This window comes from Streptococcus sp. AS14, assembly GCF_000286495.1.
Lineage (GTDB): Bacteria > Bacillota > Bacilli > Lactobacillales > Streptococcaceae > Streptococcus > Streptococcus sanguinis_P.
This window is the reverse complement of sequence record NZ_ALKI01000012.1, coordinates 57,672-288,357: the sequence shown is the minus strand read 5'-3', so window position 1 is coordinate 288,357 and position 230,686 is coordinate 57,672. Positions and strand designations below refer to the sequence as shown.

Below are 230,686 nucleotides of genomic sequence, written 5' to 3'. Positions count from 1 at the left end.
CAACAACAGTTGCACCGTTGTCAGTCAAGATAGAGTCAAAGCGTGCTACCAAAGCGTTTTTAGCTTCTTCTTCAATGTTTGGACGAATAATATAAAGAATTTCGTATTTAGCCATTGATTTTTCCTCCTTTTGGTCTAATGACCCCGAGACTTTGCAAGGGGTAAGTGAGGTTTGCTCACAAATAACTATTATAGCAGACTTGCGGCAGAATGGCAAGGGAAAGTTTTGATATAAAAAAAACTCTCCCTGTCACCAGAGAGAGTCCGAAAAATACGATTCGTTTTTAGAGAGGCTAGACAATTCTTCCTTGGTCAACGACCAGTTTTCCAGCCTTGTAGACCTGATGGGTCAGGTTGGTCGCAAAGAAATAAAGTGGGTAGTCAATATTCTTAGCGTCTAGAATGGTAATGTCCGCCTGCTTACCAGTATCAAAGCTGCCAATCTTATCTTGACGGTTAACTGAGTAGGCCGCATTGATGGTTACAGCGTTGAGAACTTCTACTGGCGTCAGACGCATCATAAAGCAGCCCAGCTGCATGACGAACTGCAGATTAGCTGTCGGACAAGAGCCTGGATTGCTGTCGGTAGTCAGAGTGATAGCCATACCAGCTTCCAGCATCTTGCGAGCTGGTGCATAGGTATCTTCCATCAGACTGAAAGTAGTCGCTGGCAGGAGATTGCCGATAACCTTGGCTTCTGCCATCTTGCGAATGCCCTCATCGGTCGCTACCATCAAGTGCTCTGCACTAGTTGCTCCTAGCTCAGCTGCGACATCTACTCCACCGATAGACTCGATTTCATCAGCATGGATACGGAGCTTGAAGCCCATTTCCTTAGCCTTAGAAAGCAAGTAGCGTGACTCGTCAGCTGTAAAGACGCCTTTTTCACAGAAAATATCACAGAACTCAGCTAGATTTTCTGCTTTTACCCGAGGAAGCATTTCCTCGACGATGAGCTCCAGATATTCCTGAGAACGCCCCTTATATTCTGGTGGAACGGCGTGGGCAGCCATAAAGGTAGAAACGAGGTCGATCTCGTGGTCACGGTCCAGAGCTCCAACGACATCTAGCTGGCGCTTCTCTGTTTCCCAATCCAGACCATAGCCACTCTTGGCCTCAACAGTCGTCACCCCATGCAGCAGCATATAGTCCAGCAGTCTCTTAGACTTATCATAGAGAGTGTCAAAAGAAGCTTCTCGCGTCGCCCGGACCGTACTGAGAATACCGCCGCCTTGGGCAAGAATTTCCAGATAAGGGACCCCGGCTAACTTCTTAGCAAATTCATGCTCCCGGCTGCCACCATAGACTAAGTGAGTATGGCAGTCGATCAAGCCAGGCGTAGCAATCTTGCCCTCATAAGACTGAATCTTAGTATCTGGTCCAATCAGACTGGCATCCGGATCTCCGCTGCCAACTGCTAGAATTTTGCCGTCTTTGACTGCAATGTAGCCGTCTTCCAAGACCTGAGCTTCCTTCATCTCCTCGCCAAAAAGGGGATGGCCAAGATCCTTGGGACAGAAGACTTGATTAAAGTGAGTTAATAGTAAATCAGCAGTCATGCTTGTTCCTCCATTTCATTTTCCGACATATTTGCTTTTCATCATAATACACTATCGTCAAATTATAGTCAAAAGCTTGTAAAAGATAGGAGTCCCACTTTTTTTACTGTTTTTGTCATTTTCTTGACTCTTTATGGACGGGAGTCTTATAGAATGTAGGAGAAAGATATTTTACACTTGACTAAAAGGAGGATTTTCCATGTCATACTTTAGCGAAAATGAAATTGCAGCAGCAATGACCGTCAAATTAGACGATGTACTGCCTGAAAACACAGTTTTCCAAGAAGGCATCCGTCGAGCACCTGACCGGGGCTTCCGTTTGACTCAAGCTCAAACCGAAATTGCGCTTAAAAATGCCCTTCGCTATATTCCAAAGAGATTCCATGAGGAAGTAATTCCAGAATTCTTAGAAGAACTGAAAACTCGCGGACGGATTTATGGCTACCGCTGGCGTCCAAAAGAACGCATCTACGGCAAGCCAATTGACGAGTACAAAGGGAACTGTACTGCAGCCAAGGCTATGCAGGTCATGATTGACAACAACCTGAGCTTTGAAATCGCCCTTTATCCTTATGAATTGGTTACTTATGGGGAAACTGGATCTGTCTGCGCTAACTGGATGCAGTACAACCTGATCAAGAAATACTTGGAAATCATGACCGACCATCAAACCTTGGTCGTGGAATCTGGCCATCCACTTGGACTTTTCAAATCTAAACCAGAAGCACCTCGTGTTATCATCACCAACGGCCTCTTGGTCGGTGAATATGACAATATGAAGGACTGGGAAATTGCAGAAGAAATGGGTGTCACCAACTATGGTCAAATGACAGCCGGCGGCTGGATGTACATCGGTCCTCAAGGTATCGTCCATGGTACTTTCAACACTCTCCTCAATGCTGGACGCTTGAAACTAGGCGTAGCTGATGACGGCGACCTGACTGGCAAACTCTTCATCTCTTCTGGTCTGGGCGGCATGAGTGGAGCTCAAGGGAAAGCGGCCGAAATTGCTAAAGCTGTGGCAATCGTAGCTGAAGTAGACCAATCTCGGATTGAAACTCGTCATTCACAAGGCTGGATTAGCCAATTGGCTGAAAGTCCGAAGGAAGCCATCGACTTGGCTCAAAAAGCTCTGGAAGCTGGCGAATCAACTTCTATTGCCTATCATGGTAACATCGTAGACCTCTTAGAATATGTTAACGAGAACAATATCCATGTCGATTTGCTGTCTGACCAAACTTCTTGCCACAATGTTTATGACGGCGGTTACTGTCCAGCTGGTATCAGCTTTGAAGAGCGGACTCGCCTCCTAGCTGAAGACAAGGAAACCTTTGCTAAGTTGGTTGACCAAACCTTGGAACGTCACTTCAAGGCAATCAAGGCCTTGACTAACAACGGCACCTACTTCTTTGACTACGGTAATGCCTTTATGAAGGCAGTCTATGACTCTGGCATCAAGGAAATTTCTAAGAATGGCTTTGACGACAAAGACGGCTTCATCTGGCCTTCTTATGTAGAAGATATCATGGGGCCAATGCTCTTTGACTATGGTTATGGTCCTTTCCGTTGGGTATGTCTGAGCGGTAAGCACGAAGATCTAGTCGCTACTGACCATGCAGCTATGGAAGTGATTGACCCTAACCGTCGCTACCAAGACCGCGATAACTATAACTGGATCCGTGATGCTGAGAAGAACCAGTTGGTTGTTGGAACTCAGGCTCGGATTCTCTACCAAGACTGTATGGGACGCGTCAATATCGCCCTCAAGTTCAATGAATTAGTACGCGAAGGCAAGATTGGTCCTGTCATGATTGGTCGTGACCACCACGACGTATCTGGTACTGACTCTCCATTCCGTGAAACTTCTAATATCAAGGACGGTTCTAATGTTACCTGCGACATGGCCGTGCAATGTTACGCTGGTAACGCAGCTCGTGGTATGAGTCTGGTAGCTCTCCATAACGGTGGCGGAACTGGTATCGGTAAAGCAATCAACGGTGGCTTTGGCTTGGTACTGGACGGCAGCGAACGAATCGACGAAATCATCAAATCTGCTATCGCTTGGGATACGATCGGCGGAGTTGCACGTCGTAACTGGGCTCGCAATGAGCATGCTATTGAGACAGCTATAGAGTACAACCGCCTCCACCAAGGAACAGACCACATTACCATTCCGTACTTAACTGACGAAGATTTGGTCAAAGAATCTGTTAAGAAGTTGTTCGAATAAGAAAAACTTGTCCCCCGACTTCCGACCTGAGCTGGGTATCAACCTAGCTCAGCTGGAAGTTCCACTTTATTCACTTTGTAATTTTAATAATATATATCACGAGGTAATATCTTATGGCAAAAATTGTTGAATGTATTCCTAACTTTTCTGAAGGCCGCAATCAAGCGGTTATTGACGGTCTAGTTGAAGTAGCTAAGAGCGTGCCAGGCGTAACACTTTTGGACCACTCTTCTGATGCCAGCCACAACCGCAGCGTCTTTACCTTGGTCGGTGATGACCAAAACATTCAGGAAGTTGCTTTCCGTTTGGTTAAATACGCTTCTGAAAATATTGACTTGACCAAACACCAAGGTGAACACCCTCGTATGGGCGCAACTGATGTCCTGCCTTTTGTACCGATCAAGGACATCACAAGTGAGGAATGCGTAGAAATTGCGAAGACCGTATCTGAACGGATCAACCGCGAGCTCGGTATTCCTATCTTCCTCTATGAAGATGCAGCGACTCGTCCAGAACGTAAGAACTTGGCTAAGGTCCGTAAAGGACAGTTTGAAGGCATGCCTGAAAAACTCTTGGAACCTGACTGGGCGCCTGACTACGGTGAAAGAAAGATTCACCCAACTGCTGGTGTTACTGCTGTCGGTGCTAGAATGCCACTCATCGCCTACAACATCAACTTGGATACAGACGATCTAGAAATTGCCAACAATATTGCCAAAATCATCCGTGGATCAAGCGGTGGCTACAAGTATTGTAAAGCTATCGGTGTTATGCTGGAAGACCGCAACATTGCTCAGGTTTCTATCAACATGGTCAATCTGGAAAAATTCCCACTCTATCGTGTCTTTGAAACTGTTCGCTTTGAAGCTAAGCGCTACGGAGTTGGAATCCTCGGCTCAGAAGTCATCGGTTTGGCTCCAGCCAAGGCTTTGATTGACGCAGCAGAATACTATCTGCAAATTGAGGATTTTGACTACGGCAAGCAAGTTCTGGAAAACCATTTGCTGGGCTAGGAGGACAGAAACCTATGAAATTAGTAGATTTAAGCTTGACAGCATTTGCCCAAGTCCTAGGCTCAGACGCTCCTGCACCAGGAGGTGGCTCTGCCGCTGCTCTTTCAGCAGCGAACGGTATTTCCCTGACTAAGATGGTCTGTGAATTGACCCTTGGCAAGAAAAAATACGCAGAATTTGAAGCAGAAATTGCTCAAGTGCACGCAGAAAGCGCCCGCCTGCAAGAAAGCTTGCTCACAGCTATTGACAAGGACACTGAAGCCTTCAATCTAGTCTCTGCCGTCTTTGATATGCCTAAGGAAACGGAGGAAGACAAGGCTGCCCGTCGAGAAGCTATGCAGCAAGCCCTCAAGGAAGCGACCAAGTCACCTTATGGCATGATGGAAGACATCTTGGCTGCCCTGCAAACAACCCAAAAGGCTGTCGGCAAGTCCAATACCAACGCTGCCAGCGACCTAGGGGTAGCAGCTCTCAACCTTAAGGCTGGTCTGCAAGGGGCTTGGCTCAATGTCCTCATCAACCTGTCAGGTGTCAAGGATGAAGCATTCGTCGCAGACTACCGCAGCAAGGGTGAAGAGCTACTGCAAAAAGGCTGCGCTCTAGCCGATGAAATTTATCAAGAAATTTTGAAAGTTGTCTAATAGATAAACGGAAGAGAAGTCCACAATTTCCTCTGAAGGGACTTCCTTTTCTCAAGAGGTAACAATATGGTTTTATCAGATATTGAAATTGCGAATTCGGTTCAAATGAAGCCCATCAAAGAGGTGGCAGAAAAGCTTGGAATTGCTGAAGACGCCCTGTCTCTTTATGGAAATTACAAGGCAAAAATCAGTGCCGGCCAACTGGAAGCCTTAAAAGACAAGCCAGACGGTAAATTGATTCTCGTGACAGCTATTTCTCCGACACCAGCCGGAGAAGGCAAGACCACGACTTCTGTCGGATTGGTCGATGCTTTGGCTGCTATCGGTAAAAAAGCCGTTATCGCTCTGCGGGAACCTTCACTCGGACCTGTCTTTGGTATCAAGGGCGGAGCTGCTGGCGGTGGGAACGCTCAAGTTGTGCCCATGGAGGATATCAACCTCCACTTCACTGGTGACTTTCATGCCATCGGTGTTGCCAACAACCTGCTGGCGGCCCTCATTGATAACCACATCCATCATGGAAATGCCTTAGGCATTGATTCTCGCCGCACCACTTGGAAGCGGGCAGTAGATATGAATGACCGGCAACTGCGCCACATTGTGGATGGCTTGCAAGGTAAAGTCAACGGTGTTCCGCGTGAAGATGGATTTGACATTACAGTTGCTTCTGAGGTTATGGCTATTCTCTGTCTGTCAGAAAATATCACTGACCTCAAGAACCGCTTGGAAAAAATCATCATTGGCTACAGCTTTGAAGGTAAGCCAGTAACTGCCAAGGATCTGAAAGCTGGTGGCGCTATGGCTGCTGTGCTCAAAGACGCTATCCATCCAAACTTGGTTCAAACTCTGGAACATACGCCAGCCTTGATTCACGGTGGACCTTTTGCCAACATTGCCCATGGCTGTAACAGTGTCCTAGCTACCAAGCTGGCTCTCAAATATGCCGACTATGCAGTCACAGAAGCTGGTTTCGGTGCTGACCTCGGTGCTGAAAAATTCATCGATATCAAGTGTCGTACATCTGGACTTCGTCCATCGGCTGTAGTTCTAGTTGCTACCATCCGCGCTCTCAAGATGCACGGCGGTGTGGCTAAGAGCGATCTGGCTGAAGAAAATGTCCAAGCCGTTGTAGATGGTCTGCCAAACTTGGAAAAACATCTGGAAAACATTCAAGATGTTTATGGCCTGCCTGCAGTCGTTGCCATCAATAAATTCCCGCTGGATACCGAAGCAGAATTGCAAGCAGTTTATGACGCCTGCCAAAAACGCGGCGTTGACGTCGTGATTTCCGACGTCTGGGCGAATGGCGGAGCCGGCGGTAAAGAGTTGGCTGAAAAAGTCGTTGAACTGGCCGAAGGAGACAATCACTTCCAATTTGTATATAATGAAGAGGACTCCATCGAGACTAAGCTGAACAAAATTGTTACTAAGGTCTATGGAGGCAAGGGCGTTCGCCTGACTCCTGCTGCTAAACGCGAGCTCAAACAACTGGAAGAGCTGGGCTTCTCCAACTATCCTATCTGTATGGCTAAGACTCAATACTCCTTCTCAGACGATGCTAAGAAACTGGGCGCACCTAAAGACTTTGTCGTGACTATCAGCCAGCTCAAAGTTTCTGCTGGTGCAGGCTTTATCGTTGCTCTGACTGGTGCAATCATGACCATGCCAGGACTGCCTAAAGTGCCGGCTAGCGAAAAGATTGATGTTGACAAAGACGGCAATATCAGCGGTTTGTTCTAATAAATACCAAAAATGACAAATGTAACCCTTTTAAGAGCAAACGATTTTCAAGTTTCCGATTGGTCGGGGGGAAAGACAAAACAGCTTTATCTTTCCCCGCCAACTGGCCACTATGGCCGGCGGGAGTTTGACTATCGACTCTCAACAGCGACTGTGGAGTTGGCTGAAAGTCAGTTTTCTGACCTCAGCGGCTTTCACCGCATTCTCATGAGCCTAGACCACACACTTCATCTCCACAATGCCAGCCGGCAGGAGGAAACGGTTCTAGCTCCCTTTACTCCCTATGTTTTTGAAGGGAGTGATTCTATAACAAGTCGGGGGACTTGTACCGACTTTAACTTAATCTACAGCGACCATTATCAGGGACTGATGATTGCCATTTCGAATGGGCTAGAGCTTAGCCGAGATGACGAAATTCAATTTATCTATGCCTTAGAGGAACTGACGGTGACAGGAACAAACCTGCCAGCGCTTAATCTAGAGGCAGAGCAGCTTCTGATAGTGGAAAAAGAGACTCAGGAAACTGAGCTGCATATAATGTTTTCGAGTAACCAGCCAAAGGGAACGCCCCTTGCTATATGGGCTGGTTTGACCCACATCCCTACTAAGTAAAGATACCATGATACCTTGTCACCATTCTATCTTTACTTGGAAAGGATCCCACATCTCTAAAGGAGAAACATTATTATGGACGCAACTAAACTCACTGCACAAGAACAAGAACAGGAAAAAGCGAAATTCAGCTTTTCCGGTGCAACTCTCTACGGTATCAATGCCGTTATCGGTTCAGGGATTTTCCTCCTACCGCAAAAGATTTATAAAGGACTTGGTCCTGCCTCTCTAGCTGTCATGCTTGGAACTGCACTCCTCGTTATTCTCTTAGCCGTCTGCTTGGCAGAAACTGCTGGTTATTTTAATAAAAATGGCGGAGCTTTCCAATATTCCAAAGCGGCCTTCGGAAACTTTGTAGGCTTTAATGTCGGTTTTCTGGGATGGGTCGTAACCATTATCGCTTGGGCCGCTATGGCAGCAGCATTTGCAAGACTTTTTGTCATCACTTTTAAAGCCTTTGAACCTTATGAACTTTTGCTCAGTGTGAGCCTGATTATTTTGCTCAGCTTGATGAATATATCTGGTCTTAAGACTTCAAAAATATTTACCTTGACTGCTACTGTAGCTAAACTCATTCCAATCGTTGCCTTTAGTTTATGCGCAATTTTCTTTATTAAATCGGGAATTGATAAAGGTAACTTCACTCCGTTTCTACAACTAGATCCTAAAGTAGATATCATGAAAGCTATCTCAAGTACAGCCATTTATATCTTCTACGGATTTATCGGATTTGAAACCATGTCTATCGTTGCTGGTGAAATGCGCAACCCAGAAAAGAATGTACCTCGGGCTATCTTAGGCTCTATCAGTATTGTATCAGTTCTCTATATGTTGATTATCGCTGGAACCATTTCCATGCTGGGCAGCCGTATCTTGCAAACAGATGCTTCTGTACAAGACGCCTTTGTTGAGATGATTGGCCCTGCTGGTGCTTGGATTATTTCCATTGGAGCACTCATCTCTATCACTGGTCTTAATATCGGAGAGTCCGTCATGGTTCCGCGTTATGGTGCAGCTATCGCAAATGAAGGCCTGCTTCCTAAGAAAATTGCAGAAACCAACTCTAAAAATGCCCCTATAGTTGCCATTATTATTTCAGGAATTCTGGCTATCGCCCTGCTCTTCTCTGGTAAGTTTGAAGAATTAGCAGCTCTCAGCGTGGTCTTCCGCTTCTTCCAATACATCCCAACTGCTCTAGCTGTACTAGTATTAAGAAAGAAATATCCAGACAAGAAAGTAGTTTTCCGCGTTCCATTTGGTCCAGTAATTCCAATTTTGGCGGTTCTAGTCAGCCTTGTCATGATTTGGGGTGAAAACCCAATGAACTATGTTTACGGCCTCATCGGTGTCCTTATCGCCAGTGCAGTATACTTTATCTATATAGTACTGATTTGTAAAAATAAAGTTCTTAAACAAGAAGGAGAATGAATCTTATGACACATGTAATTAATTTGGATGGCGAACACCTTACTTTAGAAGACGTCATCGCAGTAGCTCGTCATGGAGCCATTTGCGAAATCGACCAAGAAGCTAAGAAAGCAGTAGAAGCTTCCCGCAAAATCGTGGATGACATCGTCCGCGAAAAGCGGGTAGTCTACGGTGTTACAACTGGCTTTGGCTCTCTCTGCAATGTCAGCATCTCACCAGAAGATACGACTCAACTGCAAGAAAACCTAATTCGGACGCACTCCTCAGGCTACGGCGATCCCCTACCTGAAGATGCAGTCCGTGCGATTATGCTAATCCGGATTAATTCCTTGGTCAAGGGATATTCTGGTATCCGTCTCTCTACTGTCGAAAAGCTTCTGGAATTGCTCAATAAAGGTGTCGTGCCTTACATTCCGGAAAAAGGATCTTTGGGAGCTTCTGGTGACTTAGCTCCCCTGGCTCACATGGTTCTGCCTATGCTAGGACTGGGCCGCGCTTACTATCAAGGCCAACTGCTCTCCGGGCAAGAAGCTTTGGACAAGGCCGGTATCAAGAAAATTGCTCTAGCAGCCAAGGAAGGGCTGGCGCTGATTAACGGAACGACTGTCCTGACAGGTATCGGAGCTCTTGCTACCTACGATGCCATCCAGCTTCTTAAATTATCAGATGTCGCTGGCGCTCTTTCCATGGAAGTCCACAATGGTATTACCAGTCCTTTCGAAGAAGACTTACATACCATCCGTCCTCAAAGCGGACAGCTGGCTACAGCCCGTAATATCCGCAACCTTCTAGAAGGCAGTGGCAACACAACCGTAGCCACTCAACAGCGGGTCCAAGACCCATATACCCTGCGTTGTATTCCGCAGATTCATGGTGCCAGCAAGGACTCTATCGCTTATGTCAAGACCAAGGTTGAGATTGAGATCAATTCCGTTACAGACAACCCTATCATCACCAAGGAAGGGCATGTCATCTCAGGCGGTAACTTCCACGGTGAACCAATGGCTCAGCCATTCGACTTCCTCGGTATCGCTATTTCTGAAATCGGTAATGTCTCCGAGCGTCGTGTGGAACGTCTGGTCAACAGTCAACTGAGCAAGCTTCCATCCTTCTTGGTCAAACACCCAGGACTCAACTCTGGCTTTATGATTACCCAGTATGCTTGTGCTTCACTCGCTTCTGAGAACAAGGTCTTGTCTCATCCAGCTAGCGTAGACTCTATCCCATCTTGTGAAAACCAAGAAGACTTTGTCAGCATGGGAACTACTGCAGCACGCAAGGCAGCTGAAATTCTCAAGAATTCTCGCCGCATCGTGGCAACAGAAATCATGGCAGCCTGCCAAGCTCTGGATCTGAAACCAGAAAACCACGAACTTGGTAAAGGAACCAAGCCAGCCTACGACCTCTTCCGTCAGCATGTCCGCTTTATCGAGTTTGACAAGGATATCGAAATCTATGAAGAGCTCAACAAGGCTTCTGAGCTGATTGAAAACGAAGAATTCCTAGCAGCCGTTGAAAAGTCTGTGGACTTGAACATTCAGTTCTAAAGCTGATAACTCTGTAAAAAGTTAACATAAGAAGCCCGCTCTCGTTTAGCTGGGCTTCTTTTCCCGCCAAAAGTCATTGACAGGCTTAGCGGAAACTCTTATAATAAAGTCGCAAGTATCGTTATGGAAAAGGACAAAATCATGTTAGAAGATTACTATCAGCTAGATAACAGCTACTATCATAAGAGACTAGATGATGATTTATATGCTGCCAAATGGGGGATGGTTATTGAATTTTTGGACTTAAACGACCCTAACTTAAGACCCTTTGACGGCGTCAACTTTGCCTTGATTGGCTTCAAGAGTGATAAAGGGGTCTATATCAACCACGGCCGAGTGGGCGCTGTCGAAGGACCACAAGCTATCCGAACCCAGCTAGCCAAGCTTCCTTGGCATCTGGGCAGGAACGTCCGCGTCTTTGATGTTGGCGATATTGACGGGCCTAACCGCTCTCTGGAGCAGCTGCAGCAAAGCTTGGCTCGAGCAGTCAAACGTCTGCGAGAGCTCAATCTCCGGCCTATTGTCCTAGGAGGCGGCCACGAAACAGCCTACGGCCACTATCTGGGTCTTAAGTCGTCACTAGGACCTGACCAAGACTTGGCCGTTATCAATATGGATGCCCACTTTGATTTGCGTCCCTATGACCAGACTGGTCCTAACTCTGGAACCGGTTTTCGCCAGATGTTCGATGACACTCTGGCTCAGAAGCAGGCCTTTAACTACCTCATCCTGGGGATTCAGGAGCATAATAACAATCTCTTTCTCTTTGACTTTGTGGCAAAATCCAAGGCTATCCAGTTTCTGACTGGTATGGATATGTACCAAATGGGTTACAAGGAAGTCTGTAAGGTGGTCGATACCTTTTTGGCCGGCAAGGAGCAGGTCTATTTGACCATTGACATTGACTGCTTTGCAGCTGGTGCGGCGCCTGGTGTCAGTGCCATTCAGTCGCTCGGTGTGGATCCCAATCTAGCTGTTTTGGTCTTCCAGCACATCGCTGCCTCAGGCAAACTGATCGGCTTTGATATCGTCGAAGTCTCTCCGCCTCACGATATAGACAACCATACGGCTAATCTGGCAGCCAGCTTTGTCTTTTACCTGACCCAAGTCTGGGCGCAAGCACATGACTGATAGGCATTTAAGAACTTCATTACAAACATCAAAAGAGGATAACATAGAGTTTATCCTCTTTTATTTTGTGTTTAATGCCTGAGACAAGTTCTGGCGTAAGTTTTCTAATTCCTTGAGCTGGTGCCGGTCACGGTAGGGATTGAGCTGGCTTTTGGCCGTTTCATAGTAGGACTCAAAGTCCTGATCCAGCAAGTCTTCAAAGTCTGCTTCCTGCAAGCTGCCAGTCAGCAGGCGATACTTAATCACAGCCATCAGATAGTAAATCAGCCCCTTGTCCCGCGGATTGCCATAGCGACTAATGAGACTATCCTTTTTCCGCAGAAGATCAAGCACCGGTTGGTAATCTCCCTTCTCGCAGCCAATCAAGGCCAAATACACTTCCAACTGGGTCTCTTTCCAAGGAAAGCTAAGGGACTTCAGAGCTGTTTTGGCTTTGAGGAAAATCCGCTCCGCCTGTTCATAATCTTTCAGCTGATAATAGGTCATACCCAAGCCGATGTAGAAAGCAAAAATCGAAGGCTCTGCTGTTTTATTTTCTGTCAGCTTAATAGCCTCCTTCTGATGGGTCAGCGCAGTCGTGAAATTTCCGCGAATCTGCTCAATCTCCGCCAAATAGTCTAGAGCCGCCGCAATCTGAATCGAGTACTTGGAACGCAGCGAAGCCGTCAAGCTGAAACAATCAATAGACTGGTAGAGATGGTGAAGCGACTGCTCCTCATCTCCAATCATGAGATGATAGAGCCCCTTGAGTCGGAGATTGATAGCAATGGCCTCGTGATTGTTGGCCTGGACCGAAGCATCCAGAGCCAGCTCCGTATAGTAGCGCATCTCAGGGATATTTTCCGTCTGGATGCAGTAGTAAATCATCTGCCGATAGCCTTCTAGGAGAAAATCCATCTGCTGCAGCTCCTTGGCCGAAGCAATCACCTGCTGGATATTGTCCATCCCTTGCTGGTAATTCCCCGTCCGGATAGCATAGCGCCCTTCTAGATAGAGAAAGCGGAGAACCAATAGCTGAAAATCCTTGTGATTCTGATGTTTTCTCTCTAAGTACTCTATCTCCCGACGAATACGGTCAAATTGGTCTAAAACCGCTGATTGATTGCTATCATCCGTCTTTTCGATAAAACCAAACTCCCGCGAATAAATTGGAAATAGCTCGTGATGAAACTGCAGGGTAGCCTCGAGATAATGCAGCTCGTACTCCAGAGACTTAATGGGCTGCTTGGACATCTTGTAGTGATAGGCGATTTCATTGAGCAACTGAGCATGATAGAGAGAGTCTCCCGGCTGGTCTTCCATGCCTTGAGCAATCTGGTGATGCAGCATTCGCTTCTTGGCAAGTGACAAGCGCTCATAGGCGTAAATCCTCAAAAGCTCCTGGCTAAACCGCAGGACCAATTCCTCGCCCTGCTCCTCTTCCATCAATAGCTGCTTCTGTCCAAACTCCTCAGTGATTTCGACCACTTCTTCCATCGGCAAGCCTAATAACCTAGCTAAGAGCGAAACCGACGCAGGAGCCCTAAAACAAGCCAGATAGTCTACCAACTCCTCCTCTTGGCTACTCAAATAATCCAGCTTCAAGGACAGCTTGGCCTTGATGGCCGGAGTCAGCGGATGAAACTTCTCTCCTCGCAGGAGCTGCTCAGCATATTCCGACAGGAAGAAAGGGATGCCTTGACTGACCCGATAAATATCCTCAAGGCCTTCTTCAGATATAGCTAAATGCCCCGCCTGTGCTTGCAAATAAGCAACACTATCCTTAAAATTCAGCGGCTGCAGCTCAATAAAGCCCAGCTTATTGCGAACCAGTAGGTGATTGAAAAAATGTTCCAAATAAGAAGGAGTGCTCAGATGCTTGGTCAGCACAAAGGCCACAGGATAGCCAGTCAAATGATTCATAACCTGCTCCAAGACAGCAACGCTGGCCTTATCCATCCAGTGACAGTCCTCAATTAATATTATTAAAGCTTTTTTCTTAGAAATCTTCTGCAGAATATCCACCACAAACTGAGCAAGCTTGTCCGCATCCAAGTGAAGACCAGAAGTGCCGCCTGTCAAAATGGGAAAATAACTCTCCAAAATGACCTGCCACTGGCTGATAGAAAGAATCTGGTGCTGAATAACCAAGTCCCCCAAGCCGTCCAGCAAACCGCGCCAAGGCTGGAGTTCTGTCTTCATCTCTTCCTTGAAGCACTCAGCCATGACAATCTGGAAATACTTGGTCTGATTGGCCAAAACTTGACGAGTCACTGTCCGCTTACCAATACCAGTACCACCGACAAGGACCAGAGCACGCGCCTCCTGAGCCTCTATCACCTTAGAAAAGTAAGATTCCAAACGCTTGATTTCATCGACCCGCCCGAAAAAGTGATCCGTATTGCGCAGAAACTGCTTGGTCTTACGCTCGCTACGGTCCTTAGCAAGCACCTCATGATATAGTTGCTGAATAGGTTCCGTAGGACTAATGCCCAGTTCCTTATCCAAAATATTGACCAATTTATAATAAGTCTCAATCACCTTACCTGGCCGATCATTATCCTGATAGAGCTTCATGAGCAGATGATAGTTCTTCTCATCAAACTCATCAATGCTGATCAAGCGGCGCAAATTCCGCTCAACCTCTTCCAAATCCAGCTGGTCTTTTTCTGTTTCCAACTGTTGGTAGCAGGCTTGGATATAAAGCTGCTCATATCGCGTCCGCATCTTGGACACCCAGTAATCAAAAGCCTCGCTGTCCTTGAGATAGAAGCCCTGCAGAAAATCCCCCTGATAGAGCGACAGATGCTCCGTAGGATGGTCTGTGAAACGTTCTACATCACTTTCGATCGCACACTCGGGATTAAGCGACAGCACAGTCCGGTTGGGAGCGACAATCCATTCCCCACCTAGTAGCTTATTAGCTTGATAAATGGTGTTGCGCAGATTCTTTTTGGCGGTCTGGTTGTCCTTGTTTTCCCAAAGGATTCCTGCAATCTCCTCCCGATTGACTGCACCATTGATGTGGAGATAATAAAGCAGAGCATTGATTTTAGCAAAAGGAAAAAAGACTTCCTCCTGATTGAGAAAGACACTCGGACTTCCCAGCAATTTCAACCTCAACAGATTTTTCGACATGCAAACGCCTCCAAGAAAACTTATAGAACTAATATAAACAAAAAGAGACAGTTTGGCAAGTAAAGTATTATACCAGCCCTTAATTTCCAGTTTTTAAATTGGTTTTATTTATGATTTTTTTGTTATACTAGGATGAAAATAAAATTTTAGAAAGTTACTTATGAAGAAAAATATTGTTCTTTTCATTTTTCTCCTTCTGAGCGCGATTGGCTTAGAATACGAGACACAAGCCTATACTACTGGCAGTATGTCAGGCACTTCCTATGGGATTGTCGGACTGTCAGCCCTCTTGGCTCTGCTCTATATCGTCCCTGCCCTGCTCTTGATTCGCCAACTGGGTAAAAAATGGCAGACGCCTGCACTTAGCCTTGGGGTAGCTCTGCTAGGTGGCCTTTTCATTTCTGGCTGGACCTCTGGTTTGGCCAACACCTATATCCACGAATGGGTCAGCACCAGCTTCCCAAATACTCTGCTCAGTGACCTAGAAAATGCCATCGCAGCTCCGCTGGTTGAAGAACCCCTCAAGCTGTTGGCAGTTGCCTTCGCTGTCTACCTAGTCCCAGTCAAAAAGCTCAAATCCTTCTTGATGCTGGGTATAACGGCCGGCATGGGCTTTCAGATTAGTGAGGACTTCTCTTATATCCTCTCTGACCTGCCCGAAGGCTTCTCCTTCACTATCTCTGGTATCCTAGGCCGCATCACTGGCGGCGTTGCCTCTCACTGGCTCTACACCGCCCTAACCACTCTCGGTCTAGCGCTCATGCTACGCTATGCCAAGACTCAGAAGAACTACTTCCTAGCAGGTCTCTTCTACTTCCTAGCAGCCTTCGTTCTCCACTTCTTCTGGAACTCACCGCTGACTGCTATCGAAACAGATATCCCAATCATTGTACCGGCTATGACTGCTCTGGCTGTCTTTATCTTTTACCAAGCCTACCGAACAGCCCATAAAATCGATCAGGAAGAATTGGGAGTGCATTAATGCAAAAAAACGACCGTTATGGTCGTTTTTTTGATACATATTATAAATACGTCTTTATCTAATACTATTTTTCAGCAAATAGGATGCGGTGAAGCATGTCAACTAAACTAGTATACTGATTCTCTTGTTTATGTAAGTTTCTCAAACTTTGATAATTTACAATTAAAATGGCTAATAAACAAAAATGACGGACATCGTACAATAAACCAATCTGGTTATAATGCAATAATACTTTAAAGATATTTTTAAAATAGAAGAGAGCCACGACGCAATAGATCATACAAAGAAACATTTGCAGAAATGCTAAAAATTCTAAATTCTTGTGCAGTAGAATACGTTTCAGAATAAATGACAACACCAAAACAAGCGAGATTGACCATGACATCGATACTAGCAAGTCCAGATTAGAATGATTAATACTATCAACTGATTTCAAATCTGAGATTGACATAAAAACTTTATCATCAATCACTACCGTTGGAAAAATAAATATACCAAAGTAATAAACCAAAATGAAAATTACTTCTACCTTAAAATCTTCATCTTTAAAATTTACACTCCCACGATATTTTCTCATCACCAATTCTCCAATCTTAATTTCCCATCCTCAACAGCAAAACCTTTTTCTTCACCTTTTAAACGATAAATACCATTTGGCAAAGGCTCTTCATCATTTAACTGTTTCAATATCTTTTTTAAAATATCGGTCTTCTCATTTTCGCTCAAATTATTCTGCAAATCGATACTAACGTAAATTAGACCATTTGCAATTGCATCTTCTACAGAGAGCCCCTTTACTCCGCCAAAATTCGTATCACTTTTTTGGATATTCTCTAGTCTAGATTGATCTAGCCAATAGATGGATTGACTATCCATATAGTTATCAGAAAGAGCATTTCTCAAATTAATTTTAGCCCCTTTTAACTCAGATGACTTTTGTAACCTTTTTGCAAAATCCCTCTCAATAATTTTATACTCCTTTTTTTCTTCAAAGACTTTCTTAATTATTGATTCGTATATTTCATAACCATAATTACCCAATCCATCTCTTGAATATGCAGGCATGTTAGAAGATATTGGATAAAAAACCTCTCCTTTGTAGGCTGGCAAAATAAGATCCAACCAACTCATATTTTTTTTAATAGGAAAAGTATAAACCATACTCCCAACTTTTTCACTATAAATATAAGACACTTCCAAAGATTCCCATTTTTTTTCGTCATCAAGATTGAAGCTTTTAACTTGAACCTCTCCACTAAAATATTGAGCTTGGTAGCCTGCTTTTAGGCGACTTTCTAAATTTTTTATCCCCAAAAACCATAGCAGAAGCAGAGAAAGGAAAAAAAGGAATAATGAAATAAAACCTCGGTATACTCTTTTAATCATCATTTCTCCTCTCTTTTGACCCATGTAATCGCAGCCTTACCAGTAATATCATCTTTAATTTCCCAGTCAAATAGTTCTTTTAGTTCTTTCCTGCTAACTTTCTGAGTCCGGAGATTGATATAGAGCATTTGCTTTTCTCTAGTCCAAACTCCAACATAGTCATCATTACCATCGCCGTATAACTTTATTCTACCACTTAGCCCCACAAAACCTTGCTCATACGCAATCTCAAGCAAATCCATTGTCTCTTTTTTGATTCCTTTATGATCAAAACGATAATAGTGAATTTTAAAGTACTCATGTTGATCTTTGGTATAACCTTCATCTTTTCTTGTTCTAGAATCTTGGAAAACTATATAATGACTCCCAATATCAATTGATTCATATTCATCCTTATCGAGAGGGCGTCTTAAGGATGCAGACACAGACGGTATAGATGTAATGTAGTCAATTTCTACTATCCCCTGATTTTGACCTACGGTAAGATAATTTTCTTTTAAAACTAGTTTTTCCTCATAACTTTGGTACCAGAATCCACAGATAAAAATTGACAAGAAAAACACCACTAGTCCGATCAAATGCACATGCCACATCTGCCATTTAAAATTCTGGAATTTTTTCATTCGCTTCTCCTTATTTTCTGGATGTTTGATACTGAGCATCCAACCTTATTCGATTTATATTCTTTTTTTTATTCATCTTCCAATATTTTACCACGAATACTATCCCAAACAAATGCTTCTTGGAATTTTTCATAAGATTTTAGAAACTTTCCAATACCGCTGTTTATATATTACTTTTTAAAATAAGTCAAACTTCTCTGCTCCATCTTACATTTTATTCTACAATCTTATCTCTAATCCTCTCCCCACCGGCATTTCTATCCTATTTCCCCATGCTCTTTCCTTAAAGAAATGTTAACATTTTCTTAAAACTAACTTATATTAGGAATCTTTAAGCCGCAGTCTGTATACTTTCTACAAATCATCTAAGAAAGAGGTATGGATATGGATTATCTAGTGATTCCGGCCTATGAGCCTGATTATAATCTTATTAAGCTGATAAAAAAAATTCACCATAAAAGTGATTTTCATATCATTGTTATCGATGACGGAAGCTCTTCCAAATGCCAGATAGTCTTTGAGCAGGCAGAGCAGTACGCGACTGTGCTCCGTCATCAGGTCAATCAAGGCAAAGGTCAAGCGCTAAAAACTGCTTTTACCTTTATCCAAGCACTGAAGAACTATGGAACAGTGGTAACAGCAGATGCGGACGGCCAGCACAAGGTCTGGGATATTTTACGTGTAGCGAGCAAGGCTTCTGAAAATCCCAATCGGCTGATTCTGGGAGCACGCGCCTTTACTGGCAAGGTGCCTCTGCGTAGCCGCTTCGGCAACAGTCTGACTCGGGCTCTCTTCAAAGTCCAAACTGGCGTGAGTGTCTCCGATACTCAGACAGGCTTACGAGCCTTTACGACCAACATGATTCCCTTTATGCTAAAGGTAGAAGGGCAGCTCTATGAGTATGAAATGAACATGCTCTTAGAAGCCAGCAAGGAATATCCCATTTTGGAAGTCCCCATTGAGACGGTCTATATCAATGACAATCAAGGCTCGCACTTCCGGCCGATTCGGGATGGACTCATGATTTATAAAAATATTTTCAAATTTGCCCTGACTTCTCTCAGCAGTTTCATCGTGGACTACATCGTCTACGCACTGGCTCTCTTGTTTTTAGCTGCTGTGCCGACCAGCCTGAGAATTCTTTTAGCTAACGGGATTGCCCGCGTGACCAGCTCAATCTTTAACTATTCGACCAATAAAAAGCTGGTCTTTAAGAACGACGATAGTATACTCAAGACAGGAACTGGCTATTTCAGCCTAGCTGTAGTACTCTTTATCCTAGACACACTGCTGATTCGCCTCTTCTATGCTGTCTTTGGCCTCAATCTTCTGATTGTCAAAATCATCGTCGGCATCTTACTCTTCACCGTCTCCTGGATGGTGCAAAAGAGGTTTATTTTTAAGGAAAGGACACACACCGCATCATGAAATTTTTAAAGAAACGCTATGCCTATGCCTCCATTTTCGGGCTGCTTCTGACAGCTTCCTTCAGCTACTCTATGCTGAAAACCTTTGTCATCGCAGAGACCATTTCCACGGTTTCAAGTACGAGTTCGTCGTCCAATGCCGATGCTGCCAGCAAGGCTGCCGAAACAGCAACAGTGACAGATACCAGCTATTCAGACGACAACATCTCGGTCACGCTGACTGAAAAGACCGTCAGCAACACCCAGGTCTACATCGCTGATGTGACTGTCAGCTCATCAGAATACCTGAAAACAGCCTTTGCCCAAAACACTTACGGAAACAATGTCACCGCCAAAACCTCGGAAACAGCTGCCAACAACAATGCTATCCTAGCGGTTAACGGCGACTACTACGGAGCCAACACGACTGGCTATGTCATCCGCAACGGCGTCGTCTACCGCGATACCGTCCGAGAAGACTCTAGCAATGGTGATTTGGCTATTTACAAAGACGGCTCCTTCAAGATTATCTATGAAGATCAAGTCTCTGCCGATCAACTGGTCAAAGACGGTGTGGTCAATCTCTTGGCCTTCGGCCCATCTCTTGTAGAAAATGGCGAAATTGTCGTTGATACCAACTCCGAAGTCGGCCAGTCCATGTCTTCCAATCCACGGACAGCTATCGGTATCATTGACGAAAACCACTACATCATCATCGTTTCAGACGGACGCACCTCAGAAAGCGAGGGGCTTTCCCTCTACCAAATGGCAGAAATCATGAAATCTTACGGTGTCAAGACCGCTTATAACCTTGATGGCGGCGGATCCTCTACACTTTACTTTACCGGTCAGGTCATTAACAAACCTACAACCAACGGAAACACTATCTCAGAAAGGTCGGTGAGTGATATTGTCTACATCGGTTACTAATCCCAGCAAAAAACGTTTTAGAAAAACAGCCCTTATCTACGCACTATTAACTATTTTCTTCTTGGCTTTCAGCAGAATCTATGAATCCTTCAGCTTCGGCGAAACATCTAGCCATATGCACTATCTCTTCACCATTCCTCTGGTGGGTGGCATCCTCCTCCTGCTCTTTATGAAGGGCATCCCTAATCTCTCTCGGCTCAGCCTCAACCTCTGGAACTCAGCTGTAGCCATTATGACAGCCGGCATACTCTTCCGTGGCATCGTCAACCTATCTGGCCGCTCCACGACGCTGGATATGCCCTACTGGTACCTAGGAGCAGCCTTTGCGGCTCTGGCACTACTCTCCATGGTCTTTACTCGAAGTGAGTGGAAGGCAGAAGGGGAAATCAGTAAAAAGAGAAAAGATTTTACACATACAGAATTTGAAAGAGCATAAAAAATCATCCCCTTCAGCTAAATGGAGGGGATAAGTTCGATGTCAAAATATAAAAAATCAGATAATAATGTAAAAAAATTATTGACATAAACATGTTTCTGTATTATATATAGTATCAGAGATTTATATAAATTTAAATTGAAAAAGGTGGGAGATATTATGACTATATATAAAGGAAAAACAACTGAGGACGCAATTGAAAAAGGTTTAAAAGATTTAGCACTTGATAAAAATAAAGTTAAAATCGAAGTTAAACATCAAGGGAATACTGGAGTCTTTGGTTTATTTGCTAGTGAAGCTATAGTAGATATTAGGCCACTTACTGAAAAAGAAATTCTGAATAAAAAGTATCAGAAAATTTTTATGATTGTTGGAGTAACAATTGCAATATTTGCATTTGTTTGTATTGGTATTTTTTCGTCTTCTAAAGAGGATTCTAACGAACTTTCTTTACCAATAGAGTCAGAAAACATTAATCAAAAAAATTATAAAGTGATTGTCAGTCAACTAGAGGATACTGGTTTTACAAATGTGAAAACTGAGAAAATTGAAGATCTTATCAACGGCTGGATTATAAAAGACGGACAAATTGAAAGTGTCTCTATTCAAGGCAAGACGGAGTTTCAAAAGGGAGAAAAACTTCCTAAAAATGCTCATATTACAGTCACCTATCACACTTTTAAAAAAGAGGAAAAGAATCAAGAAGTTAATAAAAAAAAGGAAAATTCCAGTTCCTCTTCAATTGATACCAAATCATCTTCTAGCTCTTCCGAATCTTCCTCAAGCTCATCTGAATCATCAAAAAAAACTGAACCACAAACTATTACTCCTGAAAACAGTCCAGAATTTGCTGCTATCTTACAAACTGAAGATCCAACGGCAATTTCTTCTTTCGTTCAAAAATACAAAGGAAAAATAGTAGAGTTTAATGGTTATATCGCCTATTTTAATCCCCATGCTAATTATAAAACTCGCTATGATATTCTAATTTATGCAGGTGATTATCCTGGACCTGATCTTGCTACTCCTGGCCCAGCTTTTCAATTTAATGATGTTGCTCCGACCTCAGTATTTAAAAATTTCGGTGGAGATGGCGTTGGCATTGGACAAAATATGCACATAAAAGCTAGCATGAGAGAGTTTACTAAAGGAGAGCTTTTGATTCTTGAACCAGTTGAGGTAACAAAACGATAAAATAACTAGCTTTATCTTTATAGAATAAAAAAACTGGTTTCTTTATAAGAAACCAGTTTTTTTATTCACACTCATACACACTACCCGTCAGCGGGTCAATGACTTCTGCCAGCTTAAAGTGTCCCTGCTCATAATGATAATGACAGATGACGCAGTTGCCAAAGCGCACCTTAGGATCCAGAGCTTGGGCTGCAATCTTGAGATAGAAGGCCCACATGGCACCGCCGTGGCTGACGGCCAAGACTGGCTCTGCTCCTGCCTGCTCCATGACCTCAGTCAGAGTGACCAGCATGCGCTCACCGACTTGGTCCACACCTTCTCCACCATAAGGGACAAAAAGGTCTTCAAAAGAGGTGGCTCCTGGTCGAAATTTCGGCTGCAGGTGTTCGGGCTGGGCTTCAAAAAGGCCAAAGTTCCATTCTTTAATGCCTTTAAGGCGAGTATAGTCGGTCCGACCGGAGACAAGTTCTAAAGTATCAGAAGCTCGCTCCTGGGTGGAGGAGTATAGCTGACCAAAACGAATACCCAGCTCTTTCAAATAAGCTCCTGCCTGCCGGGCTTGATTCTGCCCCAGTTCTGTCAAAGGAGAGTCGCAAGCTCCCTGTACCAAGCCTTCTTGATTGAAAAAAGTCTGACCGTGCCGCATCAAGTATAAATCTTTCATTTATTTTTCCTTCCAGCTGCTAAAATCGTGACCAATCACTTCTTCTAGGTAAAATTGGTCATGTTCAAAAGTAAACTTCAAAATACCGCAATTGGTCATGCGACCTAGACTTTCCAGACGCCAATTTTTCTGCCAAGCCCTAGCAAAATTAGCCATAGCTGCACCATGAGAAACCATGAGCACGGACTGGCCATCTGTCTCTTGCATGAGCTTGAGAACGGTCGCAGCCATGCGCTCCCTGACCTGGTCCTGCGATTCACCGCCATAGGTCACAAAGAAATCTCCATAGGGCAGGGGTGGATTAAGATCCTCGCTTTCCCCTTCAAAAGTGCCAAAGTTCCACTCCTTGAGTCCCTTGACACGCTTATAGGGAATCTTACCGTCCGTTACCAATTCCAAGGTATCACAGGCCCGCTCTTGAGTAGAGCTATAAGCATCATCAAATGCAATACCGGCATCCTTAAAATATTTCCCTGCCACCTTGGCCTGATAGATGCCAAAATCAGTCAGAGGAGCATCACACCAGCCCTGCACCTTATGGCGCAGATTAAAAAGCGTCTGGCCATGCCGCATCAGATAAAGAGTTTTTGCCATCATTCACATCTCCTTTAGATGAGTTCTAACTTTTCAAAGGCCTTGTAGAGACCGTCTTGGCTGACCGAGTCTGTCACCAGATCTGCCATGGCCTTGATTTCCGCTCCGCCATTTCCCATAGCGACCGCGACCTGACAATAGTCCAGCATAGGAATATCAACCTTGGCATCACCGAAAGCCATAGTATCCGCCTTATCAGCATTCAGATGCTTCAGCAGAACCTCAATAGCATGCGCCTTGGTAATACCTTTGGCTCCCAAGTCACCAAAGAGAGCATGCTCGCCCTTACCTCCCCAAGTACCCGCCTTAAGCTCAGGAAAAGCTGCCTTAGAGTCCAGATGGTCTTGGTAGCTTCTGAGAATAAAGCTGACTTTGTTCAGGTCGTCTCGGTAGAGCTCCCCACCATAAACCAGGCCATGAAGTGCTTCTTCTGCCTCCATATTTACTACTTTTTCTGGATTAACACCTTTTCCAAGGACGTAGGTCTGAAGCACTGGTCGTGCTGCTTCACGGAAGCCCCTGCTTGCAAAGAGGCCGTTATTACTCTCTAGGTAAAACTCTAGCCTCCGCTCCTGAAGCCAGTCGACTAGCCGTCTAGCAACCTCTTGAGGAATCAGCTGGTGCAGAATAACCTCCCCCTCATGCTCCACATAGGAGCCGTTGCCCCCAATCATGCCATCAAAGCCAATATCCCAAATTTCCGGCGGCATCTCAGCCTTGCTGCGGCCGGTGCAGACATAGACCAGATGGCCCTTTTCTCGTGCCTTGCGAATGGCGACAACAGCAGACTCCGGTATATGATTATCATAGTCGATGATGGTTCCATCCACATCCAGAAAGATGATTTTTCTCGTCATAAATCCCCCTCTTCCTCATCTTCTTCCTCGCATTTGCCAAATGCTTTCTTCTAATAATCCAAGCTAGCAAATGCTTTCTTCAATTTTTACAAATTCTCCTATTCTGACCCAGCTCTATTTTATAAAAGCTTCACTCTATTATATACCTTTTTGAAAGCCTTTTCCTATAGAATTATTATAGATAATGGTACTATCCTACTCTCTCAGAGAAAAAAACAAGAAGGACAGCTTTTAATCAGCTTGTTCCTTCTGTTCTTTTTATTTCCCAGCTTATCTACTCATCTTCTGCTTCAAACAGCCAGAGTTTGGAATCAAAGTCATAGCTTGACTTTTGCTCAGAATCCTCTAAAAGCTGACCGCTGGAAGCGTCCGTGGTGACCAGTCCAACTCGCATAAGCTCAGCCCCCGTATAGGCACACCCCTCTAGCCGATAGACCTTATCCGCAGCCAGTCCTTTCAGTTGCAAGCACTGATGAGAGCGATTGACTTGATTGAGGACCTTGAAAGTGCCTAAAAGTGCAGTATTCTGATCCTGACTGACAACCATCCAAGCTGTCTGCCCATCTCCCTTAAATGGCGACTGCAGTCGATAAAAAGTTCCATTATGAATCAGCTCTCGATGGTGCTTGTAAAAAGCTATCTGTTCCCTGACTTCAGCCAATTCTTCTGGACTTAGCTGATTAAGGTCCAGCTCATAGCCAAAGGAACCGAAAAAGGCGACATTCCCCCGCGTCTTCAACGGAGTCAGACGATTGGTCTGGTGATTGGGCACGATGGAGACATGGGCTCCCATGGATGAAAGCGGATAGAGAAGACTGGTTCCATACTGGATTTTCAAACGCTCAATCGCATCCGAGTCATCGCTGGTCCAAGCTTGCGGAGCATAGTAGAGCATACCTGGATCAAAGCGGCCTCCACCCGAAGAGCAGGACTCAAATAACAATCTCGGATAGCGACTAATCAAACGCTCATACAAGTCATAAACACCCAAGACATAGCGGTGAAAAATCTCTCCTTGCTGATCAGCTGGCCAGGCAGCTGAGAAGACATCCGTCAGAGGGCGATTCATATCCCATTTGATATAATCCAGCTGTGCTTCCTCGATAACCGCCGATAGACGCTCAAAAATCTCATCCACTACTTCCGACCGAGAATAGTCCAAAACAAACTGGTTCCGACCATGGTGGGGCTGTCTATCTGGCACTGCCAACAGCCAGTCAGGATGAGTTCGGTAGAGTTGGCTGTCCTTATTGACCATTTCCGGCTCAAACCAAAGACCAAACTTCATGCCTAAACCGTGAATTCGCTCTGCTAGCGAGCCCAGCCCCTGCGGCAGCCTTTCTGGATTGACAAACCAATCACCCAGCCCAGCACGATCGTTAGTCCGCTGGCCAAACCAGCCATCATCTAACACAAAGAGCTCCACCCCTACTTCCTGAGCCTTTTCAGCAAGCTCCAGCAGCTGATCCTCACTAAAGTCAAAATAGGTAGCTTCCCAGTTATTGATGAGAACAGGACGCACTCGCTCGCGCCAGTAGCCCCTAGCTAGACGTCGACGAAATAGCTGATGAAAGACTTGACTCATGCCATTGAGGCCCTGCTCAGAATATACCAGCAGAGCTTCTGGACTGGTAAAGGACTGGCCCGCAGCCAGCTTCCACTCAAAACCGAAAGGATTGATGCCTATCTGCAGCCGAGTCACATCATAGGTGTCCACCTCAGCCTGAATGAGAAAATTACCTGAGTACACCAAGGCCGCTCCTAGCACTGGACCTGAAAATTCCGTCGTTTCCGGTCGCTTAAGAGCTACAAAGGGATTATGGTGAGGACTGGAAATGCCGCGGGTTGACTCAATAGACTGAATCCCCTGCTGAAGCGGGCGCTCCTTGATATGGCGTTCCCGGGCCCATGCTCCTGATAGCTGCAACCAGTCATAGTCAGCATCTGGCAGATCCAGCGACAGACTAGTTAGAGATTCCAAATAGCAAGTTTCCTTGCCTTGATTGATCACTTTGCTGGAGCGAGCGATAACCGGCCAATCAGCAAAAATCGTATAAAACAGCTGAACTTCCACTTCTGTCAATGCATCTCGCAGAGTTAGAATAAGAGTCTTAGCCTCCGTTTGAGCCTCTGTATAAGTAGCGGGCAGCCCCTCTAAAGCTGGCTTACCATCTACTGTCTGATGACTGACATAGACAAAGTCAGTAATACGCGAGCCATTTTCCTGCCGCAGACAGATAGCGGGATGGCGAAAATCTGTCGTGCCGTATTCTGGAAATTCCTGCCGCACATGCTCCAAAGAATAGCGTAAATCTCCTTCTTTCCGATAGGTTGTCATGGGCCGATGATGCAGCTCCACCAGATAAGAATAATCCCGCTCCGGTACCGCCGCACCATAGTAAAGTTGCAAGAGTTTACCATCCTCCGAAACCTGGAAGATATAAGAAACATCACCATTAGTCAGATGAAATTGCCTGCACTCTTCGTTAAACAAAACACTCGCCTTATTCATGTCCTTCTCCTTTCGCTGTCTGCAATCATACTTCTCCTTTCATTATAAAAAAGGCTCCCCCTTTTGGTAAGCCTTTCTTTCTAGTATTATTTATCCAAATGTGACTTTTTACAGCTCCTGCCCCAGATGAGAGCTAGCCTTGCGAAAGTTCAAGGGCGACTGGCCACGTGCCTTCTTGAAGGCTTTTGAAAAGCTCTGTGTTCCGGCAAAGCCCGTCTTATTGGCAATCTCTTCCACCGAAAACTGGCTGCTCGTCAGCAAATCAGCTGCCATATTGAGCCGCAAATCATTACTGTACTCCTTGATCCCCTTGCCTACTTCATCCTTGAAAAGCCGAGATAGGTAGGAAGGGTGCAGCGCCAATTTCTGCGCCAACGCCTGCACAGATAAATTTTCTGGCAGATGACTGCTCAGCAATTCCAAAACCTGCTGGACATAAGGATTGACTCGACGGCTTTCCGTGATTAAGGATGCCTGCTTGATACGCTGGGACAAGAGCTCTAAGAAGCGATAAACTTGCCTTTGCAGAGCCAGTTCAGCTGTTATTCCGCTGCCCTCATAGGCCATACTTTCAAAGACCAAGGCCTTAAATTCCTGCAAAGAAGTCAGCTCAAAAGACCATTGGCCAGACTGTAAGCCCAGATCCTGCAGATAGCGAGGCAAGAGACGCCCACCCAGTCCCATCCAGACATAAGACCAAGGCTCTTCCCTGTCAGCCTGATAAAAGACCGATTGACCTGGCGGCACCACAAAGCCCTGCCCTTCCTGCAAATCATAGCGCTGATTGCCCACGGAGTAAGTCCCCCGTCCCTTCAGTACGATGTGAATGACATAAACATCCCGAACAGCCGGCCCAAAGCTATGATGGGCTTCCGTTTTTGAATAACCGCAGAAGGCAAAAAAACAATCTTCTTGCCCAAACTGCATAGACTTAACCAAGGTCAGCGAATGCTCCATCAACTCCTCCTTAGATTTGGATAAGATTTTTATCCTTATTATAAAACAAAAACCACTAATCAGCAAATGAATCTGATTAGTGGTTTCTTCATTCATCTTAAAAAGATTGAACGGATGGGTTATGATTGAAGAGGGCATGGGTAGCCTTATAGATATGGTAGGCTGTTGCAGCGTTATTCATAGTGTAAAGGTGTATGCCCGCTACATCTTGGGTCACCAAGTCAACAATTTGGTCCACAGCATAAGCCAGACCAGCTGCTCTCAGAGACTCTGGGTCATGTTCGTACTTATCCAGAATAGCCCGGAATTTTCTTGGCAGCTTGATATTCTCACAGGTCTTGAGCAGGCGCAGAGCCTGATTGCGGTTGAGAATCGGCATAATCCCAGCATGGATAGGCACTTCAATACCAGCTAAAATACACTTGTCCTGAAAATCATAAAAGCGCTCATTATCAAAGAAAAGCTGGGTCACCAGACTAGAACAGCCAGCATCCACCTTTTTCTTCAGATTTTGAATATCCGAAATCTGATTTGGCGAATCCGGATGGCCCTCCGGATAGCAGGCTCCGATGATGTCAAAGTGCGGTGCTTCTGTCTTGATGTATTCTATCAAGTCAGTCGCATAGGTAAAATCATCCTTAGGCGCCACATCTGGAAAAATATCCCCTCGCAAAGCTAAAATCTGATGGACACCAACCCGATCTAGAGACTGCAAAATATTGGACACCATCTCCTTGGTCAGATAAACCGCGGGTAGGTGAGCAATCGTCGGAATCTGGAGTTCGTTGGCGATGAACTCAGTCAAACGAACCGTCGTCTCCTCAATGTCAAACTTATTATTGCTGGCTGTCACACTGATAAAGTGAGGAGCCAAATCTTGCATCTCTCTCAATGCCTGAAAAATCTTATCATTGCCTACTGCCGGATTGGGAGGAAATACTTCAAATGAGAGACTGGGTGTGTGACGACGAACCATATAACAAAAAGTTCCTTTCAATGATGGTAGTGATAGCCGAGGACAATCCTAGAAGAATAGCTCCTGCAGGATTGTCAGCTCTGCTTCAGTTTTAGTATGTTCCTCCATCAAGATCAACTGTTGAGGTTCGAGGAGGATTATTTCAAGTGTTGTCTAGCTGCTTTGGCTGCTTCTACTAAGCGCACCAGGCTAGCCTTGGTTTCTGGGATACCACGAGTTTTAAGACCACAGTCAGGGTTGATCCAGACCTTGCTGCTTGGCACCTTAGCCAAGATAGCTTCGATGGTATGGTCAATTTCCCCTTCATTTGGCACGCGCGGTGAGTGGATATCATAAACTCCAGGCCCCACTTCTGTCTGGAAGTTCTTAGCCTTGAGCTCATCCAGGATTTCCAAGTTAGAGCGGCTAGCTTCAAAGGAAATCACGTCCGCATCCATGTTGTCGATAGCTGGGATGATATCTGTAAATTCTGAGTAACACATGTGAGTGTGGATTTGCGTATCTGGCGCTACTGTAGAGTGTACCAAGCGAAAGGCTGGAATCGCCCAGTCAAGGTAGTCTTCGTACCAGTCGCTACGACGGAGTGGTAATTTCTCACGAAGAGCAGCTTCGTCGATTTGGATAATCTTCACGCCTGCAGCTTCAAGGTCAAGAACTTCATCCTTGATAGCAAGAGCGATTTGAAGGGTAGAATCCTTGATAGAGATGTCTTCACGCGGGAATGACCAGTTGAGGATGGTAACAGGTCCAGTCAACATACCTTTAACAGGTTTGTCAGTACGGCTTTGTGCGTAGCTAGACCATTTGACAGTGATTGGGTTGAGACGAGTCACATCACCCCAGATGATTGGTGGTTTCACCCCACGCATACCATATGATTGTACCCAACCGTTCTTAGAGAAGAGGTAACCTGACAGGTTTTGACCGAAGTACTCAACCATGTCATTACGCTCGAACTCACCGTGCACCAGCACGTCAAATCCAACTTCTTCTTGCCACTTGATCCATTCGTCAATTTGCTCAGCCAAGAACTTGTCATAGTCTTCTGCTGACAATTCACCCTTGCGGAAGGCCAAACGTTTAGCACGGACTTCCTTAGTTTGAGGGAAAGAACCAATCGTGGTAGTTGGCAACGGTGGCAGATTGAGCGTCTTGTGCTGGATTTCCTCACGCTCTGCAAAGGCTGGCAAACGAGTGTAGTCTGCGTCAGTCAAACCAGCGATGCGCGCACGAAGTTCTGCATTTTCACCAATACGTTCAGTCGCAAAGAGTTCTTTGTTGGCAGCAAGTGCTTCTGCACCACCGCCATTGCGGATAGCATCCAAGTCACGGATTTCATCCAATTTTTCCACCGCAAAGGCAAAGTGGTTCAAGATTGCTGGTTCAAATTCTTCATTAGCCGTTGTAAATGGCACATGGAGCAGTGAACATGAGCTTGTCAACACAATGTTTTCAGCTGGGATTTGCTCAAGAACCGCCAAGCTCTTTTCGTAGTTATTGCGCCAGATGTTTTTACCATTGACAATCCCTGCATAAAGAGTCTTATCAGCTGGGAAACCACCTTTGACAAGTTCAAGTGTTTTCTTGCCTTCGACAAAGTCCAAACCAATCGCATCTACTGGCAAGTCTACAAGGTCTGCATAGATGTCACGAACGTCACCAAAGTAGGTTTGAACCAAGACTTCCAAGCCTTTCTTGTCTGCCAAAAGCTTCTTATAAAGGTCCAAGAAGAGAGCTTTTTCTTCTGCTGACAGGTCTTTGACCAGACTTGGCTCATCCAGCTGGATACGCTCTGCGCCCAGCTCTGCTAATTTTGCAAAAACTTCTTGATAAGCTGCAGCTAGGCCATCTACAAAGTCAGCCGGAGCCACACCGTCTTCAAAGTCAGATACTTGCAGGAGAGTGAATGGGCCAACCACAACTGGACGGGTTACCAAGCCCAACTCTTTAGCTTCTGCAAATTCATCAAAAATCTTATGCCCAGCCAGTTTGACTTTGGTTTCTTTTTCAAATTTAGGAACGATATAGTGGTAGTTAGTGTTAAACCATTTCTTCATCGGAAGAGCACGGACATCCCCTTTTTCGCCCTGATAGCCACGAGCCAAGGCAAAGTACCGCTCCAAGTCAGTCAAATCCAAGCCTTGCACAGATGACGGCACCACGTCAAAGAGAAAGGCTGCATCCAGCACATTGTCATAGTGAGAAAAGTCATTTGACGGAATCTCTGAAATTCCTTTTTCCTTAACAATATTCCAGTGCTTAGCGCGCAGCTCTTTGGCCGCAGCCAGAAGCTCTTCTGCTGAGATTTCATGTCTAAAGTATTTTTCAGTTGTAAATTTTAATTCGCGGAATTCACCCAAACGTGGGAAACCAATGATAGTCGTTGACATAAACGTCCTCCAAAATTTTTCTTGATTTTATCTTATCAGAAAATCTCCCCTCTGTATAATTGGAATTTCCCAGAGTTTGATATAGTCTAAAACTATAACCAACCTCATCAACCAATTCAAAATCCCCATTATAGCAACACCATTGACTAAAATTATTGTTTGCTATAGGTAGAAGTTATGGCCTTGAAAAAAGAAAAACCAGTGAGAATAAACTCTCGTTGGTTTTTGATTATTCGATTGTTTAATGTTTCTGTAGCGCTGGATGCTGCTCCAACCATGCTTTTGCTTCTTGACTATTATGAATCTGAGTATCAGATACAGATGAATCATCATTGTAGCCATAAACTGGCAAGACATCTTCTCCCTTGGTCGCAAACCAATAAAGAAGAGTATCAAACCACTCATCTGGTGTAACCTTATCCGTCCTAACATAAAGCGCCCAATCCTCTTTAATCAGCTTAGACTCTAAATCTGGGTACAGGCTGTAAAGATTGATGTTCACATCTTGAACCCTCCCGTCAAGTGTGAATTTTGCTATTTGATTCGAAGGATTCATATAGCCCTTAGAATCTATAACTTCCGAAAAATTTGTTGCTTTTGCCGTATTATAGATATCAGAATCCATGGTAAACTTTGTATCTTCTGATAGTTCTTCTATTTGTTCAGTTTCTATATTTAAATACACATCTTTAAAAGTTGGATGCTCCTCATCTGATAAATTCTCGATCCTTAACTCGAAGTAATGGGTATTTCCTAGATAAAAGGAGCCGCCGAAATTATTAAAAATAGGGATGCTTTTATTATTATATTTTCGCACAACCTTATAGAGATCAATCTTTCGTTCTGGCAGTTTCTCATCTTCTAAATTATAAAGAATGAGATTATAATATTCGTCTTTTAGCTGAAAGTGAGCTTTTAGAAAACCTTTTTTTGTATCTTTTATTAATGCTTCCTTTTTTTCATAAGTGATGGCATAGTTTTTACCAACCTTTATATTACTTGGAGCAAGAATATATTGTTTTTTATCTCCAAGGATTTGAATCTCTGAACGTCTTACTTTTGAGTGCGAATTACTCTTATATGTTATCTTCTGAGATTCATTCTCCGTTGATTTTCTATAAATAGTGAAATAAAAACTAACAAGCAAGATAGTCAATAGAAGCGAGCTGAGAATAATTATTTTTTTCTTCATCTACTTGCACTCCCTTCAGCTTTTTTCTCCTCCTTCTCCACAACAAACTCTCTAACTAAGCGGTAAATAACTGCGAAGATAGGAGTGAAGAAAATCATGCCGACCAAGCCAAAGAGATTACCTCCAATCAGGGCCGCGGCTAGGGTAAAGAGAGTTGGGAGACCAACGGACTGACCTACCACGCGCGGATAGATGACATTGCCCTCAATCAGCTGCACTCCCTGAAAGACTGCGATTGAAAGAAGAGCTTTCCAAGGGCTATCGGTAAAGATAAAGATAGCTCCCAGAGCACAAGCTGAAAAAGGACCGATATAGGGAATGAAAGAGAGCACTCCAGCCAAAACTCCTGTCAATGCTGCATAAGGCAGGCCTGTCAGAGAGTAGGCGATAAAGACTAAAACACCGACAATAACTGCCTCTATCATCTGCCCCATCAGGAACTTATCATAGGTCTCAACAATGACAGAACCGACATAGGATAGGCGTTTGACAGCTTTCTCAGGAAGCAGAACCTGCAAGAGACGGCTAGTGATTGTCTGCAAATGCTCCTTGCTGCTCAAGAAAGCAAACATAAGAAAGATAGACATGATGACAGAGAAGAAATTGCCAAAAATGGCAGAGATATTGCCCGTCAGGCTGCCCAGAAGAGAGATAGCTCGGTTAACAATGTCGCTGTTTTGCAGCTGCTTGGTCAAATCTTTCAGCTGGCTAGAGGAAAGCAAGCCAGACTGCTGCAGCCACTTGGCTACCTGAGGTGCTACCTTGCCGATTGTTGCGCTCAGCTGATTGACCGCTGTGGTCAGAGTCGGCACGACGATGGAAACAATCCCTGTCATAATGAGAGCTAAAATCAGCACCTCTAAAATTAATGCCAAACCGCGCTGCAATTTTTGTGGGACTCGGCATTTATCCAAGAAGTCTTCCAGCTTTTTCATCGGGACATTAAAGATAAAGGCTAGGACTCCACCCAATATAATGGGTGAAAAAACCGAAGTCAGACTCTGCAGGCCAGACCAGATGTTCCCGATATAGAGAACCAGAGCCAGAGCAAGCGCCGCAAAGACGATTAGTTTATAAGATTCATTTATTTTTTTCATAAGGCTTCCTTTTAAGGTTTTGTCATTTCCTTATTTTATCATAATTTTCAAGGGCTTTCGAGCAGGAGGAAGCATGGGTTAGTCAGCTTTGTCATCGCTCTTGAATTTGGGTACATCTTGAAGATAAAAAATCCCCGATATGATAGCTAGAACGCCAGCCAAGTTCCCCAAAAATGGAATGATTCCTGCAAGAAAGGCGAAAAAGAGAAGCTTATGGCTCATCTTATTGACTCTTGGCTCTTCACTATAATGAGCCATTCCAGCTAGGGAAAGACAAAGAAACAGCAAGCTGATCAGTATGATCAGGACGCCCCAGTCAGACTTTTCGACCATTTTGGGAACTAAAGCAACTATTTCCCAGTGCCATCTCTGAGAAGAAGCGTAAAGGATGATGAGGCCTCCTAAAATTCCAGTAATTCCATTTACTAATAACAATTTATTTGATTTCATAGCAATCTCATTCTTTCTTTTTTAAACATAGTATACCTAGCTACTTTCTAATCTGTCAACCATTATAAAAGAATGATTGTCACATCCGATAAATCCGTTTTCATTCAAATTATCTTATGATAAAATAACTTTATGCACAAGAAAACGATTATTGATTTTAAGCAATTGGGCCAACGCCTGATTTTTACGAATCCCATCAAGGAGCTAAAGACTCGCCGTCTTGACCAAGTGGAGGAACTTTTGGCAGAGATTGAGGGCTGGCAGGAGAAAGGATACTATGCTGTCGGTTATGTCAGCTATGAAGCGGCTCCAGCTTTTGAGGAGAAATTCCAGGTTCATCCAGCTCCGCTCCAGAAGGAATACCTCCTCTACTTTACTATCCACGATAAGGCTGAGCAGGATTCCATTCCCTTGACCTATGAGGAAGTAGAAATGCCCGCAGCTTGGCAGAGCCTGACTTCTGAGCAAGAGTATGAAAAAGCCATCGAAACTATTCATCATCATATCCGGCAGGGCGATACCTATCAGGTCAACTATACGGTGCAGCTCAGCGCAGAGCTCAATCCTGAGGACAGTTTGGCTATTTACAACCGTCTGGTCGTCGAGCAAAATGCCGCCTACAATGCCTATGTAGAGCATGACGAGACTGCCATCTTGTCCATCAGCCCTGAGCTCTTTTTCGAGGAGCACCTAGGTCAACTGACAACTCGTCCGATGAAAGGCACGACCAATCGGGGACTGACCTTAGAGCAGGATAGAGAGCAGGCTGCTTGGTTGGCCCAGGATGCCAAAAACCGAGCTGAAAATATGATGATTGTCGATTTGCTGCGTAATGACATGAATCGTATCTCACAGACTGGCAGCGAGCACGTTGAGCGGCTCTGCAGCGTCGAACAATACTCTACAGTCTGGCAGATGACCTCTACCATCAAAAGTCAGCTGCATGAGGGAATTGGGCTGGCAGAGCTTTTCAAGGCGCTCTTTCCTTGCGGATCCATCACAGGCGCTCCTAAGATTTCGACCATGGCGATCATCAAGGCGACAGAAAAAGCTGCCCGCGGGGTCTACTGCGGTACAGTCGGCATCTGCCTACCAGACCAGAGACGGATTTTTAACGTCGCCATCCGCACCATTCAGCTGGAGGGAAGGAAAGCCATCTATGGCGTTGGTGGCGGCATCACTTGGGACAGCACCTGGAAATCTGAATACATCGAAACCCAGCAAAAATCTGCCGTCCTCTATCGAAAGAATCCGCGATTCGACCTGATTTCTACAGGAAAAGTGACAAATAGAAAGTTAACCTGGCAAGAGCAGCACCTGCAAAGACTGACAGAAGCAGCCGGCTACTTCGCCTATCCTTTTGACCAAGACAAACTGAAGCAAGAGCTAGAAGAAACCTGCACTCAGCTGAATAAAGAACAGGATTACAGGCTGCGTATAGCTCTAAAAAAAGACGGCAGTATTGAACTAGAAACGACTCCTCTACTTCCACTAACGGATACTTTCAGAAAGGCAAAACTGGTCGAGCAGACAGCCAATCTAGCCCAGCCCTTTACCTATTTCAAAACCAGTCATCGGCCACATCTGACCTTGGAGCAGCAAGAACAGATTTACTACAATGCTCAAGGCAAGCTGCTGGAAACCTCTATCGGCAATCTGCTGCTGGAGCTAGACGGCAAGCTCTACACGCCTCCAGCTGAACTAGGCCTGCTCAAGGGTATCTACCGCCAACAGCTACTGGATAAGGGTCAGGCTACTGAGAAAGTTTTAACGCTAGCTGACCTGGCTCAAGCAGAGAAAATCTACGCCTGCAATGCAGTCAGGGGACTGTACGAGCTGGAGATTGATAAAGGAGAGCTCTGATATGAAAGTTATCTTTCTGCACGGACTAGGGCAAGACGAGCGTTCTTGGAAGAAAGTTCAAGAAGCCCTAGTCAATGTCCCAACGGAGTCGCTAGCTCTTTTTCCAAGGGGAAATGAAAGCTACCAAGAAATTCGACAAGCAACCCTCCAGCACCTTCAGACCCAAGAACAGCCATTTATCTTAGTCGGTTTGTCACTCGGTGGCTTGCTGGCACTGGACCTAGCTGACCAAGCTCTTACTCATCTGAAGGGTTTGATTTTATCCGGGACTCAATACAATTTAGCAGATAATTTTCTCTACAGACTGCAGATTCTTGTCTTTAAACTGATTCCCAAAAGAGTCTTCACCAAGCAAGGAGCCGATAAGGACCAGATGATACGGATTTTGACCGAACTGCGTAAGGTAAATCTTACTGATAAGGTAAAGAAAATCAAGCGCCCCAGCCTGCTTGTTTGCGGCAGCAAAGACAAGCCCAATCTAAAAGCTGCCTACAAACTTAACAAGCTGCTGAAAAATTCTCAGCTTTGCATTATAGAAAAGGGCGGCCATACTCTGAATAGCCAAGCGCCCGAAGCATTTGCTCAAATAATAGAGAAATTCCTAGATGAGTTCTGACCCTTTTACATGACAAACCAAAAACTTTAGAAATATTTGAGAAATTCTTTAGAAATATTTGAAAGTTTGGCGCTATACTAGTTAATAAGAAGGGGAGTTTTCTCTCCTAACATCATGAAAAGGAGAATTGATCATGGAAAATGTTTTGGTTTTACAGCAAGTCAGCAAAAAATTCGGCCGGCAGTACGCTCTGACCGATGTGAGTCTGACGATAAAAAAAGGAGATATTTACGGTTTGATTGGCAAGAACGGGGCCGGAAAGACCACTCTGATCAAGGTCATCACCCAACTCTTGGAAGCAAGCAGTGGCAATGTCTCCCTCTTCGGCTCTCAGAACTATCAAGAATGGACGCAGAGCCTCAAACGGGTCGGATCAGTTATCGAAACTCCGGTTGCTCACAACCACCTGACAGCCTATGAAAATCTCAGCTACTACTGCAAGCTCCGCCATATTCCCCATGCGGACAAGGTCATTCGCGAAACCTTGGAATATGTAGACTTGACGGATACCGGCAAGAAAAAATTCCGCGACTTCTCACTCGGGATGAAACAGCGGCTGGGTCTGGCTATTGCACTGCTTACTAGACCTGACCTGATGATACTGGATGAGCCTATCAACGGCCTGGATCCGGTCGGCATCAAGGAATTCCGCCAGCTGGTGCAGCGGCTCAACGAGGAGTTGGGCATGACCTTTATCATCTCCAGCCATATCCTGTCTGAACTTTACTTGGTGGGTACTCGGTTCGGCATTATCGAGGAAGGGCGATTGATTCGCGAGATTTCCAAGGCGGAGTTTGAAGAACAGAGCGAAGACTATATCGTGCTTAAAACGTCGCAGTTAGAAGAAGCCAGCCGGCTGATTCACGACCAGCTCATGCATCGCATCAAGGTGGTCAATGCTTCTGACGAGATTCATATCTTCACCCATTCGCATGAGATTAGCAAGATTGTCAAGGAACTTGCGGCTGCAGATATACCGGTGCAGGAGATTTACTATGCACGACAAAACCTAGAAAACTTCTTTACAGACTTGGTCAAATGACAAAGGGAGGCTTATCATGATGGATTTCATTCGAGCTGATTTATACCGGCTCATGCGTTCAAAAGGCTTTTGGATTACTGAATTTTTATTAGTCTGTGTGATTTTCTCAGCAACTTTCTTCCAAGCAAATATTCATTTTGGAGCCAATATCTCCAGAAATAAGGCTGCTACTCAAGCTCTAGGAAAACTAACCGGACTTCAAGCTCTGGACTATTTTGCAGGCAATACAGACGGGCTGCTCTTTTTCACCATCATTGGTATCGGTATGGTCCTTGGAGTGGACCTGTCTCGGAAACTTTATAAAAACTGTCTGAGCTACGGCATCTCTAAGCTCAGCTATTATTTTTCTAAATTCTTTGTCTGCGTTAGCATCGCAGCCTTTCACTTCCTGATGATTTTATCTATCTCCTTTGTGACCGCTAGTCTGTCCAACGGAATTGGCAGCGCCCCCAGCTCTTTTTTGCCTCAGTTGGGAGCTGCTCTCTTCATTCAATTTCTCAGCACGGTTGCATGGATTGCCATCATTTCTTTTATACTCTATGCCAGCCACTCGATTGTATCTAGCTTTCTGACCTATTTCCTTGGCGGTACCTTACTGACTATTCCCCTCATCTTTTACCCTGACAATGAATGGCTGCTCTATCTGACCATGCGTTTTAACACAGATATGGCAGCAGATAGCGGAGCTGTTATCAAAGCTATCCTGACAGTGGTAACGGTCACCTTGCTCTTTATGGGTGGCGGGCTGATGGTTTTCAAAAAGAAAAATTTATAAAAAGTAGGAACAATCTTAATCATTCAGAGGAGATTTCATGTTACATACCATTCAGGCGGAGCTATACCAGCTTGTCCGCTCCAAGCTTTTTTGGCTAATAGAAGGGCTACTCTTTTTTCTCATTTTCATCAGCTCTCTTGGTGAAAGAAACTTTAATTTTTATATCTCTACGTCTTCTGATCCAGAAGAAATAGTCATCCAAGGTTGGACAGGATTTGAAGCTCTCGGGGAGCTTGCTAAAGATTTCCTGCCCTTTGTCATGATTACTGTCCTTGTGCTCGTTATCTTTCTGTTAGGTCGTGACCTGACTAGAAAACTATACAACAATATATTAGCTGGCGGGATTTCTCGGAAAGAATTTTACTTATCCAAAATAGCTCTTCTTGTCATAATTATCATCTTTCAACTAGTAACAGCCTTTACTGTAGCCTTTATCTTTGGAAGCCTCTTCCATGGACTTGGGACTATGCCAAAGAACTTTTTCTGGAGCTTTTCCTTGTCTTTCTTTCGCTCCCTTCTCTTTATTATGACCTGCAGTTCCGTAGTTACCTGTCTTCTCTACCTGACCCGCTCCACCCTAGCCAGCTATCTCGTCTTTTTCGCCCTGATTATGCTTCAGTCTAGCCTCGTCATCGTTTTCCCCCAGATAAATTCTGAACTATTCTTATTCCTTATCTTAGCTGGTTCTCTCTTAGGTGGTTACCAAGCCTTTCAGCACAGAGACTTATAAATTTAAGCAGTCAGCCCTTTGACTGCTTTTTTATTGCTTTTGGTTGTTCTGCATTTCTTTAGAAATATTTTAGAATTTCTTGAGAAATATTTGAAATTTAGTTTGTATACTTTAGTTAAACCTAAGAAAGCGAGAATATACCATGCAAACTGTTTTAGAAGTAAAGCAAGTTACCAAACAATATGGTCAGCAATATGCCCTCGATCATGTGAGTCTTTCGATTCAGAAAGGCGATATTTATGGACTGATTGGCAAGAACGGAGCTGGTAAGACCACTCTTCTCAAGACCATTAGCCGGCTCATTCATGCCAACAGCGGAACCGTGTCTGTCTTTGGTTCGCAAAACTCTAAGGAATGGAATGAAGCCCTGCGCAAAATAGGAACCGTCATCGAAACACCAGTCGCTTACAATCAGATGACTGCTTATCAAAACCTCAACTACTACTGCAAGGTCCATCAGATTGCCCAGTCCGACCAGCTCATCAAGAAAACCCTGGCCTATGTCGGATTGAGCAATACTGGTAAAAAGAAATTCCGCAACTTTTCGCTAGGAATGAAGCAGCGCTTAGGGATCGCTATTGCCCTTATCAGCAAGCCTGAACTCATGATTTTAGACGAGCCCATCAACGGCCTAGATCCGCTTGGCATCAAGGAATTTCGACTGATGATTCAGCGACTCAACCAAGAATTGGGAATCACTTTTATCATTTCCAGCCACATCTTGTCTGAGCTTTATCTGGTAGCCACCAAGTTTGGCGTGATTGACCAAGGACGCCTTGTCGCAGAATTCACCAAAGACGATTTTGACCGAGCCAGCGAAGATTATATCGTCCTCAAAACCAGCGATAGAGATCAGGCTGCCAATCTCATCCAAGGCAAGCTCCACTATCAGCTCAAGGACGCTGATAAATCTGACGAGTTGCACATTGTCGCCCAAGAACAGGAACTAAATGACATCAACAGGGAGTTGGTCCTATCCAACATTCATGTCAATGGTATCTATGCAGCTCACAAAGATTTAGAAAAATACTTTACAGATTTAGTCCAGTAAGGAGAAAAAACCATGTTACATACTTTTCAAGCAGATTTTTACCGTTTCTTTCGTTCCAAGGCTGTTTGGATTACCGAATTCATTTTTCTACTGACGACCTTGAGCGCAGTCTTTGGCAAATTAAATGCCGTCCAGCTTATACAAGCGGTGTCCAACGCTATCGGTAATAATACTTTTATCATCATTATCCTCTCTATGGTCGTCATCGGAACAGATCTGAACAAGCAGCTTTACAAGAATACTTTAACCAGCGGCGTTTCCCGTACCAGTTTCTTCGTCTCTAAAGCCCTAGTCATGGTCTGCGTAACGTTCCTGCAGTTGGCTCTCTATTATAGCATCAACTTTATCCTAGCTGCTATCCTAAACGGTATCGGTGATTTATCCGCTACCTTCCTGCTTCAGTTTATTCTTCTATTCTTTGTGCAGTGCCTGACTGTCATTGCTTGGACAGCTATTATTTCCTTTATTCTTTATCTGAGTAAATCTATGATTGCTGCCCTGGGAGGTTACCTTTTCTGCGCATCCTTAACCGGAGCTCTTGCGCAACTTTATCCCAAGTCTCTGTGGCTACAGCATTTAACCATGAGCTTTGATTTTGAGACACTTCAAAGCAACGGTGTAACCTTGAGAATTGTTCTAATCGCCTTGTTTTTAGGAACCGTCTTCACCGCAGCAAGTCTTTATACTTTCCACAAAAAGGATTTATAGTAGAGAATGAGCCAGTTCTTGACTGGCTCATTTTAATTTTTTTCAATTTTAAATTTCTTTAGAAATATTTTAGAATTTCTTGAGAAATATTTGAAATTTAGTTTGTATACTAAAAGTATAAACAAAGTAATTAAAGGAGAAACATCATGCAAAATGTTTTAGAAGTGAAAGGACTCACTAAAAAATACGGTGATCAATATGCTCTGAAAGACGTCAGTCTTTCCATCAAGAAAGGAGAGATCTACGGTCTCATCGGAAAAAACGGTGCTGGTAAGACCACACTGATCAAAATCATCACTCAAGTCATCTATCCTAGCGGAGGGTCCGTGTCTGTCCTGGGCTCTCAGAACCAACAAGAATGGACCAAGGCCCTCAGCCATACTGGATCTGTTATCGAGACCCCTGTAGCTCATGCCCACATGTCGGCCTATGAAAATCTGCGCTACTACTGTACCGACCGGGGCATTCCAAATGCTGACAAAGTCATCAAAGAAACCCTGCAATATGTCGGCCTGACCGATACTGGAAAGAAAAAATTCCGCAATTTCTCTCTAGGGATGAAACAGCGGTTGGGCATTGCCATTGCCATTTTGGGGCGTCCCGACTTGCTCATTCTGGACGAGCCCATCAATGGTTTAGATCCAGTTGGGATTCAGGAATTTAGAGAAATGGTCAAGCGCCTCAATCAAGAATTAGGCATCACCATCATCATTTCCAGCCATATCCTGTCCGAGCTTTATCTAGTAGCAACTCGCTTTGGCTTTATCAATCAAGGGCATTTCATCAAGGAGCTTTCTAAGGAAGAATTTGACCGAGAAAGCGGCGACTATATCATCCTCAAAACGGATAATATCAAGCAAGCTGCTCATTTAGTGCAAGACAAGCTAGGCTACCAGCTCAGACCGACCAACAAGGAAGATGAGCTGCATATTTCCGGTAAGGTACAAGAAATTCGCAAGATTGCCAAGGAACTAGTCCTAGCCGACATCCCAATCGGGGAAATCTACTACGCCCACAAAGACTTAGAAAAATACTTTACAGACTTAATCAACCAACAAGGAGGAAACACTCATGTTTAATAGTATCAAGGCGGATTACTACCGTCTCTTCCGCTCCGTAGGATTCTGGGGAGTGCAGGCTTTCTGCATCTTTGGAATTCTCCTCGGCATTTTCACTTCCAAAGTTGTCAGTTCCGACAACGGTATCTTTTTTGCCATAGATGTCGTCTCCTACAACAGCGGCATGCTCTTTATTGCCTGCAATGTCATGACTAGCTTGCTTCTCGGTGTTGATCTCAATGACAAACTTTATCACAATAACCTGACTACAGGCAAGACTCGGACCCAGTATTACTTCTCTAAATCACTGACTATCGGTAGCTTACTTCCTCTACAATTCATATTGCTCTACATTTTTGGTATTGTCATCGAATTTGTCCGAACCGGCGGTAATATGGGAACCCTGCCAGCTAATTTCTGGGGACAATTCGCAATACTCTTTGTCATGCAGGTCATCTGTACCTATGCTTGGTACTGCATTACCAGCTTTGTCCTCTACTTGACTCGAAACTATAGTGTCGTCTTTATCACCTATATCATGACCTACATCTTACTCGGCCTCCCTAGTCAAATGGTTGATGCCAATAATGAATGGTTCAAGGCTATCAAGATGGAGTTCGTCTACGGAGACGCTTCAATACCAGGTGTCATCACCAAAACAGCTATCTTTGCTCTCAGTCTGATCACGGTCTTTAGCTTAGCAGGACTGGCTACACTGAAGAAGAGAGATTTGTAAAATAAAAACTCAGCTAATCACTAAATTAGCTGAGTTTTTTTGAGCGGATTTTAATTGGATGATGAGCGGATTTCACCCTTTCTGGTCTAGCCGGCTTTATCGGCTTTCTTTCACTGCTTCCAATCTTGCTTTTTCAAGAACAGACTGATGCAGACTCCTAGGATAAGGTAGAAAGTGACAAAAGCAAGACTAGCTGCCAGACTGGTCGGATATGGAAAGATCTTGCCCATAGGAAAAAGAACATTAGATAGAAATCCAAGGGGAACAAAAAGCAGGAATAAAATCAAGGCTAGCTTAACCTGAAAAGAAGGTCTTACCTCGGATAGATTGCGGCCTGTTCCCCACACCAGCAGCCCTACTCCCTGGACGATCAGCACCGGCGTTAGCAAGACACTAATTTTGAGAAAATCAGCTAGGATAATGGAGAGGATGATACCCAGACCGACCAAGCCAAGAGAAAGTTGATAGCAAATATTGCTGGCTATTCTCCTGTGCTCGATTGACTGCTCTTCCTCTTTCTGGACTACAGGCTCAATTCCCTTGAGCAGATAGTCTGTGGTCACCTCAAAATAGTCACTCATGGAAATGATCTTATCCAAATCAGGCATACTCTGCTCACTCTCCCACTTGGAAACAGCCTGTCTGGACACACCGAGTTGGTCGGCTAGCCCCTCCTGCGAAATGCCCCGCGCTTTCCGCAGGTACTGGATTCTGTCTGATAGATTCATGGATTATTTTACCTATTCTTTCTTATTTTTTATACTTTCTTTCATTGAAACTTATTATAGCACAAGGCGGAGAGACTGCAAAGTCTGCCTGTCACCTCTTCATACAATGCTAGATTTCTTCTTTAGACGGAAGTGCTTTTTCCTCCCTATCCGTCCGATACCAGAGATAGATACTATAAAGTGTCAGGAGAATCACACCGCCAAAGTAAAGGAAGGGATTGACTTGAGAGAAATCCAATTGATTGTTAGCTTGAGCTATTCCAACAAAAGTCGGGATGAGGGTGTTGGAGAGCGCATGAAAGATGTTACAAGCAAGGCCAGACTGGGTCTTCTTATACAGAGCTGCAAGCCAAAAAGATAGAAGGATACAGAAAATGATATAAACTGAGAAAAGATCCTGGCTTCTATCATAAAAGCGATCGTAAAACCAGAGAGGAATATGCCAGATGGCCCAAATAACACCGGTCATCAAGGTAGAGACAAAGAAAGAAAACTTTTTCTCTAAGGCCGGCTGTAGGAAGCCGCGCCAGCCAAATTCTTCAATCCCGCCCGATAGGACAATACAATAGATAAAAAACCAAGGAAAGCTTACTAAAGCGCCGTCTACCAGCTTGCCACCAGAAGCTAGGGCATAGAAGGCAGTCAGACCGCCACCATAGATTAGCAAGTAGAGCCAGGTCTCTTTCTTGCCTGAAAAGAGATAGGAGCAAATGGCCTTGAAGCCTTTCTTTTTCAGTACGATCAGGCTGGCCAGCATAGGCCCAAACATAGCAATACCATTTAGAATAGCTTCAAGAGCAAGATAGGCTGTAGGTGGGCTGTCTGGCCAAAGGTTTTTGAGGATAATGTCCAGCAGCCAGAATCCCCATGTCCAGCCGAAGTTCCAAGCTAGGAACGGCAAAATTAGTTTTGGTTGTGGTTTGATAGTTGTTTCTGTATTCATGAGAATACCTCCTTATAATATAATTAAACTCAAGTTTTTGATCCAAATCTTCAAAGACAGCAACTCGTTCATTCCGAAATCAAAAACTCGGCTTCTGCTTTCAGATTAACAAAAAAGCCAGTTGCCTTTCTAGCGACTGGACTTGGAATAAAGAAAAAATCTAGTTGCTTTTTGAGTGATTGAACTTGGAATCATTGTCAACTGTCAGTTGCAAGTCAGTTATATCAAGGGTTTAGAGCAGTTGGCTGATTTTTCACTTTGACTGTTAAAATGACCTCGCTGATATGACTTGCTTTTCAAATCACAAAACAAAAAGACATTTTTATCATGCATTTCTTTGATTTAATCTAAAAATAAACCTCAGCCAATTCGAAAATTAGCTGAGGTTTATGAGCGGATTTTGAGGCTAGCTAATAGAGCTTAGCCTTTCTTTTTTGCTTTTTCAAGTCTTTTTTACAAAGTCACAACCAGTTCAAACCAGTCGTCCTCGGCTTTCATTGTCAAGTCCCCGCCTAGGATTTCGACTAACTGCTGGGTGATGTAGAGCCCCAACCCTGAAGACTCCTCGCTGCTGGATAGGTTTTCTGAGTAAAAGCGATTGGTCAGCTTATCCAGATATTGGATAGGCTGCTGGACGATATTTTTGACGGTAAAGATACAATGCTCGCCCTCTTTTTTCAGAGAAATGCTGGCGGTCTTACGGCCGTGCTTGAGGACATTGCTTATCATATTTTGAACAATGCGCTCAAGAATTTCTGGGTCTGTCTCTAGCTCTAGACCTTCAGCTAACTCTACCTGCAGGTCAATCTGGGCTTTCTGAAAGGCGTCATAATAAGTAAAAAGCTGCTGGGTTACCAGCTGGGATATATCTGTCGGCTGGACATTGGCTCGAATGGCACCCTCCATCAGCCGGCGATACTCCATCAAGGCTTCCAGCCGTTTGGATACCATTCCCAGACTATCTGCAATTTTGATTAGCTGCTGACTTTCCTGACTATCATCCTTCAAGAGCTGCTGGGTGTAGCCACTGGCAATGGTCAGAGGAGTGCGGATATCATGGGCGATATTACTGATAGCCATATCCAGCGTCTTCTTTTCCTGCTGGACGACAAAGGTCGTCTTATCTAGCTCCCCAAAGAGCAGTTCTGCTTCCTCTGTCAGCTCCAAAATACTAGGTGCATGAGCAGCAGGAGTCAGACGATTCTGGCTCCCTGTCTGCCGCTTCCGACGAATCTGCTGTGCCACATCCTTGACCGCCAGATGATAGCGTATGAAACCAATAGCCAGAAACAGACTGATAAGGGCAAATAAAATGACTAACACCAACATATCAGTCCTCCTTGAGACGGACACCCAGACCCCAAACAGTCTCTATGTATTCTTCTGTCGGGTCCAACTGAGCCAGTTTCTTACGTAGGTTGCTGAGGTGGGTATTCAGGGTATTATCCCCAGGCAGATAGCTCTCTTCCCAGACCTGCTCAAAGAGCTCTTCCTTGGTGTAGATCTTCTTGGGATGACGGAGCAAGAGCTGGAGGATATGATATTCTTTCTTGCTCAAACGGACGCTTTTCTCACCACAGACCGCCTCAAAGGTAGCCTTGAGCAGACGGATATTTTTAAAGGACTGGCCTTCTTCCTCGCCGGTCAAAGCCTGCTGGCTGCGCAGCTGCACGGTGATACGGGCAAAAACCTCATCCAGATTGAAAGGTTTGACAATATAATCATTGGCACCATTCAGCAGATACTGGCTAACCAGCGCTTTCTCCCCAAGGGCTGTCAGCATAACCACTGGCACCGTAGCATTGCTGCTGCGAATTTCCCTCAACACTTCATCGCCATTCTTCCCCGGCAGCATGATGTCCAGAAGAACCAAATCAATCTCCTCCCGCTCAAACAGCGAAATGCCCTCTGTCCCCGAATAGGCAGAATAAACCGTGTGTTCCTTCTGAAAAAGTTCTTTTAGAATTTCATGAATATCACTATTGTCTTCGATGAGTAAAATATGAGCCATAAACACTCGCCTCCAGAAATTTCCTATCACTAGTGTAGCAAGGATAAGAGGCTAAGTCAATAAAAGATGGACTATTCGAAAAACTTTAGAAATATTTTAGAATTACTTGAAGGATATTTGAGAATCGGACTTTAAAATAGAAAGAAATAAGAAATGCATGTGCTATAAAAAGGAGGCTCAGAATGTTTAAAATTTTTTGCAAAATCGTTTTTAGAAGTATTACTTTCGCCCTTGAGGGCTAAGGAAAAAAGGAGAGCCGCATGAAAAAATCATTTATTCTAACGCTTCTAACGATTATAACTCTAGGACTCTTCCAGCCAGCTACTGCGCTGGCTGAGGAGTCTCAAAAGCTACCCTCTGGTATCGAACGGGACCAGATCGGCCAGAAAATCCAAGACTATGTCAAGGAACATGAAAAGACAACAGCCGGCATGGCAACGGCAGTCTTTGACAAGGACGGTACCATTTATCAAGGCAATTTTGGCTATATGAACAAGGAAAAAGGCATCAAGGCCGATGACGATAGCGTCTTTGAATGGGGCTCTGTGACCAAGCTGACCGTCTGGCTCTCTGTCATGCAGCTCTGGGAGCAAGGTAAGATTAACCTAGAAGAAGACATCCGTACCTATCTGCCAGAGGGGTTCCTCAAAAATCTCCGCTATGACAAACCTATCACCATGCTGGATCTCATGAATCATCAGGCAGGATTTGACGAGACTACCTTCTACATGCGAAGTGACAAAAGTATCGAAGAAATCCTTAAAGAACAACAACCTATCCAGTCCTTTGAACCCGGTACAGTCACAGCTTATTCAAATTACGGTGCTGGCTTGGCTGCTCTGATTGTCGAGCGAATCTCTGGTCAGACTTTTGCCGACTATGCCCATGAGCATATTTTCCAACCACTGGGCATGGATAAAACGGCTATTTTGCCGGATCTATCAGACAATTCCTACGTTCAGAAAAAGCGTCAAGAAACCAAGGGTTACGACACTAAAGGAAACTTGCTGAGCAAGGACCATTTCATCACTAGCATCTATCCTACCGGAGCGGCTACTGGCACCTTTAAAGACTTGGAGAAGTTCGCCCAAGCCCTGCTGGCTCGCAAGACGCTCTTTGATCGCCCAGAGACCTGGAACACCCTCTATACTGCCAGTTCCACCTACCCTGACACGGATATCATCCGCAATGCTCATGGCTTTTGGGCCAACGAATACGGTACTACTGTGTTGGGCCACGGCGGAAATACAGCTGGCTCTACTTCACGGATAATGTTGGACTTGGAACACGGTATCGGCTATGTCGTCATGACTAATCAAGGTACAGAGCAAAATTATAATTTCCAAATGCCAGAGCTCGTCTTTGGGCCACGTAAAACGGCCAGCAAGGAAACCCAAGAGCAGTTCAGTCCTGGCTATTATCGCACTCTGCGCAACTTTAATCAAGGCCCTCTAGCTATCTTTAAAATGATTCCAGCCTCCGCAGACTACTTGCAGGAACCATCTGACGATCAGCGATTGCCAAACAACTTCTGGACCATTTATCAGACCCAAGGCAAGACCCGTATCGCAGTGGCTGTCGCAGACTATGAGAAAGTCTCTGACTTTGATTTCTTTAAAGACTATGTTGTTCTAGGCTTGGCCGGACTTGGTATCATCTACGCCCTCGGCCTGCTCCTCATCAGCCCTCTTCTAGGAGTCTATCGGCTTATCTTTCGCAAGAAACAAGACCAGCCAGACCGCACTTGGAAGGTCTGGAACCTTCTAACAGCTGTTGGTATTTTGGCTGTCCCAATCAATCTCTTTCTGCTATTCATGTCAGCAACTTCGGGAGATTTCAGCGAAATCGCTCAGTGGCGCTACATGCTCTTTGCTGCCTTGGGACTCCTGCTAACCGCAGCCGCTCTGTTACCTCTCTTCAGAAAGTCCAGAGAAAAGCTCAGTAAAGGCCACCTCTTCCTAACAGCCGTGACCAGCCTATCTGCTTTAGCAGTGGCCGCTAATATCCTCTATTGGTCCCTCTATCAGTGGCGGGTATTCTAATATGAAAGGAGCCAGCTATGAAAAAAACATTTTCCCTAATCCTTTTAACTTTTCTGACTTTAGGACTCTTTCGACCAATTACCACACTGGCTGAAGAACAGAAACTCCCATCTGGCATTGACCGCAACCAAGTTGGGCAAAAAATCCAAGACTATGTCAAGGAGCATGAAAAGACGACTGCCGCTATGGAAACAGCAGTCTTTGACAAGGATAGCACCATTTACCAAGGCAACTTCGGTTATATGGATAAAGAAAAAGGCATCAAAGCTGACAACAGCAGCGTCTTTGATTGGGGCTCTGTGACCAAGCTGACCGTCTGGATAGCTGTCATGCAACTCTGGGAACAAGGAAAGATTGACCTAGAGGAAGATATCAAGACCTACCTGCCAGAGAATTTTCTTAAAAATCTGCACTTCGACAAAGCTATCACAATGCTGGATCTCATGAATCATCAGACGGGATTTGATGAATCTCTGTCTTACACAAAAGGTGATAAAAATATAGAGGAAAATCTACGCATGCTCCAGCCTGTCCAGTCCTTTGAACCTGGAACAGTAACCTCTTATTCCAACTATGGTGCTGGGCTCGCTTCTCTGATTGTCGAGCGGATTTCCGGTCAGACCTTTGCTGACTATACCCACGAGCATATCTTCCAGCCGCTTGGCATGGACAAGACAGCTCTCCTACCGAACTTATCTGATAATCCCTATGTCCAGAAAAAACGTCAAGAATCTAAGGCCTATGATACAAAGGGAAATTCATTAGGGACAGCTTTTTATGAATATGGTCTCTACTCAATTGGCCAAGCAGCCAGTACCTTGGAGGATTTACAGAAATTTGCTCAGGCTCTGCTGGGGCGCAAGGTTCTCTTTGAACGTCCAGAAACTTGGAATACCCTCTACAATCCCACTTCGACTTATCCAGGTACAGACATTGCTCGCAATGCCCACGGTTTTTGGATCAATGAATACGGAGTCAGCATCATTGGCCACGGCGGCAATACTGATGGTTTCAGCTCTCGTCTCATGCTAGACTTGGAAAGTGGCATCGGCTACATAGTCATGACCAATCAAAGCATGGAAGAGAATTACAACTACCAAATGCCTGAACTGGTTTTCGGAAAACGTAAAACAGCTGACGAAGATACCCAAAAGCAGTTTACACCAGGCTACTACCGTTCTCCACGTACCTTTCTCCATGGCCCCTTATCCTTTCTTAGACTCATGATGCCCTCAATAGAGAAGATTGACAATCCTGCTCAGAACCGAATCTTGAGTACCAATTTTTGGACCATCTATGAGAGCAAGGGAAAGATTACAATTCCCGTCGCTGTGGTAGACTATGAGAAAATCTCTGCTTTCGACTTCTATAAGGACTATATCATCTTAGGTTTAGGCATCCTTGGAATTGTCTATAGTTCTGGAACGCTCATCATCAGCCTTTTATTAGGAGCTTATCGCTTGATTTCCCGAAAAACGGTTGACCGTACAGACCGCACCTGGAAGATCTGGAATCTACTGACTTCTCTTGGTATTCTGGCTGTTCCCCTAAACCTGCTAATGATTATGATACCTTTGATGTCAGATGACCTTGATTCTCTAGCTCATTGGCGCTACATGCTCTTTGCTGCCTTGGGACTCCTGCTAACCGCTGCTGCTCTGCTGCCGCTCTTCAGAAAATCCAGAGAAAAGCTCAGCAAAGGCCGCCTCTTCCTGACGGCCATGACCAGTCTATCTGCTTTGGCAGTGGTCGCTAACATCCTTTACTGGTCTCTTTACCAGTGGTGGGTACTTTGATAAATGAGGTGTTGTTATGTTCAAACTGATTTCTGGTTGGTTAAAAATCTGGATTCCCATTCTCTTTGCTATGGGAATCGGTATTCTCTTATATCTTATCACACTTTGGACTACACTAGATGCTGGAAGCAGATTTGTCGCTATAATCTATGTCATGCTCCCTTTGCACTGTCTAGAGGAATGGAGATTTCCTGGCGGTTTTCATTATAACTACAATATGCTTCGGCGCTCTCAACAGCCCGATCGCTATCCTATGAATCAATTTTCTGATATGCTGACTATTATGTTAGCTGAATTAATTGGTATTGTCTGTCTTTTCTACGGTGTCAATCAGATCATTGTCATCTGGAATCTTATCTTTTGCTTTTTTGAAATGATTGGCCACCTGATTTTTGGGTTCAGTATGTACCGACGTTTTCGTACAGTAGGAAAAAGAACCATTTATAACCCAGGTTTTGCGACAGCGGTTGTCTTTACGCTTCATGCTCTCTACTATGTTCTGAGCCAGTATCCTACAAATCTCCCCGGTTTGCCAATAATCATTTTAGCCATTATCAGTGGAATAGTTCTTGTAAGTAGTGTCGTTCTTATCCCTGAGCAACTGTTCAAATCAAAAGAGACCCCTTATCCTTTTGATAGCAATCGTTATTATGAAAAATATATTGCAAGGGAAAAAAACTGAATTCCCTTTCCCATTTCATAATCTTCTTTAAAAATTCTATGAGAAGTCGAAGGCATAGCTGAGTGACTAATACTCACCGAAAACCAAAAAGTTGCCTAGTTTTATTCTGCTATTTTAAGTTTGGCCTTGCGGCCAACCAGACATATCTAATGTTTGTTAGAGAACTACTGAAAGATTGCAGGGAGCAAGCATTAACTGGTGCTTCTATGGCGGGGTTGGGTTGCATTCTTCTTATTAGTTACAGTAAATTGCCAATCAGTATGACAGCTCTTTTATCACTTTACCTGATTAAACTTCTATTCGCTTTTAGTGTAAATCACTATACGACCGCTTGAAGTAAAGATTATAAATAAAAGTATGCGAATCTAAAATATGATGAACAGAAAGGAATCCCTATGTTGAAAAGAATCTTTATATTTATCCTTAAAACAATCACTTGGCTGGTAGGACTCTTAGCTCTGGCCTTATTGGCTATCTTTCTCTATCACCGCTTTCAAATAGCTCAGGAAAGCAAACTCATTGAGAAGCCGATTGGTCAGCTAGTCGAGGTAGAGGGTAAGAAGCTTAATGTCTACACTGCTGGCAAGGGCAAGAAGACTTTGGTTTTTCTAGCAGGACTGGGCACCAATGCTCCGGTGCTGGATTTCAAAGCTCTTTATTCCAAGCTGGAGGATGATTATCGTATCGTCGTGGTAGAACGTCTGGGCTATGGTTACAGCGATGATGGAAACGATGACCGCTCATTGGATAGACAAGTGGAGCAGACACGTACGGCCCTCAAAGCTGCTAAGATATCCGGTCCTTATGTCCTGGTACCACATTCGATTGCCGGTTTAGAAACGATTCACTGGGCCAATCATTACCCAGAAGAAGTAGAAGCTATTATCGGGCTGGATATGACCATGCCTCATACAGAGGTGGCCGACCAGCAGAAATTTTATGGTTCTTATCAGACTATCCAGCTGGGGAGAATGCTAGGCTTGGCTCGCCTGCCGATTTTCTTTGATGAAAATAGCAGCCCAACCATAAAGTCTGGGGCTCTCAATGATCAGGAAAAAGCTGTCTTTAAAGCCTTGTTCCACCAGCGGTCAATCACCCAGGCGGTCATGAACGAAGTCAAGAATCGGAAGAAAAATGTTGAAACAATTAACAAAGAACCCGTGCCGCAGATTCCGACTCTTATCTTTGCAGCTGTCCAAAAAGGCGGAGAAGCTCCCAAGCTGGAAAAAGAGTTTGTCGCGCAGAATGCCCAAGCCAAACTTGTAACATTAGAAGGCTCCCACTATATCCATGACGAAAAGCCAAAGGAAATCGCCCAGCAAATAAAGGATTTCTTGAAATAATGAATCTTGAAAAGTATTTAAATTTCAGTTAGACTAAAATTCCTATAAAACATACATACTTGAAAAAGGCTGAAACATTCATATCTCAGCCTTTTTTCTATTTCACAGATGCTCCGTTAGTCGCGATGACTTCCTTGTACCAGTCAAAGGATTTTTTCTTGGAACGTTTGAGTGTCCCCTTACCTTCATTGTCCCGGTCCACGTAGATAAAGCCATAGCGCTTCTTCATCTCGCCAGTGCCGGCTGATACTAGGTCGATACAGCCCCAGGTCGTGTAGCCCCACAGCACCACGCCGTCCTCATTGATGGCTTCCCGCATGGCCTTGACATGGGCCGCCAAGTAGTCAATCCGGTAATCATCAGCCACATAGCCATTTTCATCTGGAGTATCCACTGCACCCAGACCATTTTCCACGATAAACATGGGCTTTTGATAGCGATCCCAGATGGTATTTAGCGTAATACGCAAGCCCAGCGGATCAATCTGCCAGCCCCACTCAGAAGCTTCCAAATAAGGGTTCTTGAGAGAAGCAAAGATATTGCCCTCGGTCAGCTCATTGACCTTAGAATCGCCCGAAGCTACCCGGCTAGAGTAGTAAGAGAAGGAAATGAAGTCCACCGTATGCTCCTTGAGCAGCTGCAGGTCTTCTTCTGTCATTTCGACAGTGATGCCCTCGCGCTCCCAAGCTTTCTTGGCATAGTTGGGATATTCGCCACGCGCCTGCACATCAATGAAGAAATAGTTTTTCCTGTCTTCCTCCATACCAGCCCATACATCGCGTGGATGACAGGTGTTAGGATAATTTTGACCCGCCGCTAACATACAGCCGACCTTATTTTCCGGATCAATCTCATGAGCCAGCTTGGTGGCAATGGCTGACGCGACTAGCTCATGATGGGCTGCTTGATACTTGACCTGCTCCTCATTTTCCCCTTCTTCAAAGCAGAGCCCAGCCCCCATAAAGGGTGCATGGAGGATCATGTTAATTTCATTGAAGGTCAGCCAGTACTTGACCAATCCCTTGTAGCGGGTAAAGAGAGTGCGGCAGAGACGCTCGTAAAATTCCAGCATGAGACGATTTCGCCAACCACCATATTGCTCAATCAAGTGCATGGGACAGTCAAAGTGAGTAATGGTCACCAAGGGCTCAATACCGTACTTGTGGCATTCCTTAAAGAGGTCTTCGTAAAATTTCAGGCCAGCTTCATTGGGCTCCAGCTCATCCCCCTTAGGGAAAATCCGGCTCCAAGCAATGGACAGACGATAGGTCTTAAAACCCATCTCGCCAAAGAGAGCAATATCCTCCTTGAAGCGATGGTACATGTCAATAGCTTCCTTAGCTGGGTAGAAATAGCCTTCCTCAAAGTCAAACATCTTTTTCTTACCCGTGATGATGGCCAGACGGTCCTCACCAATCGGCACCACGTCTACATTGGCCAGCCCGCGACCATCCGCATCGTAAGCGCCCTCGCATTGGTTGGCAGCTGTCGCTCCACCCCACAAAAAACCATCCGGAAAAGTCAGTTTTTCAGTCATATTTCTACTCGCTTTCTTATTTGCTTGTTCATTTACTTATATTATAGCTCATTATGTAAACCTTTTCTTATAAAATATTGTTACATACTGATACTATTCTACTATTTAAGTTGATCAGATCATTTTTTAAAAATTATCCTCTCAAAAAAAGCAATTGCCCTCTCCTTAAACAAAAAAAGAAGACTGAAAACCAGTCTTCTCTGTTCCTTTTAAATCAAAGCCGTGATAGCCGTTACTAGGCCAAAAACAATCCCGGGTGCATTGGCTGCTGCAAGAGGGATATCTCTTTCCTTTTTGAAAAGTCCATAGTAGACCCAGAGACTGCAGTTAATCGCTGCAACCAAGGGCTGGATGAAGTTTCCTTTTTGACCAGCCAAGTTGTTCATGATTTGTGGGAAGTAAGACACATACATCATAACAGACATGAAGGTCGCTACCCAACCCAAAACTTTCATTTGTTTTTCAGACATTTTCAAAGCCTCTTTCATTTTTGCTGAATCTTATTTTATAATCTTCTTTCAAAACAATCAAGTCTTTAAAACTTTTGTTATAAAGATGTAAACTATCACAATCTTGTGATAAGAAATAAGAGTGAAGTTAGGAAAAATAGTTATAAGCAGAAAAACAAATATTTTTATGTGCTGAAAAATCTTGATACTGGGTCTTTTATTGCTGAAATATTTACTTCTTTTTATGATAAAACTGACTTTTGGGCCAGAATCAATATTTTCCTAAATCTACAACTTGTTGATATCTACTTTCATCATCAATATGATGGGCAATTTCTAACATCATAACAGGAAGAGAAAATAGTAGTTCACGTACCATGAGGGCGTTTTCTTTATCTAGGGTTGCTGTTACTTCATCAGCCAACAACAGATTTTTTCTACGAAGAAGAAAGCGTGCCAATTCAATCCGCACCCTTTGTCCCCCAGAAATATTCTCCCCGTTATTCTTGATAATAAAATCCAGCCCACCCGTCAATTCAAAATCCAGTTTGACTTGTTTCAAAACAGCAAGCAGCTCTTCCTCAGAAAATTCTTGTCCTAAGGTCAAATTGTAACGCACTGTATCATTAAAGAGAAATGGGTGTTGGTTAATAATTCCTATACTGGATACAAAACTTGATGTACATTCATTAACAGTTGTCACGCCGATAATTTCTCCCTCATCTGCTATTTCTTCTCCAGTAATGAGTCGGAACAAGGTTGACTTACCACAACCACTCGGTCCTTTGATTAAAACTTTCTGACCTGCTTGAACATCCAAGTTTAAGTGAGTAAAAAGCTGTCTGTCACCATAAGATTTACTTAAATTTTTAATGTGCAGGGCATGCAATTCTTGCGCATCTTTTTTATCTATCTGTTTTACATCTCCAATTTCTAATATTCCAAAAATCTTATCAGCTGTCGTTTTGGCCCCTTGTATATCTACAGCATCATACATAATAGTCTGAATAGGGCTCACTAGTTGACCTGCTGCGATGTACATGGCAACAAGACTTGCCACTGACACTTTCTGCCCAGCCATAGCAAAGTAAAAACCTAAAACAAGTGGTAAAACTTGGCTCAAAAAGACCATGAAACCGTTGCAAAAGAAAATAATATTATGGGTAAAGCAAAATTTTTGAATTGCTCGTTGATAATTTAGATTAATCTTCCAAAATCTGTTCTGATTTTCAGAAATTGCTTGGTTCATGAGTAGAGTATGTGCTCCTCGGATACTATCAGATACTTGATTATGAACATCTACTCTGCCTTGCGCCATGTCATCACCAGTATGTTTGAGTCTTTTATTCATCAAGAACTGAGGAATAGGACGCAAAATAGTGAAAAAGACAAAAATGCTACCTAGCAACAAATTTTGCGAAATAATATAAATCGCTGTTAGTAATGCAACAAAGCTCCAGCAAATGATATTGACGTATTTTTCTAAGTAATTATCCCCCAAATACTCCATATCTTGTGTGAGCATGGTGATTTTTTCATCTTCGCTAAAATCTTTATTTGTCATCAGCTTGCCAAATAAATCTGCCCTCATATTCATTTGAATTTCACGACGAAAAACATTATGTGTATGATTACAAAAGAGCATTAAGCTATACAGGACAAAGTATACTGTAAAGCCAAAAACAGCAAACTGTATAATTTTAGAATAAGTCAATTCTCCTTGATTTAAGGACAAGGCTTGTGATACGACTAAGGGTTGAGCAAGAGCCAAACCTCCATTTGCCAGTGCGCCAATGATAGTATAAAACTTCGTTTTCTTGTCCAGATAGTGAAATATTTTATTCACAATGCCCTCCTAGAAAAAGAGAGTGGCTAGCACTCCTCTCCATTTTTATTATATAAATTTAACAAATATTACAATCTCATTATTCCTATCTTCTATCTGTTTTAAATATTTGTTTACCTCATTTTCTTCAAGTAAATGTTTATTCTCTTCCAAAATAGGCAATATATTCACTTTCCGTTGTTTTATTTTCTTGTATATTCTTCTTCAATTCATTCGTAATCAAAAATGAATGATTATTTTTGATATTAAAATATACACTACCATCTTCAGTATCATACCTTAAGATATATCGTGATAACTTTCATATTACCATCTCTTTATCTTTGCTTTATTTTAAATACATTGTATAACTATTAAAATAATAATTCAAGAAAAATCAGAATATTAGAAAAGTTCTACATTTTAATAATTTTTAATCGAGTACAAACTAATTTCAAATTCCCTTATCTACTACTATACATGCCGTACTATCACATTTCTGTTCGTCGAGACACAATCTCGCTATTCCTTCCTCTAAGGTTAACTTCAAATGACTACGCATCCTATTTCATTCGATAAAAATCAATCACTAGACCAGCAGGGCCTTTAACTAGCAGCGATTCCGTACCCCAATCAGTTACAGCTGGGCCGTGTAAAATCTCAGCACCAAGCTCTTTCAACCGCTGGTAATTCTGGTCTACATCCTCAATCTCGATATGAAGAATGATTCCTGTCTGGAAATTTTCCAAAGGAATCAAATGATTTTGGGACAACATGAGGCAATGACTGCCAATCGTGAACTGAGCAAAACTGTCGTCAACATAGTCTGCCTTTTTATCAAAAATACGCTCCAAGTCAGCACAGACTTGAGGAACATCTGAAACGATGATATCTAATTGATTTAAATTCATTTACTATCCTCCATAAAAAGACCGGATTGCTCCGTTCTTTTCAAGTTCCGCTCTAAGAAAATCAAGTTATAAACAAGACATCGAACCGCAGGCAGTACTGCTGTACGGCAAGGTTAAGATGACACAGTTTACATTTGATTTTCGGCGAGAGGAATTATTTAATTGCGCGTGATTGCAATCCTTCTTCTTCCAAGAAGAGGCGGAATGGTACGAGTTCTTCTGCTTCGTATTTTTCCTTGAAGGCTTTGATAGCTTCTTCTGAGTGAAGTTTTGGATCGAGTTCAAGTACTTCTACTGGAAGTGGACGGTGTTGCGTGATGCGGGCATCGATGACAACTGTCTTGCCTTCTTTGTTGAGTTTCACAGCTTCTGCAACGACTGCATCGATGTCTTCGATACGGTCAACTGTAAATCCAACAGCTCCTTGAGCTTCAGCAATTTTCGCGTAGTCAGCGTTAGTGAAGTCTACACCAAACAAGTGTTTGTTGGTGTCTTCGTATTTGTTCTTGATGAATCCGTACTCAGCATTTGAGAAGACAAGGTTGATAACTGGAAGGTCGTATTGAACGTTTGTGATCACGTCTGGATAGCACATGTTGAATGCACCATCACCCATGATGTTCCATACTTGGCGATCTGGATTGTCTTTCTTAGCAGCGATACCACCAGGAAGGGCGATCCCCATTGTCGCAAAGAGTGGAGATGTACGCCACATGTTCTTAGGTGTCATGTGAAGGTGACGAGTAGATGTTTGAGTTGTGTTACCTACGTCAATTGAGTAGATAGCGTCTTGGTCAGCGTATTTGTTAACTGCATTGTAAACTTGGTACAACTGCAACTCACCCTCAGTTTTACCTTCGAGTTTGTTCATGTAATCACGCCAGTTTTGGTTGTTCTTAACGTTTGCACGCCACCATGGAGTAGATTCAACTGGGTTTACTTTGTCAAGAATCGCTTTAGCTGCTTGACCTGCATCACCAAGGATAGAAGCGTCAAGGGCATGGCGTTTACCAAGTTTGTAAGGGTCAATATCCACTTGGATGAATTTTTCAGTGTTCTTGAAGGCTTCGTACACTTCAGCAAATGGGAAGTTTGACCCAAGGAAAAGAACGGTGTCTGCTTCAAAGACTACTTCGTTGGCTGGTTTCCAACCAACACGGTAAGCAGAACCTGTCAAACCTTCATAGTTCCATTCGAAAGCTTCAAAGTTTTTACCAGTTGTGATGATTGGTGCTTTGATTTTACGTGACAATTCAGTAATCACTTCACCAGCTTTAACACCACCAAATCCAGCGTAGATAACAGGGCGCTCAGCCTTGTTCAAGATTTCAACTGCTTTGTCAATTTCAGTTTCGTTCAAGGCAGGAGCAATGAATGAACGCTCGTAAGAACCTGATCCGTAGTATGAGTTTTCGTCGATTTCTTGGAAACCGAAGTTTACTGGAATTTCAACAACGGCAGGACCTTTTTTAGAAACAGCAGCACGGCAAGCTTCGTCAATTACTTTTGGCAATTGCTCAGCGTAAGCGACACGTTTGTTGTAGACAGCGATACCGTTGTACATTGGGTTTTGGTTGAGCTCTTGGAAGGCATCCATGTTGAGTTCGTTGACTGGACGTGATCCAAGGATAGCAAGGAATGGAGTGTTATCCATAGCTGCATCATAAACACCGTTAATCAAGTGAGTCGCACCAGGACCACCTGAACCAACTGCAACCCCGATTGAGCCGCCGAATTTAGCTTGCATCACCGCAGCAAGAGCACCAGTTTCTTCGTGGCGAACTTGCAAGAAACGGATATCTTTGTCTTCAGCCAAAGCGTCCATCAATGAGCTGAGTGTTCCTGATGGGATACCGTAGATAGTGTCTACGCCCCATGTTTTCAATACGTTGAGCATTGCTGCAGATGCAGTAATTTTTCCTTGAGTCATTCTAACTCTCCTTTAAATCTATTTTGATCCTTTAAAAATGTAGCATAGCGCTTCTACTCCATCTTTGCGATCAGGTTTCGTTTTGAAAATGAGTTTTTTCTGACATTTCTCATGAAAACGATTTACAAAACGATTACAGTATTAATTTATCACAAAGAGATTCACATATATAAGAATCTGCTCAGAGATGCTCAATCCCTATTACATAACAGATGCTCTTTTTTTGAGAAAATTTCACAAACTATAGTAAAATAGGATATTTTATTATAGTTTGCATGCACCTCTAAGACTTGTAGCTGTAGGAAATCAAACAAAAAGCGATACAAAATTCTGTATCACTTTTTATTTCATTTAATCAATTTTCTCAACATTGAGAAGCAGCGAGCTAGTCAAAACAGACAAAGAACTAAGGGCCATAGCAAGACCTGCTAGTTCTGGATTGAGGGTCAATCCCAGTCCTACAAAGACTCCAGCAGCAATTGGAAGCCCAAGGATATTGTAGATAGAGGCCCAGAAGAGATTGAGTAAGATCCTGCGGAAGGTCTTTTGACTCATGTCAAAGGCGCGCACAACGCCAAGTAAATCATTTTGCGTGAGCACGATGCCACCGGACTCGATCGCAATATCCGTTCCAGATCCCATAGCGATCCCCACATCCGCGATCGAGAGAGCTGGAGCATCATTGATCCCATCTCCAACAAAGGCGACCTTGCTAGCTTCTTGCAGTTTTTGGATGGCGCTAGCTTTTTCTTGAGGAAGGACATCAGCAATGACGGTGTCAATTCCCACTTGCTTAGCAATAGCTTGTGCCACCCGTTCATTATCCCCCGTTAACATGACCGTTTTCAAGCCCCGTTCTTTGAGCTTTTTGATCGCTTCTTTTGAGCTGGCCTTCGGAGCATCTTGAATGGCAATCAAGCCAATCACTTGCCCATCCACAGACAAACTGATCACTGTTTTGGCCTGCTCTTGCAACTCTACCATCCGTTTTTCAAGCTCCGGATCCATCGCTGTCCCGTCATGAAGTTTGCCATTTCCCAAGGTCACCAACTGCTGGTCGATCTGACCTTGGACCCCTTTTCCTTCAATCGCTTGGAAGTTTTCCACAGGGGATAACACCAAACCTTTTTCTTCTGCTTGGGATAACACCGCTTGGGCTAGTGGATGTTCTGAAAAAGTTTCAAGACTAGCAGCCAGTGTCAAGACACGCGCTTCATCTCCTACAACATCGGTTACAAGTGGTTGGCCAATGGTAATAGTCCCTGTCTTATCAAACACAACGGTTTGAATCTTTTGCACTTCTTGAAGAACTGTTCCATTTTTAATCAGAACGCCCATCTTGGCACTACGGCCGGTTCCGACCATCAGGGCTGTTGGGGTTGCTAAACCAAGGGCACAAGGACAGGCAATAATGAGGACAGAGACTGCATAGAGCATGGCCTCTTGAAGCGACGCGCCCAAAAGCACGGACCAAACCCAGAAAGTCGCAATGGCCAAAATCGTCACCACTGGAACAAAGATACCTGAAATCTTATCCGTCAAATCTTGAATAGGAGCACGACTGGATTGGGCCATTTTGACAAAGTCCACAATTTGAGATAAGAGGGTCTCACTACCGACTTTTTCAGCCTTAAAGAGAATGGTCCCATTGCTGTTGATAGTGGAGCCGATAACTGCATCACCAACTGATTTTTCCACAGGCAAGCTTTCACCTGTCACCATCGACTCATCAATGGTCGTACTTCCTTCTACAATCGTCCCATCAACCGCGATCTTTTCCCCAGGACGGACCCGAATCAAGTCATCAATTTGGATATCTTCTGCCGCCACCTCGACATAGTTCCCATCACGGAGAACTTGAGCCGTTTTTGCCTGCAAATCCAACAACTTTTCCACAGCCTCGGAGGCATTGTTACGCATCCGTTCTTCAAAGATTTGCCCTAAGAGGACAAAGAAGATGATAAAACCCGCAGCCTCAAAGTATACTGGCTGACCAGTAAAAAGGGCAAATACACTATAGACATAGGCTACCAGGGTTCCAAGAGCTACCAAGGTATCCATATTGGAATGGTGCTTCTTAAATGAGGCCCAGGCACTCTTGATAAAAGGAACTCCTGCTACCAACATGATCGGCGTTGTCGCTAGAAAAGTCCCCCAGCGACTGACTGGATGGGATACAAATCCTGCCATCATCCCGATCATCAAGATCAATAAGGGAAGAGTAAAGATACTAGTAATCCAAAAGCGACCCCGTAAACTTAAGACACGACGGCGTTTTTCCACAACCGTGTAGGAACCCTTTTGCATCTTCATTCCACATGAAAACTCGAAGTCCCCTGTTTCTGTCGGAGTAAAGGATATCACCTTATCCACACCGACTTCCAAAGGCTCTAAAATCCCCTGATCTTCAAACAAAATTTCCTTGTAACAGCCGGAAGGATTGACCCGATGAAAGGTGATTTCAGCAGGGATCCCTTTTTGAAGTTGAAATTCCTTTGGACTATAGCCTTTTTCTGCTGTAATACGGATCTTTTGCACTCCGTTTTCCACAACTGCTTTTTGTTTTTCTACCATACCTACTCCTTTATTCCACAATCATGTGACCATGCATCATGTTCATTCCACATGAATACCCATATTCGCCCGCTTTTTCTGGCGTAATTTCAATGACATGTTTTTCACCTAAAGGCAAATCTTCATGAACGCCAAAATCTGGAAAGATCACTTGAGCCAGACATGAAGATGGATCCTTGCGATTAAAGATGATCCGGGCTGGAACATTCTTTTTCAGGACAATGGTTTCAGGCGAATAGCCCCCCATGACTTCGACTTCAATTTCTTGATAACCTGATTTCTGACGAGCGTGGCCGCTTACCTTTTCATGCTCTGCAAAGAACCACCAAGCAATAAAAGCAACCACAAGTAAACAAACAATACTAATCAACAATCCAAACATGGAATTTCCTTCTTTCTATTACATACAATTGCAAGGGACTGTTTCGACAGCCTCTGCTTTCTTTTCTTCCAGGACCTGCTGCAGCTGATTAAGATCTGCAAGCGTAAAGTCACTCTCCTGAATCAAGTTTTCAAGCACCTGGACAATCCTTTTGGAGCAAACCTTGTCTTTCACATCCTCAACGACCAAGTCTAAACTCTGGTCCTGCTTCAACAAAGCCGAGTAAACAAAGGCTTTGCCTGATTTTTCTCTAGTCAAACATCCTTTCTCCACCAAGCGGGTCAAGAGAGTCTTGACCGTCGACTTCGACCAGTCAAAGCGCTCGGACAAGACGGCGATCAAATCCGTGCTGGTCTGCTTGCCTTCCATCCAGATAATCTTCATGATGCGCCATTCCGCATTGGAAATTTGCATAGCTTCTCCTTTCAAAATCTACATTTGTAAATCTTATGATACTATTTTATCTCTAAGATTTACATTTGTCAACCAAAAGTTTTTAAAAAAAATCTTCCTTTGAAGATTTGTCTGGTTGGGCTTTTTTCGCTCCCTATTTTTATCTCTATAACGTCTCCTGCAAAGCCTTGGACAGGGCTGCATAGCCAGCAATGGTCAGATGGAGGCCGTCAGTTGTGTAGTCTGGGCGCAGCTGGCCTTTCTCGTCCAGAAAAGCATCGTAGAGATCAATAAATTGGACATTCATGTAGGCGTTAGCCAGCTGGCGATAGGCCTGATTGAGGGCCTGAATCTTTTCATTGCTGCGGACATAGACCGTGCTCTTGTAGGCTGGATCTTCATTGACCGGCAGGACCGACAGCAACTGGAGCTGAGCCAGAGGATAGTCACGAGAAATCTCCTGAATAACGGCTTCCAAATTGGACAGCGTTTCTGTCTGAGGCATCTCCTTGCCAATGTCATTGGTACCTATCAGGATAAAGACCTTATCCAAAGCCTGCCCAAAGAGATGGGCATCCAGATTTTCTAAAAGCAAATCAGTCTTATAGCCCCGAATGCCGCGGTTGACCAGCCTTTTATCCGTCTGCAGGAGCTCATAGAGAGGATAGTATTCCACAATGGAGTCTCCGATAAAGATGATGTCTGGATCCTTGACGGAGAGTTGATTGAGTTCTCTGTAGTTTTGCTGCAATTTTGCCTGCTCCTTGAGAAGCCATTCTTCTAGTAATTGTACTGTCATTATTCTTTTTCCTCTTCTAAGTATTGCTCAATCACCTGTAGAACACCGGCTTTTGTATTGGCCGGCGCTAGGTAATCTGCTACCTTTTTGACCCGCTCATCCCCATTCTCCATAGCGTAAGAAATACCAGCTAATTCAAGCATTTCTATGTCATTTTCACTATCGCCAAAAGCCATGATTTCCGAGCTTTGAATCTGCCACTTAGCCATCAGTTGCTGCAAGCCCCAGGCCTTGTGCATCCCATCTTGGAGGATGTCAATGGCTCCATAACCACTGGGAACAGCGCTCAATCGGCCTGCAAAATGCTGATTAATCAAACGAGCATGCTCTGCTGCTGCAGCCTCTTCTACCATCATACTCATTTTCAAGACCTTGTCAAAGGGATAATCCTGAAGACTAGGCACAAAGTTCATCCGCTTGTGAAAAAGCTGGGCCATTTCCTTAGTCATAACTTTTTCAATCAAGGGAAACTCTGTACCCTCCTGGACAAAGCCGCCTCTTTCGGAGGTCACAACCAGCTGAAGCTCCCTTTCACGACCAGAAAAATAAGCCAACGCATCCCTAATCAATCCAGGTTCCCAGAAACTGCTCATGCTTAGCTGATTCTTTTCAAAAATCCTCGCTCCGTTGGCGACTACCAAGGTCATTCGTTCTACCAAATCTCCCAATAGCAGTCGCATCCGTGGAATTTCATTGCCAGTAGCCACCACAAAGCGAATGTCTCTCTTCTCCAGCTCATCTAAAATAGTGGTCAGACGCGGCAAATCCAGCTGTCCCTGTCCGTCCAGCAAGGTTCCATCCATATCTGTCGCTATCATCTTTACAGTCATCTTTTTATCCATTCCTATCTTTATCATCCAATTTGGACCGCCCCTTTTCCAGAAAACCTCTAACTTTTAGACATATTATACTACTTAAAAAAGTAAAAAGAAAGGCATGAAGAGGCGGTTAAGACGGTCGATTTTACAAAGGGCACTTTTCAATCTTCCAGTTTTATATTATAATCATAGCTATATTCCTGTCGTAAAATTGGAGGTCCTCATGAGCAAAAAAGAAGTCGCATTCCCACGCTACCAGCAGATTGCCGTCGCTATTGCTGAGCGAATCGTTGACGGCAAATATCCCATCGGCAGCAAAATCTATGCCCGCTCTACCCTAGCCAGCAACTTCAATGTCTCTCCTGAGACAGCCCGCAAGGCTATCAATGTGCTGGTAGATCTGGAAATCATGGAAGTCCGCCATGGCAGCGGGGCATTCATTTCCTCCAAGGAAAAAGCTCAGCAGTTTCTCGAGACCTATAAAGATGTCAACTCTCTGCAGGACCTCAAAAGCAAGCTCCACCAGAGCATCCAGCGCCAAGAGGAAGAATTTTCAAACTTTTCCCAGCTCCTTAACCAGCTTCTCAGCCGAACTAAAGATGTCCAGCAGCGCTTCCCTTTCAATCCCTACGAGCTCCAGCTCTCAGCAGACGCCATCAACCTAGGAAAATCTATCAATGAACTCAATATCTGGCACTCGACTGGCGCTACCATTGTCGCAGTCCAGCAGGGAGATCAACTCCTAATCTCGCCTGGTCCTTATACCAAGCTGGAAGCCGGCAATACCATCTATTTTGTTGGCAACGAATTATCAGTCGGTTTGATGCATAATTTATTTTTTAATGAAATTGAAACAAACAAGTGAAACAGCGCTTGTTTTTTCTTTGTCAAAAAACAGAATAGACAGGCGAATCCGCTGTCTGACAAACTTTTTGCGACTTTCAGAAATATTCTAGAAAATCATCCTCCTTTTTTATAATAGTCGAAAAATGCCGGTCTGACGGTCTTTTGGGTTTGACAAAGTGACCACACGATGTTATACTGTGATGGTCTTTTAAGTGACAACTTATCAAAATAAACATGTAGTCACTTATGTAAAAGGAGAAATACGTTGAATAAACTAGAAGTAAAACATTTGACTAAAATTTTCGGAAAAAGGCAAAAGCAGGCACTAGAAATGGTGCAGCAAGCCAAAAGCAAGACGGAAATTTTAGAAAAAACCGGTGCTACTGTCGGAGTTTACGATGTAAACTTTGAGGTTCAGACCGGAGAAATTTTTGTCATCATGGGACTGTCCGGTAGTGGGAAGTCTACCCTTATCCGCCTGCTCAACCGATTGATTGACCCAACATCAGGCGACATTTATATCGACGGCCAGGATGTGGCCAAGATGAACGAAGAGGAGCTGCGTGACGTTCGCCGCCACAAGCTCAATATGGTCTTCCAGAACTTCGGCCTCTTTCCGCATCGGACCATTCTGGAAAATACTGAGTTCGGTCTGGAAGTTCGAGGTGTTGATAAGGAAGAGCGCACGCGCCTAGCTGAACAAGCTCTAGACAATGCCGGTCTCCTCTCTTTCAAGGACCAATACCCCGATCAGCTCTCCGGCGGGATGCAGCAGCGGGTTGGCTTAGCTCGAGCTTTGGCCAACAATCCTGATATTCTGCTCATGGACGAGGCCTTCTCAGCTCTAGATCCCCTTATACGCCGCGAAATGCAGGATGAGCTGCTGGATCTGCAGGCAGAGCATGAGCGTACCATTATCTTTATCACGCACGATCTCAATGAGGCCCTGCGTATCGGTGACCGTATTGCTATTATGGCTGACGGTCAGATTATGCAGATTGGCACCGGTGAGGAAATCCTGACCAATCCAGCCAACGACTTCGTTCGAGAGTTCGTTGAGGATGTGGATCGCTCCAAGGTCTTGACTGCCCAGAATATCATGACAACGCCACTGACCACCAACATTGACATCGACGGACCAACCGTGGCCCTTAATCGCATGAAAAAAGAAGAGGTCAGTATGCTGCTGGCTGTGGATAGGAAGCGGCACCTCAAGGGCAGTCTGACTGCCGAAGCCGCCCGCGATGCCCGCAAGCAGCATCAATCACTGGCTGAAGTCATTGATAAGAACGTCCGCAAGGTCACTCAGGAAACCCTGATTACTGATATTTTCCCGCTGATCTACGATTCACCAGCACCTCTGGCCGTTGTAGATGATAAGGACAAGTTAGTCGGCGTTATTATCAAAGGTCGAGTCATAGAAGCCTTGGCCAATACTACTGAATCTGAAGAATAAGGGAGGTTCGCATTTTGAATATTTTACAACAGCCAATCCCCGTTTCTCAATGGGTTGAGGCCTTTACTAACTGGGTAACTGATACCTTCTCTGGGCTTTTCTCAGTCCTTCAGGCTATCGGAAACGCCATCATGAATGGAATGACAGACACCCTGCTCTTCATTCCGCCCCTGCTCTTTATCGCAGTCATTACTATCTTTACCTATTTGATTTCCAAGCGTAAGCTGGGGCTGCCCCTGCTCACCTTCCTAGGCTTGCTCTTTGTTTACAACCAAGGCCTCTGGGAAAATCTTATGAACACTGTGACCTTGGTTATCATCTCCAGTGCCATTTCCATTATCATCGGTATCCCACTGGGGATTTGGATGGCTAAGAGCAACCGTGTCGAAGCAGTTATCAAGCCCTTGCTGGACTTTATGCAGACCATGCCGGCCTTTGTCTACCTGATACCGGCCGTGGCCTTCTTCGGTATCGGTATGGTGCCTGGGGTCTTTGCCTCCGTCATCTTTGCCCTGCCACCGACTGTCCGCTTTACCAATCTAGCCATTCGTCAGATTCCGACCGAGCTGATTGAAGCGTCAGACTCCTTCGGGGGCACTGGCAAGCAGAAACTCTTCAAAGTCGAGCTGCCTCTGGCTAAAAATACCATCCTAGCTGGGGTTAATCAGACCATCATGTTAGCTCTGTCTATGGTCGTTACTGCCTCTATGATTGGGGCGCCAGGACTGGGCCGCGGCGTTCTCTCAGCCCTGCAGCATGCCGACATCGGTTCCGGCTTTGTCAATGGGGTATCTCTGGTTATCCTGGCCATTATCATCGACCGCCTGACCCAGAAGCTCAACCAGCCTCTGGCTAAAAAATCACCGGTCACTGCCAAGGAAAAACGCAAGAAGATTATGCTCTGGTCTGCTCTGGCTGCTGTCATCTTGACAGCCTTTGTCGGAAATCAAGTTACCAAGCTTCAGCAGAGCAAAAAAGAAAAAGTCAACCTTGCCTATGTTGAATGGGACTCCGAAGTTGCCTCAACCAATGTCGTAGCGGAAGCTCTCAAAGAAATGGGCTACGATGTCACCATCACACCGCTGGACAATGCCGTTATGTGGAAGTCCGTTGCCAATGGCGAAGCCGATGCCATGGTTTCCGCCTGGTTGCCGACCACCCATGCTGCTCTCTATGAGGAGTACAAGGACAAGCTAGTGGACTTGGGACCAAACCTTGAGGGCGTTAAGACAGGGCTAGTCGTACCAAGCTATATGGATGCTGACTCTATCGAAGACCTGTCAGACCAATCCAAGAAAACCATCACAGGTATTGAACCCGGCGCTGGTATCATGACCGCGACTGAGAAGACTATGCAAGAATACAGCAATCTCAGTGGCTGGAATCTTTCTTCTTCCTCAACAGGAGCCATGACCACTGCTCTGGATCAGGCTATTAAGAATAAAGAAGATATCATCGTAACCGGCTGGTCACCTCACTGGATGTTCTCCAAATACGACCTCAAATACCTCAAGGATCCTAAGGGAACCATGGGCGGCAAGGAAGCTATCCACACTATGACTCGGAAAAATCTAGACAAGGACTTACCAGAAGTCAATAAGGTCCTAGATAACTTCAACTGGACCCAAAAGGACATGGAAGAAGTCATGCTTAAGATTAACGAAGGCAGCTCACCAGAAGCCGCAGCCAAAGAGTGGATCAAAAACCACCAGAAAGAAGTCGAAAGTTGGAAGAAATAAAAGCATAGAAAAACCCTGAGATACTGTTATCTCAGGGTTTTTGATTGGCTTCTTCCTTGCCTTACAAGACTTAGGCATCTTTTAAAGATTGCTTCTATTTGGATCATCATTCTTTAATAGCATCTTCGTATCTGTCAAAGGCATAGTGGCTCTGTGCGTAGAGTGGATTATCCATGGCCAATAGCAAGTATTCATTTTCTGTTTTATTGCTGTCTCCGTCAGAGTCATTCCAGGTAACATCTAAAGCCAGCCACTGACCATCTACTTTTGCGAAGTTCCAAGCATGCGGGTCAAAATCATCTGTATTTCCACTCACATACATGGTTTCGAGACCAGCTTCCTGAGCAAGAGCCTGGAAGGTTACAGCATAAGCTTGACAGACTCCCTTACCCTCAAATAGCGGACCAGTAATATCAAAACTAGATTCATACTTGCGAATACCGTCTTGCATATCCTTAAACGCTTTTGAAATAGCCTCTTCTGATTCTTTATTCTCAATAGATGTTTTGTAATTCAAAAAGCCTTGGTAAGCAGCCTTATCATAGCTAATATGCTCAATCATATACTGATTAATTGCCTCAATCTTTTCTCGGTCGCTCATCTGATCTTTGATGATGTCTTTAACAATCTCTTTGACTTTTTTTCTGGCCTTCTTATATTTGGCTGTTTCATCAGCATCATATTTAAAACTTACCACATGTTGCTTAGCATCAATGGCAGGAACTACTCCCTGCTGAATCACTGGATTTTGCTCTAAAACATCGTGAAGCAATTCACTGACATCTCCTTCACTCAGCTCCGGAAACTCACTGTAATCAACATATTCAGCATCTGACAGAAGAGCCTTGGCAAAATATTCCTGCGCTGCACTTCTGGCTGCCACTCTTTCCTCAATATCACTAACATCATGAACGACTGTTTTACCCTTGAGATCCAAGTCAGCCTGCTCTACGCTGATATATTTCTCTGAAACACCAGACTTGCTTTCCTCTTTATTGACCTTTTCGTTATGCCTATCTACAACAGGCTGCACTTCTTCGACACTGGCCTGTTCAATGAAAAAGTCCGTTTTGACAGTAGGCATGCCCTTGATAGAGACCAGACATCTGACATCCCGGCCTTCTTTTTCGATTTTTTCATAGACAATTGGAAAGTTCTGAATCTGGCCATCCATCATCTGCAGCGGTGCTTCTTCAGGAATATTTCCTTTCTGCCGCAGAGCGGAAACCTGGTCAGAAAAAGTCCGAAAATCGATTTGATTCGGCATCAGTTTCGCAAAGCTATCAGATGAGATAGGATTGCTGATAGTTCCTAAAGCTTCTTTGTCTTTAAGGGGAACAACAAGGAGTTCATAAGGCTTTTTCTCAACCGTTTTCTTACTGTAATCCTGGTCGTAAGCCTGCAGCAACCGTTGTCTGGCAAGAATTGGATCATCACCAGAACGGTCTCCGTTGCGGCTATCATAGTGGGTAGGCAAATCTGTCCGATAGACTGTCGAAGTGACCCGATCGACCTCTTTATAGTTGTAAAGACCTGTCTTCGTATCACTGCCAGGCATGGTCACATACTCTCTTTTTATAATGGAATAAGAGTCCGCTCCCGATACTTCGGTCCATTCCAGCTGCAAGCGACCATCTCCGAGCAGGCTGCTCTTAGTTTTCAGAGCTAGCTTGTCACGCCCTTTCTTATCTATCTTAACGATCCAAAGTTTTGGCTTTTTAAGTTTTTTACCTGTGCGCTCATCATCCCGTTGCAGCAAATAGAGCGTATCAAAAACACCCCAGCTCTCACCTTGCTTGGCTAGACCATATTCCGTATGCTCTCCATTTGGCTCCACTCTAGTCGCAGAGAAATGATAAGCTGGCTCAATCACTATCTGCCGCTTATCATTCATCTTAAAGTCACCCCCTAAAATAGCTCGTAAGTTGCTGTCCCCATAAATTTCAAAGGAAGAAATCAACTCGGTCTGTCCTTCATGTGGCAGTGTCTCAAAATCGTTAGGCTTTTGTACCTCTGTCGGAAATGTAATAGGCTCATTTTCCTTGATCTGAATGACCTTTTCTTGGACATCATAAGGAGTATTTTTGCTGTATTTTTCTCTCAGCTTACGAACACTTTCCGAAAATTGGCTGCCTTGCTCTCCCGGACCTCCACCGTTCTTTTGAAAAAGACTGCAGCCCATCAGAAAACAAATCAACAGAGTAAGCAGAGAAATGAAACGGATTTTCCTACTCATGATTTCCCCTCCTGAAGTAAATATTCTTAATATATTATACCATATTTTATTTGAGGTGTCTTTGTTTTTTTGTAAACGGATTCAAATATCTGCAATTTTGCGAATAAATTCTTATTTTTTTATAGAGACAGATTCCCTCGAAACACTGCCTTTTCTCATCTTGCTTTTAAAATCAAGAGGATTCAGCCAATTCCCATTTTAAAAAATAGAAAAAACCAAGCCAGATAGGACTTGGTTTATTTTATAAGGAGCCATTTTGTTTAAGTCATTCAATCCTGATAAAGACTGTCTCCATTCGTCGCAATGACTTCTTTGTACCAATCAAAAGATTTTTTCTTGTAGCGGGCTAGAGTTCCGCTACCGTCATCGTTGCGGTCAACATAGATAAAGCCGTAGCGCTTGCTGAGTTCTGCTGTGCTGGCTGAGACTAGGTCAATACAACCCCAAGTTGTGTAACCTAGCAGTTCTACGCCATCTTCCAGCGCTTCTCCTACCTGTTGCAAATGCTGTTTGAGATAATCAATACGGTAGTCATCTTCAACCGTTGGGCCATTTGGACCATCCACCAAGACATCCTTGGCACCGAGACCATTTTCCACGATGAAGAGAGGGAGCTGATAGCGGTCATAAAAGCTATTTAACACCAAGCGCAGGCCGACTGGGTCAATCTGCCAACCCCATTCTGAGCTAGCCAGATGAGGATTTAGGATGCCACCTAGAAGATTGCCTCGGCCGGAAGAATAATTTTCCGGATCATGGGCCGCAACTACACTCATATAGTAGGAGAAGGAAATAAAGTCTACAGTATTTTCAGCCAAAAGCTCTTTGTCTCCCGGCGCAAACTGAATCTCAATCCCATTCTCCTTGAAGAAACGATTGATATAGGCTGGATATTTTCCACGCGCATGGATATCAGAGAAGAGGTAGTTTTGATTTTCAAATTCCCGAGCTGCCAGCACATCTTCAGGCTTAGGTGTCATAGGATAGGCCGGCATGGCGAGAACCATACAGCCAATCTTAAAATCAGGATTGATCTCATGACCAATCTTCGTTGCTAAGGCAGACGCCACCAGCTCATGATGGACCGCTTGATAGAGGTCCTGCTTGGATAGTTCTTCAGATGGCGTGGCAATGCCACCGCTCATAAAAGGCGCATGGAGAACAGAGTTGATTTCATTAAAGGTCAGCCAATACTTGACCTTGTCCTTATAGCGGGTAAAAACCGTGCGGACATAACGCTCGTAGAAGCCAATCAAATCACGGTTTGCCCAGCCATTGTACTGACGCGCTAAATGCAGGGGCGTTTCATAGTGAGACAGGGTAATCAGCGGCTCAATGCCATATTTAGCCAGTTCATCAAAAAGATTGTCATAGAATTGCAGACCAGCTTCATTGGGCTCTAGCTCGTCCCCATTTGGGAAAATCCGAGACCAGGCAATGGAAGTCCGGTAAACCTTGAAACCCATCTCCGCAAAGAGGGCAATGTCCTCCTTATAACGATGGTAGAAATCAATCCCTTCTAGCTTGAGATTATCTGCTGTCGGCCCCTCGGTAATCAAAGGATTGCAATCACCTGGCTTGGCTGGCACTCCGCCTTTTGGAGTCACATCCTGAACAGACAGGCCTTTTCCATCTAGATTATAGGCGCCTTCATACTGGTTGGCTGCAGTTGCACCGCCCCAGAGGAAATTCTGCGGAAATTTACCCATTTGCATTTTCTCACTTTCGTTTTTTTTATATTTATATTATAATAGTTGTCAAACATATTTTCTAACACAATTATCTTAATAAATTGTACTATTCTATGAAAGAGTGTCCCCATGATTGATTTAGGCCAACTACATAAAAATACCGTTTTTAAAAACCAAGGAACCCCTTATTCTCTGACCCGCACCATCACTGAGAATGGTCATCCAGATATTCTTTTCCACTGGCATACCGATGTTGAAATGATTTATGTCCACGAAGGAAAAGCACAATTTCATATTGACGACGACTACTTTAACAGCGAAAAAGGTGATATTATCCTGATTCGCCCCAATGCCCTGCACTCCATTCACCCCATCAACGACGAGCGCCATTATATGGACGCTATTAATTTCCATCTGGATCTGATGGGCTACTCTGCCATGGATCAAGCCAGCATCAACTACTTGCAGCCCCTCTACAATGGTCAGCTAGACTTGACTCATGTTATCAAGCCCAATGATACAGCCTATGCGGAGATTCGCCAATGCCTCTTAGCAGCTATGGAAACAGGCTATTTCCGTAAATCTTACTACGAGTTTCAGCTCAAAGCACAGCTCAACCAGCTCTTCTACCTGCTCTTTGAGAATGGCTATGTCATTTCCAAAGACCTATCACCAGAAGGCTATCGCAAGGAAGAAAAAATTCGCTCCATCATCGACTACATCAATGCCCACTACCAAGAAGACCTGAATATTGACCAACTGGCTGGCATTTGTGGCTACAGCTCCACCCATTTCATGAACTTCTTCAAGAAGCATCTGGGCGTTTCCTGCATTGAGTACCTGATCCAATTCCGCCTGCGCAAGGCAGCCGAACTCCTGCAGCACTCTAATCTCTCTGTGCTGGAAATCTCCAGCCAAGCAGGCTTTAATAATCTGTCCAACTTCAACCGCCAGTTTAAAAAATACTACCAAATGACACCAAGCCAGTATCGGAAGAAATGAAGCTCTAAATAGAAAATAAAAAACGAATACCTGCTAATCAAAATAAGTTGAGGGTATTCGTTTTTTATGCTGATTTCAAAGAAAGACAGAAATAGCAACGTGTTTTGTAAGATATTATTCTATATCTCGGTCCCTACCTTCTGAGCCATAGACTCTGTGATAGGCTTTGACATAAAAAGATATGGGTTTATCTGATTCGTTTTGGACAGTGATATCTTGATCACTGTCGCTTACACTAAAAACAAACGCTCTATTTTGGGTAAAGTTGACATCAATGCTATAGCTTTCGTTAAACTCAACACCTAAATCGGATAAAGCCTGTTCGTTTGGGATTGTTATCCCCCCATCCTTTTCATTATAGTAGTGAACAGACTTTTTTTCTGCATCATAGATATACTCATTTTCATCTATCTGCTCTCTCAAATAAGAATCATAAATTCTAATTTTCCCATCTGTTTTATCTTTAAATTTTAAAACACTGACTCCTGAACCCTTTATTAGGTCAAGATAAGGCTTTTTAATCTTTACATAAACAGCTTCGCCTGGTTTTAATTTTACTAATTGGTAAGAGCCGCCATGATCTTCTTCGCCAAAATAAACCAGATTCCAAATCAAGGTTCCCAAAAAGAGTAGACTAATCACTTTCCCATAAATGCTTTTGTAGAAAGGTTTCTTTATACAGATATAAACTATCCATGAAACTATAAAAACAACAAAGATAAACAAGAGCGGTAAAAAGTGAATTAAAAAGTCTATTAAAAGAAAAAGTTGTTCAAAAAAGTTCATATTTCGCCTTTCTTTAATTTTCAATCAATATTTAACTTCAACAAACAAGGATAAAGTTAGTTCCCATCATCCAATCATTTCATTTGGATTGTTCTCCTTACGACCTCATCGTTTCTATACTAGCAAGTTCACCAGAAGAATAAAAAGCCCCAGCAAAAAGATAGCTAGCAGCAAATAGCGCCCCTGCTTTTCCTTGAAGAAATTTCTCCGCAAAAACAGGCAGAAAACCAGCAAGACCAGGGAGCACACTAGCAACAAAAACAAGATAAACATGGGTATAACATACAAAAGCAGCCACAAACCAAGATGCATTTCATTTTCTTTCTAATAAAATAAATCAAAATGATAGATGAGCTCGAAAGCTGTCAGTTTCATTCATTAACAGTTCTATAATCCTTTTTAATTATAACAAAGTCCTCAATTTTAAAACAGCAAAAACCAGATTGGAAAATCCAATCTGGCTAAACTCATATTCAAACAGTTTATTGCCCCGGCCAATTCAGTCCAACATGAGAATTCATTTCCTGATAGGCGGTATCAATCCTCGCTCTGGTTTCTTGATCCAATTTGTCTCGATACTTGCCACCTTCGACAAAGTCATCCAAAATCCAGGTCTGATAAGTGTATAAAGGAAGACCGTCTGCTGAAGTAGCGCCCTTTTCAACTCGGCTGACCCAGCTCGGATGAGCCTGAGCACTTTTTATCTGCGTGCCTGATGCTGTCTTCTCAATGGTAACATCCATCAGCACTCCCCGCTCAGTCCAATGAGCATTTTCAACCTCTTCCATGGTTTCGATGCGCTGATTGGAAATAAAATTCCCCATAGAATAGATGATTAGCTTTTTCTGGCCATCTTTCTCTAAAATCTCTGCCGGCTGAACCACATGCGGATGGCCTCCAAAGACGATATCTGCTCCCCAGTCAACCATTTTATGGTAGAGGGTCATCTGCTCCTCTGTCGGCTCTAGCTGGTACTCTATCCCCATCTGAGGCATGACGACTGTGATGTCAGCTTCCTTTTCTGCCCGCTCAATCTCCGCCCGCATCTTTTCTTCATCCAGATCGGACAGGCGATCATCATAGTCTTCCTGACTGAGAAGCCCCTCCATTCCATTGTAGCCATAGGAGTAAGCTAGCAGTGCAATCTTAATGCCTTTAACTTCCTTTATCAAGAGCGGTGCCTGACTGCGGCTTTCATGCGGATAAACACCGATAGGAGTGATTCCCACTTTTTCAAAAGCCTGAGCTGTAGTAAAAACTCCCTCCAGACCAGAGTCTAAAATATGGTTATGAGCCAGGTCCATCACCTGATAGCCGGCATCCTTGATTGCTGGAACTACGGCTTCTGGAGCATTAAAAAGCGGATAGCCATTTAGGGGATAGTCCGGCCGAATCGTGCCTTCAAAGTCCCCTAAGACCAAGTCACCCTGCCGAAGCCATTCCTTAGCATAGTGGAAATTCTCAGAAAAATCGTAAGAGCTATCTTCTTTCTGAGCACTCAGATAAAGACCGTCGTGATAAAGCAAATCCCCAGTCGCCATGATACGAACCGTTTGATTCCGAGAAGGATCCGACTGTTGCTCTTTCTTTGCAGAGAAGGAAAAGCTGAAGTCAGGTAAATGCTCTGACAGCAGAATTAAGCCAGCCGACAGCCCAACAACTGTCAAAAGCACTCCGACAAACTGCCCATTGCTAAGCTGTTTTTGAAAGATTTTGGGACGAGGAAACGGCAACTTCTTAATCCAATCCCGCCAAGCTTGGTAGGCATCTGTCAAGAGAGTATGCTCCGCAGCAAAACCCGATATCTTCTTCCAAAGTTCCTGAAAAAAAGTCTTAATCTTCTCCCAAAGAAATTTTTTATCCATCGCATTTCTCCGCTTTTTCTTGCTTAATAATAGTGCATCAATCTTTACTATATTGTACTATTTTTATCGCCAAAAGAAAAGAAAAGCAAAAAACAGGAGCGGGGAGAAGCATGCTACATTCTCCAAATTGCGGCATGCTTCCACCATTCTCCTGCTTCATTTTCTATTTTTTCAATTCTAATAGCTGATCGCCGAGCTGAAACTCAACTTTCATTCTTACACAAAACTCCCTACATCAACGGTCAGCACTTGGCCGTCTCGGACAACCTGCTGCCCTGCAATGTAGATATCCTGAACATCGCTGCCCTTGACTGCGTACACTAAGTGCGACAGCATATTTTCCAAAGGATAGAGATGGAGTCTTCCCTTAGGCTGAATGACAATGAAATCGGCTTGTTTGCCCGTTTCCAGACTACCGATTTTGTTATCCAATCCCAACGCCTTGGCTCCTTCAATAGTCAAAACTTTCAAGGCCTGCTCAATCGTAAACTGGGTCGCATCGCCTGCCCGCATCTTCTGAAGGAGAGCCGCTGTCCGACCTTCTTCAAACATATCTAGATTATTATTGGAAGCAACAGAGTCTGTTGCTAGGCCAACAGTCACCCCAGCGGCTAATAAATCCGTCACCGGAGCTACACCGGAAGCCAGCTTGAGGTTGCTGATAGGATTGTGGGCGATGCTGACTGGTGAAGCCCCCAAATCCGCAATCTCTGACGTATTCAGCTCAACCCCATGAGCAAAAATACCTGACTGCTCCAAGTAGCCTAGGCCTTTCAAGAAAGCTAGAGGCCGTTTACCATAACGCTCAAGAATGATTTTATTTTCTTCCTGTGTCTCCGCCACATGGATATGAAGCTTCAAGTCTAGCTCACGCGCTAGCTCAAGACTGCCCTTAAGCAGATCTTCGTCACAGGCATAAGGCGAATGAGGCGCCACCATGACCTGAAAATCTTCATCATTATAGGAGAGAATTTTCTCAATAATAGCCCGAGTACGAGCCAGAGTCTCTTCTGCAGTTTCCGCCTCTGAGCTAAAGAGTGTTGGTGAGAAATAGCATCGCATACCGGACTGCCGCACAGCCTGATAAATCCGGTCAATATCCACTCCCTGAGGATTATACATGTCGTTAAAAGTTGTTGTTCCTGACAGCAGCATTTCAGCCAGAGCCAGCTGGACAGCCTGGGTCGTTAGTTCAGCTGTGAACTGGCTTTCTGCCGGCCAGATATAGTCCTCTAGCCATTCATGAAGATTACTATCATCACGAATCCCACGCAGCAAGGTCATGGCCGAGTGAGTATGACAGTTGACCAGCCCTGGCATGATCCAAGCACCTTCATAATCCACTGTTTCACTGCATTTCCCTAACCAGCTTTCATCATAGGGACCACAGTAGGCAATACGGTCATCTTCCACGACCAGCAGCCCTTCTCGGTAAACATGAAATACGCTGTCACAGGTCACCAGATTGACATTTGTATAAGCTTTCATCCGCCATATCCTCACTTTCCCAACACTTGGCTTCAAGAGATTTTAGCTATTATAACAAGCCTAATCTAATTGTGCAAGTCTTTTAATACAATTATGGCATAAAAAAGAGCCCCAGCTGAGGCCCTAGTTGTCAATCATTATCTATGACTAATCTTCCGTGTCAGGAAATCCCCAACAAACTGAATAAAGAAGATGAGCAGCAAAATAAGAATAGTCGCAAGAATGGTCACATCATGGTTGAAACGCTGATAACCATAAGTCAGGGCAACATTTCCCAGTCCACCAGCTCCAATCGCTCCCGCCATAGCGGTCTCACCAACCAGAGAGATCAGCGTAACAGTCGTCACCCGAATCAAGTCCGGCAGACCTTCCCGCAGGTAAACACCGACAATGTCCCAGAAAGTTGCTCCACTAGCTTGCGCCGCCTCAATGACTCCTCGGTCTAGTTCGGATAAGACCACCTGAACCTGACGGGCAAAGAAAGGAAAAACAGCCAGTGAAAGAGGGACCAAGGCCGCAGTCGGTCCAATCCCAGTTCCCACTATAATCCGAGTAAAAGGATTGATAAGGGCTAGGAGAATAATGAAAGGAATCGCCCGGAAGATAGAGGTAACCTTGTCCAAGACGAAAAATACAAGTCTATTTTCCAAAATACCTCTCGGCCCTGTCAAAACGAGCAAGAGACCAGCGATAAAGCCTAGAATCCCTCCGATAAAGAAAGGAATGATAGTCATATACAAAGTCAGGTAAATAGCTGTTCCCCAGCCAGCCTGCCCAGACCAGCCCATTCTATAAACATTGGGCATAAATTGTTGAATCAGCTGTAGCATTAGTTACTCCCTTCTTTCAGAACATGCAGCTCTACTCCTGCTTCGCGCAGACTTTCCTGCACCGCCGCCAGTTGCTTGGTCTCTCCAGATAAGATAACGACCATTTCTCCGACCGGTACATGATCTAAAATCTCAATATTGGCGTGAAGAATATTGGCGGATATTTGATACTGCTTGTAAATGTCGTTTATAATGGCTGTGTCCGTTACCACACCTGAGTATTTCAAATGTGCCAGAATGGAATTTTCCGGCAGGTTTTGCACAATCTTTTGCTGGTTGATTTTGATCATGGCCTCATTGATACCGGTTGCGGTCGTAATGAAGTCTTGGGTCAGCTCATTCTTGGGATTAGAGAAAATATCCAGAACTGAGCCTTCTTCAATCAGTCGGCCATTCTGCATGACTGCTACCCGGTTAGCAATGTCCTTGACAATCTGCATTTCGTGGGTAATGAGGACAATAGTCAGACCCAATTTTTGATTCAAATCCTGCAATAGAGCCAAAATTTGCTTGGTGGTCTTAGGATCCAGAGCGGATGTGGACTCGTCCGAGATTAGGATTTTGGGATCATTGGCCAAGGCCCGCGCAATAGCCACCCGCTGCTTCTGACCGCCAGACAGCTGAGCAGGATAATTGTCCGCCCGATCCGCTAAGCCTACCAAGTCTAAAAGCGTATGAACTTTTTTCTCTTTTTCAGCAGCTGATAAAGGAGAGTGCTTGAGCGCAAAGGCAACATTTTCCTTGGCCGTCATCTGTGCCATGAGGTTAAAATGCTGGAAAATCATCCCGATATCCTTACGCTTTTGGCGCAACTGAGCTGCAGTAAGCTGAACCTGCTGATGATCATAGAAAACCGTATCATCCACCGTAATCTTACCAGCAGACGGCACCTGCAGCAAGTTAATGACACGGACCAGGGTAGACTTGCCGGCACCAGAATAGCCTACAATTCCATAAATATCTCCCTGATTAATATGAATGGTCACATCTTCTACGGCCTTAATGTCTTGCTTTTTTTGATTAAAAACGACATCAATGTGATCCAATTTGATAATTTCTTTGCCCATAATTTCCGATTCACTCCTTGATTTGTCCAATATGAGATTTAGCCACTATAGCCTCTTAGTTTGCTTTCCGTCTGTCGCTCGACTAGGGAAATGTAAAATCATAAGTTGCAATCTGTACCAACCTAGCTCAAAGCTAGATACTGTTCAAACTAAATGACCCTAATAGCAGACAAAGGGCTGGAGAAGCTAATCTCCGCCCTTCTTAATCATTTCATTTATTCAATACAATGACCTTCTGCTGGTAAAAAATTACCAAACTGGTTGATCCATACCATCTGATGATTCTTCGATAACTTTTTTCACTTCATCAGTGTGGTAAGCCTTGATAATTTTTTCAATTGCGTCAGCCTTGTCTGATTTCTTCCAGTCTGGTTTCGCTGCAATCAGATTATACCATTGTTTTGAGTTTTCATTGGCTTCTTCTTTGAAGAGGGCCTTCTTGAAGTCAATGCCTGCTTCGCGGACGAAAGTATTATTGACAACTGCAGCATCTGCTGAAGTCAGAGAAGCTGGTGTTTGAGAAGCATCCAACTCAGAAATTGTCAGATTCTTCTTGTTTTCTTTGATGTTGGCAACAGTCGCAAGTTCCTTACCTTTAACATCAAGCTTGATCAAACCAGCTGATTCGAGAAGATAAAGAGCACGGCTCTCATTTGTCGCATCATTTGGAACAGCAATTGTACCATTTTCTGGGATGTCTTTCACATCTGTATATTTATTTTTACCGTCCTTTGTACCAGAGTAGAGACGAATAGGTGCGATATAGGTATCTGCAACAGACACAAGGTCTGCTCCCTTCTCTTTGTTCCAGTTTTCAAGGAAGTTGTAATGTTGGAAAGCGTTGATATCCACATCACCGTCAAGCAGAGCTTGGTTAGGCTGAGAGTAGTCGGTAAACTGTGTATATTCTAATTTAACGCCTGCATTTTCTTTGTCAAGAATCTCTTGAACCTTGTTCCAGCGCGCTTCTTCTGTATCGCTCAGGCTCATTACCCCAACCTTAACGGTTACAGGTCCGTCTGCTGATTTGCTCTCCTTACTAGAAGAACCTCCGCAAGCTGCCAAACCTAAGGCTGCAAGGCCTACTAAGCCGATTGAAAAGATTTTTTTCAAATTCATCATTTATTCTCCTTTAATGGATAAAATTCTAAATCTTCTATTTTATAAGATTACTTCTCATTTTACCATGTTAAAGAAGACTTGGCTTATATAAATAATTTATCGCCGTGATAAAAAATTTATATAACGATTTGAAGCATTTGAGTTGATTTTATGCCCTTTTACTGCATGAAGGTCAGCAGATAGCCATATCCTTCTGCTTCCATTTTCTCTTTTGGAATAAATCGCAGAGCTGCTGAGTTGATACAGTAGCGCAAGCCGCCTGCTGCTTCTGGACCGTCAGTGAAGACATGGCCCAGATGGGCATTACCAGAACGGCTGCGCACTTCAATCCGCTCCATGCCATGACTCTTGTCTTCATAGTATTTTAGAACATCTCTGGCAATCGGCCGGCTAAAGCTAGGCCAGCCGCAGCCAGATTCAAACTTGTCTCCAGCAAAAAAGAGGGGCTCACCAGTCGTCACATCTACATAAATTCCTTCTTCAAAAGTGGCATTGTAGGCATTATGGAAAGGGCGCTCTGTCGCACTATGCTGGGTCACCTGATACTGCTCTTCCGTCAGCTGCTCTTTTAGTTCCACATCTGTAGGCTTCTCGTATTGGCCTGGATCGACCAAGGGCTGATAGGCATCATTGACATTGATATGGCAGTAGCCACCAGGATTTTTCTTGAGATAATCCTGATGATAGTCCTCAGCTAGAACATAATGGCGCAAAGGTTCTAGCTCAACAACAATCTTTTGTCCCAGTTGTTTTTCCTGTTCAGCAAAGACCTGCTCAATGACTGTCTTATCGGCTTGATTGGTATAGTAAACGCCCGTCCGATACTGACGTCCTACATCATTTCCCTGCTTATTGACTGACAGAGGATCAATGACTCGGAAATAATAGAGCAGGATTTCCCGCAGGCTGACTCGCTTTTCATCATAGATTAGATGAACTGTTTCTGCATGGTCCGTCTGGTGAATCAGCTGGTAGCTGGTTGTTTCTACTTGTCCATTGGCGTAGCCCACTGTCGTTTCCTCCACACCCTCAATGCGAGAAAAGTACTCTTCCAAGCCCCAGAAGCATCCGCCTGCTAAATAAATTTCAGCCATAAAAACACCTCATTTCTTTGCACCTATTTTCTCATAAAAGGAGTTGAAATTATAGCAATTTGATTGGAACTTTCTTCAGAATGATATGAAAAACTGGGTTGCAATCAACATCAACCCAGACATGTCCATCAATTTCAGTGTCAACATATTGTTGTTTAGCAATATTTAGTCTTTGTTTATCAGTAAAATACACCATAATCATTCACCCTTTAGTAAATCACTTAGTTTTTTTGATACAACACTACCACCAATTTCTAATTTTTTTGATACATAATCTTCATTGATAGTATCTTTAATATACAAATCTTTGTCATTGTTAATATATGTAGTAATCACAATACCACCCATTGGATGAAGTTCTGCGGAATTATAATCAATTTTATATGACTTTATAATACCCGTTTCAGTTAAACACTGACTATCTAAATTCTTTATTCCTTCTTCAATTAATTGTTTTACTTCTTCACTTCTTACAGCTTTAAGCATCTCTTCCCTTTGTTTATCTTCTTGCATTTGCTTATTCATACTACAGCCTCCCATAAAAATAATAATTCCAAAAACTCCCAAAATAGATAGTAATTTCTTCATTTCTACATATCCTTCTTTACCTCATTTATACTACAAAATGATTTAATAGGACACCATCCTACATTGAAAAAAAATTCTATCATAATATCATGTGTGTTTGCTCGCCGACAACTGGCCTCACTTTTTTAGCTATATCGATCTTTTACTTCACTATTAAGAGAATTATCGTTATCCTCAGTCATAGCCGTCTGAAGATTTTATTCATTCACATATTTTTTGCTCATTTAACGTTTTCCTTTAACAAAGCTGATAATTTAGGTGATACGGTATAGCCATATGTTTCATAGTCCCCATTGTCATTTTTTATCAATCCAAAATGAAAGTCCAGCTCTTTATTGTTATTAAAATACAATCGAACCATCAGTCCTCCCATCGGATTATATTCTAATGTCTCAGTATCAATTTCATAAGATTGAATAACTCCTTCTCTTGTTAAGGCATTAGAATCATTCGCTCTCATATGTTCTTCATAAACCTTTCTTGCTTCTTTACTGGTCGCAATACATATCATCTTTTGCTTCTTCTGGTTTTGATACATACTAAATCCTATGATAATCAGTCCCGTAACTACTAGAATACTGAGCCCACTCCATAAGAATGTTTTATTCATCGTAATTTCCCCTTCAAATATCTTATCAATTTATTTTATTTGTAGTATAACACAATTTTAGGATATCCTTTAAATGGTGGAGGTCAGTAGTTCTCAGATATTATCATCGCTTTCAAAAAAAATTGAAGAAAGATGCATCTTTCTTCAATCTTAAACAGTCGTATTTTAATTACTCCTCAATATATTTCAATTTTCCTCGGAAATCTTCCAGACTTTCATAGCCTTTTTCTTCCATAATAGCCTTGAGTTCTGCGGTGATGCGCTCGAAGGATGCCACTCCTTCTTTATGAAGGGTTGTTCCTACCTGCACCATACTGGCTCCACAGAGGATATGCTCAAAGGCATCGCGCCCCGTCAGGACACCACCAGTACCAATGATTTGGATTTCCGGTTTCAGACGTTGGTAAAAGGCATGGACATTGGCCAGAGCAGTCGGCTTGATGTACTGACCTCCGATACCTCCAAAGCCATTTTTCGGACGAATGACCACTGACTCATCTTCTATATAAAGACCATTTCCGATAGAGTTTACACAATTGACAAACTTGAGCGGATATTTGTTAAAAATCGCAGCGGCCTGATCAAAATGCACGATGTCAAAATAAGGAGGCAGCTTGATACCCAGGGGCTTGGTGAAATAAGCAAAAGCCTCTGCCAAGATCTTTTCCGTTGTTTCAAAGTCATAGGCAATCTGCGGCTTGCCAGGGACATTGGGGCAGGAGAGATTGAGCTCAGTAATGCCTTTAAAGTCACTTGCCTGCACTTTCTTAAGAATGGTATGGGTTTCTTCTGGTGACATACCGACCAAAGAGAGGAAGAAAGTCCGATTTGGTTTGCTTTCCTGGAGTTCCAGCAGGTAGTCAAGATAGTAGTCTAAACCATTGTTGGGCAGGCCCATGGAATTGATAGACCCCAGCGGAACATCCTGATAGCGCGGTTCTGGGTTTCCCTGACGAAATTCCAGCGTCGCCGTCTTAGTCACAAATGTTCCCGCAGCAGAATCCTTGACTTCCGCCAGTTCCTCTTTTGTCATGCAGGCAACCCCGGCTGCATTCATCAGGCAGTTGTCAAATGCAAAACCAGCAATTTGTGTAGATGTCGAAACCATAGTAAAACGCTCCTTTTTCTTCTGAAGGCGAGTGCCTTTAGCTCATTTCCTCCATTATATCACCAAACTCCGCTTTTTCGTTTTTTAAACCAGCAATTCCTGACTAACGTTCGGAAAACATCCTGTTCGCTTTACTATTTTCTGGAATGTTTCAGAAAATAAATTGTGGAAATTTTTAGAAAATTCAACTTTTTTCTTTACAAGATAAAAAAAGTCTGCTATAATGTTCCATGTAATAAAATATGACATCTAAAAGATGCCTGTTTTAAAAATTTAAACACATCCTCGTCACACAAGCTGCAAGCAGCTTCCGACAGGATGGTTTACTATTTTATTTAAAGGAGAATAACAGATGACAACTGCTAAAGAATATATCCAAAGCACTTTCGAGACCGTAAAAGCCCGCAACGGACACGAGGCAGAATTCCTCCAAGCTGTTGAAGAGTTTCTCAATACTCTGGAGCCCGTTTTTGAAAAACACCCAGAATACATTGAAGAAAACATCCTAGCGCGTATTACTGAGCCTGAGCGCGTTATCAGCTTCCGTGTTCCTTGGGTAGACCGCGAAGGTAACGTACAAGTCAACCGTGGTTACCGCGTACAATTTAACTCAGCAGTTGGTCCTTATAAAGGCGGACTTCGTTTCCACCCAACTGTAAACCAAGGGATCTTGAAATTCCTCGGATTTGAGCAAATCTTTAAAAACGTCTTGACTGGCCTGCCAATCGGCGGTGGTAAAGGCGGATCTGACTTTGATCCTAAAGGTAAAACTGATGCTGAAGTGATGCGCTTCTGCCAAAGCTTTATGACAGAATTGCAAAAACACATCGGCCCATCTCTTGACGTTCCAGCTGGTGATATTGGTGTCGGCGGACGTGAAATCGGCTATCTCTATGGTCAATACAAACGTCTTAACCAATTCGATGCGGGTGTCTTGACTGGTAAACCCCTTGGATTTGGCGGCAGCTTGATTCGCCCAGAAGCAACTGGTTACGGCTTGGTTTACTACACTGAAGAAATGCTTAAGGCTAACGGCCAAAGCTTTGCTGGCAAGAAGGTGGTTATTTCCGGTTCTGGTAACGTAGCTCAATATGCTCTTCAAAAAGCAACTGAGCTTGGTGCAACTGTTATCTCTGTATCTGACTCAAACGGTTATGTTATCGATGAAAACGGTATTGACTTCGATCTTTTGGTTGACGTCAAAGAAAAACGCCGCGCTCGCTTGACAGAATATGCTGCTGAAAAAGCAAGTGCTACTTACCATGAAGGTTCTGTCTGGACTTACGCTGAGAAATATGACATCGCTCTACCATGTGCGACACAAAATGAAATCAACGGCGAAGCTGCGAAACGTTTGGTAGCTCAAGGAGTTATCTGTGTATCTGAAGGTGCCAACATGCCGAGCGACCTGGATGCTATCGCAGTTTACAAAGAAAATGGTATCTTCTACGGACCTGCTAAAGCTGCCAATGCTGGTGGTGTAGCTGTATCTGCTCTGGAAATGAGCCAAAACAGTCTTCGCCTCTCATGGACTCGTGAAGAAGTTGACGGCCGTCTCAAGGACATTATGACCAACATCTTCAACACAGCTAAAACGACCGCTGAAACTTACGGACTTGGCAAAGACTACCTGGCTGGCGCTAACATCGCTGCCTTCGAAAACGTAGCAAATGCTATGATTGCGCAAGGTATTGTTTAACTAGTCGATACATCCTATCGGAGGACAAATCATGAACTTGCGGCCAATGGAAGTGAGAGACAATCCAGCTGTAGCGCAGCTCATTCGAGCCAGCCTAGAAGAATTCGGGCTTGACAAACCAGGAACTGTCTACTTTGATTCTCATCTAGATCATTTGGCCGACTATTATCAACATCAAGAGAGGGCAGCTTACTTTGTTCTGGAAGATGAAGGTCATCTCGTTGGCTGCGGTGGCTTTGCACCTGTGTCTGATAAGATTGCTGAATTACAAAAACTGTATGTCACTAAAAATAGTCGTGGCAAAGGTTATTCTAGCCGGCTGATAATGCGGATATTCCAGGAAGCCCGTCTAGCAGGTTATGAACAGCTTTATCTAGAAACCACTACTGAACTGGCTACGGCCGTGGCCATCTATCAGCACTATGGTTTTACATCACTGCAGCAACCACTTTCTTACGCTGCTGGTCACCCAGCTATGAATATCTGGATGATAAAATCTCTCTTATCAGATGAATAGATGTCAGTATACTCTGGCTGCCTCAAGGACATCATGACTAACATCTTCAACACAGCTAAGACTACCGCTGAAACATACGGTCTTGGTACCGACTACCTGGCAGGTGCCAATATCGCTGCCTTCGAAAACGTAGCCAAAGCTATGGTATTGTTTAAGATTCTTTGCTCAATCCTCAATCACAACGATTGGGGATTTTTATATTGGTTTCAAAAAAGCTCACTATTTTTAATAGTAAGCTTGAAAACCAAGATTTATTTTACTTCTACTAAGGCAGAAGATAGGCATTCAACAATTTCGTTTACTGCTTCATCTATGTTCACATCTTCCTTATCATTCAACATCATTGGAATAACATAAGAAAGACTCAAGGCTAGAATATAACGAACGATTCTTTCATTTGACCAATCTCGGATAACACCATTTTCTTTAAACTGATTCAGAACTGGACTAATTGGCTTAATAATAGAGTGAACAATAACATTCCCTAACTGGCTAGAAATAGTTTTATCAATAAAAGAACGACTCAAGAGAATTTTAACTTGCATCTGATTCTCCTGAATGAAAACCAGTCTATCTCGAACAATGCTTCTCAAAAACACTGGAAAACTCTCTTGGTTTGCTGTAAATTTCTTCTCAGAAAAATCAGCAATCACATCTGGAATAACTTGTTCGAGAAAAGTCGACAGAATAGCTTCTAATATTCCTTCCTTGGTTTTAAAGTAACTAAAAACTGTCCCCTCTGAAACCCCAGCCTCCTTGGCAATAAGGCTTGCTGTTGTATTCTCAAAACCAATTTCTGAAAATAGCTTTAGACTTGATAATAATACTTGACGTTGTTTTAAACTCAAGTTGCTATTTTCTAACGTCTGAGCATACTTTTGTTCTAAACTTTCCATTGCTGGCACCTCTCTGCTACTCTCTTACTTTTACAACTTTCTTACCTCGAGTGTGTCCCGACTTCAGACTACGATATGCCTCTCTAACAGACTTTAGAGAAAAATCATAAACCTGATCAATATTCAGCCGAACCTTCCCATCTGAGACCATTTCCGCCAGAGTGTTCAAATCATCATATGTGGAATGTCTCGGACCCGTGAACTGGGCACCTTTTATCATAATATATGGTGAAGGTACTAGAGTTCCAATATCCGTGCCCTTCAATCCCAAACTGAAAGCTAATTTAACATAATCACTTCCATAGCCATCCAAGAATTTTGTAATCGGCTTTGGACTTGCTGATAGAAGAGCATTCTGGATGTTCTCTTCATAAGCCACTGGTATGGCACCTAAGGACCTCAGATATTCTGAATTCTTCTTACTTGCAATGCCGATAACCGTTGCACCCTTAGCAACTGCATACTGTACTGCAATACTTCCAATACCACCTGTCGCTGCTGAAATAACTACAACATCTTTAGAGTTTAGCTCAATCTTTCTAAAAGCACCTCCCACTGTTAGAGAGGCTACCCCCATAGTAGCAGCATGATTCATATCAATCATCTCTGGTTTCGACAAAATTTCCGATTCATTGACACAAATTTCTGTTGCCAAAGCTCCCCTCTTTGTCCCCAATCCAGGGTCACTGATCATTGTTCCAAAAACCTTATCACCTACTACAAACCGACTCACTCCTTCACCAATTTCTGTGATAACTCCAGCAAAATCCCGACCAACACCTCTTGGAAAAAGAGATGATTTTGACTCAAACCAACGACTTGGCTGCTTTAGTTTCGTCATAAAAGATAGAAATCGGAGTGGCTTTGCCCCCTCAAAAGTCTTATAATCAATAGGATTTAAACCAACTGCATAAACTTCTACCCTAACTTGATTCACTTCCAAAACATCAGATTTAATGTTCACCAAATCTAGCACTTCTTCATCACCGAAACGACTATACTGTATTGCTTGAACAACCATTTCATGAGCTCCTTTGTTTATTCACAAATTGAGTGAGCACTCAATCATTTTTCTTTGATTATACGCTCATTTTTCATAGATGTCAACATAGACGACGTGGCACAGTTATCTATATTTTTGTTTAATGATATCTTTTGATGAAAGCTGTCCTGTTTTATCGACTTCAAAGAAACTTAAAAAAAGAGAAGATTCAATTACCGTTTAACACGAATCTAAAGAAATCCGACTGCTTATCAAAGCAGCCGGATTTTTATATATCTAATTTTTCAAAAAATTTGCCTGCTACCTGCTTTTCTTTTAGCTTCTCTAACAGCTCATTCTCCAGGAAAGGACTTAGTTCGTCAAAATCTTGGCAAACCTTAAAAACAGTCTCTCTGTCCAACTGGCCATAAGCTAGTTCATAATAATCCTTCTTATGATGCCAGTTCTGGTCATAGTTGACATCTGTCCGTTGATAGTAAACAATGTTTTGCTTCGGAGTCAGGTAAATCTTCTGCGTCAGAATGCTTTTCTGATCTTTGGACAGCTTGCTGCGGCTGAAAATTTTAACCCCTTGAAAAATCTTGCGCTCATGGATACCTTGATTTGTGACTTTTAATTCAATTCTTTTATAATGCATACTGATACCTCCAGAAATCACCTACATTATATCAGGTTCTGGTAGATTTTCAAGCAAAAATGTGTCATTTCCAAAAGTCTTTTGTCGCTGCTAAAATCTCTTCTGTCGGTGTTACCGTAGCCTCAATAATGCTCTTACCAGTCTTTTTCAGATAAGCTTGTATCAGATGATAGCCATAAGCATAGCCTGCAGCATAAGGCATTCCAACTGGTATTTGACCCTGTATCTCTGCAATTTCATCACCGTATAGATAAGGAGCCATTTCCGCCATCCCCGTTAGCTGAAGCTGACTGGAGATGATGGGCTTAATCTCTTCTAACTGCTCTGGACTGGTTGAAGTGACCCAAGGTCCAATAAGCTCTTTACCATAGAGCTCAGCAGCAAAAGACTCCGCCAATCCTTCACTAACTACCCAGTCTGCTAATGTCGTCTGCTGGTTCCATTTGATAAATTGGAAGCGGACATTATGGTTGCACTCGTGAGCCAACGCCGCCTGCACACGTGGCAAAGTATAGTCATTTGGCAGCAGACTAAGCATGAGGTAGCCTGGAATTCCACCATCTCCGCTGTAACCTTTATTGAGCTGTAGCATAGGTTTTTCTGGATTGCCCAATAGAATAGTAAAATAGTAAGCCTCAACCTCTAAGTCATAGCCAGCTTGCTCAAAAAGACCGATACTCCTCTTGATGGTATCTTGACAGTCTTGCCAGAGTTGATCAGAGCTCAGAGCGTCGATAGCCGGTCTATCCTTTTCTGACAGAGTTGCGGGCAACAGATTCATAAAGCCAAGCAGGAACAAGGCATCAAATCCTCCGGGATACTTCGCTTTCAGAGGAATATGTTGAGTTTGGTATTTCGTTGCAAAAGGTGCTAAAATCTTAGCCCGAAAACAACCTTCTCTCTTTTCTAAAGGCAGCTCGAGCATCTCTTGATAAACTTTATCTGAACGAATCATGTTGATTTGCATGGTAATCTCCTTTTCTAATTTTCACCAGTATACACCCTCCTCTAAGGTCAGAGTCAAGAAAAAGATTTGAAACTTTCGCCTCAAATCCTCTTTTATCTATACAGTTTGCTGCCTCCACTTTCAAATCTAGTGAGGAAAGTAGCAAAGGTATTAGAGTAATGGGATAATTTTTCTTATTGTTCCTTCTTTTTCTCTTGCTTTGGCTTGCTTTTCTCCTTTTGCCACTTAGCATTGTCGTAGGTCACGGTATAGGTATCCTCATCGCCGCCTTCCCCGTCAAATACCAAGTCAAAACGGACTGACTTGCCTGGCGCCAAATTGGTGCCGATTTGTGTATTGTCAAAGGTTGAGCCGTCCAAAATATAAACATTTTCCTTCTTGTCATAGAGTCCAAAGTCATAAGGACTGACCAGAATAGGCTTTTTAGAAGTATTTTCAACCGTGATAGTCGCAACGACAGCTACTCCTGTTGACTCATCGCTCATGACTCTCTTGCTGTCTTCCACTGCCGAATGAACTGTCACCTTAAGTCCACTGGAAAATTCAACTGTTTTCTCAAAAGCATGGCTGGAATAGGTCTCTAAAGGCGAGTTATGATAACCTGTGAGGGACTTGAGATGGTCATTTTCCTCCATAAGGCCAATCGTGGTGATGACGAGGAGAATGCTGAGCAAGGCCAGAAGAAAGATGATAATACCAGACACCAGAGCTGCCCAAAAGAGCCCCTGCTTATGGAGAGGACGTTTTAAACGGTAAACATTATTATCCTCACTGACAATTTCCTGCTGAATTCGCTGATTCATATGGACCTTTCTAATCAATAATTACTTGCCTTTTGTAAGAGGCCCAAGCGTTGGGAGTTCAATTCCCTCTCGCAAAAGCGCTTCATGGTAGAGGCGGTAGAAGATATGGTAAATGGAAACCTGCATGCCACCTTGTACGATCATGCTGATACGGAAGTTGAACTGGCCATTTGAAGCCATCTGAGGCCCCAAGACATCCGGTTCCTTGAGAATCTCTGGATGTTCTGGCACTGCTTCTTCATTGACCTTGGAAATGATGCGGTAAATCTCGTCCAAATCCGTTTGGGCATAAAGCGGAATATCAATCAAGACACGCATATCTCCACGGGAAAGATTACTGACAACCATGATATTGCGGTTTGGAACAAAATGAAGCGTTCCGTCCGCGTCCCGTACCTGCGTCGTCCGAATCCCGACACTGATTACTGTTCCAGCGATGTTGATAGGACCGTTAGTCAGGCGGACATTGTCACCGACATCTAACTGGCGCTCGAGAAGGATAAAGAAACCATTGACCAGATCCGACAGGAAGCCCTGAGCTCCCATCCCGATGGCCACCCCAGCAATTCCCGCACCAGCCAAAAGACTGGAAACCGGCAGACCCAAGATGGATAAAACCCAGTAAATCAAGAGGAAATACAAGACATAATTAAGCAGATTCTCAATCAGCCGAGTAATGGTTTTCTGTCTGGCTACATCCTGTTTGGATAGCTTGAGAGAGGGGGCAATAATCTTGGTCACTGACAAATGCAGGATTTTCTTAACGATGTAAAATAAGATAAAAAGCAGAAGTAAAGAGACCAGCTTGGAAAAGAGGTCATCTGCAATCTTGCTCCAGTCGAACTGCTGGATATAGCGGGAAAAGACATTTCCGGTCTTAGACATAGGCTACCTCCAAAAAGATTACTACCATTATACCACAAAGACCAATCTGCATGGACATAGAATGGTTAGTCCGACCTAACATTGCTTTCACCTCCTTTCTATCGTATAATAAAATAAGTATCTAAGACAAGAAAGGAAGTTACGTGCTCCATCGCTTTATAACTATCTGGAATAAAACCAATCTAATCAAGAGGATTTCCATCGGTATTGGCATTGGTGTCCTGCTGGCTGTCGTCTTCCCCCAAGCACAAGCCATCGGACTTCTGGGCCAAATCTTCGTTGGCGGCCTCAAGGCTATCGCTCCGCTCCTAGTCTTCGCTCTGGTGGCAAACGCCCTGTCGCAGCAACAAAAAGGGCAAAAGAGCAATATGAAAACAGTCATCTTGCTCTATCTTCTGGGAACCTTTGCGGCTGCCCTGGTCGCGGTTCTGGTCAACTTCTTCTTTCCAATTAGCATAGAGTTGGCTTCGTCCTCCCAAAAAGTTTCTCCGCCAGACGGAATCGGACAAGTCCTCAGCAATCTTCTGCTTCAGCTGGTGGACAATCCCGTCAACGCCCTCATCTCCGCTAACTACATTGGTATACTGTCCTGAGCTGTCATCTTTGGAATTGCCATGCGGGAAGCCAGCCACCACAGCAAGGAACTGCTGCAGACCTTGGCAGATATCACTTCTAAGATTGTCGAGTGGATTATCAATCTAGCCCCTCTTGGCATTTTAGGCCTGGTCTACACGACCATTTCCGGCAAAGGCTTTCAGGCTCTAAAAAGCTATGGTATCCTGCTGCTGGCCTTGATAGCCAGCATGCTGATTGTCGCTCTAATTATCAATCCTTTGATTAGCTTTATCATGCTGCGGAAAAATCCTTATCCCTTGGTCTGGCGCTGTCTACGAGTCAGTGGTGTGACTGCTTTTTTCACGCGCAGCTCAGCGGCTAACATCCCCGTCAACATGAAACTCTGTCGGGATCTGGAGCTCAATCCAGAGACATACTCGGTCTCTATTCCTCTGGGAGCTACTATCAATATGGCAGGAGCTGCCATTACTATCAATACCCTGACCTTGGCTGCTGTCAACACGCTGGGTATCCGGGTTGACTTTGGCACAGCTCTAGTTCTCAGTATTGTAGCGGCAATTTCTGCCTGCGGAGCTTCCGGCGTAGCTGGCGGTTCTCTCCTACTCATTCCGGTCGCCTGCAGCCTCTTTGGGATTTCCAATGATTTGGCCATGCAGGTAGTCAGCGTCGGCTTTGTCATCGGTGTCATTCAGGACTCCTGCGAGACCGCCCTCAACTCTTCTACTGATGTCCTCTTTACAGCTGTGGCCGAGATGAGCAGCTGGCCAAAAGAAAAACGTTATTAATTCGACAAAAAACCTCTAGACTTCCATCATTACAGAAAGCTAGAGGCTTTTTTATGTGCGAAAATTAGTTCTTTCGATGCTTGTCAAAATATTTATTCGTTTCACTGATAACAATAGGAGAAAGCACCAGAAGAGCGATTAAATTTGGCAAAGCCATGAGGGCGTTGACAATATCTGCAAGAATCCAGACCGCCTCTAGACCTACAAAACCACCGAGTACAATCATCAGGACAAATAGCAGACGATAAACGCGGATATAGCGCACCCCAAAGAGAAATTCAAAACAGCGTTCACCATAGTAATTCCAGCCCAAAATAGTCGTAAAGGCAAAGAGAACTAGAAAGACTGAAAGCAGAACTGGACCAAAATTAGCAAAAACACTCGCAAAGGCTGCCTGAGTCAGGGATACACCATTGAGATTGCCATCCCAAACCCCTGTGATTAAAATCGTCAATCCTGTCAGGCTACAGATAATCAGGGTGTCAATAAAGGTTCCGGTCATGGAAATCAAGCCCTGTTCTACCGGTTCCTTAGTCCGAGCTGCCGCCGCTGCAATGGGCGCTGATCCCAAGCCAGATTCATTGGAGAAAACTCCACGCGCGACCCCGTTTTGAATTGCCATCTGGATGGTCGCACCGGCAAAGCCACCGACAGCAGCCGTCTGACTAAAAGCTGAGCTAAAGACCAGCTGGAGTGTGGGCAGCAATCGATCGAGATTGACCGCTAAGACAGTCACAGTCCCCAAGATATAAATAGCTGCCATAAAGGGCACAACCTTGGTCGACACTCGAGCGATAGACTGGATGCCGCTGAAAATAACCAGAGCCACCAAAATAGCCAAGATAGAAGCTGTCACAGCTGGAGGCAGCTGAATGGTATTCTGCATAGCCTCTGTGATGGAATTGACCTGCGTAAAAGTCCCAATCCCCAAGAGAGCCACCAAGATACCAGCTATCGCAAAAAAGATAGCTAGCGGGCGCCATTTCTCGCCCATTCCTAATAGGATATAGTGCATGGGACCGCCCGCCATGGCTCCATGGGCATCCTTGCGGCGGTACTTGATAGCCAAGAGGCCTTCGGCATACTTCGTCGCCATTCCAAAGAAAGCAGCCACCCACATCCAGAAGAGTGCCCCCGGTCCACCGGTTTTAATGGCCGTTGCCACTCCGATGATATTTCCCGTTCCCACAGTCGCGGCCAGAGCTGTACAGAGAGCCGCAAAGCTGGAGACATCGCCCTGATGCTCCTCGTCTGATACAAAGATTAGCCGAAAGGCACGCGGAAGACGAAAAATCTGCAGCAAGCCCAGACGCAGACTGAGATAAATACCGGTACCAACCAGCAAAATGAGCAGGGGCGGACCCCAAACAAAAGAATCTAATTGATTCAATATTTCCAACATGATATAAGCTCCTTTTCACACCGAGAAAAAGAAAGAGTACATGCAAAACATGTACTCTGGATGTGCTGGAGTAGGGAAATCCCTGCCTCTTCGCTCTGTCCTTTTACCTGAGAGTTTGAGCGGTTCTAAACCGCCTTGCCCCTTCGGTGCCATTCATGGTCTCTCCAGAGTTCCGTCCATTTCACAGTCAGAAGCGTCCGCCTCTTTCTGAAAAACTTCGTTCGGTGTTGATTATTAATTTTATATTATTCTAAAAGAACATTCGCCTTTTGTCAATATTTTATGAAAATTTTTGAGCATGTAAACGTTTTTCAACACAAAAAAGAAGCCCTGAGGCTTCTTACTTAGCTTAATTCAGCGATAATAGCCTTGAGCTGGTCTTTGGTGTGAACACCTGCGACTTGCTTAACGACTTGACCGTCTTTCTTGAACAGAAGGGTCGGAATGGACATAATGCCAAATTCGCGGGCAGTATTTGGATTTTCATCCACATCCATCTTAAGGATTTTCAGTTCGTCTTCATGAACTTCCCCTGCCAACTGCTCCAGAATAGGCGCCTGCATACGGCATGGACCGCACCAAGTTGCCCAAAAGTCAATCAGAACCAATCCATCTTTTGTTTCTTCTGCGAATATTGCATCTGTAACTGCTGCTACCATAAATTTTCTCCTTTGAATAGCTTACTTTTGATAACATTTTACACCAAAAGCAAGAGAAAGAAAAATATTTGCTACGGATAGGACCTTAGTCACTCAGTGAGAAATGGTTGATCATGAGATTGCTGGCATCCAAGAGAACTTTCTCCAAGAGCTGGTCTGTCGCTTCTTGCACCTTGTCGCTCATGGCTTGATTTTCAGCTTCAAAGTCCACATCCTCGCCCTTCGCCAGAGCTCGGTCTACCCGACCAATCATTTCATGCCCCCAGGCCATGGTCTTTTCCTGATAATCATCCAAGTCTCCGACATGACTGCTAAAATGAGCATCAGCCAGCCCAGCAATCAAGCGATTGGCCCAGTAGAAAGAATCCGTCGAAACCTTATCCGTCGTATTTGCAAAGTAGTCTGGCGTTGTTGAGACTTGAGTAAAGAAAGGAACGGCTGTATTGTAAGGCATGGAGCCGTAGGATAGCCATTGGATACCAGTCGTTTCCTGCGGTTGATTAGGGCGCAGCTGCAAGATGGCTGTCTGACTGGTCCGATTGATCCCAATAGTCCGAAAGGCCCGTCTGCTGTGGTGGTCCCCCTCTGCTCCGTAAGGATCATAAGGTGAATCCTGATAGTGACTGCTCAGGACATACTTGACATCTTCGATCGTAATCTTGCGGTATGGCTTGCGGCACCATGGGATGAAGAAGCTCCTTGGATCTTGCTCCACTTTTGGATTGAGAAAACGCTGGATATCCCAAGCACGCGGTGTATTGTAATGACGGTCCTTATCCTTCTGGCTGCCAAAAGCATAGCGTGGATTGAAACCCTCGTCCGAGTAATTCAGATTGAGATGGTTTTCCTTGATAAAGTTTTGGAGATTTGGATGACAGAGAAAATGTTCAGGATTATCAAATTCAAAATAATCGCTGCCCAGCTGATTGGGATTGGTCACATAGGCATCATCTGGCACGCGCCGCGCCATCCAATGGTGGCCGCCAATGGTTTCCAGCCACCAGATCTCATTGACATCCGAAATAGCAATCCCATTGGACTCATAAGTGCCGTATTCTTCTAAGATTTTCCCTAGACGAAGAACCCCTTCTCGAGCTGTTTTGATATAGGGCAAGACCAGCGTAAGGATATCTTCCTCGCTGATACCTGACTCTACCAAAGGGTCAGCCCCCAGTACGCGGCTGTTAGTCGTAATCGTTTCCGTTGCGCTGACAGCAACATTGTAGCTGTTAATCCCGGCTGCTCCCCAAATTCCATCTTTGGGAACTGCGTCTGGCACTGCCGTATAGCGGACTGGATTATCTGGCAACTCCATCTCAAAAGATGTCAAAACTGACTGATAATGGCGTGGCTGGTCTTGTGGTTCCACTACAACAAATTTCTTGGGCGTAAAGACCCCGTTTTGTGAATCCTCTGTACGAGCCACAATGGTTGAACCGTCGTAACTGGCCTTCTTCCCCACCAAAATAGTCGTGCAGGAATCTGATAAATAATTAAATTTCATGGCTTATCTCTCCAATCTATTATACGCCTACATTATAGCACAAAAAATGGCTTAACCAGCCATTTTTCTTTATAATTCTTACTTAAAGATCACAATCGTTGCACCGCTGCCGCCAGCATTTTGCGGAGCATAGCCGAAAGACTTAACGTGCTTGTTGCGGCGGAGATATTTTGTCACCCCTTCACGGATGACCCCGGTCCCGATACCATGAATAATATCTACCTGAGCCATGTTATTGAGGAGGGCCTGATCGATAAAGGCATCAAGCTCTTCCATGGCCTCTTCGTAGCGTTTGCCGCGCAGATCCAGTCTGGCTTTCGGTCCAGCAGTATTGGCCCGCTTGACCACATTGACCTGCTTGCGCTTAGGTTGCTGCTCCTTTTCAGCCTTGAGTAAGTTGAATTCCTGCTCTTCTAGCGTCATCTTGATAAGACCGACCTGAGCTTCCCAGCGGCCGTCCTTGAGCTGCTTGACCAAGGTTCCCCGCTGACCATAGCTGGTGACTAGGATATCATCTCCCACCTTGGGTGCCCGATTTTTCTTGGACTGCTTGAGCACCTTATTCTTTGATAAATCAACCGTTTCTGGTGCCAACTTTTTAAGCTGAGTCTTGGCTTCAATAATCTCATGCGGTTTGAGACTGGACTTATCATGGAGATTTTTGAGAATGCTCTCACTCTCTGACAAAGCCAAATCAACGATTTCCTGGGCTTCCAACCGTGCCTTATTGAGCTCGGTTTCCTTTTCTCGGTTAAACTCATTGTAAAGTTTTTTGAGGGACCGGTTAAATTTGAGATTTTCCTGCTCCACCTCACGGATATTATCCAAGCGCTTGCGGCTTTCCAGCGTCTGCTCCTCTAAGCGCTCAATAATCCGATTGACATCGCTGTCTGTGTCAGTCTGCTCTTGGGCATGGCCAACGATAACTTCCGACAAACCCAAACGCCGGGCGATTTCAAAGGCATTGGAGCGGCCAGGCACTCCCTGCATAAAGCGATAGGTCGGCCTTAAACTATCTGTATCAAATTCCATACTGGCATTTTCCACCCAGTCCGTCTCAATCCCATAGGCTTTGAGCTCAGGATAGTGAGTCGTCGCCATGGTTTTAATCTGCCTTAGCCGCAAATCTTCCAAGATGGCAATGGCTAGAGCTGATCCCTCTTGCGGGTCAGTCCCAGCTCCCAGCTCATCCAGCAGAACCAGACTCTCACTATCAACCTGCTCTAAAATAGAGACAATATTGGTCATGTGACTGGAGAAAGTCGACAGGCTCTGCTCAATGGACTGCTCATCACCAATGTCTGCAAAAATCTGGCTGAAAATCCCGACGCGGCTCCCCTTGTCCGCCAGAATCGGCAATCCTGACTGGGCCATGATCTGAGCCAAGCCCAAGGTCTTCAGCATGATGGTCTTACCACCGGTATTAGGCCCGGTAATGACAATCTCTGTCAAGTCTGGCCCGAAATGCAAATCATTAGCCACTGCATTTTCAATCAAGGGATGACGAACACTGAGCAGTTGGATGTCTTGCTCTTCCGACAGGTCTGGCACCACCGCTCCCGTCTCCTGCATGAAACGGACCTTGGCACGCACCAGATCCAGATGTCCGATAATCCAAGCATTGTTGGCAATTTCAGCTGCATGGGGACGGAATAGGTCCGATAATTCCTGCAAAATCCGCTGAATTTCATATCGTTCATCCGCCCGACTGCTGGCAATTTCTTCGTTGAGATTGACAACTGCTCTAGGCTCGATATAGACGGTATTGCCGCTGGCAGAAATATCGTGAACCACACCAGAAATGCGGTTGCGGTAGGTATTTTTCACGGGCAGCACATTGCGGCCATTCCGGCTGGCTACTACCTGATCCGCCAGCATCTCTCCCTTGTTTTTGAGAATCTCTTGCAGAATTTCCCGCACCTGGTTTTCATTTTCTTGAATTTTTCGGCGAATGCGGCTCAAACTTTCGCTAGCAAAGCTTTCGATAAAGCCGCCATCATTCACAGCCTGCAGACTTCCTTGCAGCTTAGGGAAAACAACTAGATTCTCAAACAGACGATCCAGCTTTTCCAAGTGCACATTTTCCAAGTCATCATAAAAAGACTTGAGCTCCTGAGTCACTGCCAAAACGCGCTTGAGAGCCAAAAACTCCTCAATATTCAAGTCGCTTTCCAGCTCCAAGCGCTTGGTCAAGGCAGTAATATCCTGAGTCGCAGCCAGACTAAAGTGCGGATGCTGCACAAAAATCTGCTGCATATCCGTCATTTCCAGAAAAGCCGAGGCCACCGTCTCCTTCTTGCTGGTCGGCAAAAGCAGACCCAGCTCCAGCTGCCCCTGCTCGGTCAAAAGATAGGGAGCAAAAAGTTCTTTAATCTTGCTAAATTCTAAGGTTTCTAAAATTTTTGTGTTCATAATTTTCTTTTCTAGTAAAAAAGAACCCAGCTAGCAGGCCAACTGAGTCGTCTTTTATCCGATAACTTGATTCACCCAGAGATCTTTGAGGATATTGGATGTGATAGGGGTATACTTGACAATAAAGCGAATCATAAAGCTGCTGTTAAGCCGCTCCTGAACCATCTCCATCGGCACCGTCGCTAAAATAGTCAGGCACATTCCCAAAACAAAAATAGAGATGCAAACAGCGATGGCTCCGCTGGTCACATTGTACCATTTGGTATCCAGTTTATTGGGATAGGGAATCAGATTCGCAAAAATCCCGAAAAAGCGCCCAAGGATGTAGACAGCTGTAAAAATAATAAGATAGGCCAAACCAGCATAAAAAACCTGGTCCAAGTGAAAAAGTTGGGAGCTAGGGAAAAAATAGGTCGAAGATCCCTGAGTCGCGCTGGCATAAGGCACCCAAAGGCTGATAAACTTGGCCAAGCTCTTATAAAAAGCTCCAGCTACCAGCATAGAAACCATGGTCGCAGCAGCATAATATCCCTGCAGAACAATGCCACGCGAGTAGCCAATATAAAAGCTCCAGGCCAATATTAGTAAAATAATAATAGAAAACATTATTTCTCCTCTATTTACCCGACTTTTCTCTCAAATCACTGAGCATTTTGTGACGAAAATCTTCTAGTTCTTTTTCTTTGTCATCAAACTCAATCTCGCGGCTGAGCTGGGTAGACAGGCTATTGACAGCCAGCAAAATCGCCAAGACTTCATCATCTGCCGCAGGCATCTGCTCTTTGATAGCCTTGTATTTTTCCTTTGCTACCCGTTCTACTTCTTCCATAAAGAGATTATCGTGTTCTGTTGTTAGAGTTAAGGTCTTGTTTCCAAACGTAAATTTATATCGATTCAAATTTGCCATAAAATCACCTCATTGTATTATATCAAAAAAGAAGCCCTTTGTCAGTTATAAAAACACTTGGAACTAGACAGGGACTTTCTTTTTCATCTTTTTTGACATTGTAAACAGCGGTGCTCTCCTACAAAATTTTTGTAGGATTTTCAATCTTATGACTTTCGACTTTTCCTTTTTATGGTACAATAGGGGGTATGGAAACTATCACCCTCAGTCCCAAACAGCAAGAAATTCAGGCTTTTGTTGAGAAATATCAGAGCCAGCTGGCTCCCAGCAAGAACCCGCATATTCAATATTTCTTCCGGCTGGATCAGGCGACGGTCAGTGTCTTTAGCTCCGGAAAAGTTCTCTTTCAAGGGGCAAAAGCTGCTCACTACGCTGGCTTTTTTGGCCATCAAGTGACCAAGACCAGTTCTAGTCCTGCTTCTCAGAATTTCGCCCTCATTGGGACAGATGAGGTCGGAAACGGCTCCTACTTTGGAGGTCTAGCCGTCGTAGCTTCTTTCGTCACTCCAGACCAGCATGACTTTCTGAGAAAACTGGATGTCGGTGATTCTAAAACCTTGAACGATAGCAAGATTCGCCAACTGGCACCTGTCTTGAAAGAAAAGATTGCTCATCAAGCTCTGCTCCTATCGCCAGAGAAGTACAACGAAGTCATCGCTTCTGACTACAATGCCGTCTCTGTCAAGGTAGCTCTGCACAATCAAGCTATCTACCTGCTGCTGCAGAAAGGCATCAATCCCGAAAAAATCGTCATCGATGCCTTTACCAGCCAGCAAAACTATAATAAATACCTAAAGCAGGAAAAAAATCATTTTCCAAATCCAGTAAGTCTGATTGAAAAGGCTGAAGGAAAGTTCCTAGCTGTTGCGGTCAGCTCTATTATCGCTCGTGACCTCTTTCTGGAAAATCTAGAAAACCTCAGCCAAGAGTTAGGCTATACCCTGCCTAGCGGGGCCGGAAGCAAGAGCGATCATGTTGCCAGCCAGATTCTTCAAGCCTATGGAATGGCCGGTCTGCAGCATTCTGCTAAACTCCACTTTAAAAATACTGAAAAAGCACAAAAACTTCTAGAAAGGTAACCTATGAAAAAATCAAATACTGCCGTTGTCATTCTCAAAGAATGGGGGCTCTTTATCATCTTTATCTCTATCATTATCCTATCACGGCTCTATCTCTGGTCCCCTGTAAAGGTAGATGGCCACTCTATGGACCCTACGCTGGCCAATGGGGAATATCTACTTGTGCTTAAATATCAGTCTATTGACCGATTTGATATCGTTGTCGCCACTGAGACAGATAATGACGGAACGACCAAGGAGATTGTCAAGCGGGTTATCGGTATGCCGGGTGATACTATTCAGTATGAAAATGATACTCTTTACATCAACGGCAAAAAAACAGACGAGCCTTACCTGACGGACTACATCAAAAAATTCAAAGAAGACAAGCTCCAATCCACTTATACTGGGGATGATTATGATGACAATGGTGTGTTTTTCAGAAAACTCGCTGCTCAGGCTCAAGCCTTCACTGTTGATAGTGAAGGCAGCCCTGTCTTCACCATCAAGCTTCTGGATGATGAATATTTGCTTCTAGGTGACGATCGGATTGTTTCCAAGGATAGTCGCCAAGTCGGTACCTTCCAAAAAGAACAAATCCAGGGCGAAGCCAAGTTTCGCTTCTGGCCGCTGCTGCCTTTTAAGACCTATTAAGCATATCGAACTCAGTTGAACGTCAACTGGGTTCGTTTTAAAAGAAGAACCTATAAACTATGGAATTTTACTTTTCAGGAACGATTGAACGCATTATTTTTGAAAATCCCAGCAATTTTTTCCGTATCCTGCTCTTAGATATTGAGGATACAGATGCCGAAGATTTTGAAGATTTTGAAATCATTGTCACCGGCTCCATGGCAGATGTCATGGAAGGCGAAGACTACACCTTCTGGGGCAGTCTTGTCCAGCACCCAAAATATGGCCAGCAGCTGAAAATTTCCCGCTATGAGCGAGCAAAACCCAGCAGCAAAGGCCTAGTAAAATACTTCTCCAGTGACCATTTCAAGGGCATCGGGGCCAAGACTGCTCAAAAAATTGTCCAACTCTACGGAGAAGATACCGAGGACACCATTGACAAGATTTTAGCAGAGCCAGAAAAGCTAACCCAGATAAACGGCTTAGCAGCTAAGAACCGCGAGGCCTTTGTCGCTAAGCTCAGACTCAACTACGGAACTGAGATGGTACTAGCCAAGCTGGCAGCCTACGGCATTCCCAATAAGCTGGCTTTTCAAATCCAGGATACCTACAAGGAAGAAACGCTGGGTATTGTCGAAAAATATCCCTATCAGCTGGTAGAGGATATTCAGGGGATCGGCTTTAAAATCGCTGACCATCTGGCAGAAGAGCTGGGTATCCAAAGTGATGCCCCCGAGCGTTTTCGGGCTGGCCTTGTCCACACCTTGCTGACCCAGTCCATGGAGCGGGGAGATACCTATGTCGAAGCTCGTGATTTACTAGAACATACCATCGAGCTTTTAGAAAGCTCACGCCAAGTGGAGCTGGACCCTAGTCTAGTCGCTGATGAGCTGGCTCATTTAATTGAGGAAGATAAGGTCCAGAATGTAGAGACCAAAATCTTTGAAAACAGTCTATTTTTTGCTGAAGAAGGGATTAAGAGCAATCTGGTCCGTCTGTTGGAAAAAGGAGAGCAAGACTGCTTTGACACAGATAACATTACTGCGGCTATCCAGCAAGTGGAAGAAAGCTCTGGTATCTTCTATGACAGTATCCAAAAAGAAGCCATCCGTCAGGCTATCAATCAGAAGGTCTTTATTCTAACCGGCGGACCGGGTACTGGAAAAACTACCGTTATCAACTGTATCATCGCAGTCTACGCCCAACTTCGTGGTTTGGATCTGCGAAAGGTCAATGATCTGCCTATTCTGCTAGCGGCTCCCACTGGACGTGCTGCTCGTCGCATGAACGAATTGACCGGTCTTCCTAGCGCCACTATCCACCGCCACTTGGGGATGACTGGAGATGATGACACCAGTCATTTGGATGATTATCTGGATGCTGATTTTATCATTGTGGATGAATTTTCCATGGTGGATACTTGGTTGGCTAATCAGCTCCTCAGCAATATCTCCTCTCAGACCAAACTCTTGATTGTCGGAGATGCCGACCAGCTGCCCTCTGTCAGTCCGGGTCAGGTTCTGGCAGATTTGCTGCAGATACCGACTATTCCACAGACCAAGCTGGAAACCATCTATCGGCAGAGCGAAGAGTCTACAATCGTCACACTGGCTAGCCAGATTCAGAAGGGCATTCTACCAGCAGACTTTACAGAGAAAAAAGCGGACCGCTCTTATTTTGAAGCTAGAAATGAGCATATCCCGCCTATGATTGAGAAAATCGCTAGCGCAGCCATTCGCAGCGGCATCCCAGCTCAAGATGTTCAGGTATTAGCACCTATGTATCGGGGGCCAGCCGGCATTGACCAGATTAATAATCTTATGCAAAATCTCATCAATCCTGTAAAGAAAGATGAATTGACCTTTGAAGCTCCCGACTGTCAGTATCGCCAAGGAGATAGGGTTATCCACTTGGTCAATGATGCCGAAAGCAATGTCTTCAACGGTGACTTAGGCTATATCAGCGACCTTCTGCCTGCTAAGTACACCGACTCCAAGCAGGATGAGCTGACCATCAACTTTGACGGCAATGAACTTGTTTATCAGCGTAGCGAGTGGTATAAGATTCGTCTGGCCTATGCCATGAGCATCCACAAGTCTCAGGGAAGTGAATTTCCGGTGGTTATCTTGCCCATCACCAAGAGCAGTCATCGGATGCTGCAGCGCAACCTCATCTACACCGCTATCACCCGCGCCAAGAGCAAGCTGATCCTGCTTGGGGAAAAAGCTGCCTTTAATTATGCCGTCAAAAACACCGGCACCGCCCGCAAAACCTATCTGGTCGAGCGTTTTGCTGACCTAGAAGCCCCACAGGAACTTATCCACAATCCTGTGGATAAAATGAAAACACCTGTGGAAAACTATGTCCTAACTGAGGAAAACTTCCAGAAAATTGACCCTATGATTGGGATAAGAGAAGAAGATATAAAGGGAATCTTTAAGTAATCCTTGACTCCCTTCTTTGCTCTGTGTATAATGCTAAAATGTGGCTATACGACCAGACAAAACAACAATTAACTTTCTTCAAAGGAGATATTAATGAAATACAATAAATATGCCTCTCTAATAAAATGGGTGCTTGTAGGATGCTGTCTCATTTTATTTGGTACCCGTTCATCAACAAGAATTAAGGATATCAGTGTGGAAACCTTGCGAAAAGAAGGAAAAATTCTTTCTGCAAAAATCTCTGACACCTCCTACAGCCAAGCAATACAAATTACTCATATTGATGGACCGGTTGCTGAGTTAAAAGAAGATCATGACTCAACCTATTTCTACAGAGTAACTTATATAGATAAAAATGGTAGGGAAGCCGATGTTGGCCTGCGCAATGATTCTTCAACTAGCCGCTTCGTAGATGAACTAGAAAAAGCGGATAATTTAGGAGGAGAGCCAAAATGGTTGATTGCCTCAGTAGAATCTGCTTCAGATATTCCCGATTACGCTAAAATCATGAACTCGTATCTATTTAATGATGAAAATAACCAACAACTGAAATACTACATCACTCTCTCTGATGACAAAGAATTCCAAAAAAGTGGAACAACTTCCTTCACTTTCTTCACCTATATTGCTATATTCTGCATTTTGATCGGGTTCATCCGTTATTACTTAAACCATAAAAGATTGAATGATTTTTTCAAACTCTATCCCGAGTTGAATGAAACGCTGGATCAGATTGAAAACAATGGTGGCTATGTTGACCCAGATATCCGTGTCTTCTTTTACAAGAATCATCTGGTCAGTTACAAATCTAGCTTTAAAACATGTGACATACATGACGCGCTAACAATTTATCATCATAGCAATTCATTCATGATTTCTATCTTTCCAATCATCAGAAAAAATGAGATTCGGGTTGTCCTTTCTGATGGCAACGAAGAGAAACTGCCTCTAAGACATCAAAACGTTTCTAAAACTGATCTTGCTTTAACTCGTTTAAAAAATCAAATCCATGAAAAATTTCCAAATATTGAATTATAAAGAGGACAGTTTTCTGTCCTCTTTATATTAACTTTCTACAATTGTATTTGGAAAATTCGGTGTACCAATCATCGCTTAGCTTCGTTTTAAGTATGTCAGAGTCTGTTCCATCAGATCGTCACTAAGAATATCAATGCCAATAGATTCCAGCATAAAGCGGATAAAGCGGAGACGCTCAGCCTGCTTTTCAAAACTTTTCTCTGAAAATCGACCCCCTAATCGGCCTGACCGAGGAAGATATCCACAGTATATTCAGCACATAAATAAAAAGGCTGGAACAGAATTAAATTTTTTAGTTCTGTCCTATCGCCTTTTTTTATGCCTTATTTTTCCGGCTAAAGAGCTGCAGGAGCTCGTCAGTAAAGATATCCAGACCGACCGAGGTCATCATAAACTGCAGAAAATGGAAGCGTTCTGGCAGTTTTTCAGGATCGCTTTCAAAAACGGTCCCATGCATCCAAAAATTCACCAGCAGCAGAAAGACTTCCGCAGCCTGGTCCGGATACTGGGTCTGAAGGGAGCCATCTGCCATCCCTTTTTTGATAATGTCACTGACCAGAGGGGCGCTTATCCACAGATTGTCCCGCATCATGGTCAAAATAAAGCCCGCGTCCTTCTCATACTCACCCAAAATGCCGTCCGTAGCTCGGGCTGTCTGACTTTCCAGATTAGACTTGAGGATGGTCTGCAGCTGCTCTCTGCCAGTCAGATTTTCCGTAGCCTTGAGCCACTGCTTCATCTCTTCTTCCATCAGCTCCTGCCGGCTCCTCATCACCGCCAGGACAATCTCATCTTTTGACTTGAAATGATGATAGATAGCCCCCTTGGAGATGCCCGCCGTCTGAGCAATATCCTGCATACTGGTCTTTTCGGACCCCTTTTGGATAAAGAGCTGGGTTGCTGTATTTAAAATTTTTTCTCTCATGGCCTGGGATTTGTCTTTTCGCTGCGCCATTCTGTTCCCCTTTGTTTCTAATATAGCTTTATTCTACCAAAAAAGCCGGGGAAATACAAAATCATAAAAATATCTTTAAGCCTTGTCTTGCTGATCCCTTTGATACCAAAGATAGATACTGTAAGCCGCCATCAAGATATAGCCTAGGAAAAAGAGCGGATTTTCCGTCCCCTTCCCCAGGAAAATGCCTTCACCAATGGTATTGATGGCCCCGTGGAAAAGAACACAGTAAAGGATGGACTGACTGACCTTGTAAAGAGCCGCCAGCCAGAAACGGGCGAGTAGGCAGGCGGCAGTAAAGACTAGAAAAGAAGTCCCTGCCTGACTGCTGCCGGGGGTAAAGAAGAGGGGCAGATGCCAGACAACCCAGATTAACCCAGTTGTTACAGTCGCTATCGGAAAGGGCAGAAGTCTTTCCAGAGTCGGCTGCAGAAAACCTTGCCAGCCAATCTCTTCATTGCCGCCTGTCAGAAGAGTCGTCATGAGAAAAATCAGGGCAATCCTGAGAAGGCTAAAACCAGGCAGGAGCGGGCTCCAAAAGACTATGGAAAGGGTATAAAGAATTGTCAAAATCAAGAGATGGACCCAAGTCCTTTTTCGGGCCGATCCGATAGAAGCCAAGAGCTCCTTGAACGATTTTCCTAAGACCAGTTTGGCTCCAATGGCCGGGCCAAAAACACCAGCGATGGTTAGGACCTGGGAAATAATAGGAATCCTCAGGAAAGCCGAAGCCAGCCAGGCAGACCAGCTGATGCCAAAAGTCCAGGCCAGAAAGGGCAGGATATGCCTTGTCTCTGGCCCAACATGTGTTTGTGTTTTCATATGATTACTCCTTTTTCTTTGGCAGAAGAGCGATTGCCAAGATTTTTAGCCTGCATCTTTCTCAGCCCCTTTCCGATTGCCCTTCCAATACCACCAGCCGACCAGCAGGGCGGTCATGACCAGATTAGCAGCCTGGAAGCTGAGATACCTTCCGCCATTTGTAGCACTGCCGATAATCGTCGCCTGAGCAAAGTTAATGCAGCCGTGAAAGACCATGCAGGCAAAGACAGAGGCCGTCTGCTTGTAGAGAACCGCCTGACAGAAACAGAGCAAGATACCAAAGGAGAGATAGAAGGGCAAAGAAATCTGACTTTGACTCGTTCCCGGAATCAGCAAGAGGGGCAGATGCCAGGCCACCCAGACCAGAGCCGTGATGACAGTTGCCAGAGGGAAGGAGAATTTTTTCTCCAGAGCCGGCTGCAGCACTCCCCGCCAGCCCAGCTCTTCGTTCCCGCCGCCGGCAAAAGTGATAAAGAGCCAGCCTAAGGGAAACATTATAATCGCATTCAGGGGCGGCAAGGCTGGATTAGCGATAAAAAGGGTCAAAACCCGAACCAGACAGAAGACCAGCATGTAAATCCACCAGCCTTTGGCATGGGAGAAGATAAAGTCCAGCATCTTCTTAGGATGAGAAATTTTGAGGCTGATAAAAGTTCCCAAGGTCGGTCCGAAGCCCCCGATGAAATTGAGAGCAAAGCCCAAAGGCTCAGCCCCGCTGGTCAGCTTCAGGGCGGTTAAAATATACTGAAGCAGCCAGGCTCCCCAGGTAATGCCAAAAGTCCAGGCCAGAAAGGGCAGGATATGCCTTGTCTCTGGCTCTACATGTGTTTGTTTGTTCATACGATAACTCCTTATCAAATATAGAATAGTGAAAAGTCATCCGAAAACTGGACAAAGGCATCCTTTACTCTCAGTCTTTCAGATGATTACCTGTTTTGAAACGCAGATTTTTAAAATCCGACCATTCGGTTTGTTTTATTATAAAAAATAAAGACCTGCGCCAAATAGAAAACGTAGTCTTTTAGTCTTTGCCTAAAATAAAAAGCAAAGATAGACTAAATAATGCTAAAAGCTATGTCAGCACCGTTTAGCTACTGCCTGCTGCTTTTAGTTTCTAAGTTGTCCTGACTCTGATGCTTAAGACAGGCCATTTCTCTGCTACTTGCTCCTTTCTTTATTTTGCAATCGCCGAATTTGCCAGAGATTGGAGGCAATGCTCAGACCCCCTACTGCCATAATACCCAGTCCTCGCCATGGGCTAAAGACAGAAGTCAGCAAGCCACCAGCAAGGACAGCATATCCAGCTTTGACTCCCCACTTAGAATAGCGTATGAGATTCTCACCCTGTGTTATCTTTTCTAGCCACACCTTACGTTTTTCTGCCTGCTGCTGCAAAAACTCTTTCTGACTTTCCAGCTGCCGATCCAGCTCCTGATTAAACTTGAGGATGTGATCGCTTGTTTTTTCTACTACAGATTTCTTCATTTCTGCTCCTTTCTTTTTAAAAACCGACCAGACGGTTTTTTATTTTATAAACTCAGTATAACAGACACAGAAAACTTTGTCCAGTATTTTTTCAAAAAAGATTATTTTTAGTTAATGAAAATTATCAGCCAACTTAGAAACTCGTCACAAGCAAATCTCTCATTCTAAAAACTATATCTAAAAAAGCCTGGTAATGAACCAAGCCTTTATCTTTATTCAAACCCCGTCACTGTCAGTCCTAGCAGCCGGATACCTCGTGGTTGTTCTTCCAAGCTATCGTATATCTCATGCGCAGTTCGCTCGATTTGCTCCTTGTCTTGAGTGGTTAGAGCCAAACTTTTTCTTTTAGTCAAGGTGGAGAAATCTGCATAGCGGATTTTCAGAACGATGGTTCGTCCTTTCTTGTCATGCTTAGTCAAGCTATTTTCTACCTTCTGTGCCAGCAGGGTCAGCTCTTTCTTGATATCCTCCTCACTATAGAGTAGTTTGGCATAGGTCCGCTCCTTCCCGATCGACTTACGAATACGATTGGATTTGACTGGACTATTGCTGATGCCACGCGCTTTACGATAGAGATCAAAACCAAAGCGACCAAACTTATCAATCAGGGTCATTTCTGGTATCTTGAGCAGATCTCCACCAGTATAAACTCCCATTTCATGCAGTTTTTCAACGCTTTTCTTACCAACTCCATGAAACTTGGCAATATCCATAGGCGCCAGAAAGGCCTCAGCCTCTTCGGGTAAAATAACAGTCAGACCATGAGGCTTCTCATAGTCACTGGCAATCTTGGCCAGAAACTTATTATAAGAAACGCCTGCCGAAGCCGTCAGTTGCAGCTCATTCCAGATATCGTGCTGAATCAGCTTGGCTATTTTGACTGCGGATTTAATTCCTAACTTGTTTTCTGTCACATCCAGATAAGCCTCGTCAATGCTCATTGGCTCAATCAAATCCGTATAGCGTTTGAAAATCTCTCGGATCTGCAAGCCGACCGCCTGATATTTTTCGTAATTCCCAGAGATAAAAATCCCCTGGGGGCAACGCTCATAGGCTTCTTTGGAGCTCATAGCCGAATGAACTCCGAACTTTCTGGCCTCATAATTACAGGTGGAGACGACACCACGACCGCCAGTCAAGCGTGGGTCGCTGCCGATGATGACCGGATGCCCCTTTAACTTAGGATTATCCCTCTCTTCCACCGAAGCGAAAAAAGCGTCCATATCAATGTGGATAATCTTCCGAGATGTATCGTTAATCAGTGGAAAAATCAGCATGCCCTCCTCCTTTCTCCTGCCATCAATCTTAGCTTACAGACTTTCACAAAGTCAGTCCTTTTTGCTCAAATAAATCTGAAACAGTTTTTCATTCTTGTAAAAAGTATTTTAAACGTAAGATTCTTCGTCAGTAATTTTTGTATGACATTTTAATTACTTTTATTATAACTTTTTTACCCATTTTTCCAAAATATTTGAAAAGAGTTATGTTTTTCAAATCTATAGTACACATCCGCGACTTTTTGCTTTCTGTATTATAAAAGAAAGTCTTTCTTTCTGCCGAAAATGGTTTGTGAAACCGATTACCGTATGATATACTTTACTTATAAATGTAACAGTTTATGTTGCTAGAATAAAGAGGAAAATCAAATGGTTGTAAAAACAGTTGTTGAAGCTCAAGATATTTTTGACAAAGCTTGGGAAGGCTTCAAAGGTGAAGACTGGAAAGAGAAAGCAAGTGTTTCTCGCTTCGTTCAAGCTAACTACACACCTTATGATGGAGATGAAAGCTTCTTGGCAGGTCCTACTGAGCGCTCACTCCACATCAAGAAAATCGTAGAAGAAACAAAAGCTCACTACGAAGAAACTCGTTTCCCAATGGACACTCGTCCAGCATCTATCGCTGATATTGACGCTGGTTACATTGACAAGGACAACGAACTGATTTACGGTATCCAAAACGACGAACTCTTCAAATTGAACTTCATGCCAAAAGGCGGTATCCGCATGGCTGAAACTACTTTGAAAGAAAATGGATACGAACCAGATCCTGCTGTTCATGAAATCTTTACTAAATATGTTACTACAGTAAATGACGGTATCTTCCGTGCTTACACTTCTAACATCCGCCGTGCTCGTCACGCCCACACTGTAACTGGTCTTCCAGATGCTTACTCACGCGGACGTATCATCGGTGTTTACGCACGTCTTGCTCTTTATGGAGCTGACTACCTCATGGCTGAAAAAGTTCGCGACTGGAATGGTTTGACTGATATTGACGAAGAAACAATCCGTCTGCGCGAAGAAATCAACCTGCAATACCAAGCACTTGGTGAAGTTGTAAAACTTGGTGACCTTTACGGAGTAGATGTTCGCCGTCCTGCCTTTGACGTTAAAGAAGCTATCCAATGGACTAACATCGCCTTCATGGCTGTCTGCCGTGTCATCAACGGTGCTGCTACTTCTCTCGGACGTGTGCCTATCGTTCTTGACATCTACGCAGAACGTGACTTGGCTCGCGGTACTTACACTGAATCAGAAATCCAAGAATTTGTTGATGATTTCGTTATGAAACTTCGTACAGTGAAGTTTGCTCGTACGAAAGCTTACGACCAACTTTACTCTGGTGACCCAACCTTCATCACTACTTCTATGGCAGGTATGGGTAACGACGGCCGTCACCGTGTTACAAAGATGGACTACCGTTTCCTTAACACACTTGACAACATTGGTAACTCTCCAGAGCCAAACTTGACTGTTCTCTGGACTGACAAACTTCCATACTCATTCCGTCGCTACTGTATGCACATGAGCCACAAGCACTCTTCTATCCAATACGAAGGTGTAACAACTATGGCTAAAGACGGTTACGGTGAAATGAGCTGTATCTCTTGCTGTGTGTCTCCACTTGATCCTGAAAATGAAGAACAACGCCACAACATCCAATACTTTGGTGCTCGTGTAAACGTACTGAAAGCCCTTCTGACAGGTCTCAACGGTGGTTACGACGATGTTCATAAAGACTACAAGGTATTTGACATCGAGCCTATTCGTGACGAAGTTCTTGAATTCGAATCAGTTAAAGCAAACTTTGAAAAATCTCTGGACTGGTTGACTGACACTTACGTAGATGCCTTGAACATCATCCACTACATGACTGACAAGTACAACTACGAAGCTGTTCAAATGGCCTTCTTGCCAACTTACCAACGTGCTAACATGGGATTCGGTATCTGTGGATTTGCCAACACTGTTGATACCTTGTCTGCTATCAAGTATGCAACTGTTAAGCCAATCCGCGACGAAAATGGTTATATCTACGACTATGAAACAATCGGAGAATACCCACGTTGGGGTGAAGATGATCCTCGCTCTAACGAACTAGCTGAATGGTTGGTTGAAGCTTATACAACTCGTCTGCGCAGCCACAAACTTTACAAGAACGCTGAAGCAACAGTATCACTCTTGACTATCACATCTAACGTTGCTTACTCTAAACAAACTGGTAACTCACCAGTCCACAAAGGAGTGTACCTCAACGAAGATGGTAGCGTGAACTTGTCTAAATTGGAATTCTTCTCACCAGGTGCTAACCCATCTAACAAGGCAAAAGGTGGCTGGTTGCAAAACTTGAACTCACTTGCTAGCTTGGACTTCAGTTACGCAGCTGACGGTATCTCATTGACAACTCAAGTATCGCCTCGTGCGCTTGGTAAGACTCACGACGAACAGGTAGACAACTTGGTTACTATCCTGGATGGCTACTTCGAAAACGGTGGTCAGCACGTTAACTTGAACGTTATGGACTTGAAGGATGTTTACGACAAGATTATGTCTGGCGAAGATGTTATCGTTCGTATCTCAGGTTACTGTGTAAACACTAAGTACTTGACTCCAGAGCAAAAGACTGAATTGACTCAACGTGTCTTCCACGAAGTGCTTTCTATGGACGATGCTTTGAGCTAATAAACGACTACGGACTTACAAACCATTTGAAAGAAGATTGGAAATCCCCAATCTTCTTTTTTACATCTATGAGTCCAAATGACTGCCAACTTAATGATATTTTTCAGAGGCTTTATGATATAATGGTTCTATTGCTATACTAGGAAAAGGACTGGGGAAATGACAGAGAAAGGTATCAGGGAAGAAGCCAAAGATTTCAATCTGGCGGTAGATGTCATCATGCTGGCTGGGACACTGCTGCTGCAGAGCGGTTCCGAGACTTATCGGGTGGAAGACACCATGATTCGTATCGCTCATTCGCAAGGGATCATCGACTGCAATGCCTTAGCAATGCCAGTGGCTATTTTCTTTTCGATTGAAAATACAAATGTCTCACGGATGAAGCGCAATCTCAAGACCAACTACAATATCGAAAAGGTCTGCGACGTCAATCAAGTCTCCCGTCAGTTGGTAACAGGAGAAATCAGCCTTCAGGAGGCTTTTGATGAGCTGAATCGCCTTAAAGTCAAGGAGCTGCCCTATAACAACAAGCAACTGATTGCTGCCGCAACGCTCAGTGCTCCCTTCTTCTCCATCATGTTTGGCGGAAATTTCTACGATGCTTTGGGTGCGGCTATTGCTACCTTCTTTGGCTTTGCTTTCTCTTTGTATGTGGACAAATATATCCGCATTCCTTTTGTGACAGCTTTTGCTGGAGCCTTCGTCTTCGGACTGTTGGCTCATATCTGGACGCGTTATTCTGGTTTTAACTCCACAGATGATTTGATTATTGCGGGTTCTGTCATGCCTTTTGTGCCCGGCATTGCTCTGACCAACTCTGTGCGTGACATCATGACCAACCATATCAACTCTGGGATGAGCAAGCTCTTTGAATCGCTCCTCATCACTCTTGCTCTCGGTGCAGGCACTTCTGTTGCCCTCCTTATTATGAAATAAGCCTATGACAATCTTGACATTCTTACTGCAAGCAGTTGCCAGCCTACTGGCTATCATTACTTTTTTAATCGTTCTAAATGTCCAGCGCAGTATGCTGATTCCCGGTGGAGTACTGGGTATGGCTATTTGGCTACTCTATCTCCTGCTCAAAGGACCGACCAACGTCATCATAGCAACCTTTGTGGCTGCTATCATTGGTTCCTGCGTCAGCCAAATTCTCAGCATCATCTACAAAACGCCCGCTGTTGTTTTTGTTTTGGCCATTCTAGCGCCTTTGGTCCCAGGCTACATTTCCTATCGGACGACTGCCTTCTTTGTCACTGGTGACTACAGCCAGGCTATGATTCACGCCACTCTGGTAGTCATTCTAGCCTTGGTCATCTCAATTGGCATGGCCAGCGGCACCGTCGTACTCAAGCTCTACCACTACTTGAAAAAGCGCCAAACCAAACTCACAGTAAATAAACAGTAGAGTCATCTGCTGTTTTTATTTTGGAAAATACATCTTAAGCCTGATTTAGCTGAGATTAGATGTTTTTTGTAAGAGTTTTATTCCTAAGTATGGTAAAATAGTTTTCGGAATATACTAGAATAAAAGGATTTAAAGAGGTCTTATAATGACAATCGGAATCGACAAAATCGGTTTTGCGACCAGTAATTATGTTTTAAAATTAAATGATTTAGCAGCAGCCCGTGGGACTGACCCAGAAAAGCTTAGCAAGGGGCTCTTGCTCAAGGAACTAAGCATTGCTCCTCTGACCGAGGATATTGTTACCTTGGGAGCGGCGGCAGCAGAACCCATCCTGACAACAGAGGACAAAGAAAAGATTGATATGGTCATCGTGGCCACTGAGTCAGGGATTGACCAGAGCAAGGCGGCAGCCGTTTTTGTCCACGGCCTTTTGGGCATCCAGCCCTTTGCCCGCAGCTTTGAAATCAAGGAAGCCTGCTATGGAGCTACTGCTGCACTGGACTATGCCAAGCTCCATATCGAAAAACATCCAGACAGCAAAGTTTTGGTGTTAGCTAGCGACATTGCCAAGTATGGCATTAACACACCTGGCGAGCCAACCCAGGGAGCGGGAGCTATTTCTATGCTAATTAGCAGCAATCCTCGTATCCTCGCTTTCAATGATGATAATGTAGCTCAGACACGCGATATCATGGATTTTTGGCGTCCAAATTACTCGACAACTCCTTATGTCAACGGGCTCTATTCAACCCAGCAGTATCTGGATAGCTTAAAAACAACTTGGACGGAGTACCAGAAGCGCCACAAGCTGGCTCTCAAAGATTTTGCGGCCTACTGCTTCCACTTGCCCTATCCAAAATTGGCCCTTAAAGGTCTCAATAAAATCATGGATAAAAGCCTGCCCCAAGAGCAGCAAGACCAACTCAAGAAAAACTTTGAAGCCTCCATTCTTTACAGTCAAAAAGTTGGAAATATCTATACAGGCTCCCTCTTCCTTGGTCTTCTGTCTCTTTTAGAAAACTCTGACAACCTCAAGGCCGGCGATCGAATTGCTCTCTTTGGTTATGGTAGCGGAGCTGTCTCTGAAATCTTCAGTGCCAATTTGGTAGAAGGCTATGAAAAGCATCTATCCCAAACACGCCTAGAGGAATTAGACCAGCGTCAGGCTCTTTCCATCGCAGACTACGAGCGCATCTTTTTTGAAGAAGCTAAGCTGGATGCGGAGGGCAATGCCAGCTTCTCTGGCTATGAAGACCAAAGCTTTGCTCTGGCAGAAATTGCAGAGCACCAGCGTAAATATATCAAAGTTGAGAAATCATCATGAAAATAAACTGGACTGGATTTTCCAAAAAAACTCCTGCTGAACGGCTGCAGATGCTGAGAGAAAAGGGACTTTTACAAGATGAACACTGGCAGCTGCTAGACAATCAGCAGACTTTGCCTTTGGAAACGGCCAACCAGATGAGCGAAAATGTACTGGCCACTCTGGCCCTGCCCTACTCTCTAGTGCCCGACTTTCTGGTGGATGGCAAAAGCTATCAAGTTCCTTTTGTGACAGAAGAGCCATCTGTGGTAGCAGCGGCCAGCTTTGCGGCTAAGATTATCAATCGTTCAGGCGGATTTGAGACAGAGGTCCACAAACGCCAGATGATTGGGCAAATCGCCCTCTATCAGGTTGAGAAGGTCGGCCAAGCCATTAAAGATGTTCTCAAGAAAAAGAAAGAGTTGCTAGAACAAGCCAACCAAGCCTATCCATCAATTGTTGCCCGTGGTGGCGGTGCTAGAGATCTCTGGCTGGAGCAAAAGGATGACTTCCTCATTTTCTATCTATCCGTGGATACGCAGGAAGCCATGGGAGCCAATATGCTCAACACCATGCTGGAAGCTCTCACCCTTCCTCTGGAAGAGCTGACTGGCGGTAAGAGTCTGATGGCTATCCTGTCAAACTATGCAACAGATAGCCTGGTAACGGCCCGCTGTGTCATTGACTATCGCTTTCTCAGTCGGGATAAGGCTGAGGCGGAACTTCTTGCGGATAAAATGCAGCTGGCTAGCAAATTAGCCCAGGTCGATCCTTACCGAGCAGCTACCCACAATAAAGGTATCTTTAATGGTATTGATGCTTTGGTGCTGGCTACTGGAAATGACTGGCGAGCTATAGAAGCCGGTGCTCATGCCTATGCCAGCCGAGAAGGAAGCTACCGCGGCCTCTCTACTTGGACGGCAGACCCAGACAAACGCCAGCTTCATGGTCAGATGACCCTGCCCTGCCCCATTGCAACTAAGGGAGGATCCATTGGTCTCAATCCCGCAGTGGCAGCTAGCTTTGACTTGCTGGGGCAGCCTCAGGCTAAGGAATTGGCTTCCCTCATCGTATCAGTCGGATTGGCACAAAACTTCGCTGCCCTCAAAGCTCTAGTCAGCACTGGCATTCAAGCCGGTCATATGAAATTGCAAGCCAAATCTTTAGCATTGCAAGCTGGAGCCCAGGACGAAGAAATTGCTGCTGTAGTCAGTCGCTTAACAGTCAAGAAGACTTTCAACCTCGCTACTGCTCAGGAAATACTAGCTGACTTACGAAAACAGGACAAGTAAAAAGGCCTTAATGGCCTTTTTTTATGTCTTTATGCTATTTAATCTGTTCATGAGCTTCTTTTAGCCGACCGTAGAGTAGATAGGGTACACTCTTTAATTCTTGCAAGTTTCGGCAGGACAGGGCGCACATGATGAGGCGCAGATCCGATTTCCAGCCTTCTACAATATCAATAACCTCTTCCACAGAGTGATTTTCCACCAAGTCCAGCATGGTGCGAGAGAGGCCGACCGCCTTGGCTCCTAAGACCAGGGCTTTGATCATATCCAAAGGATGGCGGACACCTCCACTAGCCAAGAGCTCGACCTCATCGCGAAGTGGCTGAAGAGCTAGTAGGCTTTGCAGAGTAGATTGCCCCCAATCATTGAGGTAGTCACGATTGCCACCCCGCTGATTTTCAATATAGGCAAAGCTAGTTCCACCACGTCCTGAAATATCAAAAGTCTGAATCCCCAAGGAGCGCGCTTCTTCGACAGTAGAGCGATCCATGCCAAAGCCAACTTCTTTAAGAATTAGGGGAAGATCCAGCCGCTGACTATAATCAGTCAAGTGCTGGCGCCAAGAACGAAACTCCCGCTCGCCCTCTGGCATCAGCAATTCCTGCATGAGATTGACATGAAACTGCAAAAAGAGGGGCTGCAAATCAGCTACTGCCTGCTGGGCGGCTTGATAAGGCTTGTCTAAGCCGATATTGGTAGCCAGCAATAAATTAGGCCGACCAGCCGCCACCTGATAGGAAGGATCAGAAGGATTTTTCAAGGCTGCGCTGTAAGATCCAGTCACAAAAAGAAGGCCGCAACTTTCAGCTACTTGAGCCAGCTTTTCATTGATTTGACCGCCTTTTTGGCTGCCACCAGTCATGGCATTGATATAAAAAGGAAAGTCCCAATCACGACCAGCAAAGTGAGTAGATAGGTCAATCTCTGCCAAATCGTACTTGGGCAAAGAACGGTGAACCAGTTCCATTTCATCAAAACTGTTGTAACCCGGACGCTGCTCTAAAGCGTATTTGATATGGTCGTCCTTACGATTCTGGCTCATCATGGCCCATCCTTTCTCTGTATAATAGCTCAATGCCAGCTTCTTGCCAGGCTTGAATCAGTTGGTTGCTAGATGCGACATCAAAGCTGAGAGCAATCCCGCAGTCGCCACCACCGGCACCACTGCTCTTAGCCACACAGTTCAGTCCCTCTGCCGCTTCTTTTAAGACTTTCAGCCTGTCTGTATAAATAGCTGGACTGAGTGTTTCTAAGAGCTGACTAGCCTTTTCCATACTAGATTGAATAGCAAGCTTATCTCCTGCTAATAAAGCTCTCTCCAAGGCATCAACCTGCGTCCTACTACCTGTCAAAAAGGACTCTGAAATAGCTGACTTGACCTGATTGACTAGGTCCTTAGAGATAGCCGGCTGCTTGGTCCAGCCAACTAGAAAATCCATGGCTAAGCAAGGCTTAATACTGCGAATTTCAAAACCCCAATCCTCTGCTAGTAATTGCTGTAAATCAACTTTGTCCATACGCTTGCGGACCAGCTCTCTATCAAAAGATCGGTAGTAAATCAGGTCTTCATAAGCAATGCAGGCTAGATCTCCCATAGAGCCATTGTCCCCTCGCTTTAGGAGGACGTAGGAAGCCAGTTTGAAGAGCAGCTCTGGCTCTAAGTCCAGCTCATAAAGTCCTGCCATGGCCTTGAGAGTCAGAATAACCACACTACCGCTGGAGCCAATCCCGAACTTCTTACCGTCCCTTTCCATTTTGCCACTAATCTTTAGAGAAAAGGGCTGAAGTTGGTAGCCTAAGGCTAGCAGATAAGTGTTCATAGCCCCTACCGTCTCCTGAATCAAGACATAATCAAGGTCTGGCTCTAGGTTAGAGCTGTGTTCAAACATATCTGATGTCAAGTGATAGTCAGGCGCTGTCTGGATTTCCGCCGTCATATAGATAGGAATGGCCTTGATAATGGCTGGCTGACCGGCCGTCAGCACTGCATATTCACCTGCCAGATAAAGCTTGCCGCATGTTTGGACTCTTGCACTAGTTTTCATCAGACAAGTCCTTTGTTTTGGAGATGATAAGCCGGTAGTCTTTCTCAAATATAGCAACCAGATGGTCTAGGTCTTCCTCCAAGCAGAGGACCTTGACATTTGGCCCTGCGTCCATGGTAAAGTAGCAACGCTCGCCCAGCTCCCGTAGCTTTCTGACAGCATCCATAGCCTGGTAAGACTCCTCTGTCAGATAAGAAAACGGCGGATAAGCTTTCTCTGTCGTAGCATGCATCCGAAGAGCATTTTCTTCCGTCAGCTGACCAACCTTGGTGAAATCATTGTCCTGCAAATAGCCTAGCATGGCCTGATAATCCAAGGCAGACTGGGCAATCCAATCTGGGAAAATCGTGGAAGTTTTGGCACAGAGCTCCATACCGTCGCGGCTGGAAATGGGCTTTTTCTCATCGTGCAGAACCAGCATAATCATGGCTAGTTTCAAATCCGTCTTGACTGGATAAATGGCCCCACTGTCCTTATCCCAGGCCGCTAGCGGACCAAAGAAAGACCGAGCAGATGATCCTGAAGCAAACTTAGCCAGCTGGGCCAGCTCTTGCGTCTGATAGCCCGTCTGAAAATAAGCATTGCAGGCCTTGACTAGAGCAGATAGACCGCTGGAGCTGGAAGACAGCCCTGCTGCAGTTGGCATATTGTTGCTGGTATCAACGCGGACAAAACCATCTTCTGGAGAGCGGAAACGGTCAATTATCTTACTGATTTTGGCATGTTCTGTCGGGCTTTGCAGCTGACCGTCAATATAAAACTCATCTCCAGTCGCTGTAGCCGGCAAAGGGCTCAGCTGCGTCTCAGTATACATATTTTCCAGTGTCAGCGAGATACTGCTGGTAGACGGAATCATCTTTTCTGCATCTTTCTTCCCCCAATATTTGACAATTGCAATATTGGCATAGGATTTGACACTTACAGACTTTCGATCCATGTGTTAATGGCCCCTTTCTCTCTCAATAAGGCGGCTAAGGCCTCCGCCTGATTTCTTTCTCCTACAAGAGCAATGACACAGCCGCCCAGACCACCGCCGCTCATTTTAGCTCCCAAAGCTCCATTTTCAAGAGCTGCCGCTACTAGCTCATCCGCTTTCTGGCAAGACACTCCTAGCTTGGCTAGCTTCTCATGAGCCTTGGTCATAGCTTGTCCCATCGTCATCAGGTCCTTGATAGAAATGGCCTTCTCAAGGATTTTCGTTAAATTCCCCAATTCCTGCAGCAAGGGAAGAGCCTTTTGGCCCTGAATTTCTACAGCACGGATAGCTTCGCGGGTATGACCGTGAATGCCCGTATCTGCAATCACTAAAAAAGCATCCAGATCCAGCTCAATTTCACTGAAACCAAAATTGCGGATGAATTTGATAGCCACATCGCTAAGGCAAGTCTTGGCATCAAGGCCACTGGGATTCATATGGGCAATCATCTCTGCCCGATTGGCTAGAATCTCTAGTGTTTGGTCATCCAGTTCTTCCTCAAAGTAGTCAAAGACCGCCCGAATAGCCGCAATACTAACTGCGGCTGAAGACCCCATCCCCCTCTTCTCAGGGACCATGGACTCCACCTGACAGCGAATCTTAGCCCCCTGCCGACCTAGATGTTCTAGACAGGCAAAAACAGCCATAGACAGCGTATCCTCGGCGTAGAGGGTCCAGGCCCGCTCAGACGGAAAGACCTGACAGGTCACTTCAATACGATTAAGGGGCAGGGAAATGGCCGGATAGCCGTAGACCACCGAATGCTCTCCCATTAAAATAATTTTACTATGTGCCTTTCCGACACCGATTTCTTTTGTCATATTCTTCTCTTGTCTGTAGATTCTCTCTATCTTATTTTAATATACTTTGGCAAAAAAAGCGATTTTTATTAAGAGAAAATCACTGGGGCTAGAGACCGATATTTATATATGCAGACATGATAAAACCCCGGGGCTTGCAGCCGGAGTCTTTTAAAGTTCTATTCTTATCAGGTCCATCAGCTGGTTACGGTCTAAGATCCATTGAGCCCGCTCGTCTTTTTCATAGGTCCGGTTGGATAGGAAAATAGCTGCCTTTTGCTCCTTACGATTATACATGATAAAGGTTCCTGTGTAGCCAGTGTGATCCAGCCAGCTGCCCTCCAGATTCCAAGCTAGACTGCGTCTTTTGCCAGGCTCTTTGGAAAAATTCTGGGTCAGATTGGCCGCAAAGTCATCCTGCAGATAATGTTCCAGAAATATTTCCAAATCCCTGAGGGTTGAAAATAAGCCAGCACTGCCAGCATGGATGCCTAGAACACGCGCCTTGGGATCATGAACCTGACCATCCTTGACACCGCGAACGGTCGGCACAGCTCCTGAAACTGGTCCAAAACCTGTCTCAGCCAAACCCCAGGGCTGGAAAATCTGACTTTGAAAAATCTGATCCAAGGCCTGACTGTAGATCTCTTCCAGCATAAAACCCAAGAGCAGAAAATTCACATCCGTATAGCGAAAGGTCTTATCTTCAAGCACTGTCAAATGATTGAGTGCTTCTTTCAACTCGGGAGCTGTCAGCTGATCACGATTAGGAATAAAGGGATCTAGTCCTGATGTGTGGGTCAAGAGCTGACGCAAGGTCACATCTTCTTGATGAAAGGCCGGATAATAGTGTTGCAAGGGTAAATCCAGCTCCAGCTTGCCTTGCTCATACAAAAAGGCTGCCAGAGTACCAACTCCGACCACCTTGCTGACACTAGCCAAGTCATAGACCAAACCCGCTTGAGTGGCCTTTTTTTCTTGCGGATCAGCTAGACCAAAGTAGAATTCCTGCCACTGGCCAGCTTGATACAAGGCCAGACTAGCACCGGGATAGATACCGTCTTTTAGCTGCTCTTTGATTTTACCGATGATCTTTTCTAGAGTCATGCTTCAAACCACAATTCAATCTTGCTAGAATCCTGACTCAGCAGGAACTTATCTGACTTGGGTACAAAGACCTCACGTCCTTCAAAGATAGGACGCAGCGCAACGGTTTCTAAACGATTGACTTGAGCTTTGAGCATAGTCAAGTCCCAAGTTAGGGCATTGTCTGCCTGCAAGTCTTGTCCCTCTGCTTCTGCAAAGGTCAGGAAATCCAGCGCATTTTCAATCTTGCTGTAAAATTCTTGGGCTGCATTGGCATCAGGCACACGAATTTCTACTGTCTCTATCTCAAATTGGCTAAGACCGATAAAGCCCTCTTGCTTTTCAAAGTCAGGCACCGCCGTTACTTCTTGCAGATTTACTTTATTCTCTTCTGCATGCAGGAGAATTAGGTCGCCTTCTGGTGACAGGGCTTCAAAAGCATAGCCTTTCTCTCCTTGATACAGCTTTGTCCAAGTAGGCTTTTGAGCCAATAGCGACTCGATCTCTTTAGCATCTGCAACCTTGACAACGATTCTGGCTAATTTTTTAGAACCTTTTACTCGCCGCGACCGCATACTGGGTGATTCTTCCAGCTGCAGTTTCTCTGTCTTAGTCTGATCTCCCAAGGACAGAAAAGCAGCTTCCTCTAAAAGAGCCTTCATACCCAGCTGATTTACAAAAAATTCTTGATTTAAATGACGATTATTGATTTTTAATACAGGGATAATTCTAATAATATGATTCGCGCTCATAATTCCTCCAAACCATTTTATTGTAATGGATTTTCATCTTTTTGACAAGAAATTATGCGCAAATAAACAATTTTTAAAACAAGAAGGCCTTGGATTTATTGGTAAATGGTCTGAGCAATGACCAAACCCCTAGCGGACTCAAACTCGTACTGCAGATAGGACTGGTAGGTACCAGGTGCGATAATACCACGAATATCCAGAATATCTGTCCCAGCCTGCCCAATAATCGAATCTGCTAGCAGGCAACAGTTGGTCGACAGGACAAAATACGTCTTGAAACGACTGGTTTTAAACTTATATAGCTGCGCTCCTAGTCCATGCTTCAACTTGTAGGAGTATGTTGGCTGGCCATTTTTCAGTTCTGCTGGCGGCTCCCATTCTACTAATAGCTGATCAATTTCAGCCAGGCGCTTCTCAACCGCCTCTTTCTCCTTATCTGTCAAAGCCAGAGAATAACCAAAGAGTGTTTTCTTGCTTTCTTTTTTGCAAAGCTCAATATAGACGTCTTTAGGAACCTTGAAGAGAACACCGTCTCCAATCATGCCCTTGCATCGCTCAGAAAAAACATCATAGCTGCCATAAGAAATCACTTGTCCCTGATAACAAATATCTACATGACCAATGCCCCCTAATAAACTTGTCTTTGAAGTATGGACCAAGACCTCCAAGTCCGCCTTTTTCTCTCTATTCTTAACAAGACTATAAACATTTTTACGATCAGAAGCTACATCTCCCTGAATCAGTCGATTAAAGCGCTCCAGATTTTCTACCGGAATAAAGGCTGCAAAAATAATAGGTAGGTTAATACGAATTTGCCTACGCAGCCGATGTTTTTCCCGGTCATTATCAAAAAAGAGACCATCTCGGATATTGGACATTCCCAGCATCATCAAATAGATTCCTAAAATCAAAAACTGTAAGTGTCCGTCAGTCGCAGGCGAAAGAATACTGGTCAGTCCAATCCCACCATAGAGAATGGTATCAAATAGATAGCGCAAACCTCCCTTGACATGATTTTGCCGATAAAGCAGATAGGTCATTCCGTAAATACCGGCAGTCAAGAGCTGGTAGCTACCCAAACTGATAATCACGATATTGACAGGCACATCACTGATTCGGTTGAGCCAGCTGATACCCATAGCGACTGCAATCTGAAGCAGACTATGCCAGACAGCCCCTTCTTTCTTGCGCGTAAAAACATGAAGAACAATATTTACCAAGCCAACAACCGTCAGATAAAGCGAAATAAAATCGAAGGCCAGCTGGGTAAATCTGAAGCCATTGACAATGATAATCAGGCCAAAAACAAGGGCTAAAAAACCAAAGAGTAAGGTTCTGCGGCCACTGACCTTATGAAATTTTGATACTTGCATCTCCATCTTTACTTTCTCTATCGTTCGAAAAAAGAGCTGGGGAAATCCCCCAACTCTGATCTTATGTGCTTATCCGTAGATTGTTTTAAACAAGAGGACCGCTGTGATACCTGCAAGAATCGGTGCCACAACTGGAACCCAAGAATACCACCATTTCGAATCACCCTTGTGTTTGCCCAAAACAGATTCTGGCAGGATGAAGTGGAGGATACGAGGTCCGAGGTCACGAGCTGGGTTCAGTCCAGGTCCAGTAGGGCCTCCCAGAGAGGTTACCAAAGCCATTACCAAGAAACCAAGTGCCAAGTGAGCGACTGAAAGGCTACCAACTTGGAATGGTGCAACTTGGTCTTTAGCCTGAGATATTGCAGCAGCAATCTGTTCTTTAGGAACTGAAGTCCCTTGTGCTGCCATCTGAGCAGCTTGTGAATTGATAGTCGCTTCAGCTTTGCTCAACAATTCTGCTCCAAAGAAGTTCTTGGTCAAGCCAAGAGCAGCAAAGAAAAGAACAAAAGAACCAACAAATTCATTGATAAAACCATTGAACAAGGCTGCTTTACGTGATTCAGGCGTGCCATGGTCTAGACTAGAGATGGTAGAGAAAGTACCCAAAATATTATTAGGATTTTCTGTTCCCAAATAGTAAGGGCGATGAGTCGCAACGACCAAGGCCTGTCCGAAAATAGCTCCTAAAAGCTGGGCTGCAATGTATGGTGCAACCTGTGCCCAAGGGAAATAACCGCTGACAGCAAGTCCCAAAGTAAAGGCAGGGTTAATATGGTTACCGGACACATTACCAAACATCAAAGCTGGAATCATAACCCCCATACCGTAACCGACAGCGATGACTAACCAACCGCTCTGATGTCCCTTAGTTCCTTTTAATTCAACGTTGGCAACAGCTCCGTTCCCCAAGACAATGAGGATAGCTGTCCCTAAAAATTCTGTGGCGTATTTAACGACCCATTCGAAATCCATTTAGTGATACTCCTTAAATATTTTTTAGACAAAGTCTATTTTATCAAGTATAATGGATAATGTAAAGGTCATTTTTAATAAAAATAAGAAAAAGAGGGAAGAATATGCGTTTTAATCAGTATAGTTATGCAAGAACAAAACGGGAAAATAAGTTGATAGAATTAGCTGAATTAGGCTTTTTTTATGACAGCAATCGCTCTGATAAGGAAAATCTTGAAGATTTTCTCCGCACCAGCTTTTTCACTTATAAAAATACAGATTATCCCTTGAAATCCTGGGCTGCTGACAGCCAAACAGACCTGCTGAGCTTTTTCCAGTCTGACAGAGAACTGACGGCGTCTATCTTTTACACTGTGGCTTTTCAACTGCTTGAGTTCTCGCCCTTTATTGATTTTACAGATGTTGAGGCCTTTCGCAAAAAAACAGGATTTCCCATTACCTTTGGAGACTTGTTGGAAAATCTCTACCAGCTGCTCAACACTCGGACAAAAAATGGCAACCTCTTAATTGATAAGCTAGTCAGCGAGGGTTTGATTCCCGAGGACAATACCCACCACTACTTCAACGGTAAGAGCCTGGCAACCTTTTCCAGCCATGATGCTATCCGAGAGGTGGTTTACGTGGAATCACGCGTGGATACTGATCAAGACGGTCGTCCGGATCTCATCAAGGTCAGCATTATCCGTCCTCGTTACCAAGGGAAAATTCCGGCCGTCATGACTGCTTCTCCTTATCATCAAGGAACCAATGATCCTGCCAGCGACAAGGCTCTCCATGACATGAATGTAGACTTAGTAAAAAAAGAGCCTCATCAAATCAAAGTACAAGATCCTGAGCTCAAATTGCTCCAGCTGGATTTGCCAGTTCCTGCCCAAGAAGTCTCTGAAGCCGAGGAAAAATTGGGTCATATCGGCACCTACACGCTCAATGATTATTTGCTGCCCCGCGGCTTTGCCAATCTCTATGTGTCTGGTGTGGGAACCAAAGATTCTGAAGGCCTGATGACCAGTGGCGACTATCAGCAGATCGAGGCTTATAAGAACGTTATCGATTGGCTAAACGGCCGCTGCCGAGCCTTCACCGACCACATACGCCAGCGGGAAATCAAGGCTACTTGGTCCAACGGAAAAGTGGCTACGACCGGCATCTCCTATCTGGGCACCATGTCCAACGGGCTGGCAACGACTGGCGTAGACGGGCTGGAAGTCATTATCGCCGAAGCTGGGATTTCTTCTTGGTACAACTACTACCGCGAAAACGGCCTTGTCACAAGCCCTGGCGGCTACCCAGGAGAGGACTTTGAATCCCTGACCGAACTGACCTACTCCCGCAACCTGAGGGCTGGTGACTACCTGCGTAACAACGACGCTTATCAGCAAAGCCTAGAGCAGCAGCGCAAAGACCTAGACCGGCAAACTGGCGATTACAATCAATTTTGGCATGACCGCAATTACCTGCTCCATGCAGATAAGGTCAAGGCCGAAGTCGTCTTTACCCACGGCTCTCAAGACTGGAATGTCAAGCCCCTCCATGTCTATAATATGTTCCGAGCCTTACCGCCCCACATCAAAAAGCATCTCTTCTTCCATAACGGTGCCCATGTTTACATGAACAACTGGCAGTCCATCGACTTCCGTGAGTCTATCAATGCTCTGCTGAGCAAGAAATTACTAGCTTGTGAATCAGACTTCGAACTGCCTACAGTCATCTGGCAGGACAACAGCCAAGCTCAAAGCTGGCTGACCTTGGAAGACTTCGGAGGGCAAGAGCAGAATCTTCATCTCCAACTAGGCCAAGACTGCCAATCTATCCAAAATCAATACCCAGAAGAAGACTATAATCGTTTTGCTAAAAACTACCAAAGCTTTAAAACTGAGCTTTTTGAAGATAAGGTCAACCAGATTACTCTGGACTGGACCTTGGAAAAGGACCTCTTTCTCAACGGAGCGAGCCAGCTCAATCTTCGCCTCAAATCCAGCACTGATAAAGGACTGATTTCTGCTCAATTGCTGGACTTCGGACCAGCTAAGCGCCTCACACCGATTCCTACGCCTATTGAGCCTAGAGTCATGGACAACGGCCGCTACTATATGCTGGACAATCTGGTTGAACTGCCCTTTGCCGAAACGCCTCATCGCGTCATCACCAAAGGATTCATCAACCTGCAAAACCGGACCAACCTACTGATGGTCGAAGAAGTCACTCCTGACCAATGGCTGGAATTTTCCTTTGAACTGCAACCAACCATCTATAAGATGAAAAAAGGAGATCAATTGCGCCTCGTCCTCTACACTACAGACTTTGAACATACCGTCCGTGATAAGACCGATTATCAGCTGACGGTAGATTTGAAGCAATCTAGTCTAGATTTGCCGACCATGACATCACATTAATAAAAGAAAAAGGCGCTGAAATTCAGCGCCTTTTCTTTTATCGTAGATTGAGATAGTCCTCTGCATATTTTTTATAATCCGGCTTTTCCTTGCGGTTCATAGCAAAGAGCATACTGCCTGTGAGATAGTCATCGTCTGAATCAGGAATTAACATAATAGCAGTGTTTTTATCTTTCTCAGGAAAGACGATAGAAAATGTTCCGCCATTATCTTTCCGAGTCAGGCTATAATAACTCACCCCATTCTTAAAACCAACTGCATTTTGAGTGTACTCATACTCTTCTTCGTTGACAATGATAGTCTTGTCTTTTATTTCAATGGTCTTTTGTTCACCGCTAGCGTCCTGTACATTCCATTTTCCCTGAATTTTGGGGCTGCCGCTACAGCCAATTAGGATGAAGAGGGATGAGAGCACTATCAACAGCAAAGCTTTTATCTTCTTATTTTTCAAGTTGTCTTCTCCTTGATATATAGATTCATGACCATTCTACTATAAATGCTAAATTTTTGTCAAACCTCTTAGAAATGTTCTTCTTGCCACTTTTCCAAAAAATGATATAATTTGAAGAGTGAAGATTACCGAGGGCTTAGCCCTTGCGAGAGAAAGGAAAGAAAATCTTATGATGAACATGCAAAGCATGATGAAGCAAGCACAAAAGCTGCAAAAACAAATGGAAAAAGGACAGGCAGAACTAGCTGCAACAGAATTCACTGGCAAATCAGCCCAAGATTTAGTTGTTGCTAAACTGACAGGCGATAAAAAGGTAGTCAGCATTGACTTCAATCCGGCCGTTGTGGATCCTGAAGATGTAGAAACTCTGTCAGATATGACTGCGCAAGCTCTGAATCACGCGCTGGCTCAGATTGATGAGGCTACTCAGAAGAAAATGGGCGCTTTCGCAGGCAAATTGCCTTTTTAAGCAAGATAAATAACCTTACCTCTTGACTAAACATAAATCAAGAGATACTCGAACCAGCAAAAAAGACTGAAGAATCTCAGTCTTTTTGATTTATAGTCGTTTCCTCACTAGCCCACTACACAAAATTAAGCAAATCCGCTGCCTTACTCATCAAAAGCAGGGCATAGTCAGGATTGTTCTGCAGTTCCTTGATAGAGCTTTGCACCAGCTCTAAATCATCGGTAATCATGCCGTCAACACCCAGACGGAAGGATTTGCCAATGCTGTCTGCATCGTTGATGGTCCAGTCATAAAGCTTCTTATCCGTCGTCCATAGCTTATCGACAAAGTTTTCATCGAGGGTTGAGTACTCCATCGTATAGCCGGAAGCCTGTGTTCGTGGGAAAATAGTATTGTAGGGCAGGATAAAGAAGGTCGGTATGCTCTCATCATACTGGACTGTCTTGTCAATAACCTGGTAGTCCAAGGACTGAATCTGGTGGCCATAAACCTTGATATTGGCTCCGTATTGGCTCAGGAAACGGTCCATCATATCGTCTGAATCCAAGCTGCTGGTCTTGATTTCTATCAAGAGTCGCTGGCCCATTTGATTGGCTCGTTTGAGATAAGCATCAAAGCTTGAAATTTTGGCAGTGTGTCCATTTTCTGAAATATCTAAAGCCGTCAGCTCTTGCAGAGTCAGCTCTTGCGGTTTAGCATCAACGCCGGCCAAGGCTTTTAGATTGGCATCGTGCATCATGACAAACTGGCCATCCTTGGTCTCCTGTACATCCATTTCGATATAGTCTGGCTTGAGCAGAGCTGTCTTCTCAAGCGACTCAACTGTATTCTGGACACCATTTCCCTGCGAAACTCCACGATGCGAGATGGTCAGAGGGACGTTTTCCAAGGGCAGATTGAGATAGACAAATCCTTCAAGGGCAAAGACAGAGCTAGTGACCAAAAGGATAAACCAGCGCATGAGAGGCAGGCCTTTTCTGTAGCGGTATTCAGACAGCTTACTGTCTGTCAGAAAAGCCACAAACTTAATCAGAAAGTAGGCTACCATAAAGTAATAAGCCAGCTTTATGAGGCAGTAATTGACAACCGCTGCTGTCAAGGCTATCTGATTGGACTGGCCATCCGCATACTGCTGCAACACTAAAATCGGAATGCTGCTTAAAAGAAAGAAGAGAAAGCTCTTGGCCAGTATCCAAAATAGCTGCCAAGTATAGCGAATCAAGTGTCCCTTGGTCTTCTCCAAACTATACCTAATCGCATCTCGTAGGCGGAAATGCTCAAAAAAGAGCTTGGGCAGGGCAAACATCAGGCGGACAGCTATCAAAAAAAACAGAAAACCTAAAGCATAGATTGATAATTTCATCCATAAGACCGTCTTGAGATAGGTCACGATAAATTCTGGAATCAGAATTTTATTCAAGTAGTAGATTTTGAGAATTTGCCGCAGAAAGGGAAAGATAAAGCCCATATACAGTGCAATAAAGAGGACCTTGCTGGGTCGGGCGTAGCGAATCAGCGAGCCGCTGTCTTTGAAACTTTTCTTAATAAACTGAAAGGCGCTTCGTTCCTCCTCGTCCAGAAGATTGCGGAGCCCCATAAATATCAGTCCAATCTGAAAATAAGCTACAAAGAGGTTGGCCGCAAAAAGTGCTAGAAAGGCTAAGCCAACCCAGACATTTGAAGTCAGAACTTTCAGGGCATTCGTATAAGATAAGAAGAGGTAGCCTGTCTGCTTGAGCAGAGTCTCTGCTGCAAAGGAGTTGAAAGGCACCCAGGCCAGCTCCATGAGCATAAAGACTGTGAAAAAGAGCAACAGAATTTTATCAAGATTGCGATAGAGACGTAAAAGTCCCAGTCTTTGTGATTTCATTTTCTTCCTTTATGTTGTGAACGATACAAAACTTGCTTAAAAGCGATTCTTATTTAAAACAAGGTTGAGACAGATGTCCCAACCTTATTTTTATTTTCCAAATAAACGTGCCCAGAAGCCCTTGCTTTCCTGCTCCTGCACCTTTTCCTTGGCTTCATCCAACTCCAACAGCAAGGTTTCACGCTCATTCATAGCCTTAGCTGTTAGCTGCTGCTGCTGGTCCAACTGCTTATCCTTTTCAGCAATCTGGACATCCTTAATGCGTAGCTGCTCATCTTTCTTAGCCAGCTGGCTGTCCTTAGCCTTAAGCTGCTCATAGAGCCGCACAATCTCAGCATTTTTTTCGTCCACCAAGATTTCCATCAGCTCGCGTTGCTTCACATCTTCGCTGACAGGTTCATCTTCAAAAATAGTTTTCTTATAAATCTCTTCCAGCTTAATCAAGCCGCTGCGGGTCACCACCGTGACTCCTTTTTCATTCTTTTCCGTATCTTCTGGTGGCAGTGCCTTGACACGATTGTTAATCGCCTGGCGGCTAACTCCAAGAATCTCGGCTAACTCGCTGACTGTCTTTTCAATTGCCATAATTTCCTCAAAAACTTTTTCTAGTTTGTAGATACCTAAATCTTATCATATCAAGCCTTAACTGTCAAATTTCACAATATTTTTTGAGCCTGACTCCTATCTTTTTAGCCCTTTTTTATGATACAATGAGACAGATTAGTCTAGTAAAAGAAATGAAAAAATCAAATGAATTTAGAAGCCTAGAGATGTTCAGCTACAACCTTCCAAGAACGTCTACAAGATAGCAAATCCTGCTCACCAAGGAAGCACAAGATTTCTGACTAACTGATAGAAACCACTCTCCACGAAAGGAAAAGACCAATGAAGTATTTCGACACAATCATCATCGGAGGAGGACCGGCTGGCATGATGGCTGCCATTTCCAGTTCTTTCCACGGGCAGAAGACCCTGCTCCTCGAGAAAAATAAACGACTGGGCAAGAAACTAGCTGGTACAGGTGGCGGGCGCTGCAATGTGACCAACAACGGAAACCTAGATGACCTCATGGCCGGTATTCCAGGCAACGGGCGCTTTCTTTACAGCGTCTTTTCCCAGTTTGACAACCATGATATCATCAACTTCTTTACAGAAAACGGTGTCAAACTCAAGGTCGAAGACCACGGCCGTGTTTTCCCAGCGACAGACAAGTCCCGCACCATTATCGAATCTTTGGAAAAGAAAATTGCAGAGCTGGGCGGCACTGTCATCACCAATACTGAAATTGTCTCCGTCAAAAAAACTGATGAGCTTTTTACTGTCAGATCCAGCGACCAGACTTGGACCTGCCAGAAATTGATTGTGACGACTGGCGGCAAGTCCTACCCTTCAACTGGCTCGACAGGATTTGGCCACGATATTGCCCGACACTTCAAGCACACAGTGACTGACCTGGAAGCTGCTGAAAGTCCTCTTTTGACTGACTTTCCTCACAAAGCGCTTCAGGGGATTTCGCTAGACGATGTGACCCTGAGCTACGGAAAGCATGTCATTACCCACGACCTGCTCTTTACCCACTTTGGCCTATCAGGTCCGGCAGCCCTGCGCTTGTCTAGCTTTGTCAAAGGCGGCGAAACTATCTATCTGGATCTTCTGCCGCAGATGAGGAAGCAGGATTTGGCAGATTTTTTAGAAGAACATCGGGAAAAATCTCTGAAGAACTGTCTGAAAATCCTCCTACCCGAACGAATGGCAGACTTTTTTGCCCAGCCCTTTCCCGAGAAAGTCAAACAACTCCATATCAGTGAAAAAGAGGACCTCATCAAGCAAGTCAAAGAACTGCCCATCCCTGTCACTGGCAAAATGTCCCTGGCCAAGTCCTTTGTCACCAAGGGTGGCATCAGTCTCAAGGAAATCAATCCTAAAACCCTGGAAAGCAAACTCGTTCCCGGCCTCCACTTCGCTGGAGAGGTCCTAGACATCAATGCCCACACGGGTGGCTTCAATATCACATCTGCCCTCTGCACCGGCTGGGTGGCAGGGAGCTTGCAGTATGAGTGATTGTTTAGATTCCACCATTCATCTCAAACAAAAGGAAGAAACAAATGAATCGACTGGAAAATGTAGAATTCGTCAATATGTGCATGATTTATGACGGAGAAAAAGTTCTCGTCCAAGAACGAGTGAAGTCTGACTGGCCCGGCATCACTTTTCCTGGCGGGCATGTAGAGCGTGGAGAATCTTTTACCGATGCAGTTATCAGAGAAGTCAAAGAAGAAACTGGATTAACCATATCTAAGCCTCAACTTTGCGGCATAAAGGATTGGTATGATGATAAAGATTTTCGTTATGTCGTCCTGCTCTATAAGACAAGGCACTATTCTGGTGTACTGCAATCCTCAAATGAAGGAAAGGTCTGGTGGGAAGATTTTAAAAATCTGTCCCATTTAAAGCTGGCAACCAGTGACATGTCTGATATGCTGCGTGTTTTTTTAGAAGATGATTTAAGTGAATTCTTTTACTATAAAGACGATGACGACTGGCTTTATGACTTGAAGTAGAATAAAATAGGCTAGGAAATTCCTAGCCTATTTATTTCACATTTGTCTGCACATAAGCAGCAATCACATCTGCTGTGTACTGGGCAGTTCCTGATCCAAATTGATCGATATTCTTCTTGAATTCTGGATTGTGGACATAGCCCTGACCGATGTGGGCAAAGACTTGCAGTGAGCAGTCAAAACCGTAAGTACGAATGGCTTGCAAGAGACGCGCTGCCTGCTCTTGATTTTCTGCTGCTTCAACTGGCAAGCCTTGCTGCATATTCTCTGCCATACTTTGAAAAACTTGATTGAAGGCTGCGGTAGATTCTTCTTCCCGTCCATTTTGACGAGCCAATGCTTCTGACATGACTTCTTGACCGTATTCTTCGACGGCTTCTTGATGATATTTGTGATTGTCTTCGTAGGTAAAGCCTGCGAATTTTTCTTTCATTGTCATTTTTCTTTCTCCCTTTTCGTCTTGGATGGTTTTTTGTAAGGTGGAAATCAAGGTGTCCAAGCGGTCTCTTTCCTGCTGCAAATACTCTAACTGCCTAACCAGATGCGGCAATAAGGCCTGATCATCCTGACTCAGCAGCTCTGCTATTTTCTCTAAGGAAAAGCCTAGATACTTATAGTAAAGAATGACCTGCAGCCGCTCTAAATCAGCTTGGTTATATGTCCGATAGCCATTTTCTGATTTGTCAGGGACTAAAAGTCCGATTTTGTCGTAATGATGCAGGGTTTTGACAGAGACTCCCGAAAGCTGCGCAGCTTCTTTGATATGGTACATGATAGACCTCCTTACCACTATAGTATAAGCCCTGACCTAAGGTCAGGGTCAAACTTTTTTAAAAATTTTTTTAACCGCCGTAGTTCTTCCAAAGTGGCTAGCAATTACTTACGAGAAATCATGGCAATAAAGCCCAGTTTTTCTTGATTCTTTTGGAACATCTTAAACATCTTCATAAACTGGCCGTAGTTCTCTTTTTTAAGGGCGTTGAAGCAGATTTTCAGAGTGCCACCCAGCCCTTCGTCATATATCATCCCTCGAAGACTCATCAAGGTCATTTCGCCAACAAAGGTGTCCACACGGTCAAAAGCATGAGAACGTGCCAGCTTAATCCAAGAACCTTCTGTCAACGGACCAACATTGACATTAATCGCACGAGATAGCTCTTCTCGGACATTCTCATCTTTTTGCTTGAGCATGACGTCGTGGGTGAGGAGCACTCCACCTGGCTTCAGCACCCGGTAGTACTCATCCATACATTTAGCTTTCCCCTTATCCGTCTGCATGGTCAGCATAGCTTCATTGATAACAATATCAAAAGAATTGTCATCATAAGGCAGCTTCATGGCATTAGCCTGCTCAAATGTGACGAGTTCACTAACACCAGCTTTGTCACCATTAAGCTTAGCCTGAGCCAGCGCAGCCTTATCCAAATCAACTGCAGTAATTTGGCAGCCATATTTTTTAGCTAGCTCGATTGTTGTGGTCCCCATATTGCAGGCAACTTCTAGAACTTTCTTTTTGCTGGAAAAATGCCCCTGCTCAATCAGCCAGTCCGTTGCCAGCTTGCCACCGGGACGAAGGCGTTTCTTTCCTAATTTTGCTAAAAATTTATGACCTGCTTCTGCCATTTCCGAACCTCCATGATTTTTATTGCTTCCATTATAGCATAAAATATTATATTTTCAGATAATTCTTAGAATTTAGCAAAAAAAAGACCGAATCGACCGATTCAATCTGTCTTGTGTCTTCTTTACAAGCCAAGAAATCCAGCTAGATAGCGCAGCAAGGCCACCAAGACTACACCAAACACAACAGTTGTAATTAAGTTCTTATACTTAAAAGCCACATAGCTAGTCGGAAAAACGGCCATTAAATCCAGCCATTTAAAGCTCGGCAACTGACCTGTTTTAGCATTGGTGACACTGGATAAAATAAGGGCAAAGATAATGGAAACTGGCAGATATTTGAGGAAACGCTCTGCCATAGGCGGAAGACCCTTGTACTTGACTAGGATAAAAGGCAAAATCCGTGGAATCCAAGTGACCAGGGCTGACAAAAGAATAGCCAGCAAAATATATTTACTTATCATCCAAAAGCACCCCCACTGTACAGCCTAGCAAGGTTGCAAAAAGCACCGCCAGCGAATTTTGAAGCAGCATGGTCAGGAGCAAGTAGGCAAGACCCACCACGCCCAAGACCAAAAAGAGCTTCTTTATCTTGACCCGGCGCAGCATGATTGTAAACTGAGAAGAAAAAATGCCAATAAACATGGCGACTAGGGCAAAGTCCAGGCCGAAGCTCTCAGGATTGGGCAGAAGGGCACCGAGGGCAGTTCCCAAAATAGACCCCAAAATCCAAGCAGTATAACTCATGAAATTGTTACCCATCATCCAGCTAGCAGCGATTTCCTCTGTATGTGCCCGCTCTCCCATCAAGACCCCATAAGATTCATCTGTCAAAAAAGAGCCAATGACAATGTTCTGAGCTAAGCTAGACTTACGAAAAAGAGTTGACGCATGCAGACAAAGCAGAAGATGCCGAATATTGATGAGAAAAACAGTCAGTGCAATGGCTAAGACCGGCGCCTGCTGGGTAAATAAACCAATCATGGCAAACTGGGCACTGCCCGCATAAACCAGAATACTCATCAGCCCCATCTCCAAGGGATTCATATAGGGCGCCGCCATGATGCCGCAGGCTAAGCCAATCCCAATATAGCCCAGAGCTGTTGGCACTGCTGCTTTTGCACCTTGTTTAAATGTCTGTCCGCGCATTCTTCTCCTTTACTCCATGGTTTCAAAAGCCAGGCTTGGCTTAGCATTGAGGTCCAAACTGGCAAAATTCTCCTTGTTCCACTCACTGACACTAGCATAAGCAATCATACCAGCATTGTCACCGCAGAGCCGCAGAGGCGGAATGATCACCTTAACATCCTGAATCTCAGCAGCCAAGCGTTCTCTCAAGCCTTGATTAGCCGCAACACCGCCCGCCACGACTAGAGTCTTGACTGGATATTTTTCCAGGGCTTTCTTAGTCTTGGCCATGAGAATATCCATAACCGCTGCCTGAAAGCTAGCAGACAAGTCTTGATTAGACAAAACCTCTCCTTTTTGTTGGGAATTGTGGTGCAGATTGATAAAGGCTGACTTGAGACCGGAAAAAGAAAATTCCAGATTGTCTTCCTTAATCATGGCCCGCGGAAAATCATAAATATCCTGTCCCTCATGAGCCAGCTGATCAATCTCCCGGCCTGCTGGATAGGTCAGCCCCATGACTCGACCGACCTTATCATAGGCTTCACCGACCGCATCATCGCGAGTTTCCCCCACAATCTTATAGTCACCAGCCTGACTAACATAGACCAGCTCAGTATGGCCGCCACTGACCAAAAGAGCCAGCAAGGGAAATTCCAAGGGCTCCACGCTCTGAGCTGCCATCAGGTGCCCGGCCATATGATTGACTGGAATCAAGGGAATATCGTGAGCCCAAGCAAAGGACTTAGCCGCTGCCAAGCCGACCAAAAGGGCCCCAACCAGACCAGGACCATAGGTAACGGCCACTGCTGTGACTTGCTCCTCGCTAATCCCTGCTTCTGCCAAGGCCTCCTCAATGCAAACCGTAATGACCTCCACATGGTGACGGCTGGCCACTTCTGGTACCACTCCGCCAAAACGCTTGTGGCTCTCAATCTGGCTAGCAATGACATTGCTCAAAAGCTCAGCCTCATTGTTCAGAACCGCCACACTGGTCTCATCACAGGACGTCTCAAAAGCTAAAATATATCTATCTTTCATGGACCTCTCTTTTCATGACTATCGCGTCTTCCGCCGGCGCATGGTAGTAGGCCTTTCGCCGCGCGATTTCTTCAAATTTTTCTTTTTTGTAAAATAGCAGAGCTGGCTTGTTGGACTCCCTCACTTCGAGGAAAATTTCTTTGTCTACTGGCAAAAAGTCAAACAAGGCTGTCGCAATTTTCTGCCCCTGATAGTTAGGCAATACAGCAATCTGCAGAACTTCTGCTTCAAAGTCTGTATCCTGCCAGACTAAAAAGCCGACAAGCTGACTCCCATCTTCTGCTAGCGCACATCTATTCACATTCGAGAGCAGGACCTCTTCCAATTGACCCACAGTCCAAGGGCTGACCGCATAGACTGCAAGTAAGAGCTGTTCCAGCTCTTCTGCTAGAACTGCCACGTCCACATCCGAGCTGTCGCTCCATTTTCTCAACTTAATCATAGGCGCTGAATGTAAGAATTACTGGATTCCTGGTGGGTCTTGAGCCAATTTTCCTCGGCTTCTACCCGCTTGAGATAGTTAGGAACAAAGTCATGAATAGACTGGGCTGGCAGGTCTAAACCGAGACGACCAATAACTGCCGCATCTGGTAAAGTCGGCTGAACCGATACCCCAGGAAGAGCAGCTTCAATCTGCTCCGCAAACACTGCAGTCTCTCCGACAAAGGTGACTGGCTGATCAGCAACGCCAGCTATTTCCAAAACCTCTGCCAATGGCAGATGAGCCTCCGGCCGTACAGACTGACCAGACTGATAAAAGCCAGCATAGACATTATTGCGGCGGGCATCCATGACAGGAATGACCAAACCTTCCACCTGCTCTGGGACTAAAGCCAGCAAACTAGACACACCGACCAGCTCAATCTTGAGAGTATGAGCCAGAGTCTTGGCTGTCGCCACCGCAATTCTCAGACCTGTGTAGCTGCCTGGACCCTGCGCCACCGCGATACGATCCAAATCTGTCGGTTTCATGTCCAGACTATTCATCAGAAAATCGATAGCTGGCATAAGGGTAATGCTATGATTTTTCTTGATATTGAGCGTCACCTGTCCCAAGAGCTCCTTATCATGCAAAAGGGCCAAGGACAGAGCTTTGTTGGACGTATCCATCGCTAAAATGTTCATCATTCTTTTCCTTACTCGATTGTTTGCCTCTTATTATACTATAAAAGCAGCGACAAGCATAGACTCAGGACAGAAAACTACCTAGATAAGTCAAGAAATTCCAGAAAAAGCTTTCAATACTTTTCTGACTTACACCTTTTACTATTCCCTTATTTTATGTTATAATCATTATAATTGTAACGAATCAGGATTAATCTACTACTCAGAATTAAATAAAAGAAAACAGCTAATCAGCTGTTGTTTTCTGCAGGTTAATCATGAAAATATGAAAGGAAATGTAATGATTTACAAAGTTTTTTATCAGGAAACAAAAGAGCGCAGCCCGCGCCGTGAAAAGACACGCGCCCTCTATTTGGATATTCAAGCTGACAGTGAGTTGGAAGGCCGCATTCAGGCTCGTAAGCTCATCGAAGAAAATACCCCTTACAATATTGAATTTATCGAGCTCTTGTCTGACAAACACCTCGAATACGAAAAAGAGTCAGGCACTTTTGAATTAACGGAGTTCTAACCCATGGCATATACCTTAAAACCCAAAGAAGTTGGCGTTTTTGCGATTGGTGGGTTAGGCGAAATTGGTAAAAACACCTACGGGATTGAATACCAAAACGAAATTATCATCGTAGACGCCGGCATCAAGTTCCCAGAAGACGACCTGCTAGGAATCGACTATGTCATTCCCGACTACTCTTATATCGTGGAAAATATTGACCGCGTAAAAGCTGTCCTCATCACCCACGGGCACGAGGACCATATCGGCGGTATCCCTTTCCTGCTCAAGCAAGCCAATGTTCCGATCTATGCTGGTCCTCTAGCTCTGGCCCTCATTCGCGGCAAACTAGAAGAGCATGGACTTTTGCGCGATGCCAAGCTCTATGAAATCAATCAAAACACAGAACTGCAGTTCAAGCATCTGAAAGCTACTTTCTTCCGGACAACCCACTCTATTCCAGAGCCTTTGGGAATTGTCATCCATACGCCGCAGGGTAAGATTGTCTGTACCGGTGACTTCAAGTTTGACTTTACACCAGTCGGTGAGCCGGCAGACTTGCACCGTATGGCTGCTCTGGGTGAGGAAGGCGTTCTCTGTCTCCTATCTGACTCGACCAATGCTGAAGTGCCGACCTTTACCAATTCCGAAAAAGTGGTTGGACAGTCTATTATGAAGATTATTGAAGGCATCCACGGACGGATTATTTTCGCCTCTTTTGCTTCAAACATCTTCCGGCTCCAGCAGGCAGCAGATGCAGCTGTTAAGACCGGCCGTAAGATTGCGGTCTTTGGCCGATCCATGGAAAAGGCTATTGTCAACGGGATTGAGCTGGGCTATATCAAGGTTCCCAAAGATACCTTCATCGAGCCAAATGAGCTCAAGGACTATCCAGCTGGCGAAGTACTGATTATGTGTACCGGAAGTCAGGGTGAGCCGATGGCAGCCCTGTCTCGGATTGCCAATGGTACTCACCGTCAGGTTCAGCTGCAACCTGGAGATACAGTCATCTTCTCATCCAGTCCTATCCCTGGAAATACGACCAGCGTTAACAAGTTGATTAACATCATTTCCGAGGCTGGTGTAGAAGTGATTCACGGTAAGATTAACAACATCCACACCTCTGGACACGGTGGCCAGCAAGAGCAGAAACTCATGCTTCGCTTGATCAAGCCTAAATATTTCATGCCAGTCCATGGTGAATACCGTATGCAGAAAGTCCATGCAGGTCTAGCCGTTGATACTGGAGTACCAAAAGACAATATCTTCATCATGAGCAATGGTGATGTGCTGGCTCTGACAGCTGACTCAGCTCGTATTGCCGGCAGCTTCAACGCTCAGGATATTTATGTTGATGGGAACCGCATTGGTGAAATCGGAGCTGCAGTCCTGCGCGATCGTAAAGACCTGTCAGAGGACGGTGTTGTCCTGGCTGTCGCAACAGTTGACTTTGAGTCCAAGATGATCTTAGCTGGTCCAGACATTCTCAGCCGCGGTTTTATCTACATGCGCGAATCAGGCGATCTCATCCGCCAAAGCCAGCGTATCCTCTTCAATGCCATTCGCATTGCACTCAAGAATAAAGACGCAAGCGTCCAATCTGTCAGCGGCGCTATCGTCAACGCCTTGCGTCCTTTCCTCTACGAAAGCACCGAGCGCGAACCCATTATTATTCCGATGGTGCTTACACCAGACGAAGAAAACTAAAAATAAGCTTTGCTAGATTTAGCGAGGCTTATTTTTCTGCTTTATTTTTTGTTCGAGAGGCATGCTTGATAATCCAAGCGCAACTCGGACTCAATTCTTCCTTTTGCCAAGCTTGAATGATACACTCAAACTTTTCAGGAGCTTCTTTATATAAATCATTCAGATTATTAGCGACACTCTTTTGGATTGATTTATCCCTATCATCCTTTAAATTCCTTAAAATAGCGGTAAATTCATCAAAATAATCTAAGACCACAGTCTGCTTCTTAGCCCAAGGCAGCCGGATACGCATACACTCGCTGGCTAACCTGCGGACACGCATATTCTCATCTTGGCTCCACTCTAGCAGTAAATCCATCGTAGCTTTAGGATAATTAGCCAGCAAGGGCCGCATGGAAAATTCTCCAGTAAATCGCTTGGTTAATTCCTTACTAAAGGCTGCACTTAACTCGAATTCCTGACCTCCGTAAAGTTCTACGTATTTGCCAATCGGCCACAACCAGTACCCCTCTGAAAACATCCCTAAGCCGCCCTCTAACTCTGGACCAAGTATCTGCTCAAAAACTTTAAGAGAATCAGCATAAGAAAACGTCAAGCATTCTTTGATACTCTTGGCCAACAGCTCTTGACGCTGAGTAAATTCCAAAGACTCTAAGTCGCTTTCAACTAGAGACATAAAATGCTGAGCATCAAATTTATCTGTGGCTTCTTGCAAACGACGACTCAAATCCTCCGCATAAACCAAATCATAATAATCCTTAACCTTTTTCGCCATGATTTTTAAATCCCCTTAACAGACTTCTCACTGCTCCTCTGACTTCTGCTTCTCCCTCTTTCTCAGCTAGAAAAAGAGACAACTCATTCAAGGCACCTGAAATCATATGAGCCGCCATATCCAGATCAATAGAGATAAGTCTTCCTTCTTTAGATAAAATGTCTAATTGCTCTCTCAAATGAAAGAAAGAATTAGCCTCGTCCTGACGACGCCACTCTTTCCACTCAACGACATTGGGACCATCAAGCAGGAGAATGCGTTTATTTTCGATCAAGGTCGCAAAACGAACAAAAGCAACACAGCCTTCCACCAACTGCTCCCAAGAATCCTGTGCTTCCAGGGCGTTTTTTTCTACATAAGATCCCAGTTCGGATTGAATTTGTGCCAGTACGGCGGTAAATAAAGTCTTCTTATTCCCGAAATGGTGATAAAGCGCGCCTCTTGTCATTCCCAATTCATCTACAACTTCTTCCAAGGAAGTTTCTGCATAACCCTTTAAAGAAAAATGTTTCCGTGCGATAGCTAATATTTTCTTGCTTGTCTCTAGAGAAGCCTGCTGCTTTTTATTCATCTTCACTCTCCAAATAATTTGCCGCAAATTCAGCGCTAGGTGGAATGACTTGAATGACATCAACCAAAACAGAACCAGGCGCTTCCACAATGAAATGGCGCTGGCCAAAATCTTCACTCTTAATGGGAAGAAGGAACTCCATTTCTCCTTGCTGACGCAATTCTTCATAAAGAAAATCCACATTGTCAACTTCGATATTGATGATTAGACCACTCGCCTTAGACTGGTAGGCTTGTGGCACTGTCCCATGCTTGCTATCAATAAAAGCAAGCTCAAAACCACTCTCGATATTCTTTAAACTAATATACCAATCTGAACGGAAGGTTTCCTGAAATTGGAAATAGTCAATGAAAAATTGTGCAGCTTGATGGACATCTTCGCTCATTAAAACGGGGTATAAACTGGTAATCATTTGTTCTCCTTTTCTTAAGTTTTATTTTAACATACATACTGAATGTATGCAAATTAATATTAAAAAACAGAAGCCAAATTGGCTTCCGTCTATTTGAGAATGGCTTCGTTTAATCGCTTGATAAAATGATATTTGGTAATGCCCTTTTGTGGGACATCTGTTAGACTGGCGTAGATTTCATAGCCTTGCTTGATGTAAAAATCCCTGGCCTGATAAGATTTAGTGGACAAGGTAATGCTAGTTACTCCAGCTTCTGCAGCCTTTTCTTCTAATTCTGCCAAAAGACTGGCTCCTAGGCCTTTTTTCTGATGTTCTTTATCCACCACCAAAGCCTTGATATGAATGTTTTCCAACACCTGTTGAGCATGGAGCAAGGCAATTAACCGGCCATCTTTCTCCCGCCTTAGATAATAATCTTGAGGTTCAAGTTTTTCAAGCATATCTGGACCAAAACAAGCCTCATATTGCTCATCAAAAACCCGCTTAATAAAATCATGAAATTCTTCCATCTTTCTCCTCCTCCATGAAAAAGCAGGGGATATGCCAATCCTCCTGCTCTACGTTTAGTATAAATCTAGATAATTATCCACTTCCCATTGAGAGACGAAGGTTGCATAGCTAGCCCACTCAATACGCTTAGCTTCTAAGAAGCTTGTATAGATATGCTCGCCAAGAGCCGCTTTAACGACTTCGTCTTCTGTCAAGGCCTTCAAGGCATTGTGAAGAGTAGACGGCAGGTCTGTAATTCCAGCTTCCTTCCGCTCCTCTGGAGTCATGATATAGATATTCTCTTCGATTGGTGCTGGAGCTTCGATTTTATTTTCGACACCGTGCAGTCCAACTTCCAAGAGAACAGCCATAGCAATATATGGATTGGCCATCGGGTCAACGGAGCGCAACTCCAAGCGAGTACCCATACCACGAGAAGCCGGCACGCGCACCAACGGTGAACGATTGCGTCCTGCCCAAGCGATATATACTGGCGCTTCATAGCCAGGAACCAGACGTTTGTATGAGTTAACCGTTGGGTTCATGATAGCTGTATAGTTATAAGCATGATTAATCAAACCACCCAAGAAATGGTAGGCTGTTTCTGACAGCTGCATACCTTTTGGATCTTCTGGATCGAAGAAGGCATTATTTCCGTCTTGATCAAAGAGGGACATGTTACAGTGCATACCAGATCCCGCAATACCAAACTTCGGCTTAGCCATAAAGGTCGCATACAGACCGTGCTTACGAGCAATAGTTTTGACAACCAGCTTGAAAATCTGAATCTTATCACAAGCACGAAGCACTTCGTCATACTTAAAGTCAATCTCGTGCTGGCCAACTGCTACCTCATGGTGACTAGCTTCTACTTCAAAGCCCATCTTGGTCAGGACATTGACGATTTCCCGACGAGTATTATCTGCCAAGTCTGTCGGCGCCAAGTCAAAATAACCACCCTTGTCATTTACTTCCAGCGTCGGGTCCCCATTTTCATCCAACTTAAAGAGGAAGAACTCTGGCTCTGGTCCGAGGTTAAAGGATTTGAAGCCCAGCTCTTCCATATGCTTGAGGGCACGCTTGAGGTTGCTGCGAGGATCCCCTAGAAACGGTACATGATCCGTCGTATAAACATCACAAATCAGGCCCGCTACACTGCCGTTTTCATCTCCCCAGGGAAAGACTGTCCAAGTATCCAGATCAGGATAAAGATACATATCTGATTCATTGATACGGACAAAACCTTCGATGGAAGAACCATCAAACATGGCTTTATTGGATAAGACCTTGTCAAGCTGTTCATCCGTGGCAGGAATTTCCACATTCTTCATAGTCCCTAAAATATCAGAGAACATAAGACGAATAAAGGTAACATTTTTCTCTTTTACTTCGCGACGGATATCAGCTGCTGTAATAGACATTAAATTTCTCCTTGTAATTCAAACAAAATAGCTATGGTCGACGCATCTGACCAAAGGTTGGCAGAGAAGAAGCAAAACGGCCTTGCTGCAAGATGTCATGATGCAGGGCACGGCGGACATCTTTGTCACTAATGGTCTTGCGGGACTTGGCTTCACGCTCAGCATATTTCCTCTTAATCGTAGCGATATTATGGCCTTCCGAAATATAATCCTTAATTTCTAAAAGGCGGTCCATATCATTCAAAGAATACATCCGACGATTTCCCTCATTCCGAGCAGGGGTAATCAGATTCTGGTCTTCATAATAACGGATCTGACGGGCAGATAGGTCCGTCAGTTTCATAACACTGCCGATGGGAAAGACTGCCATGTTTCGGCGAAACTCTTTTTCCTTCATTCAAATTCCTCTCTACGCACTATTATAGGACGAAATAAATCTTATGTCAAGAAATAATGTCAGATTTTCTTACACGGATTTTATTTTTTCTTTTCAAAGATGGCTCGCAGCCGATCTATATCAGAATTTACCAGAATTGCAACAAAGACTCCCATAAAGGTTTCAAAGATTCTGGCAAAGACATACAAGATGGTATCTTCCGGCCGAATGGACAGGGTAATAATCAGCATAGCTGATACTCCGCCAATGACTCCAGCCTTGTTGTTCATGGCGACATTGGTCATGATTGTCAGCATGGTACAGACCGGCACCAAAAGGAGGGTGACCCAATACTGCTCCTTAAAAACACTATTGACAATGAAAAATAGCAGAGCGTAAAAACCACCGATGCTGTTTCCCAAGATTCGCGATGTCCCGAAGTGGACACTCTGATCAAAATCCTCACGAAGACTAAAGACTGCAGTCAAAGCACCGATTTGCAGGCCTTTCCAACCAAAAAGCCCAAAGAGCAGTAGAATGATGAAAACAGCCAGACCGGTTTTAAAGGTACGCATGCCCAGACGAAATTTCGATTTATCAAACTTGTACTTATTGAAATAACTCATTAGTCTCCTTCCAGGAAATCCTCCCTCTCTTCATTTTAACATATTTCGCCTCAAAAAAACTCTTTCTGCTTAGGAGATTTCCCACACAAAGAAAAAGCCCTATCAGCTAGCGCGGCAGGGTCTCTTCTGAAAAAAAGCTGAGACATTATCTGTCCCAGCCTCGTTTTTATTATCTTTAGTTTGGATAAATATAAGTAACGCCACCCATAAATTCATTTGGGTTAAAGTAGCCACGATAGTTGTTAATCTGCTTTTGGTGATTGTAGTTCGCTTCCAAGACTTGGATAGAGCTGTCGCTTTGCACATCTGTCACATAAGCAACATGTCCGTATTCGCCACCATCCCAAACTGCAATAGCGCCTGCTACTGGGACATTTCCTGTTGCATAACCCTGAGCACCAGCATTGATTGCCCAAGTATTAGCATTGCCCCACCAGTTGCTCGCCCAAGGAGCCATTTCTTTCACGCCCCAGGTACATTGGCCGATTGGGTAAGAATTGCCATAGTCAGTTGGTGTATTTAAGACAACATCTTCGGTATCAGATACCAAAGCAGCATCGCTTGTCGCTTCATAAGCTGGAGCACTGTATGGATTGTAAGTCTGTGCCAAAGCTGTACCATTTACTTGCAGCACATCTCCTGGGTTAATCGTATCAAAAATTGATTTTCCATTATTGGCAGCAAGTTCGTAAGGATTCATCCCATTGGCGCTAGCAATGGCAAAAAAAGAGTCCCCTTGCTGGACAACGTAAGAATCTGCATTGACAGCTTGAGCGCCGATTGTCGCCAAAAAAGCTGTAGAAGTTAAACCAAGAGTTGCTTTAGCAAATGCTTTTTTCATAACTGAATTTCTCCGTATTATTTGATGATAAAAAAATCATACCTCATTTACATGTCAGTTTTTTTAGAGTTATGTTTTTGTCATGTTACAAATGATTTAGACTTTTGCTACATGAGATTTTGCAGTATTTTTAAAGATAAAAAGGCTAGGGATTCCCTAGCCTCATCTATTATCAGTCTTCTTTACCTTTCAATTTTACTAGACCTAAAGCACCAATAATGGCTGCTAAACCTAGATATGGCAGATAGACTGCATCTTTGGCTCCCGTTTCTGGCAGAAGAGAAACAGGAATCTTTTTAGCCACTGGAGTTGGATTGGCTCTTCTTGGATCGTTTACATCTGAAACAATCAGATGCTGTGACTTAGGAGTGACTGTTGTAACTGTATTTGAAGCATAGACCACACGATTGACGGTATTGATGTAGGTATTTTCAAAAGTACCCGCAGCAATCCGCTTCATCTGTAGATAGGTTTCAGCCTGAAAAGCTGAATCCAGAGAAATAGTCTCTAAGAATTCTTCCTTGAAACGAATAGAAATCAAGCCTTTCTCAAGATCAACATTCGCAGCTGTATATTCAGTCAAATCTGTACCAGCCTTTATCACCTTACCATCTTTGAGCGTGATGTCTACTTTGGCAAAGGTTTTGTAAGCCCCCGTGTACTCATCGCCTCGTTGATCATAATCATCCACAAAGCTATAGTCTGTCAACTCTTCAGAGTGGTTAGCAGGGATTAAGCCGCCGATGAGACGGTAGTTAAAGTGCCGTCCCAAAGTCAGTTCCTTGCCATCCAAGTTCTCTGCACTTGCTGGATCAAGGCTCAGGGTAATATCTTTTTCAGGACTGATTTTAGGAACATTGTTCACGACTACGTCTGTCGCATAACCATTTCCAAAGTCAATTTGATAAGCCCGGTTCTCGAATTTACCGCCTGTGCGGCCCATTCCTTCTTTGACAGCCATAGGGCTTGTTATCGTCAAAGACTTACCTGTTACGACATATTGGTCATAAAAAGCTTGGGCATCTTCTGCCGCGAAGAGTTGGAAAGAACCTTTAACAGTGATATTGGCCTTTTGAAGGAGCTCTCGAACTGCTGCAGGGGCTGTTTCAAGGCTCTCGTAGTGGGTCACTGTCACACCCGCCACAGCTTTGCCATCCGCATCTACTAGCTTGACTAATTCCGGACGAAGTTCAAGCGCTTCTTCCGGATAGTCATCTACATAGTAGAAACCTTTTTGAATCGTGCTCTTAGATGACTTGTCACCCTTATACTGATCCAAATCCCAAGTCAGCTCATAATAGTTGGTCGAGCCAGCCAAGACTTCCTTGCCATCAATCACCAATCCTGCCTTGTTTTTATTGACCTTGGTTGGCTTGATGTAATTATTGCTAGGATTATCTGAATCATCAGGCTTGCCTGGCGTAGTCACGCGTACTACGTTTGAGCGGACACCATAGGCATCATTGACTGTCAGAGTGAAATTATTAGTATAGGTTGCGCCATCATTGAGTACTCGGCCAACCACTGTTGGAAAGAGCGTAGCAACTTCTTTGGTCCTATCAGCGTTATAAGTAGCTAAGGTTGCTGCAGTTGCTTTAAATGTCACTGTGTGACTAGCCTTATCATAGCTGACGTCAAAACCTGCGCTAGCAGCTTTTGTAGCTTCTAAGTCAAATTCATAACCACTTGGCAACGGATCAGCAATGACAAAAGAAGTCGTCTCGCTGCGTCCAGCTGGAAGAGCTTCTGTCTTTAAGGCAAACTGAACGACGGACTGCTTAGCCACCAGAGTCTTATCAATATTGGTGCCTTGGTCATTTTGAATCTCTTTATTAATCTGCGGTTGAGATTGCAAGAGATGATAATGATAATGCACAGTCGGAGCTACTGGTGCTGCTGGCTCTTTTTGATAAACAGGCTCTGCTGGTGAGGTTGGCAGCGGGCTATAAGTTGGTTCTACCGGCTTATTAGGCTCCGGTGTATCTGGTGTAGGAGTTGGCGCTTCCGGCTCCTTCTCATAAGTCGGTGCTGCCGGAGGGGTTGGCTCTTTTTCATAGGTCGGTTCTACCACTGCTGGCCGGACAGTTTTTTCTACTTCATAGCTTGGCTCAGAAGGCTTACTAGGCTCTGGTGTTTCCGGTGTACGCGTCGGTGGCGTCGGTTCTTTTTCATAAGTCGGTGCTGCCGGAGGGGTTGGAAGAGCCTTCGGTGTTGGTGCAGTTGGAGCTGGATCCAAAGGCTTAAGTGCTTCTTCACTTGGCACTGCAGGAGCTGTAGGAGCTACGGGCGCTTCCGGTTCTTCTACTGTGATGATTGGCAGATCAGTCGCTCGGACATCACCATTAATCGCAAACCAAATATTTGGTTTCTTAGGAGCTAGTTTGTCAGCCCTACGTGGATCAGTAGCTTCTGGCTGGCCTAACACTTCAGAAGAGGAAATTGTTCCAATCGTCATACTGTTGGTTGTACCAGAAATTTCTACCGCTCCTGCCCCATACCATGAGTTAGGAGCATCTGTAGTGTCCCAGCCTGAGTCCGGCTGAGCATTCTTATACATGGTAAAGCGAGATCCGCCAACTCCTTTTTTGAAGTTTTCAGACTCGGTCGCATAGATTTGGCCGTTCTTTTCACCAATAGATGAACCCGAAATCTTGTTGAAAGTTCCGGTATAATCTTTGGCCATTTCGATAGAGTTAGCTTCACGGTTGAGGGAAGCCACGGACATCAAGGCCTGGTCAAAATTAATCGGTTGGCCTTTATCATCATAAAAGACAAATTCCGTCTTCACAAAGAGAGAGGTTGCATCTTCAAAATTTCCTGTATAAGCTGAAGCAAACACTCCCATTGTCGGGTCTTTAAAAATACCTAACCAGGCCTTATCATTGCGGAATTGAGAGCTTGGATCAAGGGTATAAGTATAGACAATTTTAGAAACTTTTTTCCCTCGATAATAAGTCCCCTGGAGATTTGTATAGGTTGCTGTAGCAGACTGACCGCGGCTCAACAAAACAGAAGACCATTCAGTCGGTCCTTTACCGCTTGTTACGTTAGAACTGTAGTCTGCATACTTGCCAACGGTACCAAAGCTTTCCTGCTGGTTGGTCTGATAGTTAGCATTTTGAATATCTGTTACTTTGAAGTTGTCCAGTTGGAAGAATTTCTTAGAAAACTCTGCAGTGTTCTTCACAGCGGCTTCCATGCCAGCATAGCTGACGAACTCACCAGTTGTAGTCAGTGACAGGTCGGCATTAGGCTCTGATTTAAAGACCAGACTTTGCGCAATTGGACGGCTCAAATGCCCGTCTTCAGTCTTCTTTGTTTCTGCAAGAGCCAGTCCAGCCTTAATCTTGGCCTGTTCAGCATCATATTTAGCCTTATCTTGCTGATACTTAGCTAATTTTGTATTATAGACAGCCAAATCTGCATTATACTGGGCCAACTGAGCTTGATAATTTGCTTGGGCTTGAGCATTACGCTTCTTGATTTCTTCATTTTCAGCTGCTATAGTGGCATTCTTAGCTTGATTCTCTGCTAGCTTTTGCTCATATTCTTTTTGAGCTGCTGCATTTGCAACTTCAATTTGAGTCTTTTTCGCTTCATAAGCTGCTAAATCTGCTTCATATTGAGCTTTTTTATCTTGATTTTCCTTTTGGATACGGGCCAATTCTGCCTGATAATTTGCCTGAGCCGCTTGATATGCCGCTTCATTATCAGCATTGGTCTTTCGGACAGTTGCTAAATCTGTTTGATATTGGACAAGTGCTGCCTCGTAGGCCGCTTTTGCAGCCGCATTCCGCTGTTTAATAGCTTCATTATCAGCAGCAATCTTAGCATTTGCAGCTTCAGTATCCGCTAAAGCTTTTTCATACCGTGCCTTAGCCGCCGCATTCGCCTTCTGAACACGGTCTAGCTCACTAGCATAAGCCGCCAGAGCCGCATCATAATTAGCCTTTGTTTCCGCATTCAGTTTTTGAACACGGGCCAACTCTGCATCATAGGCCGCTTTAGCTGCTTGGTAAGCCGCCGCATTATCCGCATTCGTCTTTTGAACCGCTGCTAAATCTGTTTTGTACTTGCTCAGTGCTGCTTCATAATCTGCTTTCAGCTGAGCATTTTCTGCTGTAATCCGAGCCACTTCTACTTGATGAGCAGCCAAATCTTTAGCGTATTGGTCTGCAGCCGCTTTGTTTTCTGCTGTAATCCGAACTACTTCCGCCTCGTAGGCTGATACTTTTTCTTTGTACTCCTTGACCTTGGCATCAATATCGGTTACTTGCGCTTGATAATCTGCTGCAATCTCCGCTTTTTTGTCTGCAGTTTCTTGAGCAGTCTGAGCTACTCCTTTGTCAACAGCTGGGTCTTTGACCACTGTCAGTCCAGCTTCTTGAGCCTTTTTGACGCTTTCATCTAAACCAGCTGTTGGAACAGTCACTGTCACACCGCCATCTGCCTGACCTGCTCTCGCCTGACTCTCTTTAGATGCCTGACTGGCTGGCCCTTGAGCTTGAGGCAGATTAGTCGCTGCATTTCCAGTGCCCACCATTTCAGTATTGACAGGACTATTGGTATCAGATACCACTTCATCTGCTCTTACTTGCATCGTTGACGTTAAAAAAGCCGCACCTAGAACAGCACCGCATAAAGTTTTAACAGCCTTGTTTTTCCGAAAACCAAAAACTTCTTTTTTCTTCATTTTTCTCCTCCCTCTGCTAACTTTTACAGTATGCAGTTTTCTCATGCCTTCAGAAAATCAAAAAGTAATGGAAACCACCAATCGGAAGTTTCTTTCTCATTTTGACCCTCTTTAAGCATCAGAATAAATATATATATCTTATATCCTAACAAGTTTTTCTCAGTTTTGCAAGCATTTTATGCTCGTTTTATTTACCTTTATGCAGATTTAGACATCCAAGGAAAAACGTATTTTTATTGTAGGACTTTTCCCTACAGCTGGACAATGAGAATACAAGAAAAAGACCAGCTTTCGCTAGTCTTTCCTTATTACAGTTTTGTAATTGTTATCTACAAAATCAAAGTTTCTAAGCGGACTGCTTATTTTTCAGTCAGTGCTACAAGTCCTGGCAATACTTTACCTTCAAGAAGTTCCATTGATGCTCCACCACCAGTAGAAATCCATGAGAACTTGCCTGCACGGCCAAGGTTGATGGCTGCAGCAGCTGAGTCACCACCACCGATGATTGATTTTACGCCAGGTTGTTTCACGATAGCATCCATGACACCGATTGTACCAGCTTGGAAGTCTGGGTTTTCAAATACACCCATAGGGCCATTCCAGACAACAGTTTTCGCGCCAGTCAAGGCTTCATCAAATTTAGCGATAGATTTAGGACCGATGTCCAAACCAAGGAAGCCTGGATCCACTGCTTCACCTTCAGTGTCTTTCACTTCAGTGTAATCCGCAAATGCATTTGCTTCTTTTGAGTCAACTGGCAGAATCAATTTACCGTTGGCTTTTTCAAGAAGAGCTTTGGCAACATCCAATTTATCTTCTTCTACAAGTGAGTTACCGATTTCGATACCTTGCGCTTTGTAGAATGTGTAAGTCATACCACCACCGATAAGGACTTTATCAGCTTTTTCAAGCAAGTTTTCGATTACACCGATCTTGTCTGAAACTTTTGAACCACCAAGGATCGCCACGAATGGACGTTCTGGAGCTTCAACTGCTTCTTGGATGTAGGCAATTTCGTTTTCAAGAAGGAAGCCAGCAACAGCTTTTTCAACATTTGCTGAGATACCAACGTTAGATGCGTGTGCACGGTGAGCTGTACCGAATGCATCGTTGACGAAGATACCGTCTCCAAGAGATGCCCAGTATTTACCAAGTTCAGGATCGTTTTTAGATTCTTTCTTGCCGTCAACATCTTCAAAACGAGTGTTTTCAACCAAAAGAACTTGTCCATCTTCAAGAGCATTGATAGCTGCTTCCAATTCAGCACCACGAGTGACACCTGGGAAAACAACATCTTGACCCAATTTAGCAGCCAAGTCTGCAGCTACTGGTGCAAGTGATTTACCTTCTTTGTCCGCTTCTTCTTTGACACGTCCAAGGTGAGAGAAGAGAATTGCGCGACCGCCTTGCTCAATAATGTATTTAATAGTTGGAAGAGCAGCAGTGATACGGTTGTCATTTGTAATCACTCCGTCTTTCAATGGTACGTTAAAGTCTACACGAACGAGGACTTTTTTACCTTTCAAATCAACATCTTTAACAGTAAGTTTTGCCATGTTACAAAAACTCCTTTTCATATTTTATACGCAACTATTATATCATATTTTCCAAAAGTTTTCTTGATATAAGGAAAATTTTCACAAAAAAGAAGTGCCACGCACTTCTTTCTCTCGAACGTTGTAATTAGAGAATGAGAAGAAGGGCTCTGAACTCATTCAGACAATAGTTAAAGCTGGATTTTTCTCTAGATTTGACAACTCAAAAAGCCAGTAAAACTACTGACTTTAACTCTTCTCATTACTAAATTGCAAAAGCTTGCCCTACTGCATAGGTGACCGCCATGGTTAAAAGACCGATCACGAGGTTGCGAATCATGGCATTTTTGAGCGGTGCTTTGCCCAATCTAGCGCTGGTGTAACCTGTTCCCAAAAGGGCCAAGGCCACAATCAGAACGGTTGCCCAGATACGGACGCTGGCAGGAAGCAGGATAATCGTAATCATAGGAAAAAGCGCACCAACAGCAAAGGCTAAAAAGCTTGATACGGCAGCATGCCAAGGATTAGTGAACTCCTCAATCTCGATGCCATACTTTTCCGCCACTAAGGCTTCCAACGGATTTTGGAGAAAAGCCCGGTTGGTCATGAGCTGGGCAGAAGTCTCACACTCGCCATTTTGAACATAGGCAGCATAGAGAGACTGCCTAGCGATATCCGGATTTTTCTCTAAAAGCTCCCGCTCTCTGGCAACAGCAGCTTCCTCTGTATCCTTTTGAGTAGAAACAGAAACATACTCTCCTCCAGCCATAGAAAAGGCACCCGCAAAGACTGCCGCTAAACCAGACAGAAAGATAATCCAGACATCGTCCGTCGCACTAGCCACCCCAATAACCACACCTGCTATGGAAATAATGCCGTCATTAGCTCCTAAAACCCCGGCCCGCAATATATTCAACCGACCACTAAAGTTCGTATCAATTTTATGTTCTTCCACTATTTAAATTTTCTCTTTCTTTTTATTTATAATGATTATAAATAAAGTCTAGAACTAATACAAGAGAAAATAGAAAAATGAGAAAAGTTCTACTATTTAAGAGAAAGAATAGATTAATAAAAATATTTCTCAAAGATAAATCTTAAACTTCATTAATATAATGCAAGTATCATCTCCACAAGCCACCTAAGATCTGTTTTTCTAACAAATCTAAGTCTTCTTCCCTTATTTCGCCATTGTCCCCAATGATATATAATTGAGCAAAGTAAGCTATTAAAGGACCTGTAAAGATCCGAATCATTTGTTCAATTGAGATTTCTGGATTGACACGTGCATCGATCCCTAATTGAGTACGAAGCTCTATAATTTTATCCTGAAGAAGATTCCAAATAAGTGTCTGTTCTTGCTTCAATTTATTATTTGATAACATCTCCTGCAAAATTATTTTCAACAAGGCTTGATTTGTTTTGAGGTAAGCCATTCGATCATGGACTAAATAGTGAATTTTCTCCTCGGTTGTCTGTAAAATCAACAGCTGGTCTAAAAAACTTCCAAACAGACTAGGAAGGACAGGATGCAAAATAGCTGTTAAAAGGTCTTCCTTAGTTTTAAAATACTTGAACAGAGTCGCCTGACTGAGTCCAGCATACTCCGCAATTTGCAGAGTGGAAGTTCCATTGTAGCCCTTTGTTGATATGAGATCAACTGCTGCTTGCATGATTTTCTTTTTTCCCTTGGGGTAGGCAGCTCCCTCTAAGTAATCCTCAAAAGAGTCAAAAATATTTTCAGTCATTTCGTTCCCTCACGTCTTCCTCTTTTGTTCTTATCTATCACTTATTATACTTTACGATAACGACGCAATCCAACAATATTGAGAATTGTTAAAATGATCAGGAAAATCATTAAAGCACCAAGATTTGACAAAATATCACCAAGATTGTGTCCGTAAAGAATAATCTGGCTTATTGCATCACCAGAATAGGTTAATGGCAAAAATCTTCCCACAGTTAGAGCCCATTCTCCCATGGATGACAATGGAATAATCCCTGAGAAAAAGAGTTGAGGCATAATCACGAGAGGAATAAATTGCATCATTTGGAATTCTGATTTTGCTAGAGTAGACAAGAGAATCCCAAAAGCTAGTGCTACAAGAGCCAGTACCACATTAACTATTATAACATTTAAAATATTTCCTACAACTTCTACATCTAGTAGCCAAATTGCTGCTAAGACGACAACTGCCGTTTGAAAAATCGCAATAATACCATAAGACAACATATAGCCATAGACGATTTCAGAACGTTTCACTGGGGTTGCTAACAAGCGATCCAAGGTTCCACTTGTGCGCTCTTTCAAAAGTGCCATACCAGAAATCAAAAAGACAAAGAAGAAGACCACAAAGCCAATTAAAATTGGAATCATACGTGCAAAGAATCCAGTATTTTTATCTCCATATTGGTAAGATTCTTTGATTTCAGGCGCCTTTGCATCTAATTTCAATTGTGGAAGAGCTTGTTTGACACGAGATAGTAACTGATCGGTGCCTTCACTGGCGATACTTGTTCGTAACACTTGTCGTATCATAGATGTCTTGGAGGCATCTGTATTTGCGTAGTCGACCTGATACTCACCATCTTTATAAGAAATCACAGCATCGACTTTTTCATTTGCTAGCGCTTCTTTGGCCTGATATAAGTCTTGATAAGTCTCGATGTCCACATGATCGAGCTCATCCATTTTCGTTACCAAACCAGTTGGTAGATCTTGTGTCGCTAACTTGACATTCACGGTTGTACTAGCTGAAAACATGAGGTTCATCAGCCACATAATAAATACCGGCGCTACAAACATCATAGCCAAGGTTCGTTTATCACGAAGCAATTCTTTGATAACTTTTTTAGCAATAGCAATGGTTCTCATCTTACTCTCCTTCTGCTTTCAAAAATACTTCTTCAATACTTGAAACTTGATAACTTTCTTTTAAGTGTTGCGGTGTATCAAAAGCAATGATTTTTCCACCTAATAATAAGCCGACCTTATCCGTTAACTCTGCTTCATCCATAACATGGGTAGTAACTAATACCCCAACCCCATTGTCTCTAAGCGCGAATAATTCTTTCCAGATTTTCTTCCGAAGAGAAGGGTCAATTCCAACTGTCGGTTCGTCCAAAATCAAGAGCTGAGGATTTCCCAGAAGCGCGATGGCTAAAGACAAGCGTCGTTTCATCCCTCCAGAATAACCGGATACAGTTTTATTCAAATGCTCTGTCAGATCCACAACTTGAGCCACATGGGCAATTTCAGCTGTCAGATCTCTTTTGGATAGCCCTTTTAGCTGACCAAAAAATTCCAGATTTTCTTGACCTGACAAAGCCTCATATAAGGCATCTGATTGGGCCATATAGCCAATATCTCCTAAAATATAGCGATTGGGCATAGTGTGATTTAACACTAAAGCTACGCCTCCATCAGCCTTTTCCATTCCTAACGTGGTCTTAATCATAGTTGATTTACCAGCACCAGACGGACCAATTAATCCTATAATTTCTCCTGTCTGCAATTCAAAGCTGACATGATTCAGAACTATTTGATGGTCAAAAGATTTTACTAAATCTTGTAAATGTAGTAATGTTTTCATTTACTTCCTCCTTGGTAAGTGATTACTTACTTACTAAATATAAACCTATTATAGTGAGTAATCACTCACTTGTCAAGAAAAAAATCTGAATTTTTTTAAAAATAAAGTACCAGATATTATTATCTGATGCTTATAATGGATAGCTATTGCTTTTAGAGCTGTTTCTAAATCTCTTCTCGATACTCTGAAATGGTCTTTCCTGTCCACTTTTTAAAGGCTCGTGAGAAGGAGGACACTTCCGAATAGCCCAGCAGATAGGCTACATCATCTTTATAGCCACTATCCGATTTTCATTGGTTTGATTATGGTCACTGTTTCTATGAGTTTCTTGGTCAATCCTGAAGCTCACCACCTCTTTGCGACTAGCTTCTTCTATGCTGGTATCGGGCTCTTCCAAGCTACGGTCTTGTCAAATGGTCGCTTCAACAAGAGTTACCTCAAGTATGACAAAATCTATTATGGCTTACAAGCTACATTCTTCCTTATCGGACTGCTTCTTTCCCTTCTGTTCTCAGACAACCCAACCATCGTCATTGCTATCGCAACCCTGATGACCTTGGCAATGGAAATCCATTTCACATATTTTTATATGACCCAAACCAAGAAATTCTCAACACCTAATTGGGAATTGTTCTAACAAAAGACCTTGAGAAAATTTTCTCAAGGTCTTCTTTGTAGTTGATAGCAATAGCATTTTGTTGTCTAATGAGGACTTGATTGAAATCTCCTGCAAATGCAATAAACAAACTAATTATTTCACCACGATATTAACTAGTTTATTCGGCACACTAATCACTTTAACAACTTCTTTGCCGGCAATTTCTGACTTGATTTTCTCATCTGCCAGAGCGATTTCCTGCAATTCCTCACGGCTCAAGTCCTTAGCTACAACTAGCTTAGCACGGACTTTACCCTTGATTTGCACTACGATTTCGACCTCTGCCTCAACCAACTTGCTTTCGTCATAAGTTGGCCAAGCTACGTAGGAAATGCTCTTGCCAGTTTGAGCTACTGCCTGCCAGAGTTCTTCAGCCAAGTGCGGTGCAAAAGGCGCAAGCAATTGAATGAAACCTTTAGCATATTCGACATAGAGTTTTTCTTCCTTGTTGGCTGCGTTAACAAAGATCATGAGCTGGGCAATGGCTGTGTTAAACTTGAGCTCCTCAATCTGCTCTGTGACAGACTTGACTGTTTCATGGTAGACCTTGTCCAAAGCTCCGCTATTTTCAGAGACCAGCTCCTTAGAGTTAAGGAGACGATAGACCCGATCCAGGAACTTACGGCTGCCTTCCAGACCTTCCTCGCTCCAAGCGATGGAAGCATCCAGCGGCCCCATGAACATTTCATAGACACGCAGTGTATCGGCACCATACTGCTCTACTACATCGTCAGGGTTGACCACATTCTTCAGAGATTTAGACATCTTGGCTGGTGCTTGCTCCAGTTCTTCTCCCGTTTCGATGTTGAAGAAAGAACCGTTGCGTTTCTCTACTTTATCTGTCGCCACAAGAGCACCACGGCTGTCACGGTAGCTAGTCCCCAGAATCATTCCTTGGTTAAAGAGTTTTTGGAAAGGCTCTTTGGTCGGAACCACTCCGATATCATAGAGGAATTTGTGCCAGAAGCGAGCATAGAGGAGATGGAGCACAGCGTGCTCTGCGCCACCGATATAAATGTCAACTGGCAGCCAAGCCTTGAGCAGCTCTTCGTCTGCTAATTTCTCATTGTTGTGTGGGTCAATGTAACGCAGGTAATACCAGCTAGAACCAGCCCATTGAGGCATGGTGTTGGTTTCGCGGCGTCCTTTGACACCATCTTCCCGAGTCACTTCCAGCCAGTCAGTCAGATTAGCCAGAGGGCTTTCACCGGTACCAGAAGGACGGATATCCTTGGTTACAGGCAAGACTAGCGGCAATTCATTTTCAGGAACTGCTGTTGAAGTCCCGTCTTCCCAATGAATGATGGGAATCGGCTCACCCCAGTAGCGTTGACGGCTAAAGAGCCAGTCGCGCAAGCGATAGGTGACTTTTTCATTTCCGACACCTTCTGCTTCCAGCCAAGCAACCATCTTGTCAATCGCGGCAGCCTTGTCCAAGCCATCTAGGAAGCCGGAGTTAATATGCGGACCGTCTTCTGTATAAGCAGCTTCAGCAACATTGCCACCCTCTAGAACCGGAATAATCTCTAAATCAAACTGCTTAGCAAACTCCCAGTCGCGCTCATCGTGCGCAGGAACGGCCATGATAGCCCCTGTTCCGTAGCTTGCAAGTACATAGTCGGCAATCCAGATTGGGATTTCCTTGCCATTGACAGGATTGATAGCATAAGCTCCTGTCCAGACACCGGTCTTCTCCTTAGCCAAATCAGTCCGAGCTAGGTCGGATTTGAGGCTAGCTGCATGTTTGTAGTCTGCAACTGCTTGGGCTTGTTCTGCACTTGTAATGGCATCAACGAGAGCATGCTCTGGAGCCAAAACAGCATAGGTCGCACCAAAAAGGGTGTCCGGACGAGTCGTAAAGACGGTGAAGTCCTTGTCTGTATCCTTAATCTTGAAGGTTACATTGGCACCGGTTGACTTGCCGATCCAGTTGCGCTGCATATCCTTGATAGACTCTGGCCAGTCCAGCTCCTCTAAGTCATTGAGCAAACGTTCTGCATAGGCTGTGATTTTCAACATCCACTGACGCATAGGCTTTCGGACAACTGGATAACCACCGCGCTCAGATGTTCCGTCTGGCAGGACTTCCTCATTGGCGATAGCCGTTCCCAGCTCTTCAACCCAGTTTACTGGCACTTCAGCTTCATAAGCCAAGCCTTTTTCGTAAAGCTTTGTGAAAATCCACTGGGTCCACTTGTAGTAGTTAGGGTCAGTTGTATTAATCTCCCGGTCCCAGTCATAGGAGAAGCCAAGAGCGTTGATTTGACGCTTAAAGTTGGCAATATTTTCCGCTGTAAAGTCAGCCGGGTCATTGCCTGTATCCATGGCGTATTGCTCAGCAGGCAGACCAAAGGCATCCCAGCCCATAGGATGCAGGACATTATAGCCCTGAGCTCGCTTGTAGCGGCTGAGGATATCTGTCGCCGTGTAACCCTCCGGATGCCCTACATGGAGCCCCGCTCCTGATGGGTAAGGAAACATATCCAGCGCATAAAAGTTAGGCTTGGCCTTGTCCGTACCTGTCTTAAATGTATGGTGCTCTGCCCAATATTTCTGCCACTTGGGTTCGATTTCTTTGTGATTATAATAAGCCATTCTTTTCTCCATTTTTTGTACTGTTTCTATTATACCATTTTCAAGGGATTTTGAAAGACGGAATCCAGTTTTCACTGACAAAAACTATAACTCACTTCTAAAGAGTTAATCTCTGATTGACCTCTAAAATTAAAAGTTGTATAATTCTGACCGGAGGAATAATCATGAATTTACAAACTATTTTCACTTATATTTTCTTTGTTATTTTTATTAGCACAGAAATGTGGATTAAAAATAAAACTAAGTCAAACAATGTAAACGACTCTGCAGATAAAGGGAGCCGCTACATCATTATCGGCAGTGTTATCAGCTGCTTATTTTTGATAAACGGACAATTTCTCGACTTTGTCCCCCACTTACCCAGCATCACTATCTATCTTGGAATCCTCATCTCTCTAGCAGGGTTCGCATTGCGGGTCTATGCAGTCAATTATCTCGGAAAAAACTTCACACTGGCCGTTCAAACAACCGATAGTCAACAATTAGTAGACCATGGCCCTTATTCTATTGTAAGAAATCCTGCCTATACTGGCAGTATCTTGTCTATCCTTGGCCTATCGATTACCTCATTAAATCCTCTTACAATCATTATCAGTCTTATTTTACTCATGTTAGGATATAGCATTCGACTTAGAGTAGAAGAAAAAGCTTTAGGCAATCACTTTGGGAAAAATTACGAAGCTTATTGCCAAAAGGTTAGATACCGAGTTTTTCCTTACATCTGGTAATCTCACCAAAAAACAAGCCACATTGTCAACCCTACGGTTGAAAGGTGGCTTGTTTTGTATTTTGCTTTTATTTATCCAAATCCCTGACATATTGGTCGACTGCTAGAATGGCACCTGCAATGTCAGAAGCTGAAATCTCAAATGGCATCTGATGGATGGTTTCGCCCTCAATCGTCGCTTGCTGACCAACTTTGAGCAAATCTTCATAGCTGGCATTTTCTAAATGCATTTCTTTCAGAGTTGTCGGCATACCAATCTTTTGATAGAAGCGGATATATTTTTCCAATTCTTCTTTAGGTCGGTTTTCTAAGAAGAGTTGGGTCAAGGTTCCATAGGCAACTTTTTCTCCGTGGGTCAGGTGATGAATATCGCCTGTGAGAGCTGTAAAGCCGTTGTGAATAGCATGGGCTGCCGCTAAACCGCCGCTCTCAAAGCCGACGCCGCTGAGAAGGGTATTGGCTTCAATGATATTTTCCAGAGCTGGGGTCACGACTTTTGCTTCACAGGCTGCGATAGCCTGCAGGCCATCTGCAAACAGTGTTTCTTCACACTTCTTCGCAATCGCCACACCAGCCAGACTCTGTCTTTGTCCCAACATGGTAGTGCCATTTTTTTGCTGGACAGCACGCGCCTCTACCCAAGTCGCTAAACCATCTGCAATCCCAGAAGCCAGAAGCCGTTTTGGCGCTCCAGCAATCACTTTCGTATCCACCAAGACGAGTTCAGGGTTTTTACTATAGAAAATATACTTTTCAAAGGCGCCATCTTCTGTATAGATAACAGAAAGTGCTGAGGTTGGGGCATCTGTAGAGGCAATGGTTGGCGCAATGACTACGGGACGTCCTAGTATGTCTGCAATCGCCTTCGCACTGTCAATGGTTTTTCCACCGCCTAGGCCAATAACTAAGTCTGCTCCGTCTTTTTCAGCCAGAGCAACGACCCGATCTATTTCAGCGTCAGAAGCTTCTCCATTGAAAGCGACATGCAGCACATGAAAACCATAACGAGTAAGGTAGTCATTGAACTTTTCCCCAACAATCTGGTAAACCATATCATCACAAAGCAAGACTGGATGGCTGCCTAACTGAAGAATCTGTTTTGCATTTTCAAACAGGGCATTTTCTCCCTGAATATAACGAGACGGGCTTGCAAAAATTCTCATAGAACACCTCTTTCTTTTTTATAGATAGAGCATTATATATGCCTTTCAAATGTATTCCTGATTGTGAATTGCTGACCAGTCAGCAGCAAAGTCATCTATTGCCTTAGCGATAGACGGCATGGCAAAGGCTGCTGCAAAGACATCAGGTCCTGCTGTAATGGCTTGGGCCCCATCAGCAAAAGCACGATTGATTTGGCCAACATTCTTAAAGGAAGCTGCCAATATTTTGCTGGCGGAATGATCCCGCTCAATCGCCTGAGCCAGCTGGCTAATTACAGCATCTGAATCAATATTGAGATTTTCCATGCGGTTATAGTAAGGAGCAAGGTAATCAGCCCCTGCTTCAATGGCTAATAGCCCTTGAAAGGTTGTATAAATAGCTGTCGCTGTAATCTTGCAGCCTTCTGGTTTAAGAGTTTTGATAGCTGCCAGCCCAGCCGGTGTAACCGGAACTTTAATGTAGACAGCATCGCCGCATTTTTTTCGAATTTCAGCAGCATCTTTCAAGATTCCCTCATAATCCTTGGCAACAACCTGCACATGGATAGATGGGCCTTCTCCTATGATTTCCCGAACGGCGCGAATCCGTTCAAAGAAATCTATTTTTCCTTCTTTTTTTGCGATGGTCGGATTGGAAGTCACTCCCGCCAAAGGGAGGACTTCCGACCATTTTTTTATCTCCTCTAAATTTAAGGTATCAAGCATGAATTCCATAAATTGGACCTCTTTTACAATGTGTGCTCCGTACGTCCAATAATATCATCTTGCGTCGCCTTGGAAAGCACATTGAAGAAAGCAGAGTAGCCTGCAACACGAACAATCAAATCGCGGTGTTTTTCAGGATGCTTCTGAGCATCAATCAATGTTTCCCGAGAAACGACATTGTATTGGATATGATAGCCATGCAGACGGTTAAAGAATGTACGAAGCAAGGCAATAAGTTTCACTTTATCTTCTTCCTTAGACAGGGTCTGAGGATTGACTTTTTGATTGAGCAGAACACCACCTACGATTTCGTCTGTCGGTAATTTGGAAACAGATTTCAATACGGAGGTTGGGCCGTTCTTGTCCATATTGTGGGATGGAGAGCAGCCTTCAGCGAGCGGTGTTCCGGCATTGCGGCCATCTGGTGTCGCCAAGGTACCGCGACCTTGACCTACATTGGCTGAAATAGAAGACGTTCCAGAGTAGCGGATACCGCCAATTGGACCGCGGCCATAACGGGTATTTGGATATTTAGCGATTTCATCCACATAAATATCATAAGCATCTGTCACTAGCTTATCTGCGTAATCATCATCATTACCATATTTTGGTGCATCATGAATCAGCATCTCTTGAATTTCTTTACCACGCTCACCTGCATAGTCCGTTTCAAGTGCATGCCAGAGTTCAGCCGGAGTCAGCCTGCCTTCCTCAAAGACCAGCTTTTTGATAGCTGCCAATGAGTCTGATAGATTGGCAATACCGACTTGAAGACCGGAAATATAGTCATAGACAGCTCCGCCCTCTTTCAAATGCTTACCGCGTCCGATACAGTCATCTGTCAAAGCTGAGCAGAGGATATCCGGCACTTCTCTTTCAAGAGACAGGTCGATAGAATTTTCCACGATGACACTCATGCGGGTCAAGTGGCGCAAGGTCTTGTCCCAAGCCGTTTGCAGCTCAGCAAAGCTCTTCATATCTTTAAAATGACCGAAGCTTGGTGCAAAGCGCTTACCAGATGCCGGATCAATTCCATCGTTCATAGTGATGAGGAGCACCTTAGGGAAGTTCATGTAGCTCATACCTGTACAACGGTAGCCCCATTTACCAGGCACAGCAGTTTCCACACAGCCGATAGCACTGTAGTCGTAAGCATCTTCTTCCAAAACGCCTTTTGCGATAAAGGACGGAATGATGATTTCATCATTATTGAAGGCCGGCATACCGAAACCAAGCTTCATGACTTCGATACACTCATTCATAAAGCGAGCATCTAAGCCTGCATGATAACGAACAGTCAGATTCGGCTGAGGAAGATGAGTTTGAGCTACAGATTTCAAGACAAGGTAGGAAAGCGGGTTGACTGCATCTCTCTTATCTCTCGTTTGGCCACCGATTGTCACATTTTGATAAAGGGGACTGCCCGCAGATGAGAATGTGTGGGCCTGGCTGCGCACTTTATTAATGGTAATCGTCTTAATCCAAAGATTGGTTAAGCGTTCCACAATACTAGCCTCTGTCTCACGTCCAGCTTCCAAATCTGCCTTGACATAAGGATACATGTACTGGTCAAAGCGTCCATAAGAGAGTGAATGTCCGTTGGACTCAATCTGAAGGATACACTGGATAAACCAAACAGACTGAACAGCTTCAGCAAAGGTTGATGCTGGCTCGTACGGCACTTTAGAACAGATTCTAGCGATTTCTAAGAGCTCTTGACGGCGCTTAGGCTCTGCTTTTTCAGCAAGCTGATTGGCCAAGGCCACAAAACGCTCCGCATAAGCTTTCACAGCATCTACTACGATGAAAATGGAATCATAGAAGTGGTATTTGTCAATACTAGCCGGATCGGTCAAATCCAAGGCTTCCTTAGCTGCGCGAGCTTTTTCTTCAAAACCTTTCAGTCCATAGGCCAAGAGTTTTTGATAGTTGACCGCCAAGTGGGCATCACCTGAGTTCATCTTTCCTTCCATGCCAAAGAAGCCAGTTTCCATATAAACCTGAACTTCCTCTGGAAGTAAAGCTCCAGCTCTCGCACGGAGGTTATTATTTTCCCAGAAAGGAGCGATGCTGCGGAGCTGCTCTTTGGTTTCCTCTGTAATGTAGAATACGTCTCCGTCCCGCTTCTCAAAAAGATCTAGTTCATTGAGTACAAACTCTAAAGTATACTCTGGGAAGATAGGCGCGTCTTTATTAGATGAAGCCTGATTGCCGACAATCATCGTTTCATCTTCGATATAAAGCGTCATATTTTCCAAAATCTCTTTAAGCATATAAGCACGTTTCAACACATTTGGTTTTTCCTTATGCTTATCATAGGCCTTAGTAGCTAGGACAGCACGCTCTGCATCAATATAGGGCTTTTTATTTAAAACATCTTCCCGATACTTATCCATCCGCTCTGTTAAGCTGCCAAAATAGTCTGTTTTTATTGTTGTTTTTTCTACTTCTTTTACTTGGATCATTTGGTCACGACCTTTCTTATGAAATTTAATTTATTTCTTTCGTAACTATTGTAACATGCAAAATCTTAGAATTCAATCATTTATAGGCGATTACTGAATTAAAGATTTTTTGCACATTTGTGCCATCTGAGCCAAGAAACTTTTGTGTTTTTATCCATCAAAATCAGATTATTCTTCATTTTTCAATTCGTTATTGTAGGCAATCTTATCCTGAAACTTCACAAATGGGAAATAGACAAAGGCAGACATAGCTAGAATGACAATTTGAATGACTGCCCCTTGCCAGCCAGCGACCATAAAGCCAGAAATGATAGCCGGTGTACTCCAAGGCAAAGTCACACCTGCGAATGGCTGCATAAAGCCGACCGCAATCGCCATGTAGACAATCAAAGCGGCTAGAACCGGTACCAAAACAAAGGGCAGAAACATGACCGGATTCATCACAATCGGAAAACCAAAGACAACTGGCTCATTGACATTAAAGATTGCCGGGAAAGCAGCAACTTTCCCCAGAGCCTTATACTGCTTAGACTTGGCAGCAAAGAGCATGGCCACGACTACTCCGAAAGTGATACCGGATCCCGATAAGATAAGAAAACTATCTAAGAACTGTTGGGTCACAATATGAGCGCCTTGACTGACAGACAGCTTATCTGCAGCAAGCAGGGCTTTATTGGCATCCAGATTTGATAACAGCAAGGCTGTTACGACACCATTGACAACGGACTGCCCATGGACGCCGAACCACCACAAGAAAGAAATGAAGAAAGCAATACCGATAGCTCCATACAGAGAGCCCGTCAGACCTTGCAAAGGCACCTGAATAACATCGTAAATCATCTCAATAAAGGTACCGCCACCAGTCGCTATCTTGGCAATAATGTAAACAAGCATTGACAGCAAGAAAATAACGAAAGCTGGAATCATGGCTTCAAACTGCTTGGCAATCGCTTGAGGAACCTGCTCTGGCATTTTGATGACAATATGCTTTTGAATGAAAATCGTATAGATACTGCCAACTGCCAGACCAATGAGAATGGCCCCAATGATTCCTTGTCCGCCAAACCAGACCTTGGCAATCGCATCTGCAATCGCCTCACCCTTTTCTGGTATGTAGGAGGATTTCAAGAGGATAAAGAAAGAAGAAAGAGACAGCACCCCTGCTGGCAGAGGCTCTACGCCGCTGTTCTTGGCATAGGAATAGCCGATTGAAAAACAAGAAATCAGCCCCATAATGGCAAAGGTTCCTGAATAAACCTGCATAAACGGTTCTGTCCAGTCTGCCCCAAACACACCAGCAATGGCTTGATTTAGACCTTCAAACGGTAATTGCCCTACAATCAAGAATAGGCTTCCCACAACTGTAAGGGGCAAAATTGCCAACATACCATCTTTTAAGGCGATAATCCCGCGCATATTGACAAACTTCATAATCGGCGCAATGATTTTTTGAGTATCCACTTTAGACATAACGAAGCTCCTTGATTTTAATGTTTATCCAACAAACTCAAAGCGAGGTTTAACACTTTTTCGCCATCTAGCATACCGTAATCAGCCATCGGAATAACTGCAATCGGAGTATGGCAGCTGTCGCAAATAGCTGTAGATTTGTCCAGAGTATAAGCTACCTGCGGGCCCAATAAAGCGACATCCAGATCCGCTGCATAATCAGCCAACTTAGCCTGAGAGTAGGCTTCAATCTCAGCTTCCAGCCCTTTTTCAGCTGCAGCTATTTTCATATTGTTGACCAACATTCCTGTTGAAAAACCTGCCGCGCAAAACAAACCAATCTTAACCATCTTTTCATCCTCCTGATGATTTATTTTTCCCCTTGTAATTCTCTTCTCAAGTCGATGATTTCTTTGATGAGGTTAATCTCTGTAATGCTAGTCATCAAATGATCTTGAGAATGAACAAACAGTGCTGTAATCTCTGTTTTCGTTCCTCCAGCTTCCTGAGCTAGGAACTTGGTCTGCAAGTTATGGGCCTCTAACAGCGCCTTATCTGCCAGCTCAATCTGCTCATCGCATTCTGAAAACTTACCATCTTTAGCTAGTGATAAAGCTTGATAAATATGCTGCTTGGCATCACCAGCGTCTAAGATAAGACCCATGATAATTTGATCTGCTACAATCATTTCCATATGTTACAATCGCTCCTATCTTTATGATTAACAAAAACTTGTTCTTTTGTTTGAAAGTGATTTATTTTTGTTTGTAACTAGAATGTATCATCTTTATCTCAGTCCGTCAATATATTATAGAACAAATTAGCTTATTTAAATTATTTTGGCACATTTGTGCAGAATAAAAACTCCCCCCATAAAGGACAGTTCTGTACAGCTGTATTCATCTGCGATTCAAAGGCACTCTATTAGATAAGAACGATAAGCAGATTCGGCACAAAAAAGAAGCAGCGGCTATTTGCTTCTACTTCCTCATATATGCTATTTTAAGAAACCGAAACTTATCTTTTTATACGGCCTTCTCAATTTCCTTTGCTATTTTACTTTTCCGCAATTTCCTCTGGAGGATGTATTTCAATAAAACAGCAGGATTCAGACTGTAGGATAATTGCCATTTAAAATAATTCATCCACTCGATGACAGCAAAAAACCAAATTGCTAAAGAGATTATGGATGTGGGAAATTCACTGTAATTTAAAATAATTATCAGGGCCCCTACACCTAGTAAAATAAGGTCTAAGATCTTTAGTATTCTGTAAATCTTTCCTGTATATCTTTCAGCAAATCCTGGATCGGAAATCCTTTTTATCAAAATCCACCAGAAAACAGAGCCCTGTATCAGAATAAAACTCAGAACAAACAAGGAGAAAGAAATAGAAATCAAAGCTCCAGTAGTAAGAATCCATTTTTTGAGAAGGAAAAAATTCATCCAAAATACTAGCACAGCGACTAGCTCCCCTGTGGCTAAACTAGTCAATTTTCGTTTCATTAACTTTTTCAAATCAACAACCCACCTCCATATATAAGTGCTAATCACTATTAAAAATGGGATCCTAAATTACGTCTTGGAAATCTCTTGCACATGAGATTCCACTGACATCAAGAAGTGAAGAAACTCCTATCTCCATCCAAGTCTAGCATTTTCAAAATAGTCGCTTCATCTGTCACCAAATGATTAACATAGCCAGCTCGCAACACTGCTAAGATGGCAGCAGACTTTTGACTGCCATAGGCAAAGGCTAGGCTAAGCGGCACTTTTTTCAAATTTTCCAAAGAGATGGCAATCACTCTATTTTGCAAATGCTGGTAGACCATCTCCCCTTTTTTATTAAAGAAGCGACAGCAGATTTCTCCAACAGCATCCTGACTCTCTAGAGCAAAAAAATCCTCCGAGGTCAGCATGTCCAGCCATTGGCGATTTCCCGTGTCAACCTGCCCTCCAATACCAACCACAGCCACATCCAGCTCCTGCCAGCTGCTTTTCAGATCTTCAAAATATTTAGAAGCCAATATTCCATTTGTCAGTTGCTCATTCTCCTGAATAATTGTGGAATTCATAAAACGGCAGTCCCCATGGTATTTTCCAGCCATGCTATAGATGAGGGTGTTCACATGGTAGCGTGCATGGATATGACTCGGTCCACCTGCCAAAGGAAAGAAATGGACATTTGTCAAATGCTTGCTGCTGGAGTGCTCTACTAAAAGGCTCAAGCTCTTTCCCCAAGAAAATCCCACTTTATCATTGTCTTTAATCAGGCTGCGTAGTATACCCGCAGCAGCTTGAGCCAACCTCTCTTCCAAGTCTGCTGGAGATTCATCTACTAAATTACTGACAATTTCGATTCCCTTGAGCCCGTATTTTTCTTTTACATAGTTTTCCAAATGGAACAAGCGGGTATCAAAGTCTTCAATCTCAATCTTTACAATGCCCTCTTTTTTCGCTTCTGCCAGCATTCGGCTGATAGTGGTACGATAAATCCCTGTCTCAGCCGCAATGTCAGACTGGCTTCTTTCTTCGATATAGTAGAGATAAGCAATTTTTGCCAATAGTTTTTTTCTTTCATTTTTCATCTTATCTCCTTCTCTGCTAGATCAGAGTCAGCTTGATATCGGCAGCTTTCAAGCGCTCAACAGCCTCTTTAGGAATCGCCTTGTCAGTCACCACTTGAGCAATCTGCTTGAAGCCGAATCTCTTAACTATTCCTTTTCTGGTAAACTTACTTGAGTCCGTCAAGACAATCATCTGGTCAGATGCCTCTGACATATACTGAACAACCTCACTCCGCATCAGATCCTTGCCTGTAAAGCCTAGATTTTCATCATAGCCATCTGTTCCGACAAAGGCATGTTCTACGTGGAAAAAGCGGATCATTTCCTTGAGAAGAGGCCCTACTGTCACTTGAGAATCTTTCTGAAATTCTCCGCCCAGTAAGATAATTTTACAAGAATCAGTTTGTTTTATATAATCCGCAATAAAATAAGAATTGGTAATAATCTTGACATTCTTCTTCGTTCGGCAGATTTCCTCAGCTAGCAAGGCGCAGGTCGAGCCTGATTCGATCATAATGGTTTCATTATCCTGAACAATTTTTGCTGCTTCCTGAGCAATTCGGCGCTTGGTATCATAATGAAAGGAAAGCCTGACATTCAGATCATCGCCGCTATTTAAAACAGCATAGCCATGCTCTCTGCGCAACAGACCTTTGGTTTCCAGCTTATCCAAGTCTTTGCGAATCGTTACTTTGGACACTTTTAAGCGGTCAGACAAAGTATTGACATCGATTCGTTCAAATTCAGATACTAATTTAACAATTTCATCTAAACGTTCCATTCTATCACCTCTGCTATTATTGTAACAAAAGACGTCTTAAAAATAAAATAAAAATAACTTTCATTCGTAATTGTTTTTCTTTCTAAAATAAGTTATAATGATTGTATCCAAAGGAGGCCTGAGTATGGAAACAACAAGAGGAATTATTTTCAACATCCAACATTTCAGTATTCATGATGGACCAGGGATTCGTACAACGGTTTTCCTCAAGGGCTGTCCTCTGCGTTGCCCTTGGTGCTCTAATCCAGAATCACAGCAATTCAGACCCGAGCCTATGCTGGATGCCACTACCAAAAAAAGCATCACTATGGGGGAGGAAAGAAGTGTCGAGGAGATTATCAACGAAGTCCTAAAGGACAGAGATTTTTATGAAGAATCTGGCGGCGGCCTAACCTTATCTGGCGGAGAGATTTTCGCCCAGTTTGAATTTGCCAAGGCCCTTCTCAAAGCGGCTAAGGAAAAAGGGATTCATACCGCTATTGAAACAACTGCCTTTGTAGAACACGAAAAATTCGTGGATCTCATCCAGTACGTTGATTTTATTTATACCGACCTGAAGCATTATAACTCTGTCAACCACCGCAAGGTGACTGGAGTAAAAAACGAATTGATTGTTCAGAATATCCACTACGCCTTTACTCATCAAAAGACGATTGTTCTGCGCATTCCAGTCATTCCAGATTTTAATGACTCTTTAGAAGATGCAGAGCGGTTTGCGACTTTGTTTAATGAACTATCCATCGATCAAGTCCAGCTGCTGCCTTTCCATCAATTTGGCGAAAATAAATACAAATTACTCGGCCGAAAGTATGCCATGGAAGATGTCAAGGCCTTGCACCCTGAAGACTTATTTGAATACCAAGATGTCTTTTTGAAGCATGACATTAATTGTTATTTTTAGTCTTTAATTTTCAAACACTAAAAAACAAGCTACGCTTTCAGCCCTATTGTTGAAAGGTAGCTTGTTTTATTTATTCTCCAAATAGTTGGAGTTTACTTTCAATTTCCTGATAGACCCGACTGGACTGCATACCGACAGCTGCAGCGCTGTCGCGACAATACTGGAGCAGGAAAGTGTAGTATTTGTAGTAGAAGCTCAGGTCATAGCCCAGCTTACCCAAAATGGCTAGCTGCTCCTCAAAACCTATAATCAAGTCTCGGAACCACTGCTCATTCCAAGTCATGGAGATGCTATTTGGCCGCAAGCGATAGTAATAGAGCGGTTCATTGAGGTAGATAATCTTTTCTGACTGAAGGTAAAGCTTATAAGTCGTGAAGGCATCTTCAGCCACTCGGCCCACTGGATAGCGCACTGTATCAAAGAGCTCACGCTTATAGAGCTTGGCCCAGGCACAGAGAAAGACACCGTCCAGCATGCGCCGTCTAGGATACTCCTCGATTATCTCTTCTCGCGTATAGAGGGTTTCAAAATGCTCTGTCGAATAGTAGAGGAAGGCTGAATCCTCTGCACGGAAACTACAGTGGTGACCAATGGCAATATCCGCATCGTACTCTTTCAGCTTTTCATAAAGGCGGGCAACATGTTGCTCAGGCAGCCAGTCATCCGAATCCACAAAAATCAAATAGTCTGCACTAGAGTGCTCAATCCCTGTGTTGCGGGCACCGGACAAGCCTTGATTTTCCTGATGAATAAGACGAATCCTCGAATCCTGATCAGCCAGCTCTTGGCAAATCTGGCCAGAAGCATCTGTTGAACCATCATTGACTAGAATAATTTCCAGATTTTGATAGGTCTGACGACAGACGCTGTTCACACATTCTGCTAAATACTGTTCAACATTGTAAACAGGGATGATAACACTGATTAATTCCTGAGACATGATAACTCCTATTCTTTTCCTGTCTTTTTATTATACATGATTTTTTAGGTTTGTGAGGTATTTTTGGAAAATAAGTTTTTAAAGGATAGCTTTCTATTTTTAGACATATTTTAATCTATTGTTCAATTGCTGTGTTTTTACACTTATAAAAATCTTCCGTCCTTTATTTTGTGCTATACTCGAATTAGGGATTTTAAGGGAGATTAGGAAATGTTTGGATTCTTTTTCGTTGCATTTGTGGCTGTCTTTGGCATCGTCTTTTTTATCAGTTATAAGCTGCTCGAAGACCGAGAAGATATGGACTCGGATTGGTCGTCCAGCCAAAGCCCAGAGCCTGACTATTTCCAGCAAACCCAGACTGCCCCTTGGGAACTCAAATACAACAAGGGAAAACAGGGAGAGTACCAGCTTGGTCAGGTCTTGAACCAACTCTATGGCTACAAAAAGATTTTGTACAATCTCTATATCTTCAAAGAAGATGGCACTACCACTGAGATTGATGCCCTGCTGATTCATCCATCTGGGATTTACATTTTTGAGTCCAAAAACTACAAGGGCTGGATCTTCGGATCAGAAAATCAACAATACTGGACTCAGGTTCTTTCTGGAGGCCGCGGAAAATCCTACAAACATTCTTTTTTCAATCCCATTATTCAAAATAAAGTCCATCTCAAATGGCTCAGCTATTATCTCAACCAATACACGCCAAATCTATATTCCTATATCGTCTTTAGCAATGACTGTCAGCTTAAGGAAATCCATCTGAACAGTGACAGGCATAAGGTTATTCAGACCTGGCAAGTGATAGGGGCAATTGACCGGCAGGCCTGCCAAAGTCCAGTCTGCCTGTCTCCCGAGCAGATTGACGACCTCTATCGTATGCTGCTACCTTTGACCAAGCGAAAGCAGGTTATCAAAGAGCGCCATATTAACAGCATTGCTCAGAATAAACAGCGTAGAGAAGCAGAAAAGATCTGCCCTCGCTGCCAGCATGGATTGGTGCTCCGTATAGCAGCCAAAGGTTCTAAGGCCGGTCAGCAATTTTGGGGCTGCTCCAACTTCCCAAGATGCCGCTTTACTCAAAAATACCAAGAGCCTGTCTGCAGTCCGCCCGCTGCGCAAGCATCTAATTTTGAACATCCTGTCATGTAAAACCTAAGCCAAACACAAAGCAACAGCTAGAAACTGCTGTTGCTTTTTTGTAGATTATTTTTCCTCTAGCTTGCAAAACCTAAGATTTTTTCTTCAGGCCAAGGAAGCCAGCACCCAGCCCTAAGAGCCCGAATCCAAGCAAATTGGCCAATAGACTGCTTTGGCTGCCGGTCTTAGGTAGTTGTTTGGAAGAAGCTTGCTCAAGAGTTGGCTGTTGAGACGCTGCTTGAGGATCCGTCTGGCCGCTTGCTTTGTAGGTCAGATTTTCTACCTGGCTACCCATTGGAGCAAGCCTTGCAGGGGTTGCCTGCTGGGCTTGATTTTGAGAGGCTTGCTCCATATCGGCCAACGGCACGATACTCTTCATAAATACATCTTGTGAAATGGCCCTTTCTTCGACTGCATCTTGAATACCAGTAAGACTGACAAAATAGTAACGCGCCCAATCCTTGGTCAGTCGCTGAATACCAGCCAGACCAGCTCCTGGATACCAGAGCGGCTTACTCACTTCCTCAGCAAACTTCCAGTCACCGCCAACTTGAATACCCAGCTTTGCATCCGGGTCAGATTTTTCAGAAATACGAGCTTCTACGGAAACTAAAACAGCCCGAATGGTTTGAGGATTCGGAATATCACGGGCCTGATCAGAACCCCAGTGGGCAACCCGATCCTGCTTAGGTAATACCTCAATAGCTGTTCCCCCACCAGCCAAGGCTTCCTGCCGTGCATCTCCTACGTAGCTGGACATATTGCCCTTGAATTGAGCAACCCATTGAACCCCTTGAGGGTGATCCACAATTTTCTCCCAAACATTGGAGTCCTTCCGAAGGACGAAAGCCTGCATGTTACGAATATCCGCCCAAGCATTGCTGGCCTTATTGTCCGTCATTTCCATCACAACACCCCAAGGATCAAATTCGTTCATCCATTTGCCGCGTTCCTTGTCAAAGACAGCCTTCGCTTCTTCGTCAGTCATCCCTTCGCCTTTATAAGCTAGGTAGTACCAATCAGCTGCTGGGTCATAAGTCGGACGGCCGCCTAACACGACAGCTCCGCCATTAAATTGGCCAGGACCGCCATTAGGACCGCGCTTTTGACGCTCCCCATTTTCTTCAACGACATTTTCCTCCGACCAAACCCAGACATCCCCTTGATTGGCTCCCATCTGAGCAATGGCGCGCTGCTTCTGCTCATCGGACATGACCTGACTGGCTGGCAACTCGCTAGCGGCTGTAGCCGATTCGACCTGATTTGCAGGAGCTGCTTGGGGTTCAGCCACAGCTGGATTTTCAGCCTCAGGACTTGCTTGGGCTGCTGGAGAAGCTGGCGTTTCAGCTACTGCGGCGGGGGCAGGCGCAACATCTTCTGCTTCAACTCTTGAGACGCACGTCAAAGCTGCTAAGGACAAGAGGGAAGCACATAGCAGCAAGCCGCTTCCATACTTGGCAGTAGAAGCAGATTTTGCTAGGACTTGCCAACAAAACTTATTATTCATATCATTCTCCTTTCATAAGGTACAGAATCTAGCTTAATCAATGAAACAAGCAGACCGATTCACTGCTCTTAGCCTTCATTGATTCTGAATAACAAATAATCTCCCTGCAAAAACAAGCTTAGGGCAGAGGATTCCCCGTACTCTTGTAAATCTTATACCAGTCAGCCCGAGAGAGCTCAATATCAAAAGCAGCTACCATTGAGCGAATTCGCTGTGGATTCATGGAGCCAACAATCGGCTGCATTTGTGCCGGATGACGCAAAATCCAAGCGAGAACTAAGGCTTCAAAAGAAACTTTATAGTCTGATGCAAAGGCATGCAGAGTTTCTGTAAGCTGAGCATATTTAGGATGCTCCATAAAAAGTCCCTGGTTCAAGTCGACCTGAAATGGTGACCAAGGCTGAATCGTGATATGATGCAATCGACAATAGTCCAGCACACTACCGTCCCGAACGATTGCTAAAGGATTGAGCATATTGGCATTGAGCCCAGCATCCAACATCGGAGTATGGGCTGGACCAAACTGCAGTTGGTTGGCAATCAAGGGCTGTTCCACACTCTTCTGCAGTAGCTCGATCTGATAAGGATTTTGATTGCTGACTCCGAAATAACGGACCTTCCCAGCTTGGTGCAGCTGTGAGAAAGCTTCAGCCACCTCTTCCGGCTCCACAAGAGCATCTGGCCGGTGCAGGAGGAGCACATCCAGATAGTCTGTCTGCAAACGCTCCAAGCTGCCTTCAACCGAGCTGATGATATAATCCTTAGAAAAGTCAAAATGGTAGTTGGTGTGAACATCCCGCAGTCCGCACTTGGACTGGATGAGAACTCGGTCCCGGGGAATCTTAGCCGAGCGAAGAGCCTGCGCAAACTTGGCTTCAGACTGGCCACCAGCATAAACATCTGAGTGGTCAAAGAAATTAATTCCCACTTCTAATGCCGTTTCAAGAACGGAAACGACCTCTTCAGGAGCATGCTCTGCCAGACGCATACAGCCCAAAACCAGCTGACTGGCTCCTTCCAGTTCATTTCCGACTGTCATATATTTCATCGCAACACCTCATTTCTTATAGACTGGATGGTCAAGCAAGGTCAACTCTTCAATCTTGACATTTTCAGTTTCAAAGACGATAAATTCATTCTTTTCCTTAAGCAGGCCAGACGGCACATAGAGATAGTGAATCGGCCCTTCATTCCAGTAGCGGCCTAGGTTGAAGCCGTTGACCGAAATACAGCCCTTCCCATACTTAGAGCAGTCGATGAAGGTATCAGCGATATCATCCAACTCTGCTTCAAAGCGATAGAAGGTCGGTGCTTTGACTTTTTCCGGTGGATCTGAGTAGCAGTCTAACTTGGCCAGCATTTCCTGGTCAAACTTAAGCGCATAATGCTTCCAGCCCTTGCGGAACTGGTGGTTAATCATGATACCCCCCTTGACTCCCTTGGATTGACTGGGTGCGCCTAGCTTGTAACCATAGTTGACACGTCCCATATTTTCCACCAACACATCAATCTGAATCCGCTCGGTATCAGCTGAGAAGAGCATCTCATCACCGATTTCTTCCCGATACTGGGTAGCTAGGTGCTCCTGATTGACATAGAAATGGCAGCGGTCATGAGTCTCCAATGCCTTGAGCCTTTCCTCATGGTATTGATTTTTGATATCAGAACGGTAGAGAATATAGCCATGATTCTGCCCAATCTGCTCCATAGGCTGCGGATAATCCAGCAGAATTTCCTCTGTGATATCCGCTGCCACATCCAGCAGATTTGCAGTACCAAGCAGTGGAAAACTGCCATAGGCCTTGGCTTGTCGGCTAATCGGCTCCATCTGCTCAAGCTCGGGAAAGACCTCGTGGGTCACCCGCTGAACAGCGTAGTATTTCTCGGTCGGCTGTCCCCACTCAGTAATAGGAGCGTCAAAATCATAGGAGGTAATCTGCGGCAAATCCTTGGTCTTGCGGGCCGAACAGCCGCTGATAAAACCAAAATTGGTCCCACCTCTCAGTAGAAAGAGGTTCATACTGCCCAACTGCAGCATTTCTTTGACATCCTGGGCCAAATCTTCTGCCTCTCGCCGAACGATTTCCTCGCTCCAGCGGCTGAACCAGCCATCCCAAAACTCAGTACACATAAGAGGCCATTTCTTGCCATAGCGCTCCATGAAAGATCGTAGATTGTCTGTATTTTCCTTGGGTTGGGAGCCAAAATTCCCCGTCACAAAAATATCATCCTCAATCAAAGTTCCAGACTCCAAAGCCTCTATCCATGTCCCGTCAGAGGTAAAGAGGGGAACCGTAACGCCACGTACCTTCATCATCTGCGCAATGCTGCGCATGTAAGCCTTGTCCTCGGCGTAAGAACCGTATTCATTTTCCACCTGCATCATGAGGATAGGGCCGCCTTGATCACTCTGATAGGGCAGAAGCTTAGGAAAGAGCCAGTCATAAAAATGACTGACCTTTTCCAGAAACAGCGGATGATTGACCCGCAGGCGCATCGAAGGATATCTCAAGAGCCAAGCCGGCAGGCCGCCAAAGTCAAACTCTGCACAGATATAAGGCGTCGGCCGGACAATGAGATAAAGCCCCATCTCCTCAACCAACTTGAAGTATGCTTCAAAATCCAGCATGCCCTCTGCCTGAAACTGACCTTCCTGAGGCTCATGTAATGCCCAAGGAATATAGGTCTCTACCGTATTAAAGCCCAGGGCTTTGAGATTGTAAAGGGTATCTCGCCACTGGTCTGGATGAAGCCGGAAATACTGAATAGCTCCCGATAAAATCTTAAAAGGCTGGCCATCCAGGTAAAATTCTTCTTTAATTTCAAATTTTGCCATCTATCCAAGCTCCTCCTGTTTATCTGCCATCTTGACAAAGGGCAGATATATAGCGGTCGAAATAGCGATGTTAACTAGCGAAAGAATAATTGCCCGCCAGTCAAAGGCTGTCGCAAAGAAACCGTAGAGAATCGGCGGCATGACCCAAGTAACGTTTTGAGTAACCGGCGCAACCAAGCCCATAGAGGTTGCAAAGTAGGCTACTGTCACCATGACCATTGGCGTCAGGACGTATGGAATAAACATAATTGGATTCAAAACGATTGGCAGGCCGTACATGACTGGCTCACCGATGTTGAAGACCATTGGGAAAATTCCTAACTTGGCCACTTCGCGATAGTGCTTGTTCCGAGATTGCCAGAGAATGGCAATGGCAACCCCAATCGCATCAAACCAGACAAAAGCACCGAAAGAATTATCCGTCCACATGTAAGGAATCGCATGCCCAGCCTGATAAGCTTCCAGATTGGCCAGCATGGTCACACCAAAGAGACTGGCCATAACCGGCGCCAGCACATTACCACCGTGCAGGCCGAAGAACCAGAAAATCTTATTGAGAAAGACAATGAGTAGCACAGCCCAGAAGCTTTGAGACAAGCTGAGAAGCGGTGCCTGAAGAATCTTGTAAATCCAGTCAATCAACAGCTCGCCTGTCACCAGATTAAAGAGGTAGGTCGCAATTCCCACGACATACATGGCAATCGCAGCCGGAATGATAGACAGGAACGGCTTCATGATAGCTGGCGGAACAGAATCTGGCAGTTTAATCGTCCAGTTACGATTCATGACCTTACAAAAGATGATAACAGATACAAAACCAATCAGAATGGCAGTAAAGTAACCACGCGCACTGATTTGATCACCTGGAATGACACTGTTAATCGTCACAGACAGGTTACTGCCGTCAAGTTTTAGCTCTGGAAGTTTTGAAATTGCCTTACTCAGCCCTGGTGTTTTGCCAGCCAACTCAAAGGTTTTAGTAACTGATCCACCAATGGTAATGATATAGGAAGCAACTGCTACCAGACCAGCAGATACCTTATCAGTATTGTAAATCTTAGCGATATTGACCCCGAAAGTAAAGAGGAACAAGAGAGTAACGATAGGAATACTGCCCTTAAATACCAGCCAGTTAATATCAATCAGCCACTGGAAGGTAGATGAAATCCAGGTCCAGCCGAACTGTCCTGGCAAGTCAGATAGAAAGGCATTTACCATGAGGGCGAAAGAGCCCGTCATAATCACAGGCATGGTTCCAATAAAGGAATCCCGCAGGGCAACCAGAAATTTTTGGTTACCGATTTTATTGGCAATAGGCATGAGACGCGCTTGCCATTTATCAACCAAACTACTCATCTGCATTTCTCCTATTCATCAAATTTTTTATGCAAATCAACAATCTCCTTTGCCAAATCAACAAAGGCGATACTGGTCATGAGATGATCCTGCCCATGCACCATAAATAAACTAAGTTCTGTCTTTTCTCCTTGCGCCTCCTTGCTCAGCATTTCAGCTTGAGCGTGATGGGCTTGCAGCAGGGCCTTCTGAGCCTGACTCAGCCTCTCCTGCGCCCGGTCAAAGTCCTGCTTTTTAGCTGCTGCAATGGCTTCGATAGCACAAGACTTGGCCTCTCCGCCATACATAATGAGGGTCATAGCGACCTCTAAGGAATCTTTATTTTCCATAGGAGTACCTACTTCATGAGCGACTCTGCCAGATCCAGAACCTTATCCCCCTTCATCATGCCGTAGTCCGTCATAGGAATGACATCGACCGGAATGCCTTTTGAAGCTAATTTTTCCTGTAAATCCTCCAACAGATAGCGGACCTGAGGTCCCAGCAACAGGACATCAACCTTTTTCTCGCTTAGATAGTCTTCTGCTTCTGACACTGGCACCGCAAATATCGTCGCAGCCAAGCCTCGCTCCTCTGCAGCTTTCTGCATTTTATTGACCATGAGACTGGTGCTCATCCCAGCCGCACAGACTAACATAATTTGTTTTGTTTCCATCGGCATCCTCCTTTATGAATCTGACCTAGCCTGCAACGACGCTTGCTATTTATTTTCAATATATAAACAAAAATCCAAAAAAAGAATATTTTTCACTATGTTATTAATATTCTATAAACATTATAACTATTTTTTTGTACTATGTCAACGCTTACATTTGAGATTTATAGCTTTTTTTGATAGTATAGCAGCAGAGGAAACAAGATGACACGAACTAGAAAACAAAACGAGCTAAGAGCAACTGTTCTGGATCAGCTCTATGCCAAACGACCGATTTCTCGGATTGATATTTCAAAAGAAACTAAGATTACACCAGCCACGACCGGCAGCATCATCAATGAACTAATCAAGGAAGGCTTGGTACTGGAGCTGGGCGAGCTCAATGACGAGAGCGTAGGCCGCAAGAAAACCCTGCTAGATATTGCGCCTCGTAGCCGCTACTATCTAGGCTTTGAGATTTCTGAAAAACAGCTGGCTATGGTCATCGCTGATAATACCGGTGAGATTGTAGAAAGTAGCATTCGGACTTATCAGGTTGAGGTGACAGGCGGCCCGTCTGACCAGGAAATTATCCGGCTGATTCAAGATTTTCTGAAAAAGAATAGCAAATACTCCATCTCAGCGATTGCCCTCGGACTACCGGGACATGTGAATCTCTCTCAAAGTGATTTTATCATTTCTAAAAACCCCCACTGGGGACAGATTAACCTGCGGACTATTCAAGAAGCCTTTGACCTCCCTGTCTACTTCGCCAATAAGTCCCACTGTTTGACAATGGCTGAACGCCTCTTTAGCTATCATCCGACAGACAGTAATTTTATCGTCTATCATGTCGCCAGAGGTATTCATTGCTCTTACATGTACAAGGGTAGCATTTACAGTCAGGAAAATTATCTTATCGGAGAGGTGGGGCATACTGTTATCAATCCTGAAGGCGAGCGCTGTCCTTGCGGCAAGCACGGCTGCTTGCAGGTTTATGCCAGCGAAAGCGCTCTGATTGATAAAGCAGCTATCCTGTATCAGGCTTCCCAGACCTCGCTCTTAAAGACCCTTGTAGAGGACGTCAATAACATTGATTTGACAAGTCTGATGACCGCCTATCGCTTAGGAGACTTAGGCAGCATTGAGTTGATTCATACTGCCTGCCGCTACCTGGCCATTTCCATTTCCAATCTCTGCCAGCTTATTGATAGCGAAAGGATTTATCTGGACGGCCAAATATTCTCCTATCCGATTATTGCCGAGCAGGTCCTGGCTCAGTTAGAGCAGGAAGTGCCTCTCTTTCCAAAGCAAAAACAAGCAGAGATTGTCATTATCCCCTACTCTAAATACAGCATTGCCCGCTCTGCAGTCAGCCTCTGTGTCTATCATGAATTTTTAGATAAAAAAGGAAACCTATAAAGGCCGAGACAAGAATCTCGGTCTTTTTTTTACAAAAAAAGAGACAGGCTTTCTAGGAGCTTCCCCCTAAAAAGTCTATCTCATTTTACTATCTATTAATCGAACGTGAAATCATGGAAATGGTGTGGCGCTGTCCTCTGAGAGCCTTGCTCATGGCAAAGATATTTTCAACCGGAGCCAGACAGCCATAGCCGGAATCTCCGATATGCTGGATATCTACACCGCAGATTTTGTTACAGATAGCCATTTGCTTGACAATATCTTCATCAGCACTCTCTTGGCTGGTACCGATCGCACTCATAACCAGAGCCCCCTTTTGATGGGCCAGTCGGACAATCTGCTTCAAGTCCTGCTCATCAAAGCCTGGCACACTGCCGACTGCCGGTGCTAGGACAATATCAACACCCGCTTCGATAAATTGAGCGATTGCTTCCAGGTCTGCTACCGGCTCATCCACACCTGAAGCATGCATTTTGCCTGCAATCAACAGGCCTGAAAAATTCTCCTTGACCACTCGAATAGTGTCGATAATGGCCTGATTGGTGACACCAGTCCCTGGATTACCTGTCAGACAGATAAAGTCAACGCCCAGCTCTTCTGCTCGCTGAATGGTCGCTAGACTAGCCTGACGCCCCTCATCGATAATCAGGCGTTCTCCTGCCATCTGGGCCTGACTGTCCACCGGTTCCAGATTGATACCGATAGGACGACCCACCAAGCGGTGCAGCTCCTCAACAAAATCTTCCTTGGCATCCAGACCAGCTACAAAAGGCTGGAAGATATCAATCCCATTCAGCAAAATCAAGTCAGCACCAAAAGACCGAGCAATCTCTGCATTGGTCACATCACCGATATAAGATTCTTTAAAAGCTACGTTTTCAGACAGGATAACGCGGCCCTCACTGGCCTTGATGCTCTGTTTCAGCTCCGGCGCAGTCATACTTAAAATTTCTGAAGCATTTGAACTAATGAATCGTTTTACCATAAGAATATCTCTTTTCTTTATTATTCATTAATAAACACTTTGAAATCTATTCTATTTGGATATTTTGTTTGTTTTTTGTTATCAAATACAGTATAGCACAAGGTCATAGAAATGTAAACGCTTTATATTTTCTTTGACAAAATAGTCTGCTTTCACAAACAAAAGCAGACTATTGAAATGCACTCGATTATTTTTGAACTGAGCAAGATGCGATAAGCGTCTTATCTCTGCATCACCAGATGACCACCCGTTCTTCTGGGCTCCGCCACATGCCGTCTCCTTCTTGAACATCAAAGGTCGTAAAGAAGTCGTCAAAGTTTGGCAGCTGAACATTCGTCCGAAGCTTAGCCGGCGCATGGACATCGACGCTTGCCAGGAGCTTCATATACTCTTCGCGTCCCTTCATTCGCCAGATGCGGGCAAAGTTGGTAAAGAATTCCTCTGCAGAGAAATCAGCTTCTTTCTTGGCCGCTTCTAGGGCTGCTGCAATGCCACCCAGATCAGCCACGTTTTCTGAAACAGTCAGCTTGCCATTGACCTTAGCACCATAGGAATCCTGACCTTCGAACTGATCAATGACCTTTTGAGTCCGTTCGGTGAAGGCTTGGTAGTCGTGCTCCGTCCACCAATTGTTAAGACTGCCATTTTCATCAAAGGAAGCGCCATTGGTATCAAAAGCATGAGAAATCTCATGGGCGATGACCGCTCCGATACCACCGTAATTAGCTGAAGAAGATTGGTGCAGATCATAGAAAGGCGCCTGCAGGATAGCCGCTGGAAAGACAATCAGGTTTTTCTGCGGATTATAGTAGGCATTGACCATATGGGCTGGCATTCCCCATTCCTTGTAATCCACTGGTTTATTCCACTTGCTCCAGCTGTACGCAATATCAATCTGGCTCAGCTTCTGAGCATTTTCAAAGAGTGTCAGCTTTTCATCCACGATCTTGCGAGAATAACGCTCAGGCAACTCGTCTGGATAACCAATATAAGGCTTGATGACATTAAGTTTGACAATGGCCTTGTCACGAGTTTCTGGTGTCAGCCAGTCATTCTGGGCCAGGCGGTTTTTGTAAACTTCAATCATCGTCGCCACTTTCTGCTCCACATCAGCCTTGGCTTCTGGTGAGAACTTTTGACCAGCATACCAAAGACCGACAGCTTGATTAAAGGGACCTTGGGCCAGGTAAAAGGCTGCTTTTTTCTTGTCCTGAGCCTGAGGAGTCCCTGATAGAGCACGATGATAAGCTCCTGCCAAGACACGGATATCATCCGTTAGATAAGGGGTTGTATTGCGGACCGCAGAGAGAATCAGCAGAGCATGGAGTTTGTCCCAGTTAGCGGCTGTATAGATATCCTTAGCTGCTTTCCAGAAGCGTTCCTCAGGAACAATAACTTGGTCGGGTTCTTGACCGATCAACTTGGTGAAAATATCCGCCAAAGGCAACTCCGGCACCAAGGCTTTGAAATCTTCCCACTTATAAGGATGGTAGAGCTTAGCATACTCAGAGCTTTCTTCACTAGACAGAACATACTGAGCAAAGACAGCATCCAGCTCCAAGACTTTATCCAAAAGGTCCTTGATTTCCTCTTCTGCAAAGTCAAATTTTGCCAGCAAATCTTCCTGTGTCTTGCGCCATTTTGCAAGGAGATCCGCCTTCTGCGGATGGTCCTCAGCATAGTAGGTCGTGTCTGGCAAAATCGTTCCCGGTCCGTCTGCCCAGAGAACATTGATTCGGGCATCCATAAAGTCAGGCGCCACACCAAAGGGGAAATAAGTCGGCTTGCCAGCCAGCTCAAAATCAGCAATCTTAGAAGCATATTCTTCAAAAGATGTTAGGTTGCGAATTTCATCAATGTAAGCACGCGCAGGCTCAATCCCAGCCGCTTCCCGCTTGTCATAATCCGCTGCCAAGCGGTGGTAAGCAATAAAGTTCTGCAGAATTGCATTTTCTGGCACTCCATCGCCAGCCAGCCATTTGTCGGTCGTTGCAAGCATAAGATCTTCAATCTCATCTGCTAGATCCATGAAGCCGCCCGTCACTGGCTTATCATCAGGAATGACCGCCGTCTTGGCCCACTCACCATTAACTGCATCATAAAAATCATCTTGTAGTCGTGTCATCTTCTTCTCGCTTTCATGCTTTTGATATAACCTTATCAAAATCTACTTGTTTTTTCAAACGTTTCTTATATTAATTTTAGAAATTTGTTGAAAATTAACTTGACTTAATTTTTATTTTAATGTATATTAATCTCATAGAGGTGTATGAGATGATTACGATTAAAGATTTGACTGTCAGCTATCAGGATACGCTGGCTCTTGAGCCCCTTTCATTAACCATTAAGGAGCCAACTATTACTGGGATTATCGGTCCTAACGGAGCCGGAAAATCCACCCTGCTCAAGGGCATGCTAGGGATTATTGACCACCAAGGCCAGACTCTGCTGGATCAAAAGCCGCTGCAGAACTCTCTCCAGCGCGTCGCCTATGTAGAGCAAAAGATTAATATTGATTATCATTTCCCTATCAAAGTCAAAGAGTGTGTCTCTTTGGGACTTTACCCGCAGCTCAAACTCTTTCAAGGGCTAAAGAATTCCCATTGGGACAAGGTGGCTGAGGCATTGAAAATTGTCGGTTTAGCAGACTTGGCGGAGCGGCAGATTAGCCAGCTATCCGGCGGGCAATTCCAGCGGGTCTTGATCGCTCGCTGCTTGGTTCAAGAGGCGGATTGTATCTTTTTGGACGAGCCTTTCGTCGGGATTGACTCTGTCAGTGAAGAGATTATCATGGCGACTTTGCGCAGTCTCAAAGCCGCAGGCAAGATTATTCTGATTGTCCATCATGACCTGAGCAAGGTTGTTGATTATTTCGACCAAGTTATCCTGCTCAATCGTAAGCTGATTGCCTTTGGTCCTACCGAGACCAGCTTTACCAAGGACAATATGAAAAAGACTTACGGCTCCCAGCTCTTTATGAATGGAGGTGCCTAGAATGATTTTAGAATTTTTCCAAGGGCTGCGGGACTTTCACTTCCTGCAAAATGCCCTCATTACAGCCATCGTCATTGGGATTGTTGCTGGAGCTGTCGGCTGCTTTATCATTCTGCGCGGCATGTCGCTCATGGGGGATGCTATCTCTCATGCGGTTCTGCCCGGTGTGGCCCTGTCCTACATTTTAGGGATTAATTTCTTTATCGGAGCCATCACCTTCGGACTTTTGGCCTCGATTATTATCACCTACATCAAGGGCAATTCCATTATCAAAAGCGATACGGCCATTGGGATTACCTTTTCATCCTTCCTAGCTCTGGGTGTGATCCTAATCGGCGTTGCCAATAGCTCCACTGACCTCTTTCATATTCTCTTCGGGAATATCTTGGCTGTTCAGGATATTGATATGTGGATTAGTATTGGAGTCGGAATAGCTGTGCTCTTAATCATCACCCTCTTTTTCAAACAGCTATTGATTACTTCCTTTGACCCCTTGCTGGCTCAAGCAATGGGTATGCCAGTCAGCTTCTATCACTATCTGCTGATGATTCTCTTGACCTTGGTCTCTGTGACAGCTATGCAGAGCGTGGGAACCATTCTGATTGTCGCTCTCTTGATAACGCCGGCAGCAACGGCCTACCTCTATGCCAACAGTCTGAAAACTATGATTCTGCTGTCCTCGGGTTTGGGAGCTCTGGCTTCTGTGCTGGGACTCTTTATCGGCTATAGCTTTAATGTCGCTGCAGGATCCAGCATTGTCCTGACCTCGGCCCTCATCTTTCTCATCTCTTTCTTTATTGCCCCTAAGCAACGCTATTTAAAACTTAAAAACCAACCTAAACTAAAATAAAATTTAATGGAGGAATCCCATGAAAAAATTAGGTTTTTTATCCCTGCTTTTGCTAGCAGTCTGCACTCTCTTTGCCTGCTCCGATCAGAAGAACGCGTCCAGTGACTCGTCCAAGCTCAAGGTTGTTGCGACCAACTCAATTATCGCTGATATTACCAAAAATATAGCTGGCGATAAGATTGATCTGCACAGCATTGTACCAGTCGGCAAAGATCCCCATGAATATGAGCCCCTGCCTGAAGATGTCAAAAAGACTTCTCAAGCGGATCTCATCTTCTACAACGGTATCAATCTGGAAACTGGCGGTAATGCTTGGTTTACCAAGTTGGTCAAAAATGCCAATAAGGAAGAAAACAAGGACTACTATGCTGTCAGCGATGGCGTTGACGTCATTTACCTTGAAGGTCAAAGTGAAAAGGGTAAGGAAGACCCCCATGCTTGGCTCAACTTGGAAAACGGCATTATCTATGCGCAAAACATTGCCAAGCGTTTGATTGAAAAAGACCCTGACAATAAGGCTACTTACGAGAAAAATCTTAAAGCCTATGTGGAAAAGCTAACCGCTTTGGATAAGGAGGCCAAGGAGAAATTCAACAATATCCCAGAAGAAAAGAAAATGATTGTGACCAGCGAAGGCTGCTTCAAGTACTTCTCTAAGGCCTACAACGTGCCGTCGGCCTACATCTGGGAAATCAACACAGAAGAAGAAGGAACTCCAGACCAAATCAAAAGCTTAGTTGAAAAACTACGCAAGACAAAAGTGCCGTCTCTCTTTGTCGAATCAAGTGTGGACGACCGTCCGATGAAGACTGTTTCTAAAGACACCAACATCCCAATCCACGCTAAAATCTTCACGGACTCAATCGCTGATGAAGGCGAAGAAGGCGACAGCTACTACAGCATGATGAAATACAATCTAGATAAAATTTCTGAAGGCTTGGCAAAATAATGATAAAAGGTTAGGAAGACAAAATCCTAACCTCTTTATTTTTGGAGAAGGAGCTTCACATGGAGTCAATTTCAAATTTCCGGTCAAATTATTCGAAAAAAATCACTATTCGCTGTACAATGAAGCTATCAAACATGAATGGAGACTTCCTATGACAACTTTTCTCGGAAATCCTGTAACCTTTACTGGAAAGCAACTGCAAGTCGGCGACACAGCCCACGATTTTAGCTTGACAACCACTGACCTTTCAAAGAAAACTCTGGCTGATTTTGCTGGCAAAAAGAAAGTCCTGAGCATCATCCCATCTATCGATACTGGTGTATGCTCGACTCAGACTCGCCGTTTCAACCAAGAGCTCTCTGACTTGGACAATACCGTTGTTATCACGGTTTCAGTTGACTTGCCTTTTGCTCAAGGCAAGTGGTGTGCTGCTGAAGGCATTGAAAATGCTGTCATGCTCTCTGACTACTTCGACCATTCTTTCGGCCGTGACTATGCTGTCCTCATCAATGAATGGCACCTTTTAGCCCGCGCAGTTCTAGTTCTGGATGAAAATAACACTGTGACCTATGCTGAATATGTCGACAATATCAACACCGAGCCTGACTTCGAAGCAGCTATCGCCGCAGTTAAGAGTTTATAAGAGATAAAAATACGGACCTGCTAGTCCGTATTTTTTTGTGCGAAAAACTTCTGCCAAAACTGACGGAAGCAAGCCCAGGAACGCAAGAGAAAGGATGGTCGATTCAGCAATTTCTTGAACCGAGCAATCTCTTCCTTTACCTGTTTATAAGCACTCCGCCCCTTTCGAGCATAAGGGCTCTTAGCCGAGCGATAGCCCAGCGGACCACGATTATTCTGAGGTGACTTGAACTTGCGGCCGCCATTTTCAATGACAAGCCTGCGAAAGCGAGGATCCCATACAGCAGGCGTTTTGACATCGTAGCGAGTATGAGAAGCCTGGTTGACCGGACGATTGCGCTCACCGTAGTTAAAGCTGGCACCATTCACAATACCATTTTGGCTAGCCCCCTCTGGATCGATAATATTGAGAAAGCGACCTCCCTGATCCAGAATAAACTCTGTATGAAAATCAATCAGGATTTTTATATTGGCCTGACTAGCTTGACCATCTGGATAGATAGCTTGCTCTGACATCTTATCAATATAGGCTTTATTATGCAAGCGAGAGGATTCTTGAAAGCTATAAGGCAGCGCTGGCCAATCCTTTAGATAAGAGGCCAAGGCTTCAGCATCTGTCATGCCAGTCTGACGATAGTGTTCTCTGACCCACTGGGCCTGCTGGCAGGAAATGACATAGCGAAACTGATGCAGCTGTCTTTTGAGCTTTTGATTACCATCCCTTTGGCTAAAATCATCTGCCGGAAAAGCCTGGCGCAAGGTCTTTGAGAAAATTTTCCAAAAGCAATCATGCGGTGTTAGGTCTGGAGCAATTCGAGCCAGTAGAAGATTCGTCTCTGACTTATCTCCACTCAGTTCCTCAGGCATGCCGACAGCTTTCATAGCTAGAACCAGCAGTTCCTGAGCTCCTAACCTGCTGTTCTGAACCTCCTCAGCTAGCCAGAGCTTTTGAAAAAAGGGACCGCCAAAAAGCTGAGCCTCCTGCAGGTAATCTCCTTCTTCTGACACTGTTTTTCCTTGCTCACCAATCTCTTCAAAAACTTGTTCCAGCGCTGTTTGATACCAACCGATTGATTGCAATCGCTGAAAGAACTGCTCTTTTTCTTCTTTCGGATACATGGTCCCCTCCTTTCTTTTAGCTCTAGTAGTTCAAAACTGTAGAGATTATAATAAAAAAATCTAATCCACATAGAACAATTAGATTTTATCACAAACTCACATGATAGCAAAGAACAAGCTATGAATCCTTGGAGTACTAACAATAAAGATGTTCTTAGCAAATCACTCAATAAATAAAGAGAAGACCAAACTGGTCCTCTCTCAGTATGAGTTTTCTTCAAATGTGCTGTCCAAACTTTTAATTTGGGTAATTCATCTAGAATGAGATTTTATCAATAAATGCTCTTAAGCTTTACGTCGTTTTGCAAAAGCCAGTCCCAGCATAGAGAGCAATCCCAGACCTACAAGTGCTAGAGAAGATTCAGTAGAACCTGTTTTTGGAAGAGCTGCCGGAGCCTGATAGGTCTGAACTGGTTTCTTTCCGTTCTTCACTCCCGTTGTAGTGACTTTCAGAACCTTTCGCTCATTCTTAGAAACGAGGTTAGTTGGGTCGTCTGTCTCAAGGGCTGCAAGAGCTGCTTTCAAAGCTTCAAGTTTGGCATTTTCAACTCTATATGTTTCTTCCTTACTTGCCAAGTTTGCTTTAGCATCATTGAGAGCCGCTTCTGCTTCTTTTAGAAGAGCAGGGGCATTTTGCAATCGAGAAACGTAGTCTTTAGCAGCTTGAACAGCCCGTTGAGCTTCTGCTAGAGCTGCACTTGCAGCAGTTGCCTTTTCTTGAGCGGTCGCTGTAGCTGCTTTCAAAGCCTCAAGTTTGGCATTAGCTTCCTCAGCTGTTTTTTGCGCAGTTGTTTGGGCTGCTTCTTTTTCTTTCAAGCTTGCTTGAGCTTTAGCTAAAACTGCAAGTTTAGCCTTGGTTTCTTCAGAAGCCGAATTCTTGCTATTTTCGAGTTCAGCTTGGTAAGTACGTTCCGCCTTGGCCAACTTGTCCTTAGCAGTTTTCACAACCTCACGCAGTAATGGTGCTGTCTCCTGCTTGTTCTGAGCATTTGTCAACGTGCGTTGAGCAGCGTCCAACTTAGCTTGTGAAACCGCCAAGTCTTTACGAGCAGCATCTGCATCTTGATTATTGGCATTTGGATTGATTAAGGCTGGCGTGATTTTGGAAGGGTCGACGATATCCCAAGTCCCAAAAACAACAAATTGAATTCGGTTAAATTTACCATTGTTGCTAAAATCAACTCCCATATATGCAACTTTATCATGTCCTATTTTGTATCCAACTACTTTTTGCGCCCAATCTAGCATTGTCCCAAATCCATATCTAGTACTTTCCTTTATATCAAACAACTGAAATTTAACATTCTCATAAACTACTTTTTTCAAGTAATCAACAGATACATTCTCTTGATTATCTAGAACAGGATAATAATCAAGCTGAGGAAAGCCATATCTTTTGTATCCAAACTTATCAAGTCCAAATTTAGCAGTTGTTTCATCTGTAGCTACTACTCTAATAGTTAAATCCTGTCCATTATTTTTATGCCAAACTAATGTATTTTCACGGCCAGCTCGACTTAAAGCTGATGCATAATCAATAGTATTTTGCGTTAGTCTGACTGGTCCTGTACCAGCCTGCTTACGAATTTGATTTAGCAAATCTTGTGCATAGTAGTTAATTTCCATTAGAACATCTTTTGGAATAGCATTGATATTGACCATGCGTTGAGCATCTTTTGGATTACTAATGTAATTATTAATTAATTTTAATTTTGTAACTTCTTCTTTAAAGATTGTTTGTGCTTCAAGTGATTGTTTAATATAATCGCTTTTAAGTGCATTTATATAGGCTTGCGATAGGGTAAAAGTATTGTGAACCTGATCTTGAGACGAAAGTTTCGCTTCTTTTTCTTTGATTTCTGCTTGTGCTGCTTTGATATCAGCCTGGGCTTGATCAATCACTGCTTGGCGTTTGGCATCTTCCACTTCAGCTGTCTTCAACTGGTCTTGGTAAGAATCCAGGTTCTTTTGTTCCTTGTCAAGCTCCTCCTTTGCCTTCGTTACCTTTTCGCTTACCAGTTTGTTGTCCACATCTTTTTGAGCTGCATTCACAGCATCTTGGGCTGCTTGGGTTTCAGTTTGTGCCTTAGCTGCTTGAGCTTGAGCATCCTGAGCTACAGCCGCCTGTGTGTTTTCTACTTTTTTAGCTGTATCAAGAGCTGCTTGGGCTTGCTTAGCTGCGTTTTCTGCTGGAGCAACTTTTTTCTCAGCTTCTGTAACTGCTGCCTGAGCTTCCGCAATTTTTTGTGCACTTGTATCAGCATTATCTTTCTTAGCGGTTTCAACTTTAGTCTCAGCAGTCGCAACCTGTTCTTTGGCTTGGTCAACAGATGCTTTCGCTTGATTAACCTGCTCAGTCTGCTGTTTAAGAGCTTCTGGACTTGCAGATAGAGCCTTATTTTGGTCTGCAGGGGCATTTGCATCCACTAGAGTTGTATCTGCAGCTACAGTGTGAGCAAAGCCAGTACTAGCAAGAACTGCTGCACCTAGAATGACATGTTTTTGGATTTTTTTCATGGGTTTCCTCCTGATATGTTAACAGTATAATGAGAAAAACTTTGTTTGTCAAACTATTTACATGTTTTTTTGAGAACATTTATCGCAAATATGTCCAAAAATAGGATCTCATCTCCATCGCTTCCAAAAAACCTGTGTCTCTAGCTATAATTGTATAATGAATTTTACGCTTACTGACCTTGCCAAGGATAAAGTCTTAACAGATTACAAACATATTAGTCATAGAATGCAGAAAACCGCCCGTCAAGCAACGAGCGGTCTTCTTATTCACGAATTTCTTATCCTTTGATGGCAATGAAGGGTGAGCCTTCTGTATTATCCGTCGGATCTATACTCTTGACTCCAAAGAGATAGTCTACTGGATACCAGCCATTATTAGCTGCATTATAAGGGTCACGGACATAGGTTTTTCCATTGTCATAGCCTTTGAGAACCAGCTCATGAGTTACTGGATAATGGGCAAAGATGCTAGTACCAACGGCACCTAGGACATGATGCCCCTGCGAAAGCACTTCTTTGACTGCGGAAGCTGTAAACAGGGTCTCAGTCGTCAAATCCCAGTGCTGGGCAGCTCGGACAATACCACGGCTGCTAGTACCAAATCCATCTTTATTAAATTCATTAGTATGGTTATATAGATAATCCGCAACGGTTGTCGGAAGCACTTCTGTACCAGTAATTCCAGAAATAACCATAGCTAGCGTTGTCGGCACGCATCCTGTCGCATCCATGCTGTAAGGACCATACTTCCTGCCACCCCAGCGACCATCACAATGAAGAAAATCTAAACATCAAAGAAAGGCTTAGACACTGTATTCTTGCAGCGATTTTTGTTATACTAGGGATAGAAAGTTCAGCGAGGATGCAAGATGACCCCAAATAAAGAAGACTATCTCAAGTGTATCTATGAGATTGGCAGCCGCCACAAAAAAATCACCAATAAAGAAATCGCCCAGCTCATGCAGGTTTCTCCTCCGGCTGTGACGGAAATGATGAAAAAAATGCTGGCGGAAGAACTTCTGGTCAAGGATAAAAAAGCCGGTTACCTGCTGACTGATTTGGGGCTAAGGCTAGTTTCTGACCTCTATCGCAAGCACCGACTGATTGAAGTCTTTCTGGTCAACCATCTCGGCTACTCGACTGATGAAATCCATGAGGAAGCCGAAGTCCTAGAGCATACTGTTTCTGAGCGTTTCGTTGAGCGTCTGGATGCCATGCTCCAGTACCCCAAGACCTGTCCACACGGAGGCACCATCCCAGCCAAGGGAGAGCTTCTGGACGAAGAAAACCAACTGACTCTGGAAGAGGCTTCTGCCCCTGGTGACTATATCATCAAACGCGTACACGACGACTTTGACTTGCTCAAATACTTGGAAAAATATAACCTGCAAATCGGCCAAACCATCACCTTCATCCAATACGATTCTTTCGCTCAGGCTTATCTCCTCAAGACAGAAACCCAAGAAATCCAAATCAATCCTATGATTGCCCAGCAGATTTATGTGGAAAAACTATAGACAGAACCCAGTTCGGACTTTTTAGTCTAAACTGGGTTTTTATTGACAAAAATAAGATGTCAGAATATAATAAGTATACTTATAAAATGTCTAGAGGGAAAGCTAATGGAAAAATCGCAGTTTAACTCCATCTACAAGGATGAATATCAAAAATCAACCGGTCTACTCTTTATCCGTGCCTACCACAAGTGGCATGGGCTGATTAAAAACAAACTGAGAACGATTGATTTGACCCATCCCCAGTTTGTCGTTCTGACCACTCTTGCAGCGCTTCTGCGTCAGCAAGAATGGGTTAGTCAGACCGATATTGCACGATTTTCTGACATGGATGTTATGACCGTATCCCAAATCATCCGCCTCTTGGTCAAGAAAGGTTTGATCATGCGGGAAGTCCATCCCAAGGACAGCCGTGCCAACATCATACTTCTAACGGATACGGGGCTTCAAAAGGTCAACCAAGCCCTTCCTCTGGTAGAAGGCATTGATCAGGCGTTCTTTGGAAAATTAGAAAATAAAACAGAAATATTAAATCAACTCTTAATGGAACTGGAGGCAGAAAATGACTAGATTTTGGATTGGTGTCGTATCAAAAGAACATGTACTAAGAGGTGTAGAAGGTGGATTTTGCCAAGTCTGCCATGGTAAGAAAGCACCGCTGAACCGAATGAAAAAGGGGGACTATCTTCTGTACTACAGCCCCAAGTATCAACTGAGCGGGCAGGAAAAATTGCAGGCTTTTACAGCAGTTGGCAAGATTCTAGATGACACTGCCTACCAAGTAGAGATGTTTGAAGGTTTTTTTCCATTTCGGCGAGATGTCAGCTACTACCAGCCTGTCAAAGACTGCCCCATTGAGCAAGTCCGACAACATCCTCAGTGGCGCCAATATGCTTCTCAGATAAGATACGGACATTTCGAAGTATCGAAAGACTTCTTCCTTTATGTTTTTGAGCAAATGAAACTGGACATCCCTGCAAATCAGTAGAAGCAGCTTCGTTTGACTTACACCTAAACCTTGCTCACCTGTCATTAAATCTAAAGTTCCGATTCTCAAGGAAAAACGGAACTTTTTGATTTGAAGTGAAATTATCGATTTATTAAATCAGCATAAATGCCGATAAACTACCCGTAATCACATTTGCTAGAGCATGCATGGTCCAGCTGGCTAAAATGGAGCCATCAGATTTCTTTTCATTGACAAAGCCCATATAGGCCGCGATGCCACCCGTACACAAAATGATGAGCAGGGTTTGCTGCCAAGAGAGCACTGTTATAAACATCAGGCCATGCAGTAGACCAAAAAGAGCAGCTTGTATGGTGTTGGCTACCACAAAGGATAAGCGGCTAGCCAATCTATTTAAAAGAAAACCTCTGAATAGCAGTTCTTCTGGCAGAGCAGTTTGAAACAGACTATAAATCAGAACAGCTGGCAAGGCTTTGAAGCCGAGGCCTGAGAAGTTTGAAGTCGCTGTCTTAAGACCTTTTACAGTCGTATATAGTAGCAAAAACGAAAGAAGCAAGAAAGATAGCGAACCCAACAAAATCCACAGCCAGATCTTCCAGCTGCCAGTGTCTTTTAGTGGTTTTAAGCCAAGCCATTCTAAAAATGGACTTTTTCTTCTAGCACTTATCAACCACCAAACAAAAGGAAGCAAAGCAAACAAAGCGATTTGAATCAGAGCATTCATCATCTGTTGAACTAGATTTCCCATGGTAAAGAGACTCCTTTCTTTTCTTTAATATGATTATACAATACAAACTTCAAGAATTTATAAAGTAATTCTAAAATATTTCTAAAGAATGATAGGAATCATAAACATAAACAAATCAAGGATTATTGCTACTTTCACTTACTTGCTATGCTTCTCATTTTTGGACTAAACGATGTCAAAAAACATTAAAAGCCTATCTCAAAAATCTAAGAAAGGTTGCAGATAAAAATAAGGCGATGAGTTTAAAAAAATAGAAAATTGACAAAGCGTTAAAAGAGGAAAAAACTCCTAAAATTTTATTACACAAAGTCAAATTTTCAGCCTATCTATCCTAGATGATTTTCTTTTTAATCCAGTACTTCCTGCTCCTGCTCATCCATTTCATCCCCTTCAGAGTTTCAATTTTATAGGCTTGGTACCATGCCAAAAACTTTTTTCCTTCTTGCCAACCCGCTTACATTTTGCTAAAATGATGTCAAAAATCAGTAAGGAAAAATTATGCCACAACAACTTTTTAAAGAATTTGCCCAGCTAGATCAAGTGGAAGCTATTGTTCTCGGTGGCTCTCGTGCTGGACAGCATTTTGACAAAGACTCAGACTATGATGTTTATATCTACTTGACAGATTCCATTGCTCCCACGACTCGACGCGATATCCTCAGCAAGTACTGCTCCTACATGGAAATCGGCAATCAGTTTTGGGAACTAGAGGATGACTGTGTGCTAAAGAGCAAGATCGAAATTGAGCTCATTTACCGTACACTGGATAGCTTTGATCAAGACCTGCAGACAGTAGTCCTAGACCACCAAGCCCAGAATGCCTATACCACCTGTATGTGGCACAATCTGCTCCACAGCAAAATCATCTACGACCGAAATGGTCGCTATGAAGCACTTCAAAACAAGTACAGACGACCTTATCCAGCTGAGCTGAAAAAGAATATTATTAAGAAGCAGCTCCTCTTACTCGATCAAGCCATGCCAGCTTTCTCCAAACAAATAGAAAAAGCGCTCAAGCGTCAGGACTTGCTCAGTATCAATCACCGTAGCAGTGAATTTTTTGCTTCCTATTTTGACTTGATCTTCGCCCTAAACGAACAGACGCACCCTGGAGAAAAGAGAATGCTAGAGTTTGCAAAAATCAACTGCATGCTATTGCCCCAGCGTTTAGAAGAAAATATACAGACCTATTTTCAAAAAATCTACACAGAACCCGCTGAAGCCATAAACCTTATCAATCAACTAGTGACGACCATCAAACAAGTCATTCCTCAAGAAATTATTGATTGTTTTTAGTAATGTTGTCGGAAACTATACATTCATTGCTGCAGAAGCTAAAAAATTAGGAGTTTGAACACTAGTGTTCAAACTCCTTTTCATACTTCTTCTCAGCGATTCTTCGTATCCAAGATAATGGTTACTGGACCATCATTAACTAGTTCTACCTGCATGTCTGCCCCAAAAATCCCCGTCCGAGTCAGCACCTCCTGCTGCAAGGCAAGATTGAAAGCATCATAAAAACTGCTAGCCATCTCTGGCGGAGCCGCCTTGACAAAGGCTGGCCGATTTCCCTTTTTGGTATCTGCATGCAGAGTGAACTGGGAAATGGACAAAATTTCTCCGGCAATGTCCTTGATAGACAGGTTCATCTTGCCCTCAGCATCGGAAAAAATCCGCATATTGACAATCTTCCTGACTGCATAATCCATATCCTCTTGACTATCGTCAGGCCCTACGCCTACTAGGAGCAGAAGACCTTTTCCAATACTGCTGTGAAGCTGCTGGTCAATACTGACCTGAGCACGTTTCACGCGCTGAATCACTATTTTCATATCTTTTCCTTTGATTTAAGCAAGTCACCAAGGGTAACTTACAGCTTGATAATGATTTCCGAAATGGATCAACCATTGGTCCGCTTGACCGAGTAAACTTCCGGCACGCTTTTGATTTTATCCACCACCGTCGTCAACATGGATAGGTTCGCAATACCAAAAGAAACGTGGATATTGGCAAATTTCATATCCTTGGTCGGCTGGGCATTAACTGTTGAAATATTTTTAGTGGTATTAGACAGAACCTGCAATACATCGTTGAGGAGGCCAGACCGGTTGAGACCGTAAATATCAATGTGAGCCGTGTACTCTTTGGTCGTGTTGTTGTCTTCCCATTCTACATCAATCAGCCGCTGTTCGTAATTTTCCTGGGCCTTGAGATTCATGCAGTCCTGCCGGTGAATGGCTACACCACGTCCTTTGGTAATATAGCCAACAATATCATCACCCGGTACAGGGTTACAGCATTTAGCAATCCGGATGAGGAGACCAGACGCCCCCTGAATAACCACACCGCCTTCGTGCTTAACCTTGAGGGTGTCTTTTTTGTTTTCGACCTTGACCTCACCGCCCTTGACCAATTCCTCCGCTTCTGCTCTGGCCTTGGCTCGCTCTTCCTCACGGCGCTCTTTTTCTGTCAGGCGGTTGAAAATACTAATGGCACCAATCTCACCGAAGCCAATCGCCGCAAAAAGCGCCTCTTCAGTCTTATAACTGGTCTTCTGCAGCACTTTTTCCATGTGCTTCTTGTCCATGTACTTATTAGCTACATAGCCATGCTCCTGGAATTGAGCCTGCAAGAGCTCCCGCCCTTTGGAGATAGACAGCTCCTTGTCTTGATTTTTAAAGAACTGACGGATTTTATTTCTGGCCTTGCTAGTCTTGACAATATTGAGCCAGTCGCGGCTCGGTCCGAAGGAGTTAGCGTTGGTGATGATTTCCACCTGATCACCTGTCCTAAGCTTGGTTGTCAGAGGCACCATGCGGCCATTGACCTTGGCTCCTGTGGCTTTCTCACCGACCTTGGTATGAATCTCATAGGCAAAGTCAATGGGACCCGAGTCCTTAGGCAGAGAACGCACTGCTCCATCCGGTGTGAAGACGTAGATTTCCTCAGCCAGATAGCTCTCCTTGACCGAGTCAACGAAGTCCTTGGCATTGTTAGACTGGTCTTGCAGCTCCATCAGCTCCTTGATCCAGTTCATCCCGATAGCTGATTCTTTGCTGTCTACCTGTCCCTTGACACCTTTCTTGTAAGCCCAGTGGGCTGCAACCCCATACTCAGCGACCTCATGCATCTCCTTGGTCCGAATCTGAAACTCAATCGGACCTTTAGGGCCATAAACGGTCGTATGGATGGACTGATAACCATTGGCCTTGCGGTTGGCAATGTAATCCTTGAACCGCCCCGGCATAGGCCGCCAAAGCTCATGAATATAGCCCAGCATTGCATAAACATCACTTTGAGTATCCAAGATACAGCGAATAGCGATTAAATCATAAATCTCATCAAAACGCTTCTTCTTGTCCTGCATCTTGCGATAGATCGAGTAGATATGCTTGGGCCGGCCATAAATCTTACCGTGCAGATTGCGCTCGCCAGCATAGGTCTCAATCTTCTGAACCACCTCTTCTACCAGTTCTTCACGCTCCCGACGCTTCTCCTTCATCATGTGGGAAATTTTGTAAAATTCCACTTCATTGAGATAACGGAAGGACAAATCTTCCAGCTCCCACTTGACACTGGAAATCCCCAAGCGATGAGCCAAGGGTGCGTAGATTTCCATTGTTTCTCGGGAAATCCGCTCTTGCTTATGCTTGCGCAGATGCTTGAGCGTCCGCATATTGTGGAGACGGTCTGCCAGCTTGACCAAAATAACCCGAATATCCTCCGACATGGCCATCAGCATCTTGCGATGGTTTTCCGCCAACTGCTCCTCGTGGGATTTGTACTTGACCTTACCCAGCTTGGTAACCCCATCCACAATCACGCGGACATCCGTCCCAAACTCTCTTTCCAAATCATCCAGCGTCGCACGGGTATCCTCAACCACATCATGCAGGAAGCCGCAGGCGACCGTTACTGCGTCCAGCTTGAGCTTGGCCAAAATCCCTGCCACCTGAATAGGATGCACAATATAAGGCTCACCTGACCTCCGAAACTGCCCACTGTGACAGTCAATCGCATAGATTAAAGCTTTCTGTATAAAGGCCACATCCTCCGCAGCCAGATATTTTCTCGTAAGGGCCAATACCTGATCGCCCGTCAAATTCACTTCTTTTGGCATCTCGTCTCTCCAATTCCTGCCTACTATTTTATCACTTTTAACCCGATATGAAAACCTAGAAGACGGTTCATATAAAAACCCGCCTTAAACGGGCGGGGTATGGTGAAATGTAACACTATCAGACGATATCTTTCTGTTAAAAAACGAAGAGGCTAATCTTTCTGATTCAGTGATTCCTTATATCTCTGAGAATCTTTACCGTACCATTCTTCAACAGAGTATCCTGATAGTTGTCGGTAATCTTCTAAGTATTTTTGAAGATAGTAACCTTGGAAATTGTCAACTGCTAAAGCATACCCAAAATAAATAAAGGGAAGAAAAAATAGTGGAATAATGGCCTTCCCGATTGAATTAATAATTCCATCTTGTTGGATAATATCAGAAATTGGAAAAACAATACGTAAAATAATTGATATTAAAATAATGAGTCCACCGTACTTTTTAGCAAACGAAACAAAGCGATTGATGAAATCAGCCGTTGGATTTGAATAATTTCGCTGTTTATACAAAATTTCAAGTGTATTTCTCTGGAAGCTTTGAAATAATCCAATAAAAAAGATGATGAAAAAGGAAGTATACAACACACTAGATAAAATTCCACCTAATATCATTCCTGCACCTGATATTCCTATTACTAAAAATTGCGTATAGAGGATTGTAATCATAAGATACATCCACTTATTGAAATAGTAGTAAGATAAAACTGACTGATTCTTTATTTTCCTCACATCATTTAAGTAGGAAAAAAGAATGATAAATCCTAAACCAAATACAATACCGTTTATTAAGCCTATATTCAATGAGAAAAACTGCAATTTTTTAGAACCAAGAGAAATACTTAGAAGAAAGAATAAAAATAGAAAAAATTGCATTGTAAAAAATCCCAAAATCTTTTTCCCATAACCTTTTTCATTAAAATCCTCTAGTGAAGTTTTGATATACTTGTCCGTTACTAGGTTCATACTTTCTTCTAGCGAAGCATTAAAAATTGTTTGTTTCAAAATTCTAAGACTCCTTTTAATAAAATCATCTCAAATTTACTTTTTGAAGTGAAGAGCATTCTCATAGTCAAAGTTAATATTTAGTGTGAACTCGTGTTTCAGCCAATTAAGCATTTAACTATGTATGAATTATTCCCCTACCAAAGCTTGCAAACCTGCTGATTCATCCATACCAACTGAACTTAGTTGCTCACTTCCGCCATCTTTTTGAATTCCCATTTTCCCAGCCATGCTTATACTATCATTAATGACAACATCAAACATAATACCCCCCATCGGATTATGTTTAATGGAGCTATCATCTATTTTATAAGAACGAATTTTTCCTTTCTCCGTTAAAGCATTAGGATCGATCGCTTTTAATTCTTCCACAATCAATTTCTTTACTTCCTCACTGTGAACAATCCTTGTCATCTCATTATGGAATTCTTGATTTTTGTGAGTCAAGTATATTCCTCCTACCAGACAAAGAGCTAAAAATAAACTGACAACCGATAAGATAATTTTATGTTTTTGCTTCATTAGACACTCCTACGACTATTATAATTTAGTATGTGGTATAGATTTTGCAATTCCAATTAAAGCAAGAGGTTTTCGCTATAACTAGAATAGTGAATCACTTGTCGTCACTTTCCAACAACGCCCGCAAACCTGCTGATTCAGTCATACCATCCGTACGAATTTTCCCATTCTCACCATCCATTCGAAGACCAGTCTTCCCAACCATACTTATACTATCATTAATGATAATATGAAACATAATTCCTCCCATCGGATTATGCTTAATGGAGCTATCATCTATTTTATAAGAGCGAATCTTCCCTTTGTCTGTTAACGCATTTGGATCTTTTCTTTTTAAATCTTCTTCAATCAACTCCCTCACTTCCTCACTATGGACAATTCTGAACATTTCATTCTGGAATTCTTGGTTTTTGTGAGCTAAGTAGAGACCTACTCCTATGCAAGCAGCCACAAACAAGCTGATAACTGATAAGATAATTTTATGTTTTTTCTTCATACGTTCACCTCTAAAAAAAGAAATCTCCTTATGGCTATTTGGCTGTCACTCCTCTAGTAACTTCTGAAGACCTTTTGACCTATCCATACCAACAGTTCGTATGTCCTCATTCTCTCCATATTTTCTAAGGCCAGTTGACCCAACAATATCAGGGTCATCATTAATGACAATATCAAACATGATGCCACCCATTGGATTGTGACGAATGCTCCTATCATCAATTTTATAGGATTGAATTTTCCCCTTATCCGTTAAAGCATGAGAATCTAATTTTTTTAATTTCTTTTCTATTAGATTCTTCACTTCCTTACTATGAACAATTCTGAACATTTCATTTTGAAATTCTTGATTTTTATGAGCTAGGTAGAGGCCTACTCCCAGCAATATCAGTACACTTAGGCCAATAAGCCCCATAATCCTGTTTCTTCTCTTAGACATATAAACACTCCTCAATCTATATCAGTTTCATTATATAATATATTTTCCCAAAAGCAAAAACCCGCCTTAAACGGGCGGGTTGTGGTGAAGAAAGTGAAGAACTTCTTCCTTGATAAATTGACAATAAGCGTAGACAAGGTAGCAAGTAGATGCCACACCTAAAAGGGCGACAAACAACTCAAATAAGGCAAACATAGTCATGGTGAACCTCCTCTCCTTATCAGGCAAAGAATGCAGATACGCTTCCCAGCTTGGACAGTCTGATTTTTTCCGTTTTATTTTCCTTTCCGACTTACCCAGGTGAGCTCATCACTATTATACCAAAACACGAAAGCAGATACAAGGCAGTGAGACAGTTGTTCCTAACAATGATTTTATCAAAATAGATAACATGCTAAATTTGAAGCATCAAACGTAGGAATGTCACTGTTAACAAATTTTTTTCTCCTCTTAATTTGACACGGTTTCTCTAAATGAGTAAACATTATCATAGTTGACAGTTACTGAATAATAGTAATAATCGTCGTTTCTGTTTGAGCTTCCAAAACCTAAAGTTGCCTGCTCTCTTTCATTTTTGTGAAAATACTGATTGATAGTTTGATTTTGAATCGAATAATCAATATCAAACGCCCCGTTGTTGCCATTATAACTTTTGGATTTCATAGATAAAGAAGATAGAAAAGACTGATTAATCGTTAACTTTTGAAATAAGAATCCATCAAAAGGCCATAATTCTTTCGCTTTCTCCTTATCAGAAAAGATAAATTTCCCATCTATATAATCAACTCTTATTGTTTCTTCTGGCTTTTCAGTAATATCTTCAGAAGTCCATGTCTTGGTTAGCACTCCAGAAATTGTGTGATTGCTACTATCCCCTTGTAAAGACATTTCGATAAGATAAGTCCCACGTTTGATATACACTTGCTCTACTTTAAACCCATCCGGAAATTGCTTAAACAAATCAAATAGATTTTCAGTAGGATAGACGCGACTCACTTCAGCTACCTTATTCTCAATCCAATCTCGGCTGCCCCTCTTTTCTCCACATCCTATTAATCCTATCATGACTCCCCCTAAAAGTAATATTTTGAGAAAAATCCGTTTTTTCATGATATTTTCCTTATTTATTATACTCACCAAAGTAACTTATTTCAGTCACTGTATAGTGTACTATAAATTTTTGAAACTCTATTTTATTCTACCTCCATCTAATCATTCACTTATCCGCTGATGTCTTCATTCAGTATTTTCAAACCAATGTTAGAAAGCATAAAAGCTCTATACTGGAAATTTCTTCTTGATGAGAGCGCTTTAATATAGTATAATATAAGTCTGAAATTCATTTTAACAAAGGAGATATTATGTCCAAATCATCCCTTCAAAAAACGGTTGTGCTTTTGAGCGCAGCGGCTCTTGCGGCAGCTGTAAATGCTGTTCAGGCTGATGAGAATACTGCACCAGTCGCTGCTAATCCTGCTGCAGTAGAAAGCAGCGCAGCGGAAGCAAAACCAACGACTGCTGCAAATTCTACTGAAGCTACTGCGACACCAGAGAGCACGGAGCCTAGCTCTGCTATTTCCCCAGAAAATGCTGGTGGAAATATCGATGCTCTGATGGCTATGGCTCGCAATGTAGCAGCTACTGAGGATACTAAACCCGTGGAGGGACAGACTGTCGATCTTCGTATCTTGGCAACGACCGACCTCCATACCAACTTGGTCAACTACGACTACTATCAGGACAAGCCGGTGGAGACTTTGGGACTGGCTAAAACAGCCGTGCTAATCGAGAAGGCCAAGAAAGAAAATCCAAACGTCCTCTTGGTAGACAATGGCGATACCATCCAAGGAACGCCGCTTGGAACCTATAAGGCAATTGTAGATCCTGTGGAGAAGGGCGAACAGCATCCTATGTACGCTGCTCTGCAGGCTCTGGGCTTTGAAGCTGGTACGCTTGGGAACCATGAGTTTAACTACGGTCTGGATTATCTGAACCGCGTGATTGAGACAGCTGGCTTGCCTATTGTCAATGCCAATGTGCTGGATCCAGCGACTGGTAAATTCATCTATCAGCCTTACAAAATCATCGAAAAGACCTTTACGGATACTCAGGGCCGCTTGACGACTGTCAAGATTGGTGTGACCGGGATTGTACCGCCTCAAATCCTCAACTGGGATAAGGCGAACCTAGAAGGAAAAGTGGTCGTTCGCGATTCTGTTGAAGCTATTCGAGACATTATTCCTGAGATGCGCAAGGCAGGTGCAGACATCACTTTGGTGCTTTCTCACTCTGGTATCGGAGATGACAAGTATGAAAAAGGCGAGGAAAATGAAGGCTATCAAATCGCTAGCCTGCCAGGTGTGGATGCTGTTGTAACGGGCCACTCCCACGCCGAATTCCCAAGCGGAAACGGAAGCGGCTTCTACGAAAAATATCCTGGCGTAGACGGTGTCAACGGTAAAATCAACGGTACTCCAGTAACCATGGCTGGAAAATACGGAGACCATCTGGGCGTCATCGACCTCAAGCTGAACTATACCGACGGCAAATGGAAAGTCACTGACAGCAAAGGCTCCATCCGCAAGGTGGATACTAAGTCTAATGTAGCCGATCAGCGCGTCATTGACATTGCTAAGGAATCCCATCAAGGGACTATCAACTATGTCCGCCAGCAAGTCGGCACTACGACTGCACCGATTACAAGCTACTTCTCTCTGGTCAAAGACGATCCATCTGTGCAAATCGTCAACAATGCCCAGCTTTGGTATGCTAAGCAAGAGCTGGCTGGCACGCCTGAAGCCAACCTTCCCATTCTGTCTGCAGCTGCTCCTTTCAAGGCAGGAACTCGTGGGGATGCAACGGCCTACACAGACATTCCAGCTGGCCCTATTGCTATAAAGAATGTAGCAGACCTCTATCTCTACGATAATGTCACAGCTATCCTCAAGGTCAACGGTGCCCAGCTCAAAGAATGGTTGGAAATGTCAGCTGGCCAGTTCAACACCATTGACCCAAACAATAGCCAACCACAAAATCTGGTCAATACTGACTACCGGACTTATAACTTTGATGTTATCGACGGTGTTACCTATGAGTTTGACATCACCCAGCCGAACAAATACGACCGCGAAGGCAAACTGGCCAACCCAAATGCCAGTCGGGTCCGCAACCTGAAATACCAAGGCAAGGAGATTGACCCCAATCAGGAATTTATCGTCGTGACCAACAACTACCGGTCTAACGGTAACTTCCCTGGTGTTCGAGAAGCCAGCCTCAACCGTCTGCTCAATCTGGAAAATCGCCAAGCTATCATCAACTATATCTTAGCTGTCAAAAATATCAATCCAAGTGCAGATCAAAACTGGCATTTCGCTGATACCATCAAGGGACTGGACCTGCGCTTCCTGACAGCTGATAAGGCCAAGAACTTGATTGGTACTGACGGAGACATCGTCTATCTAGCGGCATCTGCCCAAGAAGGATTCGGTGAATACAAATTCGTCTACGTCGCACCGAAAACTGAACCAGTGCCTATTGAGCAGCCAAGCTCTCCGACTATCGCAGTCGAAGCAGCCAACCTGCAGTATAGCAGAGTAGACTTCCCTGTCTTGACTGCTGTTGACCCTAGCACAAACAAGCAAGCGTCCCACAGACAGGCAGGAGCAGAAAGCCTCCCAGCAACCGGAGAAAGGACGTCCTCACTCGGACTCTTGGGACTTGTCATGACCGGACTTGCAGGAATCTTCGCCTTCAAAAAACGAGAAAGACAATAATGATTAAAAAATCAGCAGCCAAGATGGTTGCTGATTTTGCTTTTTAGAGACTGTCATTGCTTAATTCCAACAAAACACTAACTGCCGTCAAGGCATAAAGCGGAGCTGTTTCAGCCCGCAGGATACGTGGACCTAGACCAGCGGAGATAGCACCTGCTTGGCCAAAGGCGTCTATTTCATCTGGCGATAGACCGCCCTCCGGTCCGAAGATAAAGAGAACTTTTGCGCCAGCTTCCAAGCCAGACAGAGCTCGGACTAGAGCTGCAGATTCTCCTTCTTTGGCCGATTCCTCATAGGCCACGATGATGCGGTCAAAGTCTGTCAAGGCTGCCAGAAAGTCTACCTTTTTATCAAAGAACCGAATCTCAGGAATCAGATTGCGCTTGCTCTGCTCTGCTGCTCCCTGAGCAATTTTCTCTAGCTTTTCACTCTTTTTAGCCAGCTTTTTACCATCCCACTTGGCCACCGACCAGTCCGCTGGGAAAGCCCAGATAGCACTGGCTCCTAGCTCCGTTACCTTCTGAGTGATGAATTCCAACTTATCGCCCTTAGGAAAGCCTGAAGCAATGGTCACTTGAACTGGCAACTCTGTATTGTCTGCCAGCTCCTCCAAGATTTCCAAGCTCTGCTGGCCGGGGTCTAACACCCGAGCCAGCCGTTTCATGCCATCATCAAAAATCAGTGTGACTTGGTCACCCTCTTTGAGCCGCATGACTGAAAACATATGTTTGGCCGTATCCTTATCCGTGACCACCAGAGGGGACTGAGGACTTCCTTTTATAAAATACTGCTGCATCTAACCACCTATCACGCCTGAAATGTCCTGCGTTTTCTTAAAGACACAGGCATTCCATTCGCCCTGAATCATATGCGTTTCCAGGAAAAATCCTGCCGCTTCCGCTGACTCGCGCACCATTTCCCACTTCTCAGAAATAATCCCACTCATAATCAGATAGCCCTCATCCTTGACCAGACGGTAGGCATCCTCTGTCAGATGGATGAGAATATCGGCCAAAATGTTGGCAACAATGACATCCGCCGCAATTTCTACGCCTCGGAGAAGATCACCTGGTGCCACATGGATGTTCTCCATACCTGGATTGAGCTCAATATTTTCCTGAGCCACGCGCACTGCCACCTCGTCCAAATCATAGGCGTAGATGTCCTTAACGCCTAAGAGTGAGCTGGCAATGGAGAGAACGCCGCTGCCCGTGCCTACATCCAACACCGTTTCACCGCCCCGCAGGACCTGCTCCAGCGCAAAGAGGCTCATCTTGGTCGTCGGGTGAGTGCCCGTACCGAAGGCCATGCCAGGATCCAGCGTGATAATCTTCTCACCAGCTGTCGCCTCATACTCCGTCCATGACGGCACAATAGTCAAGTCGTGGGTGATCCGAGCCGGCTCAAAGTACTTCTTCCAGTTGTCCGCCCAGTCTTCCTCAGCCAGTTCCTGCCGAGTCAGCTGAATATTTCCCGTCTCCAAGCCGAAGCCATCCAGCTCAGCCAGACGCTCATTGGCCTGAGCCGCAACAGCCTCTATATCCACCGAATCCGGGTAGTAGCCGGTAATCTTGACCCGATCGCTCTGCTCCACTTCTGGAAAAAGCTCACCATACTGGTCAACCTGCCCCAGATAATCTGCGCTGTCATCGATAGCCACGCCCTGACTGCCCAGCTCAATCAGAATATTAGAGGCTGCTTCTTCCGCCTCACGCTTCACTTCAATCGTTAATTCCTGCCAAGTGTCCATTATTAAATACCAGGCCCGTAAAACACAGAGCCAAAATAGGAAATTCTCTGATGACGCTTGCGTCTATGAGAACCTTATCTTTTTGGCACAATGTTTAGGGCAGATTCAGTTTAAAAATTTAACTGAACAATCCTTTCTTTGTTTATTTCATTGTCTTCGTCATGTAGACCATATCCATGCCCTCTTTTTCGGGCTCAGTATGGGTCTGATGATAGCCATTTTTCTCATAAAAAGCCACCATGCCTTTATCCTGGAAAACCGTACACAAATCCCATCTGATAACGGTGGAGAATTTCTCCTCAATCAGACCAAGGCCTTCAGAACCATATCCTTTATTCTGGTACTCTGGCAAAATCGCTACGGTTCCAATCCAGCCTGCTGTCTGTTCGTCATTTGTATTCAAGCGAATAAAGCCAAGAATCTTCTCGTCGTCTTTGACAAAATAATAAAAACTATTGGGCCGCTCAACCAGCTTCCAGCGAATCCGCTCTCGCTCCTCCAGATAGGGGTCGTATTGATCCTGATATTTTTCATAAACGGCCTTAAAACTCGCTCGCTGAATGGCAATAATGGTCTCTAAATCCTCAGCTCCCGCCCGCTCAATATGAATCATGCTCGCACCTCCAAATAATCTCTCAACCTGTCCTGTAGCTGCGGAATAACCTTTTTATCTGCTAAAAACTGGCGAATATCCATCATCTGATAAGCCTGCCCCTCATCGCCAAAGACGATGCTGGCACATTCTTCCTGAGTGATGGTTCCCACCATAAAAATCGAGGTTTTGGCTGGATCAAGCATGCCTTGATATTCCTTAGCCCAGACAATAGCTACTTCTTCAAGCTTCAAACCAAGCTCTTCGAAAACTTCTCTTTGAACACATTCAAAGGGGGTCTCCTCGTTCTCTCGGCCACCGCCTGGCAGCTCCCACATATTGGGCCAAGGAATAGTTGAAATATCGTCTCGCAAGATAGTCAGTAGCTTATCATCACAGAGCAAGGCAATCTTGCAGCCAGAAAACTCCATCTGTTTGTGCAGCAAATCTAGTCCTTCTTCATCTGCCATCAGCGCCTCCTAATACCTTGGATAGGGATAAAAATCTGTCTCAGTCAAATCCGCTCTGCCATTTTCAAAAGCCTCAGCATTCCAAGCCATCTCAAACTCTGCCGCCTCTGGATCTGCTAAGAAGTCCATGAGTGCATCGAGACCAGACTCAGCCGTTTGGGTTAGGAAATCCACGAAATAAGCCAGAAACTCCAGTGACAGCCCCTTCTTCGGCTCATAGGGCAGGGCAGCCAGATAGTTCTCTGCCTCAAAACGAGACTTGGTCGGATTGTAGAAAAGTACGGCTTCCTCAAAGTAAATATCCTCAGCCGAGACATTGCCCTCAGCATCAACCGTCTCAATACCGCCTGGATTTTGAACCTCAAGGAGAAAGGCAAGCTCGACTGCGTGATTCTTCTTGTCCCAGTTTATCTCATAGTCAAAAGGAAAGCTCTTCCCCATTTCCTCGTCCAATATCTCCAAAAAACCGTACTTAGTCATGATTTCCTCTTTTCATTGTGATAAAATATTACTATCTACAATAGTAACACAAAAAGCCAAGAAAAACACTTGCAGAAAGGAAATCTTATGCCAGAAAACCTCGCCCTGCGCTTGCGGCCGACCGATATTGATCAGATTATCGGCCAGCAACATCTGGTCGGACCCGGGAAAATCATCCGTCGCATGGTTGAAGCCAACCGCCTGTCCTCGATGATTCTCTACGGGCCACCCGGCATTGGCAAAACCTCTATCGCCTCGGCTATCGCCGGCACAACTAAATATGCTTTCCGGACCTTTAATGCCACCGTAGATAGCAAGAAGCGCCTGCAAGAAATCGCCGAGGAAGCTAAATTTTCCGGCGGACTGGTGCTCCTACTTGACGAGATTCACCGTTTGGACAAGACCAAGCAAGACTTTCTTCTACCGCTATTAGAAAGCGGTCTAGTCATCATGATTGGAGCGACGACAGAAAATCCTTTCTTTTCTGTCACTCCTGCTATCCGAAGTCGGGTTCAGATATTTGAGCTAGAGCCCCTCAGCAACGACGACATCCGGACAGCCATTCAGCTAGCCTTGACGGATAAGGAGCGAGGATTTGATTTTCCAGTGGAGCTAGACGATGATGCTCTGGATTTCATTGCCTTCTCTACCAACGGAGACCTGCGCTCCGCCTATAATTCACTGGACCTAGCCGTACTCTCTACCCCAGAAGATGGCAAGGGTATTCGCCACATCACGCTTGATGTCATGGAAAACAGCCTGCAAAAGAGCTACATCACCATGGATAAGGACGGGGATGGCCATTACGATGCCCTCTCTGCCCTACAGAAGTCCATCCGTGGCTCCGATGTCAATGCCAGTCTCCACTACGCAGCTCGGCTCGTTGAGGCAGGGGACCTGCCTAGCCTAGCTCGACGCTTGACCGTTATTGCTTACGAGGATATTGGTCTGGCAAATCCTGACGCTCAAGTCCATACCGTTACAGCTCTGGAAGCAGCTCAGCGGATCGGCTTTCCTGAAGCTCGCATCCTCATTGCCAATATTGTTATCGATCTGGCTCTATCGCCCAAGTCCAACTCAGCCTATCTAGCCATGGACAAGGCCCTAGCTGACTTACGAAAGAATGGAAACCTACCCATTCCCCGCCACTTACGTGACGGCCACTATGCCGGCAGTAAGGAACTGGGAAACGCACAGAACTATCTCTACCCTCACTCCTATCCTGGCAATTGGGTCAAGCAGGACTATCTACCTGACAAGATAAAAGATGCCAATTATTTCACTCCTAATGAGAATGGTAAATACGAGCGAGCCCTTGGAATAACGAAGGATAAGATTGACGACTTAAAAAAATGATGACATCGTTTGCAAAAAATCACATTTTTCTCTTGAATTTTTCAAAATTTATGGTATTATAATTATAGAAACGCTGTGGTGTACGACTTCACACTTAAGTGTTGACCGACTATTTTTTGTATTATTAGGGAAACAAAAGACTTCTAACAGCATGCAAGCCGTGTCACGCGGAAGCAGCTTCAGTTAGAGCGAGTTGCCCACCTGCTTAATTGCGCGGGTTCAATACAAATCGTGAAGGTCCGGCACCAATACAGCTTTTTCTATTGCCTCCTTAGCTCAGCTGGCAGAGCAGCGGACTCTTAATCCGTGGGTCGCAGGTTCGATCCCTGCAGGGGGCATCTAAATCAACAGGAAAAAGCCTTGATTTATAAGGCTTTTTTGCTTGTCTATAACTGATTTGCCCCATCATTTGCCCCACATTTTTTTATGAGCAATCTTTCCAAACATCTCTAATTTGATTAAATTCTTCAAAAATTTTCTCTTCTAAAGTGTGTCCATATACTTCTACTAACATTGAAATATCTCTATGCCCTAGAATTTTTGCAATAACTCCAAGGTCAAATCCTTTGTGCCAGAGGTAGCTTCCATAGGTATGACGTGCTCCTTTTGTCGTGATAATTGGATAAATATCTAATTCATTTAAAAGAACACTCAAAGCTTTATTGACACTTGCAATATCTGGTACCAAGTGAATATATCCATAATGCTGAAAAATCATTTTATACCTATTCTTGATTCCTAGCTCTTTATTAGCCTTCTCTTGTTCAATTTTTAGAAATTGTAATATCTTAATACATTCTTCGTCTATCGGTACCATCCGAATAGACGTTTTGTTTTTTGGAGGGACAAATTTATGAGAAAGGGTATTAAACCTCCTATATGTTTTTAGCAGTCCTCTGTCAAAGTCAACTTCATTCCAAGTTAACGCTATTAACTCTCCAAATCTCATGCCTGTTTTTAATAGAAAATAGACGATATAAGGAACAATTGAACGTTGGTAATCAAATTTTCTCTTTACTGCTAAAAGTAAATCCAGATAGTCCTTTTCGGTATGTAAATATTTCTCTTCCGTCATCTGTTGTTCTTTGGATGAAAATAACTCGACATGTTGTGTAAAATCATCTATTAGAACTTTGTCGGCAATTGCCATTTGGATGCTCTGATGAATCCCAGTATTCAATCTACCAAGAAAATTTCTACCAACTGTTTGCCCATACTTATTCATTATTCTTTGGTATTCACTCGCACGAATTTGAGTGACTTTTTTATTTCCAAATAATCTTTCAATTGTGTTTTTACGGAGAAGATATTTTTTCTTTGTCTCTTCCGACCTACTACTCGGTAGAATTTTTAATTCAAGCCATTCTTGATATAGATCTACAAGAGAAATATCTCTAGAAATTCTTTTTCCTAAACGAAGTTCTTGCAGAATCGGTTCAGCTTCTGACTCTGCAAGTTTTTTTGTTTTAAAACCGCTATTATGAACAACAGTTTTTCCTTCGTTACGAATTTCATAGGTCCATAAGTTACTATCTCCTCGCTTTCGGTAACGAACACTTGCCATATTACGCCACCTCTGTTCCTAGAATCTCATTTACAACACTTTTGGGAACAACCATCAAACGTTTGCGATTATAAAATGTATAGCCTCGTGATACAAGTAATTCTCTTGCCTGATGAATGATATCATTCGCTGTATGAGGGCGATAGCCCATTTCAATTAATTCTTTGTTACTAATTAAATTATTGTCCATAGTTATCCTCCTTATTTATTTCCTAAATTCAGAAACTCACCTACAAGTAGTTGTAATTCTGTATTTAATTTAGGGAGATTCTGTATTAATACTTCTTTTAATTCTTCCGCAAATTGGTTCGTTTCTTCTCTCAATAGTTTGCGGACTCTTGTTTTTTTCTTTTTGATGCTGTCTGATTTTAAATTTGGAAAAGCCAATGATAACAGTTCAGGATTGTTGAGAAAGATAATTGTAAATGCTCTTTGCTCTACTCGAATATGTTCTAGCTTATAAAATCCGAAATTATCAAGTCGATTCATAATATCTTGGACCATCTCCTCACCAATCGCTTTAGTTCTGAGTTGGAACTCTAGTCTCCACCAGAACGGATTTACATCCAAATCTAGCTTCTCTTCTCGCTTGTGAGCAATGATTTCTTTATTCTTATCATATAACCTAACTTGTACATTACTACCGCTAGAACCCCAATATTTCGTCTCTAATTCACCCCCTCTACCATAGAAGGCCTTATGGGTAACACCACCTTTAATATGTTGCAAATTAACGATTTCAGGCCTGTTGAAAATGTCAAATGCCAAATCAAAACGAGACAAGCGTACCGTCAATGAATTCAATCTAGCAAAGTACATTAATTGCCTCCATACTTTCATTCCGCCAAATTCTTTTAAAGTATTAGGATTAAAATCAATTCGAATCAATTGCTCATTTCCATAAGTGGATAATTGGAAAAATATAATATTGATTGAATCATACTCATTAAAATCTTTAGCTAAAGTAAATACATCATCTCGTACGTTATCATGTATTTCAAATGAATCAACTCTTGTACTTATTGCCTGTTTCAGATTTTTGAAAATTCGTCTTAGGGAACCAATGTCTGTATCCCAGATAACCGTTAATCTATCAATACTGACATCTATCCGCTGTACTAATTCTCCTACATCACATCGTTCTTGAGTACTTCTTAAATCTTGTATAGAAACCAACAAAATTGTCCCCCCTTCTTTTAGATTTTTTAGGTCTCGGAAACACCGTCAAATCAACGTTTGTTCGTTCCGTCGTTCTTTGGACGTTGTCCTAAGTGTCCCTTTTTGCTGGCTGTTAGAATAGCCAGCTTTTGCTTGGCTAGAAATTGTCTGGACGGCAGTCTGCAGGACTTCGCCTGACTTTCCGTCAGGCTCGTCCCTTGTCCTTGTCCACACAATTTCTAGCTCCAAGGCTTCGAATAGTCATAAGTCATAGTCTCATCCTCAACTTCCTCCTCACTCACTGTCCCTAAACTTATGAACTATTTTTTATCATTTATAACTTATTTCTAAGTTATAAATATATTTTATAAAAAATATTTGGGCAAGTCAACTAAAAACTTGATTTGTAAGTTTATAGGTGATAAAATAAGTTAAAAATAAAAATAGGAGTTTCCCATGACCTTTATTATTCAAAATTTTGGACCCAATTTGGCACGATTGCGCATAGAAAAAGGAGTAAGCCAAACTCAACTAGCTGAAGATTTAGGAATCGGTAAACAGTCCATCTCTGATTACGAAAAACAAAAAAGCTATCCTACCTTTGCAAATTTAGATAAGATAGCAGAATATTTTAATGCAACTCCAACTCAACTTTTTGGAACTAGTAAAGAGATTGAATTAGAAAAGAGTGTTCTTGAATCGAATGAATACTCTGATAAAGTAAGTGAGATCTTAAAGGCTGTCAAATACATCGAACATTTTCTAGAAACTGATGGACAGTACTTAGAGGATTTACTTTACTTAACAAGAGGCAACCAACTATACACAGAAGATGGAGATGAGTTGTATATTGATCCAACTTCTCAGAAAAGAACACTTCATAACCAATATGAACCTGGTTTTATTGAAGCAAGGGATAAATCTCCACTAGAACTCTTAATTGAAAATAAGGAATTGTTTGATAAATAGAAAAAGCGAGGATAACCTCGCTTCAGATTGAAGTTAAAATCTTTAGAAGACACTTTTATAAGGACTTTGTCTTCAATCTGTGAAAAGGAGTGAAAACTCCTTTTCTTTTTGTAAGTCAGACTGAAACTTCCAAATTGTTTATTTATTTTATTGACATTTTCTATAAAAATAAGTACAATAGTTTTATTAGCAAACTATACTATATAGGAGGTATTGAAATGAAATTTTCTAATCGTTTACTGCTATTCCTTGCAGGAGTTGTTTTTGTCCTTTTAGGACTTTTCCTATTTACAAACCCAGTAGCTAATCTTGTTGCTTACAGCTGGTGGATTTCATTTGGTTTACTGGTTTCTTCTATAGCAGCTATTTTAGGCTATTTCTCTGCACCAAAAGAGCTTCGCTCACCTGTTTATCTTTTCCAAGGATTTGTTAGTCTTCTCTTAGCTCTTTACCTCGTTGCTTATGGCTTTGTGACCCTGCCGGTCGTCATTCCGACCATTGTAGGAATTTGGTTAATTGTAGAAGCCATTATTGCTTTCTTTAAAGGCAATCGTCTAAGATTGATTTTCCCTATTATTGGTAGCAATATCATGTGGGTAGCCTTGCTTGAATTTTTACTAGGTCTAGTGATTCTGTTCAATCCAGTGGCTACAGGTGTCTTTATCGTTTATGTCATTGCCTTTTCATTTTTAGTTACTGGCTTCACCTACATTATTGAGGCCTTTCGTAAATAGTCTAGTTGCTATTTCTATCGCATTCAAAAAAGCTGGGAAATCATATTCTCAGCTTTTTCGTCTCTTTACCTAACAAGAGGCAACCAACTATACACAGAAGATGGAAAAGAGTTGTATATTGATCCAACTTCTCAGAAAAGAACACTTCATAACCAATATGAACCTGGTTTTATTGAAGCAAGAGATAAATCTCCACTAGAGCTCTTAATTGAAAATAAGGAGCTATTAGATTAAATAAAAAAAGCGAGGATATCCTCGCTTTTCTATTGTAAAATCTTATTCTTCATTATCAATCATCAAACACTCTGCCTGTGAGTTGGTACATGAGGTAAATGTGCTCCAAGGTTTTGACAATTCGCGTCACATGAAGTTATTTAAGCATCTCCTTTTCTCTCATTACCATTTTCTGTTATAATAAATTGTACTTCTAGAATAGAAAGGACTTAAGATGACAACTCTTATTAAACATAAACGTGTAGAATTTTCAGAACTTTTTTATGACCTAGTTTTTGTTTTTGCAATTTCAAAAGCAACTACTTTAATTGAGCATCTTCATAACGGTATTTTGACTTGGAATTCTTTCCTTGATTTTTTCATGGCTGTTTTGGTTCTCACTGATTCATGGATGATTCAAACCGTTTATACCAATCGCTATGGAAAGAACTCTTTATTTAACATGGTAATCATGTTTATCAAAATGGGACTTTTACTCTTTATAGCCAATATGATTGGACCTGATTGGCAACAATATTTTCATTATCTTTGTTGGGCTGTTGGTACATTAACCTTTACCTTATTTTTACAATATTTGGTTGAATTTTTTAGAAAATCAACCGATAATGTTGAACGGGAAAGTATCAAAGGTTTTCTATGGATAACAGGTCTACGAAGTTTAGAAATCTATCTAGCAGCTCTTCTTCCTATTTACATTGGAGTCTATATCCTTTATGCTAGTATTCTGCTAACATTTATTATGCCAAGTATCTTGCTTAATAAAGATAAGCATTACCAGGTAAATCTCCCCCATTTAATCGAGCGCATCTCCCTTCTTGTCATTATTATGTTTGGAGAGATGATTACGGAGCTAGCTAACTTCTTTACAATCGAGAATTTCTCGATTTATTCGGTTCTTTATTTCATTATTATGATTTCTCTGTTCTTGTTTTATTTTGGTCAATTCGACCATGCTATTGATGAAAAATCTAATCAAAAGGGGCTATTTCTAATTTACAGTCACTATCCTATTTTCATTGGGCTTATGATGATGACTGTATCAATGAGTTTTCTTCTGAATCCTGAAGCTAATCGTCTCTTTGCAACCAGCTTCTCTTATATCGGATTTGGCCTCTTTCAAGCTGCTGTCCTAGCAAATGGGCCCTATAACAAACACTATCTTCGCTATTCGAAAAGTTACTACTGTGTCCAAGCTACACTCTATCTGGCTGCCTTGATTCTCTCTTTAATCTTTGCTTCTAATCCTATAATAGTAGTAAGTATTACAACCATTTTAGCTCTAGCTATAGCTATTCATTCTATTTATTTTTATATGACACAGAATAAAAAATATTCCAAATCTAACTGGGGGTTCTTTTAATGAGTTTATAACATAAAAAAGCTTTGGGAACCAAGGCTTTATATGATATCAATCACCGACCACGAAAATGTTTAGCTTACAGAACTGCTAGTGAAGCTCTAGAGGATGAGTTCGAGTAAATGTTGCACTTATTCTTGCAATTTATCATTTACTTGATGCACGAACTCGATATTTTTTTCGTTAATTTGTTTTTGCCCCACTTTTGCCCCATTTTTAAATCCTGACATTGAAAATACCTAAAAGTATTTCCCTAAAATCAGCTATATTTCAACATTTTTGTTTATTTTCAATATGAAAAGTTCTTACAAATTCATGCAGGGGGCATAGAAATAGAGAAGAAAAAGCCTTGGTTTATAAGGCTTTTTTGTTTATTTAATTTCGCTTTTTCAGCTTAATCATCTCCTTAAATTCAAAGTAGATTTTCCACAAAAAAATCCCCTTCCTTTAGGCACAAAAAGGAGGGGCATCGCATAGAAAAAACTACGAGAGAAGACTGAAGCAAAATATGTTTGACGAAAACTTGATAAAGATGGTTACACACCGAGCATATTCCTAAGGATGTCTTATAATTTTTTTGGTTTAGGAATTAAGAAAGATTATATATATCAAGTTTTGATATGCCTCACGCTTGCATATCCAAGCGGCTTTCCCCGTAGTTCTGAGCAACTAATTTGTTCTAGGAAACATCTTAGTTGCTTTTTATTTTAAAACAACTATATTACGGAACATCACAGTCTTGATTAACAAAAGGCTACAAGATAGTGACTGATTGTAAAAAAAGCATTCTTTTTTTGCTTTCTAAAAAGCGACTACTGCTAATCCGGGTTTGGAGTAAAAAATCTCTGTCCCTTAAGGGAACAGAGATAAAATTTATTTCTTCTTCGCACGGAAGACAATGAAGCCTACCAAGCCTACTAGAGCTAATCCAGCAGCAATCATGATCCAGCTAGCATTCTCACCCGCTTTAGGGAGAACTTTCTTGGTTCCAACATTAGAGGCATTTCCTCCGCCAGTACCATTGTCTGATTCGATGATCACAACAGTGCTCCCTGTAGTGCTGCTTGAGCTAGAAGTCGTGCTACTGCTACTTGAGCTAGAGCTAGAACTAGAACTACTACTGCTGCTCTTAGAGCTATTGTCCGAGCTAGGTTTCGGCGGTTGCGGAACTCCTGGAACTGGTGTATTGGTAATGTTCATACCATCAACAGTAGCTGTATAACCATAAACACGGTCTTCAGTAACTGAGTAGACAATATCTTTTCCATCTTCACCAGTCGCTGGCAAGTCAGTGAACTCATACTTCCACTCACCCTTATCATTCGGACCAACTTCTTTATGAGCAACTTCAGTGCCATTTGCATAGAGACGAACGGTAATCTTGTCTGGACGTTTGCCATCTTTATCGTTGTCATCATTCCAAGTCTTGGTACCTGAAGCGGTAATCAATGCCTTACGGTTGGTAAAGTCTTTGTAAATAATACCAGAACCATAATTTTTGAGCTGAGCGGCATTAACCTGAATCTCTTCATCTGACAGTTGGTAACCTTCTGGTGCCTTGGTTTCCTTAATCAGATAATGCTCCTTAATCAAGTTGCTGAAAGAAGCAATCCCGTTAGCATCACTAGTTGCTTTTTGAACAATTGTCACACCATCTTCATCGTACAATGTGAATTCAGCACCTGCCAAGGCTTTACCAGCTTCGTCTTTTTTAGTCACCTGCACACCGTAGACATCCCCATGTGCATAGCCGTTTGCACGTTGGTAGCGGACAGCAACTGATGATTTTTGCTCTTCAATATTATCTGCTCGCATGATTGCTTCGTTCGGGAAGAGTGTTCCATCAGTCGGAACTGTAGGGAAGTTAACACGGTAGCGAACATAGAATCCTTCGTTGGCACCGATATGCCCCATGTTAATGGTAAAGGAACGCTTGTCAGCAGCAAGATTAATCGTATAATTTGCTGTCACATCCTCGCGTTGCTGGCTTAGTCGGTAAGAGTTATCAGCCGGGTCAACAACCCATGAGCCTTTAAGAATTTGGAAGCTGTTGAGATCAATTTCTCCGGTATTAAAGCCCAGAGTATCTGAAATAACAACATTATCCAATTCTTGATTTTGTTGGTTGATATTCAGGCTGTAAGTAATGCTCTTGATATTATCCGCATTATTCCAGCCGTATTTTATGAAAGTATAAGGAGTTGCTTGGCCAGGAAGACCTTTGTAGTCAATTTTCCCATACTCAACAATCTTCTTGCCAACGATAAGTTTCAGAGGAATAGAGCCTTTATCTCTGGCTACTGTATGATCAACGCGAGCCAAGAGATGAACTTTCCCTTCAATATGAGAGCGAGTCAGGACATAGTCTGTATAAGTCAGTGTAAGCTGTTTAGAGCTTGCATCAACCACAGCTGTCGCTACGAGATTGCCGTCATCATCTTTGACTTCAAAATCAGCTCCCTCCAAGGCAAATTCAGCAGGAAGTCCAATGGTCGTAGTATCTCCTGGCTGAACCTTACCGTAATTGAAGGCAAAGTTTGCGTCAATCTGGAATTTTTCCCAAGGGGAGAGGCCGTCAGTCAATTCTTCACCCTTTTGATTGTAAACATTTACTGACGTGATAACATCGTCTACCGTGTTGGCTCTGGCAGATTGACTGCTAGAAAACAGGCTAAAGAGGAGCACAAAGGCTACTGAGAAAAAGCGCGCAATAGTCTGAGATATTCTTTTCATAAATAATCCCTCCGTTTTTTTCCTTTTTTCCTTTTTATCGAACATGTAAAAATATTAAAATTCCTTTACAATTCCAATATACTACATATATTAGACTAGCATACGATTGACTATAAGTCAACTATTTACCTTTACCAGTTCAGCTTTTGTCGACAATGTGTAAACCAATTTATTTCTCCAAAAACCTTGTCATATAAGAATTGAAAACCGTTTCCTCCGTCATCTTCTTGTATTTCTTTGAAACAAAAATGTAATATTTGGATGCATAATAAATGAACAAATATGAATTATATGACCATAAATATTCATATATATAAATTTGTTTTTAAAAATAAGCATAATTATTAATGCTTGCTAGATAACTAGTCACAATAAAAAAACTGAACAAATCTGCTCAGTTTTCTAATTGATAAATATAAGATAAAGATTATATCTAATTTGTAGAAATATATAATCCCGTTATTTTCTACATCATACCGCCCATCATGCCTGGATCCATAGCTGGAGCTGGGCTTGCTGGTTCTGGTTGATTAGCCACTACTGCTTCAGTTGTCAAGATAAGACTAGCAACAGAAGCGGCATTTTGCAAGGCTGAACGAGTCACCTTAACTGGGTCAATGATTCCAGCCTCAATCATGTTAACCCATTCGCCAGTCGCGGCATTAAAGCCTGTACCAGCTTCAGAGTTTTTCAGACGGTCAATGACGATTGAACCTTCAAAGCCTGCATTCAGAGCGATTTGACGAACAGGCTCTTCCAAGGCGCGAAGAACAATGTTACGTCCAGTCCCTTCATCCCCTGCCAACTCAAGACCTGCAACAGCGTCCAGTACATTGATATAGGCAGTACCACCACCGGAGACGATTCCTTCTTCTACCGCTGCACGGGTTGCGTTAAGGGCATCTTCGATGCGGAGTTTCATTTCTTTGAGTTCTGTTTCGGTTGCAGCTCCAACCTTAATCACAGCTACACCACCAGACAATTTAGCTAGGCGCTCTTGCAGTTTTTCACGGTCAAACTCAGAAGTGCTGCTTTCAATCTGCGACTTAATGACTGCCACACGGTTAGCAATGGCTTCTGGATTACCAGAACCTTCCACAATCACAGTGCTGTCCTTATCAACAGTGACTTTAGAAGCTTGTCCAAGCGCTTCAATCGTAGCGTCTTTGAGCTCTAGGCCAAGATCATCTGTAATCACTGTACCGCCCGTCAAGATAGCGATGTCTTCCAACATAGCCTTACGACGATCGCCAAAGCCTGGTGCCTTGACAGCTACGACATTAAAGGTTCCGCGAATCTTGTTAAGAACCAATGTTGGCAGAGCTTCACCATCTACATCATCTGCGACAATCAAGAGCGGACGATTGGTTTTCAAAATGTTTTCCAATAATGGCAGAATCTCTTGAATGTTAGAAATTTTCTTGTCAGTAATCAAGATGTAAGGATTGTCCAGCTCGGCTACCATTTTTTCATTGTCAGTTACCATATATTGAGACAAGTAGCCGCGGTCAAACTGCATTCCTTCAACTACATCTAGCTCAGTTTCCATTCCTTTGGACTCTTCGATGGTAATAACACCGTCATTGCCAACTTTTTCCATAGCTTCAGAGATATACTCACCGACTTTCTCACTGCGAGAAGATACGGCAGCAACCTGAGCAATAGCTTCCTTGTTGGAAACTGGCACTGAGTTAGATTTCAGAGCTTCAACAGCTGTCGCAACGGCTGCTTCAATCCCGCGGCGGATACCGATTGGATTAGCACCAGCTGTAACATTTTTAATCCCTTCACGGACGATAGCCTGCGTCAAAACTGTTGCTGTTGTTGTTCCGTCACCAGCGATATCGTTGGTTTTTGAAGCTACTTCTGACACCAACTTAGCGCCCATATTTTCAAAATGGTCTTCCAGTTCGATTTCCTTGGCAATGGTCACACCGTCATTGGTGATCAGGGGTGAGCCAAAGGATTTTTCCAAAACGACATTACGGCCTTTAGGGCCCAAAGTTACCTTGACAGTATTCGCCAAGATGTCAACACCACGAACCATACTGCTTCTTGCATCTGCTGAAAATTTAATATCTTTTGCCATTTTATTATTCCTCTCTTCTAATCTTACTCGACAACTGCTAGAATATTGGCTTCACTGACTAAGAGATAAGCTTCATCTCCGTCCTTGACTTCTACGCCTGCGTGATTTTCTACGAGAACCTTGTCCCCTTCCTTAACGCTCAGGGCTACCAGCTCACCGTTCAAAGTACGAATACCTTGACCGACTGCGACAACTTCTGCTGTCTTAGTCGCTGCTTGGCCGTTGCCTGCAATGACAAATCCGCCAACTTTCTGCTCTTTTTCTTCTACTTTCAAGACCACACGGTCTCCTAATGGTTTTAACATGATTTTCCTCCAAAGATTGAATTTTTAGCACTCTAAACTATCGAGTGCTAATCTATAGTTATTATTTTATCACTTGGTCAGAAATAGTCAAGAAAAAAACCGGCTAGATGAAAGAAAAATTTTATTTTTTCTTCACTTGGTCCTAAACTCAAAGAAAAAAACAAGTCCGAGCTAAAATCCTCTCAGACTTGTCTTTAGGGGGAATGTCTATCTTGCAAGTTTTAGTTTTGCTTCAAAATCATTAATCACTTTTTGCAGATTTAGGCGTCCTCTATAGATGCCATAGCCAAACAAAAGCATAGCTAAGATACCCAGTAGAGCTAGGACGATTCCTGCAATCAGTGCTAGGAGATTGGTCTCATGAAAGAGATAAATCAGAACAAGACCGATGCTGGCAATGGCAAAGAAGAGACTGAACCAGCGTCCTAGATTTTCAATCATATGCTTCTGGTAGTGAATTTCTGTTTCATAGCCTTGAATCAATTCTTGTTCTGTCATGATCTTCTCCGTTCTTTCTTTTACTCTGCTCAAACAAATTTGTATTAGACTAGCTGCAAATCGGACTTACTGCCAGCCTAAAATTGAGCGAGAATTAGTATTTAAGTTGAGGGTCAAAGATGCCAAGCGCTACACCAATCAAAGCAATGACAACCAAGAGGAGCATAACAAGGTTTGGTGATACCTTTTTCTTAGCCATCAGCCACCAGCAAAGAGTGATAAAGCCAGCTGTTAAGAGCCCTGGATAAACACCGTCAATCTTTTCTTGCAGCTTCAGGAAGGCTTCGCCATCAGCATTTTTCAGCTCTAATGAAGTCGTTACAGAGACCCAAGTTGCAGCAACTGCCCCGATAACCATACCACCAATGACACTGATTGCCTTACGAAGCGCCTGTCCTTTAGGTCCTACAAGGAATTCTACCGCCTTGTCCCCTAATTCATAGCCTTTGAAGTAGGCAAAGCGCATACCGCCATAGATGAGAACATTCCAGACAAGGATATAGAATAGAGCCCCGATAGGATTTCCACCTTTCGAGAGGCCAAGGGCAATCCCCAGCAGAACTGGAATCAAGGTTCCAACTACCAAAGAGTCACCGATACCCGCGATAGGTCCCATGAGACCGGCACGCATACCATTGATAGTTTCGCCGTCAACAGCGTCACCATTGGCACGCGCTTCTTCCAAACCAGCTGTAATCCCTACTACCAAAGCTCCGAGCTGAGGTTCTGTGTTGAAGAAAGCCGTATAGGTCTGCATAGCTTCTTTCTGCTCTGCTTTGTCTTTGTAGAGTTCTTCCACGATTGGCAGCATAGAGGTCAAGTAGCCGAAAGTCTGCATGTGCTCTTGAGAGAAGCAAGTCAAATGACCATAGTACCAATGGTGGAATGATTTCGCTAAAGTCTTTTTAGTTATTTTCTTTCTTTCAGCCATCTTAGATATCCTCCTCATCGTCATCAAAGTCAGCCCCACCAGCTGGCGCAGTTACTCGAGCTGATTTGATTACTTCCAATTCATAGTAAATTACTGCAAAAATCAATGAAACAACTGCACTGGCAACCAAATTAAGACCGAGTGATTTAGCCAAGGTGAAGCCCACAAAGAATGGGATAAAGTCAGTAGCCTTGGTAACGATTTGTTTCAAAAGAATGGCAATACCGACACATGGGAGAAGAGCTCCGACTGTAAAGAGGGATTTCATGATGAAGCCATCCATTGGCAGGTGAGTCTTCATCAGTTCAACCATATTCGGACCAAACTTCGTGATGATCATGGTTGGGAGGAAAGAGAAGACAAAGTGGGAAATCCAAGGATAGACCCAGTCAACAGCGTAAAGCTTTTTGAATTCGCCTTTTTCAACAGCTTTCCAGCCAATGTGCTGCCAAAGCAAGTTTGTAGTGGCTGTTCCATAGAAGAGAACTGTACCGATAGTACCAACTGCTGCTCCGATTGGTGCAGCTGCTGCAGCGATAGCAGATTCAGAGGTGATGCCTTTAGAGTGAACAAATAAGATTGCAAGAGGAATCCCAATGTAAGAGATCGCCCGCACGTCAGCGGAAACTGTACCACCTGGTGTTACCAGAGCGATATAGAGGACCTGAAGGGCTACCCCAACCATAATCCCTGTTTTTAAATCTCCAAGAATCAAGCCACTAATCAAGCCTCCGACCAGAGGACGTCCCAGAGTGTAGTTACCAATACTAGAACCACCCATACCAGGCATAGAAGCTAAACTAGCAAAAAGACCCAGTAAAGCGGCTTGCAGCCAAGAAATTGTCATAATAGACTCTCCTTTTCATTATTGTAATTAAAAACCAAATTTAGACTTGAAATCGCTCCAGTAACCAATGGAAACATCTGGTAAGAGCTGGAATTTGACTTTGTAACCAGCTTTTTCCATTGCCTCAATCGCTTCTGCCTCTTCCTGGGTGATGGACTGGTTGTTGCCCAGCTTAACAGCTCCCGGACGGTCATTAGCAGGACCGACGATGATTTCCTTAACATCCCCAGGTACAAAACCTTGGTCCACTAGGATTTCCTTCATATCCACAGGATTTTTCGTAATGAGGAAATAGCGACTATCTGACTCTGTGACCTTGCCTGATTTTTCCTTGAAGGCTTCCTTGGTCCAAACAAAAGTCTTCTTGTCAGAAGCTCCCTTGTAGGCCTGAATCAAAACCTTGTTTCCTGCCGCAGCATTATTAACTGCAATCAAGCCATCACAAGGGTATTCCTTAGCCCAGCGAGTGACTGTTTGACCGTGGATCATGCGGTCGTCAATCCGTACAAATGATACTGTCATCTTTAAAATCTCCTTTTATCTTTTATAATGTATAGCGGAAGCACTAAATGTCGTCTTCATCTTCGTCAGCTGCATCGCTTACGACTTCAAATTCCTGCAAAGCAGCTGTGGCCTCGGAAAGGATGGCCTGAGCCAGCTCTTTTCCGTCCAAGATGTCTTTCATAACCAAGCCAGTCAGTCCCATGGTCAGGTTCAAACCTCCCAAGATAACTGCTGAGTCGAGCTTACCCATGTCAGCTAAGACGCTAGCTGCTGTCGTCAGAGGACTGCCTCCTACAATATCAGCCAGAACTAAGACACTGTCATCAGCGCTTAAGCCAGCCAAGGCCTGAGTAAAATCAACTGCAAAATCATCAACTGACTTGCCCTCCTGAAGACCGACCGCAATCACCTGGTTCGTTTTGTCTCCGGCAAACATCTTCAAGGAACTCTGCACGCCTGCAGCCAGTCCCCCATGGCTGACCAGTACAAGGTATTTCATCTTTCCTGCCTCCTTTATCCTTCTAGCTCTTAGCCAAGTCAGGCTTTAGATGACGAAGGATTTATTGATGATTTTATTGTACAAATTTTGAAACCGATTTCATATTGTCAAATGTCATTTTGCTCAGATGACATTTGTTAAGAAAAATATGACATTTGTCATATTGGTCTAGGCAGCTGTACTTTTTTCTGACTTAATTAGCAATAAAAAAGAAAGCAGATTATTTTCCGCTTTCTATTTCTCTTTGAATGCTCGGCAAGGCACTGTCAATCTCTTGATTCTGCATAGCATTTTGAATCAGATAGTCCATCCGCTCCATTGTATGGCGGTCTACTTCTAGACTGATGTCAATGATGGAGCGATTCATCATGTGGTCTAACCTCTCAGAAGTCAAGGAATCCAAGCCAAAATCATCTGCCTGTAAGATTTCTCTAGCCTGTTGACTTTTCACCACAGATGGTAAAACTGAGGTCCCCTGCGATTTTTCAAACAAGGCCTGCTGGCTTTCTTTATCCTGTGACAGCAAGAGCATAAATTCCCAAGCCAGCTTCTCTTGCTTGGTATTGGAAGACATGGCAAAGAGCGAGGTCTTGACCTGTGTCCCCATCACCTGGCTATTGGCTGTTGGCATGGGGATACAGGTCCAAGAAAAGCTAGAATACTTTGCAACATGGTAAGGGTAAGGCTTGTAGGTCCGATACTGGGCCAGACTCATAGGATAGAAGGCCACCCGTCCCTCATCAAAGTCATTTGAAGTCACCTTATAGTGCTGGCTGAGCATATCTAGCTTGCTCATAAAGGCCAAGGCTTGGTGCATCTCTGCGCTGTCTACATTGATACCGGATTTATCGGTAAGATGGCCGCCATAAGCTACCAGAGCCTGCTGCCAAGTGTAATCTGTTATACCGTACTGATCCACCACACCATCGCCATTGGTATCCTTTGTCACTTTCTTGCAAATCTCATAGAAATCCGCCAGGGTCCAACCTGACTCAGGAATGCTGATTCCTTCTTTTTCAAGCAAGTCTTTATTGACACACATCATGATGGGATTGCTCTCAACTGGAAGGGCATAGCTGACTCCCTGATATTTCCCAGCTTCATAAGCCACCGGATAAAAGGCTGTCCGTTCATCATCCGTTAGAAGGGTATCCAAGGATTTGAGCGCGCCAGTCGAAGCCAACATGCTAAAGTCGTTTTCTGGTACCATAAAGAGATCAGGCTGCTCGCCTTTCAGGACTTGCTCCGCCAGCCAGTCAGCGTAATCATCCTTGGGAATACCGCTTTCGTAGACGACCTTGACATGAGGATGCGTCTTTTCAAATTGTTTAATCAGGCTGTCCAAGACCTTGTTTTCGCGGCTGTTAGGTACATCCCAGCTAGAGCCAGCATAGACACCAATACGCAGGACTTTTTCCTGAGCTGAAGCCCAAAAGACAAAAGCCAAAGCAACAGATATGATCAGGACAACCAGCAGGGTCAAATGTCTCAGTCTCCACTTCATTTGTCGCTTTCCTTACTAAAATCTCTCTGGGTGACTCCAGTCTGCACAGCCCAGATAGCCAGCTGGGTTCGGTCGCGCAAGTTGAGCTTGGCTAAGATACCTGACAGGTAATTTCGGACTGTCCCTTCTGATAGAAAGAGCTTGGCAGCAATTTCTTTATTCGAAATCCCGAAGCCAATCTGCTGGATAATCTTCCACTCCGTCCGGCTCATGTCCTCTATATTTTCCTCCGTCACCGTGATAGCAAAGTTGGACTGGGCCATCTGTGAAAAGATTTTGAAGACCTTGGTGGCAATATTGGGATTGATCATAGCTCCGCCTCGATAGACAGTCTGAATGGCTTCGTGAAGCTCTTCTGTCGAAACCCCTTTGAGAATATAACCAGACGCACCGTATTTGAGAGCGGAGAAGATAAATTCATCGTCATCAAAGGTCGTCAGAATGATAATCTTAACATCTGGATACTGCTCTTTGACAGCCTTGGTACAGAGAACACCGTCCATGACTGGCATGCGAATATCCATCAAAATCACATCTGGGCGTACCCGATGAAGCTTTTCCAGCACTTCCTTGCCGTCTCCGACAGTCCCGACTACCTCAATATCTGCGTGGGCAGACAGGATGATTTGCAGAGACTCGCGAATCAAGGCCTGATCGTCTGCTATTAAAACCTTAATCATGTCTTCCTCCTATTTTTGGGATTTCGATATGCGTGTAGAAACCGTCCCGATTTTCAAAGCGGACGCTTCCGCCAATAATCATTAGGCGCTCCTGCATCTGCTTGAGGCCATAGCCATAGTGGAGTTTATCAAAGCCAACACCATCATCCTGAATGGTCATTACATAGGACTCTTCCTCCAGCAGCTCAATCCAGATAGTCTTGGCATGCCCATGGCGGACAGAGTTGGTAATAGACTCCTGAATCACCCGGAACACAATGTCTTCCTTGGCAATATCCAAGTCGATATTATCCCATTCGTAGCGGAGATGAATCTCCAAATTGGAGATAGCTTCATACTCACGGATAATCTTAATCAGAGCTTCCTTCAAAGTGTTATTTTCCAGAGCTCCCGGCCGCATCTTATTGAGCGAGCCGCGGACATCACGGATACCATCTCGAACGACGACAGAGACATTATTGAGCTGCTCCTTAGCCCGATTGGTATCAATATCAACCAAGACCTTGACCGCATCAATACCCGCTGAAATTCCCGTCAGGGCATGGCCCAATGTATCGTGAATCTCTCTGGCAATCCGCTTCCGTTCTCGGTCTTCTGCTATTTTCTCAGACAAAGCAAGATAAGAGTTTAACTCGCGATTGGCCTGAGAAGCCATGCGCAGCTCTTCCTCAATCCGATGACGCTCCGTAATAGTCGACAAGATATAGAAGAGCAAGGAAATCATAAAGACAACGATATTGAGGGAGTAGAGGAAGTTCTTACCAAAAAGCAGTAACAGCCGGACGGACTCTGGGTAAAACCGAATATAGGTATCTAAAGAAGGCAGCTTGATAAAGAGCGACATGAGGTCATAGTTGGATAAGAGCAGCATGCCAAAGCTCAAAATAATGAAAGAAAACCAGTACTTCTTGTCCTTGGAAGAATTGAACTCCTTAGAGCCATAGAAAATATCCGCAAACACCAAGAGAATCAAGCCATTGTAGGACGAATGCAGGACGGAAAAGATGACCAGCATGAGCAGGATTTCAATAATAGTCGCCTTGTCATAGACGGACAGCTGATTGGGGTGGCGCTCGCGATAGTACATGACCAAAAGCAAACTACCATAGAGGCTAATTGATACCCAGAAAATCAAGCTGGGAGAGCCCGGAATAGCATCCAAACGCTCCAAAAGCGAGTGACTGAAGCCCTTAGCTGCTACATAGTTGGTCGCAAAGAGATAGATGGAGGCATTATAGACAATGGCAACCAGATTGATGACCATCAGGGCTATTTTGCTGTAAAATATACTTTTTTGAGGTCTCATTATTGCCACCCTGTAACTGTGTATTGACTGATATTATCCCTATTAACCAGATGAACTGGAATCAGGTATTGGCTATCGTAGGATTTCCCCTCCTGCATCAGCTCAATTACCTGTGCCACCTTGCGTCCCATCTGAATGGGCGATTGGGCCACAGTTCCCTCTATGTCGCTAGTCGTAGCCAAAAAGTTTTTGATATCTGGTGATCCATCCACGCCATAGATTGAGATTTTCTTATCAAGACCTTGATTTTTAATAGCAGCCAAGGCCCCGATGGCTGCCCGATCATTGAGCGCCATGACCACATTGAAGTCCAAACCTTCGTCTAGAGCCCCTTTGACCTGTGGCATGGTTTCCTCAGTCTGGCCTAGTGTTTCTTTCTGGGAAATAATCTTGTAGCTAGGCTGATTTTCAATCGTATCAATAAATCCCTGAATCCGGTCCATGGCCGAGACGGCATTGCGGTGCTCTAGAAGGAGAATATTGGCAGAAGGAAGACGCTTCATCATGTCCTGGGCAATCAGGACGCCTGCTTGGTAGTTATCAGACACAATGGTCGTATCCACTTTTACATCCTGACTGATAGGCGCATCCACTACGATAATTTTAATCCCAGCTTTCTTGGCCTTTTGAAGAGAGGAAATAATACTTGGACTATTGCTTTTCACCGGATTGATGACAATGACATCAACCTTTTCTCGGACAAAAAAGTCGATCTGCTGGCTCTGCTTGCCCTCATCCAGCTCAGGATCCCGGACGTAAAGTCGGCTGCCCTGCTGGTTGGTTTTCTTCTCCAGTTCCGCATTTAAGGTCTTGTAAAAGTCATTGTTCATGGTCATGTAGGTCACCCCAATCTTGACCTGCTTCTCATCTGGCAGAACGCCCTTGAAATAAACAAAAAGCAAACCCAAGATAAGCAGAATGAAAAGCGGCCAGAGAGCCTTTTTCTGATAATGCTGTATCCGTTTTTTGACTTTAGCTGATACCATTTTTCACCCCCTATGCCGCAAGCACCTTTATGAAACATATAGGATTATTATATTACAAAGCCGGCAAAAAGCAAAATCTTTCCAGAAATGGCTATAATAAAAGAGGCAAGACAGAATCTAAAAAATCCATGATTTTTGATTCTTGGTCCCACCTCGACAATCATAATTAAACTTTTAAAAGCTTGATAGAAATAGACTTTCAGTCAAACAGATCTTGCATCCTGCAAAACCGAATGATGATTTTTTAGAGCAAGGTCATTTCCCAGTCTTTGCCTCTTGCTTAAAAGGGAAGTTCCTCTTCTTCCAACACCAAATCTGCTAAATCAGCTCCGCTATTATTTTCACGCAGAGCGCGCTGGGCCCGACTTTCCAGGAGCTGGAAGCTATGACAGAGCACTTCTGTCACATAATGAGTCGCCCCCTCCTTCTCATAGCGACGAGTCCGTAGCTCACCATCCAGAGAAATCAAGCTGCCCTTACTTGCATAGCTGGCTAAAGTCTCAGCTAGACGACCCCAGACAACGACATTTACAAAATCCGCCTCACGCTCACCACTCTGAGATTTATAACGACGATTAACCGCGACCGTTGAGCGGGCCACAGATTTTTCATTCGCAGTCTTGTGCAGTTCAGGCGTAGCCGTCAGCCGGCCGATTACAATTACTTTATTATACATTTTATATCCTCCTAACTTATCATTCGTAAAAGGAGGCAAAAAGTGAAAAAAATATGGTATAGTATAGATAAAAAGGAAAGTTGTAGCTTTTTGTCCCTTTCTGACTAGACTTGTATAATGGAGGCTCCGATGACCATTAAACATTCCCCTGTGAAAAATCTTCTTGTTATCCTGATTTCTCTGTGGTTCGGAGGTTTTTCCGCCTGGGCTGCCGTAGACTACCTGACTAGCTCCAACCCCTACAAAGACACTAGTTTCTTTGTCCTTAGTCTGCTGGTTGCTGCTTTCTTCTTACTGCTCCTTATCTTTGCTATTCGCAGGCTAACCATTCATGCGACTATCCTCTCCTTTGACCATGAAAATGTAACCTACTATTATAGCGGACTCTTATCAGCTGCCACCTACTGCATTCCTATGCAGCAGATTAGTCATGCTCGCTACAGCCGAGACAGTGAAGAATCCGAGATTAGTCTTTGGATGGAGGACGGTTTTCATGACTTTGCAGCCTTTAACCATCCCCGTCATAAGATTTATGCCTATCCTGATAGCCAACTCATCGGTATTGTTTTCAAGAGAAAACGTCTCAAATTATTGGAAGACCACGGCCTAAACAGCCTTATCTACCAATACAAATACAACAGTCCAAGCCAAATCCCCACAGTCACTCCTCAGTCAACAACCGACTCGCAAAGTAATAGCGACAGCGTCTTCTTTTGAGACAGTGTGGGCACGAGTCATAAGTTTCCAACAAAAAAGCTCAGAAATTCTGAGCTTTTTGTGATTTTAAATCTTCATTTTTATCCCTGCCAATGTTTAGCTGGGTCAAAGGCCGTTCCAACTAGTTCGCTATCAGCTAATTCAATGATGCCACGTTTTTGAGGCGCATTAGGCAGTTGAAGTTCCCGTGGGCTGCACATCATACCAAAACTCTTTTCGCCTCGAAGTTCTCCCGGAAAAATCAAATTCCCTTTCGGCATCATAGCACCCGGCAGAGCCACAATCGTTTTGAGGCCGACTTTGGCATTAGGAGCACCGGCCACAATTTGAACGGTCTTATCAGCAGCTACCTGCACTTGGCAGATATTCAGGTGATCGCTATCTGGATGAGCTACCATATCAACGATTTCTCCAACCACAAATTTCGGCTGGCTGTCATTGACCAAGTCCGCTGGGAATCCTTCCTTGCTCAGCTCCTGATTGAGAATAGCCACTTGCTCATCTGTCAAAAAGACCTGTCCGCGCTCTGCAATTTCAAAAAGGTCTGACTGCTCAAAAATATTCCAAGCTACTGTCTGGCCATTATCTTCACGGTAAACACGCGCTACCCGTCCTTTGCGTTCAGCTGCCAGTTTAGCTCCTTGATTGTCCGCAGCAATAATCATCAACAAGTCGCCGACATACTCTTTATTATAGGTAAAAATCATTTTACGCTCCCTTTTTCTCTTATACTCGCTAAAAATTCATTGATTTGGCCCTTGGTCTTGCGGTCACGATTGACTAGACGTCCAATCTCCTGTCCCTTTTCCAGCACTACTAAGCTGGGAATCCCGTAAACGTCCCACTCTTTGGCCAGATCCAGATAGGCATCACGGTCCACTTGGATAAAGCGATAGTCAAGATTTTCAGCTTCTATCTCTGGCAGAAAAGGTTTGATAAATCGGCAATCTCCGCACCAGTCAGCCGTGAAAAAGAAGACAGTCTTCTCCCCATCATTGACATAAGAAGCCAATTCCTCTAAATTTACAGGAAAAATCATGCTTCTTCCTCGTAGCTTAGCTGACCATTTTCATAGACAAAAGCAAAATGACGGTCGTTCTCTAAGACCAGACCGCCAACCAAGCGGTCATCTGTGGACTCGTAGAGCTTGACATAAAGGCAGGAAATAGTACCCTGACTGGAAAAGAAATCTCGCACAAGCTCAACGATTTCCTCCCGATTACGCAGTCTTTTTTGCTCCTGTACGACTTTGGCTGCCCCAAAAGCCAGCGCTCCAGCCCCCAAAAGGGCGGTTGTGGTTAAAATGATTTTTTTAGCTTTCATGTAGAATATTTTAACACAAAAGAGCAGAGGCGACAAACAATATTCCATATTTTCCTGGGAGAAGCTGGATTCCTAAGCGGGTAATCCTGTTGATTCATACAAGCTATAAGATTTCCCTACTCATTTACCGCAAAAAGTGATAAAATAGGGGGCAGAAAGAAGGTAAGTTTATGACAACATTATTTTCAAAAATCAAGGAAGTAACAGAGCTTTCTGCTATTTCAGGTCACGAGGCACCTGTTCGCAGTTACCTGCGGGAAAAAATCACTCCCCATGTCGATGAGGTTGTCACCGACGGCCTAGGCGGTATCTTTGGGGTACGCCATGCAGAAGCTGAAAATGCTCCCCGTGTATTGGTAGCGGCCCACATGGACGAGGTTGGCTTTATGGTCAGCGAAATCAAGCCCGACGGGACTTTCCGTGTAGTGGAAATCGGCGGTTGGAACCCTCTGGTCGTTAGCAGCCAACGCTTCAAACTCTTTACCCGTGAAGGTCGAGAAATCCCTCTTATCTCAGGCTCTGTCCCTCCTCATCTGACGCGCGGATCTGGCGGACCAGTTATGCCACAGATTGCTGATATTGTCTTTGACGGTGGCTTTGTGGATAAGGCAGAAGCTGAAAGCTACGGCATCCGTCCAGGAGATACGATCGTTCCAGACAGCTCTGCTATTCTCACAGCTAACGGAAAAAATATCATCTCCAAAGCCTGGGATAACCGCTACGGCGTCCTTATGGTCAGCGAATTAGCTCAAGCCTTGTCTGGTCAACCACTAGACAGCCAACTCTATGTCGGTGCCAATGTTCAAGAAGAGGTTGGCCTGCGTGGTGCCCATGCTTCTACGACAAAATTTGCCCCTGAGGTCTTCCTGGCTGTAGATTGCTCACCAGCGGGTGATATTTATGGCGGTCAAGGGGCCATCGGTGACGGAACGCTGATTCGCTTCTTTGACCCTGGTCATCTCATGCTGCCAGCTATGAAAGACTTCCTCTTGACAACTGCTGAGGAAGCTGGCATCAAGTATCAATACTACTGCGGCAAGGGCGGAACGGATGCTGGTGCTGCCCATCTCCAAAGCGGCGGCGTACCATCTACTACCATTGGTGTCTGCGCCCGCTACATCCACTCCCACCAAACTCTCTATGCCATGGACGATTTTCTGCAAGCCCAAGCTTTCTTGCAAGCGCTGGTCAAAAAGCTGGATCGCTCAACGGTGGACACGATTACCAACTATTAATCTCAAAAGGCAGCCCGTTCTTCATTCGGGCTGCTATCTCTTTTGTCTAACACTTCCCCTTTCAACTTTCCAATTTGAAGAAAATTTTGTTATAATGCTTAGCAGAGGTGAAAATATACATGAAAAAAATTGCTTTTGATTCTGAGAAATACTTAAACCTGCAGCGCGACCATATCTTGGAGCGCATTAATCAATTTGAGGGCAAACTTTACATGGAATTCGGCGGTAAAATGCTGGAAGACTTCCATGCTGCCCGTGTCCTGCCAGGCTATGAGCCGGACAATAAAATCAGACTGCTCAAAGAGCTCAAGGACCAAGTAGAGATTGTCATTGCTATCAATGCCAACAACATTGAACATTCTAAGGCGCGTGGGGATTTGGGCATTTCCTATGATCAGGAAGTGCTGCGACTAATTGATACCTTTAACGAGCTGGATATTTATGTAGGCTCAGTGGTCATCACCCAGTATTCCGGTCAGTCGGCGGCGGACCTCTTCCGCAGCCAGCTGGAAAAGAATGGTATCGCCTCCTACATCCACTACCCGATTAAGGGCTACCCGACTGACATGGATCATATCATCTCACCTGAAGGTATGGGGAAAAACGACTACATCAAAACCAGCCGTAATTTAGTCGTTGTGACCGCACCTGGTCCTGGTTCTGGTAAATTGGCTACTTGCTTGTCCAACATGTATCATGACCAAATCAATGGCATCAAATCAGGCTACGCCAAGTTTGAAACCTTCCCCGTTTGGAATCTGCCCCTGCACCATCCGGTCAATTTAGCTTATGAGGCAGCGACGGCAGACCTCGACGATGTCAACATGATTGATCCTTTCCACCTGCAAACCTACGGCAAGACTACAGTCAACTACAACCGCGATATTGAAATTTTCCCAGTCCTCAAACGTATGCTGGAGCGCATCCTTGGAAAATCACCTTATGCTTCTCCAACAGACATGGGCGTCAACATGGTCGGCTTTGCTATTGTAGATAATGATGCAGCTATCGAGGCATCTCAGCAGGAAATCATCCGTCGCTACTACCAGACGATTCTGGACTTCAAGGCAGAGCGCGTTTCTGAATCTGCTGTCAAGAAAATCGAACTCTTGATGAATGACCTAGGCATCACACCACTGGACCGTAAAGTAACAGTTGTTGCGCGCGATAAGGCTGAAAGCACTGGCGAACCAGCTCTGGCCTTGGAATTGCCAAACGGTGAAATCGTAACTGGTAAAACCTCTGAACTCTTTGGCCCTACGGCTGCTGTATTGATTAATGCCATTAAGAAATTAGCCAATATTGCCAGAGAGACTAAGCTGATCGAGCCTGAGTATGTCAAGCCAATCCAAGGCTTAAAAATCAACCATCTGGGCAGCCGCAATCCGCGCCTCCACTCAAACGAAATCTTGATGGCTCTGGCAATCACAGCCATGGAAAATCAAGACGCGGCAAATGCTATGCAACAACTCGGCAATCTCAAGGGCAGCGAGGCCCACTCCACTGTCACTCTGACAGATGAAGACAAAAACGTCCTGCGTAAGTTGGGCATCCATGTAACCATGGACCCCGTTTACCAGTATGATCGACTCTATAGAAAATAAAAACAAGCTCTGTTAAAAGCTTGTTTAGAAAGCTGGCGTCGCCAGCTTTTTTCTTAATAACGCTTAGATAGGAGAAAACGCAAGAGATAGTAAAGTCCCAAAACCAGAATAATGGTCACGGTCAGAAACTGATTGAGACTTAAGATGATTGGGAAAATCATGGACAGGACACTCAAGCATGCTGCCAGCAGCAAAAGAATATTAAAAAGTAGAGTGCGAGTCTTTTCGTCAATCATGCGATTGCGCTCATCAGTCACCTGAATGTAGAGCTTCTCAAAATTTTCCTCCCGTCTTAGGGCCAGATTATACCGAATGGTCATCAAAGAAAGCCCCAGCAGGATGCCGACCATGACTCCTTCCTGCTGATCATCCAGAGAATGAAAATGGCTCCAGGCCAGTCCTACCAAGATGATTAAGATTAAGATACGCCCCACGATAACTTTTCTTTGAAGTTTTTTTCGAAATTCTTGTTTAGTTAATGTTTCCATGTCAGCCTCCTATTTTTCATACGCTTGAAAAATTTTCAACATCACCACAATCAGGAACATTCCCACGAAAGGCAGAATTTCCTTAGGGATAAAATTGGCTTGCAAATGGAGATAAGCTAAGCCAACCACCACCAAAATAGCCAATATCCATTTACACAAATAAGTCCATTTCATGATTCATCCTCCTCAAAGAGAAAAACTTCTTCAATCCTTAAATCGAAAAAGGATGCAATTTTATGAGCCAAAAGCAGCGAAGCATTGTAGCGGCCCTTTTCCAAAGATATAATCGTTTGTCTCGTGACCTCTAGCTTCTCAGCCAGCTCCTCCTGGCTGAGCTTTTTTCTTTTTCGTAATTCTTGAATTCGATTTTCCAAGGCTGCCTCCTTTTCACAATGTAAAACAAACTTTACTTTTCAAATATAGTATAGCTCCCTTTACAT

At 43.9% G+C, this 230,686-nt stretch carries 217 protein-coding genes, 1 tRNA gene, 3 pseudogenes and 1 riboswitch (1 of these 222 running past the window's edge); of the genes and pseudogenes, 70 read left to right on the top strand and 151 right to left on the bottom strand.

Going from position 1 to position 230,686, the window contains the following annotated elements; genetic code table 11:
• Both rpsF and hutI read right to left on the bottom strand, forming a co-directional pair.
• A protein-coding gene (rpsF, locus tag HMPREF1150_RS05760; protein ID WP_002896497.1) for a 30S ribosomal protein S6 crosses the window boundary here: on the bottom strand, window positions 1-115 show its beginning. The gene continues 176 nt to the left of window position 1, outside the view; only the first 115 of its 291 coding nucleotides appear in the window; its start codon is at window positions 113-115; its stop codon lies beyond the left edge, outside the window.
• 178 nt (window positions 116-293) lie between these two features.
• Window positions 294-1,559, bottom strand: coding sequence for an imidazolonepropionase (gene hutI / locus HMPREF1150_RS05765; protein WP_009659681.1), 1,266 nt, complete (start codon window positions 1,557-1,559; stop codon window positions 294-296).
• 199 nt (window positions 1,560-1,758) lie between these two features.
• Here hutI and HMPREF1150_RS05770 point away from each other — a divergent pair, with 199 nt between their 5' ends.
• The 8 genes from HMPREF1150_RS05770 (at window position 1,759) to HMPREF1150_RS05805 (ending at window position 11,901) form a co-directional block, all read left to right on the top strand.
• Window positions 1,759-3,789, top strand: coding sequence for a urocanate hydratase (locus HMPREF1150_RS05770; RefSeq protein ID WP_009659690.1), 2,031 nt, complete (start codon window positions 1,759-1,761; stop codon window positions 3,787-3,789).
• Between the two features lie 113 nt (window positions 3,790-3,902).
• Window positions 3,903-4,802 carry a glutamate formimidoyltransferase gene (gene ftcD, locus HMPREF1150_RS05775; RefSeq protein ID WP_009659810.1) on the top strand — a complete coding sequence of 300 codons (900 nt, stop codon included), beginning with the start codon at window positions 3,903-3,905 and terminating at the stop codon, window positions 4,800-4,802.
• Window positions 4,803-4,816: 14 nt separating this feature from the next.
• Complete coding sequence (locus HMPREF1150_RS05780) at window positions 4,817-5,443, top strand: cyclodeaminase/cyclohydrolase family protein (protein WP_009659633.1); 627 nt, start codon at window positions 4,817-4,819, stop codon at window positions 5,441-5,443.
• 66 nt (window positions 5,444-5,509) lie between these two features.
• Window positions 5,510-7,183, top strand: a complete 1,674-nt coding sequence (locus tag HMPREF1150_RS05785) for a formate--tetrahydrofolate ligase (RefSeq protein ID WP_009659679.1) — start codon at window positions 5,510-5,512, stop codon at window positions 7,181-7,183.
• A gap of 12 nt (window positions 7,184-7,195) precedes the next feature.
• On the top strand, window positions 7,196-7,795 hold the full coding sequence (locus HMPREF1150_RS05790) for a HutD family protein (protein ID WP_009659760.1): 600 nt from the start codon (window positions 7,196-7,198) through the stop codon (window positions 7,793-7,795).
• Between the two features lie 75 nt (window positions 7,796-7,870).
• Window positions 7,871-9,223: an APC family permease gene (locus HMPREF1150_RS05795; RefSeq protein ID WP_009659819.1), complete on the top strand. Its 1,353-nt coding sequence runs from the start codon at window positions 7,871-7,873 to the stop codon at window positions 9,221-9,223.
• Window positions 9,224-9,228: 5 nt separating this feature from the next.
• On the top strand, window positions 9,229-10,770 hold the full coding sequence (gene hutH / locus HMPREF1150_RS05800) for a histidine ammonia-lyase (protein ID WP_009659649.1): 1,542 nt from the start codon (window positions 9,229-9,231) through the stop codon (window positions 10,768-10,770).
• A 141-nt stretch (window positions 10,771-10,911) separates the two neighbouring features.
• On the top strand, window positions 10,912-11,901 hold the full coding sequence (locus tag HMPREF1150_RS05805; protein WP_156788988.1) for a formimidoylglutamase: 990 nt from the start codon (window positions 10,912-10,914) through the stop codon (window positions 11,899-11,901).
• 60 nt (window positions 11,902-11,961) lie between these two features.
• Here the strand turns inward: HMPREF1150_RS05805 and HMPREF1150_RS05810 are convergent, their stop codons facing one another.
• Window positions 11,962-15,018 carry an AAA family ATPase gene (locus HMPREF1150_RS05810; RefSeq protein WP_009659598.1) on the bottom strand — a complete coding sequence of 1,019 codons (3,057 nt, stop codon included), beginning with the start codon at window positions 15,016-15,018 and terminating at the stop codon, window positions 11,962-11,964.
• A 160-nt stretch (window positions 15,019-15,178) separates the two neighbouring features.
• Between HMPREF1150_RS05810 and HMPREF1150_RS05815 the strand changes: the two genes are divergently transcribed.
• On the top strand, window positions 15,179-16,000 hold the full coding sequence (locus HMPREF1150_RS05815) for a PrsW family intramembrane metalloprotease (protein WP_009659612.1): 822 nt from the start codon (window positions 15,179-15,181) through the stop codon (window positions 15,998-16,000).
• A gap of 64 nt (window positions 16,001-16,064) precedes the next feature.
• Here the strand turns inward: HMPREF1150_RS05815 and HMPREF1150_RS05820 are convergent, their stop codons facing one another.
• The 3 genes from HMPREF1150_RS05820 to HMPREF1150_RS05830 are packed head-to-tail and all read right to left on the bottom strand — an operon-like array spanning window position 16,065 to window position 18,009.
• Window positions 16,065-16,577, bottom strand: a complete 513-nt coding sequence (locus HMPREF1150_RS05820) for a hypothetical protein (protein ID WP_002901407.1) — start codon at window positions 16,575-16,577, stop codon at window positions 16,065-16,067.
• The gene (locus HMPREF1150_RS05825) at window positions 16,577-17,386 is read right to left on the bottom strand and encodes a hypothetical protein (protein ID WP_009659694.1); all 810 of its coding nucleotides are present in this window, start codon (window positions 17,384-17,386) and stop codon (window positions 16,577-16,579) included. Before HMPREF1150_RS05825 ends, HMPREF1150_RS05820 begins: the two co-directional genes overlap by 1 nt.
• Window positions 17,386-18,009, bottom strand: coding sequence for a hypothetical protein (locus tag HMPREF1150_RS05830; protein ID WP_009659712.1), 624 nt, complete (start codon window positions 18,007-18,009; stop codon window positions 17,386-17,388). The genes HMPREF1150_RS05825 and HMPREF1150_RS05830 overlap by 1 nt, the downstream gene beginning before the upstream one ends.
• A 378-nt stretch (window positions 18,010-18,387) precedes the next feature.
• Here HMPREF1150_RS05830 and HMPREF1150_RS05835 point away from each other — a divergent pair, with 378 nt between their 5' ends.
• From HMPREF1150_RS05835 to HMPREF1150_RS05850, 4 genes are all read left to right on the top strand, one after another.
• Complete coding sequence (locus tag HMPREF1150_RS05835) at window positions 18,388-19,437, top strand: bifunctional glycosyltransferase family 2/GtrA family protein (protein ID WP_032905435.1); 1,050 nt, start codon at window positions 18,388-18,390, stop codon at window positions 19,435-19,437.
• Window positions 19,434-20,345 (top strand): phosphodiester glycosidase family protein, encoded by a 912-nt coding sequence (locus HMPREF1150_RS05840; protein WP_009659627.1) that lies wholly within the window; start codon window positions 19,434-19,436, stop codon window positions 20,343-20,345. Before HMPREF1150_RS05835 ends, HMPREF1150_RS05840 begins: the two co-directional genes overlap by 4 nt.
• Complete coding sequence (locus tag HMPREF1150_RS05845; RefSeq protein WP_009659699.1) at window positions 20,326-20,781, top strand: hypothetical protein; 456 nt, start codon at window positions 20,326-20,328, stop codon at window positions 20,779-20,781. The genes HMPREF1150_RS05840 and HMPREF1150_RS05845 overlap by 20 nt, the downstream gene beginning before the upstream one ends.
• A 159-nt stretch (window positions 20,782-20,940) precedes the next feature.
• Window positions 20,941-21,975 (top strand): DUF4839 domain-containing protein, encoded by a 1,035-nt coding sequence (locus HMPREF1150_RS05850; protein ID WP_009659602.1) that lies wholly within the window; start codon window positions 20,941-20,943, stop codon window positions 21,973-21,975.
• Between the two features lie 61 nt (window positions 21,976-22,036).
• On the opposite strand, the gene HMPREF1150_RS05855 is transcribed toward HMPREF1150_RS05850, so the two are convergent.
• From HMPREF1150_RS05855 to HMPREF1150_RS05900, 10 genes are all read right to left on the bottom strand, one after another.
• The gene (locus HMPREF1150_RS05855) at window positions 22,037-22,639 is read right to left on the bottom strand and encodes a histidine phosphatase family protein (protein ID WP_009659673.1); all 603 of its coding nucleotides are present in this window, start codon (window positions 22,637-22,639) and stop codon (window positions 22,037-22,039) included.
• Window positions 22,640-23,236, bottom strand: a complete 597-nt coding sequence (locus tag HMPREF1150_RS05860) for a histidine phosphatase family protein (RefSeq protein WP_009659686.1) — start codon at window positions 23,234-23,236, stop codon at window positions 22,640-22,642. It lies immediately after the preceding gene.
• Between the two features lie 11 nt (window positions 23,237-23,247).
• Window positions 23,248-24,090, bottom strand: a complete 843-nt coding sequence (locus HMPREF1150_RS05865) for a Cof-type HAD-IIB family hydrolase (RefSeq protein ID WP_009659599.1) — start codon at window positions 24,088-24,090, stop codon at window positions 23,248-23,250.
• Between the two features lie 274 nt (window positions 24,091-24,364).
• Window positions 24,365-26,602, bottom strand: coding sequence for an alpha-galactosidase (locus HMPREF1150_RS05870; protein WP_009659827.1), 2,238 nt, complete (start codon window positions 26,600-26,602; stop codon window positions 24,365-24,367).
• A 108-nt stretch (window positions 26,603-26,710) separates the two neighbouring features.
• Window positions 26,711-27,655 (bottom strand): AraC family transcriptional regulator, encoded by a 945-nt coding sequence (locus HMPREF1150_RS05875; RefSeq protein WP_032905449.1) that lies wholly within the window; start codon window positions 27,653-27,655, stop codon window positions 26,711-26,713.
• 1 nt (window position 27,656) lies between these two features.
• Entirely contained in the window at window positions 27,657-28,535 is an 879-nt protein-coding gene (gene metF, locus HMPREF1150_RS05880) for a methylenetetrahydrofolate reductase [NAD(P)H] (RefSeq protein ID WP_009659656.1), read from the bottom strand.
• 137 nt (window positions 28,536-28,672) lie between these two features.
• The gene (gene metE, locus HMPREF1150_RS05885) at window positions 28,673-30,925 is read right to left on the bottom strand and encodes a 5-methyltetrahydropteroyltriglutamate--homocysteine S-methyltransferase (protein ID WP_009659636.1); all 2,253 of its coding nucleotides are present in this window, start codon (window positions 30,923-30,925) and stop codon (window positions 28,673-28,675) included.
• A 241-nt stretch (window positions 30,926-31,166) separates the two neighbouring features.
• Window positions 31,167-32,117, bottom strand: coding sequence for a hypothetical protein (locus tag HMPREF1150_RS05890; protein ID WP_009659740.1), 951 nt, complete (start codon window positions 32,115-32,117; stop codon window positions 31,167-31,169).
• On the bottom strand, window positions 32,114-33,214 hold the full coding sequence (locus HMPREF1150_RS05895; RefSeq protein ID WP_009659711.1) for an AI-2E family transporter: 1,101 nt from the start codon (window positions 33,212-33,214) through the stop codon (window positions 32,114-32,116). Before HMPREF1150_RS05895 ends, HMPREF1150_RS05890 begins: the two co-directional genes overlap by 4 nt.
• A 78-nt stretch (window positions 33,215-33,292) precedes the next feature.
• Window positions 33,293-33,664, bottom strand: coding sequence for a hypothetical protein (locus HMPREF1150_RS05900; protein WP_009659755.1), 372 nt, complete (start codon window positions 33,662-33,664; stop codon window positions 33,293-33,295).
• A 132-nt stretch (window positions 33,665-33,796) separates the two neighbouring features.
• On the opposite strand from HMPREF1150_RS05900, the gene pabB reads away from it, so the two are divergent.
• The 9 genes from pabB to HMPREF1150_RS05945 all read left to right on the top strand — a co-directional run bounded on the left by pabB (window position 33,797) and on the right by HMPREF1150_RS05945 (window position 42,243).
• Window positions 33,797-35,527: an aminodeoxychorismate synthase component I gene (gene pabB / locus HMPREF1150_RS05905; RefSeq protein ID WP_009659794.1), complete on the top strand. Its 1,731-nt coding sequence runs from the start codon at window positions 33,797-33,799 to the stop codon at window positions 35,525-35,527.
• Between the two features lies 1 nt (window position 35,528).
• A complete protein-coding gene (locus tag HMPREF1150_RS05910; protein WP_009659590.1) occupies window positions 35,529-36,143 on the top strand; it encodes an alpha/beta fold hydrolase in 615 nt (204 codons plus the stop codon).
• A gap of 133 nt (window positions 36,144-36,276) precedes the next feature.
• Window positions 36,277-37,185 carry an ABC transporter ATP-binding protein gene (locus HMPREF1150_RS05915; RefSeq protein ID WP_002932115.1) on the top strand — a complete coding sequence of 303 codons (909 nt, stop codon included), beginning with the start codon at window positions 36,277-36,279 and terminating at the stop codon, window positions 37,183-37,185.
• Window positions 37,186-37,201: 16 nt separating this feature from the next.
• A complete protein-coding gene (locus tag HMPREF1150_RS05920; protein WP_009659678.1) occupies window positions 37,202-37,960 on the top strand; it encodes an ABC transporter permease in 759 nt (252 codons plus the stop codon).
• A 37-nt stretch (window positions 37,961-37,997) separates the two neighbouring features.
• Window positions 37,998-38,690 carry an ABC transporter permease gene (locus HMPREF1150_RS05925; protein WP_009659766.1) on the top strand — a complete coding sequence of 231 codons (693 nt, stop codon included), beginning with the start codon at window positions 37,998-38,000 and terminating at the stop codon, window positions 38,688-38,690.
• Window positions 38,691-38,832: 142 nt separating this feature from the next.
• Entirely contained in the window at window positions 38,833-39,741 is a 909-nt protein-coding gene (locus HMPREF1150_RS05930; RefSeq protein WP_009659585.1) for an ABC transporter ATP-binding protein, read from the top strand.
• A gap of 12 nt (window positions 39,742-39,753) precedes the next feature.
• Window positions 39,754-40,449 carry a lantibiotic ABC transporter permease gene (locus tag HMPREF1150_RS05935; RefSeq protein ID WP_009659659.1) on the top strand — a complete coding sequence of 232 codons (696 nt, stop codon included), beginning with the start codon at window positions 39,754-39,756 and terminating at the stop codon, window positions 40,447-40,449.
• 146 nt (window positions 40,450-40,595) lie between these two features.
• The gene (locus HMPREF1150_RS05940) at window positions 40,596-41,528 is read left to right on the top strand and encodes an ABC transporter ATP-binding protein (protein WP_009659733.1); all 933 of its coding nucleotides are present in this window, start codon (window positions 40,596-40,598) and stop codon (window positions 41,526-41,528) included.
• Window positions 41,521-42,243 carry a lantibiotic ABC transporter permease gene (locus tag HMPREF1150_RS05945; protein WP_009659640.1) on the top strand — a complete coding sequence of 241 codons (723 nt, stop codon included), beginning with the start codon at window positions 41,521-41,523 and terminating at the stop codon, window positions 42,241-42,243. Before HMPREF1150_RS05940 ends, HMPREF1150_RS05945 begins: the two co-directional genes overlap by 8 nt.
• A 110-nt stretch (window positions 42,244-42,353) precedes the next feature.
• Here the strand turns inward: HMPREF1150_RS05945 and HMPREF1150_RS05950 are convergent, their stop codons facing one another.
• The 4 genes from HMPREF1150_RS05950 to HMPREF1150_RS05965 all read right to left on the bottom strand — a co-directional run bounded on the left by HMPREF1150_RS05950 (window position 42,354) and on the right by HMPREF1150_RS05965 (window position 45,925).
• Window positions 42,354-42,971 (bottom strand): helix-turn-helix domain-containing protein, encoded by a 618-nt coding sequence (locus tag HMPREF1150_RS05950; protein WP_009659809.1) that lies wholly within the window; start codon window positions 42,969-42,971, stop codon window positions 42,354-42,356.
• 109 nt (window positions 42,972-43,080) lie between these two features.
• Window positions 43,081-43,914, bottom strand: coding sequence for a CPBP family intramembrane glutamic endopeptidase (locus tag HMPREF1150_RS05955; protein ID WP_009659737.1), 834 nt, complete (start codon window positions 43,912-43,914; stop codon window positions 43,081-43,083).
• Window positions 43,915-44,367: 453 nt separating this feature from the next.
• Window positions 44,368-45,243 carry a sensor histidine kinase KdpD gene (locus HMPREF1150_RS05960; RefSeq protein WP_009659587.1) on the bottom strand — a complete coding sequence of 292 codons (876 nt, stop codon included), beginning with the start codon at window positions 45,241-45,243 and terminating at the stop codon, window positions 44,368-44,370.
• Between the two features lies 1 nt (window position 45,244).
• Window positions 45,245-45,925, bottom strand: a complete 681-nt coding sequence (locus tag HMPREF1150_RS05965) for a response regulator transcription factor (protein ID WP_002896543.1) — start codon at window positions 45,923-45,925, stop codon at window positions 45,245-45,247.
• 260 nt (window positions 45,926-46,185) lie between these two features.
• Here HMPREF1150_RS05965 and HMPREF1150_RS05970 point away from each other — a divergent pair, with 260 nt between their 5' ends.
• The 4 genes from HMPREF1150_RS05970 (at window position 46,186) to HMPREF1150_RS05985 (ending at window position 51,788) form a co-directional block, all read left to right on the top strand.
• Window positions 46,186-47,967 carry a serine hydrolase gene (locus HMPREF1150_RS05970; protein ID WP_009659828.1) on the top strand — a complete coding sequence of 594 codons (1,782 nt, stop codon included), beginning with the start codon at window positions 46,186-46,188 and terminating at the stop codon, window positions 47,965-47,967.
• Window positions 47,968-47,984: 17 nt separating this feature from the next.
• Window positions 47,985-49,763, top strand: coding sequence for a serine hydrolase (locus HMPREF1150_RS05975; RefSeq protein ID WP_009659645.1), 1,779 nt, complete (start codon window positions 47,985-47,987; stop codon window positions 49,761-49,763).
• 16 nt (window positions 49,764-49,779) lie between these two features.
• Complete coding sequence (locus tag HMPREF1150_RS05980; RefSeq protein ID WP_009659834.1) at window positions 49,780-50,445, top strand: HXXEE domain-containing protein; 666 nt, start codon at window positions 49,780-49,782, stop codon at window positions 50,443-50,445.
• Window positions 50,446-50,840: 395 nt separating this feature from the next.
• Window positions 50,841-51,788, top strand: coding sequence for an alpha/beta fold hydrolase (locus HMPREF1150_RS05985; protein ID WP_009659715.1), 948 nt, complete (start codon window positions 50,841-50,843; stop codon window positions 51,786-51,788).
• Between the two features lie 97 nt (window positions 51,789-51,885).
• Here HMPREF1150_RS05985 and HMPREF1150_RS05990 read toward each other — a convergent pair whose 3' ends face one another.
• The 10 genes from HMPREF1150_RS05990 to HMPREF1150_RS06035 form a co-directional block, all read right to left on the bottom strand.
• Window positions 51,886-53,325 carry a 6-phospho-beta-glucosidase gene (locus tag HMPREF1150_RS05990; RefSeq protein WP_002896545.1) on the bottom strand — a complete coding sequence of 480 codons (1,440 nt, stop codon included), beginning with the start codon at window positions 53,323-53,325 and terminating at the stop codon, window positions 51,886-51,888.
• A 209-nt stretch (window positions 53,326-53,534) separates the two neighbouring features.
• Window positions 53,535-53,795, bottom strand: coding sequence for a SemiSWEET family transporter (locus HMPREF1150_RS05995; protein WP_001291476.1), 261 nt, complete (start codon window positions 53,793-53,795; stop codon window positions 53,535-53,537).
• A gap of 250 nt (window positions 53,796-54,045) precedes the next feature.
• Complete coding sequence (locus tag HMPREF1150_RS06000; RefSeq protein WP_002896547.1) at window positions 54,046-55,620, bottom strand: ABC transporter ATP-binding protein; 1,575 nt, start codon at window positions 55,618-55,620, stop codon at window positions 54,046-54,048.
• A 542-nt stretch (window positions 55,621-56,162) separates the two neighbouring features.
• A complete protein-coding gene (locus HMPREF1150_RS06005) occupies window positions 56,163-56,510 on the bottom strand; it encodes a VOC family protein (protein WP_002896549.1) in 348 nt (115 codons plus the stop codon).
• A 154-nt stretch (window positions 56,511-56,664) separates the two neighbouring features.
• Window positions 56,665-58,440 (bottom strand): pyruvate oxidase, encoded by a 1,776-nt coding sequence (spxB, locus tag HMPREF1150_RS06010; protein ID WP_002919671.1) that lies wholly within the window; start codon window positions 58,438-58,440, stop codon window positions 56,665-56,667.
• A gap of 351 nt (window positions 58,441-58,791) precedes the next feature.
• A complete protein-coding gene (locus tag HMPREF1150_RS06015; RefSeq protein WP_009659770.1) occupies window positions 58,792-61,014 on the bottom strand; it encodes a heavy metal translocating P-type ATPase in 2,223 nt (740 codons plus the stop codon).
• A gap of 10 nt (window positions 61,015-61,024) precedes the next feature.
• Window positions 61,025-61,396, bottom strand: coding sequence for a cupredoxin domain-containing protein (locus tag HMPREF1150_RS06020; protein ID WP_002901455.1), 372 nt, complete (start codon window positions 61,394-61,396; stop codon window positions 61,025-61,027).
• Between the two features lie 18 nt (window positions 61,397-61,414).
• A complete protein-coding gene (locus HMPREF1150_RS06025; RefSeq protein ID WP_002903337.1) occupies window positions 61,415-61,810 on the bottom strand; it encodes a CopY/TcrY family copper transport repressor in 396 nt (131 codons plus the stop codon).
• Between the two features lie 145 nt (window positions 61,811-61,955).
• Window positions 61,956-62,588: an SGNH/GDSL hydrolase family protein gene (locus HMPREF1150_RS06030; RefSeq protein WP_002903338.1), complete on the bottom strand. Its 633-nt coding sequence runs from the start codon at window positions 62,586-62,588 to the stop codon at window positions 61,956-61,958.
• Complete coding sequence (locus tag HMPREF1150_RS06035; protein WP_032905434.1) at window positions 62,588-63,445, bottom strand: Cof-type HAD-IIB family hydrolase; 858 nt, start codon at window positions 63,443-63,445, stop codon at window positions 62,588-62,590. The genes HMPREF1150_RS06030 and HMPREF1150_RS06035 overlap by 1 nt, the downstream gene beginning before the upstream one ends.
• A gap of 184 nt (window positions 63,446-63,629) precedes the next feature.
• On the opposite strand from HMPREF1150_RS06035, the gene HMPREF1150_RS06040 reads away from it, so the two are divergent.
• The 3 genes from HMPREF1150_RS06040 (at window position 63,630) to HMPREF1150_RS06050 (ending at window position 67,447) form a co-directional block, all read left to right on the top strand.
• The gene (locus tag HMPREF1150_RS06040; RefSeq protein WP_009659818.1) at window positions 63,630-64,271 is read left to right on the top strand and encodes a GntR family transcriptional regulator; all 642 of its coding nucleotides are present in this window, start codon (window positions 63,630-63,632) and stop codon (window positions 64,269-64,271) included.
• Between the two features lie 246 nt (window positions 64,272-64,517).
• Window positions 64,518-65,708, top strand: coding sequence for a glycine betaine/L-proline ABC transporter ATP-binding protein (locus HMPREF1150_RS06045; protein ID WP_009659753.1), 1,191 nt, complete (start codon window positions 64,518-64,520; stop codon window positions 65,706-65,708).
• 14 nt (window positions 65,709-65,722) lie between these two features.
• On the top strand, window positions 65,723-67,447 hold the full coding sequence (locus tag HMPREF1150_RS06050) for an ABC transporter permease/substrate binding protein (RefSeq protein WP_009659701.1): 1,725 nt from the start codon (window positions 65,723-65,725) through the stop codon (window positions 67,445-67,447).
• A gap of 106 nt (window positions 67,448-67,553) precedes the next feature.
• Here the strand turns inward: HMPREF1150_RS06050 and HMPREF1150_RS06055 are convergent, their stop codons facing one another.
• The gene (locus HMPREF1150_RS06055; RefSeq protein WP_009659631.1) at window positions 67,554-69,683 is read right to left on the bottom strand and encodes a transglutaminase domain-containing protein; all 2,130 of its coding nucleotides are present in this window, start codon (window positions 69,681-69,683) and stop codon (window positions 67,554-67,556) included.
• 269 nt (window positions 69,684-69,952) lie between these two features.
• Window positions 69,953-71,398 carry a glycoside hydrolase family 1 protein gene (locus HMPREF1150_RS06060; RefSeq protein WP_269624797.1) on the bottom strand — a complete coding sequence of 482 codons (1,446 nt, stop codon included), beginning with the start codon at window positions 71,396-71,398 and terminating at the stop codon, window positions 69,953-69,955.
• 105 nt (window positions 71,399-71,503) lie between these two features.
• Here HMPREF1150_RS06060 and HMPREF1150_RS06065 point away from each other — a divergent pair, with 105 nt between their 5' ends.
• Window positions 71,504-72,376 (top strand): AraC family transcriptional regulator, encoded by an 873-nt coding sequence (locus tag HMPREF1150_RS06065; protein WP_009659756.1) that lies wholly within the window; start codon window positions 71,504-71,506, stop codon window positions 72,374-72,376.
• Window positions 72,377-72,490: 114 nt separating this feature from the next.
• On the opposite strand, the gene HMPREF1150_RS06070 is transcribed toward HMPREF1150_RS06065, so the two are convergent.
• From HMPREF1150_RS06070 to HMPREF1150_RS06115, 11 genes are all read right to left on the bottom strand, one after another.
• Window positions 72,491-73,162: a hypothetical protein gene (locus HMPREF1150_RS06070; protein ID WP_009659644.1), complete on the bottom strand. Its 672-nt coding sequence runs from the start codon at window positions 73,160-73,162 to the stop codon at window positions 72,491-72,493.
• A 97-nt stretch (window positions 73,163-73,259) separates the two neighbouring features.
• Window positions 73,260-73,460, bottom strand: a complete 201-nt coding sequence (locus tag HMPREF1150_RS12280; RefSeq protein ID WP_009659692.1) for a hypothetical protein — start codon at window positions 73,458-73,460, stop codon at window positions 73,260-73,262.
• A gap of 184 nt (window positions 73,461-73,644) precedes the next feature.
• On the bottom strand, window positions 73,645-75,027 hold the full coding sequence (locus tag HMPREF1150_RS06075) for a CapA family protein (RefSeq protein WP_009659620.1): 1,383 nt from the start codon (window positions 75,025-75,027) through the stop codon (window positions 73,645-73,647).
• 216 nt (window positions 75,028-75,243) lie between these two features.
• On the bottom strand, window positions 75,244-76,515 hold the full coding sequence (locus HMPREF1150_RS06080) for a TRZ/ATZ family protein (RefSeq protein ID WP_009659824.1): 1,272 nt from the start codon (window positions 76,513-76,515) through the stop codon (window positions 75,244-75,246).
• Between the two features lie 137 nt (window positions 76,516-76,652).
• Window positions 76,653-77,345 carry a methionine ABC transporter permease gene (locus HMPREF1150_RS06085; RefSeq protein ID WP_002898357.1) on the bottom strand — a complete coding sequence of 231 codons (693 nt, stop codon included), beginning with the start codon at window positions 77,343-77,345 and terminating at the stop codon, window positions 76,653-76,655.
• Window positions 77,345-78,412 (bottom strand): methionine ABC transporter ATP-binding protein, encoded by a 1,068-nt coding sequence (locus tag HMPREF1150_RS06090; RefSeq protein ID WP_009659759.1) that lies wholly within the window; start codon window positions 78,410-78,412, stop codon window positions 77,345-77,347. The genes HMPREF1150_RS06085 and HMPREF1150_RS06090 overlap by 1 nt, the downstream gene beginning before the upstream one ends.
• A gap of 249 nt (window positions 78,413-78,661) precedes the next feature.
• Complete coding sequence (locus tag HMPREF1150_RS06095) at window positions 78,662-79,534, bottom strand: MetQ/NlpA family ABC transporter substrate-binding protein (RefSeq protein WP_009659697.1); 873 nt, start codon at window positions 79,532-79,534, stop codon at window positions 78,662-78,664.
• A 158-nt stretch (window positions 79,535-79,692) separates the two neighbouring features.
• On the bottom strand, window positions 79,693-80,628 hold the full coding sequence (gene msrB, locus HMPREF1150_RS06100; protein ID WP_009659662.1) for a peptide-methionine (R)-S-oxide reductase MsrB: 936 nt from the start codon (window positions 80,626-80,628) through the stop codon (window positions 79,693-79,695).
• 198 nt (window positions 80,629-80,826) lie between these two features.
• On the bottom strand, window positions 80,827-81,216 hold the full coding sequence (locus HMPREF1150_RS06105; RefSeq protein WP_009659832.1) for a DUF1310 family protein: 390 nt from the start codon (window positions 81,214-81,216) through the stop codon (window positions 80,827-80,829).
• A gap of 220 nt (window positions 81,217-81,436) precedes the next feature.
• A complete protein-coding gene (locus HMPREF1150_RS06110; protein ID WP_032905431.1) occupies window positions 81,437-81,826 on the bottom strand; it encodes a DUF1310 family protein in 390 nt (129 codons plus the stop codon).
• Window positions 81,827-81,995: 169 nt separating this feature from the next.
• Window positions 81,996-82,934, bottom strand: coding sequence for a dihydroorotate oxidase (locus HMPREF1150_RS06115; RefSeq protein ID WP_009659629.1), 939 nt, complete (start codon window positions 82,932-82,934; stop codon window positions 81,996-81,998).
• Between the two features lie 352 nt (window positions 82,935-83,286).
• On the opposite strand from HMPREF1150_RS06115, the gene gdhA reads away from it, so the two are divergent.
• Both gdhA and HMPREF1150_RS06125 read left to right on the top strand, forming a co-directional pair.
• Window positions 83,287-84,633, top strand: a complete 1,347-nt coding sequence (gdhA, locus tag HMPREF1150_RS06120) for an NADP-specific glutamate dehydrogenase (RefSeq protein ID WP_009659683.1) — start codon at window positions 83,287-83,289, stop codon at window positions 84,631-84,633.
• A 31-nt stretch (window positions 84,634-84,664) separates the two neighbouring features.
• Complete coding sequence (locus HMPREF1150_RS06125; RefSeq protein ID WP_009659758.1) at window positions 84,665-85,150, top strand: GNAT family N-acetyltransferase; 486 nt, start codon at window positions 84,665-84,667, stop codon at window positions 85,148-85,150.
• 251 nt (window positions 85,151-85,401) lie between these two features.
• On the opposite strand, the gene HMPREF1150_RS06130 is transcribed toward HMPREF1150_RS06125, so the two are convergent.
• The 6 genes from HMPREF1150_RS06130 to HMPREF1150_RS06155 all read right to left on the bottom strand — a co-directional run bounded on the left by HMPREF1150_RS06130 (window position 85,402) and on the right by HMPREF1150_RS06155 (window position 90,341).
• Window positions 85,402-86,046 (bottom strand): TetR/AcrR family transcriptional regulator, encoded by a 645-nt coding sequence (locus HMPREF1150_RS06130; protein ID WP_009659829.1) that lies wholly within the window; start codon window positions 86,044-86,046, stop codon window positions 85,402-85,404.
• A 16-nt stretch (window positions 86,047-86,062) separates the two neighbouring features.
• On the bottom strand, window positions 86,063-87,067 hold the full coding sequence (locus HMPREF1150_RS06135; RefSeq protein WP_009659646.1) for an NADP-dependent oxidoreductase: 1,005 nt from the start codon (window positions 87,065-87,067) through the stop codon (window positions 86,063-86,065).
• A 250-nt stretch (window positions 87,068-87,317) separates the two neighbouring features.
• The gene (locus HMPREF1150_RS06140; protein WP_009659723.1) at window positions 87,318-87,686 is read right to left on the bottom strand and encodes an EXLDI protein; all 369 of its coding nucleotides are present in this window, start codon (window positions 87,684-87,686) and stop codon (window positions 87,318-87,320) included.
• Window positions 87,687-87,750: 64 nt separating this feature from the next.
• Window positions 87,751-88,653, bottom strand: a complete 903-nt coding sequence (locus tag HMPREF1150_RS06145; protein WP_009659639.1) for a DUF2268 domain-containing protein — start codon at window positions 88,651-88,653, stop codon at window positions 87,751-87,753.
• 173 nt (window positions 88,654-88,826) lie between these two features.
• The gene (locus HMPREF1150_RS06150; protein WP_009659652.1) at window positions 88,827-89,456 is read right to left on the bottom strand and encodes a DUF4352 domain-containing protein; all 630 of its coding nucleotides are present in this window, start codon (window positions 89,454-89,456) and stop codon (window positions 88,827-88,829) included.
• 21 nt (window positions 89,457-89,477) lie between these two features.
• The gene (locus HMPREF1150_RS06155) at window positions 89,478-90,341 is read right to left on the bottom strand and encodes a mechanosensitive ion channel family protein (RefSeq protein ID WP_009659719.1); all 864 of its coding nucleotides are present in this window, start codon (window positions 90,339-90,341) and stop codon (window positions 89,478-89,480) included.
• A gap of 143 nt (window positions 90,342-90,484) precedes the next feature.
• Here HMPREF1150_RS06155 and sstT point away from each other — a divergent pair.
• Window positions 90,485-91,702: pseudogene (sstT, locus tag HMPREF1150_RS0111190) on the top strand (serine/threonine transporter SstT).
• A 64-nt stretch (window positions 91,703-91,766) separates the two neighbouring features.
• Here sstT and HMPREF1150_RS06160 read toward each other — a convergent pair.
• From HMPREF1150_RS06160 to HMPREF1150_RS06185, 6 genes are all read right to left on the bottom strand, one after another.
• The gene (locus HMPREF1150_RS06160; protein ID WP_009659774.1) at window positions 91,767-93,104 is read right to left on the bottom strand and encodes a sodium:alanine symporter family protein; all 1,338 of its coding nucleotides are present in this window, start codon (window positions 93,102-93,104) and stop codon (window positions 91,767-91,769) included.
• Between the two features lie 85 nt (window positions 93,105-93,189).
• Window positions 93,190-93,282, bottom strand: a riboswitch (glycine riboswitch).
• 166 nt (window positions 93,283-93,448) lie between these two features.
• Window positions 93,449-93,763 carry a thioredoxin gene (trxA, locus tag HMPREF1150_RS06165; RefSeq protein ID WP_009659696.1) on the bottom strand — a complete coding sequence of 105 codons (315 nt, stop codon included), beginning with the start codon at window positions 93,761-93,763 and terminating at the stop codon, window positions 93,449-93,451.
• 85 nt (window positions 93,764-93,848) lie between these two features.
• A complete protein-coding gene (locus HMPREF1150_RS06170) occupies window positions 93,849-95,267 on the bottom strand; it encodes a C69 family dipeptidase (RefSeq protein WP_009659782.1) in 1,419 nt (472 codons plus the stop codon).
• Window positions 95,268-95,345: 78 nt separating this feature from the next.
• Window positions 95,346-97,679: an endonuclease MutS2 gene (locus HMPREF1150_RS06175; protein ID WP_009659728.1), complete on the bottom strand. Its 2,334-nt coding sequence runs from the start codon at window positions 97,677-97,679 to the stop codon at window positions 95,346-95,348.
• A gap of 54 nt (window positions 97,680-97,733) precedes the next feature.
• Window positions 97,734-98,285: a CvpA family protein gene (locus tag HMPREF1150_RS06180; protein WP_009659682.1), complete on the bottom strand. Its 552-nt coding sequence runs from the start codon at window positions 98,283-98,285 to the stop codon at window positions 97,734-97,736.
• A gap of 10 nt (window positions 98,286-98,295) precedes the next feature.
• Window positions 98,296-98,586 carry a hypothetical protein gene (locus HMPREF1150_RS06185; RefSeq protein WP_002896593.1) on the bottom strand — a complete coding sequence of 97 codons (291 nt, stop codon included), beginning with the start codon at window positions 98,584-98,586 and terminating at the stop codon, window positions 98,296-98,298.
• 188 nt (window positions 98,587-98,774) lie between these two features.
• Here HMPREF1150_RS06185 and rnhC point away from each other — a divergent pair, with 188 nt between their 5' ends.
• The 4 genes from rnhC to HMPREF1150_RS06205 all read left to right on the top strand — a co-directional run bounded on the left by rnhC (window position 98,775) and on the right by HMPREF1150_RS06205 (window position 103,759).
• Complete coding sequence (gene rnhC, locus HMPREF1150_RS06190; protein ID WP_009659813.1) at window positions 98,775-99,665, top strand: ribonuclease HIII; 891 nt, start codon at window positions 98,775-98,777, stop codon at window positions 99,663-99,665.
• Between the two features lie 3 nt (window positions 99,666-99,668).
• Window positions 99,669-100,298 carry a signal peptidase I gene (lepB, locus tag HMPREF1150_RS06195; protein WP_002901501.1) on the top strand — a complete coding sequence of 210 codons (630 nt, stop codon included), beginning with the start codon at window positions 99,669-99,671 and terminating at the stop codon, window positions 100,296-100,298.
• Between the two features lie 59 nt (window positions 100,299-100,357).
• Window positions 100,358-102,721 carry an ATP-dependent RecD-like DNA helicase gene (locus HMPREF1150_RS06200; protein ID WP_009659613.1) on the top strand — a complete coding sequence of 788 codons (2,364 nt, stop codon included), beginning with the start codon at window positions 100,358-100,360 and terminating at the stop codon, window positions 102,719-102,721.
• A 93-nt stretch (window positions 102,722-102,814) separates the two neighbouring features.
• Entirely contained in the window at window positions 102,815-103,759 is a 945-nt protein-coding gene (locus tag HMPREF1150_RS06205; protein ID WP_009659727.1) for a hypothetical protein, read from the top strand.
• A gap of 316 nt (window positions 103,760-104,075) precedes the next feature.
• Here the strand turns inward: HMPREF1150_RS06205 and HMPREF1150_RS06210 are convergent, their stop codons facing one another.
• The 5 genes from HMPREF1150_RS06210 to dinB all read right to left on the bottom strand — a co-directional run bounded on the left by HMPREF1150_RS06210 (window position 104,076) and on the right by dinB (window position 108,298).
• The gene (locus HMPREF1150_RS06210; protein ID WP_009659749.1) at window positions 104,076-104,714 is read right to left on the bottom strand and encodes a TetR/AcrR family transcriptional regulator; all 639 of its coding nucleotides are present in this window, start codon (window positions 104,712-104,714) and stop codon (window positions 104,076-104,078) included.
• A gap of 75 nt (window positions 104,715-104,789) precedes the next feature.
• Complete coding sequence (locus tag HMPREF1150_RS06215) at window positions 104,790-105,536, bottom strand: CPBP family intramembrane glutamic endopeptidase (RefSeq protein ID WP_009659604.1); 747 nt, start codon at window positions 105,534-105,536, stop codon at window positions 104,790-104,792.
• A gap of 45 nt (window positions 105,537-105,581) precedes the next feature.
• Window positions 105,582-106,376, bottom strand: coding sequence for a CPBP family intramembrane glutamic endopeptidase (locus HMPREF1150_RS06220; RefSeq protein ID WP_009659593.1), 795 nt, complete (start codon window positions 106,374-106,376; stop codon window positions 105,582-105,584).
• A 318-nt stretch (window positions 106,377-106,694) separates the two neighbouring features.
• Window positions 106,695-107,021, bottom strand: coding sequence for a hypothetical protein (locus HMPREF1150_RS06225; RefSeq protein WP_009659787.1), 327 nt, complete (start codon window positions 107,019-107,021; stop codon window positions 106,695-106,697).
• Window positions 107,022-107,233: 212 nt separating this feature from the next.
• Window positions 107,234-108,298 carry a DNA polymerase IV gene (gene dinB / locus HMPREF1150_RS06230; RefSeq protein WP_009659717.1) on the bottom strand — a complete coding sequence of 355 codons (1,065 nt, stop codon included), beginning with the start codon at window positions 108,296-108,298 and terminating at the stop codon, window positions 107,234-107,236.
• 369 nt (window positions 108,299-108,667) lie between these two features.
• On the opposite strand from dinB, the gene pflB reads away from it, so the two are divergent.
• From pflB to HMPREF1150_RS06255, 5 genes are all read left to right on the top strand, one after another.
• Window positions 108,668-110,983 (top strand): formate C-acetyltransferase, encoded by a 2,316-nt coding sequence (gene pflB, locus HMPREF1150_RS06235; RefSeq protein WP_002896602.1) that lies wholly within the window; start codon window positions 108,668-108,670, stop codon window positions 110,981-110,983.
• Between the two features lie 159 nt (window positions 110,984-111,142).
• Window positions 111,143-111,919, top strand: coding sequence for a threonine/serine exporter family protein (locus HMPREF1150_RS06240; protein WP_002901514.1), 777 nt, complete (start codon window positions 111,143-111,145; stop codon window positions 111,917-111,919).
• Window positions 111,920-111,923: 4 nt separating this feature from the next.
• Window positions 111,924-112,391, top strand: coding sequence for a threonine/serine exporter family protein (locus tag HMPREF1150_RS06245; RefSeq protein WP_002896604.1), 468 nt, complete (start codon window positions 111,924-111,926; stop codon window positions 112,389-112,391).
• Window positions 112,392-112,536: 145 nt separating this feature from the next.
• Window positions 112,537-113,715 (top strand): hydroxymethylglutaryl-CoA synthase, encoded by a 1,179-nt coding sequence (locus HMPREF1150_RS06250; protein WP_009659823.1) that lies wholly within the window; start codon window positions 112,537-112,539, stop codon window positions 113,713-113,715.
• Window positions 113,712-114,986: a hydroxymethylglutaryl-CoA reductase, degradative gene (locus HMPREF1150_RS06255; RefSeq protein WP_009659616.1), complete on the top strand. Its 1,275-nt coding sequence runs from the start codon at window positions 113,712-113,714 to the stop codon at window positions 114,984-114,986. The genes HMPREF1150_RS06250 and HMPREF1150_RS06255 overlap by 4 nt, the downstream gene beginning before the upstream one ends.
• A 34-nt stretch (window positions 114,987-115,020) precedes the next feature.
• Here the strand turns inward: HMPREF1150_RS06255 and fni are convergent, their stop codons facing one another.
• The 8 genes from fni to gla all read right to left on the bottom strand — a co-directional run bounded on the left by fni (window position 115,021) and on the right by gla (window position 122,990).
• The gene (fni, locus tag HMPREF1150_RS06260) at window positions 115,021-116,028 is read right to left on the bottom strand and encodes a type 2 isopentenyl-diphosphate Delta-isomerase (RefSeq protein WP_083842652.1); all 1,008 of its coding nucleotides are present in this window, start codon (window positions 116,026-116,028) and stop codon (window positions 115,021-115,023) included.
• Window positions 116,009-117,028: a phosphomevalonate kinase gene (locus HMPREF1150_RS06265; protein ID WP_032905430.1), complete on the bottom strand. Its 1,020-nt coding sequence runs from the start codon at window positions 117,026-117,028 to the stop codon at window positions 116,009-116,011. Before HMPREF1150_RS06265 ends, fni begins: the two co-directional genes overlap by 20 nt.
• Window positions 117,018-117,965 carry a diphosphomevalonate decarboxylase gene (mvaD, locus tag HMPREF1150_RS06270; protein ID WP_009659836.1) on the bottom strand — a complete coding sequence of 316 codons (948 nt, stop codon included), beginning with the start codon at window positions 117,963-117,965 and terminating at the stop codon, window positions 117,018-117,020. The genes HMPREF1150_RS06265 and mvaD overlap by 11 nt, the downstream gene beginning before the upstream one ends.
• On the bottom strand, window positions 117,947-118,825 hold the full coding sequence (gene mvk / locus HMPREF1150_RS06275; protein WP_009659589.1) for a mevalonate kinase: 879 nt from the start codon (window positions 118,823-118,825) through the stop codon (window positions 117,947-117,949). The genes mvaD and mvk overlap by 19 nt, the downstream gene beginning before the upstream one ends.
• A 150-nt stretch (window positions 118,826-118,975) precedes the next feature.
• Window positions 118,976-119,911, bottom strand: coding sequence for a serine hydrolase domain-containing protein (locus tag HMPREF1150_RS06280; RefSeq protein WP_009659684.1), 936 nt, complete (start codon window positions 119,909-119,911; stop codon window positions 118,976-118,978).
• Entirely contained in the window at window positions 119,908-120,642 is a 735-nt protein-coding gene (locus HMPREF1150_RS06285; RefSeq protein ID WP_009659730.1) for a CppA N-terminal domain-containing protein, read from the bottom strand. Before HMPREF1150_RS06285 ends, HMPREF1150_RS06280 begins: the two co-directional genes overlap by 4 nt.
• 95 nt (window positions 120,643-120,737) lie before the next feature.
• The gene (locus HMPREF1150_RS06290; RefSeq protein ID WP_009659772.1) at window positions 120,738-122,021 is read right to left on the bottom strand and encodes a hypothetical protein; all 1,284 of its coding nucleotides are present in this window, start codon (window positions 122,019-122,021) and stop codon (window positions 120,738-120,740) included.
• A 63-nt stretch (window positions 122,022-122,084) separates the two neighbouring features.
• Window positions 122,085-122,990 carry an aquaglyceroporin Gla gene (gene gla, locus HMPREF1150_RS06295; protein WP_009659806.1) on the bottom strand — a complete coding sequence of 302 codons (906 nt, stop codon included), beginning with the start codon at window positions 122,988-122,990 and terminating at the stop codon, window positions 122,085-122,087.
• Between the two features lie 104 nt (window positions 122,991-123,094).
• Between gla and HMPREF1150_RS06300 the strand changes: the two genes are divergently transcribed.
• A complete protein-coding gene (locus HMPREF1150_RS06300) occupies window positions 123,095-125,383 on the top strand; it encodes a Xaa-Pro dipeptidyl-peptidase (protein WP_009659767.1) in 2,289 nt (762 codons plus the stop codon).
• A gap of 37 nt (window positions 125,384-125,420) precedes the next feature.
• On the opposite strand, the gene HMPREF1150_RS06305 is transcribed toward HMPREF1150_RS06300, so the two are convergent.
• The gene (locus HMPREF1150_RS06305) at window positions 125,421-125,834 is read right to left on the bottom strand and encodes a hypothetical protein (RefSeq protein WP_009659771.1); all 414 of its coding nucleotides are present in this window, start codon (window positions 125,832-125,834) and stop codon (window positions 125,421-125,423) included.
• Between the two features lie 169 nt (window positions 125,835-126,003).
• Between HMPREF1150_RS06305 and HMPREF1150_RS06310 the strand changes: the two genes are divergently transcribed.
• Window positions 126,004-126,303, top strand: coding sequence for a YbaB/EbfC family nucleoid-associated protein (locus HMPREF1150_RS06310; protein ID WP_009659743.1), 300 nt, complete (start codon window positions 126,004-126,006; stop codon window positions 126,301-126,303).
• 115 nt (window positions 126,304-126,418) lie between these two features.
• On the opposite strand, the gene HMPREF1150_RS06315 is transcribed toward HMPREF1150_RS06310, so the two are convergent.
• Complete coding sequence (locus HMPREF1150_RS06315) at window positions 126,419-128,173, bottom strand: glycerophosphoryl diester phosphodiesterase membrane domain-containing protein (RefSeq protein WP_009659654.1); 1,755 nt, start codon at window positions 128,171-128,173, stop codon at window positions 126,419-126,421.
• Between the two features lie 90 nt (window positions 128,174-128,263).
• The gene (locus tag HMPREF1150_RS06320; RefSeq protein WP_002896624.1) at window positions 128,264-128,758 is read right to left on the bottom strand and encodes a DUF536 domain-containing protein; all 495 of its coding nucleotides are present in this window, start codon (window positions 128,756-128,758) and stop codon (window positions 128,264-128,266) included.
• Between the two features lie 300 nt (window positions 128,759-129,058).
• Here HMPREF1150_RS06320 and HMPREF1150_RS06325 point away from each other — a divergent pair, with 300 nt between their 5' ends.
• Window positions 129,059-130,234 (top strand): NAD(P)/FAD-dependent oxidoreductase, encoded by a 1,176-nt coding sequence (locus tag HMPREF1150_RS06325; RefSeq protein WP_009659812.1) that lies wholly within the window; start codon window positions 129,059-129,061, stop codon window positions 130,232-130,234.
• 44 nt (window positions 130,235-130,278) lie between these two features.
• Window positions 130,279-130,734 (top strand): 8-oxo-dGTP diphosphatase, encoded by a 456-nt coding sequence (locus HMPREF1150_RS06330; RefSeq protein WP_002919740.1) that lies wholly within the window; start codon window positions 130,279-130,281, stop codon window positions 130,732-130,734.
• 31 nt (window positions 130,735-130,765) lie between these two features.
• On the opposite strand, the gene HMPREF1150_RS06335 is transcribed toward HMPREF1150_RS06330, so the two are convergent.
• The 7 genes from HMPREF1150_RS06335 to tsaB form a co-directional block, all read right to left on the bottom strand.
• Entirely contained in the window at window positions 130,766-131,506 is a 741-nt protein-coding gene (locus HMPREF1150_RS06335; protein WP_009659820.1) for a MerR family transcriptional regulator, read from the bottom strand.
• A 104-nt stretch (window positions 131,507-131,610) separates the two neighbouring features.
• Window positions 131,611-132,357, bottom strand: coding sequence for a class I SAM-dependent methyltransferase (locus tag HMPREF1150_RS06340; RefSeq protein WP_009659661.1), 747 nt, complete (start codon window positions 132,355-132,357; stop codon window positions 131,611-131,613).
• Window positions 132,358-132,479: 122 nt separating this feature from the next.
• Window positions 132,480-132,818 carry an AzlD domain-containing protein gene (locus tag HMPREF1150_RS06345; RefSeq protein ID WP_009659601.1) on the bottom strand — a complete coding sequence of 113 codons (339 nt, stop codon included), beginning with the start codon at window positions 132,816-132,818 and terminating at the stop codon, window positions 132,480-132,482.
• Window positions 132,808-133,503, bottom strand: a complete 696-nt coding sequence (locus HMPREF1150_RS06350) for an AzlC family ABC transporter permease (protein ID WP_009659805.1) — start codon at window positions 133,501-133,503, stop codon at window positions 132,808-132,810. The genes HMPREF1150_RS06345 and HMPREF1150_RS06350 overlap by 11 nt, the downstream gene beginning before the upstream one ends.
• A 9-nt stretch (window positions 133,504-133,512) precedes the next feature.
• Window positions 133,513-134,523, bottom strand: coding sequence for a tRNA (adenosine(37)-N6)-threonylcarbamoyltransferase complex transferase subunit TsaD (gene tsaD / locus HMPREF1150_RS06355; protein WP_009659720.1), 1,011 nt, complete (start codon window positions 134,521-134,523; stop codon window positions 133,513-133,515).
• Window positions 134,513-134,965, bottom strand: coding sequence for a ribosomal protein S18-alanine N-acetyltransferase (gene rimI / locus HMPREF1150_RS06360; protein WP_009659666.1), 453 nt, complete (start codon window positions 134,963-134,965; stop codon window positions 134,513-134,515). Before rimI ends, tsaD begins: the two co-directional genes overlap by 11 nt.
• Entirely contained in the window at window positions 134,962-135,648 is a 687-nt protein-coding gene (gene tsaB, locus HMPREF1150_RS06365; protein ID WP_009659804.1) for a tRNA (adenosine(37)-N6)-threonylcarbamoyltransferase complex dimerization subunit type 1 TsaB, read from the bottom strand. The genes rimI and tsaB overlap by 4 nt, the downstream gene beginning before the upstream one ends.
• Window positions 135,649-135,928: 280 nt before the next feature.
• Between tsaB and HMPREF1150_RS06370 the strand changes: the two genes are divergently transcribed.
• Window positions 135,929-136,159 carry a DNA-dependent RNA polymerase subunit epsilon gene (locus tag HMPREF1150_RS06370; protein WP_002896634.1) on the top strand — a complete coding sequence of 77 codons (231 nt, stop codon included), beginning with the start codon at window positions 135,929-135,931 and terminating at the stop codon, window positions 136,157-136,159.
• Window positions 136,160-136,162: 3 nt separating this feature from the next.
• The gene (locus HMPREF1150_RS06375) at window positions 136,163-137,845 is read left to right on the top strand and encodes a ribonuclease J1 (RefSeq protein ID WP_002901561.1); all 1,683 of its coding nucleotides are present in this window, start codon (window positions 136,163-136,165) and stop codon (window positions 137,843-137,845) included.
• A gap of 28 nt (window positions 137,846-137,873) precedes the next feature.
• Here HMPREF1150_RS06375 and HMPREF1150_RS06380 read toward each other — a convergent pair whose 3' ends face one another.
• The 15 genes and pseudogenes from HMPREF1150_RS06380 to HMPREF1150_RS11675 form a co-directional block, all read right to left on the bottom strand.
• Window positions 137,874-138,620, bottom strand: coding sequence for a DNA alkylation repair protein (locus tag HMPREF1150_RS06380; RefSeq protein WP_009659605.1), 747 nt, complete (start codon window positions 138,618-138,620; stop codon window positions 137,874-137,876).
• Complete coding sequence (locus HMPREF1150_RS06385) at window positions 138,604-139,191, bottom strand: TetR/AcrR family transcriptional regulator (protein WP_002901564.1); 588 nt, start codon at window positions 139,189-139,191, stop codon at window positions 138,604-138,606. Before HMPREF1150_RS06385 ends, HMPREF1150_RS06380 begins: the two co-directional genes overlap by 17 nt.
• Window positions 139,184-139,603: a VOC family protein gene (locus HMPREF1150_RS06390; RefSeq protein ID WP_002901567.1), complete on the bottom strand. Its 420-nt coding sequence runs from the start codon at window positions 139,601-139,603 to the stop codon at window positions 139,184-139,186. Before HMPREF1150_RS06390 ends, HMPREF1150_RS06385 begins: the two co-directional genes overlap by 8 nt.
• An 89-nt stretch (window positions 139,604-139,692) precedes the next feature.
• Complete coding sequence (locus HMPREF1150_RS06395; protein WP_002901568.1) at window positions 139,693-140,112, bottom strand: GNAT family N-acetyltransferase; 420 nt, start codon at window positions 140,110-140,112, stop codon at window positions 139,693-139,695.
• A 54-nt stretch (window positions 140,113-140,166) separates the two neighbouring features.
• Window positions 140,167-141,513, bottom strand: a complete 1,347-nt coding sequence (gene glnA / locus HMPREF1150_RS06400) for a type I glutamate--ammonia ligase (RefSeq protein WP_002896640.1) — start codon at window positions 141,511-141,513, stop codon at window positions 140,167-140,169.
• Between the two features lie 31 nt (window positions 141,514-141,544).
• Window positions 141,545-141,910, bottom strand: coding sequence for a MerR family transcriptional regulator (locus HMPREF1150_RS06405; protein ID WP_009659721.1), 366 nt, complete (start codon window positions 141,908-141,910; stop codon window positions 141,545-141,547).
• A gap of 80 nt (window positions 141,911-141,990) precedes the next feature.
• Window positions 141,991-142,515, bottom strand: a complete 525-nt coding sequence (locus HMPREF1150_RS06410) for an aromatic acid exporter family protein (protein WP_009659795.1) — start codon at window positions 142,513-142,515, stop codon at window positions 141,991-141,993.
• A gap of 175 nt (window positions 142,516-142,690) precedes the next feature.
• Entirely contained in the window at window positions 142,691-143,356 is a 666-nt protein-coding gene (locus HMPREF1150_RS06415; protein WP_009659588.1) for a CHAP domain-containing protein, read from the bottom strand.
• 172 nt (window positions 143,357-143,528) lie between these two features.
• Complete coding sequence (locus HMPREF1150_RS06420) at window positions 143,529-148,094, bottom strand: antigen I/II family LPXTG-anchored adhesin (RefSeq protein WP_032905429.1); 4,566 nt, start codon at window positions 148,092-148,094, stop codon at window positions 143,529-143,531.
• Between the two features lie 314 nt (window positions 148,095-148,408).
• Entirely contained in the window at window positions 148,409-149,605 is a 1,197-nt protein-coding gene (gene pgk / locus HMPREF1150_RS06425; RefSeq protein ID WP_009659724.1) for a phosphoglycerate kinase, read from the bottom strand.
• A 244-nt stretch (window positions 149,606-149,849) separates the two neighbouring features.
• Window positions 149,850-150,539 (bottom strand): VIT family protein, encoded by a 690-nt coding sequence (locus HMPREF1150_RS06430; protein ID WP_002911167.1) that lies wholly within the window; start codon window positions 150,537-150,539, stop codon window positions 149,850-149,852.
• A gap of 169 nt (window positions 150,540-150,708) precedes the next feature.
• Window positions 150,709-151,332, bottom strand: coding sequence for a TetR/AcrR family transcriptional regulator (locus tag HMPREF1150_RS06435; RefSeq protein WP_002929075.1), 624 nt, complete (start codon window positions 151,330-151,332; stop codon window positions 150,709-150,711).
• Window positions 151,333-151,376: 44 nt separating this feature from the next.
• Window positions 151,377-152,459, bottom strand: a complete 1,083-nt coding sequence (locus tag HMPREF1150_RS06440) for an ABC transporter permease (protein WP_002929074.1) — start codon at window positions 152,457-152,459, stop codon at window positions 151,377-151,379.
• A 1-nt stretch (window position 152,460) separates the two neighbouring features.
• Entirely contained in the window at window positions 152,461-153,177 is a 717-nt protein-coding gene (locus HMPREF1150_RS06445; protein WP_002929072.1) for an ABC transporter ATP-binding protein, read from the bottom strand.
• Between the two features lie 164 nt (window positions 153,178-153,341).
• A pseudogene (locus HMPREF1150_RS11675) lies at window positions 153,342-153,446 on the bottom strand (helix-turn-helix domain-containing protein); the annotation flags it as partial.
• Here HMPREF1150_RS11675 and HMPREF1150_RS06450 point away from each other — a divergent pair.
• Window positions 153,446-153,814: pseudogene (locus HMPREF1150_RS06450) on the top strand (beta-carotene 15,15'-monooxygenase); the annotation flags it as partial. The pseudogenes HMPREF1150_RS11675 and HMPREF1150_RS06450 overlap by 1 nt on opposite strands.
• Before the next feature lie 114 nt (window positions 153,815-153,928).
• On the opposite strand, the gene leuS reads toward HMPREF1150_RS06450, so the two are convergent.
• Window positions 153,929-156,430, bottom strand: a complete 2,502-nt coding sequence (leuS, locus tag HMPREF1150_RS06455) for a leucine--tRNA ligase (RefSeq protein WP_009659576.1) — start codon at window positions 156,428-156,430, stop codon at window positions 153,929-153,931.
• 164 nt (window positions 156,431-156,594) lie between these two features.
• On the opposite strand from leuS, the gene HMPREF1150_RS06460 reads away from it, so the two are divergent.
• Window positions 156,595-157,158 (top strand): isoprenylcysteine carboxylmethyltransferase family protein, encoded by a 564-nt coding sequence (locus HMPREF1150_RS06460; protein WP_009659797.1) that lies wholly within the window; start codon window positions 156,595-156,597, stop codon window positions 157,156-157,158.
• A gap of 67 nt (window positions 157,159-157,225) precedes the next feature.
• Here the strand turns inward: HMPREF1150_RS06460 and HMPREF1150_RS06465 are convergent, their stop codons facing one another.
• The 9 genes from HMPREF1150_RS06465 to HMPREF1150_RS06505 all read right to left on the bottom strand — a co-directional run bounded on the left by HMPREF1150_RS06465 (window position 157,226) and on the right by HMPREF1150_RS06505 (window position 166,286).
• Window positions 157,226-158,320, bottom strand: a complete 1,095-nt coding sequence (locus HMPREF1150_RS06465; RefSeq protein ID WP_009659773.1) for a glycerol dehydrogenase — start codon at window positions 158,318-158,320, stop codon at window positions 157,226-157,228.
• Between the two features lie 45 nt (window positions 158,321-158,365).
• Complete coding sequence (locus tag HMPREF1150_RS06470; protein ID WP_009659739.1) at window positions 158,366-159,034, bottom strand: fructose-6-phosphate aldolase; 669 nt, start codon at window positions 159,032-159,034, stop codon at window positions 158,366-158,368.
• 14 nt (window positions 159,035-159,048) lie between these two features.
• Window positions 159,049-161,490 carry a glycyl radical protein gene (locus tag HMPREF1150_RS06475; protein ID WP_009659748.1) on the bottom strand — a complete coding sequence of 814 codons (2,442 nt, stop codon included), beginning with the start codon at window positions 161,488-161,490 and terminating at the stop codon, window positions 159,049-159,051.
• A 168-nt stretch (window positions 161,491-161,658) separates the two neighbouring features.
• Entirely contained in the window at window positions 161,659-162,960 is a 1,302-nt protein-coding gene (locus tag HMPREF1150_RS06480) for a PTS sugar transporter subunit IIC (protein WP_002898504.1), read from the bottom strand.
• A 17-nt stretch (window positions 162,961-162,977) separates the two neighbouring features.
• Window positions 162,978-163,289 carry a PTS sugar transporter subunit IIB gene (locus tag HMPREF1150_RS06485; RefSeq protein ID WP_002896658.1) on the bottom strand — a complete coding sequence of 104 codons (312 nt, stop codon included), beginning with the start codon at window positions 163,287-163,289 and terminating at the stop codon, window positions 162,978-162,980.
• A gap of 20 nt (window positions 163,290-163,309) precedes the next feature.
• Window positions 163,310-163,633 carry a PTS lactose/cellobiose transporter subunit IIA gene (locus HMPREF1150_RS06490; RefSeq protein ID WP_002896659.1) on the bottom strand — a complete coding sequence of 108 codons (324 nt, stop codon included), beginning with the start codon at window positions 163,631-163,633 and terminating at the stop codon, window positions 163,310-163,312.
• Between the two features lie 331 nt (window positions 163,634-163,964).
• Window positions 163,965-164,456, bottom strand: a complete 492-nt coding sequence (locus HMPREF1150_RS06495; RefSeq protein ID WP_009659581.1) for a hypothetical protein — start codon at window positions 164,454-164,456, stop codon at window positions 163,965-163,967.
• 98 nt (window positions 164,457-164,554) lie between these two features.
• Entirely contained in the window at window positions 164,555-165,526 is a 972-nt protein-coding gene (locus HMPREF1150_RS06500) for a sugar-binding transcriptional regulator (RefSeq protein WP_009659768.1), read from the bottom strand.
• Between the two features lie 16 nt (window positions 165,527-165,542).
• Complete coding sequence (locus HMPREF1150_RS06505; RefSeq protein ID WP_002916109.1) at window positions 165,543-166,286, bottom strand: DeoR/GlpR family DNA-binding transcription regulator; 744 nt, start codon at window positions 166,284-166,286, stop codon at window positions 165,543-165,545.
• Window positions 166,287-166,410: 124 nt separating this feature from the next.
• Here HMPREF1150_RS06505 and HMPREF1150_RS06510 point away from each other — a divergent pair, with 124 nt between their 5' ends.
• Window positions 166,411-167,187, top strand: a complete 777-nt coding sequence (locus HMPREF1150_RS06510; protein ID WP_009659670.1) for a glycyl-radical enzyme activating protein — start codon at window positions 166,411-166,413, stop codon at window positions 167,185-167,187.
• Between the two features lie 70 nt (window positions 167,188-167,257).
• Here HMPREF1150_RS06510 and HMPREF1150_RS06515 read toward each other — a convergent pair whose 3' ends face one another.
• A complete protein-coding gene (locus HMPREF1150_RS06515; RefSeq protein ID WP_009659603.1) occupies window positions 167,258-168,127 on the bottom strand; it encodes a glycosyltransferase family 2 protein in 870 nt (289 codons plus the stop codon).
• Window positions 168,128-168,337: 210 nt separating this feature from the next.
• On the opposite strand from HMPREF1150_RS06515, the gene HMPREF1150_RS06520 reads away from it, so the two are divergent.
• On the top strand, window positions 168,338-169,279 hold the full coding sequence (locus tag HMPREF1150_RS06520) for a nuclease-related domain-containing protein (protein ID WP_009659815.1): 942 nt from the start codon (window positions 168,338-168,340) through the stop codon (window positions 169,277-169,279).
• Between the two features lie 79 nt (window positions 169,280-169,358).
• On the opposite strand, the gene HMPREF1150_RS06525 is transcribed toward HMPREF1150_RS06520, so the two are convergent.
• The 6 genes from HMPREF1150_RS06525 to HMPREF1150_RS06550 form a co-directional block, all read right to left on the bottom strand.
• Window positions 169,359-170,774, bottom strand: a complete 1,416-nt coding sequence (locus tag HMPREF1150_RS06525) for an LPXTG cell wall anchor domain-containing protein (RefSeq protein ID WP_009659607.1) — start codon at window positions 170,772-170,774, stop codon at window positions 169,359-169,361.
• 118 nt (window positions 170,775-170,892) lie between these two features.
• The gene (locus HMPREF1150_RS06530; RefSeq protein ID WP_009659663.1) at window positions 170,893-171,822 is read right to left on the bottom strand and encodes an aldo/keto reductase family oxidoreductase; all 930 of its coding nucleotides are present in this window, start codon (window positions 171,820-171,822) and stop codon (window positions 170,893-170,895) included.
• A gap of 9 nt (window positions 171,823-171,831) precedes the next feature.
• Entirely contained in the window at window positions 171,832-173,610 is a 1,779-nt protein-coding gene (locus HMPREF1150_RS06535) for a beta-galactosidase family protein (RefSeq protein WP_009659580.1), read from the bottom strand.
• Window positions 173,611-174,972 carry a PTS sugar transporter subunit IIC gene (locus tag HMPREF1150_RS06540; RefSeq protein ID WP_002896670.1) on the bottom strand — a complete coding sequence of 454 codons (1,362 nt, stop codon included), beginning with the start codon at window positions 174,970-174,972 and terminating at the stop codon, window positions 173,611-173,613. It lies immediately after the preceding gene.
• A gap of 5 nt (window positions 174,973-174,977) precedes the next feature.
• A complete protein-coding gene (locus HMPREF1150_RS06545; protein ID WP_002898520.1) occupies window positions 174,978-175,295 on the bottom strand; it encodes a PTS lactose/cellobiose transporter subunit IIA in 318 nt (105 codons plus the stop codon).
• Between the two features lie 8 nt (window positions 175,296-175,303).
• The gene (locus HMPREF1150_RS06550; protein ID WP_004188921.1) at window positions 175,304-175,621 is read right to left on the bottom strand and encodes a PTS sugar transporter subunit IIB; all 318 of its coding nucleotides are present in this window, start codon (window positions 175,619-175,621) and stop codon (window positions 175,304-175,306) included.
• Between the two features lie 204 nt (window positions 175,622-175,825).
• On the opposite strand from HMPREF1150_RS06550, the gene HMPREF1150_RS06555 reads away from it, so the two are divergent.
• The gene (locus HMPREF1150_RS06555) at window positions 175,826-177,022 is read left to right on the top strand and encodes an ROK family protein (protein ID WP_009659626.1); all 1,197 of its coding nucleotides are present in this window, start codon (window positions 175,826-175,828) and stop codon (window positions 177,020-177,022) included.
• 88 nt (window positions 177,023-177,110) lie between these two features.
• Here HMPREF1150_RS06555 and HMPREF1150_RS06560 read toward each other — a convergent pair whose 3' ends face one another.
• Together HMPREF1150_RS06560 and HMPREF1150_RS06565 are read right to left on the bottom strand one after the other, a co-directional pair.
• Window positions 177,111-178,007, bottom strand: coding sequence for a PEP phosphonomutase (locus HMPREF1150_RS06560; protein ID WP_009659838.1), 897 nt, complete (start codon window positions 178,005-178,007; stop codon window positions 177,111-177,113).
• 232 nt (window positions 178,008-178,239) lie between these two features.
• Window positions 178,240-180,132: a M13 family metallopeptidase gene (locus HMPREF1150_RS06565; protein WP_009659651.1), complete on the bottom strand. Its 1,893-nt coding sequence runs from the start codon at window positions 180,130-180,132 to the stop codon at window positions 178,240-178,242.
• Between the two features lie 149 nt (window positions 180,133-180,281).
• Here HMPREF1150_RS06565 and HMPREF1150_RS06570 point away from each other — a divergent pair, with 149 nt between their 5' ends.
• From HMPREF1150_RS06570 to tpx, 4 genes are all read left to right on the top strand, one after another.
• Entirely contained in the window at window positions 180,282-181,001 is a 720-nt protein-coding gene (locus HMPREF1150_RS06570) for a metal ABC transporter ATP-binding protein (protein ID WP_009659796.1), read from the top strand.
• A 1-nt stretch (window position 181,002) separates the two neighbouring features.
• Window positions 181,003-181,851 (top strand): metal ABC transporter permease, encoded by an 849-nt coding sequence (locus tag HMPREF1150_RS06575; RefSeq protein WP_009659779.1) that lies wholly within the window; start codon window positions 181,003-181,005, stop codon window positions 181,849-181,851.
• 19 nt (window positions 181,852-181,870) lie between these two features.
• Entirely contained in the window at window positions 181,871-182,800 is a 930-nt protein-coding gene (ssaB, locus tag HMPREF1150_RS06580) for a metal ABC transporter substrate-binding lipoprotein/adhesin SsaB (protein ID WP_009659801.1), read from the top strand.
• 151 nt (window positions 182,801-182,951) lie between these two features.
• Complete coding sequence (tpx, locus tag HMPREF1150_RS06585) at window positions 182,952-183,443, top strand: thiol peroxidase (protein WP_002929028.1); 492 nt, start codon at window positions 182,952-182,954, stop codon at window positions 183,441-183,443.
• A 20-nt stretch (window positions 183,444-183,463) separates the two neighbouring features.
• On the opposite strand, the gene HMPREF1150_RS06590 is transcribed toward tpx, so the two are convergent.
• From HMPREF1150_RS06590 to HMPREF1150_RS06600, 3 genes are all read right to left on the bottom strand, one after another.
• Window positions 183,464-184,561 carry a DUF3114 domain-containing protein gene (locus HMPREF1150_RS06590; RefSeq protein ID WP_009659729.1) on the bottom strand — a complete coding sequence of 366 codons (1,098 nt, stop codon included), beginning with the start codon at window positions 184,559-184,561 and terminating at the stop codon, window positions 183,464-183,466.
• A gap of 285 nt (window positions 184,562-184,846) precedes the next feature.
• A complete protein-coding gene (locus HMPREF1150_RS06595; RefSeq protein WP_009659660.1) occupies window positions 184,847-187,078 on the bottom strand; it encodes an SEC10/PgrA surface exclusion domain-containing protein in 2,232 nt (743 codons plus the stop codon).
• A 278-nt stretch (window positions 187,079-187,356) separates the two neighbouring features.
• Window positions 187,357-187,809, bottom strand: coding sequence for a C39 family peptidase (locus tag HMPREF1150_RS06600; protein ID WP_009659623.1), 453 nt, complete (start codon window positions 187,807-187,809; stop codon window positions 187,357-187,359).
• A gap of 138 nt (window positions 187,810-187,947) precedes the next feature.
• On the opposite strand from HMPREF1150_RS06600, the gene HMPREF1150_RS06605 reads away from it, so the two are divergent.
• The 3 genes from HMPREF1150_RS06605 to HMPREF1150_RS06615 all read left to right on the top strand — a co-directional run bounded on the left by HMPREF1150_RS06605 (window position 187,948) and on the right by HMPREF1150_RS06615 (window position 189,580).
• On the top strand, window positions 187,948-188,595 hold the full coding sequence (locus HMPREF1150_RS06605) for a metal-dependent transcriptional regulator (protein WP_002896686.1): 648 nt from the start codon (window positions 187,948-187,950) through the stop codon (window positions 188,593-188,595).
• A 105-nt stretch (window positions 188,596-188,700) separates the two neighbouring features.
• Entirely contained in the window at window positions 188,701-189,162 is a 462-nt protein-coding gene (locus HMPREF1150_RS06610; protein WP_009659741.1) for a MarR family winged helix-turn-helix transcriptional regulator, read from the top strand.
• On the top strand, window positions 189,155-189,580 hold the full coding sequence (locus tag HMPREF1150_RS06615; RefSeq protein ID WP_009659816.1) for an EVE domain-containing protein: 426 nt from the start codon (window positions 189,155-189,157) through the stop codon (window positions 189,578-189,580). The genes HMPREF1150_RS06610 and HMPREF1150_RS06615 overlap by 8 nt, the downstream gene beginning before the upstream one ends.
• Before the next feature lie 112 nt (window positions 189,581-189,692).
• On the opposite strand, the gene HMPREF1150_RS06620 is transcribed toward HMPREF1150_RS06615, so the two are convergent.
• The gene (locus HMPREF1150_RS06620) at window positions 189,693-190,307 is read right to left on the bottom strand and encodes a CPBP family intramembrane glutamic endopeptidase (RefSeq protein ID WP_009659798.1); all 615 of its coding nucleotides are present in this window, start codon (window positions 190,305-190,307) and stop codon (window positions 189,693-189,695) included.
• Window positions 190,308-190,805: 498 nt separating this feature from the next.
• Between HMPREF1150_RS06620 and HMPREF1150_RS06625 the strand changes: the two genes are divergently transcribed.
• A complete protein-coding gene (locus HMPREF1150_RS06625; RefSeq protein ID WP_009659700.1) occupies window positions 190,806-191,603 on the top strand; it encodes a DUF4037 domain-containing protein in 798 nt (265 codons plus the stop codon).
• 92 nt (window positions 191,604-191,695) lie between these two features.
• Here the strand turns inward: HMPREF1150_RS06625 and dtd are convergent, their stop codons facing one another.
• The 7 genes from dtd to HMPREF1150_RS06660 all read right to left on the bottom strand — a co-directional run bounded on the left by dtd (window position 191,696) and on the right by HMPREF1150_RS06660 (window position 197,994).
• Window positions 191,696-192,139, bottom strand: coding sequence for a D-aminoacyl-tRNA deacylase (gene dtd / locus HMPREF1150_RS06630; RefSeq protein ID WP_009659757.1), 444 nt, complete (start codon window positions 192,137-192,139; stop codon window positions 191,696-191,698).
• A gap of 68 nt (window positions 192,140-192,207) precedes the next feature.
• Window positions 192,208-194,427, bottom strand: a complete 2,220-nt coding sequence (locus HMPREF1150_RS06635) for a bifunctional (p)ppGpp synthetase/guanosine-3',5'-bis(diphosphate) 3'-pyrophosphohydrolase (RefSeq protein ID WP_009659685.1) — start codon at window positions 194,425-194,427, stop codon at window positions 192,208-192,210.
• A gap of 152 nt (window positions 194,428-194,579) precedes the next feature.
• Window positions 194,580-195,428 (bottom strand): hypothetical protein, encoded by an 849-nt coding sequence (locus HMPREF1150_RS06640; protein ID WP_009659618.1) that lies wholly within the window; start codon window positions 195,426-195,428, stop codon window positions 194,580-194,582.
• Window positions 195,429-195,557: 129 nt separating this feature from the next.
• Window positions 195,558-195,950, bottom strand: a complete 393-nt coding sequence (locus HMPREF1150_RS06645) for a DUF1310 family protein (RefSeq protein ID WP_009659628.1) — start codon at window positions 195,948-195,950, stop codon at window positions 195,558-195,560.
• 94 nt (window positions 195,951-196,044) lie between these two features.
• A complete protein-coding gene (locus tag HMPREF1150_RS06650; protein WP_002898547.1) occupies window positions 196,045-196,446 on the bottom strand; it encodes a DUF1310 family protein in 402 nt (133 codons plus the stop codon).
• Window positions 196,447-196,491: 45 nt separating this feature from the next.
• On the bottom strand, window positions 196,492-196,884 hold the full coding sequence (locus tag HMPREF1150_RS06655) for a DUF1310 family protein (RefSeq protein ID WP_032905427.1): 393 nt from the start codon (window positions 196,882-196,884) through the stop codon (window positions 196,492-196,494).
• A 450-nt stretch (window positions 196,885-197,334) separates the two neighbouring features.
• Window positions 197,335-197,994 (bottom strand): hypothetical protein, encoded by a 660-nt coding sequence (locus HMPREF1150_RS06660; protein WP_009659708.1) that lies wholly within the window; start codon window positions 197,992-197,994, stop codon window positions 197,335-197,337.
• Window positions 197,995-198,245: 251 nt separating this feature from the next.
• Here HMPREF1150_RS06660 and HMPREF1150_RS06665 point away from each other — a divergent pair, with 251 nt between their 5' ends.
• Window positions 198,246-200,657, top strand: a complete 2,412-nt coding sequence (locus HMPREF1150_RS06665) for a bifunctional 2',3'-cyclic-nucleotide 2'-phosphodiesterase/3'-nucleotidase (protein WP_009659658.1) — start codon at window positions 198,246-198,248, stop codon at window positions 200,655-200,657.
• A 43-nt stretch (window positions 200,658-200,700) separates the two neighbouring features.
• Here the strand turns inward: HMPREF1150_RS06665 and HMPREF1150_RS06670 are convergent, their stop codons facing one another.
• From HMPREF1150_RS06670 to HMPREF1150_RS06690, 5 genes are all read right to left on the bottom strand, one after another.
• Window positions 200,701-201,453 (bottom strand): 16S rRNA (uracil(1498)-N(3))-methyltransferase, encoded by a 753-nt coding sequence (locus HMPREF1150_RS06670; RefSeq protein ID WP_002916178.1) that lies wholly within the window; start codon window positions 201,451-201,453, stop codon window positions 200,701-200,703.
• Window positions 201,454-202,407, bottom strand: a complete 954-nt coding sequence (gene prmA, locus HMPREF1150_RS06675; protein WP_009659750.1) for a 50S ribosomal protein L11 methyltransferase — start codon at window positions 202,405-202,407, stop codon at window positions 201,454-201,456.
• 142 nt (window positions 202,408-202,549) lie between these two features.
• Window positions 202,550-203,020 carry a GNAT family N-acetyltransferase gene (locus tag HMPREF1150_RS06680; RefSeq protein ID WP_002916180.1) on the bottom strand — a complete coding sequence of 157 codons (471 nt, stop codon included), beginning with the start codon at window positions 203,018-203,020 and terminating at the stop codon, window positions 202,550-202,552.
• Complete coding sequence (locus tag HMPREF1150_RS06685) at window positions 203,017-203,469, bottom strand: NUDIX hydrolase (protein WP_002916181.1); 453 nt, start codon at window positions 203,467-203,469, stop codon at window positions 203,017-203,019. The genes HMPREF1150_RS06680 and HMPREF1150_RS06685 overlap by 4 nt, the downstream gene beginning before the upstream one ends.
• Window positions 203,470-203,478: 9 nt before the next feature.
• Window positions 203,479-203,949: a DUF3013 family protein gene (locus HMPREF1150_RS06690; RefSeq protein WP_009659789.1), complete on the bottom strand. Its 471-nt coding sequence runs from the start codon at window positions 203,947-203,949 to the stop codon at window positions 203,479-203,481.
• 87 nt (window positions 203,950-204,036) lie between these two features.
• On the opposite strand from HMPREF1150_RS06690, the gene HMPREF1150_RS06695 reads away from it, so the two are divergent.
• Window positions 204,037-205,305: a replication-associated recombination protein A gene (locus tag HMPREF1150_RS06695; protein ID WP_009659800.1), complete on the top strand. Its 1,269-nt coding sequence runs from the start codon at window positions 204,037-204,039 to the stop codon at window positions 205,303-205,305.
• Window positions 205,306-205,570: 265 nt separating this feature from the next.
• Window positions 205,571-205,643, top strand: a tRNA-Lys gene (locus HMPREF1150_RS06700).
• 86 nt (window positions 205,644-205,729) lie between these two features.
• Here the strand turns inward: HMPREF1150_RS06700 and HMPREF1150_RS06705 are convergent.
• The 4 genes from HMPREF1150_RS06705 to HMPREF1150_RS11660 are packed head-to-tail and all read right to left on the bottom strand — an operon-like array spanning window position 205,730 to window position 208,276.
• Window positions 205,730-206,869 (bottom strand): site-specific integrase, encoded by a 1,140-nt coding sequence (locus HMPREF1150_RS06705; protein ID WP_009659642.1) that lies wholly within the window; start codon window positions 206,867-206,869, stop codon window positions 205,730-205,732.
• Window position 206,870: 1 nt separating this feature from the next.
• Window positions 206,871-207,059, bottom strand: a complete 189-nt coding sequence (locus HMPREF1150_RS06710; protein ID WP_000369785.1) for a DUF3173 domain-containing protein — start codon at window positions 207,057-207,059, stop codon at window positions 206,871-206,873.
• Window positions 207,060-207,070: 11 nt separating this feature from the next.
• On the bottom strand, window positions 207,071-208,048 hold the full coding sequence (locus HMPREF1150_RS06715; RefSeq protein WP_009659761.1) for a replication initiation protein: 978 nt from the start codon (window positions 208,046-208,048) through the stop codon (window positions 207,071-207,073).
• 45 nt (window positions 208,049-208,093) lie between these two features.
• Complete coding sequence (locus HMPREF1150_RS11660; RefSeq protein ID WP_080558681.1) at window positions 208,094-208,276, bottom strand: hypothetical protein; 183 nt, start codon at window positions 208,274-208,276, stop codon at window positions 208,094-208,096.
• 207 nt (window positions 208,277-208,483) lie between these two features.
• On the opposite strand from HMPREF1150_RS11660, the gene HMPREF1150_RS06720 reads away from it, so the two are divergent.
• The 3 genes from HMPREF1150_RS06720 to HMPREF1150_RS06730 all read left to right on the top strand — a co-directional run bounded on the left by HMPREF1150_RS06720 (window position 208,484) and on the right by HMPREF1150_RS06730 (window position 211,324).
• Entirely contained in the window at window positions 208,484-208,996 is a 513-nt protein-coding gene (locus HMPREF1150_RS06720; RefSeq protein WP_003004059.1) for a helix-turn-helix domain-containing protein, read from the top strand.
• 218 nt (window positions 208,997-209,214) lie between these two features.
• The gene (locus HMPREF1150_RS06725; protein ID WP_009659731.1) at window positions 209,215-209,730 is read left to right on the top strand and encodes an HdeD family acid-resistance protein; all 516 of its coding nucleotides are present in this window, start codon (window positions 209,215-209,217) and stop codon (window positions 209,728-209,730) included.
• A gap of 448 nt (window positions 209,731-210,178) precedes the next feature.
• On the top strand, window positions 210,179-211,324 hold the full coding sequence (locus tag HMPREF1150_RS06730) for a low temperature requirement protein A (RefSeq protein ID WP_009659653.1): 1,146 nt from the start codon (window positions 210,179-210,181) through the stop codon (window positions 211,322-211,324).
• Between the two features lie 870 nt (window positions 211,325-212,194).
• Here the strand turns inward: HMPREF1150_RS06730 and HMPREF1150_RS06735 are convergent.
• From HMPREF1150_RS06735 to HMPREF1150_RS06795, 13 genes are all read right to left on the bottom strand, one after another.
• Window positions 212,195-214,054 (bottom strand): Cna B-type domain-containing protein, encoded by a 1,860-nt coding sequence (locus tag HMPREF1150_RS06735; protein WP_009659707.1) that lies wholly within the window; start codon window positions 214,052-214,054, stop codon window positions 212,195-212,197.
• 466 nt (window positions 214,055-214,520) lie between these two features.
• Complete coding sequence (groL, locus tag HMPREF1150_RS06740; RefSeq protein WP_002898576.1) at window positions 214,521-216,143, bottom strand: chaperonin GroEL; 1,623 nt, start codon at window positions 216,141-216,143, stop codon at window positions 214,521-214,523.
• 23 nt (window positions 216,144-216,166) lie between these two features.
• Window positions 216,167-216,448, bottom strand: coding sequence for a co-chaperone GroES (gene groES, locus HMPREF1150_RS06745; protein WP_002898579.1), 282 nt, complete (start codon window positions 216,446-216,448; stop codon window positions 216,167-216,169).
• Window positions 216,449-216,655: 207 nt separating this feature from the next.
• The gene (locus HMPREF1150_RS06750) at window positions 216,656-216,946 is read right to left on the bottom strand and encodes a hypothetical protein (protein ID WP_009659705.1); all 291 of its coding nucleotides are present in this window, start codon (window positions 216,944-216,946) and stop codon (window positions 216,656-216,658) included.
• A 94-nt stretch (window positions 216,947-217,040) separates the two neighbouring features.
• A complete protein-coding gene (locus HMPREF1150_RS06755) occupies window positions 217,041-217,895 on the bottom strand; it encodes a PTS system mannose/fructose/sorbose family transporter subunit IID (RefSeq protein ID WP_002896727.1) in 855 nt (284 codons plus the stop codon).
• Window positions 217,879-218,724, bottom strand: coding sequence for a PTS sugar transporter subunit IIC (locus tag HMPREF1150_RS06760; protein ID WP_002919849.1), 846 nt, complete (start codon window positions 218,722-218,724; stop codon window positions 217,879-217,881). Before HMPREF1150_RS06760 ends, HMPREF1150_RS06755 begins: the two co-directional genes overlap by 17 nt.
• A gap of 27 nt (window positions 218,725-218,751) precedes the next feature.
• Window positions 218,752-219,246 (bottom strand): PTS sugar transporter subunit IIB, encoded by a 495-nt coding sequence (locus tag HMPREF1150_RS06765; RefSeq protein ID WP_002919850.1) that lies wholly within the window; start codon window positions 219,244-219,246, stop codon window positions 218,752-218,754.
• A 43-nt stretch (window positions 219,247-219,289) separates the two neighbouring features.
• Window positions 219,290-219,727, bottom strand: a complete 438-nt coding sequence (locus HMPREF1150_RS06770; protein WP_009659609.1) for a PTS sugar transporter subunit IIA — start codon at window positions 219,725-219,727, stop codon at window positions 219,290-219,292.
• A gap of 220 nt (window positions 219,728-219,947) precedes the next feature.
• Window positions 219,948-221,231: an ABC transporter substrate-binding protein gene (locus HMPREF1150_RS06775; protein ID WP_009659634.1), complete on the bottom strand. Its 1,284-nt coding sequence runs from the start codon at window positions 221,229-221,231 to the stop codon at window positions 219,948-219,950.
• Entirely contained in the window at window positions 221,228-221,911 is a 684-nt protein-coding gene (locus HMPREF1150_RS06780; RefSeq protein WP_002896732.1) for a response regulator transcription factor, read from the bottom strand. Before HMPREF1150_RS06780 ends, HMPREF1150_RS06775 begins: the two co-directional genes overlap by 4 nt.
• Window positions 221,904-223,217 (bottom strand): sensor histidine kinase, encoded by a 1,314-nt coding sequence (locus HMPREF1150_RS06785; protein ID WP_032905426.1) that lies wholly within the window; start codon window positions 223,215-223,217, stop codon window positions 221,904-221,906. The genes HMPREF1150_RS06780 and HMPREF1150_RS06785 overlap by 8 nt, the downstream gene beginning before the upstream one ends.
• A complete protein-coding gene (locus HMPREF1150_RS06790) occupies window positions 223,217-224,203 on the bottom strand; it encodes a substrate-binding domain-containing protein (protein WP_009659799.1) in 987 nt (328 codons plus the stop codon). Before HMPREF1150_RS06790 ends, HMPREF1150_RS06785 begins: the two co-directional genes overlap by 1 nt.
• 280 nt (window positions 224,204-224,483) lie before the next feature.
• Window positions 224,484-224,879, bottom strand: a complete 396-nt coding sequence (locus HMPREF1150_RS06795; protein ID WP_009659736.1) for a single-stranded DNA-binding protein — start codon at window positions 224,877-224,879, stop codon at window positions 224,484-224,486.
• A 129-nt stretch (window positions 224,880-225,008) separates the two neighbouring features.
• Here HMPREF1150_RS06795 and HMPREF1150_RS06800 point away from each other — a divergent pair, with 129 nt between their 5' ends.
• On the top strand, window positions 225,009-225,596 hold the full coding sequence (locus HMPREF1150_RS06800; protein WP_009659574.1) for a hypothetical protein: 588 nt from the start codon (window positions 225,009-225,011) through the stop codon (window positions 225,594-225,596).
• Window positions 225,597-225,676: 80 nt separating this feature from the next.
• Here the strand turns inward: HMPREF1150_RS06800 and ytpR are convergent, their stop codons facing one another.
• The 3 genes from ytpR to HMPREF1150_RS06815 are packed head-to-tail and all read right to left on the bottom strand — an operon-like array spanning window position 225,677 to window position 226,919.
• Window positions 225,677-226,303 (bottom strand): YtpR family tRNA-binding protein, encoded by a 627-nt coding sequence (gene ytpR / locus HMPREF1150_RS06805; RefSeq protein WP_009659792.1) that lies wholly within the window; start codon window positions 226,301-226,303, stop codon window positions 225,677-225,679.
• Complete coding sequence (locus tag HMPREF1150_RS06810) at window positions 226,300-226,635, bottom strand: thioredoxin family protein (RefSeq protein ID WP_009659693.1); 336 nt, start codon at window positions 226,633-226,635, stop codon at window positions 226,300-226,302. The genes ytpR and HMPREF1150_RS06810 overlap by 4 nt, the downstream gene beginning before the upstream one ends.
• Entirely contained in the window at window positions 226,632-226,919 is a 288-nt protein-coding gene (locus HMPREF1150_RS06815; protein WP_009659781.1) for a DUF4651 domain-containing protein, read from the bottom strand. Before HMPREF1150_RS06815 ends, HMPREF1150_RS06810 begins: the two co-directional genes overlap by 4 nt.
• A 170-nt stretch (window positions 226,920-227,089) precedes the next feature.
• Here HMPREF1150_RS06815 and pepA point away from each other — a divergent pair, with 170 nt between their 5' ends.
• Window positions 227,090-228,154: a glutamyl aminopeptidase gene (gene pepA / locus HMPREF1150_RS06820; protein WP_009659811.1), complete on the top strand. Its 1,065-nt coding sequence runs from the start codon at window positions 227,090-227,092 to the stop codon at window positions 228,152-228,154.
• 119 nt (window positions 228,155-228,273) lie between these two features.
• A complete protein-coding gene (locus HMPREF1150_RS06825; protein WP_009659763.1) occupies window positions 228,274-229,758 on the top strand; it encodes a DUF1846 domain-containing protein in 1,485 nt (494 codons plus the stop codon).
• A 53-nt stretch (window positions 229,759-229,811) separates the two neighbouring features.
• Here the strand turns inward: HMPREF1150_RS06825 and HMPREF1150_RS06830 are convergent, their stop codons facing one another.
• Genes HMPREF1150_RS06830 through HMPREF1150_RS06835 form a run of 3 tightly spaced genes read right to left on the bottom strand, consistent with a single transcriptional unit; the run spans window position 229,812 to window position 230,620 of the window.
• A complete protein-coding gene (locus tag HMPREF1150_RS06830; protein ID WP_002903485.1) occupies window positions 229,812-230,246 on the bottom strand; it encodes a hypothetical protein in 435 nt (144 codons plus the stop codon).
• A 9-nt stretch (window positions 230,247-230,255) separates the two neighbouring features.
• The gene (locus HMPREF1150_RS11645; RefSeq protein WP_009659802.1) at window positions 230,256-230,420 is read right to left on the bottom strand and encodes a hypothetical protein; all 165 of its coding nucleotides are present in this window, start codon (window positions 230,418-230,420) and stop codon (window positions 230,256-230,258) included.
• Window positions 230,417-230,620: a helix-turn-helix transcriptional regulator gene (locus HMPREF1150_RS06835; RefSeq protein WP_002910824.1), complete on the bottom strand. Its 204-nt coding sequence runs from the start codon at window positions 230,618-230,620 to the stop codon at window positions 230,417-230,419. Before HMPREF1150_RS06835 ends, HMPREF1150_RS11645 begins: the two co-directional genes overlap by 4 nt.
• Window positions 230,621-230,686: the final 66 nt, after the last annotated feature.

Coding starts and splice junctions, on each gene's coding strand:
- hutI (WP_009659681.1), bottom strand. CDS start 1,559: ATGACTGCTGATTTACTATTAACTCACTTTAATCAAGTCTTCTGTCCC.
- HMPREF1150_RS05770 (WP_009659690.1), top strand. CDS start 1,759: ATGTCATACTTTAGCGAAAATGAAATTGCAGCAGCAATGACCGTCAAA.
- ftcD (WP_009659810.1), top strand. CDS start 3,903: ATGGCAAAAATTGTTGAATGTATTCCTAACTTTTCTGAAGGCCGCAAT.
- HMPREF1150_RS05780 (WP_009659633.1), top strand. CDS start 4,817: ATGAAATTAGTAGATTTAAGCTTGACAGCATTTGCCCAAGTCCTAGGC.
- HMPREF1150_RS05785 (WP_009659679.1), top strand. CDS start 5,510: ATGGTTTTATCAGATATTGAAATTGCGAATTCGGTTCAAATGAAGCCC.
- HMPREF1150_RS05790 (WP_009659760.1), top strand. CDS start 7,196: ATGACAAATGTAACCCTTTTAAGAGCAAACGATTTTCAAGTTTCCGAT.
- HMPREF1150_RS05795 (WP_009659819.1), top strand. CDS start 7,871: ATGGACGCAACTAAACTCACTGCACAAGAACAAGAACAGGAAAAAGCG.
- hutH (WP_009659649.1), top strand. CDS start 9,229: ATGACACATGTAATTAATTTGGATGGCGAACACCTTACTTTAGAAGAC.
- HMPREF1150_RS05805 (WP_156788988.1), top strand. CDS start 10,912: ATGTTAGAAGATTACTATCAGCTAGATAACAGCTACTATCATAAGAGA.
- HMPREF1150_RS05810 (WP_009659598.1), bottom strand. CDS start 15,018: ATGTCGAAAAATCTGTTGAGGTTGAAATTGCTGGGAAGTCCGAGTGTC.
- HMPREF1150_RS05815 (WP_009659612.1), top strand. CDS start 15,179: ATGAAGAAAAATATTGTTCTTTTCATTTTTCTCCTTCTGAGCGCGATT.
- HMPREF1150_RS05820 (WP_002901407.1), bottom strand. CDS start 16,577: ATGAGAAAATATCGTGGGAGTGTAAATTTTAAAGATGAAGATTTTAAG.
- HMPREF1150_RS05825 (WP_009659694.1), bottom strand. CDS start 17,386: ATGATTAAAAGAGTATACCGAGGTTTTATTTCATTATTCCTTTTTTTC.
- HMPREF1150_RS05830 (WP_009659712.1), bottom strand. CDS start 18,009: ATGAAAAAATTCCAGAATTTTAAATGGCAGATGTGGCATGTGCATTTG.
- HMPREF1150_RS05835 (WP_032905435.1), top strand. CDS start 18,388: ATGGATATGGATTATCTAGTGATTCCGGCCTATGAGCCTGATTATAAT.
- HMPREF1150_RS05840 (WP_009659627.1), top strand. CDS start 19,434: ATGAAATTTTTAAAGAAACGCTATGCCTATGCCTCCATTTTCGGGCTG.
- HMPREF1150_RS05850 (WP_009659602.1), top strand. CDS start 20,941: ATGACTATATATAAAGGAAAAACAACTGAGGACGCAATTGAAAAAGGT.
- HMPREF1150_RS05855 (WP_009659673.1), bottom strand. CDS start 22,639: ATGAAAGATTTATACTTGATGCGGCACGGTCAGACTTTTTTCAATCAA.
- HMPREF1150_RS05860 (WP_009659686.1), bottom strand. CDS start 23,236: ATGATGGCAAAAACTCTTTATCTGATGCGGCATGGCCAGACGCTTTTT.
- HMPREF1150_RS05865 (WP_009659599.1), bottom strand. CDS start 24,090: ATGACGAGAAAAATCATCTTTCTGGATGTGGATGGAACCATCATCGAC.
- HMPREF1150_RS05870 (WP_009659827.1), bottom strand. CDS start 26,602: ATGAATAAGGCGAGTGTTTTGTTTAACGAAGAGTGCAGGCAATTTCAT.
- HMPREF1150_RS05875 (WP_032905449.1), bottom strand. CDS start 27,655: ATGAATGAAGAAACCACTAATCAGATTCATTTGCTGATTAGTGGTTTT.
- metF (WP_009659656.1), bottom strand. CDS start 28,535: ATGGTTCGTCGTCACACACCCAGTCTCTCATTTGAAGTATTTCCTCCC.
- metE (WP_009659636.1), bottom strand. CDS start 30,925: ATGTCAACGACTATCATTGGTTTCCCACGTTTGGGTGAATTCCGCGAA.
- HMPREF1150_RS05890 (WP_009659740.1), bottom strand. CDS start 32,117: ATGAAGAAAAAAATAATTATTCTCAGCTCGCTTCTATTGACTATCTTG.
- HMPREF1150_RS05895 (WP_009659711.1), bottom strand. CDS start 33,214: ATGAAAAAAATAAATGAATCTTATAAACTAATCGTCTTTGCGGCGCTT.
- HMPREF1150_RS05900 (WP_009659755.1), bottom strand. CDS start 33,664: ATGAAATCAAATAAATTGTTATTAGTAAATGGAATTACTGGAATTTTA.
- pabB (WP_009659794.1), top strand. CDS start 33,797: ATGCACAAGAAAACGATTATTGATTTTAAGCAATTGGGCCAACGCCTG.
- HMPREF1150_RS05910 (WP_009659590.1), top strand. CDS start 35,529: ATGAAAGTTATCTTTCTGCACGGACTAGGGCAAGACGAGCGTTCTTGG.
- HMPREF1150_RS05915 (WP_002932115.1), top strand. CDS start 36,277: ATGGAAAATGTTTTGGTTTTACAGCAAGTCAGCAAAAAATTCGGCCGG.
- HMPREF1150_RS05920 (WP_009659678.1), top strand. CDS start 37,202: ATGATGGATTTCATTCGAGCTGATTTATACCGGCTCATGCGTTCAAAA.
- HMPREF1150_RS05925 (WP_009659766.1), top strand. CDS start 37,998: ATGTTACATACCATTCAGGCGGAGCTATACCAGCTTGTCCGCTCCAAG.
- HMPREF1150_RS05930 (WP_009659585.1), top strand. CDS start 38,833: ATGCAAACTGTTTTAGAAGTAAAGCAAGTTACCAAACAATATGGTCAG.
- HMPREF1150_RS05935 (WP_009659659.1), top strand. CDS start 39,754: ATGTTACATACTTTTCAAGCAGATTTTTACCGTTTCTTTCGTTCCAAG.
- HMPREF1150_RS05940 (WP_009659733.1), top strand. CDS start 40,596: ATGCAAAATGTTTTAGAAGTGAAAGGACTCACTAAAAAATACGGTGAT.
- HMPREF1150_RS05945 (WP_009659640.1), top strand. CDS start 41,521: ATGTTTAATAGTATCAAGGCGGATTACTACCGTCTCTTCCGCTCCGTA.
- HMPREF1150_RS05950 (WP_009659809.1), bottom strand. CDS start 42,971: ATGAATCTATCAGACAGAATCCAGTACCTGCGGAAAGCGCGGGGCATT.
- HMPREF1150_RS05955 (WP_009659737.1), bottom strand. CDS start 43,914: ATGAATACAGAAACAACTATCAAACCACAACCAAAACTAATTTTGCCG.
- HMPREF1150_RS05960 (WP_009659587.1), bottom strand. CDS start 45,243: ATGTTGGTGTTAGTCATTTTATTTGCCCTTATCAGTCTGTTTCTGGCT.
- HMPREF1150_RS05965 (WP_002896543.1), bottom strand. CDS start 45,925: ATGGCTCATATTTTACTCATCGAAGACAATAGTGATATTCATGAAATT.
- HMPREF1150_RS05970 (WP_009659828.1), top strand. CDS start 46,186: ATGAAAAAATCATTTATTCTAACGCTTCTAACGATTATAACTCTAGGA.
- HMPREF1150_RS05975 (WP_009659645.1), top strand. CDS start 47,985: ATGAAAAAAACATTTTCCCTAATCCTTTTAACTTTTCTGACTTTAGGA.
- HMPREF1150_RS05980 (WP_009659834.1), top strand. CDS start 49,780: ATGTTCAAACTGATTTCTGGTTGGTTAAAAATCTGGATTCCCATTCTC.
- HMPREF1150_RS05985 (WP_009659715.1), top strand. CDS start 50,841: ATGTTGAAAAGAATCTTTATATTTATCCTTAAAACAATCACTTGGCTG.
- HMPREF1150_RS05990 (WP_002896545.1), bottom strand. CDS start 53,325: ATGACTGAAAAACTGACTTTTCCGGATGGTTTTTTGTGGGGTGGAGCG.
- HMPREF1150_RS05995 (WP_001291476.1), bottom strand. CDS start 53,795: ATGTCTGAAAAACAAATGAAAGTTTTGGGTTGGGTAGCGACCTTCATG.
- HMPREF1150_RS06005 (WP_002896549.1), bottom strand. CDS start 56,510: ATGAATTTAAATCAATTAGATATCATCGTTTCAGATGTTCCTCAAGTC.
- spxB (WP_002919671.1), bottom strand. CDS start 58,440: ATGACTCAAGGAAAAATTACTGCATCTGCAGCAATGCTCAACGTATTG.
- HMPREF1150_RS06015 (WP_009659770.1), bottom strand. CDS start 61,014: ATGGTAGAAAAACAAAAAGCAGTTGTGGAAAACGGAGTGCAAAAGATC.
- HMPREF1150_RS06020 (WP_002901455.1), bottom strand. CDS start 61,396: ATGTTTGGATTGTTGATTAGTATTGTTTGTTTACTTGTGGTTGCTTTT.
- HMPREF1150_RS06025 (WP_002903337.1), bottom strand. CDS start 61,810: ATGCAAATTTCCAATGCGGAATGGCGCATCATGAAGATTATCTGGATG.
- HMPREF1150_RS06030 (WP_002903338.1), bottom strand. CDS start 62,588: ATGACAGTACAATTACTAGAAGAATGGCTTCTCAAGGAGCAGGCAAAA.
- HMPREF1150_RS06035 (WP_032905434.1), bottom strand. CDS start 63,445: ATGATAAAGATAGGAATGGATAAAAAGATGACTGTAAAGATGATAGCG.
- HMPREF1150_RS06040 (WP_009659818.1), top strand. CDS start 63,630: ATGAGCAAAAAAGAAGTCGCATTCCCACGCTACCAGCAGATTGCCGTC.
- HMPREF1150_RS06055 (WP_009659631.1), bottom strand. CDS start 69,683: ATGAGTAGGAAAATCCGTTTCATTTCTCTGCTTACTCTGTTGATTTGT.
- HMPREF1150_RS06060 (WP_269624797.1), bottom strand. CDS start 71,398: ATGCAAATGGGTAAATTTCCGCAGAATTTCCTCTGGGGCGGTGCAACT.
- HMPREF1150_RS06065 (WP_009659756.1), top strand. CDS start 71,504: ATGATTGATTTAGGCCAACTACATAAAAATACCGTTTTTAAAAACCAA.
- HMPREF1150_RS06070 (WP_009659644.1), bottom strand. CDS start 73,162: ATGAACTTTTTTGAACAACTTTTTCTTTTAATAGACTTTTTAATTCAC.
- HMPREF1150_RS06075 (WP_009659620.1), bottom strand. CDS start 75,027: ATGGATAAAAAATTTCTTTGGGAGAAGATTAAGACTTTTTTTCAGGAA.
- HMPREF1150_RS06080 (WP_009659824.1), bottom strand. CDS start 76,515: ATGAAAGCTTATACAAATGTCAATCTGGTGACCTGTGACAGCGTATTT.
- HMPREF1150_RS06085 (WP_002898357.1), bottom strand. CDS start 77,345: ATGCTACAGCTGATTCAACAATTTATGCCCAATGTTTATAGAATGGGC.
- HMPREF1150_RS06090 (WP_009659759.1), bottom strand. CDS start 78,412: ATGGGCAAAGAAATTATCAAATTGGATCACATTGATGTCGTTTTTAAT.
- HMPREF1150_RS06095 (WP_009659697.1), bottom strand. CDS start 79,534: ATGATGAATTTGAAAAAAATCTTTTCAATCGGCTTAGTAGGCCTTGCA.
- msrB (WP_009659662.1), bottom strand. CDS start 80,628: ATGGCTGAAATTTATTTAGCAGGCGGATGCTTCTGGGGCTTGGAAGAG.
- HMPREF1150_RS06105 (WP_009659832.1), bottom strand. CDS start 81,216: ATGAAGAAATTACTATCTATTTTGGGAGTTTTTGGAATTATTATTTTT.
- HMPREF1150_RS06110 (WP_032905431.1), bottom strand. CDS start 81,826: ATGAATAAAACATTCTTATGGAGTGGGCTCAGTATTCTAGTAGTTACG.
- HMPREF1150_RS06115 (WP_009659629.1), bottom strand. CDS start 82,934: ATGGTTTCGACATCTACACAAATTGCTGGTTTTGCATTTGACAACTGC.
- gdhA (WP_009659683.1), top strand. CDS start 83,287: ATGACAACTGCTAAAGAATATATCCAAAGCACTTTCGAGACCGTAAAA.
- HMPREF1150_RS06125 (WP_009659758.1), top strand. CDS start 84,665: ATGAACTTGCGGCCAATGGAAGTGAGAGACAATCCAGCTGTAGCGCAG.
- HMPREF1150_RS06130 (WP_009659829.1), bottom strand. CDS start 86,046: ATGGAAAGTTTAGAACAAAAGTATGCTCAGACGTTAGAAAATAGCAAC.
- HMPREF1150_RS06135 (WP_009659646.1), bottom strand. CDS start 87,067: ATGGTTGTTCAAGCAATACAGTATAGTCGTTTCGGTGATGAAGAAGTG.
- HMPREF1150_RS06140 (WP_009659723.1), bottom strand. CDS start 87,686: ATGCATTATAAAAGAATTGAATTAAAAGTCACAAATCAAGGTATCCAT.
- HMPREF1150_RS06145 (WP_009659639.1), bottom strand. CDS start 88,653: ATGCAAATCAACATGATTCGTTCAGATAAAGTTTATCAAGAGATGCTC.
- HMPREF1150_RS06150 (WP_009659652.1), bottom strand. CDS start 89,456: ATGAATCAGCGAATTCAGCAGGAAATTGTCAGTGAGGATAATAATGTT.
- HMPREF1150_RS06155 (WP_009659719.1), bottom strand. CDS start 90,341: ATGTCTAAGACCGGAAATGTCTTTTCCCGCTATATCCAGCAGTTCGAC.
- HMPREF1150_RS06160 (WP_009659774.1), bottom strand. CDS start 93,104: ATGTTGGAAATATTGAATCAATTAGATTCTTTTGTTTGGGGTCCGCCC.
- trxA (WP_009659696.1), bottom strand. CDS start 93,763: ATGGTAGCAGCAGTTACAGATGCAATATTCGCAGAAGAAACAAAAGAT.
- HMPREF1150_RS06170 (WP_009659782.1), bottom strand. CDS start 95,267: ATGAAATTTAATTATTTATCAGATTCCTGCACGACTATTTTGGTGGGG.
- HMPREF1150_RS06175 (WP_009659728.1), bottom strand. CDS start 97,679: ATGAACACAAAAATTTTAGAAACCTTAGAATTTAGCAAGATTAAAGAA.
- HMPREF1150_RS06180 (WP_009659682.1), bottom strand. CDS start 98,285: ATGTTTTCTATTATTATTTTACTAATATTGGCCTGGAGCTTTTATATT.
- HMPREF1150_RS06185 (WP_002896593.1), bottom strand. CDS start 98,586: ATGGCAAATTTGAATCGATATAAATTTACGTTTGGAAACAAGACCTTA.
- rnhC (WP_009659813.1), top strand. CDS start 98,775: ATGGAAACTATCACCCTCAGTCCCAAACAGCAAGAAATTCAGGCTTTT.
- lepB (WP_002901501.1), top strand. CDS start 99,669: ATGAAAAAATCAAATACTGCCGTTGTCATTCTCAAAGAATGGGGGCTC.
- HMPREF1150_RS06200 (WP_009659613.1), top strand. CDS start 100,358: ATGGAATTTTACTTTTCAGGAACGATTGAACGCATTATTTTTGAAAAT.
- HMPREF1150_RS06205 (WP_009659727.1), top strand. CDS start 102,815: ATGAAATACAATAAATATGCCTCTCTAATAAAATGGGTGCTTGTAGGA.
- HMPREF1150_RS06210 (WP_009659749.1), bottom strand. CDS start 104,714: ATGGCGCAGCGAAAAGACAAATCCCAGGCCATGAGAGAAAAAATTTTA.
- HMPREF1150_RS06215 (WP_009659604.1), bottom strand. CDS start 105,536: ATGAAAACACAAACACATGTTGGGCCAGAGACAAGGCATATCCTGCCC.
- HMPREF1150_RS06220 (WP_009659593.1), bottom strand. CDS start 106,376: ATGAACAAACAAACACATGTAGAGCCAGAGACAAGGCATATCCTGCCC.
- HMPREF1150_RS06225 (WP_009659787.1), bottom strand. CDS start 107,021: ATGAAGAAATCTGTAGTAGAAAAAACAAGCGATCACATCCTCAAGTTT.
- dinB (WP_009659717.1), bottom strand. CDS start 108,298: ATGCTGATTTTTCCACTGATTAACGATACATCTCGGAAGATTATCCAC.
- pflB (WP_002896602.1), top strand. CDS start 108,668: ATGGTTGTAAAAACAGTTGTTGAAGCTCAAGATATTTTTGACAAAGCT.
- HMPREF1150_RS06240 (WP_002901514.1), top strand. CDS start 111,143: ATGACAGAGAAAGGTATCAGGGAAGAAGCCAAAGATTTCAATCTGGCG.
- HMPREF1150_RS06245 (WP_002896604.1), top strand. CDS start 111,924: ATGACAATCTTGACATTCTTACTGCAAGCAGTTGCCAGCCTACTGGCT.
- HMPREF1150_RS06250 (WP_009659823.1), top strand. CDS start 112,537: ATGACAATCGGAATCGACAAAATCGGTTTTGCGACCAGTAATTATGTT.
- HMPREF1150_RS06255 (WP_009659616.1), top strand. CDS start 113,712: ATGAAAATAAACTGGACTGGATTTTCCAAAAAAACTCCTGCTGAACGG.
- fni (WP_083842652.1), bottom strand. CDS start 116,028: ATGATGAGCCAGAATCGTAAGGACGACCATATCAAATACGCTTTAGAG.
- HMPREF1150_RS06265 (WP_032905430.1), bottom strand. CDS start 117,028: ATGAAAACTAGTGCAAGAGTCCAAACATGCGGCAAGCTTTATCTGGCA.
- mvaD (WP_009659836.1), bottom strand. CDS start 117,965: ATGGATCGAAAGTCTGTAAGTGTCAAATCCTATGCCAATATTGCAATT.
- mvk (WP_009659589.1), bottom strand. CDS start 118,825: ATGACAAAAGAAATCGGTGTCGGAAAGGCACATAGTAAAATTATTTTA.
- HMPREF1150_RS06280 (WP_009659684.1), bottom strand. CDS start 119,911: ATGACTCTAGAAAAGATCATCGGTAAAATCAAAGAGCAGCTAAAAGAC.
- HMPREF1150_RS06285 (WP_009659730.1), bottom strand. CDS start 120,642: ATGAGCGCGAATCATATTATTAGAATTATCCCTGTATTAAAAATCAAT.
- HMPREF1150_RS06290 (WP_009659772.1), bottom strand. CDS start 122,021: ATGGAGATGCAAGTATCAAAATTTCATAAGGTCAGTGGCCGCAGAACC.
- gla (WP_009659806.1), bottom strand. CDS start 122,990: ATGGATTTCGAATGGGTCGTTAAATACGCCACAGAATTTTTAGGGACA.
- HMPREF1150_RS06300 (WP_009659767.1), top strand. CDS start 123,095: ATGCGTTTTAATCAGTATAGTTATGCAAGAACAAAACGGGAAAATAAG.
- HMPREF1150_RS06310 (WP_009659743.1), top strand. CDS start 126,004: ATGATGAACATGCAAAGCATGATGAAGCAAGCACAAAAGCTGCAAAAA.
- HMPREF1150_RS06315 (WP_009659654.1), bottom strand. CDS start 128,173: ATGAAATCACAAAGACTGGGACTTTTACGTCTCTATCGCAATCTTGAT.
- HMPREF1150_RS06320 (WP_002896624.1), bottom strand. CDS start 128,758: ATGGCAATTGAAAAGACAGTCAGCGAGTTAGCCGAGATTCTTGGAGTT.
- HMPREF1150_RS06325 (WP_009659812.1), top strand. CDS start 129,059: ATGAAGTATTTCGACACAATCATCATCGGAGGAGGACCGGCTGGCATG.
- HMPREF1150_RS06330 (WP_002919740.1), top strand. CDS start 130,279: ATGAATCGACTGGAAAATGTAGAATTCGTCAATATGTGCATGATTTAT.
- HMPREF1150_RS06335 (WP_009659820.1), bottom strand. CDS start 131,506: ATGTACCATATCAAAGAAGCTGCGCAGCTTTCGGGAGTCTCTGTCAAA.
- HMPREF1150_RS06340 (WP_009659661.1), bottom strand. CDS start 132,357: ATGGCAGAAGCAGGTCATAAATTTTTAGCAAAATTAGGAAAGAAACGC.
- HMPREF1150_RS06345 (WP_009659601.1), bottom strand. CDS start 132,818: ATGATAAGTAAATATATTTTGCTGGCTATTCTTTTGTCAGCCCTGGTC.
- HMPREF1150_RS06350 (WP_009659805.1), bottom strand. CDS start 133,503: ATGCGCGGACAGACATTTAAACAAGGTGCAAAAGCAGCAGTGCCAACA.
- tsaD (WP_009659720.1), bottom strand. CDS start 134,523: ATGAAAGATAGATATATTTTAGCTTTTGAGACGTCCTGTGATGAGACC.
- rimI (WP_009659666.1), bottom strand. CDS start 134,965: ATGATTAAGTTGAGAAAATGGAGCGACAGCTCGGATGTGGACGTGGCA.
- tsaB (WP_009659804.1), bottom strand. CDS start 135,648: ATGAACATTTTAGCGATGGATACGTCCAACAAAGCTCTGTCCTTGGCC.
- HMPREF1150_RS06370 (WP_002896634.1), top strand. CDS start 135,929: ATGATTTACAAAGTTTTTTATCAGGAAACAAAAGAGCGCAGCCCGCGC.
- HMPREF1150_RS06375 (WP_002901561.1), top strand. CDS start 136,163: ATGGCATATACCTTAAAACCCAAAGAAGTTGGCGTTTTTGCGATTGGT.
- HMPREF1150_RS06380 (WP_009659605.1), bottom strand. CDS start 138,620: ATGGCGAAAAAGGTTAAGGATTATTATGATTTGGTTTATGCGGAGGAT.
- HMPREF1150_RS06385 (WP_002901564.1), bottom strand. CDS start 139,191: ATGAATAAAAAGCAGCAGGCTTCTCTAGAGACAAGCAAGAAAATATTA.
- HMPREF1150_RS06390 (WP_002901567.1), bottom strand. CDS start 139,603: ATGATTACCAGTTTATACCCCGTTTTAATGAGCGAAGATGTCCATCAA.
- HMPREF1150_RS06395 (WP_002901568.1), bottom strand. CDS start 140,112: ATGGAAGAATTTCATGATTTTATTAAGCGGGTTTTTGATGAGCAATAT.
- glnA (WP_002896640.1), bottom strand. CDS start 141,513: ATGTCTATTACAGCAGCTGATATCCGTCGCGAAGTAAAAGAGAAAAAT.
- HMPREF1150_RS06405 (WP_009659721.1), bottom strand. CDS start 141,910: ATGAAGGAAAAAGAGTTTCGCCGAAACATGGCAGTCTTTCCCATCGGC.
- HMPREF1150_RS06410 (WP_009659795.1), bottom strand. CDS start 142,515: ATGAGTTATTTCAATAAGTACAAGTTTGATAAATCGAAATTTCGTCTG.
- HMPREF1150_RS06415 (WP_009659588.1), bottom strand. CDS start 143,356: ATGAAAAAAGCATTTGCTAAAGCAACTCTTGGTTTAACTTCTACAGCT.
- HMPREF1150_RS06420 (WP_032905429.1), bottom strand. CDS start 148,094: ATGAGAAAACTGCATACTGTAAAAGTTAGCAGAGGGAGGAGAAAAATG.
- pgk (WP_009659724.1), bottom strand. CDS start 149,605: ATGGCAAAACTTACTGTTAAAGATGTTGATTTGAAAGGTAAAAAAGTC.
- HMPREF1150_RS06435 (WP_002929075.1), bottom strand. CDS start 151,332: ATGACTGAAAATATTTTTGACTCTTTTGAGGATTACTTAGAGGGAGCT.
- HMPREF1150_RS06440 (WP_002929074.1), bottom strand. CDS start 152,459: ATGAGAACCATTGCTATTGCTAAAAAAGTTATCAAAGAATTGCTTCGT.
- HMPREF1150_RS06445 (WP_002929072.1), bottom strand. CDS start 153,177: ATGAAAACATTACTACATTTACAAGATTTAGTAAAATCTTTTGACCAT.
- leuS (WP_009659576.1), bottom strand. CDS start 156,430: ATGGCTTATTATAATCACAAAGAAATCGAACCCAAGTGGCAGAAATAT.
- HMPREF1150_RS06460 (WP_009659797.1), top strand. CDS start 156,595: ATGAATTTACAAACTATTTTCACTTATATTTTCTTTGTTATTTTTATT.
- HMPREF1150_RS06465 (WP_009659773.1), bottom strand. CDS start 158,320: ATGAGAATTTTTGCAAGCCCGTCTCGTTATATTCAGGGAGAAAATGCC.
- HMPREF1150_RS06470 (WP_009659739.1), bottom strand. CDS start 159,034: ATGGAATTCATGCTTGATACCTTAAATTTAGAGGAGATAAAAAAATGG.
- HMPREF1150_RS06475 (WP_009659748.1), bottom strand. CDS start 161,490: ATGATCCAAGTAAAAGAAGTAGAAAAAACAACAATAAAAACAGACTAT.
- HMPREF1150_RS06480 (WP_002898504.1), bottom strand. CDS start 162,960: ATGTCTAAAGTGGATACTCAAAAAATCATTGCGCCGATTATGAAGTTT.
- HMPREF1150_RS06485 (WP_002896658.1), bottom strand. CDS start 163,289: ATGGTTAAGATTGGTTTGTTTTGCGCGGCAGGTTTTTCAACAGGAATG.
- HMPREF1150_RS06490 (WP_002896659.1), bottom strand. CDS start 163,633: ATGGAAATGATTGTAGCAGATCAAATTATCATGGGTCTTATCTTAGAC.
- HMPREF1150_RS06500 (WP_009659768.1), bottom strand. CDS start 165,526: ATGAAAAATGAAAGAAAAAAACTATTGGCAAAAATTGCTTATCTCTAC.
- HMPREF1150_RS06505 (WP_002916109.1), bottom strand. CDS start 166,286: ATGGAACGTTTAGATGAAATTGTTAAATTAGTATCTGAATTTGAACGA.
- HMPREF1150_RS06510 (WP_009659670.1), top strand. CDS start 166,411: ATGGAAACAACAAGAGGAATTATTTTCAACATCCAACATTTCAGTATT.
- HMPREF1150_RS06515 (WP_009659603.1), bottom strand. CDS start 168,127: ATGTCTCAGGAATTAATCAGTGTTATCATCCCTGTTTACAATGTTGAA.
- HMPREF1150_RS06520 (WP_009659815.1), top strand. CDS start 168,338: ATGTTTGGATTCTTTTTCGTTGCATTTGTGGCTGTCTTTGGCATCGTC.
- HMPREF1150_RS06525 (WP_009659607.1), bottom strand. CDS start 170,774: ATGAATAATAAGTTTTGTTGGCAAGTCCTAGCAAAATCTGCTTCTACT.
- HMPREF1150_RS06530 (WP_009659663.1), bottom strand. CDS start 171,822: ATGAAATATATGACAGTCGGAAATGAACTGGAAGGAGCCAGTCAGCTG.
- HMPREF1150_RS06535 (WP_009659580.1), bottom strand. CDS start 173,610: ATGGCAAAATTTGAAATTAAAGAAGAATTTTACCTGGATGGCCAGCCT.
- HMPREF1150_RS06540 (WP_002896670.1), bottom strand. CDS start 174,972: ATGCAGATGAGTAGTTTGGTTGATAAATGGCAAGCGCGTCTCATGCCT.
- HMPREF1150_RS06545 (WP_002898520.1), bottom strand. CDS start 175,295: ATGGAAAATAAAGATTCCTTAGAGGTCGCTATGACCCTCATTATGTAT.
- HMPREF1150_RS06550 (WP_004188921.1), bottom strand. CDS start 175,621: ATGGAAACAAAACAAATTATGTTAGTCTGTGCGGCTGGGATGAGCACC.
- HMPREF1150_RS06555 (WP_009659626.1), top strand. CDS start 175,826: ATGACACGAACTAGAAAACAAAACGAGCTAAGAGCAACTGTTCTGGAT.
- HMPREF1150_RS06560 (WP_009659838.1), bottom strand. CDS start 178,007: ATGGTAAAACGATTCATTAGTTCAAATGCTTCAGAAATTTTAAGTATG.
- HMPREF1150_RS06565 (WP_009659651.1), bottom strand. CDS start 180,132: ATGACACGACTACAAGATGATTTTTATGATGCAGTTAATGGTGAGTGG.
- HMPREF1150_RS06570 (WP_009659796.1), top strand. CDS start 180,282: ATGATTACGATTAAAGATTTGACTGTCAGCTATCAGGATACGCTGGCT.
- HMPREF1150_RS06575 (WP_009659779.1), top strand. CDS start 181,003: ATGATTTTAGAATTTTTCCAAGGGCTGCGGGACTTTCACTTCCTGCAA.
- ssaB (WP_009659801.1), top strand. CDS start 181,871: ATGAAAAAATTAGGTTTTTTATCCCTGCTTTTGCTAGCAGTCTGCACT.
- tpx (WP_002929028.1), top strand. CDS start 182,952: ATGACAACTTTTCTCGGAAATCCTGTAACCTTTACTGGAAAGCAACTG.
- HMPREF1150_RS06590 (WP_009659729.1), bottom strand. CDS start 184,561: ATGTATCCGAAAGAAGAAAAAGAGCAGTTCTTTCAGCGATTGCAATCA.
- HMPREF1150_RS06595 (WP_009659660.1), bottom strand. CDS start 187,078: ATGAAAAAAATCCAAAAACATGTCATTCTAGGTGCAGCAGTTCTTGCT.
- HMPREF1150_RS06600 (WP_009659623.1), bottom strand. CDS start 187,809: ATGGATGCGACAGGATGCGTGCCGACAACGCTAGCTATGGTTATTTCT.
- HMPREF1150_RS06605 (WP_002896686.1), top strand. CDS start 187,948: ATGACCCCAAATAAAGAAGACTATCTCAAGTGTATCTATGAGATTGGC.
- HMPREF1150_RS06610 (WP_009659741.1), top strand. CDS start 188,701: ATGGAAAAATCGCAGTTTAACTCCATCTACAAGGATGAATATCAAAAA.
- HMPREF1150_RS06615 (WP_009659816.1), top strand. CDS start 189,155: ATGACTAGATTTTGGATTGGTGTCGTATCAAAAGAACATGTACTAAGA.
- HMPREF1150_RS06620 (WP_009659798.1), bottom strand. CDS start 190,307: ATGGGAAATCTAGTTCAACAGATGATGAATGCTCTGATTCAAATCGCT.
- HMPREF1150_RS06625 (WP_009659700.1), top strand. CDS start 190,806: ATGCCACAACAACTTTTTAAAGAATTTGCCCAGCTAGATCAAGTGGAA.
- dtd (WP_009659757.1), bottom strand. CDS start 192,139: ATGAAAATAGTGATTCAGCGCGTGAAACGTGCTCAGGTCAGTATTGAC.
- HMPREF1150_RS06635 (WP_009659685.1), bottom strand. CDS start 194,427: ATGCCAAAAGAAGTGAATTTGACGGGCGATCAGGTATTGGCCCTTACG.
- HMPREF1150_RS06645 (WP_009659628.1), bottom strand. CDS start 195,950: ATGAAGCAAAAACATAAAATTATCTTATCGGTTGTCAGTTTATTTTTA.
- HMPREF1150_RS06650 (WP_002898547.1), bottom strand. CDS start 196,446: ATGAAGAAAAAACATAAAATTATCTTATCAGTTATCAGCTTGTTTGTG.
- HMPREF1150_RS06655 (WP_032905427.1), bottom strand. CDS start 196,884: ATGTCTAAGAGAAGAAACAGGATTATGGGGCTTATTGGCCTAAGTGTA.
- HMPREF1150_RS06660 (WP_009659708.1), bottom strand. CDS start 197,994: ATGAAAAAACGGATTTTTCTCAAAATATTACTTTTAGGGGGAGTCATG.
- HMPREF1150_RS06665 (WP_009659658.1), top strand. CDS start 198,246: ATGTCCAAATCATCCCTTCAAAAAACGGTTGTGCTTTTGAGCGCAGCG.
- HMPREF1150_RS06670 (WP_002916178.1), bottom strand. CDS start 201,453: ATGCAGCAGTATTTTATAAAAGGAAGTCCTCAGTCCCCTCTGGTGGTC.
- prmA (WP_009659750.1), bottom strand. CDS start 202,407: ATGGACACTTGGCAGGAATTAACGATTGAAGTGAAGCGTGAGGCGGAA.
- HMPREF1150_RS06680 (WP_002916180.1), bottom strand. CDS start 203,020: ATGATTCATATTGAGCGGGCGGGAGCTGAGGATTTAGAGACCATTATT.
- HMPREF1150_RS06685 (WP_002916181.1), bottom strand. CDS start 203,469: ATGGCAGATGAAGAAGGACTAGATTTGCTGCACAAACAGATGGAGTTT.
- HMPREF1150_RS06690 (WP_009659789.1), bottom strand. CDS start 203,949: ATGACTAAGTACGGTTTTTTGGAGATATTGGACGAGGAAATGGGGAAG.
- HMPREF1150_RS06695 (WP_009659800.1), top strand. CDS start 204,037: ATGCCAGAAAACCTCGCCCTGCGCTTGCGGCCGACCGATATTGATCAG.
- HMPREF1150_RS06705 (WP_009659642.1), bottom strand. CDS start 206,869: ATGGCAAGTGTTCGTTACCGAAAGCGAGGAGATAGTAACTTATGGACC.
- HMPREF1150_RS06710 (WP_000369785.1), bottom strand. CDS start 207,059: ATGGACAATAATTTAATTAGTAACAAAGAATTAATTGAAATGGGCTAT.
- HMPREF1150_RS06720 (WP_003004059.1), top strand. CDS start 208,484: ATGACCTTTATTATTCAAAATTTTGGACCCAATTTGGCACGATTGCGC.
- HMPREF1150_RS06725 (WP_009659731.1), top strand. CDS start 209,215: ATGAAATTTTCTAATCGTTTACTGCTATTCCTTGCAGGAGTTGTTTTT.
- HMPREF1150_RS06730 (WP_009659653.1), top strand. CDS start 210,179: ATGACAACTCTTATTAAACATAAACGTGTAGAATTTTCAGAACTTTTT.
- HMPREF1150_RS06735 (WP_009659707.1), bottom strand. CDS start 214,054: ATGAAAAGAATATCTCAGACTATTGCGCGCTTTTTCTCAGTAGCCTTT.
- groL (WP_002898576.1), bottom strand. CDS start 216,143: ATGGCAAAAGATATTAAATTTTCAGCAGATGCAAGAAGCAGTATGGTT.
- groES (WP_002898579.1), bottom strand. CDS start 216,448: ATGTTAAAACCATTAGGAGACCGTGTGGTCTTGAAAGTAGAAGAAAAA.
- HMPREF1150_RS06750 (WP_009659705.1), bottom strand. CDS start 216,946: ATGACAGAACAAGAATTGATTCAAGGCTATGAAACAGAAATTCACTAC.
- HMPREF1150_RS06755 (WP_002896727.1), bottom strand. CDS start 217,895: ATGAGGAGGATATCTAAGATGGCTGAAAGAAAGAAAATAACTAAAAAG.
- HMPREF1150_RS06760 (WP_002919849.1), bottom strand. CDS start 218,724: ATGACAATTTCTTGGCTGCAAGCCGCTTTACTGGGTCTTTTTGCTAGT.
- HMPREF1150_RS06765 (WP_002919850.1), bottom strand. CDS start 219,246: ATGACAGTATCATTTGTACGGATTGACGACCGCATGATCCACGGTCAA.
- HMPREF1150_RS06770 (WP_009659609.1), bottom strand. CDS start 219,727: ATGAAATACCTTGTACTGGTCAGCCATGGGGGACTGGCTGCAGGCGTG.
- HMPREF1150_RS06775 (WP_009659634.1), bottom strand. CDS start 221,231: ATGAAGTGGAGACTGAGACATTTGACCCTGCTGGTTGTCCTGATCATA.
- HMPREF1150_RS06780 (WP_002896732.1), bottom strand. CDS start 221,911: ATGATTAAGGTTTTAATAGCAGACGATCAGGCCTTGATTCGCGAGTCT.
- HMPREF1150_RS06785 (WP_032905426.1), bottom strand. CDS start 223,217: ATGAGACCTCAAAAAAGTATATTTTACAGCAAAATAGCCCTGATGGTC.
- HMPREF1150_RS06790 (WP_009659799.1), bottom strand. CDS start 224,203: ATGGTATCAGCTAAAGTCAAAAAACGGATACAGCATTATCAGAAAAAG.
- HMPREF1150_RS06795 (WP_009659736.1), bottom strand. CDS start 224,879: ATGTATAATAAAGTAATTGTAATCGGCCGGCTGACGGCTACGCCTGAA.
- HMPREF1150_RS06800 (WP_009659574.1), top strand. CDS start 225,009: ATGACCATTAAACATTCCCCTGTGAAAAATCTTCTTGTTATCCTGATT.
- ytpR (WP_009659792.1), bottom strand. CDS start 226,303: ATGATTTTTACCTATAATAAAGAGTATGTCGGCGACTTGTTGATGATT.
- HMPREF1150_RS06810 (WP_009659693.1), bottom strand. CDS start 226,635: ATGATTTTTCCTGTAAATTTAGAGGAATTGGCTTCTTATGTCAATGAT.
- HMPREF1150_RS06815 (WP_009659781.1), bottom strand. CDS start 226,919: ATGAAAGCTAAAAAAATCATTTTAACCACAACCGCCCTTTTGGGGGCT.
- pepA (WP_009659811.1), top strand. CDS start 227,090: ATGACAACATTATTTTCAAAAATCAAGGAAGTAACAGAGCTTTCTGCT.
- HMPREF1150_RS06825 (WP_009659763.1), top strand. CDS start 228,274: ATGAAAAAAATTGCTTTTGATTCTGAGAAATACTTAAACCTGCAGCGC.
- HMPREF1150_RS06830 (WP_002903485.1), bottom strand. CDS start 230,246: ATGGAAACATTAACTAAACAAGAATTTCGAAAAAAACTTCAAAGAAAA.
- HMPREF1150_RS11645 (WP_009659802.1), bottom strand. CDS start 230,420: ATGAAATGGACTTATTTGTGTAAATGGATATTGGCTATTTTGGTGGTG.